This is a genomic window from Pedobacter planticolens, from assembly GCF_014172375.1.
Lineage (GTDB): Bacteria > Bacteroidota > Bacteroidia > Sphingobacteriales > Sphingobacteriaceae > Pedobacter > Pedobacter planticolens.
In genome coordinates this window covers 1,268,773-1,499,458 of the sequence record NZ_WNXD01000002.1, presented here as the reverse complement: position 1 = coordinate 1,499,458, position 230,686 = coordinate 1,268,773, and the positions used below count along the sequence as shown (strand labels likewise).

At 36.2% G+C, this 230,686-nt stretch carries 203 protein-coding genes and 2 tRNA genes (2 of these 205 running past the window's edge); 56 read left to right on the top strand and 149 right to left on the bottom strand.

The features are described 5' to 3' along the window. The 3 genes from GM921_RS15320 to GM921_RS15310 form a co-directional block, all read right to left on the bottom strand. Positions 1-364, bottom strand: partial view of a CCC motif membrane protein gene (locus GM921_RS15320; RefSeq protein ID WP_202985667.1) — the 5' portion only. Its footprint begins 74 nt before the window's first position; only the first 364 of its 438 coding nucleotides appear in the window; its start codon is at positions 362-364; the stop codon falls past the left edge of the window. A 4-nt stretch (positions 365-368) separates the two neighbouring features. Further along, positions 369-722 carry a DUF2752 domain-containing protein gene (locus GM921_RS15315; protein WP_182923507.1) on the bottom strand — a complete coding sequence of 118 codons (354 nt, stop codon included), beginning with the start codon at positions 720-722 and terminating at the stop codon, positions 369-371. A 78-nt stretch (positions 723-800) separates the two neighbouring features. Next, positions 801-4,139: a caspase family protein gene (locus GM921_RS15310; protein ID WP_182923506.1), complete on the bottom strand. Its 3,339-nt coding sequence runs from the start codon at positions 4,137-4,139 to the stop codon at positions 801-803. A 130-nt stretch (positions 4,140-4,269) separates the two neighbouring features. Here GM921_RS15310 and GM921_RS15305 point away from each other — a divergent pair, with 130 nt between their 5' ends. From GM921_RS15305 to GM921_RS15275, 7 genes are all read left to right on the top strand, one after another. Continuing rightward, on the top strand, positions 4,270-5,295 hold the full coding sequence (locus tag GM921_RS15305) for a LacI family DNA-binding transcriptional regulator (protein WP_182923505.1): 1,026 nt from the start codon (positions 4,270-4,272) through the stop codon (positions 5,293-5,295). Positions 5,296-5,383: 88 nt separating this feature from the next. Next, positions 5,384-6,868, top strand: coding sequence for a xylulokinase (locus GM921_RS15300; RefSeq protein ID WP_182923504.1), 1,485 nt, complete (start codon positions 5,384-5,386; stop codon positions 6,866-6,868). A gap of 106 nt (positions 6,869-6,974) precedes the next feature. Further along, complete coding sequence (gene xylA / locus GM921_RS15295) at positions 6,975-8,306, top strand: xylose isomerase (protein WP_182923503.1); 1,332 nt, start codon at positions 6,975-6,977, stop codon at positions 8,304-8,306. 409 nt (positions 8,307-8,715) lie between these two features. Continuing rightward, the gene (locus GM921_RS15290; protein ID WP_182923502.1) at positions 8,716-10,392 is read left to right on the top strand and encodes a sodium:solute symporter family transporter; all 1,677 of its coding nucleotides are present in this window, start codon (positions 8,716-8,718) and stop codon (positions 10,390-10,392) included. 125 nt (positions 10,393-10,517) lie between these two features. Next, the gene (locus GM921_RS15285) at positions 10,518-12,290 is read left to right on the top strand and encodes an SGNH/GDSL hydrolase family protein (RefSeq protein ID WP_182923501.1); all 1,773 of its coding nucleotides are present in this window, start codon (positions 10,518-10,520) and stop codon (positions 12,288-12,290) included. Positions 12,291-12,403: 113 nt separating this feature from the next. After that, the gene (locus tag GM921_RS15280; protein ID WP_202985666.1) at positions 12,404-13,531 is read left to right on the top strand and encodes an MFS transporter; all 1,128 of its coding nucleotides are present in this window, start codon (positions 12,404-12,406) and stop codon (positions 13,529-13,531) included. A gap of 53 nt (positions 13,532-13,584) precedes the next feature. After that, complete coding sequence (locus GM921_RS15275) at positions 13,585-14,328, top strand: hypothetical protein (protein ID WP_182923499.1); 744 nt, start codon at positions 13,585-13,587, stop codon at positions 14,326-14,328. 24 nt (positions 14,329-14,352) lie between these two features. Here GM921_RS15275 and GM921_RS15270 read toward each other — a convergent pair whose 3' ends face one another. From GM921_RS15270 to GM921_RS15230, 9 genes are all read right to left on the bottom strand, one after another. Next, positions 14,353-15,618, bottom strand: coding sequence for an Hsp70 family protein (locus GM921_RS15270; protein ID WP_182923498.1), 1,266 nt, complete (start codon positions 15,616-15,618; stop codon positions 14,353-14,355). Positions 15,619-16,039: 421 nt separating this feature from the next. Beyond that, a complete protein-coding gene (locus GM921_RS15265; protein ID WP_182923497.1) occupies positions 16,040-17,428 on the bottom strand; it encodes a chloride channel protein in 1,389 nt (462 codons plus the stop codon). Between the two features lie 336 nt (positions 17,429-17,764). After that, a complete protein-coding gene (locus tag GM921_RS15260) occupies positions 17,765-18,241 on the bottom strand; it encodes a cupin domain-containing protein (RefSeq protein ID WP_182923496.1) in 477 nt (158 codons plus the stop codon). 3 nt (positions 18,242-18,244) lie between these two features. Beyond that, positions 18,245-19,306 carry an alpha/beta hydrolase gene (locus GM921_RS15255; RefSeq protein WP_182923495.1) on the bottom strand — a complete coding sequence of 354 codons (1,062 nt, stop codon included), beginning with the start codon at positions 19,304-19,306 and terminating at the stop codon, positions 18,245-18,247. Positions 19,307-19,329: 23 nt separating this feature from the next. Then, positions 19,330-20,070 carry a carboxymuconolactone decarboxylase family protein gene (locus tag GM921_RS15250; protein ID WP_182923494.1) on the bottom strand — a complete coding sequence of 247 codons (741 nt, stop codon included), beginning with the start codon at positions 20,068-20,070 and terminating at the stop codon, positions 19,330-19,332. Positions 20,071-20,077: 7 nt separating this feature from the next. After that, positions 20,078-21,148 carry an alpha/beta hydrolase gene (locus GM921_RS15245; RefSeq protein ID WP_182923493.1) on the bottom strand — a complete coding sequence of 357 codons (1,071 nt, stop codon included), beginning with the start codon at positions 21,146-21,148 and terminating at the stop codon, positions 20,078-20,080. Positions 21,149-21,239: 91 nt separating this feature from the next. After that, entirely contained in the window at positions 21,240-22,223 is a 984-nt protein-coding gene (locus tag GM921_RS15240) for an aldo/keto reductase (protein WP_182923492.1), read from the bottom strand. A 20-nt stretch (positions 22,224-22,243) separates the two neighbouring features. Beyond that, positions 22,244-23,095, bottom strand: a complete 852-nt coding sequence (locus GM921_RS15235; protein ID WP_182923491.1) for an aldo/keto reductase — start codon at positions 23,093-23,095, stop codon at positions 22,244-22,246. 11 nt (positions 23,096-23,106) lie between these two features. Further along, positions 23,107-23,478 (bottom strand): nuclear transport factor 2 family protein, encoded by a 372-nt coding sequence (locus tag GM921_RS15230; protein WP_182923490.1) that lies wholly within the window; start codon positions 23,476-23,478, stop codon positions 23,107-23,109. Positions 23,479-23,638: 160 nt separating this feature from the next. Here GM921_RS15230 and GM921_RS15225 point away from each other — a divergent pair, with 160 nt between their 5' ends. Together GM921_RS15225 and GM921_RS15220 are read left to right on the top strand one after the other, a co-directional pair. Continuing rightward, positions 23,639-24,535: a helix-turn-helix domain-containing protein gene (locus GM921_RS15225; protein WP_182923489.1), complete on the top strand. Its 897-nt coding sequence runs from the start codon at positions 23,639-23,641 to the stop codon at positions 24,533-24,535. A gap of 307 nt (positions 24,536-24,842) precedes the next feature. Further along, complete coding sequence (locus GM921_RS15220; RefSeq protein WP_182923488.1) at positions 24,843-26,075, top strand: tyrosine-type recombinase/integrase; 1,233 nt, start codon at positions 24,843-24,845, stop codon at positions 26,073-26,075. A gap of 249 nt (positions 26,076-26,324) precedes the next feature. Here the strand turns inward: GM921_RS15220 and GM921_RS15215 are convergent, their stop codons facing one another. The 12 genes from GM921_RS15215 to GM921_RS15160 all read right to left on the bottom strand — a co-directional run bounded on the left by GM921_RS15215 (position 26,325) and on the right by GM921_RS15160 (position 33,372). Further along, positions 26,325-26,744 (bottom strand): DM13 domain-containing protein, encoded by a 420-nt coding sequence (locus tag GM921_RS15215; protein ID WP_182923487.1) that lies wholly within the window; start codon positions 26,742-26,744, stop codon positions 26,325-26,327. A gap of 5 nt (positions 26,745-26,749) precedes the next feature. Beyond that, entirely contained in the window at positions 26,750-27,406 is a 657-nt protein-coding gene (locus GM921_RS15210; protein ID WP_182923486.1) for a LysE family transporter, read from the bottom strand. Between the two features lie 2 nt (positions 27,407-27,408). Continuing rightward, a complete protein-coding gene (locus tag GM921_RS15205) occupies positions 27,409-28,458 on the bottom strand; it encodes an ATP-grasp domain-containing protein (RefSeq protein WP_182923485.1) in 1,050 nt (349 codons plus the stop codon). Beyond that, entirely contained in the window at positions 28,421-29,125 is a 705-nt protein-coding gene (locus GM921_RS15200; RefSeq protein WP_182923484.1) for an NRDE family protein, read from the bottom strand. The genes GM921_RS15205 and GM921_RS15200 overlap by 38 nt, the downstream gene beginning before the upstream one ends. Further along, positions 29,113-29,628 carry a DinB family protein gene (locus GM921_RS15195; RefSeq protein ID WP_182923483.1) on the bottom strand — a complete coding sequence of 172 codons (516 nt, stop codon included), beginning with the start codon at positions 29,626-29,628 and terminating at the stop codon, positions 29,113-29,115. The genes GM921_RS15200 and GM921_RS15195 overlap by 13 nt, the downstream gene beginning before the upstream one ends. Further along, complete coding sequence (locus GM921_RS15190) at positions 29,625-30,014, bottom strand: DoxX family protein (RefSeq protein ID WP_182923482.1); 390 nt, start codon at positions 30,012-30,014, stop codon at positions 29,625-29,627. Before GM921_RS15190 ends, GM921_RS15195 begins: the two co-directional genes overlap by 4 nt. A gap of 11 nt (positions 30,015-30,025) precedes the next feature. After that, positions 30,026-30,631, bottom strand: a complete 606-nt coding sequence (locus tag GM921_RS15185; RefSeq protein WP_182923481.1) for a hypothetical protein — start codon at positions 30,629-30,631, stop codon at positions 30,026-30,028. Continuing rightward, the gene (locus GM921_RS15180; RefSeq protein ID WP_182923480.1) at positions 30,631-31,074 is read right to left on the bottom strand and encodes a YHS domain-containing (seleno)protein; all 444 of its coding nucleotides are present in this window, start codon (positions 31,072-31,074) and stop codon (positions 30,631-30,633) included. Before GM921_RS15180 ends, GM921_RS15185 begins: the two co-directional genes overlap by 1 nt. Before the next feature lie 23 nt (positions 31,075-31,097). Next, a complete protein-coding gene (locus GM921_RS15175) occupies positions 31,098-31,571 on the bottom strand; it encodes a YHS domain-containing (seleno)protein (protein WP_182923479.1) in 474 nt (157 codons plus the stop codon). Positions 31,572-31,662: 91 nt separating this feature from the next. Beyond that, complete coding sequence (locus GM921_RS15170; RefSeq protein WP_182923478.1) at positions 31,663-31,938, bottom strand: hypothetical protein; 276 nt, start codon at positions 31,936-31,938, stop codon at positions 31,663-31,665. A gap of 11 nt (positions 31,939-31,949) precedes the next feature. After that, a complete protein-coding gene (locus GM921_RS15165; RefSeq protein WP_182923477.1) occupies positions 31,950-32,516 on the bottom strand; it encodes a sigma-70 family RNA polymerase sigma factor in 567 nt (188 codons plus the stop codon). Between the two features lie 103 nt (positions 32,517-32,619). Next, entirely contained in the window at positions 32,620-33,372 is a 753-nt protein-coding gene (locus tag GM921_RS15160) for a DUF1223 domain-containing protein (protein ID WP_182923476.1), read from the bottom strand. Positions 33,373-33,525: 153 nt separating this feature from the next. Between GM921_RS15160 and GM921_RS15155 the strand changes: the two genes are divergently transcribed. From GM921_RS15155 to GM921_RS15145, 3 genes are all read left to right on the top strand, one after another. Further along, complete coding sequence (locus GM921_RS15155; RefSeq protein ID WP_182923475.1) at positions 33,526-33,774, top strand: hypothetical protein; 249 nt, start codon at positions 33,526-33,528, stop codon at positions 33,772-33,774. Positions 33,775-34,164: 390 nt separating this feature from the next. Beyond that, positions 34,165-35,400 (top strand): tyrosine-type recombinase/integrase, encoded by a 1,236-nt coding sequence (locus GM921_RS15150; RefSeq protein ID WP_182923474.1) that lies wholly within the window; start codon positions 34,165-34,167, stop codon positions 35,398-35,400. Positions 35,401-35,468: 68 nt separating this feature from the next. Then, entirely contained in the window at positions 35,469-35,810 is a 342-nt protein-coding gene (locus GM921_RS15145) for a helix-turn-helix domain-containing protein (protein WP_182923473.1), read from the top strand. A gap of 196 nt (positions 35,811-36,006) precedes the next feature. Here GM921_RS15145 and GM921_RS15140 read toward each other — a convergent pair whose 3' ends face one another. The 9 genes from GM921_RS15140 to GM921_RS15100 form a co-directional block, all read right to left on the bottom strand. Then, on the bottom strand, positions 36,007-36,687 hold the full coding sequence (locus GM921_RS15140) for a hypothetical protein (RefSeq protein WP_182923472.1): 681 nt from the start codon (positions 36,685-36,687) through the stop codon (positions 36,007-36,009). Continuing rightward, positions 36,684-39,692, bottom strand: a complete 3,009-nt coding sequence (locus GM921_RS15135; protein WP_182923471.1) for an Eco57I restriction-modification methylase domain-containing protein — start codon at positions 39,690-39,692, stop codon at positions 36,684-36,686. Before GM921_RS15135 ends, GM921_RS15140 begins: the two co-directional genes overlap by 4 nt. A 65-nt stretch (positions 39,693-39,757) precedes the next feature. After that, positions 39,758-41,227 carry a hypothetical protein gene (locus GM921_RS15130; RefSeq protein WP_182923470.1) on the bottom strand — a complete coding sequence of 490 codons (1,470 nt, stop codon included), beginning with the start codon at positions 41,225-41,227 and terminating at the stop codon, positions 39,758-39,760. Further along, a complete protein-coding gene (locus GM921_RS15125; protein ID WP_182923469.1) occupies positions 41,227-42,822 on the bottom strand; it encodes a hypothetical protein in 1,596 nt (531 codons plus the stop codon). The genes GM921_RS15130 and GM921_RS15125 overlap by 1 nt, the downstream gene beginning before the upstream one ends. Further along, positions 42,822-43,844 carry an AAA domain-containing protein gene (locus tag GM921_RS15120; protein ID WP_182923468.1) on the bottom strand — a complete coding sequence of 341 codons (1,023 nt, stop codon included), beginning with the start codon at positions 43,842-43,844 and terminating at the stop codon, positions 42,822-42,824. The genes GM921_RS15125 and GM921_RS15120 overlap by 1 nt, the downstream gene beginning before the upstream one ends. Next, complete coding sequence (locus GM921_RS15115) at positions 43,844-44,461, bottom strand: alpha-ketoglutarate-dependent dioxygenase AlkB family protein (RefSeq protein ID WP_182923467.1); 618 nt, start codon at positions 44,459-44,461, stop codon at positions 43,844-43,846. Before GM921_RS15115 ends, GM921_RS15120 begins: the two co-directional genes overlap by 1 nt. A 274-nt stretch (positions 44,462-44,735) precedes the next feature. After that, positions 44,736-45,791, bottom strand: coding sequence for a DUF932 domain-containing protein (locus GM921_RS15110; protein ID WP_182923466.1), 1,056 nt, complete (start codon positions 45,789-45,791; stop codon positions 44,736-44,738). Further along, the gene (locus tag GM921_RS15105; protein WP_182923465.1) at positions 45,775-45,978 is read right to left on the bottom strand and encodes a hypothetical protein; all 204 of its coding nucleotides are present in this window, start codon (positions 45,976-45,978) and stop codon (positions 45,775-45,777) included. The genes GM921_RS15110 and GM921_RS15105 overlap by 17 nt, the downstream gene beginning before the upstream one ends. A gap of 57 nt (positions 45,979-46,035) precedes the next feature. Continuing rightward, positions 46,036-46,722 (bottom strand): hypothetical protein, encoded by a 687-nt coding sequence (locus tag GM921_RS15100; protein WP_182923464.1) that lies wholly within the window; start codon positions 46,720-46,722, stop codon positions 46,036-46,038. A gap of 494 nt (positions 46,723-47,216) precedes the next feature. Here GM921_RS15100 and GM921_RS15095 point away from each other — a divergent pair, with 494 nt between their 5' ends. After that, a complete protein-coding gene (locus GM921_RS15095) occupies positions 47,217-49,337 on the top strand; it encodes an Hsp70 family protein (RefSeq protein ID WP_182923463.1) in 2,121 nt (706 codons plus the stop codon). A gap of 103 nt (positions 49,338-49,440) precedes the next feature. On the opposite strand, the gene GM921_RS15090 is transcribed toward GM921_RS15095, so the two are convergent. Then, positions 49,441-50,511 carry an IS110 family RNA-guided transposase gene (locus GM921_RS15090; RefSeq protein ID WP_182923462.1) on the bottom strand — a complete coding sequence of 357 codons (1,071 nt, stop codon included), beginning with the start codon at positions 50,509-50,511 and terminating at the stop codon, positions 49,441-49,443. Positions 50,512-51,784: 1,273 nt separating this feature from the next. On the opposite strand from GM921_RS15090, the gene GM921_RS15085 reads away from it, so the two are divergent. Both GM921_RS15085 and GM921_RS15080 read left to right on the top strand, forming a co-directional pair. Then, positions 51,785-52,663, top strand: a complete 879-nt coding sequence (locus tag GM921_RS15085) for a hypothetical protein (protein WP_182923461.1) — start codon at positions 51,785-51,787, stop codon at positions 52,661-52,663. A gap of 156 nt (positions 52,664-52,819) precedes the next feature. Next, the gene (locus tag GM921_RS15080; RefSeq protein WP_182923460.1) at positions 52,820-53,011 is read left to right on the top strand and encodes a hypothetical protein; all 192 of its coding nucleotides are present in this window, start codon (positions 52,820-52,822) and stop codon (positions 53,009-53,011) included. A gap of 44 nt (positions 53,012-53,055) precedes the next feature. Here the strand turns inward: GM921_RS15080 and GM921_RS15075 are convergent, their stop codons facing one another. The 28 genes from GM921_RS15075 to serC form a co-directional block, all read right to left on the bottom strand. After that, a complete protein-coding gene (locus tag GM921_RS15075) occupies positions 53,056-54,666 on the bottom strand; it encodes a hypothetical protein (protein WP_182923459.1) in 1,611 nt (536 codons plus the stop codon). A 66-nt stretch (positions 54,667-54,732) separates the two neighbouring features. Continuing rightward, positions 54,733-55,791 (bottom strand): conjugative transposon protein TraM, encoded by a 1,059-nt coding sequence (gene traM / locus GM921_RS15070; protein ID WP_182923458.1) that lies wholly within the window; start codon positions 55,789-55,791, stop codon positions 54,733-54,735. Between the two features lie 27 nt (positions 55,792-55,818). Then, on the bottom strand, positions 55,819-56,043 hold the full coding sequence (locus GM921_RS15065) for a hypothetical protein (protein ID WP_182923457.1): 225 nt from the start codon (positions 56,041-56,043) through the stop codon (positions 55,819-55,821). A gap of 3 nt (positions 56,044-56,046) precedes the next feature. Next, on the bottom strand, positions 56,047-56,658 hold the full coding sequence (gene traK, locus GM921_RS15060; RefSeq protein WP_182923456.1) for a conjugative transposon protein TraK: 612 nt from the start codon (positions 56,656-56,658) through the stop codon (positions 56,047-56,049). 29 nt (positions 56,659-56,687) lie between these two features. Continuing rightward, complete coding sequence (gene traJ / locus GM921_RS15055) at positions 56,688-57,887, bottom strand: conjugative transposon protein TraJ (protein ID WP_182923455.1); 1,200 nt, start codon at positions 57,885-57,887, stop codon at positions 56,688-56,690. A 16-nt stretch (positions 57,888-57,903) separates the two neighbouring features. Then, entirely contained in the window at positions 57,904-58,533 is a 630-nt protein-coding gene (locus GM921_RS15050; RefSeq protein ID WP_182923454.1) for a TerB family tellurite resistance protein, read from the bottom strand. After that, on the bottom strand, positions 58,520-59,182 hold the full coding sequence (locus GM921_RS15045; RefSeq protein ID WP_182923453.1) for a hypothetical protein: 663 nt from the start codon (positions 59,180-59,182) through the stop codon (positions 58,520-58,522). The genes GM921_RS15050 and GM921_RS15045 overlap by 14 nt, the downstream gene beginning before the upstream one ends. Then, positions 59,166-59,867: a conjugal transfer protein TraI gene (locus GM921_RS15040; RefSeq protein ID WP_182923452.1), complete on the bottom strand. Its 702-nt coding sequence runs from the start codon at positions 59,865-59,867 to the stop codon at positions 59,166-59,168. Before GM921_RS15040 ends, GM921_RS15045 begins: the two co-directional genes overlap by 17 nt. 89 nt (positions 59,868-59,956) lie before the next feature. Then, the gene (locus GM921_RS15035; protein ID WP_182923451.1) at positions 59,957-60,334 is read right to left on the bottom strand and encodes a hypothetical protein; all 378 of its coding nucleotides are present in this window, start codon (positions 60,332-60,334) and stop codon (positions 59,957-59,959) included. Between the two features lie 2 nt (positions 60,335-60,336). Next, positions 60,337-62,802 carry a TraG family conjugative transposon ATPase gene (locus tag GM921_RS15030; RefSeq protein ID WP_182923450.1) on the bottom strand — a complete coding sequence of 822 codons (2,466 nt, stop codon included), beginning with the start codon at positions 62,800-62,802 and terminating at the stop codon, positions 60,337-60,339. Next, complete coding sequence (locus tag GM921_RS15025) at positions 62,789-63,124, bottom strand: DUF4133 domain-containing protein (RefSeq protein ID WP_182923449.1); 336 nt, start codon at positions 63,122-63,124, stop codon at positions 62,789-62,791. The genes GM921_RS15030 and GM921_RS15025 overlap by 14 nt, the downstream gene beginning before the upstream one ends. Before the next feature lie 10 nt (positions 63,125-63,134). Continuing rightward, positions 63,135-63,467, bottom strand: coding sequence for a DUF4134 domain-containing protein (locus GM921_RS15020; RefSeq protein WP_182923448.1), 333 nt, complete (start codon positions 63,465-63,467; stop codon positions 63,135-63,137). A gap of 22 nt (positions 63,468-63,489) precedes the next feature. Next, positions 63,490-64,026 carry a hypothetical protein gene (locus tag GM921_RS15015; RefSeq protein ID WP_182923447.1) on the bottom strand — a complete coding sequence of 179 codons (537 nt, stop codon included), beginning with the start codon at positions 64,024-64,026 and terminating at the stop codon, positions 63,490-63,492. 145 nt (positions 64,027-64,171) lie between these two features. Next, positions 64,172-65,035, bottom strand: coding sequence for an RteC domain-containing protein (locus tag GM921_RS15010; protein ID WP_182923446.1), 864 nt, complete (start codon positions 65,033-65,035; stop codon positions 64,172-64,174). Between the two features lie 671 nt (positions 65,036-65,706). Then, entirely contained in the window at positions 65,707-67,464 is a 1,758-nt protein-coding gene (locus tag GM921_RS15005; RefSeq protein WP_182923445.1) for a TetR/AcrR family transcriptional regulator, read from the bottom strand. A 63-nt stretch (positions 67,465-67,527) separates the two neighbouring features. Continuing rightward, on the bottom strand, positions 67,528-68,793 hold the full coding sequence (locus GM921_RS15000; protein WP_182923444.1) for an aminotransferase class I/II-fold pyridoxal phosphate-dependent enzyme: 1,266 nt from the start codon (positions 68,791-68,793) through the stop codon (positions 67,528-67,530). Positions 68,794-69,015: 222 nt separating this feature from the next. After that, on the bottom strand, positions 69,016-69,465 hold the full coding sequence (locus tag GM921_RS14995) for a protein-disulfide reductase DsbD domain-containing protein (RefSeq protein WP_182923443.1): 450 nt from the start codon (positions 69,463-69,465) through the stop codon (positions 69,016-69,018). A 21-nt stretch (positions 69,466-69,486) separates the two neighbouring features. Then, a complete protein-coding gene (locus GM921_RS14990; protein ID WP_182923442.1) occupies positions 69,487-70,899 on the bottom strand; it encodes a TlpA family protein disulfide reductase in 1,413 nt (470 codons plus the stop codon). A gap of 56 nt (positions 70,900-70,955) precedes the next feature. Continuing rightward, positions 70,956-72,323: a RagB/SusD family nutrient uptake outer membrane protein gene (locus GM921_RS14985; RefSeq protein ID WP_182923441.1), complete on the bottom strand. Its 1,368-nt coding sequence runs from the start codon at positions 72,321-72,323 to the stop codon at positions 70,956-70,958. 9 nt (positions 72,324-72,332) lie between these two features. Beyond that, positions 72,333-75,812 carry a SusC/RagA family TonB-linked outer membrane protein gene (locus tag GM921_RS14980; RefSeq protein ID WP_182923440.1) on the bottom strand — a complete coding sequence of 1,160 codons (3,480 nt, stop codon included), beginning with the start codon at positions 75,810-75,812 and terminating at the stop codon, positions 72,333-72,335. Positions 75,813-76,090: 278 nt separating this feature from the next. Then, on the bottom strand, positions 76,091-77,212 hold the full coding sequence (locus GM921_RS14975; protein ID WP_182923439.1) for a FecR family protein: 1,122 nt from the start codon (positions 77,210-77,212) through the stop codon (positions 76,091-76,093). Between the two features lie 95 nt (positions 77,213-77,307). Then, complete coding sequence (locus tag GM921_RS14970) at positions 77,308-77,877, bottom strand: RNA polymerase sigma factor (protein ID WP_182923438.1); 570 nt, start codon at positions 77,875-77,877, stop codon at positions 77,308-77,310. A 205-nt stretch (positions 77,878-78,082) separates the two neighbouring features. Then, positions 78,083-79,036, bottom strand: a complete 954-nt coding sequence (locus tag GM921_RS14965; protein WP_182923437.1) for a hypothetical protein — start codon at positions 79,034-79,036, stop codon at positions 78,083-78,085. Positions 79,037-79,517: 481 nt separating this feature from the next. Further along, positions 79,518-80,489 carry an NAD-dependent epimerase/dehydratase family protein gene (locus GM921_RS14960; protein WP_182923436.1) on the bottom strand — a complete coding sequence of 324 codons (972 nt, stop codon included), beginning with the start codon at positions 80,487-80,489 and terminating at the stop codon, positions 79,518-79,520. A gap of 2 nt (positions 80,490-80,491) precedes the next feature. After that, positions 80,492-80,629 carry a hypothetical protein gene (locus GM921_RS14955; protein ID WP_182923435.1) on the bottom strand — a complete coding sequence of 46 codons (138 nt, stop codon included), beginning with the start codon at positions 80,627-80,629 and terminating at the stop codon, positions 80,492-80,494. After that, a complete protein-coding gene (locus GM921_RS14950) occupies positions 80,622-81,479 on the bottom strand; it encodes a sigma-70 family RNA polymerase sigma factor (RefSeq protein WP_182923434.1) in 858 nt (285 codons plus the stop codon). The genes GM921_RS14955 and GM921_RS14950 overlap by 8 nt, the downstream gene beginning before the upstream one ends. Further along, positions 81,476-82,651 carry a DUF1015 family protein gene (locus GM921_RS14945; RefSeq protein ID WP_182923433.1) on the bottom strand — a complete coding sequence of 392 codons (1,176 nt, stop codon included), beginning with the start codon at positions 82,649-82,651 and terminating at the stop codon, positions 81,476-81,478. The genes GM921_RS14950 and GM921_RS14945 overlap by 4 nt, the downstream gene beginning before the upstream one ends. Further along, on the bottom strand, positions 82,651-83,772 hold the full coding sequence (gene serC / locus GM921_RS14940; protein WP_182923432.1) for a 3-phosphoserine/phosphohydroxythreonine transaminase: 1,122 nt from the start codon (positions 83,770-83,772) through the stop codon (positions 82,651-82,653). The genes GM921_RS14945 and serC overlap by 1 nt, the downstream gene beginning before the upstream one ends. Before the next feature lie 316 nt (positions 83,773-84,088). Between serC and GM921_RS14935 the strand changes: the two genes are divergently transcribed. Continuing rightward, entirely contained in the window at positions 84,089-84,556 is a 468-nt protein-coding gene (locus GM921_RS14935; RefSeq protein WP_182923431.1) for an Lrp/AsnC family transcriptional regulator, read from the top strand. 76 nt (positions 84,557-84,632) lie between these two features. Next, a complete protein-coding gene (locus GM921_RS14930; protein WP_182923430.1) occupies positions 84,633-86,075 on the top strand; it encodes a P-loop NTPase fold protein in 1,443 nt (480 codons plus the stop codon). A gap of 9 nt (positions 86,076-86,084) precedes the next feature. Here the strand turns inward: GM921_RS14930 and GM921_RS14925 are convergent, their stop codons facing one another. The 5 genes from GM921_RS14925 to GM921_RS14905 all read right to left on the bottom strand — a co-directional run bounded on the left by GM921_RS14925 (position 86,085) and on the right by GM921_RS14905 (position 91,125). Then, a complete protein-coding gene (locus tag GM921_RS14925; protein WP_182923429.1) occupies positions 86,085-86,951 on the bottom strand; it encodes an RteC domain-containing protein in 867 nt (288 codons plus the stop codon). 56 nt (positions 86,952-87,007) lie between these two features. Beyond that, positions 87,008-89,026, bottom strand: coding sequence for a conjugal transfer protein MobC (gene mobC, locus GM921_RS14920; RefSeq protein ID WP_182923428.1), 2,019 nt, complete (start codon positions 89,024-89,026; stop codon positions 87,008-87,010). Positions 89,027-89,028: 2 nt separating this feature from the next. After that, a complete protein-coding gene (locus GM921_RS14915) occupies positions 89,029-90,219 on the bottom strand; it encodes a relaxase/mobilization nuclease domain-containing protein (protein WP_182923427.1) in 1,191 nt (396 codons plus the stop codon). Next, the gene (locus tag GM921_RS14910) at positions 90,204-90,608 is read right to left on the bottom strand and encodes a plasmid mobilization relaxosome protein MobC (protein WP_182923426.1); all 405 of its coding nucleotides are present in this window, start codon (positions 90,606-90,608) and stop codon (positions 90,204-90,206) included. Before GM921_RS14910 ends, GM921_RS14915 begins: the two co-directional genes overlap by 16 nt. 443 nt (positions 90,609-91,051) lie before the next feature. Further along, positions 91,052-91,125 (bottom strand) — tRNA-Asn (locus GM921_RS14905). A 143-nt stretch (positions 91,126-91,268) separates the two neighbouring features. Here GM921_RS14905 and GM921_RS14900 point away from each other — a divergent pair. Further along, on the top strand, positions 91,269-92,192 hold the full coding sequence (locus GM921_RS14900) for a PfkB family carbohydrate kinase (protein ID WP_182923425.1): 924 nt from the start codon (positions 91,269-91,271) through the stop codon (positions 92,190-92,192). A gap of 67 nt (positions 92,193-92,259) precedes the next feature. On the opposite strand, the gene GM921_RS14895 is transcribed toward GM921_RS14900, so the two are convergent. The 6 genes from GM921_RS14895 to GM921_RS14870 all read right to left on the bottom strand — a co-directional run bounded on the left by GM921_RS14895 (position 92,260) and on the right by GM921_RS14870 (position 96,817). Further along, positions 92,260-93,186, bottom strand: a complete 927-nt coding sequence (locus tag GM921_RS14895; protein WP_182923424.1) for a metallophosphoesterase family protein — start codon at positions 93,184-93,186, stop codon at positions 92,260-92,262. Positions 93,187-93,240: 54 nt separating this feature from the next. Continuing rightward, complete coding sequence (locus tag GM921_RS14890; RefSeq protein WP_182923423.1) at positions 93,241-93,474, bottom strand: cytochrome b5 domain-containing protein; 234 nt, start codon at positions 93,472-93,474, stop codon at positions 93,241-93,243. Then, positions 93,474-94,154, bottom strand: a complete 681-nt coding sequence (locus tag GM921_RS14885) for a lycopene cyclase domain-containing protein (protein ID WP_182923422.1) — start codon at positions 94,152-94,154, stop codon at positions 93,474-93,476. Before GM921_RS14885 ends, GM921_RS14890 begins: the two co-directional genes overlap by 1 nt. Before the next feature lie 325 nt (positions 94,155-94,479). Next, entirely contained in the window at positions 94,480-95,007 is a 528-nt protein-coding gene (locus GM921_RS14880) for an RNA polymerase sigma factor (RefSeq protein WP_182923421.1), read from the bottom strand. A gap of 156 nt (positions 95,008-95,163) precedes the next feature. Next, positions 95,164-96,180, bottom strand: a complete 1,017-nt coding sequence (murB, locus tag GM921_RS14875; protein ID WP_182923420.1) for a UDP-N-acetylmuramate dehydrogenase — start codon at positions 96,178-96,180, stop codon at positions 95,164-95,166. A 43-nt stretch (positions 96,181-96,223) separates the two neighbouring features. After that, positions 96,224-96,817 carry a TMEM175 family protein gene (locus tag GM921_RS14870; RefSeq protein WP_182923419.1) on the bottom strand — a complete coding sequence of 198 codons (594 nt, stop codon included), beginning with the start codon at positions 96,815-96,817 and terminating at the stop codon, positions 96,224-96,226. A 450-nt stretch (positions 96,818-97,267) separates the two neighbouring features. Between GM921_RS14870 and GM921_RS14865 the strand changes: the two genes are divergently transcribed. Genes GM921_RS14865 through GM921_RS14850 form a run of 4 tightly spaced genes read left to right on the top strand, consistent with a single transcriptional unit; the run spans position 97,268 to position 103,805 of the window. Further along, positions 97,268-97,888, top strand: coding sequence for a TetR/AcrR family transcriptional regulator (locus GM921_RS14865; RefSeq protein WP_182923418.1), 621 nt, complete (start codon positions 97,268-97,270; stop codon positions 97,886-97,888). Positions 97,889-97,893: 5 nt separating this feature from the next. Further along, positions 97,894-99,231 carry a TolC family protein gene (locus GM921_RS14860; protein WP_182923417.1) on the top strand — a complete coding sequence of 446 codons (1,338 nt, stop codon included), beginning with the start codon at positions 97,894-97,896 and terminating at the stop codon, positions 99,229-99,231. Between the two features lie 18 nt (positions 99,232-99,249). Next, complete coding sequence (locus tag GM921_RS14855; protein WP_182923416.1) at positions 99,250-100,341, top strand: efflux RND transporter periplasmic adaptor subunit; 1,092 nt, start codon at positions 99,250-99,252, stop codon at positions 100,339-100,341. A 44-nt stretch (positions 100,342-100,385) separates the two neighbouring features. Further along, on the top strand, positions 100,386-103,805 hold the full coding sequence (locus tag GM921_RS14850; RefSeq protein ID WP_182923415.1) for an efflux RND transporter permease subunit: 3,420 nt from the start codon (positions 100,386-100,388) through the stop codon (positions 103,803-103,805). Between the two features lie 39 nt (positions 103,806-103,844). Here the strand turns inward: GM921_RS14850 and GM921_RS14845 are convergent, their stop codons facing one another. From GM921_RS14845 to lpdA, 4 genes are all read right to left on the bottom strand, one after another. Beyond that, a complete protein-coding gene (locus GM921_RS14845) occupies positions 103,845-104,198 on the bottom strand; it encodes a helix-turn-helix domain-containing protein (protein WP_182923414.1) in 354 nt (117 codons plus the stop codon). 783 nt (positions 104,199-104,981) lie between these two features. After that, positions 104,982-106,163 (bottom strand): MFS transporter, encoded by a 1,182-nt coding sequence (locus GM921_RS14840; protein WP_182923413.1) that lies wholly within the window; start codon positions 106,161-106,163, stop codon positions 104,982-104,984. Between the two features lie 269 nt (positions 106,164-106,432). Beyond that, on the bottom strand, positions 106,433-107,962 hold the full coding sequence (locus GM921_RS14835) for a choice-of-anchor I family protein (RefSeq protein ID WP_182923412.1): 1,530 nt from the start codon (positions 107,960-107,962) through the stop codon (positions 106,433-106,435). A gap of 225 nt (positions 107,963-108,187) precedes the next feature. Next, a complete protein-coding gene (lpdA, locus tag GM921_RS14830; protein WP_182923411.1) occupies positions 108,188-109,594 on the bottom strand; it encodes a dihydrolipoyl dehydrogenase in 1,407 nt (468 codons plus the stop codon). Between the two features lie 236 nt (positions 109,595-109,830). On the opposite strand from lpdA, the gene GM921_RS14825 reads away from it, so the two are divergent. From GM921_RS14825 to GM921_RS14815, 3 genes are all read left to right on the top strand, one after another. Beyond that, positions 109,831-111,702, top strand: a complete 1,872-nt coding sequence (locus GM921_RS14825; RefSeq protein ID WP_182923410.1) for a CocE/NonD family hydrolase — start codon at positions 109,831-109,833, stop codon at positions 111,700-111,702. Between the two features lie 12 nt (positions 111,703-111,714). After that, a complete protein-coding gene (locus tag GM921_RS14820; RefSeq protein ID WP_182923409.1) occupies positions 111,715-113,373 on the top strand; it encodes a M1 family metallopeptidase in 1,659 nt (552 codons plus the stop codon). A 71-nt stretch (positions 113,374-113,444) separates the two neighbouring features. Then, entirely contained in the window at positions 113,445-114,182 is a 738-nt protein-coding gene (locus GM921_RS14815) for a head GIN domain-containing protein (protein ID WP_182923408.1), read from the top strand. A 176-nt stretch (positions 114,183-114,358) separates the two neighbouring features. Here GM921_RS14815 and GM921_RS14810 read toward each other — a convergent pair whose 3' ends face one another. From GM921_RS14810 to GM921_RS14790, 5 genes are all read right to left on the bottom strand, one after another. Continuing rightward, entirely contained in the window at positions 114,359-115,249 is an 891-nt protein-coding gene (locus GM921_RS14810) for a hypothetical protein (protein ID WP_182923407.1), read from the bottom strand. Between the two features lie 86 nt (positions 115,250-115,335). Further along, positions 115,336-116,040, bottom strand: a complete 705-nt coding sequence (locus tag GM921_RS14805; protein WP_182923406.1) for a DUF2490 domain-containing protein — start codon at positions 116,038-116,040, stop codon at positions 115,336-115,338. Between the two features lie 97 nt (positions 116,041-116,137). Continuing rightward, complete coding sequence (gene odhB / locus GM921_RS14800; RefSeq protein ID WP_182923405.1) at positions 116,138-117,355, bottom strand: 2-oxoglutarate dehydrogenase complex dihydrolipoyllysine-residue succinyltransferase; 1,218 nt, start codon at positions 117,353-117,355, stop codon at positions 116,138-116,140. Positions 117,356-117,421: 66 nt separating this feature from the next. Then, positions 117,422-120,223 (bottom strand): 2-oxoglutarate dehydrogenase E1 component, encoded by a 2,802-nt coding sequence (locus GM921_RS14795; protein WP_182923404.1) that lies wholly within the window; start codon positions 120,221-120,223, stop codon positions 117,422-117,424. Positions 120,224-120,332: 109 nt separating this feature from the next. Then, entirely contained in the window at positions 120,333-121,619 is a 1,287-nt protein-coding gene (locus GM921_RS14790; protein WP_182923403.1) for a DASH family cryptochrome, read from the bottom strand. Positions 121,620-122,066: 447 nt separating this feature from the next. Here GM921_RS14790 and GM921_RS14785 point away from each other — a divergent pair, with 447 nt between their 5' ends. Continuing rightward, positions 122,067-122,978 (top strand): TIGR01777 family oxidoreductase, encoded by a 912-nt coding sequence (locus tag GM921_RS14785; protein ID WP_182923402.1) that lies wholly within the window; start codon positions 122,067-122,069, stop codon positions 122,976-122,978. Positions 122,979-123,047: 69 nt separating this feature from the next. Here GM921_RS14785 and GM921_RS14780 read toward each other — a convergent pair whose 3' ends face one another. From GM921_RS14780 to GM921_RS14745, 8 genes are all read right to left on the bottom strand, one after another. Next, on the bottom strand, positions 123,048-123,899 hold the full coding sequence (locus tag GM921_RS14780; protein ID WP_182923401.1) for an FKBP-type peptidyl-prolyl cis-trans isomerase: 852 nt from the start codon (positions 123,897-123,899) through the stop codon (positions 123,048-123,050). 7 nt (positions 123,900-123,906) lie between these two features. Continuing rightward, a complete protein-coding gene (locus GM921_RS14775) occupies positions 123,907-124,371 on the bottom strand; it encodes an FKBP-type peptidyl-prolyl cis-trans isomerase (RefSeq protein ID WP_182923400.1) in 465 nt (154 codons plus the stop codon). Positions 124,372-124,451: 80 nt separating this feature from the next. Further along, on the bottom strand, positions 124,452-124,973 hold the full coding sequence (locus tag GM921_RS14770; protein ID WP_182923399.1) for a hypothetical protein: 522 nt from the start codon (positions 124,971-124,973) through the stop codon (positions 124,452-124,454). A gap of 141 nt (positions 124,974-125,114) precedes the next feature. After that, positions 125,115-126,905 carry an acyl-CoA dehydrogenase family protein gene (locus tag GM921_RS14765; protein ID WP_182923398.1) on the bottom strand — a complete coding sequence of 597 codons (1,791 nt, stop codon included), beginning with the start codon at positions 126,903-126,905 and terminating at the stop codon, positions 125,115-125,117. A 52-nt stretch (positions 126,906-126,957) separates the two neighbouring features. Next, positions 126,958-128,133, bottom strand: coding sequence for an acetyl-CoA C-acyltransferase (locus GM921_RS14760; protein ID WP_182923397.1), 1,176 nt, complete (start codon positions 128,131-128,133; stop codon positions 126,958-126,960). Between the two features lie 17 nt (positions 128,134-128,150). Continuing rightward, entirely contained in the window at positions 128,151-128,522 is a 372-nt protein-coding gene (locus GM921_RS14755) for a four helix bundle protein (protein ID WP_182923396.1), read from the bottom strand. A gap of 33 nt (positions 128,523-128,555) precedes the next feature. After that, positions 128,556-130,961 (bottom strand): 3-hydroxyacyl-CoA dehydrogenase/enoyl-CoA hydratase family protein, encoded by a 2,406-nt coding sequence (locus tag GM921_RS14750; protein WP_182923395.1) that lies wholly within the window; start codon positions 130,959-130,961, stop codon positions 128,556-128,558. After that, complete coding sequence (locus GM921_RS14745; RefSeq protein WP_182923394.1) at positions 130,942-131,397, bottom strand: MarR family winged helix-turn-helix transcriptional regulator; 456 nt, start codon at positions 131,395-131,397, stop codon at positions 130,942-130,944. The genes GM921_RS14750 and GM921_RS14745 overlap by 20 nt, the downstream gene beginning before the upstream one ends. 182 nt (positions 131,398-131,579) lie before the next feature. On the opposite strand from GM921_RS14745, the gene GM921_RS14740 reads away from it, so the two are divergent. Next, the gene (locus GM921_RS14740; protein ID WP_182923393.1) at positions 131,580-135,134 is read left to right on the top strand and encodes a WD40 domain-containing protein; all 3,555 of its coding nucleotides are present in this window, start codon (positions 131,580-131,582) and stop codon (positions 135,132-135,134) included. 353 nt (positions 135,135-135,487) lie between these two features. Here GM921_RS14740 and GM921_RS14735 read toward each other — a convergent pair whose 3' ends face one another. From GM921_RS14735 to GM921_RS14705, 7 genes are all read right to left on the bottom strand, one after another. After that, entirely contained in the window at positions 135,488-136,813 is a 1,326-nt protein-coding gene (locus GM921_RS14735) for an OmpA family protein (protein ID WP_182923392.1), read from the bottom strand. A gap of 232 nt (positions 136,814-137,045) precedes the next feature. Then, positions 137,046-138,758 carry a DUF885 family protein gene (locus GM921_RS14730; protein ID WP_182923391.1) on the bottom strand — a complete coding sequence of 571 codons (1,713 nt, stop codon included), beginning with the start codon at positions 138,756-138,758 and terminating at the stop codon, positions 137,046-137,048. Between the two features lie 957 nt (positions 138,759-139,715). Then, positions 139,716-141,434, bottom strand: coding sequence for a gamma-glutamyltransferase (ggt, locus tag GM921_RS14725; protein ID WP_182923390.1), 1,719 nt, complete (start codon positions 141,432-141,434; stop codon positions 139,716-139,718). Further along, positions 141,412-143,184, bottom strand: a complete 1,773-nt coding sequence (locus GM921_RS14720; protein ID WP_182923389.1) for an AMP-dependent synthetase/ligase — start codon at positions 143,182-143,184, stop codon at positions 141,412-141,414. The genes ggt and GM921_RS14720 overlap by 23 nt, the downstream gene beginning before the upstream one ends. Before the next feature lie 129 nt (positions 143,185-143,313). Next, the gene (locus tag GM921_RS14715; protein ID WP_182923388.1) at positions 143,314-144,282 is read right to left on the bottom strand and encodes a ligand-gated ion channel; all 969 of its coding nucleotides are present in this window, start codon (positions 144,280-144,282) and stop codon (positions 143,314-143,316) included. Positions 144,283-144,405: 123 nt separating this feature from the next. Continuing rightward, positions 144,406-145,980: a S8 family peptidase gene (locus GM921_RS14710; RefSeq protein WP_182923387.1), complete on the bottom strand. Its 1,575-nt coding sequence runs from the start codon at positions 145,978-145,980 to the stop codon at positions 144,406-144,408. A gap of 68 nt (positions 145,981-146,048) precedes the next feature. Next, positions 146,049-146,636: a pentapeptide repeat-containing protein gene (locus GM921_RS14705; protein ID WP_182923386.1), complete on the bottom strand. Its 588-nt coding sequence runs from the start codon at positions 146,634-146,636 to the stop codon at positions 146,049-146,051. 273 nt (positions 146,637-146,909) lie between these two features. Between GM921_RS14705 and GM921_RS14700 the strand changes: the two genes are divergently transcribed. Then, positions 146,910-147,134, top strand: coding sequence for a hypothetical protein (locus GM921_RS14700; RefSeq protein WP_182923385.1), 225 nt, complete (start codon positions 146,910-146,912; stop codon positions 147,132-147,134). A 69-nt stretch (positions 147,135-147,203) separates the two neighbouring features. On the opposite strand, the gene GM921_RS14695 is transcribed toward GM921_RS14700, so the two are convergent. Next, entirely contained in the window at positions 147,204-147,578 is a 375-nt protein-coding gene (locus GM921_RS14695) for a response regulator transcription factor (protein ID WP_182923384.1), read from the bottom strand. A gap of 40 nt (positions 147,579-147,618) precedes the next feature. Next, positions 147,619-148,833, bottom strand: a complete 1,215-nt coding sequence (locus GM921_RS14690) for an MFS transporter (protein WP_182923383.1) — start codon at positions 148,831-148,833, stop codon at positions 147,619-147,621. A gap of 107 nt (positions 148,834-148,940) precedes the next feature. Between GM921_RS14690 and GM921_RS14685 the strand changes: the two genes are divergently transcribed. After that, positions 148,941-150,191: a DUF2130 domain-containing protein gene (locus GM921_RS14685; RefSeq protein ID WP_182923382.1), complete on the top strand. Its 1,251-nt coding sequence runs from the start codon at positions 148,941-148,943 to the stop codon at positions 150,189-150,191. Positions 150,192-150,288: 97 nt separating this feature from the next. Here the strand turns inward: GM921_RS14685 and GM921_RS14680 are convergent, their stop codons facing one another. From GM921_RS14680 to GM921_RS14635, 10 genes are all read right to left on the bottom strand, one after another. Further along, positions 150,289-150,771, bottom strand: coding sequence for a GNAT family N-acetyltransferase (locus GM921_RS14680; RefSeq protein WP_182923381.1), 483 nt, complete (start codon positions 150,769-150,771; stop codon positions 150,289-150,291). A gap of 202 nt (positions 150,772-150,973) precedes the next feature. Beyond that, positions 150,974-153,361, bottom strand: a complete 2,388-nt coding sequence (locus GM921_RS14675; protein ID WP_182923380.1) for a phosphocholine-specific phospholipase C — start codon at positions 153,359-153,361, stop codon at positions 150,974-150,976. 109 nt (positions 153,362-153,470) lie between these two features. Next, entirely contained in the window at positions 153,471-154,337 is an 867-nt protein-coding gene (locus GM921_RS14670) for an aldose 1-epimerase family protein (protein ID WP_182923379.1), read from the bottom strand. 59 nt (positions 154,338-154,396) lie between these two features. Beyond that, positions 154,397-155,404, bottom strand: coding sequence for an FAD:protein FMN transferase (locus GM921_RS14665; protein ID WP_182923378.1), 1,008 nt, complete (start codon positions 155,402-155,404; stop codon positions 154,397-154,399). An 8-nt stretch (positions 155,405-155,412) separates the two neighbouring features. Then, the gene (locus tag GM921_RS14660) at positions 155,413-156,747 is read right to left on the bottom strand and encodes a Gfo/Idh/MocA family protein (protein ID WP_182923377.1); all 1,335 of its coding nucleotides are present in this window, start codon (positions 156,745-156,747) and stop codon (positions 155,413-155,415) included. Positions 156,748-156,775: 28 nt separating this feature from the next. After that, positions 156,776-157,738, bottom strand: a complete 963-nt coding sequence (locus GM921_RS14655) for a formylglycine-generating enzyme family protein (protein ID WP_182923376.1) — start codon at positions 157,736-157,738, stop codon at positions 156,776-156,778. Between the two features lie 588 nt (positions 157,739-158,326). After that, positions 158,327-158,578, bottom strand: a complete 252-nt coding sequence (locus tag GM921_RS14650) for a GIY-YIG nuclease family protein (protein ID WP_182923375.1) — start codon at positions 158,576-158,578, stop codon at positions 158,327-158,329. A gap of 57 nt (positions 158,579-158,635) precedes the next feature. Beyond that, positions 158,636-158,710 (bottom strand) — tRNA-Val (locus GM921_RS14645). A 148-nt stretch (positions 158,711-158,858) separates the two neighbouring features. Then, on the bottom strand, positions 158,859-159,584 hold the full coding sequence (gene recO, locus GM921_RS14640) for a DNA repair protein RecO (protein ID WP_182923374.1): 726 nt from the start codon (positions 159,582-159,584) through the stop codon (positions 158,859-158,861). Between the two features lie 3 nt (positions 159,585-159,587). Next, positions 159,588-159,935, bottom strand: coding sequence for a diacylglycerol kinase family protein (locus GM921_RS14635; RefSeq protein WP_182923373.1), 348 nt, complete (start codon positions 159,933-159,935; stop codon positions 159,588-159,590). Between the two features lie 153 nt (positions 159,936-160,088). Between GM921_RS14635 and GM921_RS14630 the strand changes: the two genes are divergently transcribed. Next, a complete protein-coding gene (locus GM921_RS14630; RefSeq protein WP_235969846.1) occupies positions 160,089-162,443 on the top strand; it encodes an efflux RND transporter permease subunit in 2,355 nt (784 codons plus the stop codon). A gap of 3 nt (positions 162,444-162,446) precedes the next feature. Here GM921_RS14630 and GM921_RS14625 read toward each other — a convergent pair whose 3' ends face one another. Both GM921_RS14625 and GM921_RS14620 read right to left on the bottom strand, forming a co-directional pair. Then, entirely contained in the window at positions 162,447-162,695 is a 249-nt protein-coding gene (locus GM921_RS14625; RefSeq protein WP_182923372.1) for an isoleucyl-tRNA synthetase, read from the bottom strand. Between the two features lie 11 nt (positions 162,696-162,706). Then, positions 162,707-162,892 (bottom strand): hypothetical protein, encoded by a 186-nt coding sequence (locus GM921_RS14620; RefSeq protein WP_182923371.1) that lies wholly within the window; start codon positions 162,890-162,892, stop codon positions 162,707-162,709. Positions 162,893-162,973: 81 nt separating this feature from the next. Between GM921_RS14620 and ileS the strand changes: the two genes are divergently transcribed. The 5 genes from ileS (at position 162,974) to GM921_RS14595 (ending at position 168,791) form a co-directional block, all read left to right on the top strand. Further along, a complete protein-coding gene (gene ileS, locus GM921_RS14615; RefSeq protein ID WP_182923370.1) occupies positions 162,974-166,369 on the top strand; it encodes an isoleucine--tRNA ligase in 3,396 nt (1,131 codons plus the stop codon). 5 nt (positions 166,370-166,374) lie between these two features. Beyond that, complete coding sequence (locus tag GM921_RS14610; protein WP_131551110.1) at positions 166,375-166,758, top strand: TraR/DksA family transcriptional regulator; 384 nt, start codon at positions 166,375-166,377, stop codon at positions 166,756-166,758. After that, the gene (locus GM921_RS14605) at positions 166,758-167,360 is read left to right on the top strand and encodes a lipoprotein signal peptidase (RefSeq protein ID WP_182923369.1); all 603 of its coding nucleotides are present in this window, start codon (positions 166,758-166,760) and stop codon (positions 167,358-167,360) included. Before GM921_RS14610 ends, GM921_RS14605 begins: the two co-directional genes overlap by 1 nt. A gap of 102 nt (positions 167,361-167,462) precedes the next feature. Then, positions 167,463-168,155: a 3-keto-disaccharide hydrolase gene (locus GM921_RS14600; RefSeq protein ID WP_182923368.1), complete on the top strand. Its 693-nt coding sequence runs from the start codon at positions 167,463-167,465 to the stop codon at positions 168,153-168,155. A gap of 114 nt (positions 168,156-168,269) precedes the next feature. After that, positions 168,270-168,791: a GNAT family N-acetyltransferase gene (locus GM921_RS14595; protein ID WP_182923367.1), complete on the top strand. Its 522-nt coding sequence runs from the start codon at positions 168,270-168,272 to the stop codon at positions 168,789-168,791. 56 nt (positions 168,792-168,847) lie between these two features. Here GM921_RS14595 and ruvC read toward each other — a convergent pair whose 3' ends face one another. Further along, the gene (gene ruvC, locus GM921_RS14590) at positions 168,848-169,411 is read right to left on the bottom strand and encodes a crossover junction endodeoxyribonuclease RuvC (protein ID WP_182923366.1); all 564 of its coding nucleotides are present in this window, start codon (positions 169,409-169,411) and stop codon (positions 168,848-168,850) included. 42 nt (positions 169,412-169,453) lie between these two features. On the opposite strand from ruvC, the gene GM921_RS14585 reads away from it, so the two are divergent. Genes GM921_RS14585 through GM921_RS17585 form a run of 5 tightly spaced genes read left to right on the top strand, consistent with a single transcriptional unit; the run spans position 169,454 to position 174,475 of the window. Beyond that, complete coding sequence (locus GM921_RS14585; protein ID WP_182923365.1) at positions 169,454-170,431, top strand: hypothetical protein; 978 nt, start codon at positions 169,454-169,456, stop codon at positions 170,429-170,431. A gap of 31 nt (positions 170,432-170,462) precedes the next feature. Continuing rightward, complete coding sequence (locus GM921_RS14580; protein WP_182923364.1) at positions 170,463-171,551, top strand: glycosyltransferase family 2 protein; 1,089 nt, start codon at positions 170,463-170,465, stop codon at positions 171,549-171,551. A gap of 2 nt (positions 171,552-171,553) precedes the next feature. Continuing rightward, a complete protein-coding gene (locus tag GM921_RS14575; protein WP_182923363.1) occupies positions 171,554-172,642 on the top strand; it encodes an ABC transporter permease in 1,089 nt (362 codons plus the stop codon). A 2-nt stretch (positions 172,643-172,644) separates the two neighbouring features. Further along, entirely contained in the window at positions 172,645-173,256 is a 612-nt protein-coding gene (locus GM921_RS14570; protein ID WP_182923362.1) for a ribonuclease HII, read from the top strand. A 16-nt stretch (positions 173,257-173,272) separates the two neighbouring features. Continuing rightward, positions 173,273-174,475, top strand: coding sequence for a glycosyltransferase family 4 protein (locus GM921_RS17585; protein WP_182923361.1), 1,203 nt, complete (start codon positions 173,273-173,275; stop codon positions 174,473-174,475). 451 nt (positions 174,476-174,926) lie between these two features. Here the strand turns inward: GM921_RS17585 and GM921_RS14560 are convergent, their stop codons facing one another. The 4 genes from GM921_RS14560 to GM921_RS14545 all read right to left on the bottom strand — a co-directional run bounded on the left by GM921_RS14560 (position 174,927) and on the right by GM921_RS14545 (position 176,849). Continuing rightward, complete coding sequence (locus GM921_RS14560) at positions 174,927-175,370, bottom strand: DinB family protein (RefSeq protein ID WP_182923360.1); 444 nt, start codon at positions 175,368-175,370, stop codon at positions 174,927-174,929. A gap of 151 nt (positions 175,371-175,521) precedes the next feature. After that, positions 175,522-175,902 (bottom strand): hypothetical protein, encoded by a 381-nt coding sequence (locus tag GM921_RS14555; RefSeq protein ID WP_182923359.1) that lies wholly within the window; start codon positions 175,900-175,902, stop codon positions 175,522-175,524. 4 nt (positions 175,903-175,906) lie between these two features. Then, positions 175,907-176,434, bottom strand: coding sequence for a GNAT family N-acetyltransferase (locus GM921_RS14550; RefSeq protein ID WP_182923358.1), 528 nt, complete (start codon positions 176,432-176,434; stop codon positions 175,907-175,909). Then, positions 176,427-176,849, bottom strand: a complete 423-nt coding sequence (locus GM921_RS14545) for a DUF1801 domain-containing protein (protein ID WP_182923357.1) — start codon at positions 176,847-176,849, stop codon at positions 176,427-176,429. The genes GM921_RS14550 and GM921_RS14545 overlap by 8 nt, the downstream gene beginning before the upstream one ends. Positions 176,850-177,843: 994 nt before the next feature. Here GM921_RS14545 and gcvT point away from each other — a divergent pair. After that, a complete protein-coding gene (gene gcvT, locus GM921_RS14540; RefSeq protein WP_182923356.1) occupies positions 177,844-178,923 on the top strand; it encodes a glycine cleavage system aminomethyltransferase GcvT in 1,080 nt (359 codons plus the stop codon). 84 nt (positions 178,924-179,007) lie between these two features. Next, positions 179,008-179,724: a 2-phosphosulfolactate phosphatase gene (locus GM921_RS14535; RefSeq protein ID WP_182923355.1), complete on the top strand. Its 717-nt coding sequence runs from the start codon at positions 179,008-179,010 to the stop codon at positions 179,722-179,724. Here GM921_RS14535 and GM921_RS14530 read toward each other — a convergent pair. Both GM921_RS14530 and gldB read right to left on the bottom strand, forming a co-directional pair. Further along, entirely contained in the window at positions 179,721-180,512 is a 792-nt protein-coding gene (locus GM921_RS14530) for a patatin-like phospholipase family protein (protein ID WP_182923354.1), read from the bottom strand. The genes GM921_RS14535 and GM921_RS14530 overlap by 4 nt on opposite strands. A 120-nt stretch (positions 180,513-180,632) precedes the next feature. Then, positions 180,633-181,691 (bottom strand): gliding motility lipoprotein GldB, encoded by a 1,059-nt coding sequence (gldB, locus tag GM921_RS14525; protein ID WP_182923353.1) that lies wholly within the window; start codon positions 181,689-181,691, stop codon positions 180,633-180,635. 26 nt (positions 181,692-181,717) lie between these two features. Between gldB and GM921_RS14520 the strand changes: the two genes are divergently transcribed. Further along, positions 181,718-182,389 (top strand): porin family protein, encoded by a 672-nt coding sequence (locus tag GM921_RS14520; RefSeq protein WP_182923352.1) that lies wholly within the window; start codon positions 181,718-181,720, stop codon positions 182,387-182,389. 27 nt (positions 182,390-182,416) lie between these two features. Beyond that, positions 182,417-184,057 (top strand): NAD+ synthase, encoded by a 1,641-nt coding sequence (locus GM921_RS14515; protein ID WP_182923351.1) that lies wholly within the window; start codon positions 182,417-182,419, stop codon positions 184,055-184,057. Between the two features lie 75 nt (positions 184,058-184,132). Here the strand turns inward: GM921_RS14515 and GM921_RS14510 are convergent, their stop codons facing one another. The 5 genes from GM921_RS14510 to rsmI all read right to left on the bottom strand — a co-directional run bounded on the left by GM921_RS14510 (position 184,133) and on the right by rsmI (position 188,211). Continuing rightward, a complete protein-coding gene (locus GM921_RS14510; RefSeq protein WP_182923350.1) occupies positions 184,133-184,390 on the bottom strand; it encodes a hypothetical protein in 258 nt (85 codons plus the stop codon). Between the two features lie 166 nt (positions 184,391-184,556). Beyond that, the gene (gene lspA, locus GM921_RS14505; protein WP_182923349.1) at positions 184,557-185,075 is read right to left on the bottom strand and encodes a signal peptidase II; all 519 of its coding nucleotides are present in this window, start codon (positions 185,073-185,075) and stop codon (positions 184,557-184,559) included. Positions 185,076-185,091: 16 nt separating this feature from the next. Further along, the gene (lnt, locus tag GM921_RS14500; RefSeq protein ID WP_182923348.1) at positions 185,092-186,714 is read right to left on the bottom strand and encodes an apolipoprotein N-acyltransferase; all 1,623 of its coding nucleotides are present in this window, start codon (positions 186,712-186,714) and stop codon (positions 185,092-185,094) included. Positions 186,715-186,853: 139 nt separating this feature from the next. After that, a complete protein-coding gene (locus GM921_RS14495) occupies positions 186,854-187,489 on the bottom strand; it encodes a PH domain-containing protein (RefSeq protein WP_182923347.1) in 636 nt (211 codons plus the stop codon). Next, a complete protein-coding gene (gene rsmI, locus GM921_RS14490) occupies positions 187,489-188,211 on the bottom strand; it encodes a 16S rRNA (cytidine(1402)-2'-O)-methyltransferase (protein WP_182923346.1) in 723 nt (240 codons plus the stop codon). Before rsmI ends, GM921_RS14495 begins: the two co-directional genes overlap by 1 nt. Before the next feature lie 85 nt (positions 188,212-188,296). Here rsmI and serS point away from each other — a divergent pair, with 85 nt between their 5' ends. Beyond that, positions 188,297-189,568, top strand: a complete 1,272-nt coding sequence (gene serS / locus GM921_RS14485) for a serine--tRNA ligase (protein ID WP_182923345.1) — start codon at positions 188,297-188,299, stop codon at positions 189,566-189,568. Positions 189,569-189,706: 138 nt separating this feature from the next. Here the strand turns inward: serS and GM921_RS14480 are convergent, their stop codons facing one another. From GM921_RS14480 to GM921_RS14415, 14 genes are all read right to left on the bottom strand, one after another. Next, positions 189,707-190,018, bottom strand: a complete 312-nt coding sequence (locus GM921_RS14480; RefSeq protein ID WP_182923344.1) for a hypothetical protein — start codon at positions 190,016-190,018, stop codon at positions 189,707-189,709. A 99-nt stretch (positions 190,019-190,117) separates the two neighbouring features. Then, complete coding sequence (locus GM921_RS14475) at positions 190,118-190,813, bottom strand: SIMPL domain-containing protein (protein WP_182923343.1); 696 nt, start codon at positions 190,811-190,813, stop codon at positions 190,118-190,120. A gap of 991 nt (positions 190,814-191,804) precedes the next feature. Then, positions 191,805-192,203: a hypothetical protein gene (locus GM921_RS14470; protein WP_182923342.1), complete on the bottom strand. Its 399-nt coding sequence runs from the start codon at positions 192,201-192,203 to the stop codon at positions 191,805-191,807. 5 nt (positions 192,204-192,208) lie between these two features. After that, on the bottom strand, positions 192,209-193,060 hold the full coding sequence (locus tag GM921_RS14465; RefSeq protein WP_235969845.1) for a DUF4349 domain-containing protein: 852 nt from the start codon (positions 193,058-193,060) through the stop codon (positions 192,209-192,211). Positions 193,061-193,289: 229 nt separating this feature from the next. Continuing rightward, positions 193,290-193,505 carry a hypothetical protein gene (locus GM921_RS14460; RefSeq protein ID WP_182923341.1) on the bottom strand — a complete coding sequence of 72 codons (216 nt, stop codon included), beginning with the start codon at positions 193,503-193,505 and terminating at the stop codon, positions 193,290-193,292. A gap of 64 nt (positions 193,506-193,569) precedes the next feature. Further along, entirely contained in the window at positions 193,570-194,343 is a 774-nt protein-coding gene (locus GM921_RS14455) for a 5'-nucleotidase, lipoprotein e(P4) family (protein WP_182923340.1), read from the bottom strand. A 128-nt stretch (positions 194,344-194,471) separates the two neighbouring features. Continuing rightward, positions 194,472-195,353 carry an ATP synthase F1 subunit gamma gene (gene atpG / locus GM921_RS14450; RefSeq protein ID WP_182923339.1) on the bottom strand — a complete coding sequence of 294 codons (882 nt, stop codon included), beginning with the start codon at positions 195,351-195,353 and terminating at the stop codon, positions 194,472-194,474. 69 nt (positions 195,354-195,422) lie between these two features. Next, positions 195,423-196,994: a F0F1 ATP synthase subunit alpha gene (atpA, locus tag GM921_RS14445; protein ID WP_182923338.1), complete on the bottom strand. Its 1,572-nt coding sequence runs from the start codon at positions 196,992-196,994 to the stop codon at positions 195,423-195,425. Positions 196,995-197,136: 142 nt separating this feature from the next. Continuing rightward, the gene (gene atpH / locus GM921_RS14440; protein WP_182923337.1) at positions 197,137-197,682 is read right to left on the bottom strand and encodes an ATP synthase F1 subunit delta; all 546 of its coding nucleotides are present in this window, start codon (positions 197,680-197,682) and stop codon (positions 197,137-197,139) included. Positions 197,683-197,766: 84 nt separating this feature from the next. Continuing rightward, a complete protein-coding gene (gene atpF, locus GM921_RS14435; protein WP_182923336.1) occupies positions 197,767-198,261 on the bottom strand; it encodes a F0F1 ATP synthase subunit B in 495 nt (164 codons plus the stop codon). Positions 198,262-198,341: 80 nt separating this feature from the next. Then, positions 198,342-198,563, bottom strand: a complete 222-nt coding sequence (gene atpE / locus GM921_RS14430; protein ID WP_182923335.1) for an ATP synthase F0 subunit C — start codon at positions 198,561-198,563, stop codon at positions 198,342-198,344. Between the two features lie 38 nt (positions 198,564-198,601). Continuing rightward, positions 198,602-199,762 carry a F0F1 ATP synthase subunit A gene (atpB, locus tag GM921_RS14425; protein WP_182923334.1) on the bottom strand — a complete coding sequence of 387 codons (1,161 nt, stop codon included), beginning with the start codon at positions 199,760-199,762 and terminating at the stop codon, positions 198,602-198,604. A gap of 14 nt (positions 199,763-199,776) precedes the next feature. Next, entirely contained in the window at positions 199,777-200,166 is a 390-nt protein-coding gene (locus tag GM921_RS14420) for a hypothetical protein (protein WP_202985665.1), read from the bottom strand. Positions 200,167-200,252: 86 nt separating this feature from the next. Continuing rightward, a complete protein-coding gene (locus GM921_RS14415) occupies positions 200,253-200,486 on the bottom strand; it encodes an AtpZ/AtpI family protein (RefSeq protein ID WP_182923333.1) in 234 nt (77 codons plus the stop codon). A 113-nt stretch (positions 200,487-200,599) separates the two neighbouring features. On the opposite strand from GM921_RS14415, the gene porW reads away from it, so the two are divergent. Genes porW through uvrC form a run of 3 tightly spaced genes read left to right on the top strand, consistent with a single transcriptional unit; the run spans position 200,600 to position 207,447 of the window. After that, on the top strand, positions 200,600-203,389 hold the full coding sequence (gene porW, locus GM921_RS14410; RefSeq protein WP_182923332.1) for a type IX secretion system periplasmic lipoprotein PorW/SprE: 2,790 nt from the start codon (positions 200,600-200,602) through the stop codon (positions 203,387-203,389). Positions 203,390-203,394: 5 nt separating this feature from the next. Then, on the top strand, positions 203,395-205,617 hold the full coding sequence (locus tag GM921_RS14405; RefSeq protein ID WP_182923331.1) for a transglycosylase domain-containing protein: 2,223 nt from the start codon (positions 203,395-203,397) through the stop codon (positions 205,615-205,617). Positions 205,618-205,647: 30 nt separating this feature from the next. Then, a complete protein-coding gene (uvrC, locus tag GM921_RS14400; RefSeq protein WP_182923330.1) occupies positions 205,648-207,447 on the top strand; it encodes an excinuclease ABC subunit UvrC in 1,800 nt (599 codons plus the stop codon). 104 nt (positions 207,448-207,551) lie between these two features. Here uvrC and porN read toward each other — a convergent pair whose 3' ends face one another. The 6 genes from porN to GM921_RS14370 all read right to left on the bottom strand — a co-directional run bounded on the left by porN (position 207,552) and on the right by GM921_RS14370 (position 214,246). Continuing rightward, complete coding sequence (porN, locus tag GM921_RS14395) at positions 207,552-208,478, bottom strand: type IX secretion system ring subunit PorN/GldN (protein ID WP_182923329.1); 927 nt, start codon at positions 208,476-208,478, stop codon at positions 207,552-207,554. Positions 208,479-208,483: 5 nt separating this feature from the next. Next, positions 208,484-210,019: a type IX secretion system motor protein PorM/GldM gene (gene porM / locus GM921_RS14390; RefSeq protein WP_182923328.1), complete on the bottom strand. Its 1,536-nt coding sequence runs from the start codon at positions 210,017-210,019 to the stop codon at positions 208,484-208,486. Between the two features lie 44 nt (positions 210,020-210,063). Continuing rightward, positions 210,064-210,870, bottom strand: coding sequence for a type IX secretion system motor protein PorL/GldL (porL, locus tag GM921_RS14385; RefSeq protein ID WP_182923327.1), 807 nt, complete (start codon positions 210,868-210,870; stop codon positions 210,064-210,066). Between the two features lie 38 nt (positions 210,871-210,908). Then, the gene (gene porK / locus GM921_RS14380) at positions 210,909-212,240 is read right to left on the bottom strand and encodes a T9SS ring complex lipoprotein PorK/GldK (protein WP_182923326.1); all 1,332 of its coding nucleotides are present in this window, start codon (positions 212,238-212,240) and stop codon (positions 210,909-210,911) included. Positions 212,241-212,486: 246 nt separating this feature from the next. Continuing rightward, positions 212,487-213,257, bottom strand: a complete 771-nt coding sequence (locus GM921_RS14375) for a uroporphyrinogen-III synthase (protein WP_182923325.1) — start codon at positions 213,255-213,257, stop codon at positions 212,487-212,489. Between the two features lie 17 nt (positions 213,258-213,274). Next, positions 213,275-214,246, bottom strand: coding sequence for a DUF4271 domain-containing protein (locus GM921_RS14370; protein WP_182923324.1), 972 nt, complete (start codon positions 214,244-214,246; stop codon positions 213,275-213,277). A gap of 142 nt (positions 214,247-214,388) precedes the next feature. Here GM921_RS14370 and hemW point away from each other — a divergent pair, with 142 nt between their 5' ends. From hemW to GM921_RS14350, 4 genes are all read left to right on the top strand, one after another. After that, positions 214,389-215,519 (top strand): radical SAM family heme chaperone HemW, encoded by a 1,131-nt coding sequence (gene hemW / locus GM921_RS14365; RefSeq protein WP_182923323.1) that lies wholly within the window; start codon positions 214,389-214,391, stop codon positions 215,517-215,519. Between the two features lie 55 nt (positions 215,520-215,574). Continuing rightward, on the top strand, positions 215,575-216,417 hold the full coding sequence (locus GM921_RS14360; RefSeq protein WP_182923322.1) for a sterol desaturase family protein: 843 nt from the start codon (positions 215,575-215,577) through the stop codon (positions 216,415-216,417). Next, positions 216,407-217,192: an SDR family oxidoreductase gene (locus GM921_RS14355; RefSeq protein WP_182923321.1), complete on the top strand. Its 786-nt coding sequence runs from the start codon at positions 216,407-216,409 to the stop codon at positions 217,190-217,192. Before GM921_RS14360 ends, GM921_RS14355 begins: the two co-directional genes overlap by 11 nt. A gap of 147 nt (positions 217,193-217,339) precedes the next feature. After that, positions 217,340-218,221, top strand: coding sequence for a cupin-like domain-containing protein (locus GM921_RS14350; protein WP_182923320.1), 882 nt, complete (start codon positions 217,340-217,342; stop codon positions 218,219-218,221). A 64-nt stretch (positions 218,222-218,285) separates the two neighbouring features. Here GM921_RS14350 and GM921_RS14345 read toward each other — a convergent pair whose 3' ends face one another. Then, positions 218,286-218,711, bottom strand: coding sequence for a YybH family protein (locus tag GM921_RS14345; RefSeq protein ID WP_182923319.1), 426 nt, complete (start codon positions 218,709-218,711; stop codon positions 218,286-218,288). An 86-nt stretch (positions 218,712-218,797) separates the two neighbouring features. Between GM921_RS14345 and GM921_RS14340 the strand changes: the two genes are divergently transcribed. The 3 genes from GM921_RS14340 to GM921_RS14330 are packed head-to-tail and all read left to right on the top strand — an operon-like array spanning position 218,798 to position 222,705. Then, entirely contained in the window at positions 218,798-219,895 is a 1,098-nt protein-coding gene (locus tag GM921_RS14340) for a vWA domain-containing protein (protein ID WP_182923318.1), read from the top strand. 24 nt (positions 219,896-219,919) lie between these two features. Continuing rightward, a complete protein-coding gene (locus GM921_RS14335) occupies positions 219,920-221,401 on the top strand; it encodes a sigma 54-interacting transcriptional regulator (RefSeq protein WP_182923317.1) in 1,482 nt (493 codons plus the stop codon). A 47-nt stretch (positions 221,402-221,448) separates the two neighbouring features. Next, positions 221,449-222,705, top strand: a complete 1,257-nt coding sequence (locus GM921_RS14330; RefSeq protein ID WP_182923316.1) for a metallophosphoesterase — start codon at positions 221,449-221,451, stop codon at positions 222,703-222,705. On the opposite strand, the gene GM921_RS14325 is transcribed toward GM921_RS14330, so the two are convergent. The 5 genes from GM921_RS14325 to GM921_RS14305 all read right to left on the bottom strand — a co-directional run bounded on the left by GM921_RS14325 (position 222,695) and on the right by GM921_RS14305 (position 228,867). Then, positions 222,695-223,330 carry a class I SAM-dependent methyltransferase gene (locus GM921_RS14325; RefSeq protein ID WP_182923315.1) on the bottom strand — a complete coding sequence of 212 codons (636 nt, stop codon included), beginning with the start codon at positions 223,328-223,330 and terminating at the stop codon, positions 222,695-222,697. The two genes, GM921_RS14330 and GM921_RS14325, sit on opposite strands and share 11 nt — an antisense overlap. Further along, entirely contained in the window at positions 223,320-224,111 is a 792-nt protein-coding gene (locus GM921_RS14320) for a UbiA prenyltransferase family protein (RefSeq protein WP_202985664.1), read from the bottom strand. Before GM921_RS14320 ends, GM921_RS14325 begins: the two co-directional genes overlap by 11 nt. Before the next feature lie 410 nt (positions 224,112-224,521). Further along, on the bottom strand, positions 224,522-225,211 hold the full coding sequence (locus GM921_RS14315) for a response regulator transcription factor (RefSeq protein WP_182923313.1): 690 nt from the start codon (positions 225,209-225,211) through the stop codon (positions 224,522-224,524). An 80-nt stretch (positions 225,212-225,291) separates the two neighbouring features. Next, on the bottom strand, positions 225,292-226,962 hold the full coding sequence (locus GM921_RS14310) for a sensor histidine kinase (RefSeq protein ID WP_182923312.1): 1,671 nt from the start codon (positions 226,960-226,962) through the stop codon (positions 225,292-225,294). A gap of 15 nt (positions 226,963-226,977) precedes the next feature. Next, complete coding sequence (locus tag GM921_RS14305; protein WP_182923311.1) at positions 226,978-228,867, bottom strand: S9 family peptidase; 1,890 nt, start codon at positions 228,865-228,867, stop codon at positions 226,978-226,980. Positions 228,868-229,104: 237 nt separating this feature from the next. On the opposite strand from GM921_RS14305, the gene GM921_RS14300 reads away from it, so the two are divergent. After that, positions 229,105-230,686 carry the 5' portion of a tetratricopeptide repeat protein gene (locus GM921_RS14300; protein WP_182923310.1) on the top strand. 227 nt of this gene lie beyond the right edge of the window, so only the first 1,582 of its 1,809 coding nucleotides appear in the window; it begins with the start codon at positions 229,105-229,107; its stop codon lies beyond the right edge, outside the window.

The window sequence follows — 230,686 nt, the reverse complement described above, 5'->3', positions numbered from 1 at the left end:
TAACTATAAAATATAATAGCGAAAGAATATTTAAGACTAAACCAATTATGGCACAAACTCTACCTGCATTCAAGTTTTTATAAGAGCTTAAAGTGTAAGCTAATGTATTTGCATCATAAAGTGCTCTATCTTTTTTACTTAAAACCAATGCAATAATTGCAGGTATTAATCCGATAATACCATAACAGCAGCAAAATACGATAGAAAGAATTCCTAATACCAAAACAACAGTTGCATTAGGTAAAGATTGTTGCATACCATAACCAAAACCTCCATTTTGTGGCGGAAATGGATTTTGAGAATTGGGTTGAGGAGTAGGTTGAGGTTGAGGATTTTCTTGTGGTTCTAATTGTTCTTCAGACATAGCGTTAAATTAATTGATGAGTAAATATTTTATAAATATAATTGATTACAATAATTAAAGTGATACCAATATAAAGCATTTTAATAAAAAATGCTCCGCTTTTAAAATCAAATTTTAAATGAAACCCAGTAAAAATAAATAGAATGATGATTGGCAGCGTAGCTGGATAAAGTTTAAAAGAGGATATAAAATTCCCCTGCATTAATTCTAAAACAGAACGTTGCATACCACAACCAGGACAATCTATACCTAACGTTTGCTTAAACGGACAAGATAGCAAGTGGCTTTGCAACCAATTTATCACGCCTTTACTCTCGCTTAAAAAGAATACTATAATTAGGATAATCGTTCCCTTCATCTACTGATAAAAATATCGAATTTCAACTAGTTCTACAAACTTAGTTTCTTAACCTTGGTATTAACAGCTGTTGTGAAATTACCAAACATTCCAGTCCATTACGTTATTTTCTGATCTTGATGTAGGTTGCTGCATACCAGAAGTAAGCTCAACCACCCGTTGATTTACACGATCCTTTAATTTTTTAATGCCCGAAGTTTTCGCTTCGTTCATGTATTCTAAAATACTATAGGTAAATACTCCATTTTTTAAACTATTTTTTTCTAGCGCATATTGCATTCCTCCAGCTGCAGAAATTATAGTTGCCCCCGTACCTTTACCAATATTTGCAAAGAGATCTTGCATCAATTCAAAACTGTTTTTCATGCCTAGTTTACTGCCTTTGCTTGTATTTTTAACTTTAACCCCTTTCCCTGTGGCGTCACTTGTAGCTCCTTCTGCATTTGCTTGTACACCTGTTGAGGCCAATTGTGTTTCGGTCTGATTTAATTTTTGCAACTCTTCCTTATCTACTTCTCCACTATGGCAGGCATCAATTAACATCAATTTCTGACGAGCAGGAATATTGTCTACCAAATCTTCAAATGAATCATAAGCAAGACCATTTTGTTCTGGCTTTTCGAAATCTACATTAAAAGTAGACAAGAAGTAGTCATAATTTTTACTCAATAAACCGTGACCAGAATAAGCCACAATCACCCTATCGTTTACCTTACTTTGCTGTAATTTACTTTTCAAAGCCAAAATATTTTCAGTTGTTACTTGCTGATTAAAGAGCGTATCAATTTCAATATTATCAGCATATTTCTGCCTTAGTTTATTAGCCAAATCTCTAATATCTTTAACACTCCATTGTAAATTATGCCCTTCCTGCTCAAAATTATTAATTCCGATACCTACAAAATATAGCTTAGAAACAGGTTTATTTTCAGGATTATAATTAACCACTACAGGCAACCTATAACTTTCAATTCCGTTGGTATTTATAACAGAAGTTTCAATTTTATTGTTTCCTGTTGATAAGGAAATAGTAATTGTGGTATCAAGTGTACTTCGCTTTGCTAATTTTAAGTTAATGCCTTTTAATCCATAGATAGGAACTTCATTTACCCAAATGTTAAAGCGATCTAAAGGAATGCTTTTATCATTTGCCTTTATCTTCAACACCAATTGATTTGTTTTTTGCTCAAACAAGAGTTGATCCCGATTGGTAATATCAGCATCTGGCACACTATATGTACTTGTAAACAGGCTGGTATCAATTCCTAGCTTTTTAATTCGTTTTTCGTAGGCTTTTTTATAAGAACTGATTAAGGCTGTATCCGGACTTTCTAAAGCCTGTAATACCTTATCAGGACGATTAAACCTATAATCGAATTGTTTAAAGGAATACGTATTAAAATCTTCCGTAAAATGTAAGCCAGCCACGTTTGAAGCTGGAATCATATAATAGTTGTTTGGTGTAAAAAAACCTATAGCCGCTTTTCCATCATTAAATAAACTAACTGCTTTGGCTATCTGTTTACCAGTTTCATAGTTAACAATAACAGTCTGTTTATCATTTCCAGAAGTAATTAGCCACTTACGCTTATTTAAAAACAAAGCATCATTTGCAAAACCAGAATGTGATTTTTCGTTAAAAATTATCGAATTATCTTCTAATTTCCTCACTACCACATTCCCTTTTAAATCAGCTATGGCATATATATAATCAGTTGGGTGACAAACAATTTTGCCAATCGGAAAATCAAGCACTAATTTTTCTGTTGCTATTGCTGTAGAAATATCAAAACTTTTTATTGTATAGCCTAGTTTCTTATAGTCTGGTTTAGGCTTATCAAGTTCAGAAAATTGATATAATAAGCTCTTGCTATCAGGCGTAAAAGCAATGTAGACATATCCATATCCTTTAGCTTGGTCTTCTCCAATAATCCATTTACTAGCTTTAATATCATAAACCTTTATTGCAATTTCGCCAACAATGCTAATGTAGTTTGAATTGGGAGAAAACAATATAGCCCTAGTTGAGACCCCGCTTAAGGGAATAGTTTTAACATTCTGTAAATTGGAATTTGCAATAAACAATGTTGATTTATCTGTAGCCAAAAAAGCTGCTGTTTTGCCATCGGGAGATAATTTTGCATCAACTATCTTAAAACCATCTTTTGCAAATTCATATAGTATTTTATTAGCATAGATATTTCTTATTTGTACTTTAAACATAGACATACCATAATCCATCTTGATACAAATTGCAGTAGAATCTGTTATCCATTGTTTAATAGCAAAATCTTCATTAAGTTGTGCACCTGTAGAAATGTTGATGCCATTTGTATATGTCCGTGCAATTGAATTATAACTTGCCATTAATACCGTATTGCTTGGGTTTATAAATAATGCATCTAATCCGGAGTTGTATGAAGGTGAAAAAATTTCTTGACCATTGCTTTGATAAAAACCAGCACTTTTGTTTAAAACCGCTATTTGACTTGCATCGGCAGTAGTAGCAATCATACCATCATAAGCCATGTTTTTAAGCCCTATCCATTTATGTTTTTGCAAATCATACACTGCACTGGTATCATTTATAGGGACTACAAGATGTCTTTGATCATTACTTAAATTGATTTTTTTTGAAGAGTAAGCACCGATATTAGTTTTTGTTTCTAACGTTTCTGTTTCCTTTAGTTCTTGGTCAAGTATAATGATTTGACCTTTTTGTGTGAGTACATAAAAAGAATTATGGCTAGCTGCTACGGCAACTGCAGAAGAAGAAAGGGAATTTCCCTCTTTTACAAGAATTCCATTTTGGTCTATAATTTCAACTTTCTGTTTATTATCCTTATTAAAAGCTAAAAAGTATTCGTTTTCTTTATTTGTAAAAACAATTTTCGAATCATAGGTTGGTAATTTAAAATTGGCAACCTTCTTTCTGCCAATCACATCAACAACAAACACTTCATCTGATGCTTTAAGCAACAACTTGTCGCCTGCATTATTTTTAACCATTAAATCTAAACTTTTCCAATATATACCATTATAAACATTATTAGTAAAATAACTTAATGTATCTAAAGGCTTGCCATTGTGTGAATTATAAAATCTAAGAGACCCATCTTTTGTATGTTCATACATAAGGATTGCTATTTCTTCCCCTTTATTGCATAAGGCTGCTCCCACAATTTTATAAGGAGAAGTTATAGTGCGTAATTGCAGTCCGGTTTGTGTATTCCATAAAATGAGTTCATTTTTACTGGCAGTAATGAGCAAATGTTTTTCAAGGTAAGTATCATAAAACTCAATTTTATCTGAATGAGTTGTTTGTACCATCGGCTCAATACTGGGCTTTTTAGCTTGAGCAAAAGAGGTAGTTGAAAAGACAACCAACAAAAAAGATAGAAGTAAATACTTAGCCATAAACTAAGATATCGTTTTTTAGAACTCTAAAACATACCTAAAAGTTGGTATTTATGTGTTAAATTTCGAGTGACATTCTAATTTTTATAATTAGCTTAGCAATCGGTTGCACTAAATACCATTTTTAAACTTGAACAAAAAAACCACCATATACGATATTGCGAAGGAACTAAACATTACAACGTCTACTGTTTCTAGGGCATTAAGTGGGTTTTCTGCCATTAGTGATACCACTAGGCAAGCCGTAATTGAAACCGCGAAAAAGCTTAATTACAGTCCAAATCGTTTAGCTTCGGCTTTAAAATCTGGCAAAACTTATATTATTGGCGTAATTGTACCAAGTGTGCAAGCTCATTTTTTTGCTTCCATTATACATAGTATAGAAGAAGGATTAAAAAATAGTGGATATCGTGTGATTTTATATCAATCTAACGAGTTTGTAGAAAACGAAATAAATGGCGTTAAAACATTGTTAGAAGCACAAGTCGATGGCATTATTGCTTCTATATCTTTAGAAACAGAAGACGTATCACATTTTGCGGAAGTTATTAAACAAAACAAACCTTTACTATTATTTGATCGCGAACACGCCGATCTAAAAGTACCTACTGTTACCTTAGATGACTTTAAAGCGGGTTATATCGCTACACGGCATCTAATAGATCAAGGATATAGAAATATTGCTTTTATTACAACCGTTCATCAAATTAAGGTGTTTAATGACAGACTTAACGGCTACAAAGCGGCTTTAAAAGACAATAATTTAGCTGTGATAGCAGATAATATCATTCTTGGCGGTCTCTCTATTAAGGATGGAAGGTTTGGTGCCAGTAAATTAATGAGAAATGATATAAAACCTGATGCAATTATAGCTGGAGATGATTTTACTGCTCTTGGTGTAATTAAAAAACTAAAAGAAATTAACGAAACTCCACCTAAAATTGGTGTAATAGGCTTTGCCAACGAAGCATTTTCTGCTTACATCACACCAGACTTATCTACTATAGATCAGCATCCAAACCAAATGGGGATAGAATGTGCTAAACTATTCTTAAAGATGATTCAGCAAGAAAATCCTTACCAAAATGTAGATCATATTGTGCTTGAGCCATCATTAATCGTAAGAGAATCTACCTCAAACAACGCTCCTAGCTAAAAACTTTTTTAAAGAATATTTGACTTTTATAAATTAACACATATATTTATGCAACCGTTTGCATAAACCAAGTATAAAATTAAACTGAATGTATTTATTAGGTATTGATATAGGCACATCATCTATAAAAGTTGCAGTTGTTGATGCACAAACTCAACAACGAGTAGCCACTGCTCAATATCCTGAGGAAGAAACTGAAATAAAATCTATCCATCCGGGCTGGGCAGAACAATCGCCTATGGATTGGTGGCATAATGCACAGCAAGCCATATTAAAGGTAAATGCATTAAAATTATTCGATCCGAAAGATATTAAGGCGATTGGTATTGCTTACCAGATGCATGGTTTAGTGGTGGTTGATGCAGCTCAAAACATTTTACGCGATAGCATTATATGGTGTGATAGTCGTGCGGTTGAGCTTGGTGAGAAAGCTTTTGATACAATTGGACATGAAAAATCATTACAACATTTATTAAATTCTCCTGGCAACTTTACCGCATCTAAACTGGCTTGGGTAAAAAATAATGAGCCAACTATTTATAGTAAAATTGATAAAGTGATGCTACCTGGCGATTTTATTGCCATGAAACTAACTGGAGAAATTACAACCAGTATTCCAGCTTTATCTGAAGGGATTTTTTGGGACTTTAAAAAGAATGAAATATCCACCGATGTAATGAATTATTACGGATTAGATTGGAGTTTAATACCAACAATTAATCCTCTATTTTCTGAACATGGTTATTTAAAAAAGGATATCTCTAGTCTTTTGGGCTTAACTGAAGGCATTCCTGTTTCCTATAAATCTGGCGATCAACCTAACAATGCACTTTCTTTAAATGTGCTTAAACCAGGAGAAGTTGCTGCAACAGCTGGAACTTCGGGCGTTATTTATGGTGTGAGCGATGAGTTAACTTATGATCAGCAATCTCGTGTAAATACTTTTGCGCATGTAACCTATTCAAAGGAAAAGCAACATACAGGCGTTTTGTTGTGCATAAATGGAACGGGTAGTATGTATCGCTGGGCAAAACATAATTTCGCTCCGCACCTATCCTATTCAGAGTTAAATGAACTGGCTGCACAAGCACCAATTGGCAGCAAGGGTTTACGAGTTTTGCCTTTTGGTAATGGCGCAGAGCGGATGTTCAACAATAAATACACTGGCGCTCAACTTTTAAATATCGATTTAAACACACATCAACAATCGGATATTTTTAGAGCCGTACAAGAAGGAATTGCTTTTTCTTTTAGGTATGGGCTAGATATTATGCGAGAGAATGGGATGCAACCAAAAGTAATTAGAGCTGGTCGGGCGAATTTGTTTATGAGTGATGTTTTTGCACAAACTTTTGTTGATGTTACCGGTGTACCTGTTGAGTTATATGAAAATGATGGTAGTGTTGGTGCTGCATTAGGCGCAGGTATTGGCGCTGGAATTTTTAAAAGTCCTGAAGATGCTTTCTCTAAACACCAATTACTTAACTACATTGAACCTAAAAATACAATAGCATACGAGCCAATTTATCAGGATTGGAGAAGAATATTAGAAAGAAAATTAATTAGTCCATAGTTGATGGCTCATAGTTAATAGCTTGGGTATTTATTGCCATGACGCCCAGACTATCGACTATTGACCATCAACTAAAAAATTATCAACCAAAAACAACACAGAAGCGATGACAAAAGTAGTAACAGGAGAGAAAGAATTTTTTAAAGGGATTGAACAAATCAAGTTTGAAGGTTTGCAAAGCGATAACCCAATGGCATTTAGATGGTATGATGCTACTAAAATAGTTGCCGGTAAACCTATGACCGAACATTTCAAATTTGCATGCGCCTATTGGCATTCATTTAACGGCAATGGTGCAGATCCTTTTGGTGGTCCAACACATGTCTTCCCATGGGATGAAAAGAAAGATGCAGTGGAGCGTGCAAAAGATAAGATGGATGCTGCGTTTGAATTTATTACCAAAATGCAATTACCTTACTATTGTTTCCACGATGTGGATGTAGTGGATTATGGAAATGATATTGCAGAAAATGAGCGCAGATTACAAGCATTGGTGGAATATGCAAAGCAAAAACAAGCGGATAGTGGTGTTAAATTACTGTGGGGGACGGCTAATTTGTTTAGTCATAAGCGTTATATGAATGGTGCTTCGACTAATCCAGATTTTCATGTGTTGGCTCATGGAGCGGCACAAGTTAAAGCTGCATTGGATGCTACCATCGCCCTTGGCGGACAAAATTATGTATTTTGGGGAGGGAGAGAAGGTTACATGAGTTTGCTAAACACGAACATGAAACGTGAACAGGAGCATTTGGCTCAGTTTTTACATACTGCTAAAGATTATGCTCGCAAACAAGGCTTTAAAGGCACGTTCTTTATCGAGCCAAAACCTTGTGAGCCATCAAAACATCAGTATGATTATGATGCTGCAACAGTGAAAAGCTTTTTACAACAGTACGATTTGCTTGAAGATTTTAAATTGAATATAGAAGTTAACCATGCAACATTGGCTGGTCATACTTTTCAGCATGAGTTGCAGGTGGCGGTAGATAATGGTTTGTTGGGTTCTATTGATGCGAACCGTGGGGATTATCAGAATGGATGGGATACAGATCAGTTTCCTAATGATATTAATGAATTAACGGAAGCGATGCTGATTGTTTTAGAAGGTGGCGGTTTGCAAGGTGGCGGGGTAAACTTTGATGCGAAAATTCGTCGTAATTCTACAGATATGGCCGATTTATTTTATGCACACATTGGCGGAATGGACATTTTTGCCCGTGCTTTAATTACTGCGGATGCTATTCTTAGTCGATCGGATTATAAGAAAATTAGAACAGATCGTTATGCTTCTTTTGATAGTGGGAAAGGTGCTGAATTTGAAAAGGGAAATTTAAGTTTAGAAGAGTTGAGAGACTTTGCTGTTAACAATGGCGAACCTGAAGTGCGTAGTGGTAGACAAGAGTATTTAGAAAATTTGATTAATAGATATATATAAGAATTGATTTTAGGCTGGGGAGTGAGTAGTACAGGTTTTTGTTAACTAAACCCAATACAAGTGGAAATACTTTTTTATCACGCTATCTCGACTGAAGCCCATCGGAATCTTGTTCGTCATTCCCGTGAAAACCGGAATCGTAATGCGTAAAAAGCCTCTTATTGCATTACGGTTCCCAATCAAGTTGGGAATGACGAGTGAGTTAAAGATAACAAGCTGAACAAGATCCTTCGACAAGCTCAGGATGACCAGCGAACTAAAGATGGCAAGTGAGTTAAAGATAACGGGCGTAGCAAATACCAATTTTTATTTTGATTAAGGTTACCTAAAAATTAATTTTCAAAATAATGTACTATATTTTTCAATTTTATTACATTTAGACCTCAAATCAAACTAAATAACTAAATGAATGAAGAATAACGTATTAGACACGAAGGATTATATTGTATTTTTAATCTACTTCGTAATTGTAGCCGCTTATGGTTTGTACATCTACAACAAGAAAAAATCTGCTTCTAGTGGCTCTAAAGACTATTTCCTTGCCGAGGGTTCGTTAACTTGGTGGGCTATTGGGGCATCGTTAATTGCCTCTAACATTTCTGCCGAGCAATTTATTGGCATGAGTGGTTCTGGTTTTAAAATGGGCCTTGCTATCGCAACTTACGAGTGGATGGCAGCAGCAACATTAATTGTGGTTGCAGTATTTTTCATTCCGGTGTATCTTAAAAACAAGATATTTACCATGCCGCAATTCTTGCATCAGCGTTATAATGGTACGGTTGCTATGATTATGGCCATTTTTTGGTTGCTATTATATGTAGTTGTAAACTTAACTTCTATCCTTTATTTAGGTGCATTAGCTGTTAGCAGTATCTCTGGTTTTGATCTTAGTGTTTGTATGTATGCTATTGCTGCTTTCGCTATTATTATTACCCTAGGCGGGATGAAAGTAATTGGTTATACGGATGTTATTCAAGTTTTCTTTTTGATTTTAGGTGGTTTGGCGACTACTTATTTAGCGTTGAACTTGGTTTCGGATCATTATGGCACGAGTGGTATTTTAGAAGGCTATCATGTAATGACGCAAAAAGCATCGGAACATTTTCATATGGTGTTAAAACCTGAAAACCCTAATTATATTGATTTACCTGGTTTAAGTGTGCTTGTTGGCGGTATGTGGATTGTGAACTTGAACTATTGGGGCTGTAACCAGTACATTACGCAACGTGCTTTGGGTGCTGATTTAAAAACTGCTCGTGGTGGTATTTTATTTGCTGCATTTTTAAAGTTATTAATGCCAATTATTGTGGTGTTGCCAGGTATTGCTGCTTATGTTTTATATAAGGATGGGGCTTTTCAGACTGAAATGCTTCAGGATGGTTCTGTGAACCCAGATCGTGCTTACCCTGTATTATTAAATTTATTACCTGCCGGATTAAAAGGACTTTCTTTTGCTGCATTAACCGCAGCAGTTGTGGCTTCATTGGCTGGTAAAGCAAATAGTATTGCTACTATTTTCACCTTAGATATTTACAAAAAGGTATTTAATACTGAGGCGTCTGAGAAAAACTTGGTTGTAGTTGGAAAGATTACTATTGTTGTTGCAATGGTGTTAGGTGTGTTAATTGCACCACATTTAGGCATTGATAAAAAAGGTGGTTTCCAATACATACAGGAATATACTGGTTTTGTATCGCCTGGTATTTTTGCCATGTTTATTTTAGGTTTCTTCTGGAAAAGAACAACTTCTGCCGCTGCGTTATTTGCTACAATTGGTGGTTTCGGGCTTTCTCTTTTACTTAAATTCTTACCGTTATGGACAGATTTATCTTTCCTTTCGGGAATGGGTTTCTCGGTAAAAAATACCGCAGGCATTTACGAAATTCCGTTTATTGATAGAATGGGCTTTGTATTTTTATTCTGTGTACTGGGTATGGTTTTAATTAGTTTCCTTACTAACAAGAAAGAAGCTGAGGCTAAAGGACTTGAAATTGATGCTAAAATGTTTAAAACCACAACTGGTTTTGCAATGGGTGCCATTTTAATTATAGGCATATTAGTTGCACTTTATACTGTTTATTATTAGAATTGATAACTCAAGAAAAAGCTTTCCGAAAATCGGGAAGCTTTTTTTGTATGACACAAAACCTATCGGGATAAATTTCTTTTAATCTCTAATTTACATCAGCTACTTCCTTAATTTAATCTCAAATGAAAAATAGACTATTAATAACCATCGCTTTTATTGTAATTTCTTTTCAAGTAGGCTTTACTCAGACCAAACGCGAATTTAAAACATGGAACCCTGCTACTGATAGCTTACAAGTATTGGGCGCCCAAGCTTGGCCTAAAGAAGTTAAAGATTATTATGATCGTTTGCCAGAAAGAGCAGAGAAAACTGTTCGTAAAGATGTTTGGGATTTAAGTAAAAATAGCGCTGGCCTTAACCTTCGTTTTAAAACTAATGCTGATGAAATTATTATAAAATATGTTGTGAGCGGAGGTAAACAAATGCCGCACATGCCTGCAACTGGTGTTAGTGGTATTGATTTGTACGCTAAAAATAGTGATGGCAAATGGCTTTGGGCGTCTGGTCAATATTCATTCGGTGATACGGTTGTTTATCGTTTCAAAGGATTAAAATCGAAGGATGATTATGTGAAAAATCTTCAATATACCATGTACTTGCCTTTATATAATTCGGTAAAATGGATGCAAATTAGTGTGCCGAAAGAGGCTGAATTTATACCCTTGTCTGTAAGAAAAGAAAAGCCAATTGTTGTTTATGGAACTTCGATTGCACAGGGTGCATGTGCTTCTAGACCTGGTTTGGCGTGGACCAATATTTTAGGTAGGAAGTTGGATAGAACAGTAATTAACCTTGGTTTTTCGGGAAATGGCAGACTGGAAAAAGAGTTGATTGATTTGTTGACTGAGATTGATGCTAGAGTTTATGTACTAGATTGTTTGCCCAATTTAACAGCACCTCAATATATCGCCACGGGTGAGTTAAAAAAGCGGATTGTATCTTCTATTAAACAATTGCAGGAAAAACGACCATCAACCCCAATTCTATTTACTGAGCATGACGGCTATACAGACGATGGGATAAATTTGGACAAAAAGAAACAATATCAGGATGTCAATACTGCTTTAAGAGAAGTACTTGATTCGCTTTCAGCGACGGGTATAAAAAATGTATTCCTTTTATCGAAAAAAGAAATTAACCAGGACATTGAAACAATGGTTGACGGTACTCACCCCAATGATGCTGGTATGATGCGCTACGCAGACGCCTATGAAAAAGCATTGTCAAAAATACTAAAGGAACCTATTGGTGATAACACAACAACCATCCCGGTAACGCAAGGTCGTGATGCCAGCACATATAATTGGGAGACTAGGCACAATGCCGTACTTGCTTATAACAAAACGCATCAACCCCAAGTTATTTTTTTAGGAAATTCTATTACCAATTATTGGAGTGGCGAACCAAAGGCCCCTATTCGCCGCGGTGAAACCTCTTGGCAGAAATATTTTGAACCAAAACAAGCCGCAAATTTTGGCTTTGGGTGGGATAGGATTGAAAATGTTTTGTGGCGTGTGTATCATAATGAACTGGATGGTATTTCACCATCACATATTGTACTGATGATAGGCACAAACAATTTACAGTTAAACAAAGATGAGGACATTGTAACTGGATTACAGTTTTTAGTAAATGCAATCCATGAAAAACAGCCAGGTGCAAAAATTATACTATTAGGTATTTTGCCAAGAAGAGCCATGGAAGACAGGGTTGCAAGCCTTAATAAATTGCTTGCTAAGACTAATATGAGTAAGAATACTCTATTTGCAGATGCTGGAAAATTGTTTTTGAAAACAGATAAAAAGATTGATGAAGCTTTGTTTACTGATGGTTTACATCCTAATGAACAAGGTTATGAAAAGCTGGGTGCGTTTATTGCAACAAGGTTAAAATAGTTACGGTAATACGACGTGTTGGGCATAAATAAACATAATATCTTTATCTTGTAATCTCTATTATGCACTTGACCATCTCACAGCCAAAGAAAATAATTTTACCCATAATTGTGTTGGCACAATTCTTCTGCACTTCCTTATGGTTTGCAGGTAATGCGATTATAAGCGATTTGGTTAAACAGTTACATTTTCCATCTTCCTATTTGGCTCACCTTACTAGTGCCGTTCAGTTCGGTTTTATTATTGGCACCTTAGTATTTGCTTTGTTAAGTATTTCAGATCGTTTTTCTCCTTCTAAAATTTTCTTTATTTGTGCTGTTGTTGCTGCGTTAACAAATCTGTGTGTAAGTTTTAATGGTATAACTGTTACTCAATTAATGGGTGTTAGGTTTATTACTGGTTTCTTTTTAGCTGGCATTTACCCAGTGGGTATGAAAATAGCGGCAGATCACTTTCAAAAAGGGTTAGGTAAATCGTTAGGGTTTTTAGTTGGGGCATTAGTTTTTGGAACTGCTTTTCCTCATTTCTTAAAGAGCATAAATGGAATACCTTGGCATTACATTGTGTTTTGCACTTCTTTACTTTCTCTAATTGGAGGTTTTGCCATACTTATTTTTGTTGCCGATGGACCTTATAGAGCTATTAGACAAACCTTAAGTTTAAGCGTATTTATAAAGGGATTTAGTAATAAAAAGTTTCGGGCTGTTGCTTTTGGGTATTTTGGACACATGTGGGAACTCTATGCCTTTTGGGTTTTTGTTCCTGTTATTTTGATAGCCTATAATAATCAACATCCGAATGATGTGTTTAATGTTCCGCTTTTTTCTTTTTTAATTATTGCTGTTGGAGGCATTGCTTGTGTAATTGGCGGAATGATTTCAACTAAATTTGGTGTAAAAAAAGTTGCTACTCTTTCTTTGGGTTTATCCTGTGCATGTTGTTTAACTTCTCCATTGTTTGTATTAAATGGTTCGGCAATTGTTTTTATGCTATTTATGTTTATTTGGGGGATGGCAGTTATTGCAGATTCTCCTCTGCTTTCTACTTTGGTGGCTCAAAATGCTGTAGCAGAATACAAAGGTTCTTCTTTAACTATTGTTAATTGTATTGGCTTTGCTATTACTATTATTAGCATTCAGCTAATTGATGCTTTAATAAGCGAAACAAATGAACAATACATTTATATGTTATTAGCGTTAGGGCCTATCTTAGGGTTAATCGCACTGCGAAAAAGCGATTAATTGTTTTCAGTTATTAAGATAAACAATCTTACCTTGTATTAAATATGTACGTGATGAAATTAAATCTAAAAACGAAGAGCTGCTTTGTTATCTTATTTGCATTAGCTACTTCAGCATTTGCTCAAATCAACCCAAAGTTTAAGGAAATCCACCATCAGTTTTATGGACAATGGCCAAAAACTATCACATTTAATCAAAAAACTGGTTTTTATAAAGCCGACACACTTACCAGAAGTCAAACTTGGTATGAGGCAGGGATTTTCCCTAATTTATTCCGTATTGATTTTGGAGATCCTAAAGATGGAAATGCTGTAATTTATAGAGGCGACACTACTTATAATTTCAGACAGTCTAAAAAACTTAAACCTGCAGTTAATCCAAATATTTTAGTCTACCTGTTGGGAGGTATGTATTTTGAAACCCTAGAGCAGGTTAACCAAAAGCTAACTAAGGATGGTTTTGATATGAGTAAAGGTTTTAAAGGTATTTGGAAAGGAAAAGAAGTTAATATTATTGGGGTAGCAAGTACTGATACAACAAAAAGCCAATTATGGTACGATGCAAAAAATCACTATTTAGTAAGGATGACTCAACAAAATGAGAAATCCCGTTTAGAATGCCAGTTTGAGGATCATCAGAAAATTGGCAAAATATGGCATGAGGGAAATGTTAAGATATTTGTGAATGGTAAACTCGTACAAACAGAAGAATACCACGATTTTAAAATCAATGTAGATTTAAATCCAGATTTCTTTAACCCTGAAAAGTTCGGTTCATGGCATTGGATGAATAAATAGCGAATAACAATAAGAGTGTAATCATTAATCAAAAAGATAACCGCTATAGGCTAGGCCTTTGGCAACGCTTTTAAAGTTATCGCCAGAGTTTAGTTTTAGGTGCGGAAATTTTTCTTTAAACAGCTGCTGAATGCTACTAACCATAGAAGTACCTCCCGTTAAAAAAAGACTATCAATATCTTTTACTTCAATGTTGTTCTGTAACATAAATTCATTAAGATAAGCCGAAATGCGATCTACATCTTTTTTAATAATTTGCTCATAGCTTGCCAATGAGATTTCTTCGTCAATTTGGATATCCATTTTATGGTAGCTAAAGTTTGAAAATTCTGCATTAGATAATTCAATCTTAGTTTTTTCAATTGCTTGAAATACGGAGTAGCCTAAATTATTTTCAATCAGTGTAATTAGGTTTTTAAATTTAGGGTCGTTTCTCGAATAGTAATAGTAATTTTCAATATCTTTTTTAATGCGCTGTCCATTAAAAAAATTCATTTGTTCCCAAGAGCAAATATTTACAAAAAGCGACTTTGGCACAGTTAACATTTTACCTTGGGTTGCTTCATAGGTAGTATGCTTACCAAAATATGGTGTTCCTTTTTCCCACATAAATGCCGAATCGAAACTATCACCACCTACGTAAATACCTCCTGTAGCCATCATATCATTCTTCCTGTCTTTACTTCCTACTTTTTCTGGATCAAGCACTAAGTACGTAAAGTCTGTTGTACCACCACCAAGATCCGCTACCAATACCTTTTCCTTTTTTACCAATGTTTTCTCATAGGCAAAAGCTGCACCAATAGGTTCAAACTGAAAGCGAACATTTGTGAAACCAGCAATCTCGGCTGCTTTATCAAGTCTGTTTTGGGCTAAAGTATCTTTCTGTACATTATCATCATTAAAAAATACAGGCCTCCCAATAACCGCTCTTTTACAATCTTGACCTATCAATTCATCGGCCCTGCTTTTAAGCTCTTTTAAAATAATTGCCACAAGATCTGAAGCACTATATCTCTTATTATGAATTCGAGTTTCTGTAAAACTACTCCTAGATAAAATCTGTTTGATAGATTTAATAAAACGTCCTTTCATCCCATCCTTTAGGTAGGCTTCAATGGCTTCCTCACCCACCACGTAATTTTTATCCTTACTTGCATTGAGCTGATGATAAAAATAAATTAATGAAGGAATAATGATAGTATCGTGGATTTCTTTTGAATCCTCATCAAAAATAGCCAATGCCGAATTAGTAGTGCCAAAGTCAATTCCGTATAAAAATTTTTTCATTTGGAGGGAGGATAAAACAATTAAATTTTAGTGGGGCGGCGAAAGTATTAAAAATTAGCATCAAAAAGAAATGGAATGTTAAGATTGGCATTTACCCTACTGTTTAAAAGAAGTTACAACAACTAATAAGGTAATGTTACCTAGTTCTGCTAACAACTTTATACAAGGTTAAGTGTTAACCCATACTTCATTCGCACTTAAGTCGGGGTTAGTTCGGATACAATTGTCACAAGTCCGAACCAACCCCGACCCAACCCCGAACTAACTCCGAACTAACCCAGAGCAAGTCCACGGCAAAAGGCAACTATTTAGCCTGCTTTTACGATATAATTATGAAGATTATAACAAAAAAGCGAATGCTTATTTTAAGCTAAAGCAATAATAACAATGAGAAATATTTAGATGTTTAAACTTGTAATGTTTATTTTAAAACTAAATCCTTCTTCTCTTCTCTATCAACTTCCTCAAGTTCTTTGATATACTGTATTTTTAGATGATCATATAATGAGTGCTTATCTATCAGCATAGATACCAGACTGGCCACCATCCCTGCTAGGATTAAGCTAAATATAGCAGTCTGACGGTTGGTCATTTCTAAGACTAAAATTGCCGATGTAAATGGAGAACGAGTTACTCCTGTTAAAAAGCCTACCATTCCTGCCAATATTAAAAGATTGGTATTTGTTTCTGATAGGTTGAACCAACCAGCGATGACAGAACCCACCGAAGCGCCTGCTGCAAGTGCAGGAGCAAAAATTCCTCCAGCAGCTCCAGTTGTAAAAGATACCATTGAGCTACATATTCTTATAATTGGAACATACCAATGTGCATGACGATCTGAGGTGAACAATACGGTTTCCATAACTTGTTTACCTGAACCTAATGCATTTGCTCCGAAAAGTATAGCAAGCGTTACAAGTATAATTGCACAACATACTACATAAACCATATTGGCACGTACCGATTTCAATCTTGCTTTCCATCTAAGTACTACCAAAATTAATTTTCCCATCAAACTTCCCAATAGCCCAGAAATGAGTGCAACTATCAGTACTCCAAAGAAAATATAATTTGAAGTGTTATCAACTTTCGGATAACCTAAATAGAGATATGGTCCTAGTATAGCTTGGGCAGTTAATCCAGCAATGATTACAGATGAAAAAATAGCGGTCTTGAAAAAACTGAAGTGTGTTTTAGTGAGCTCCTCAATTGCAAATACAATTCCACCAAGTGGTGTATTGAATGCCGCGGCTAATCCAGCTGCAGCACCTGTTACAATCATATTCCTCTTTGCTACCTTTGGCCACCAGTGTGGTAACATTGAGTTTACCGAACGAAATATAGAGGCGGAGATTTGAATTGTGGGGCCTTCTCTCCCAATTGCGCCTCCTCCCATTGCCATTATCAAACTTGATAGCACTTTTACAACCATAACCTTAAGGCTAAGTAGCTTAGCAACAATACCGCCTGTTTTTGGAGCTGAAATCGCTATCCCCGCCATTACTTGAGGAATACCGCTGCCTTTAGCATAAGGTGCAAATTTCCAAACTAATAACCAGGCAAGTACAAAACAGACTGGTGTTAGTGCAAAGAGTAACCAAATATTATAGTTGAAGACCCAAAGTGCAACTTCCTCTGCCATGATGAACAGCTTAGCATAGGCAACTGCTGCTAATCCAGCTATCATTGAGGCAATCCAAAAAGGTATCGCCTGCAAAAGGTTTTTTTTAAATCGTTCGTTACCGATGCGATCAAATGATTTTTTGAGTTGCTGGCGAATGACCGATATTATTTTTTTGGATTGCGACATGGGTTTCAGTAGAAGTTTAGCGAGCGCAAGGCAAATTACAGAAATGTTTTTTTAATTTTTCTTAAAGATACTCTCCTTAATATGAAAAAATGTTTTGATCCTCTTTACTCAATGGTTTGAAAACCCCCTTAAAACAAAAAAGCCTTACATTTCTGTAAGGCTTTCAACCTACTTTCGAGCCTATTTACTTTTCCACAGACCTGCTTAATGATCTTATTAAAATTTTAAGGATTGGTGAAAATGATTTAGAATAACGAATAAGTTTCATGAAATTATTTTCAAGCTACTCTTTTAACGAAGCCATATCAATTACGAAACGGCAACCTACATCGTTTTTTAATTGTGAGTACTGTTGTATTCTTCATCGGTTACCTCATTTAGCCAAACTGTTTCGCCTTTCTCTCTTCCGGTAACTGCTAATTGAACAAAAGAATGATCAGCACTTGCTCCATGCCAATGTATAACATTTGGTGGGCATTTTATTGCATCACCTTTGTGTAGTATCTTTTTAGTTTGACCTTTTTCCTGATAGTAGCCAACGCCATTGGTTACTAATAAAATTTGACCAGCAGGGTGCGAATGCCACTTTGTTCTGGCTCCAGGTTCAAAAGTTACATTGCCTACCGATGTTTGGTTTAAGCTGTCAGCATTGATAAGCATTTGTAAATATGACGTTCCTTTGAAATTGGTGCTTGTAATTTTTTCGCCCTGCGAAAAAATGATTGAGCTTTGTTTTGTTGTTTCTTCTTGCTTGTTGCACGAAATGGTAAGCATTCCTATAAAACATAGGCAAACTATGGTTTTAAAATTCATCTTTTAAAGGTTAGTTTGATAGAAAGCTACTAATTTATTTACCGCTTGTGAAACATATTCGGGTTTCCAATAGGTTTGTATATGGGTGGCGCCATTAATAAGAAATAATTCTTTGTTTTTTGCATTTGTTGCTTTTGCAAAAGCCTCTTCTGTCATATAATAGGTATCGGCTTTGCTACCTGCAATCATTAATAATGGTTGGTTAATTAAATCCATATTGGTAGCAGCATCCCAAGTCATTAAGTCGAGCAGGCTACTCATGGTATATTTAAAGGTTGAATTTGGGTGCGTGTAAGTTCTATAATAATATGCATATCCTTCACGGTATAAATCGGTTGGAATTTTGGCAATTTCTTCATCTGTTGGATTGGCTGTACCTGCATATATCACTTCACCACCTGCAGCTTCTTGCGCTCTCGCATCTGACGCTGTTTTTAATCGTTCTTGTATGGTGTTAAGTGCTGAATTCTGAAAACCATTACGTCTCACCTCTCCAGAATTAAACATGCTTAATGTAGCAATTGATTTAAATCGTTTATCTGATTGGGCAGCTTTTACAGCATAACCTCCACCGCCGCAAATACCTAATAAACCAAGTCTTGTGGCATCAACACCTGCATAGTGAGAAATGAAATCGGCCATAGAATGAATATCTTCAATACGGTTAGCAGGTTTATCTACATTACGTGGAAAGCCATCGCTTGCTCCTTGATAAGCTGCATCTGCTGTAATGGTAATGTATCCTTGTTCTGCTAAGCGTTGAGCATACAAACCTGCCACCTGTTCTTTTACACCTCCATTTGGATGGGCTATTACGATAGCTGGATATTTTTTAGCTGGATCATAATTGGGTGGTGTGTAAACATTGGAAGCAATGATTAGTTCGTTAATTTTATACGTTTCGGGGTGGATGTTTACCTTTCCAGCCACATTTTCGGTAATGGCGCCATCGTACACTAAAGTATAGGGATTTTGTAGATTTATCTTTTCTGTAGTTTGTCCTTTTACTGTATCAATTGATGCCATTGATAGCGTTAATGCGGTTATTAAAGTTACTTTTCTCATTCTTTATTATTTAAAGTGCTTCATTAAGATTTACGGTTTTCGAGAACTTTGCTTAAAACTTGTTGTGCTGCTTTAGCTTTTTCCTCTCCAACGGTTTCTTGGATAATTGCAGCAAACTCTTTCAGTTGATTGGGTGTGATACCAAGATTTAATGAAATGGATAAATGGCTTTGTAGCATTGGTTCTGCATAGCCAATGGCACTGATTACAGAAATGGTTACTAGTTCTCTTTGTGCATAGGTTAACACATCTCTTTCGAAAATATCAGCAAATAAATGTTCTTTTAAAAAGGCATCCATGGTTGGTGCAAATGCCGAATAGCCCGAAAGTTTGTCGGGTTGCGGCGTTTTGGTTAATTCGCCTAAAATTTTCTTGCCACGCTCATATTTATTGGTGTTGTTAGCAATAGGCGATGCATCAGTTCCAATAACATCATTAATTCCTTTGGCTTTGCGTTCTTCGAGCACTTCTATAAAAGTTTGTAGACCACGAATGCTACGCGGAAAACCACAATACGCATAGGTGTGCACTACTATCTCTTTAATTTCATTAATGGTTAAACCTGCCTCCAATCCCTTATTTAAGGCAATTTTTAGTTTGGGCAAATTGCCAATCGCGGTAAGCGAAGAAATGGTAATGATACTTTTTTCCTTTATACTTAAAGTTTGATCTAATATTTTCATTTGCTGTGCATTTGTAGAGCCTACCACTAACGAAACACTTATCATTATTAGTATAAAACCAAAAACTCTTATTTGTTTCATATCGTTTCTATTTATCTAATCCCTTTTCCTTTAACCATTTTGTTAGTACATCAGCTACCTCTTTATTGTTTAAATCTGACATGACAAAATGCGTATTTCCTTTAATGCCTATTTCTGGTAAATGAACAATGGTAACATCGCCACCATGGGCATTTACTACCTTGGCCCACTGACGAGCTGTGGCAAGTACATTGCGCCAAAAGTTTAATGAGGCCGCATTAGCTTCTTCCTTTGGAATAAAATCGCCGAAATAAACAACGATTGGAATTTTAGTTAGCTTCATAAACTCATTTAACGGCAAACCTTTTCCTCCTCGATTGCCTTCTGGCACTTCTCCTTCCGGAAAAGCAAATCCCCCTGGTTCAATGGCAACAATTGCTTTCACGCGATTATTTTTGATGGCAGTTTTCCAGCCAGGCGAACCACCTGCAGAATGCGTAAAGAGTATGCCCTCTCCAGATTTGTCAAACACTGCAGACATGGCATTCACAATGGTTACTTCGTCTACATTTCCAGTATTCGGGGTCATCATTCGGAAAAAATTATCCATAGATAAACTGTCTTTCGGAAACTGAACACCATTATTGAAATTTGGATACAAGCCAATTCGAAATTGTGTAAACCAAGTTTGATCATCTGGTATTGACGTAATTTGTGTAGGTTTTGTAGTTTGCCCAGCAGCACCGCGTCCGGGTTGATCAACTAAATATACTCCATAACCTTTTCTTAAAAAGATATCAGAAAAACCTTCTCTGCCATCGGCTGTGGTTTGCCAGCTACGTTTAGATTGTCCGTAGCCATGTAGGAAAACCATTGAGAGATGCTTTGCTTTTGCTGGGATTTGATAAAATACATCAGCGTGATCTCCGTGTCGTGTTTGTCCACCTTGCTGAACATTCCAAGGTTTTAGCGGGTCGAATGTACCTTCGCTTTTAACCACCGTACCACCAGCAGAAAATGCACCTTGCTCTTTAATAATCAAAGGTTTCTGATTGGTTGTTTTTTGTGCATAAAGCGATGAGGAGAGCATGATTAATAAGCATATAGCACTCCAATAGCTTGTGATTTTCTTTTTCATCTGTTAAGTTTTGTTTTTAGGGTGATGAAGCTGTCATGATTTTTCACTGTTACTGGGTGATTTTGAAAAATCATGACGATTTCATATACAATTATTTACCAACTCTTGCTTGTAAATGCGCTGGATATCTTTCTCCTACGATTTCAATAGTTGCAAGTGCTGCTTTAATATTTTCTAAATCTTTATTACTCAAATGAACATCGGCTCCGCCCACATTTTCTGCTAATCGATGCAGTTTTGTTGTTCCTGGAATGGGTACAATCCAAGGTTTTTGAGCTAATAACCAAGCTAAAGCAATTTGTGCTGGCGTAGCTTCTTTTTCGGTAGCAATGTTTTTTAATAAGTCTACTAATGCTTGGTTAGCCTTTCTGTTTTCTTCAGAAAAACGGGGTACACTATTTCTGAAATCATCTTTATCAAACTGTGTGTTTTCATTTATCGCTCCAGTTAAAAACCCTTTACCTAATGGGCTAAAAGGAACAAATCCAATTCCTAACTCTTCGAGTGTTGGAATAATTTCTTTCTCTGGTTCACGAAAAAATAGAGAATATTCACTTTGTAATGCAGCAACAGGTTGTACAGCGTGTGCTTTGCGGATGGTTTCTACTCCAGCTTCTGATAATCCCCAATGTTTGATTTTACCTTCTTTTATTAAATCCTGAATGGTTCCAGCAACATCTTCTATAGGTACATTTGGATCAACACGATGTTGGTAAAAAAGGTCGATGTAATCTGTATTTAAAAACCGCAATGAATTTTCAACTACTTGCCTAATTCTTTCTGGGCGACTATCTACACCTTTGGTTGCATCGCCATCTAAAAACCCGAACTTGGTAGCAATCACTATTTTATCCCTAAACGGCTGAACTGCTTTGCCTAACAAGGTTTCATTACCTCCTTGGCTGTATGCTTCGGCAGTATCAAAAAATGTTACACCTAATTCATAAGCATTTCTAATTAAGTTAATGGCTTCCTTTTCATCTGTTGCTGGTCCATAACCAAAGGTTAACCCCATGCAACCTAATCCTAATGCGGAAACTTCTAATCCGCTATTTCCTAATGTTCTTGTTTTCATATCTTATGATATATTATATTTTAAATATCTAGTTTTCTGCCACTCAACCATTTTACCATTTCAGGGTTTCGATGGTCGAAAAACAAACTTTGGTTAGTGTCTAACGTTGAAATGGTTTTCAAATCATCTTCTGAAAGATTGAAATCGAAAATGTTGAAATTCTCTGCCATCCTTTCTTTTTTAACGGATTTCGGGATTACAATTATCCCACGTTGTGTTAACCAGCGAAGAATAACTTGTGCCACGCTCTTGTTGTATTTTTCTCCAATAGCAAACAACAATTCATTTTTAAAAATATCATTTTTCCCTTCTGCAAATGGCCCCCAACTTTCAATCTGCACATTATTGTCTTGCAAAAATTTTTGTGTTTCGATTTGTTGATGAAAAGGATGTGTTTCGATTTGATTTACCGCAGGGATAATTTTATTGTGCAATATTAAATCTATTAACCTATCGGGATGAAAATTAGCTACACCTATAGCCTTAACTTTTCCTTCGGCATACAATTCTTCCATCGCTCTCCAAGAGCCATAAACATCTCCATAAGGTTGATGAATAAGGTATAAGTCTAGATAATCTAATTGTAATCTGTCCAAGGATTTCTGAAAAGCTTTTTTAGTGCTTTCGTAACCAGCATCCTGAACCCATAGTTTGGTTGTAATAAAAAGCTCTTCCCTTGCAACACCGCTTTTTTTAATGGCATTACCTACCGAAACTTCATTTAAATATGAAGAAGCCGTATCGAGTGAACGATAACCTACATTTATAGCATCAACTACGCTTTGTTCGCATTCTTCGGCATTTGTGATTTGGAAGACACCAAACCCTAAAATGGGCATTTCTATACCGTTATTTAATTTTATATTTTCCATTTTGTTATTGTTTAATAATATGATGTAGTGTGAAGATTAACGAGTTTCCATTCTGCATTTTTCTTCGTGTAAACTTCTGTGTAAACTAACTTATAAACGCTACCTTCGTTAACAGTAAACCAACCCTTGCCTACCAATACAGCAGTATCGCCATATACTTCGGCTTTATGTTCTTGTGGGTCAATTTTATTATATACAAAGCTTTTCGTTTTCAACTGATTAATCCATTCGGTTTTGTTAGTTACATGACCAGTGATATGGACAAAAACCAATTCATCATCAAATAAGTTTGCTACATTATCTATTTGTCCAGTTGTTTTCCATCTGAATTTTTCTAGCGATAGTTCTAAAATTTCTTCAACTGAATTTGTAGTGTTTTCCATTTGTTCTTTTTGTAATCATTCACTGATACAAATGTCTTATCTATTTCTGTATCAGTTGTTATACCAATTACAGGATTACCTACCATTATTACTGATTTGCACGAGCTGGTAATAAAAAAAGGATTTGATGGCTTACCTTTACTTTAGTAAAACGAATAGTATGGAAAATATAGTAAGGTTTGATACCATTGCTCAATACAATGCATTTAATAACAATGAAACGCTGCATCCTTTGGTAAGTGTGGTCGATCTTTCAAAAGCAACGCCGAGAAAGAATAGCAGAATGAGTTATGGATTTTATACCGTTTTTTTAAAGGATATTAAATGTGGCGATTTACGTTATGGCTGTAATTATTACGATTACGAAGAAGGAACTTTAGTTTTTGTTGCGCCAGGACAGGTGATTGGCATAGAAAACAATGGAGAATATTATCAACCACAAGGACATGCACTTATTTTTCATTCCGATTTAATTCATGGTACTGCATTAGGCCGCCATATTAATGACTATACTTTTTTTTCTTACGATGTTTTTGAGGCGTTACACTTATCTGAAGCAGAGCGAAAAATTATATTAGATTGTTTTTCAAAAATTCAATTTGAATTAACTCATTCCATTGATAAACACAGTAAAACATTAATTGTAGCAAATATTGAATTGTTCCTTAATTATTGTGTTCGTTTTTACGATAGGCAATTTATTACCAGAGAAACGGTACACAAAGGTGTTGTAGAAAGATTTGAAACCTTGATTAATGAGTATTTCCAATCTGATAAACCACAAACTATTGGTTTACCCTCTGTTAGTTATTGCGCCGAGCAACTTAATTTATCTTCGAACTACTTTGGCGATTTGATTAAAAAAGACACGGGAAAATCGGCACAAGAATATATTCATTTGAAATTAATGGATATTGCCAAAGAGAAAATATTTGATACAAGAAAATCGGTTAGCGAGATTGCTTATGAATTGGGTTTCAAATATCCACAACATTTTAGCCGTTCATTTAAACAGCATGTTGGGATTTCTCCTAATGAGTATCGATCGTTGAATTGAAATTAAATCCCTCACTGATCCCTTTCAAGCAGAAAATAAGGGAAATCTCTAAAAACAAGAAAGCCTTACCGGGCATGGTAAGGCTTGTTCTTGTTATTGCTCCCTCTGCTGGGCTCGAACCAGCGACCCTCTGATTAACAGCGCTCCAAGCATACTTTGTGATATCTATATTTATCTATAAGTATTCTGTTTATCAGGTATTTACAATTTTATTTTTTATCTTTGACCATACGATTTTTTGGGTTGTTGTTAAAATTTCCGTGCAAATTTTGTGCAAATATTCCGAAGACATTAAATTTTTTGAGATATGAAAAAAGCATCGATTTCTATTTACCATGATACCAGAAGGGCACTGGACGATGGACGGTTCCCAATAAAGCTACGTGTTTATTTTGGAAAGGCAAAGATGTATGAAACTGGCTTATCGGCCTCCGTTGAAGATTTTGAAAAGGCCTATATAAACCCTTCTCCTAGGGGACGGTTCAGGGAGCTACTACTAAAGATCAAGGCAATTGAATCAAAGGCAATGGAGGCAATAGAGTTCGTGCGGTCTTTCACGTTTGCGAAATTTGAAAAGGCCCTATTCAGGAATAAGCCGATGTCCAACAACGTCATTGAATATTACAAGGATTATATTTCGGAACTTCAGTGCCTCGACCGCATCGGCACGGCCTCAAGTTATAAGTGCAGTTTAAGTTCAATTCTCAGGTATGTTAACCAGGGCAGGAAGAAAGGAGTTGAAAAACTTGGGTTTGACGTAATAACACCTGAGTTCCTCCATAAATATGAACGTTGGGCACTGGAAATGAACATGAGCAGGAGTTCCATTGGCATATACCTGAGGCCACTCAGGAAGCTGTTCAATACAGCAATTGCCAACGGGGATATCGATCCAGATGTCTACCCCTTCAAAAAATACAGGATCCCAACGGGCAAGAACATCAAAAAGAATATTGAAAAGGATGTGCTCAAACTGCTTTACACCATGGAGGTCCAGGATGAGAACATAATAAAGGCAAGGGATTTCTGGTTCTTTAGCTACCAGTGCAATGGGATGAACTTCAGGGACATTGCAGAACTGAGGTGCAAGAACCTTACAGACACCTATTTCTCGTTCCTGAGGCATAAGACCCTGAACACGACAAAGGAAGACCCTACCCCAATCGTGGTTCCGATCACTGCCGGGGTGGAAAGGATCATCGCAAAATATGGCAAGAGGGATGGAGATGACAACGATTATGTCTTCCCCATACTTCAACAGGGAATGCCTCCCGAGGAGAGGCACCGTGCCAACCAGAACTTTATCAGGTATGTAAATCAGCACATGCGGAAACTGGCCAAGATGGCCGGTCTTTCATTTAACCTTGGCACAATGTACGCCCGTCATTCATTTACCACCATAGTTGCAAGGGAGGTTGGCCTGGAGTTTGCACAGGAGGCACTTGGACATACGACCCTAGCCACTACACAGAAGTACTGGGCAGGTTTTGAGAGCAAGATCAAGAAGGAAGTTGCAGAAAAATTGCTGGACTTTATTTAGTATTCGAAAAATAGATGTGATGGGTTAGATGGAGAATATCTGAGTGGATATCCTTTCAATTGCGATCTCCAAACGCTGTTTTTGATGCTCTAAAAGCGGTTTTTATTTGTCATTTTGAGTAATTTGGCAGAGTTTTTAATCATTTTTCTAAAATAAAAGCAATCAAAAAACATCTTTTAAAGCCATTTTTAATAGCTAAATTGTGAACAACATATTATTAATTTAATTTGTCTTTTAGTGTATAGGAAGTTAAAATTTCAGTTCTGCCGAGCCAAATAGATGACTATATCGCTGACAATAAACCAAGGCATATTTATAATCTTTAGCAACCGTACCAGCAGGTAGCATATAAAGTTGATTTCCGCTTACTGATTTCAAATTGCCGAGATTAATAAAATTAACAGGGTTGATTTCCTTGCTCAAATATACTTTCAGATCTGGTCCATTACTGCTAGAAAAATCTTCAAAAGCCAATTGTAGCACATCTGCTACCATGTACACTTTGGCTGATCCAGAAACTGTTCCGTAAGGTCCGTTACTAAAATTCCCTACAGTTTTTATGGTAGCTGTGGCATCTACCTTTTCATTTAGGGATTGTGTAGGTGTATTTTCTTTTTTACAGCTAAAAAATAGTAATAGTATTATCGCTAAAAGGAGAGTATTTTTCATTTTCTTTAAGTTAGGGGAACAGATTTTTGCAGCATAAAAACTTGTTTTAACAGCCTATAGGCTTGGACCAAGGCAGTAAATAATAAGGTAAAGCCAATAATCCAGTTAAAGATGTACTGATTGGCTTTTAAAAAATCGATAAACAGGTTGCCAGTAAGGCCATAAAGCACAAATGAAATGCTTGTGCCTATGCCAATGGAAAGAATATACATACGGTATCCAAAACTATTTTCCACGAGCAGGTTTTTATTCCTTAAAACAACTGTCCAACCCATCCAAAACGGAAGATGCAAGGGATTTAAAAAACTCAAGAGTACTCCTGCCCAAAAAGGATAATGGCTGCTAAAAGGAATAACATCTTTCAGTTCTTCCATTTGAAACGCTGCAACAAAGCTCAACGTAGCCAGAATAAAAAGTACTGTACACATGATGACATTTAGCAAAGTCAGGATTTTTTTCAGCTTGCCAAGTTTACCCATAATGATAATGGCAACCCACACCAGCAGCATTTCCATGATAATTGCTCCTATTCCAAAAGCAATTGCATCAGCAACCTGATGTTTTAAAATCAATCCAACAACGCTTATGTTTAGGGTTCCAACTGGGATAGACCCTATTAAACTGATGAACAGACCAGCGGCAAATATTTTGAGGTATTTCATAACTAGGCAATTAATTTAACATATTCACTGTTTTTCCTAATCAATGCCATTCCTTCCGCGTAGCCCATTAATTTAAGGTTATTGTTTTTCTGGTTTATCATGCTAATCTGGTAAAGAATGTTCCAATGCCTGATGAGTTCCTTCCATGCAAACCATATCGAATGTTTGGGATCATAAATGTGGGTTGGCTCACTACTAGCACCATTTAGTTCGATAACTACAAAATTCTTGCCTTCGCAAAGTTCTTTCCAAGTATTGTATTTGATATCCAAACGCCCAAAGTAAAATTCTGGGATTTGCATGCAGAGTGTATCTATCGAAGCGGTTAGCTCAGCTGTAATGAGATGGCTCAAGTCCAAAAATAAAGCACCCCTACAGTGGTTGCCGTACGGAACAAGCACTTGGGTTTCTCCAACATTAAGTACATGTTCAATTTCTTTTCCCATTACTTTTTCTAATTCGTTAAGTTGAAACAGGTAACGGTTATTTTTGATTACTAGTTCGCGTATTGTTGAAGTACCATCGCCAATAACTTCCATAAATTCTTTACCAACAATACCAGAAATCTTACCTGTTTTTTCTCCCGGAATTCGATAGTAAAAAATCCCTACTTCATTAGGGAAGCTAATGTATTCTTGCAAGAGAAAATCTGTATATAGCTGGTCAGCGTATGTACCCAATTCTTTTTTGTTAGTAATCAGCTTAACCTGTATTCCCCTCTGACCAACATCCGGTTTCGCGATAATAGGGAATTGAAGTCCCGCGTTTTTCATCAGTTCCAATAACCTATCTTCGCCCGCACCAACTTCAGCTAATACAGTACTGGGATAACTCCTTTTAGGCATAGTTTGATAGATCAGGCTTTTACGTTCCATGGCAAAACCTGCATTTTCAATTTTAGGGTTGGCTGCACTAAAAAAGAACAATGACCTTGCCTTTATGCCCAGAAAGATCCAATAACCAAAAATGGGGAGATAGATGACTTCCATTGGCCAATATTCCCAATTTGTAAGCTTAATATAGCACTTCCGTAATAGCATAAATAGTTTCATTCTGCAAGTCATTATAGGTAATGGAAATTTTTTCTTCTTTTAGAGCTAAGCAGGTAACGCTAACCGTTTTTACCTTTTCTCGATTGATAATCAGTCCTTCAAAACATGCTTCTCCAGCAAAGTGATGAAAATCCATAACCTCATCTTCTAGCGGAGATGGTTTTTGTAGTTGCCAGCGTTTAAACCATTCTGTTCTTTTCAATACTGCATGTTCATCATAAAGCGTAGCCGAAGACCATATACCAGCTTTTTTTGGATCAAGGTTTTTTATATGCCTCAGCACACCATCCCACCGAAACTCGATTAGCGATTGCTTGCTGCAGATGATGAGCGTAAAGGGTTCAATTCCATCTAGAATCATGGTGGCGAGTTCATCTTTTGGACTATGTGTATTTATAACTTCCATCAAAACCAATCCCCTACTTTTTAGATAATAAGATTTGCTTTTGTATTTAACAAAAGCTCCGTTTAGCAACACCGCAGCAATTCCCTTTGTATTGATTGCTATCCATGTTCCTTTTCCATCTGGATCCTTTGGATAGATAATTTTGAACTCACCATTATTGTAAACAGTTGGATGTATTGCGTTTGACCTGGTCTTCTTTTCATCTCTGTTGGAAGTAAGAAAAAATCCATCTGCTGTAGGAATATAACTTACTGTGCACATACCGCCCTAAATTTTAAGGTAGAACAAGCTACGCCAAACATTGCTGGAAGTTCAATAGTTGAAACTTCGTTTATTCCAATTCTGATCAGGGCCATGTGATGTACAGCATGCTCCAGATTATAGACCAGTTCACGAAAGTAATTTGTAGTAATATCACCATCCAACATTTCATCAGCAACATGGCCTGAACAATCGTAATCTGCTTTTAATATCAAAACCCGGTTTGGTTTCGAAAGATTTGAAACAATAAGCTGTAACTGCTCAAGTGCAAAACTGTTGTCCGATTCGATGGTATGGTTTCTCTTGCGTTGGTCATAATCTACAGTTCCCGAATCATAGCCATTATTCAGTTCGATAAAAAACTCTAATATATGACGGGTATGCTGGCCAATACTCGAATTGGACAGAACGCCGATAGCACAGGTAAACTCGTCAATACTTAATTCTTCCAATACTTTTCCGAGTTGTGCAAGTAAATTTTCTAATGGCTGTAGTAACTTCATGATCGTACAAATAAGCTAATCAATTGATTTCTATTTACATATACCAGAACCGAACTACAGACAAACACTATACAGGCTAGAATGAAAAGTTCGCCTCCATCATTTGCCACAACAACACCAAGTTTAGTGAGATGCGAAAAGATGGCTCCAGCCATAGTGCCCATTGCCATTAGTGCACCATAAACGGTGGTTTTCGGGAAAAGGATCAAGATAGAGGCAATCAGTTCGATAATTCCTGTTCCAACTCTTCCCCAAGGCTCTATCCCTAGTTGGGTAAAAATGAAAACAGATTCTGGCGAAGCGGTAAATTTGAAATAAAGGGTCTGTAAAAGGATTACTGCAACCACTAGGCGAAGAATCCAACATATTATTTTTTTAGCTTTCATGGGACAGTGGATTACATTAAACTAAATTTGGTACCAACACAATAGGTAAACCCCTGTAAACGGTAGGCTTGTACGTGGAGAGGTGAAGTAAAATAGGTTGCCTCAATATAAATAGTTTGTAGTAATGAGGAATTTGTTTTATAGGACAGCCTACTTCCAATTTTTGCAAAAACAGTGTTACTAAAAACAATATTTTGCTTAGTTATCTGAGCTGCATTGTTGTTGGTTACCCTAGGTTCACCAAAGCGTTGAAATCCTGGTCCGGCATATAAGTCCAGGCTAAATTTCGAGGGCAAAAATCTAAAGGAATAACCGCCACTAACACCAACCTGAAATAGAGAACTATTAGCATCCTCAAATAGGTAATTATTAGGGTTATCTCGAATAATCTGGTTATATCCGATGGAATTTAAGCTTACATCTCCTTGGAGGAACCAGTTCTTTTTCAACTTCAGTTCGATTCCCGAATTAAATGTAACCGACGATTTGAGCACTTTTGACAATGCTCCAGGCATGCTTATTATTCCTACACCGGTTGTTAAAGCTATTTTGGTGGTGTCTTGTGCAAACAGTACGTTTCCATACACAAGTAATAGTGCAAACAGTACGTTTCTCATTATCCTTTATTTTTAATGGTAGGCCATTTCTCGTCTGCCGATTTGATTCTCTGCTTTTGGTCCTTCATCCACATCTCTTTCACTTTGCCATTGTAATTAAAATAGAGTTTGTCGTCTACCACTGTCCAAGTATCGGTTTGTGTTGGTGCTTTATGGTCTTCAGAGCAACCGTATGCGCAGTATCCTCCATATTGTGGAGCATACTTTTCAGGATTTTTTTTGAAAGCGTTCAGATTTTCGGTACTTGAAAAAAACCATGTTGCTTCTTTCCATTGGTAAGAAAGTGAATCGGCACCCTTTATGGCTTTGGATTGGGTGAAGAATGCAACGGGATCATATCCCTTAATGGCTTTGCCGGCTGGGGCGAAGATTTCTGATTTTTGTGCACTGGCGTTAAACAGGATGAATAAAGTTAATGCGGCAACAAATAAGGTGCGTTTCATAATGAAGGTTTTTAAATATGAATTTATTTATTTAAGAATTTGGCCCAGCTCGCATCCGCTTTGGCCTTAAGGCTCTTTTCGTCCTTGTTCCAACTTTTTTTGGTATTGTTGAAGAACTTGTTGTAGAATAGGTACAGTTTTCCGTCAAGAATTTTAAAGGTTTCAGGATCTATTTCAACTTTTTCTCCTGTTTCGCCCATGGCATAGGCACACCATCCGCCATATTGCGGTTCGTATTTGGCAGGGTTTGCCTTAAAAAGCTCCTTGTTCTGATTGGTAGAAAACCGATAGGTGATACCGCTATTTAACACGGTCATTTCTTTTTTACCTTCAACTGCAGTTCCTGTGGTGAAGTAAGCAACAGGATCATAACCATCAATGGCTAAGGTAGATTTATCGATATTAAATTCTTTTTTACGCTCGTTGGCGTTCTGTGCAAAAGTTGCATCAATGGTAATTGCCGAAAATACCATCAGTAATAAAATAACTTTGTTCATTTCGATGTAATTGAGTTAAACTATTTAAGTTTTTCCTCTTTGGTAGGCCAGAGTGCCAATACCTTACAACAAATGTTAGCTATTTTTGAAATTATTTTTTATCAAGCTCTTTTTCTATGGTTTCTTGCAGTTGCTGCTTAAAATCATCAGATAGTTTGTAAGCTGTATTTTCATTGCTGTTAAAAATATGTCTTGTCAACTTTGTGATAAAAATACTTTGTTGCTCATAAAGTTTGCATACTGCGCACCCTGTAAGATGGATTTTCAGTTCCATTTTCTCTTTAAAAGAAAGGGGCATCAGCTGTTTCTTCTCGATCAAGAATGTGGCTTGTTTGCAGTTGTAGGCTATCGCTTTCAGTTTATTCATCTCTATAATTATTACAACCAGTTTTTTTGTAAACAACTTCTCAAATTTAGTTTTGCACGATGCATCACCACCCAAAAGTTTGCCGAGGTAATGCCCAATCCACTACAGATCTTTTCGGTTAGTTCTTCCTCTACATGTTTTAGGGTGAATACAGCAAACCATAGTGTGGGCAGTTTTTTAAGACAATGATCCATAATTTTCTCAAATTCCTTTTCAGCTAGTGGATCTTTAGTGTTAACGAAATCAGCAGGACGATGAGCATTATTCCAGTGCCCATCATTGCTGTCGAAGAAATCATGCTGTTCCATTTCACTATTTTCTTCAATCCTCTTTAGACCAGATGATTTTTTCCTGTAAACATCAATGATCTTGTATTTTAGAATTGCAGTAAGCCACGTTTTTTCGGTGCTCTTACCTTCAAATCCATCTACTTTTTGCAGCGCTGCCAAAAAGGTATCCTGCACAAGATCCATTGCTTGCTGATGGTCATTAATTCTCGATAGTGCGTAACCATATAGGTAATCAGAATAATTTTTCACCCAGAGGTTCGGTGCCAGTAGCTGGGTTTCAGTGCTCATGTTATTCAATATAAGATATTATCTGCACTTAGTCGGAAGATTTTAGCAAACCTTACAGCAAAATCGTATATTTTTTGAAGTTATCTTTAAAGAATAGTTATCATCAGAAATTTTTTCTGGTTGCGCCAATGATTTTTCCTGTGCCTTGCTCTTGGATAAAACCGATCAGTTCAAATTTATTTGGGTCAAATTCCTTTGGAAGAACCAACGAAACGCTTTTCACCAAATTACCAACAGTTGTTGATTGCTGGTCACGTACTACCTGAACGTGCGATAATATTCTTCCCTTATTTTCACCTTTGATTACAATAGATGTTGCTGATTTTTGAATAAGCGAAATTCTGATTTCATCATTTTGGTTCGCATTTGTAACTGAGAAAACAACTTTAGCTATTTTTTTATCTAGGATAACCTCATCTATAGTAAGGTTTGGCAACTTAGCTGTTGAAATTTGTTTACCCAATTCGTTTCTCAATCTGCGCTCATCTGAACCAACAAACTGCACACTTCCATTTATAACGAGTTGTGGCGTATAAATTGATGAAAGATTAAACTGCTCACCGTATCTATATTGTATAGCAGAGTAGGCTGAGCTGCTGAAAGGATCTTTCCAGCCCAATTTATCCCAATAGTCTACATGGTAAGCGAGGATAAAGACATCCTTTCCCTGAAATTCTTGGCTTATTTTTTTCACAACCTCATCTGCAGCTGGGCAACTTGAACATCCTTCTGAAGTAAAAAGCTCAATGACTTTAAATGGCACTGCGCTTTTTCCGGCTTTATGGCTTGTTGTACCTAATGCAAAAACTGTAACAAATACCAAAGATAGTAGAACGGCGATTTTTATATTTCTCATTTCCTAGAGTTTTAACCATTGGTCGAAATGCCTCTTATTTACTTACAAAAAATTCAATAATCATTCAGCTATAATATAAACAAATAGAGAAAAGAAATAAATTTTTCTCCAATCTGTTTTTCATAAATATTAATGGAATAATTTGCAACAAAAATGAAAGAAACAGGAAATCTCCCAGATAACCAAATTTTACAGCAATTACTCAAAACAAATGTGGAGATGATTGAAAAGATAAATGCAGTCAGCAGAGAGCTTGTCCACTTCAAAGAAATTTCCAGACTGATAACCGAAATTCACAAACCTCATTTTCCAAAAGACGAATTAGAAAGGGATAACAATTTGAGAAATAAATTCCTAGCAGAAATCATAATGGGTATACCTAGAAAACGAAAAAAAACCTAAGTTAAAATATCTTTCAACATTCAATGCATTAATTTTCGTTAATTAAAGTTCATCTACTTACCTACTCAACACTCCCAAAACTGGTGTATCACCGACGCTTTTGCAAAAAAACGAACTAAGAATTTACTAATAAAACAAAGAAACTATAGAAATGAAAAAGCCCTACATTGCTGTAAGGCTTTTAAATGGCTCCCTCTGCTGGGCTCGAACCAGCGACCCTCTGATTAACAGGGCAAAATCCTGTTTTGTGTTGTTTATAAATATCTATAAGTATTCTGTTTATCAGGTATTTACGTTTTTATTTTTTATCTTTGTCTATACCATTTTTGGGTTAATTATGGAGACTTTGTGCAAATTTTGTGCAAATGAAAATACAAAAACAATCACGATATGAAAAAGGCTTTAGTTTCACTCTACCACGATACCAGAAGGATATTAGACAATAATAGGTATCCAGTAAAGCTTCGTGTCTATTACGGAAGGACCAAGATGTACGAAACCGGAATTTCGGCTACAAAGGAAGAGTTTGAACACGGATACGTCGAACAGGCACCACGCGGTAGGTTCAAGAAGATACAGACCATGTTAAAGGCAATTGAATCAAAAGCGATCGAGGCGGCCGATGACCTGCGCTTCTTTTCATTTGAAAAATTCGAGCGTGCACTTTTCCGTGACAGGGGGAGCATCAACAACGTCATCGCCCATTACTGTGAGTATATCTCAGAACTGGAAGGGCAGGAAAGGATCGGCACCGCTTCCAACTATAGGTGCAGCATGAACTCTATCCTACAGTTTGCTAATATCGACAGGACCCACGTCGTAGAACGGATTTCGTTCGACACGATCAACCTGGATTTCCTGCACAGATACGAACGCTGGATGACGGGGAAGGAAAAAAGCAGAAGCACCGTTGGAATATACCTCAGGCCCTTGAGAAAACTGTTCAACTCTGCCATTGCCAATGGGGATATCCCGCCAGAACTCTATCCGTTCAAGAAATACAGGATCCCAAACGGAAGGAACATCAAGAAGACAATAGAAAAGGATGTGCTCAAAACCCTGTACACTTATCAGACCGATGATGAATTTATCATCAAGGCAAGGGACTATTGGTTCTTCAGCTACCAGTGCAACGGAATGAACTTTAGGGACATCGCAGAACTCAGGTTCAAAAACCTGTCCGATGACTACTTTACTTTCCTGCGCCAGAAGACACTCCACACCACGGGCCAAGATCCTGCGCCAATCGTCGTACCAATCACTCCATCGGTCGCAAGGTTCATCGCAAAATACGGCAGAAAAAACGGTGACGATAGGGATTACATATTTCCGATCTTTGAGCATGGGATGGACGCAAAGGAAAAGCACCGCACCAACCAGAACTTCATCAGGTTCGTCAACCAGCACATGAGAAGACTTACAAAGATGGTAGGTATCAACTTCAATATTGGAACGATGTACGCAAGACATTCCTTTACAACAATGGCTGCCCGTGAAGCTGGGCTGGAATTTGCGCAGGAGGCACTTGGCCATACCACCTTGTTAACGACCCAGAAATATTGGGCAGGTTTTGAGAAAAAGGTAAAACATGAGGTGGCGGAAAAGTTATTGGATTTTATTACTTAGGGTTATAACCAGGTTTATAAAGCCATCGTTAGGTTTTCAAGTGCAATCTTTGATCCATACAAGATGATATGGAAAAACCAACATTTGATCAATTGCCCGAGGCTATAGTTACACTTTATGACAAGCTATTATCCATCGAGAAAATGTTAACGGATCTGAAATTTGGCTATAATCTTCCTGAGCAAGATTTGTTGACCATTCAGCAAGCTTCCGAGCTTGTAACCTTAGCTGTACCAACATTATATAGCAAGGTAAGCCTAAAGGAGATCCCATTTTGCAAAAAAGGGAAAAGGCTCTATTTTTCAAAGTCCGAGTTATTAAAGTGGGTTAAGTCTGGCGTACAGGAAACAAATGGAAATATTGTGAATGGAGTAGAAAACAAATTCTTAGCCATTCATTCGAAAAAGTAATTAATTGATTCCGCAGGGAATAGAAGCCTATCACAAATAAGTATATTTTCAATGTTCACAAATTCAATATATAAGACTCAATGAATAACTCATTATGCTTTGTAAGATTATTTCTGTGTCAATTGCTTATTGATGCAGGTTTAATATAATCAACCAAATTTTAAATAGTTTACATCATTTTTTCATGTAAGCAGATCTAATTAGCAGACAATAGGTTAGAGGAATAATCCAACATTAGATGGTATAGTCTAAATGGTCGTTTACTTACATCATAATGTTTCGAAATAAATGGTTGGGAAGATTGATTTGAATATGGCTTGATAACGTCTGTTGTATTCGAATCAGGAAACTCGTTTATTAATAGATGGTTAATGTTATTAATATTCTCATCCAAGTCCAGCTTACTAACGATGAAACCGATCATTGCATTAATACGGTGATAACAGGAATATTTTTCCTTAACAAACCGCATTATGCCATGCTCAATATATTCCGCATTAAGACCCGTTCGTCCTTTTAAATTTAAACTATTCAATCTTTTGCATTCTATTATAAAGTATTCACTTGGATTTTTAAAGATGTTTGCATTAAAAACTTTAATATCTAAATAACCCTCACCGACACCAAACTCTTTTGGTTCACATTCGAAATGATATCTTAAGCCTATTTTTTTTTTGATTTCAGTATTATTTAAGTAATTGCAATGTAATTGATCTCTAATTGAATCTTCATTATTACGATATAGATCATTGAAAGACAAAGAAATAGAGTGACACTGTGATATCTTATTTAAGATACTTACTAGTTCCCCTTCATAATATAATTTTGCATTTTGTTTAAACACACTAGCATCAAATCGTCCAAAGAAATTCTTCATTCTTCTTGACCCCCAGCTTTAAGAATAGCATCCAGAAAATCATTTAAATCTAGATATGCCATGGCTTTGTGCCATACTTTCTTTTCATTTGGCTTGAATATATAAAAACTATCCTCTTCAAATCCTCTTACATCCTTTTGCATAAAAATTAGATCAGTAATCTTCTCATGCCCCAATCCTATAAGTGATTTTATTATATCACTGTCATATTTATTAACCCATTTAGTTTCATTTAGCTTTTTTCCTTCTTGGATTTTGAAAAAGATCCCAATTAAATGTTTTGAATACCATACCTCAACCATGAAATTTTTTCCAACGGAAAGGAAAGATTCAACGAACTTATCTGTAAATGCCTTAATGTATTGACCTAAATATGGATCATTAAATTTTAAATCTCCATTTAATAGCTTTGACGAATTTGATTTAACTAATGATGGAATTGAGAATTGGATAGCATAGTCAACAAGTGATTCTTCAGTTTCGTCCAAACCAAAACAGTTTAATACTTCTACATCAAGTTCACTAATTTTGTTTCTTAATTGGATTTGGATGTCATCCTTTTCATTTGACATGATCTTTTTACTGACCTCTCTTAGATTTGTTTTAATTTGATGTATTTCCTTGACAATGGAAGCCACTGCAATATCTGTTTTGAATGGAAAACCTAATTTCTCTTTATCGTGCGTTTCTTCTCTTTCCACGCCAGCGCTAGAGGTTGTTATAAGAGCATAATATGAAAATAGCGAGGAATTTAAAAATCCACATGCAGTTTCTAAAAAATTTATATCACTTGATTGAATAGCCGTTAATGAACTTTTAAAAACAATTTCCTTTTCATAATTTATCGCAGAAACACCTCTGAACATTGTACTAATTCCAGCAGTAATTAGAAGTTGAGGAGGATTAAAAAGTTTTCGATCTCTAGGATACAATGCAAGGGGCTCAGTCCAAAGTCTATTGTCATCAACATCTATATTAAAAGCTTCTACGTCCTCTTTAGTTCTGACAAATCTTTTTCCAATCAGATATGATGCGTCCTGAAGTTTGCGATTTCCATTTAGGATAACACCTTGCCCTATCAAACAATCTTTTAATAAAGCATATTCTGAGATTGTGGTATAGTATTCCTTCAAACGTTTTATAAAATAAAAGTCATTAAAATTACCGTAAAGTAAAACTTTCAGAATCCAATCATACTCTAAAAGTAAAGACTGTTTCAAACTTTTGACATCGTTCCTTTGTATGAGGAATAACTTAAAAAGCGAAAAAAAACGATTAGGTTTTATTGAAAAATGCTCAACTAAATTTTCATCTGTCGATTTAAGATGCGCATATCTATAAAATATTACTGCTGCTGGAGCAATTGCCGGATCATTAGATTTATCAAATACTTCTCGTCTCACAGGTGACAACTCAAAAATTCTATCAATGAAGAAATTCTTAAAAAAATATTTTCTGAAGTCCTTTGCATTTAAATTATATAATGTCTTGCTCGTTACAATGAAAGAAACAATTGTTTCACTGTTGCAAAAGTCTCCCGCTCTTAACAAAAATGCTTGCGCAATTTCCTTATTACTAATCGCCGCAATGGTTTCAGTTTTACTTTCAAACGTCTTCCTATTTTTTATATAAAGCTCGTATGGTTCTAAATTTTTTCCTTTACCACCTCCTCTTTTCCATGGAGGGTTTCCAATAATGAAATTAAACTTAATTTTACTTAATATTTCATTGAAACTATTAGAAACCATAAAGAAATCTCCCGCAAAGAAGTTTGAACCTAACAAAGCGGGAAACTCAAAATTTTCAATATCCCGAGGACTCTGATAGTCTAACAAAGTCAAATAGATTGAAAATATTGCTACACTTAATGCGCTTTCATCCTTATCGATTCCAAAAATGTTGGTTTTCGTCAGCTGGACTAGACCATTTCGATATTTAGTTGATCCTCTTGATTGGGATGGATTATCCAGATTATATTTTTCAATAATTACACGCAGAGTTTCAACAAGAAAGATTCCAGAACCACAGGCTGGGTCAAGTACAGCGCAGCTTGTGCTTTTAGGACTCAACTCAAAAAATTTCTTGACAGTTTGGGAATTAATATAATCTACTAAAAATAGTGGTGTGTAATATGACCCATTTATTGCTTGCTCTTTTTCGCCAATAAACATTTCGTAGACATTGCTTATAAACTCTACAGGTATAATAGAAAAATCATAGACATCAAACATAGACGTTTGATAATTAATCAATTCAACACCATTAAGTAAGTCAATAACTACATTTAGGGCATTTTGATTAAGATTCTGGGCTGGATCATCTATTTCAAATAGATTTCCCTTAAATTTTTGCTCTAAGTGAGAGAAGAAATTTAAAGTGTGGTCAAAATCATTAAGGACATTACAGTAATCTTCAGTAGTCCATACTTTGGGCTCTGAGTTAAAACCAATACGGACCTGACGGTCAATTAAATATCGCGTAAAAATAGTTTTTCCTAATAAAGCATTTGCAGAATAATTGGAAAGGCCACATTTATTAATTAATATTGATCGGGCTACTTTTATATTCTCTAACAGCTTAAAATCAACTCTCTTTTTATATGATAATGACAATTCGTACTTTTCCCATGTTTGTCCTGTAACGATTTTAAAGTACTCAAAATCACTTAATTCATTCTCTCCACCTAATACTGATAAGCTTTTGGTTTCCTTAAGGTATTCAAAACCATTGTAAATTGTTGTGGTATTATTTTCAAAAATAATAATTACAGGAACTTCATTTATATTCCATATTGCTTTAAATAATTCGCTTTTGTCATCTGGATTTTCATAGAAAAGTACAAAAGGTCGGTCACCTATGTAAAAAATCGAATTAGGCTTCAGAAAATCTTTAGAAAATAGTTTACTTAACTTTCCTTCGTTTTGTAAAATTACGTCATCACTATTAAACAGGCCATTTGAAATATCATAACCTAACTGTTGATGTATGCTTCGCACTGAGGGCATAATGATTGAATAATTCTTAAATGTAATTTATTGTGAACGTAATTTATTTAGTAGTTTCAAGTTTATTAAATTTTAGCTTTAAAAACACGCATTACTCTTGTCCATTTTTTTTCAGCTAACCATTCATATGCCCTATTGTTCTCAATGGCTAATTGCTCCAAATGATTATCAACGAACGCCAACATAAATGCATCCAGCCTATCCCTTTTAATATCATTTTGATAAGGTCCAAGGCAAATAAAATAGTTGACGCCTTTGAACACCTGCTTAATTAAATCAGTTAAAAATTTAAGAGAAATTTGCTCAATATCAAGGATATTAGAAAATAAATGAATATATATTCCCTCCTTCGGATTGAAATCATCAACAACAATATCATTAATTAATTTGTTTATAGTTACTAAACGTGTCGTATCAATATATTTATCAGCATGTAGGCTTGCTCTTTTCAATGCAAGAGTAGAGGGCTCAACTAGCGTAATGCTTTCGATATTCAAAGGGATTCCTTTTGATAAAATATGATCTAATAACACCATAGAACCAGTACCCTGACCACACCCCCAATCAACAATTCCCACAGATTCTTTAAAAGTACTGAAATCCAAAAAAGGGAATGCAGACGTTAGTTTTGCAGAATGCATCGGGCCTAACGCATGCATATATGCATACAACAGCGATTCATCATCAATAATCTTGGTGCCATTTATTAAGCTCCTAAATGCTTGCTCTTTATTGGGATTTGACAAATGCTTTGCTACAGAAATTGCTCGTATCGCATCAAATTCTTTATTAACTTCAGCTAAACTTATACTATATGCACTATCAGCTTCTTTTAACAGTCCGTACTCTGTTTGTGGGCTATGTATCGCTCGATTAAGGTAGGTGTCTAGTAATAAATTTATGTGGCTATACGCTATCTCATAATCTGTGAGATCTGTCTCAATTACACTAAAAATTAATGGATGGTTTAAGAAAGAAAATTCATCCTCTTTGATAATTGTTTTAATCTTTTCAATGATCGACTTCGCAATCCCAGGATTAAATTGCCCAAAATTAATTACGACCTGGGCAAAATAATTAATAAATGTTCCCAACACCCGGTCTTGCCTTTCTTCTTCCTCTTCATATGCGAATTTCAACAACTCATATATAGGTTGAACTCGGTCGAGATAATCTTCCGCAGTTGAGACATTAACCATAAACAAGGCCGATGCCTTAAGCCGACTTCCTAAATCAAATGGGGTTTGGGATAACAAACTGTATAACCGAAGGAAACATCCCAAATCTCCTATTCTTTCACATACGTCAAGCAATATCGCGAATAAAGAAAGGTTTGAGCGTTTGTTTGGGTCAAGTTTCCGAATCACCTGCCATTTCCCAAGAACAAATTGTCTAATGATTTCCTGATTCTCCCTAATGAAAGAATGCGGCTCAAGATTAAACCAATCGTGTATTTCTTGGCTATTGTTTAAAGCGAACTTTTCTAAATTAACTGCATTAGTGGCAGCATCACTTAATCGGTCTAGGAGAGTCATTAAAGTAAGGTTTGAGTATTGTTAATTAGCTTAATAAGTTCTTCTAATCCACTTTTAGTCTGCTTTATAGAATTAATTTTACTTGACGCGATTCCTTTTTGCTTTGCAATCTTTTTTAAATCTTTAATCTCTAATTTCTCTAGTTCATCATAGTCTTTATTTTCAGTATTTTTTCGTAAGACGTCATTAGAGATATGATTTAACAAATCATTTTTATGGGCAATTACATCTTTCAATTGTTTAATTTCTGATAATAATTTCTCAGTTTTCCTCTGGAAATCCATATGTAAAGACCTTAAACTATCCTCAATGGTCTTTGTAGCAATTTGTAAAATATCCTCTTGAAATTCGGATGTTTTATTTTTGATCTTCTCAAGTAAAGGTGTAAGTAGTTCATTTAAAATTAAATCGGAATTCTGCAGTGAATCCTCGTTGGGAATTGGGTTAAAAGAATTTTGCCAATTTATCTTTTCATCTTTTGTGATGGAGTTTGATTTATTAGCCCTTCCCAAATCATCAACATATGGAAATGGTCTTGAACTTCTTATCCCATAAAATACATATTGAAATATGCTTTCTAAGATATAATAATCCAATGAAGTATCCATTTTAAATTTAATCTCATTTCCACCAACTTTATACTTATTGCGTAGTCCGCTATAACGAATGTTCAAGCCAAATATTAAAGCCAGCTCTTGTGCTTTTTGCTGTGAAAACTTATTCGACTTTAATTGATAAATAAAATCATCGATCGATTGGGATTTTGAATTACCATATGTTGCAAGTATAATTAAGGTGAAAATTGGAGAATCAACTGGTATATTTTCTAGATTGACTAACCCAAATTGTCTCTGAATTTTGATGCCATAATGTTTAGCTACTTTGTCGACATCATCAAAATCGACCTCATCAAAAATGTAAGATTTCAAAATCTCTATGTATTCGTTAGATTTTTTACCGGTAAAAATACTTGTAAGTCTATCCCCATTCATAGATGCCTTAAAACTTGACGAAACTTGCGCCAAATCAAGCATATATGGATTAAAAAAACCTATCACCGAATAGTAATCAACAGGAAACTTCTCATTCTTATCTTGCAAAATCCGCATAAACGAAACTCCACCTAATAATATGTCAAACCTTTTTATTTTTTCAACTAGATTATCATTAATTTCCCTACTTAATCTATTTAAATTAGGTATTTGATGAAAAGGCCCACTATACCTATCTATTGTTATAAGTTTCTGAGGAAGAAAGCCAGCACCAGCGTTGATATTATATTCGGTAGTTTTCATTTGATTCTCATCTAAGAAAAATACGTTTTTAATTCTTGAAATCGGCAACGCGCCATTAAGGAGGTAATAACCATTTTCGAAAATCAAAAATGGTTCCTCAGTATCGGCTAAGATAATTTCAATAGAACAATCAGAATCCTTATACCACCTATGCTCGCTAAGAAATAATTGATTCCCAAAGATGTCTTGTATATCTGAGGGTTTATTATTATAAAATTTTGAAGGCAAAACTATACCTTTTCCAAAATAATGGGGTAATGACGTAGATTTTATCGGAAGATATAAACTTCTATTTTTCATTATTTTAATTCTTCAATATCAAAAGTAGATGAATGGATAAATCCAGGCACTGACGAACTAAGCAAAAACAGATTTCTTTTCGCCCTTGTAAAAGCCACATAATAATCATTCTCCTCTGTTACAAACATGTATCTTAGATTGTATTTCATTTTTTGAAAGTCAGGGATAATCACAGTATCGAATTCAGTTCCTTTACATGACTTAAATGTTGTGACGTGTACGTTTTCTATTAGGGGCAAATCATCATCATCATTCACATATTTTGAGCAGGGAATTTTTGCTCTTTCAATTAAATCATGAAAATAATTAACACCCTTTTTGAAAGGACTAAGTATAGCAATGTTATGATTTGCGGACCTAAATCTATTGATTATGTCAATTATCCCTTTGTCTTGCTTTGCAGAATAACCATCCGTTAATAAAACAATTGGTTTATTCCCAGTCCTATTTTTTCTTAATAAAATATTAAATGTAGTTTGTGTAATTAGCTTACCTGGTAGAGTAGACCTAACGAAGCGCATTATTTGTAAAGAATTTCGAAAGTTTTCGTCTAGTAAATATGGCTCATTATGTGGAAACATCCTTTCAAGTTCAATTTCCTTGGTACATTGTTCAGGAAAAATTATCTGTTGATCATCTGCGCCATAAGATATAATTGGGGCATGGTTTATAATTGATTTGTATTTAAGCGGCTCTACATCTTGTGCTTCATCAATTATAATTTCATCAAAGTCTTCCTGTTCATGCTCTATCCAATAATATGTTCTTTTAACATTTTGACTAGCTTCTAAATTTTCATCTGCAACTGCAGAAGAAAGATATTTTGCCAACGTTACAGTATAGGTTAAAAGTAAACTGCGCTTGGTGCCAATATTATAGTTTCGGATATGTCTCCATAATGAAACCACACTTTTACCCGTACCTGGACCTCCAGAAACAGAAATTGCTCCAGGATCATTGAGAGCAGACTGTTGAGCTGTTGTCAAATCTGTGATAATTGGGAGGTTAAAATTATATGGCATTATAAAGTTTTTATAAATCTAAACGTTAAATTAATTCTCTGTTCGGCTGGTCTACTTATTTTAGGCACTTGATGTTGCCAATGGTGTTGTAACGAGCCTTGCATAACCAACCCACTTCCATGATTAAGGTCAATTTCTATTTTTTCATTAGTCCTTTTATGACGCAACTGGAATTTTCGAGTTTCACCGAAATTTACAGAACCAATAATTGGATTAATTCCAAGTTCTGACTCTGCATCTGTGTGCCAAGAAATAGAATCATTACCATTTCTGTATAGATTTAATAATACACTATTAAATTCTGCATTTGCAAATTGTTGAATTTTTTCTTTGATTTTCGATAACTCTGGTAACCATGGTAAAGGTTGTAGATGAATTCCAGAAAATGAATAATATTTTTCTGTGTCTCCATACCATGCGGTCAATCGAGGTAGATTTATTTTCTTTCCATAAATATTCATAGATTCTTGTTTCCAAGATACGTTTTGAAGTAAAACGTTATAAAGGCGATCAGCTTCATTTTTATTATAGAAATTAGGTTCAAAATTATATTCTCCATCGGTAATTTTCTGAATACCAACGTTATTATAAGAGCCAAAAATGTCAATCTGAGCCATAGTAAAACAAACATTATATCGAGAGGAATGAACAATAATAAAAAGTTTAATGTAAATATACATTTTTGCGGGGGAATACACTTAATTGAATTACTATTATTTTTAGCATTCACCCACATCGCTATCACTCTTATCGCAATTTAAACAATTGATGTTTGTAAACATTTTTTACTGCTTTATAATGACTGCTATATTATAAACTCACTTATCAAACACTTAATCGCAAAAAAAACGCCCATATGACTATAGACGTTTTCTAGATCGTTAATAAACTTTAATTAAAAGCCCTTACGCCACTTTTAGCAAAACTCTGGCACAAATCAAATGTGGTTTGGTTTCGCTGTAATGCCGTGCCGTACATAATGCTTTTAAATTTGCTCTCTTCATCTTTGTAATTTCGAACATTCTGAAAATAACCGTTTACTGCATTATATGCACCATATAAAGTGCCTTGGGTGGTGGCTTCTAGTTGAGAAGGATGCGAATTTGCATAATCTAAAACCGCACTAACCGAATTGTTGTAAATGCTTGAAAGTTCATCTTGCCTATTACTTTGAAGGCTCTGCAAGGTTTCCTTGTTTGGAGCCATTGCAATCTGCACCAATTTTTTCACCTCTGAATCCGTAATGCGAATTTTCGTCCATTGATTAAACAGCTGTTCCATTTCTACCGCTAACAAATTGGTAATGCCTAACAGTTCTTGAGCCTGTTTCAACCTATCGGTTGCACTGGAAGTATGGCGAATTTTAATGCAATTGCTTTTATTCCGTATCGCTGCATTTAGCGTATTTTGGCAAACGATGCGAACGGGCGTAAACGCTGCCGTTATGCTTCCGTAACCATCGTGCGAAGTTGTCAAAAACAGATACTGCTCAATCAAATCATTTTTACCTACACGGATATAATCGGGCAGTTTTGCCGTGATAAAAATCCTTTCTCCGTTGCCAAGTGCGCCAGCGGTTTCATATAGAATCCCATCTTTTCCGCCAACAATGGAATCAAAAAATGCAAATGCGTCAATGTTCTGTACAATATGGTAATCCTTACCCACTACGCCCAAAACTTTGTCGGTGTCGGTCCTTACCGTAGCATAAAAATTATTGACTTCTATTTCGGGGATAATCAAATCCGATTCACCTTTATGGTTTTCACTATGAAAGGTAAATAAAGGGCGTTTCTCTACCAAGTAATCCAGCCCAGCATGTTTGATGGCTTCGGCACTGGTCGGGTAATCGGTTATGATCTGTCCGAGGTTATGCCAGGCTTTTTCCTTCACGCTAAAAAAACTGTGTTTCTGCGTGGCTTCATTAAAATTAAGATTGTGTGCCATGATTAATTCTATTTGGGTTGGTTACTCGGGTTAATAATATCTCTGTTTCCAATATCTTCACATTTGGGGTATCGGGAAGATGCAAACGAGAATGGATTTCCACCTCGTGGACGGCATCGGAAATGGTGATTAGTTCAGTTTCTGCAACTACCCTAACCATTAAATAAAGGGTGTGGTACTTTTTCATATGGGCAAATTTTAATAAAAAAAATGCCCTCCGCCAATCGGCAAAGGGCAAAAGGATTTAAGCAGGGATAACAATATTAGCTTCAATTTCAGCTAATTTGTCAACACAAAGTTTATTCACGAACTCGGCAACCGCTTTAATAATTGCAGGGTTTTTGGTTATGAACGAATTTCTATCATCATCCTCGATAGTCAATTTACAGCCTTGGAACTGTACCGAGTCGATGTCTTCGTTTTCATCCTGTACCAAAACCTTAAATCCGTCTAAAGTGTTGATGGTAGAAAGCAAATTATCACGGTGGATTTTACGCCTGTGCAATTCCTCAACAAGTTTCAACGTACCCTCTAAATTCAATGCTGGTTTTGTTTCCTGTGCAACTAGTTTTGCTTCGTCTTTTTTCTCTTCTGCCTTTGGTGCTTCCGCCTGTGGTTTCGGGGTTTCGGCAACCTGCAAGCCCTGCGCTGTATCTACTTTTTTGGCATCCTCCTTTTTATCGTCAAATGTTGTGCTATTTGGCATAGCTCCATTTTTAGCCTGTACCGTTTGAACTGCCGTAGCTGTTCCGTTTGAACCGTTGTTGTCTGCTTTTCTTTTTAAATCTAACGTTTTCATGATTTCTGTTTTTAAAAATTGTGGGTGGATAATTTTGATTAATTGCCCAATGGGCATAGTTTTTCTAATTCGAGCAGTTAATTTTTTGGCACTGCTTTTTTTCGGTGGGCTTCTGTCTTTTAATCGTATCATGGCTTAATTATTTAGGTCAGTCGGCTAACGCCTCCTGGCTTTTTGTTAAGCCCCCTCACCTTGATACAATTGATTTGCAAGACAAGACTTTGCGAAAAAAAACCTCGAGAGCGCAGCGAGCAGGGAAGATTTTTTCAGCAAACCCTTTAGGGCTTGGTCTTTTCGAAAAATCAATTGTTCAGAAATTTGCTACTCAAAAAGGTTGGATGAATCAGAATGCAGCTGAGCAATAAAAATGTTGTATAGTAATTTACCTCACTGAAAATCTAAGGTGAGGTTCTTATTGTCAAATTTGTCCAACTCAAATTAGTAAGACCGGGGATTACCAAAGATTAATTGCGGAATACAAAACTTGTACATAAATTGCGCAATGGCAGTGGAATATCGTGCGTTCTGTTTTAGGGGTATCGGTTAGTCCACGTATACGTTGTACGAACCTACTGATCCTAGATGCCACTAAACACAACATTTTACCATTAAAAATAAGTGCTAGTATGTCGTATAACTTTTACGAATTCAATTCAGGAGATTTTGAAAACCTCGTACAGGCCTTGTTTCAGAAAATCTTGGGAAACAGCTCATTGGTATTCGGTCTTGGGGCAGATGGAGCAAGAGAGCTAACTTTTCAGGGAAGGGCAAATTTCCACTCACCTACGACATTTCATAACGGACTATGGATCGTGCAAGCAAAGTTCAAGTCACGTGACGTGCATGACCATGACCAGTATCAATGGGTCCGTACACAGTTTATTGCTGAAATGAGAAAATTCAAGTCTGGCAATTACCCGCTGCCAGACCAATATATCTTTGTGACGAACTCGGTGTTATCACCCGGCTATCTAAAAGGAGGACGGGATAAGATTGAAAAACTGATCGATTATTACAGGGAAACTATCCCTAATATCTATGTTATCGCCTACGACGAACTTTGTGCTATGCTGACCAATAATGCAGATGTAAGGCTAGCCTACGAACATTTCCTACAGCCGGGGGACAGGTATAAAAAAATTCTTCAACTGTTGGAAAACCAGCAAATAACCCACCAGTTTGTAGTCGCAGGAAATGAGATTAGACCTAAGCCCTCTCAACACAACTATGCAGTTCTCTTGCCGCAAGACCCCATCCTGACGATAGACTTTGGAACCAGCTATTCGATGTGCGGACTGATGAGCCAGCGGGGGCAAGTAGAACTGGTACCAGCACTTAGTGGAGGTTTCCTTTTGCACTCTGTATTGAGCTTCTTTAATACTGGAAATTACATCGTAGGCAACCCCACGCTAAAACATGTGGATTCATCGGAGATTATCAGCATCAGCCACATCAAGCGGCAGCTGGGCGCAGGGAAGAACTTTGAGATCTTTGGCAGCCAATATACACCGGAGCAGTTGGGCAGCTTAATCATCCGCTCACTAAAGATTAGTGCAGAAGAATTTTTCGGGTGCAGCTTCAAAAAAGTCGTCGTTGCAAAACCGGCTAACTTTAGCTTGCGGCAATCCAGGGCGCTTAAGGATGCATTCGCCCAGGCAGGACTGAACGTAATGAGGATGCATGACGAAGGGACTTCGCCCTGCTACCTGCTGCCCAAGGCATTTCGCGGTAAAACAGCAAATAAGGAAGGAGTAAAGTTCATCGTGATCGATCTGGGTGGAGGTACGCTCGATCTATCGGTACAGGAATTCGAAGATGGGGTGTATGACACCAAGGCCATACTTGGGGATAATACGGTGGGTGGAGTGGACTATGACTATGCCATACTCAACCTCGCTTCCCAACGGCTCCTGGAAAAGTATCCGGAGTTGAGAGGCTTCGACTTTAATAAAGTGATGATGGAGGCAGAGCGCTTAAAAAAGGTCCTGAGCAGTTCCGAGCAGCAATCCTTTATCATTGCAGATCAGGACGATGGCCATGGGAACCTGATTGATTACAGCATTCCCTTTACAAGAGATGATTTCAGGGCGTGTACTTCGCACCTTAATGTCCAAGTCATGCGCCACATCAACAACATCATGCGAGCGGGTTCCAATGACGAGGGCTCTCCAAGAAGAATGCACCATATAGATGCGGTGATGCTCACCGGGCAGGGCGCAAAGATATTCACCGTCAAGGAGATCATCAATGAGCTGTTTACCGGAATCCCCATCATTGACCAATTCATGGAAAATGCAGTATGCCTTGGAAATGCCTACCAGGCAGGGGTGCTAAATGGCATCGTTAGGGAAGAATTGCTGCTGAGCGTCCACAATACGGGCTTTGCCTTAAAGGCAAAAAACATAGGCCGCTATGATAGGGATTCCAAGCAGACCACCATTGAAGTAAATCCAATGCCAGAACTGAATACCATCTATAGCACGCTCCTTGCCCAGAATACGACCATACCCTGCACCGCAGTTTTTTTACTGATCGCCCATGGCGGGAAAAACCAGCCCAACCTAATCCTGCCACTATTTGAGGTTATGAACAGCACGGGGGTATATGACCAAGTGATTGAATTGAGCATTCCCATCACCAGTGGTAAAAATACGATTGGACTCTCTTTAGTCATCGACGCCAATTATAAAATCTCCCTTAGCCTATCCAATCCAGTAATCGGCTATCAAGAAGTCATTTCCCTATGACCAGTTTTTTTAAACCTATAAATAGCCAATTCAGCTAACCTTGACGATACGTTCCACAAAAATCGATGATACAGTTGATGTACACTTTGTCCTATAGCAGTTCCTATTCAATCCTAATCACTTCCGAGGGAATTTCAAAGAATTCAGGAACACCGCCTCTGACAAAATTCTCCTGATAGAACCTGTCTTGGATCACACAGGCAAACACCCTCAAAATAAGCTTATTACGAACCGCATTCAGCACAAGCATCTTGTGTTTTCCCTCATCCTTGGTCTTTCTGATATAATAATCTGCAATCTCCCATTTTACCCTGAGCGCCGATACCGCGCAGATGTGTAAAAGCGATTTCATTTTCTTGTTGGCCATATGGGATACCCTTGCCCTGGAGGTCATCGTTCCCGACTGCTTTTCAAAGGGTGCAATCCCGGCATAACAGGCAAACTTCTTTGGACACCTGATATCCCTGAACTCATTGGTACTGATCAGTATCTGTACCGCAGTAACCGGGCCGATACAGGGAACCGACACCATCTGCGCAAATATCCTTGACAACCGCTTATCATCAGCGATGAGCCTTGATATGACCTTGTCCACATCGGCAATATCGGCCTTAATAGAATCGATACTGCGCTGGCACAACTGGTTGGCCGTTCCAGCAATCCCTGACTTGATGAACTGCTGCTGTTCTTTGAGCGGTTCAGCAATCGCCTCCCTCACATTCAACAGCCTAGAACGCAGGGTAGCTAGATTTGCCAGCTCCAACATGATCTGCCTTTTTGGAATCCACAGCCTCAGATCCTCCCTGCACTTATAGGCAAATTCGGCAATCCGCATAGCATCGATCTTATCGTTCTTTCCACGGATCAGTCCAAGGGAATTTTTGATATGACCCGCATCTTCTACCACGATATTTGCTTTCATCTCGCTCAGCACCTCCATGTAATGATTACCGTAGAACCCCGTGTTCTCCATCACGAACACTGCCCTGTACATCGCAAAGTTCCTGATCTTTTTCACCTTCTCCATAAAGGCTGTAATCTCCGCCACATCGTTTTTGATCACCTGATGGAAAAGGAGCGTCCTTCCCTTATAGACCGCATGGTCTAACTTGTTCTTTGAAATGTCGGTTCCGATAAAGTAGGTATATTCATCGGCCTTGAGTTGTGCGGGCATATCCTTAAAATAAAAATCAACAAAAATGGACGGGCACTAAATCTTGCTCTAGGTCTTCCCTCAGATGGATTGCAGTGCCTTTCCCGTCCAATAACCGCATTGCAGTTTCTAAACCCATTAGATAACCTTCCAAGCGATGCCGAACACGATCTCCGCAAAGGCCATTAACCTAATCAATGCGTTTGTTCCAAGGCAGCTAGTCGAAAACCTATTGGGCTCGCGGCGAAACTAAGTCCGTTCGTAAAACTTTGTCAAGACACAATAGCTAAGAAATATACAACTCGTTTATTTTGAGCAAGAAAGAATTTTAAAGCTTAAAAAAAGCAATGGAAAAATAAAAATGGACGGGCACTATATCTTGCTCTAGGTCTTCCCTTAGATGTCTATCAATGCAACTCCCGCCCAATAACCGATACGGTTTACAAACCATTGCGATCAGCTTCCAAAACCCAGTTGGACATTATCCACTGATAGGCCGCTAGCCTTGCTGGCAGACTTGTTCTTCAACTGGACGAAAACCTTTCCAATAAGTTCGTAGCGAAACTAGGTCTTTTTAGAAAAACCTGCAAAACGAAATCTGAGACATATTACTAAACGTCCTGTTCTCAGCAATAAAATTTAAATAAAAATTAAAAAATGGACGGGCATTAAATCTTTGCCTAGGTCTTCCCTTAGATGTATTGAAATGCACTCCCGCCCAATAACCACAATAAGCAGTTTACTGGCCAAACTATAGACTTCTACAACACGGCAGGACACCATCCAAAGTTAGGCCCTTAGCCTTGATGAGCGACTTGTTCTTCTGCCAGTCTGAAGCAAATGACTTGGCACGGAGTGAAACTAAGCCTTTTTCCTAAAGTTACAAAAGGAAAAAAATGGACGGGCACTAAATCTTGCTCTAGGTCTTCCCTTAGATGTATTGAAGTACGCTTCCCGTCCAATAACTGTAACCAGTTTCATAAATCTTAGTTGGTAAACCTTCTACCCGCCTAACATAATCCATTGATAGACCGTTAGCCTCCATGTCCGATTTGCCCTACAGCGGGACTCGGTAAACTTATAAGATTCGCTTGTGAAACTAGGTCTTTTCAAAACCAAATGCCAAAAAAAATTAACCACCAAAGCCCATAAATTTCCTGCCCTAAAAATTCGTATGAGGTATTTTTGTTCAAATGACAGCGCATTCCATGGTTTTGGTTTGAATGAGCTTATAGTCATATGATAAATTAGTCATCTACTCTGTAAAATTCCTACATTTAAAAAAGGATTTAAAATGACGCCCAAAGAATACACAGACACGGAAAAACGCATCAAGCGCTACATGAAGGAGAACAAGATCAATAAGGTTTTGAATATCCAACTGGAAAGCACCTATGATTTGCATGATGTTACCGTTCACATTTGGAACGTGAAAACAAATAAGGGTGCTTGGTGGATAGCTGAAGGTTATAGGGTGCCAATGAACCTTTATCCTCAAGATGCATTCTATTTTTCTGTCGATGAAGTTTATTCTTTTCACCTGGGCATAATGCAAAGACTGCAAAAAGATGAAGAAAGGTCTAAAAACGTTCTGGACGAAATACCTTTGGATTTGGAGCAGGTACACGAAATCCGGAGAAAACTTACCTTTGCAGCAGACAGAGTGCACATCGGAATGGAGCCTGAGGAAATGCAGGCCATTGGGCTCACCTGCAGAGAGGCGCTGATCGCCCTGGGAATCGAACTGACAAAGAGAAACCCAATACTCGTAGCGGAAAAAGAACTCAAGAAAGCTGACTTCAAGGGAATTGCATACGCATTTATTGAGGAATATGCCCCAGATCAAAAAAATGCATCATTAAGGAGCCACGCAAGAAAAATGGTGGACATGGCATGGAGCTATGCTTCTGAGATCGTCCATTCCTCGCATAAAAACTTTCCAGATGTAAAAATATGCATTATAATGGCTGCTACCACGGTTTCGATATTTGAAAATCTGTTCATGAAGTATCTTGGTTTTGACCACGATCCACGATGCCCTGAATGTGGAAGCATGAGCATAGAAGTTTATCACAGTAAAACTGAGGGGGAACTGATAGAGCATTGTACCAAATGTGAATTTGATCATGTAATCAAGGTTGAAAGCATACATCAAAAAGGACTTAATTTCTGATCGAAGCAGTACCTCAGCACTTAAAACAATCAAATTCCAAGGAGCAGTCGGATAGGTAACTATACACGAATTCCACGATTTTTCAGTATCAAAAATTTTGGCTATATTTATATTTCTAATCAATAAATAAGATCGCAATAAATTAAATACCAAAAAATGGAAAAAACAATCCATTACCAAGGCGATCCATTCACATTATCAACAATTTCGTGCAGGATCAACGAAGGCTTTCAAACTGGTGAGTTTGTTAAAGTGATTTCAATCCCCATGCGCCGCTATTTTATCTGGCGAATCGCAAGGGTAATCGATCAGAGAAACGGCAACGGAATACTTGATCTGGTTTATTAAAAAAAGGGCTTGCCGATTGGCAAGCCCTTTACTATTTAGAGTATCTAAACGCCCAATCCCTGTCCCTGCTTCTTGTTTTTCTCCTGCGCCTTGTTCCTGCTCTGCGCATACTCCTGCTTCATATCAGGTTGCTTTAAAAACTGTTCGCGTTTTTCTGGCCTACCTTCCTTGGTATAAAGGTTGATCTGGCTGTAGCGAGGAACCGCTTCCAGTTCCAGCTTTACGGGCTCGCCATTTTTCTCAACGGTAACCAAAGCACGATTCCCATTGCGAATACTGCCTTCTAAAATCACACGTTTTGCAGGATCACCCAATTCCTTGATCTCAAATTTATCCAGTACCTTCGACAAATCAAAACCGTAAGCCGGATCGGTATATTGGTTGATCATGAAATTACCAAACCTATCCTTGGGCACATCAAAGTCCAATTTGATCCAGGCTTTATATTGTTGGCCAGCTTGGGAAACCATGTCATCACGGTAAACCGCACGACCTTGAATCAAGTTTACCGCCTGCTCTGCTGAAAACCCTTTACCCTTTTCCACGTAAATGGTCTGGTTGATCGGAGAGGTACGATAGGTCTGGCCAAACTCCTTCTGGATATAGTTTACCTTCCCATTTTCCATTGTCGCCAGCTTTACAGCAGAATTGGCATCTTTCCCAATCACCAGATTGCTCACCCCGTTCTGCTCCTTGAACATTTCCTTTTGGCCGTTGAAAAAAGCAATGGCCTCTGAAACGTGCACAAAAACCTTTGTCATTCCCTTATCCGCCCCCTCGGTCTGGGTCAAAACCATAATCTTATCGCCTGCTTTAATCGGCTGTCCTTTTTCATGACAGACCTCAAACTTGTTCAGATAATAATAATCCGATTGGCTCGATTGCTTAAACGACAAAGTCATATCCACCCGACCACGAGTGGCCTCGACCGAATCATACAACTTGAAGTCCGCCACATTCGCCTTCATCTTTTCTTCCATCTGCTCGATGAGCTCTTTTTTAAAGCCCAGATTCGACATCTCCTCACGGAGGTTCTCTAAATTATTCAAGTTCATAATCAATTTGTTTTGTGGGTTGCCCTGCACCAGACTACTCAATGTCTCTAAGGCACCCGGTTCACTAATTCTGTTCAATATTGCTCCGATATGGAGCTCTGCCGGAAAGGGAATGATATTGTAGAACTTATCCCTCCAGTATTCCTCGTTCATTTTCAGCAGATACTTTTCAAGCCCGTTGCCCATGCCATATTTGACCAGCAGGCTATCTGTCATCTCTTTGATATTGGCGTTTTCCCTGCAATCGCCAAACTCAGCAATCATATCCACCATAAAAAACTCCAGGTTGTCCATCTCTTTGAACACCATGGCCAATTGATGGAATGCTGGATCTTGATCCTGGAATGCCATAAAGTTTTCCGGCACCTCCGTTGGAAAATCGATCTGCTTGAGCATTTCTTCAATCTCACTGGTAGAGGTGCCGTTGTTAAAATGTGGCGGGGTTATTATATCTCTTGGCAAATGAAGTTCATAGCCACTCAGTTCAAGATTTCCAGAATCCTTTCCCTCCAGTTCCAGCACAAACTTTACCCGTTTCTCTTCGACCAACCGATCAATTTCAATAGGTTCGCCAAAGGCAAGGAGCGAATAGGTCTTCATGCTCAGTCCATGGTCAATCTCATTCGAAAACCCGATTCCCGCTAACTGCTGTTCCAGCCTGCCCACTTATCGATTTTTTTCGTTGTTCCGAAGCAAGACCTGCAGGCCACTTTTCAATTTCACTTTGACCACTCTCACCCTTTTGGATAGCAGTCCCTTTGCCGCATCGATCCCAACGCCAGCCAGTTCTCCACCAACTCCCTCCATGCCGTAGACCGAAACACCCGAAATCCCATCGGCCGCGCCCATTCCAGCTGCGTCACGAAAAACCGCATCCGGCGCATCAATCCCTGGCATGCCGTCCAGCGAATACACAGAAAGATCAACCGGAATAATCTGGCTCCCCAAACGCACATTCTTGATGTCCAACAGCAACCTTTGATTGGTAATTTTGCACAAGCCGAAAAGCAAGTGTCCCTTTGGGATCATCACCCCAGAAAGCAGCACAGAATCGGTCAACCGCAACTTTACAGAAGCACCCTGCACCACCTTCTGGTTCCCATCAATCACCGCAGTGATTGCAGAAAACTTTTCCAGATCCTGTCCCGAATAGATCCTGCCCAAAACTTTCTGCTGGGCCCGAACGGGATTCTGGATGTCCAGTATCTTTTCCAAAACCGAATTCATTTGTTCCATTTCAGGATCTTTCTGCTTGCCCTCGCTCATGGACTTCATCATCTGTTCCAATCGGTCCACATCTGTTTTTATTCCTGCATCGTTCTGTTTTGTGGCCTGGGCATACGCTGAACTTTTCCCTCCAGCAACCGCATTAACTGGTGTTGAATTGATTTCCCTGTTCAACGCTTCCAGCTTGGCATTGATCTCCGAGGTTTTTTCATCCTCGGCTCCAAAACCCAGCTTGCTAGAAATCCCCAGACCTCCCGAAGAGCCCGAAGTGTCTTTTCCAGCCTTGGCATAAAACCCCATTTTATCCACGGGCTCTTCCACCTTAAAATTTGCATCTGGCAGAGCGGTATTGATTCCCTTGCTCGCAAGTGATGAATCAATCATTTCGCCACGACCGCCACCCATCGCATAGAATGCAAGCGCCATAAAAGGCAAAAGCATCAGAGGCAACACCAAAAGGATCTTCCTTTTGTCCCTTGTTTTTTTAACTCTTTCCATATAAAATTGATTTGTGTAAATAATTGGTTATCTAAATAGGCTGCAAACCAGCCATAGGCAATAGCCGCCGAATAGCAGCCCGGCAATCACCATCAAAGCCATCAAAAGCCTTTTGTTTATTTTTTTGGCTAGGGCATTCAGCTTTGCTGAAAACCGGACCTGCCAGTGAAGTATCGAACCAGCAATACGCTCAGACACCATATCAAGCGAAGCACCATTGTCTTCACCCATCTTTCTCTTGAACCATCCCATAGCTTAGGGCTTTACCACATCCTCATTCAATAGCGTTTCCCAGCGCTGGATCAAAAACCCGTGCGGATTATTGTCCGATCGAGACACATTGCGCAAATACCCTTGGGTCACCAGCCGCCGAACGATCGTCGAAGTTGAACGAACCAATTGCTGGGTCGCAAAACACTTGAAGTAATAGGGATACACATCTAGGTTCAGCTCCATCGAATCGACGGTAATCTCCTGGGAGATATTAGCAGAAATCAAATTGGTAAAATACCCCTGCTCTTTCAAATTATCATAACTTTTCTTCGCGCTCTGATCGGCCAAATTCAACGCCAATAGCATATTGCGCTGGATCACCTTTTCATCTGGGTCTAGCGTAAAAAACCAGTGGTGGAACATCTTCACATGGTCGCGGATCTCAACCCCAATGTTATCCTTGCGCTCGGCCGAAAAGGCTTCTATCGCCTTGCCGTTTGCCAGAATATACACCTTGGCATTATTAGTTCGCACCATATCAAAGCTCTTGTAAATCGCAAAGCTTGAAACAAGTACGCATGCACAGATCAAAAACAGCGAAAAGGTCTTGATGTGGCTAAAGGCAGTATCTATATTTTTAAATTGTGTAAACATCTTTTTAAGTATTAATTAAAAGCAAAAACCTACTTGCCAGAAAGTTTGTCCCTTTGGTGCGAACTCCCACCATCCGGAAAATAATCCCCAGTACTCTGCGCTGCATAACCCTGGCTTACCTTTCTGGCCAGATCACCAAGACCATCGGCCGCCATTCCAGCACCTGCCGACGCCCCACGCATCCCAACAGAAGAACTTCCCGAAATGATAGAATTCACTTTCTGCACCACCGTATTTCCGCCTCCCGCATGAACTACATAATTGGCTACCGAGGGTACGCAGGCATAACCAACCACGCCAATCAGAAGAAAAATGAGGTAAGCGATATCGGTCGAGGAGAAAAAGGTATCCCCAGCGGAATCGATCTGGGAGATATCCAAACGGAGCATGTTTTCCTGGATCTTGCCCAAGATGCTCCCGAAGATATTGGCAATGGGAAGCCAGAGAAATATATTCACATAGCGGGCAATCCAAACCGTTAAGGTCTGCTGAAAGCCATCGAAAACCGCAAAGCCAAAAACAAGTGGTCCAAGAATGGCCATCACGATCAGCATAAACGTCCGTACCACATTGATACAAAGCGAAGCTGCCGCATACAAAACCTCCAGTACCTGGCTCATCCACTTTTTGATCGAGTTCTCAAAATTATACTGCTGCTTTTCCATGTAAAAGCTCATGTCATTGGCAATCCCGTCCAAAAACCCCTCGTCATCACCATTTGGATCTTTCGGATGTCGATATTTATACCATTTTTCCCTGTCACCATCACCCGACTCGCCAACATAGACCTGCCACTTTTTGGTCTTTTTCAGCGCCGCTTCCTTTTCAGCGAGTAACCTTTCAATCGCCTTGTTGGAATCCTTTACCATAGCACCAGTTGCCGAAACCGTCGGCTGCAATACCCCATTCATCAGACTGATCACCATCGGAAACATCAGTATCGCAAGCCCCAAACCAAATGGTCGCAGCAGGGGATAAAAATCAATCGCTTCCGCCTGGGCAATCTGTTTCCACACCCTTGAGCCGATATACCACAGCGCACCAAATCCAGCTAGCCCACGACCCACGTCGATGAGCCGGGAACATAGCGGCATCATCTCCCCGTACACCTTGTCCAGCACAGGTTGCATTCCCCGAAGCGAGTCGGAAACACCCTGCCCAAAGGAGACCAGCGGCAATACCATCCCGATCAGCACCAAAACGGCGCTTAAAAAAATCTTTCTATCCATAATCTTTAGTTTAAAATCAGTAAAGGCCTTTGAGCTGGGAAATTTCTTTTTTCTGCTTTTTCTTCTGCAATAAAAGCATATTGGCCTCCGAATTGAAATTCCGCAGGAACATCAGTTTGTCCTGGGTATCTAGAAATATCCTGTCAATTGCCCGAAGCCTTTCATCATCGTTCATTCGCAGTTTGGAAGAAGTAATCACCATCGTCAGATCCTCCAAATTCTGCAAACTCTGGTCAAAAAGGTTCTTATAGACCAGCCCAACGTATTCAAGGTCATCTGGCGAAAAAACATCAGCCGATCGGAAAGCCTTCAACGCCCGCTTATACTCTGAGACAATGTTTTTCTGATAGGTAATGATGTCTGCCACCCGTGCGTATTTTTTTACTTCCGGCGACACCAGCATCAATCCATCTAAAAAAACTTCGTGCAAAGAAAAATTCCCTTCTGCAATATTCTTTACCGAACGGTAACCATTAGAAACAATGGTATACCCCTTTTTCATATCGGTCAAAATATTCTTCAGCTGTGATAGCTTTTCCACGTTGAGTAGCAACTGCGTCGCCTCGGAAGATTGGCCAAAGCAAACATTACCGTAAAGCATCAAAAGCAAAGCCCCTAAAATCCCTGTGTTTCTAATTCTGTTCATATATCCTCCTTAATTTTTGAATTGTCTTGTCTCCATCCTTTTGAGATTGCGCTATGGTCTGGACTTCCACATAAAACCCTAAGACAAATTCCAGCTTTTCCGACATCGAGCCGTGTACCTTGGCAAGCCTTAAAAGCCGATCCTCATCGCTGATCTCAAGCTCCGAAGCTGAAACCACTAGTTGCAGTTCATCCAAATCCTTGTTGCATTCTGCTATCACCCCATCTCGCACTGAGCGGATATAGGAAATATTTTCACTCCCTAAATCCAAACGAAGCATCAGATTAAAAGCCCTAGAAATCTTTCCCTGCATCGAGGCAATTTCCATTACCCTATAATCGTTTTTGATCAGCGGATTTACCAAAGCAAGCGAACCGAAGAACGCTTCATGAAGACCGAACTCACCAGAGGTAAATCCCTTGATTGTACCCAATCCATCAGAAACCACATCATAACCTTTCTTCAGGTAGCCCGCATACATTTTCAGGTAAGCCAACTGTTTGAGCAGATACTTTTCCTGCGTTTTCTTTTGGCGGAAGATCTCATTATAAGTCTGGGCAGAACAAGGAAGTGAGCCAAGAACCAAGCCCCAAACTAAAACCAGCGAAACCACTACAAACTTGAATAAACAATTAATCCTCGATCCCATACAGCTCCCTTAGTTTAGCTGCCTCATCTACTGATTTGGCACGCTGGATACTGATTAGACTATTTTCCCTATTGAACCTTTTCAGATCAGACCAGTTGCGCTCCATTTCCTTTGCCGCCTCGGAGATCAGTTCCAGCCTAGCCGCATCACTCATCTGGGTCTTAAAGGAATTCACCACCACCAGGATTTGATCAACATTTTTTACGCTCTCGGTCAATATCCCCGAATACACCTTTTCCATAGAAGCAAGTTCATCAACCGAAAAATGGCCGCTTTTGTTGAACAGGTTCCAGGCCCATCTATATTCTTCCACGATATCCAGTTGCCGAGCGGACAGTTCCTTGAGCCTCTTGTAATAGACAATGGCAGATTTCACCTTCCAAAGCTCCTCGTAATATTTCGAATAAAGCTCTTTCTGCTTTTGCGTCCAATCTGAAATCTCCGTCAGCTTCAGTTTAGACAACTGGTTTTCCAGCACCTTCTGCGCATTCTGTAGCCAGATCGATTCATTCTGCAAACGCTGGACTTTAAGGTCCATCGCCTTGATTACTTTTTTCACTCCTGCCTTGATCACTTCCAATACCGCCACCTGTGCATTTGCCCCAACGGGCAATGCTACAAACAGCGTCATGGTACTCAAGGGGAGTATGACCATAAATTTTTTCATAGACTTTAAAAATTTCATTTCTATTTCTTTAATATTTTTTACGTTAATTTCTTTTGGCTTTGGTATTAAGCTGAGCTTTCCAGCAAAGCCAAATATCTTTTTCCTTCTTAATCCATCTTTTTATACGACCGTTGCCCAACACGAAGCAAGCCGCTATCGGGAAAGAATGAGATGAGCTTACCTTTTTTGGTTTCGGTCAAAACCTGCGTATTGGAACTATAGACCGCACTCCACTTTTCTACTTCATACTCTCGTTTACCTAGCTTGCCGTCCGTCACCAGATTAAAACCAGTCCTGCGATGGATCACATAATTATTCCCCTTTATAAGTTCAACTTCAAGCGTATCACTTGCGACCGAAAATTCACCACCCGCAGAATTCACATAAGTTCCGGGTATAAAATCCCTGACCTTGTCCGATGAGCACCCCAGCATAATCACAATCAAAAACATGATCATACTTATCATTATCCTAAAATTTTTCATAGTTATTTTGATTTAGTTTTGAGTTCATTTGCGAGTACCGCAATCCCTTTTTGGATAGAGCCATATCGCCTGGCATATTCATGCACCTTTACCTTTTCGCGCTCTTCGGTAGTATAGGCCAAGTACTCTTCCAGCGAAACTTCGGTGCGGTACACTTTGGAAAGTTGACCCCCAATAGAGATAAACACTTCCTTGTATTTTCTCCTTGGATCGTTCGCCTTGTTCATTGAAAGTACCTGCGCTTTTTCCTTTTCGGTCAATCCCAAAAGTTCCTGGATCTGATCGAACTTGTTCTGATACTTTGACTGGTCGAGTAAGATCTTACAATCCGAGTTATTGATGATTGCCTGCTTGACAATCGGAGAGGAAATGATATCTTCTACCTCTTGGGTCACCACGATCGCCTCACCAAAATGCTTACGCACCGTCTTAAAAAGATATTTGATGTATTCGGCCATTCCCTCTTTTGCAATGGCCTTCCAGGCCTCTTCCAGCAAAATCACCTTGCGTACCCCTTTGAGTTTTCTCATCTTGGAAATGAATACCTCCATAATAATTAGCGTAATCACCGGAAACAAAATCGGATGGTCCTTCACCTGGTCCAGCTCAAAGACAATGAACCGCTCAGAAAGCAGGTCCAAGTTTTCGGTGGCATTGAGCAGATAATCAAACTCGCCACCTCGGTAATAGGGAGAAAGAACATACAGGAATCCAGCCATATCAAAGTCTTTTTCCTTGACCTTGGAAGTATCAAGCACCGACTGGTACTGATCTTGCAAAAACTCGTAAAAGGTATTGAAGCAGGGAAAGATATCACCTCGAGATTCCAAATGCTCAAAGTACAAGGTCAAAGCGTTACTCAAAGCAACATACTCCGAGCGCCTAAAACTTTCATCGTCCTTTTTCCAAAGCGCAAGCAAAAGCGTCTTGATGCTCTCCTTTTTTTCGGTATCCATCACATCACCATCAGAGAGATAAAAGGGATTAAAGGCAATCGGCGATTCGACAGAATAGGTAAAATAATAGCCATCTACCAGATCACACAATCCTTTGTAACTATGTCCAACATCTACCAAAACGACATGCGCTCCCTGCTCATAGTAACTGCGGACCAGATGATTGGTGAAAAATGACTTGCCCGAACCAGATGGTCCCAAGATGAACTTATTGCGGTTGGTCGCAAAACCCAAACTGATCGGTTCATCAGAAATATCCACATGCACCGGACGACCAGACAAACGGTCGCCCAAACGGATCCCGAAGGGCGAAACAGAACTCCTATAATTACTTTCCAGATTAAAAAAGCAGGTCGCCTGTTCCAAAAAAGTATCAAATGTATCGTTCATCGGAAAGTCCGCCTCATTGCCTGGCAGTCCCGCAAACCAGATCTGCGCCTGCCCGTCGGTCTCCTGTTTGGCCACTGCATCCATCTGCGCCATGGCAGAAGAAACCAGGTTACGCAAGTCTGCCCGCCCAGCCTCATCATCACTCCAGGCCAGCACATTAAAGTGCGCCTTTACCGGAAGCCTGCCCGAGGCAATCGCCTCGTTGAGAAAATCATTGACCGAATCCCTAGAGATCGCGTTTTCCCTGGAATATCCAGACAAGGATTGCAGGCGAAGTTTCTTCGCCTCCAGCCGCTTCAACGTAGCGGAAGGATCACCCAAAAACACATACTGGTTCAAGATATGGTTACAGGGCAAAAGCTGTCCAAGGGGCGAGGCAAACCCAACAGAAAACTTGGTCCGATCGGTAGAATACTTTTCATAATTGATCCTACTTCCACAAAGCGAAGGCAGATCTTCCACATCAGAAAGCGTATAGAGTTCAAGCGCCTTATCGCCAACTCTGATCCCATCACGCAGATGGATATCACGTATAACCGAAGCCTGACCTTCCTCAAGGAGAAAACAGTAACGCTCCAACACCCCTGGAACATTTGCAGTACCCGCCAATTCATCATCCGAAAGCCGATGCAAAGAGACAAAACCAGAATCCTCCATCACCCTAACAAACTGACCGACCGAATCCAAAAAATCCGAAGCCAAAGATTTTTGGATCACCTGGCCCGGGGCGATGCTCTTGCGCAGAACATTGCTATACACCGAAGAAGACAGTTTCCTGCCCAATGGTTTCTTGGTCAAAAAGATATAGCAACAATGGTCCAAACATTCCCGTTCGTAAAAAAACCTTTCAGAAGACCTGGATAAAAAACTATCCCGCGCCCCATCAAAGTCGGCCTTGTAACTGCCCGCAACAAACCAGTCCTGTTTATGGAATACCGAATGTTGGGGAAGCAATTTGATTGCCTTAATCCATGCCTGATGGTAGCTCTCATAATCACGATCCGATAGCGTAAAGATCTCAGGCAACGAAACCTTAAAGCCAACGGTAATATCTCCCTGACGAGACAAAATGCAGTTGTGCTCAATCTTATAGATCGGCAGAATTTCCCTAGCCTCTTTCATGACCACCTCCCTTCAAAGAAATAAAAATCCGCCTAGAATTGAATCGAATAAACCGTGGCAGACCACGCTTTGCCAAAAACTTGCCAAGGCCATGTTCCCCGAATCGATGCGATAAATGGAAGACGGTAAAGAACAGTGCCGAACCCAAACCCAGCACCAACGGCAGCACCACAAATAAAGAAAGTCCTGAAATATATAGCGCCGCAAATAACACCAATAAAAACACCAGCCCCAAAGCCAGATAAGCAATATATTGAGCCTTCAATCCCTTAAATACAATCGGTTTAGAAACCCCTTTATTGATCTGATATACACTAGCCATAACCAATAAATTAAATCCCAAAGAAAGATTTCAGCACCGTTGCCACTACCACAAGGAAAATGCAGGAACCAAACCAGGCCGCAGCTACCTTACTCGTATCCGGCTCACCAGCATTCCACTTGTTGAACACCTTCACCGCGCCGATTATCCCCACAACTGCACCAATGGCATACATCAAATCGCAACCCGTATCGAAATAGCCCTTCACCTTATTAGTGGCCTCCTGGATTCCCGCATTACCATCCTGCGCAAAGCATATCCCGCAAACCAGCACCAAAACCGAGCATAGCACGATCACCAAAACCCGAAACCCCAACTCTTTTTTTTCAGTTAATCTTTTCATAAAAAATCCTTTTAAATAAAACCTAATACCACAAATTCTCCAGCTCTTCTGCCGAAAGATGGAAAGGCACATGCGAAACGATAAACTCATTGATAGCTGACACATTCGGATGCGCACCGATCTTGCCATAATCCTCCTTCACTTTTTCCAAGAACCTAAAAAAGTCAAGCTTTGAACCTGCTTCGGACTCAAGTTTGCCAAATATCAATTTGAGCTCCTGGATCACGTCTGCCACCAGACCAACCTGCCCATACCTTCCATCCGAACTTCCCGAAAAGGAAAGCTGGCCCATTCCAATTACCGACATCCCATCTGGAATTGCCGATTTCCCCAATAAGGAATCCTGAACATCCAAACCCTTCCCAGACACTGCATCACTGTCATAATCCAAATGCTCTACGCCCTTTTCCCATCGGTGCGGCAACGGCTCTGAACCACCATTTCCCAAAAGTCCAAATACCTCTTTGCGGTAAAAGACCAAGATCACAAAGCAGTACCATAAAAAACTTAACATGAACGAAGCCAGCAGGAACTGCCCCCAAGTAAACTGTTGTAACATATCCTTATATTTTTCCTAAGCGCTGAATTGCCCTTAGCACATCCAAAACTCTGAAGACCCAAAACCGAAATGGGTTTATAACCTGGCATATAAACCCAAAAAGAACTATGAAAAAAGCTAAAACCAACCTAAAGCAACCATCAAATTATTTCGCCCAAGAAGGCACAAACGCATCCGCATCATCTATTCGCTTAGCGACGGCAACCACCATCTCATCCAGAAACTTGGTCTTGGAAACCAGTTTGCGCTGCTTGATCTTGGCAAACCGCTGGAAATAATTGGAAAGGTTCACATGGAATAGCTGCTCGAAAACATCTACCAGATCGGCGATATCTACCTCGCCACCATTGAACTGCCTGGTCTCAAAAACCCCGTAAAGAATTTCGATCAAGTTGCTCGCATCGCCCGTCCATCGCAGTTCCCGGCCTTTCTTGCTCCTGACCTGCTCAGCAACAACGCCATTGATAGGAGCCTGAAGTTCAGACTTGACCCAGCACTCCATACGCTCATAGGCCAAAAATTTTGAAAACAGGTAATCACCTGCCGTGCAAAAAGTAGGGTCAAGTTCAGGAACTCCCAATCCCATTACCCCATTTAGATTGGCACCTCTTAGAAAATAGATAGAATCCATTTCAACAGCTCCAAGGCGGTAATATTGGTACAACATTTCATGTTGGCGGAAAAATCGGGATATAAAAACCAACTGCTGGTTACAATATTCTATATAACCACCCGGTAACACCGGTCTATCCTTTTCAAAACCAAAAACCTCGGTCGCATAAACCAGTTCACTGTAGAACTTGGGCTTGACCAATTTGAAAAATTCAATCTCCTCTTCTACAGAAACAAAACCAAGGTCCAAGACCATTTTTTTAAGCTCGGCAAGTGCACCAGAAACCAGCGACAAATTGTCCTTCAACCTTTGGATAGGGGTAACACCAACTTCTTTCACAGATTCCATTTCAGCTTTTAGCTTCCCCAAAAGCTCCATACTTTTCTCTATTGTCATATTCATCATTTTAAGTTCCGACCTTAATCCTGAGGCATTAAAAAAGAAAGAGCGATAAACTACAAAGCAAAAAAGCCCAATAAAACTTCGCCCATCAAGTGTATGTACCGCACATACACCCCCAAGAAAAATCAGTAGGTTTCTACAAGATTTAGTATATTTGGACTGTTAAAATATTCATAGCGATAGCTATTTTTACTTGTTCTAGAAACCCGCTAAATTTCAAAAGACAAACAAGAAAGAATAGACTGGTCGTCTGCGCTAAAGCGCGGGCACGGTTTATCTTGTTTGTCGGGTTCTTAGCGGGACCTCTAGGGCGGATATGACTTGTGTCCCGCGCTATATCGTTTAAAAAGGTTTCTGTAGGGGGCAACAGGAATACAAGATTATGCAGCCCAAATTAAACGAACATTTATTAAACACTCCAATAGAAAAATTGGAACTCAGCCTGGAACTCAAGCTAGTCTGTGAACTTTATGGGTTTCATACCCTCACCGAACTGTTGCAAAAGCGCACCAGCGACCTTGAAAAACTGGAGGGCTTCACAAAAACCCTGATCTATGAATATGTTTATTTCTTGGGAAGAAATGACTTGGAACACTACATTGATCCATAAAAAAGGGCAATAGCGAACCACCACTATTGCCCCATCCTAAACTAAACAAACGATCTTATAAAAATCTTCGAACGTCTTCCAGCATCTCTACCAGCAGTTTTTCCGTAGCAGAAATCACCGAAAGCTCCTTACCGTACAATTTGCTCTTAATACTTTTACCCGAAAGAACTTCCTGTCCCTTGCTTGAAAAATTATGAGCAATCTTATCGGTAAAAACATCCAGGTTATCTTCCTCATAAACCCCATGATCATATTGAAGCTTTTGCCAAAAGGCAAGTTCCAACACCCGCATCCGGCTTCTGATCTTCATTACATTCAGACCTATTTCGGCAGGTTCTTCCCTCAGCGCCTCGATCTCTGCATCCAGCCACTTCAATATTTCTGCCGAGGTACTCATCTTATCCCTTTCATAGCACATCATGACAAAAAGGCTCAACTGTGAGACACGTTTTCTCGCCTCAAACAGTAAATCACTTCGCTCGATAAACCTTAGCCCCAGCATTTTTTCCTTTAACCGCATCGCAAAAAAGGAGATTAGCGTCACATGGTTTAGGCCTAATTCGATCAGCACATCAATTATCTGGTCTTCGCTTACCGTAACCTTTTCTCCACCAAAAAGCAACCCTTCCAGATGCAGTGCATATTTATTCAGATACCTATAATCACTCCATTTCAAGTTCCGCTTCTCTTCAGAAAACCTTCTAAAAGGAGTAAGCACAATCCTGATCAAAAGCTTATCCATCTTCGCCACACTCAGAACATTTGCAATCTCGATTGCCCTCTTATCAAATTCCACTGACTTTTCCACCACAAAAAGCTTTGGGAGCTTTAGCGAACCGGGGACCATTTCCATTACTGGACCACAAACTTTGTGAATCGTAGCCAGCACGAGCCTTGCTTCCACAAAGAAACTTTCCCTTCCACCATCATAAAAGTTATCGGCTATACCAACCAGACGGTGCAGATTGATCTTCAGGAAATTTTCGATATGGCCACTATCTGTAATAGCCAACAATTGACGGAGCAAAACCTCTTCCACCCGTTTAAGCTCTTCAATCAGCAGCGAAGAAGAGAAATCAACCTTATTTCCTTCCTTGGCTCTTTTAAGGAACTGGCTGGCCAGGTTTTCAAGGCCTTCAAATTCATAGTTCATCTTTTTAGCATTTAGCTCACCTAATTTATGATGTGTCGCCTGCTTCCAGGCCCAAGAAACAATCTGCTCGATGGTTCGAAGTAATTCGTTCCTTTCTTTTTCCACATGGATATTCAATCCACAGACCACGCTTTTATTGGTATTGGAATGCAGCACGATATAATAGATTCCGCCAAGAAGCAATGCCATCACCGCACGGTAATTGATTTCGGTAAACCGGAAGAAGGGATCGGTCATCGAAAGTAGTTTTGCAGCCTCTTTCTCCCTCGCCTCAGAAATACTCCGCAACAGCGGGCTCTCCTCGGAAATCTGCCAAAGGATAATCTTCTGCATTTCCTCATTAGATTCAAAAAACCTAAAGTTCTCCTTCATCACCTCGGCAAACAAACCCTCCATTTCAATCGCATCGGCATCAGAAGAAAGCTTAAACCGCTCAAAGAACGGCGGCCAATAATCCTTCTCCTTGATATATGCTTTTTTTAGGTTCACCAAAGAATCAAAATGGTTTGGGATCGCATTCTTATCCTTCAAGGCCCATTTGGTAATCTGCGCGGCAGTAAGTCCAACAAAACCATGCTCCCGCATAATTTCCGCAACAGCATCCAGCAGTTTCCTTCTGGTCTGTTCACCGCGCTGATTGATCCTTTTCTGTCTTGCCAAAACCTATAGTAGTTTACAACTCATTCTAAAATAAAACCCTAACCAAACCAATACCAACATTTACTACGACTGCACGATCCCTGTTTTTTTGACCACATCCTCCCAGGCATTCAACACCCGATTCAGCATCACATGGGTATGGGTGGCCATTACGCTCATTCTTATCCTGGCATCCTTTTTAGAAACCGCTGGATAATTGATTTGATTGGCATAAATACCAGCCTCCAACAACATCCCACAAATCCTTGCATTTAAATCTACATCACCAATCTTCACCGGAATAATCGCAGAGGAAGTCGGCCCCACATCAAGCCCCAAGGATTGCAGTCCAGTTTTCAAATATTCAATATTGTCCCACAGTTTCTCCATCCACTTTGGCTCCGAATCCACCAGATCGATCGCCTGCAAGATGCATGCAGAAGCAGGTGATAAGGTTGCAGAAAAGATATGCTGACGGGACTGGAACTTCAGGTAGTTAACCAGTTCTTCAGAGGCAACCAGATAACCTCCAACATGGGCAAAAGTCTTTGAAAAAGTACCCGTAATGATATCCACCTCTTTAAAAAGATCAAACTTTTCAATCACTCCGCGACCTGTCTTACCAACTACTCCAGTACCATGCGCATCATCTACAACAAGGTATGCACCATATGATTTTACCAGCTTAACTATTTTATCCAATGGAGCCAAATCACCATCCTGTGAGTACACACCATCCACTACCACAAACCTTGTCCGATACTGACCCGAAGTATTCTTCAGCACATTCTCCAAAGCTTCCAGATTGTTATGCGGAAATGTTTTCACGTTGGTCAATAGACAACCCTCATAAACGGACGTATGTACCGCCATATCCAAGATTGCCAGATCCTCTTTTTTCAAAAGTGCCTGCAGGGAAGATGAATTTGCCGTGTAACCGGTGGTGAAAACAATCGCTGCATCCCGCTTAAAGAACTTGGCAATCTTGTCCTCGATATCCTGATGGAAGGAATAATGTCCACCAATGGCAGGGGAAGCACCGGCACCTGAACCAAACTTCTCAATCCCCGCAATAGCTGCGGCCTTCACCTTATGGTGCTGGGTAAAACCCAAATAATCATTGGAGACCAAACTCACAAACTTCCGGTGCCCATTACCCAAAATATCCAATTCAATTTCAGGCCCGCAACCAGAAAGGTTTTCCTGACGGTAGTTGAACATTCCAGCCCTAGAACGAAAGGCCACGTATTCCTTCCATAAATGAGCCCATTCGTAAGGATCCAATCCAGCGATATTCTCAAAATCCTTAAAACTTGCCTTGGCAAAATCGATGTTGTTGTTCTTGTTCATAACAATTCAGCTTTAATTTGTAATACCGCCAAATTAAAGCTGATTAATGCACCACTAGGTGCGAAAAGCAAAAATTATCCATACACCCCCCCAAAAAATATCAACAAAAAATCGGGAGCTGCCATCCGACAACACTCCCGAAATTAATTAACTATTACTAACTAAAATTAATGAGATCCATAGTTGAAACTCTGAGTATTAATACAAAAATGAAATTAGATGTTAGTTTATCGGGATAATAAAATTTACCTCTCTGGGGGGCATACACTGATGATCATCACAGGCCATAAATTCTATCTTCCCTTTGACAATAGCACGCTTTGATTTCAAAATTATTTTTTGTTTAAAAATTACTTCTTTCTCAAAATAAAATACTTCAATCCCAAAAGTTTTTTCGTATTTTCTAATTGGTATAGGCTCAGCAACTTGACCAACCAACTTATAATTTTCGGATTTAGCAAAATTTAAGCTAGTCCTTAATGGTCCACCATTATTTTGTAGACTTGAATAAATATGCCAATCGTTATCAATGGTTGCCTTTATAAAAATTGTAGCCGTATTACCAGATGTTTTTTTAGCCGCATAAGATATATTCACCGGGATTTCAATTTGAGACCTGCAGTATTCTATTGAACACATCGACAACACAAATAACAATATTAAATTTTTCATAATGTTTGTGTTAAATAAAGTTTATGGAATTATTTTCTCTGAGATAACTATTCTTTCAACCAACCTTGTTTTTTCCACGATATCAAGATCATATTTGATTAAACTTTTTCTCAGGTCATCCAAGGTTATATGTTGCTTACTTAAGATGATTGGCATTATCATATCTATCTTACCTTGATAAAAAGTTTCGTCTAATAAAATTCTATCTTTTAGAAGAGGATTATTTTCATCATCAAATATAGTTGTCCTTATTACTTCACGCATTTCACATCCTTTATATATTCGAAATGCTTTATTCTCGATTAATGTGTCTCTGACATCACGTGTTGTATTTATTGCTTTTAATTTATCAACATTGCTAGTTCTAATTAGCACTAAACATTTTACATCAATTTTCTTGAGTTCACCGAAAGCACCCAACTTATAGCTAAAATACCTGTTGAGATCTTGCAGCATGTATTCTTTTCGTACGGAGTTTGGAGTTTTTTGTGGAAGTATAGATTCATAAGAATAACTCGATTTTTGCAAATCTAGATCAGTAAGCTTATTAAAATCCTTAAATGCTATTGAATAATTTAACGTATCCTTTACAAACAATACAATTTGATTTGTACGATTTGCATTTAAATTAATTTTGTTGAAATACTTTAAATGATCAGAAAAAGCATATTGATAAAGATCAACTAGGCGAAAATTAATTAGAGAATTTCGAATTGTTCCTGCTAAACTGTCAATCCGGTTTTCAAAAATTTTGCCTAATGGGTCAGCAAGATCCGGGGAATAACTTGTTATAATTGAACCTGATTTCAGGATTTCTAATTTTTTGTTAATACCTAAAAAGAATGGCTCTTTCCCATTATAATTTTTATTATAATCTATAAAAGTTACTGCGCGACCCTCAATAACCTCAGAAATCTTATCCATATTATGGCTGTTTATCTGGGAGCCCAGTAATCTAACAATACCCGTTGGATCAACCCAGGCATGGAAAGGTTCCACTAGATGAGGAAATAATTTTAATAGATTTTTTCCAGTTATGCCTTGTATCGAGGGTAGCTTTGGTCTAGGAATAAATTTACCTTTAAAAGACGGAAGGGTATTTTCAAAAAGCTTGTTGATATCCTCATCTGAGTTTACTGAATTCACTAAAATAACTTGAATCTTGTCCTTGAACTTATTTTGTAATTCTTCCATATAAGGAAATGATGCAACACAATCTGGGCAGTAAGTGCTCCAAAAATCAAAAATTACAAGTTTACCTTTTAGGTCCGCAAAGCTTACTACATTCACAGATTTGCTATCCTTAAAATCCAATTTAATATTAGGCATACGATTCCCAATATGTAACTCACTATAATTTGTGAAGAACTTGTTTTGAGCAAACCCAACTGTAATGTTACCAAGTAATAGTATTAATATAATTATTTTTCTCATGTATATTTTCAAATTAAAAACCGCGTGATAACGCGCATAAAAATTAGTTTTGCAAATTATCTTGGGTTTTGAGGCATACCATTAATGCTTACAACATCGTATGGTAGCAAGAAGACCGACCTTAAATCGTTTGGTGCTAGAATTGTCTTAATCCCTTTAATATTTCTAGTAATAGAAATAGAAGCTCCTTCTAAATTGAATCGTCTTATATCAGACCACCGATGCCCTCTAAATATAAGCTCCTTTCTTCTTTCGGTTCTAACTTTACTTAATGCTTCAACTGGACTTGTGGCAATCATTGGCACAAAAGTCCCTATTCTCCACCTTTTTACTAGCAGTGAATTTAAAGTAGCCATAGCAAGATTCGTATTACCATTTTTTGCAGAACATTCCGCCGATATTAATTTCATTTCATCTGTTGCAATACCTAGAAATAGGGCAGAGGCACTCGTGGTGCCATCATAGCTACCTTTAAACTGAAAACTTCCATCCCCATTGCTTAAAAAGTAAATACTTTTTCTGAGATCATTTTGATCATAAGATTTATATAGATCCGGGTCAATCCTAGCTGCATACTGACTTGCTATACCTGACTGAAGTGCTATGCAATAAAACAGTGTTTCTGTGTTGAACCTCGAAATTGGCGCATCAGAATTCGGATCTAATGTATTAAAGTCAATTAATTTATCCGCTAGCATTAAACAGGTATCAGCATATAACCCTGCATTTGTGTAATCTCCCATTGCTAAATAAGTCCTAGCAAGCATGCCGTAAGCTGCAGTTTTGTTTGGCCGTGTAGAGGCAGGTACTGCCGTTTGCAATAAGGGAATGGATTTCTTCAAATCAGACACAATACGATCATAGGTTTCCTTTACAGTAGATCTAAAAATCTTAGTATCTATAGCGCTTTCTGTAACGATTGGTATCCCAAGATCTGTACTCGACGTTGAGGAATATGGCTTACAAAAGATTTGTGCAACATTATAAAATGCAAAAGACCTAAAGAATAAGGCCTGCCCCTTTATGTTATTCACTTCGACTGAATTCACATTTGGCAATCGTTCTAAAATCAGATTTGAAGTTTGCACAGCCTTATATGCAACTCCCCATGCTGAATATCCGGCAGTTAAAGATGAACTATTCCAAATATAATTATCCCTATCCAGTTCATAGGAAGCGTCAAAATCAGCATCTGTAACATAATAATCATCACCTCCTACTACCTGAAGATTTGGATACCTGTCATTCATAATTATGTGCCCATCAAGCATAGCCTGAAAATCGGCAGTCGTAGTAGGCACAACTTGAGCTTTAATAGGTTTTTCTTCTAATAATTTTTTACATGATACTTGTGAAAAAAGTACGCCTAGTAAAAACAAATACATTAAAAATTTACGTTTCATATTAAAATTTTTTAATAACATTTCAATTAATTATAAACTGATATTAATTCCACATGAGAAGCTTTTGGATTGCGGGAATACTGTTGTTAAATAATCTGGATCAAAATTAGACTTAGTTTTTTTCCAAATCATGTAATTCAAGTTTTCAGCTAGTACAAAAACTGTCATACCTCTTATAGTAGATTTATTTTTTCCAAAACCTCCAAAATTATAGGCCAATTTAATGTCCTTTAATCTGATATTATCGCCGCGCTCCACATTTACCTCTGAATTCTGGTAAAATATATCTCTACTTGGATTTGCAGGGTAACGCATTGATGGCACATTAGTTGAATTCTCATCGCCCGTCTTGATCCATCTTTTACTAAATTGATCTGAACCAGCAAGGTTCCAATTTGCAAATAAGCCAGAATAACCTAAACTAGGGGCCCTAAAATAGTAATCAAATTTGTACGTAATATTGGCTGAAACAGAAAAGTTCTTCCATTTAAAAGTGTTTAGAATATTTCCAAAATACAATGGTATAGCAGAGCCATGGTATTTTTGATTCTGAATTGAATCGCTCATCAAAGCATTATAATTTTTACTAATCTGACCTTTTAAATATCCTTGCGGATCGCCATTTAAGGGGTCGAGACCCGCCCATTTGTAACTGTAAATTGCATAGGCCATATTCCCTTCTAACGGAGAAATGGTTGTGCTTCCTACAAACTGGCGAGAGGATACATTTGAGCTGTAGTATTTTGTAACTATAGATTTAGAATAGCTAAAATTAAACATAGTAGACCACTTAAAGACTCCTGTTAAATTCTTTGAATTCAAATTTAAATCAATGCCATTAACACTTAGGTTTGCATAGTTTATATCGACTTGGGTAAAACCCGTAGTTTGGTCTACTAAGGCAGGTGAAATTAAATCCTTGGATCTTTTTGTAAAATAGTCTATTGAGCCATCGATTCTACCTTGAGAAACTGAAAAGTCAATACCCGTATTAAAAGTTCTTACTTCCTCCCATCTCAGATTTGGATTTGATGGAAATTCGATATAAGCTTCTGGATTAGCAGTATAAATACTGTTGTCTGAATTATATCTTATGGTCGGTAATGCAGAAATCGAATTATTAGCATTTCCGGAGTAACCATATGATGTTCTTAGTCTAAGATAAGTTAAAATCTTGGATTGATAGAATTTTTCATTAGAAACGTCCCATCCTGCCCCTAACGACCATAGTGGTTTCCATTTATTATTAGTCTTTACTCCAAAAATATTTGATCCGTCTTTTCTGGCACTCCCATAGAATGAATAACGGTTATCATAAGTATAGGAAACGTTTGCTAATAAAGAAACTAAATTCTTTTTTGCTCCTTCTGATAGTTGGACATTACTGGCAATAATTGCTGAGCCTCCTAATTGAGTTGGATAATAATTCTTAAAATCCATATCAGAAGAATAGGATAATATGTCATCATTATATCCAAATAGACGATGATTATTAAATTTATTGCCGAATTTTGACGTCTCGCCAGCGACAAAACCAGTGATGGTATGTTTGTCGCTAAAATTTTTAGTGTAGGATATTTGTCCTCTTGTATTTTGACTTATTGTATTATCTTCAGATAGATCAACAATATCCCCTAATGGAACTATCCTTGTTAAGGTTCCATCAATATTTATTTGTGTAAAAGTATTTATTAAATCTCTTGTATAAAAAGATTCTTTAGACCTCAAACTTTTTATAGACGCTAATTGATCCGTATATTGATAGTTAAATGAACCAATTAGTCCTTTAGCGAGTTTTAACTTAGCACCAACATTAATTTGATAAAAATTAGAAACAGTACTATTATTCGATAGCCTCATCTCATCAAGAGGTTTATAAGTCCAGTCTAAAAGTCGCGCATTACCTGCCGTATCTACGTAATTGCTTCCATATTGATAGGGAATAGAAAGTGGATTACCAATATCATCTGCCAATCGAGCATATGGGTATAAACCGGTTCTTGAAGCATAGCTACCGGGAGAAATTGGATAGAAAATCCCATTCGATCTAGATTTAGTTCTTGCAAATGATATGTTAGTATTTAATTCAAGAAATTTAAATGGGCTGAAACTAACTTTTGGATTAATTGTATACCTTTCGAAGCCACCATTATCATTCGTATTAGAACGATTATTATCTAATCCAAGTGATAAGGAATAATTCATAGATGGGCCACCACCCTTTAAGTTTAAATAATTTTGAAAATTTATTGCAGATCGGTAAACATATTTATCAAAATCATTTTTTAAATCATTGTTTTTTAGCAAGTTTATTTGATTTTCTGCTTCAGCTCCAGTTATCTGCCCATTTCTTTGTTTCGCTAGCAGTAAAACTACAGGTGATTGTATGTAAAATGCGGGATAGTCAAGTTGACCATTATAATAACCCTTTGAAAATAAATCCTTTTCTAAGTCGATAAATTCAGAATTACTTATTTGTGGAAAGTATGACAGGTTGGGTTTCTCTTCTATATTTATACTAGAATTTGCCGAAACTTGAAGTGGTTGATCATATCTACCACTTTTTGTTGTTATTACGATAACCCCATTACCTGCCCTAGTACCCCAAATAGAAGCTGCAGCTGCATCTTTTAGTACTGTGATATCTTGAATATCGTTGGGATTGATATTCGAAATTTCCCCGGAAAAAGGAAAATTATCTAAAATAATCAGTGGGCTATTATCTGATTTTATAGTGCTTACTCCCCTTATTTGTAAGCGTTGGCGTCCACCTCCAGAGCTCTTTTTATCAAACACTAAACCGTTCGTTATTCCATCAAGTCTGTTGATAAAATTAGTGCTAACTGATCTATTGATTAAGGTGCTATCGATTTTAGTGAAAGACCCAACTGATCTTTCTTTCGAAAGAGTTTGATAACCTGTGTTGACTACCTCAACCTCACTAAGATCACTTGTTAGCACCTCCATCAAAATCGTACCTAAGTCATTTGACGCTTTTATGTCTCTTACTTTATATCCTACGAATGATATTACAATTACCGCCTTCGTATCAACATCAGTCAATAAAAACTCCCCATTCTCATTACTCGAAACAGTTACACCAGTTCCCTTCACCATAACGCTCGCGCCAGCAAGGGGCTTCCCGTTCTCATCCAAAACCCTTCCCCTTACATCAATGGCAGCAAAATAATCGACAATCTTATCAATCAGGTTTTTCTCTACCTCCTTGATCACGATCGTCTTTTGCTCGATGGAATAGGTAAATGGTAACCCAGCAAGCACCTTATCAATCACCTGTTTCAAGGGCACATTGGCAAAATCAACATTTACCACCGTAGAAAGCTTCACCTGCTTGGCTGAAAGGAATATATCATACCCTGTTTGCTTGCGGATTTCCTTGAACACCTTTTCAAGCGGCATTCTGCTCTCTTTAAGGGTTACATTTTGGCCAAAAGTGGCCGCGCTTACCTGCATAAGCGATACAATCATAATGATTACAGTTAGTTTCATGATCAGCAGGATTTTTGGAACGTGGCGATTAGGCCAACAAAAATTTCTAGTATAAATTTTATACATTTGTTTGTCTGGTTAAATTGTTAAAAAACTTGTTCGCACTCGTTATTTTCGGTCTAACAGATTGAAGGCTTCGATCACAACTCGAAGTCTTTGTTGTTTCAGACCATTTCCATCACTTTAACTGTCTTTTTCGTGGTTCTTCATGTCTTGTTTGTTTAAGTTGTCAATTTGATTTATTGGTTATTCATACATTGGGCTGGTTAATTCCCAACTTATTTTGAAACGATGATCTTGCGCCCCTCAATCTTAAAGTGAACCTCGCCCGTTCGCTCCAAAACCTTCAGTACATCACCCACCTTGGCAAAACGGCTAACCGTTCCCCAGAATGGATCATCCTTTATATCATTGTCCTTAAATTCTATGTCCACATCATACCAGCGTGAAACGCTCAGCATGATATTCTCTAAACTCTCATTATTGAACATGAAATACCCTTCCTTCCAGGCCACCGATTCAGAAACATCAACAGCGGAAATCTTAATACCAGTCCCCTTGCCAAAACTAGCCTGTTGCCCCGGAACCAGCACCTTGGAAACATTGTCCCCAATGGCAAGCCTTACAGAACCTTCTAACAAAGTAGTTCTCAACCTTCCGCCATCGCCATAGGCATTCACATCGAAATGGGTACCCAGTACTTCAACCGTCTGACCGATTGAGGAAACCACAAAAGGATGTTTCTTGTCCCTGGCCACTTCAAAATATCCCTCACCAGAAAGTTCAACCCTTCTTTCACTCATTGACGCAAAACTTACAGGGAACTTCAACGAAGAGGCCGCATTCAGCCATACCTTACTGCCATCAGGCAAAGAAATCTGATGTTGGCCACCATTGGGAGTAGAAACAGTATTAAATCCCGTAGTTCCTTTTGCAGCTTCAGCAAACTCATAGATCAGTTGTCCATCAGCAGTCTTGGAAATCTTAACTCCACCTTGCTGTGCCAGCCCACCAGCCATTGCGTCGGTTAGATCGATCTTGCTTCCATCGGCCAAGGTCAAAATTGCCTTATCCTTCCCAGGGATGATCTTGTTCTGTAGCGCAACCTGATCATAATCTTGAACAGCAGCTGATTTTTGGTAGAAGTAAATTCCCACCGAGGCTATTAAAACAATAGATGCAGCCGCAGCGATTCTTGGCCAAAGCCTGAATCTCTTCACACTTCTTACCAGCGCCAATCTAGCCTCAATCCTAGCAAGGGAAGCATTGATATCCTTTTCTGAAAGATCCAGATCTGGGAACCTGCCAAGCAGCACCCAATCGGAAACCAGTGCCTTTTCCTGTTCAGTTGCAGTTCCCGCAGCAAACCTTTCTAAAATCTGTTCTTCTCTATTTTCCATATACACACAACCCTTTTACGGGCTGATATAGTAAAGACCCTTAGCTGTTAAGCTAGGGTTAAATAAAAATGAAAAAATTGTAAATAATTTTCTGATTAAAAGAAAATCACATAGAAATTAGCCCCCAAGCGGGTTTTAAGCGATTTAAGCGCATGGTGCATATGGCTCTTTACCGTCTCCTCGGAAAGTCCAAGTTCCGCTGCAATCTCCTTGCGGGAAAGATTGGTCTGCCTTGACATCTGGAACACCTGCCTCATCTTGATGGGCAGGTTCTCGATCTCCGCATCAATGATCGCCGCAAGCTCACGGTTACGGACCAGATGGTCCGTATTGTCAACCCCCTCTTCCATATATTCCCTAAAACTATCGATATACCTGCTCTCCACTTTTTTATGGGTAATCACCTTGATCACCCTGTTCTTGGTAGCGGTAAACAGATAAGAGGCCAAAGAGCCAGTCAGGTTGAAATTGGAATGCCTGTCCCAGAGCGAAAGGAAGAGTTCGGCAACAACATCCTCGGATTCTGCCACATCCTCCAGCCTGCGATAGGTAAAGGAAAAAAGCGGCGCCTTATAGCGTTCATAGATTTCCGTATATGCATACTTGTCACCCGACCTTAAAAGGCCTGCAAGCTGCTCATCGGTATATCTGCTATAAGTTTCCATGGATTTATTTCGCTATTAAATTTAGCAAAATTGTTCCAATATTAGGCATTAATTTGCTAACAATAAACACTTAGTTTTCACACAAACCATTAAAACGATTTACCCATAAACCGTTGTTGAGCTAAATTATATGTTGGACTAACCAAAAATAAATCAGGCATTATTTTTTTAACTTGCGCAACAAATTTTAGCAAATGATGGCTAGCTAGACTTTTTTAAAAGTCAGGTTAATTGGTATCTTATCAAATTTTCGTTTATACTTCTCCTTTTCAAAAAAATATTCATTCCTACCATTATCAACATTGTAGGTTGGCTTTAGGTTAGTGGTTAGGTTACCAGAAATATTTGAACCACTATTCCTTTGGGACGCTGAAAAATCAAATATACCAGCTAATCTCCTGGCTTTACTGGCATAGCTTTCCCCATCTGGGTAGGAGATAAAATTTCTTGTTTCCAGTTCAACTAAAAGTTCGGCAAAATCCTTTTGGCTACCAAGCCAGTTGATCTTGAATTCTTCAGGGACAAGATTGACAATGGCAGGTTTATCCACCACATATTCCTGTTCCAACATCTGTAGTTTGTCGGTTAAGATCGCAATCAAGATATCAAGCATAATCGAAGAGATCTTAAATGGCAATTTTACTCCCGGAAAAAAGGAAATCTGTATGCCTTCATCCAATTTTACTTGTTGGTAATAACTGAGCAGGTTTCTTATAATCACATTGGTGTCCTTAATGTGGGAAAAATAAGATCCCTTTTTGAGTAGCGAAATAGCTTCTTTGAAATAATGAATAAAATTCATCAGTCGCTCATCAATAAAATCATCCAGATCACATCTGGCACTCTCTTCATCATAAGCTTCAACGAAGTTAAGTATCTCGTCCTTTTCTTTAGAGTCCCTGACCTGCTGAGCTAAGAAAAAATGCATCTTATAGTTTAAGATGAACGAATCTGATGTGAAAATCTCATCGTACCGAGCTATTGTGTGCAATGGAAAATCAATGAAGCACCCATCATACCAATTCTTATAATATTCCTTATCAGCAATAATTTTGTCCTTTCGGTGCTTTCTCAGTACAAGATTAGTCCTTCCCTCTTCCAAAAGGATATTACTAATTTCAGTAATCTGCTCCCTAAATTGCCTGTGTGTTAAAATCATATTTTTTTTTGATACAAACATCAAGGGTTTTGTACCTGTTTCAAATTACGATTTGAATTACGTAATTCAAAATAAACAGTCCCTATGGTCAATATTGAGAAGTTGAAAAGCATACATCGGCTTAAAAGTAATTCTAAATGGAATATCCTATTATCTCCCAAAAAAGGGGCGAACATCCGTTCAGCCCCTTTACTTAACTAAAATTTATTTGGCATTGCACAATATATGAAGAAAATATAGTCTGTAAAAACATAATGGCAAGTCCTATTTGCCCTTATCTGTGAATAAAAACCAGCCAATCGCCCTATGGAGGAGGTGACTGGTGGTTTCCTTTTCCCGTCAGGATCCGGCAACTGTCCCGAAGTGCCAAAGCAGGCGGAATATCATCTACTTAAAGGTTAGCGTAAAAGGGGCAGGCATCCACCATACCCCATCTTAATTAATTTAACTACTAAATTCTAACCTAAAAGAATAAAGCCAGTTATGTTGCCGAAACCTCGACCACCTTTTCAACGTTCACATTTTCCAGCATCACTTTTACGATCTCCACTGTCCCAAACCTCGGTGACCAGCCCCAATCTTCCCGAGCCCTGTCATCATTGATAGATGCTGGCCAACTGTCGGCAATCTCCTGCCTAAAGTCAGGCAAATAGACGATCTGAAAATCCCGCTCCACCTTTCTAATCTCTGCCGCCAGTTCTGCTGGCGTAAAACTTACCGAAGAAAGGTTATAACTGGTACGCACCGAAATATTATCCCTCGGTGCATCCATAAGCTCCAAGGTTGCCCTTACCGCATCATCCATGAACATCATCGGAAGCGCCGTATCAGGTTTTAAAAAACAACTGAACTTTTCACCAGCGTTCGCCTTATAAAAAATATCCACCGCATAGTCCGTTGTCCCGCCGCCCGGCAAAGCCTTATGGGAAACCAGTCCCGGATAGCGCAAACTCCTCACATCAAGTCCAAACTTCTCAAAATAGTACCTGCACCAATATTCCCCAGAAAGCTTACTGATCCCGTACACCGTTGTGGGAATGGTAAAGGCGTGTTGACCGCAATTTATCTTAGGACTTTCTGGTCCGAAGACCGCAATGCTGCTCGGCCAAAACACCTTAGCAATCCCATATCTAACCGAAAGCTCCAGCACATTCAAAAGTCCATCCATGTTCACCTGCCAGGCCATCGAGGGATCCTTCTCCCCACTAGCCGACAGCATTGCTGCCAAAAGGTAGACCTGGGTCACTTTTTCATCCACCATCACCAGTTGCAGGTGCGCTTTGTTCATCACATCTAGTCGAATATATTTAACCTCACTGACCTTTGCCCTTGCAGGCTCCAACCTGTCGCAGGCGATAACCGCCTTTTTACCATATTTTTCCTTTAATGCCAGGGTCAGTTCACGACCAAGCTGCCCGCAAGCACCGATCACCAATATCTTTTCTTCTCTCATAATTATATCCAGTTGGTATCCTCATCCTCTTTTTCAGAACGCTTGTTTTTTTTACGGTAGATCTTCACCACCAGTGCAAAACAGCCAGCTACCACCAATGCCAATGCAAACTCTACATCCAATAGCATATCACTAGACATAGCTGTATCTCCTTTCTCCAGCCTTATTCCTCAATCTTTGCAGCGCCGCTTCCTTTAACTGTCTAATGCGCTCCCTGGAAAGTTTCATCTCGATGGCAATATCATCTAGGCTCTTTGGCATATTGCCCGAAAACCCAAAAAAATCGATCAGGATCCTTTGGTCCCTCTGGTTCAGAGTACTAAGCAATCTTTTGATATCCATGTCCAGGGATTCGGTATTCACCAACTCATCTGTAGCAATACTATTTTTATCTTCCAGCGCAGACCAGAGCTGCATATCACTATCTTCCCTAACTGTTGAATCCAATGAAACAACAGTTCTTCCAAAGGCATAATCCATTGCAATGCTTTCGCTTGGCACATACAGCTGTTCACATATTTCTTGCTGGGTGGGAACCCTTTCCAGCACCTGCTCCAGTTTTTCACTGGTCTTCCTAATTTCTGCGGTCATCTTTACCATATTCTGCGGCAACCGGATCATCCGCACATCTAGGCTGAGCGCCATCATTATGGACTGACGGATCCACCAGACCGCATAGGAAATGAACTTGAAACCCTTGGTCTCATCAAATAGCCTAGCTGCCTTGATCAGACCAATATTCCCCTCATTGATCAGATCAGCAAGTGGCAATCCCAGGTGCTGGTATTTCTTGGCGCAGGAAACCACAAAACGCAGGTTCGAACGCACCAGCTTTGCCAGCGCCGCATCATCACCCTCTTTTATCTTCCTGGCCAGTACCACCTCTTCATCCGCTTTGATCAGTTCAAGCTTTGAAATGTCATAGAGATACCTTTGCAAGGAAAGCTCCGAGCGGTTGGTGATTGAATGGTCGATATGGATACTCCTCATTGCACTCCTCCCTTTGTTAGTACGGACCTCGTGCAATGCATCAGCATTCCAAACATGGGCTTTGGACCGATCGAAGTTGATTTTGGTGGCAATAGCTTCCCCATCAGCGAAAGACGAAGAAATTCCTCCATACCCAGGCCAAAAAGTGTAAATGCCACAGCCGATGGTTCCCTTGCAATCTCCAGCAACAGTTTTTTGAAGTCCCTGTCCGCATGGCAGCGCAGACGCACATCGGTCCTTGGTTCACTGATGCCAAAGATGCCAGAGAGTATCCTGTCCTGCAAAAACGCTACATCAATCGGTTGGTCTAACTTCAGCTCTGGCCTTAAGTCCAGCTGGTACCATTTCCCAGCGATGCACATCCCCATCCTGTGCTTTTTATTGGGCCTATAGGCAATGTTGTTTGGAACGGTCGAAATGAAAAAATATTCCCCGATCCGCTCCAATGCTTTCTCCAGATGGAAATCCTTATTAGGTAGGACCAACCTGTGAAAGGGCTGGATATCGAGCTGGTTGCTAGACATATATAGTGAAGAGATCCATTGGGCAGATACCCTATGGAGTTTATCTGCCGATCCCAACCTGTGGTGGCCATCTGCAAGGTAGACCTGTCTCAAAGATGAAAAGGCCAACTGGAATTCCTCCAGCTGCGAGGGGTTTGTAATCTTCCAGAACTTATGGTAACTATCCCCATAGGCATAGGAAAATACCTGCCTGGAACCTTGCGCCCTTCTGATCAGCTCATCAATCAATGCGTTGGGTTCATGGGTGAGCAAGATTGCTGCACCTTCTAGTCCAACCTGGATGCGATAGTCAGTTATCTTTTCTTCCATGGTTTCCAAAGTCAGTTCATGGGTAAAGATTTCACCCCTTTGCAGATCATTTAAACTTGTAAGTGCAAACACCCCAGTCCTTGAATGTCCGTCGGTGATCCTTTCATAGACATAGAGTGATAATTCATTTTCCAGTACATAGCTTCTATTTTCCAGCAGCGAATCCAGAAATTCCCTGCAATCGCTAAGGGTCGGAGAATTCGGATCTGCGCTGGTTTCCAGCCTAAATTTCAGGTAGTCCAGTTCCAATCCCCCTTTTGCCTTCCCCTGCAGAAAATCAAGTGGACGTAAGCTCGCCGTACTTGGCCTAACTGCCCTGAATGGTTTGATCGTTGCCATTATGCGCCGATTTTTTGGGACTGGTTGGCATTCTTCATTTCCTGCATCTTTTCGTAATAGGCCATGGTCTTCACCAGAAACTCTACACTGAAAAGAGGAAGTGCATTGTACAGCGAAGCCCTAAAACCGCCGACGCTGCGATATCCCTTGGTCCCGACAATTCCACGTTCCTGCGCATAGTTCAAAAACCCATTCTCATGCTTTTTGTCCCTGCACTGGAAGGTCACGTTCATCCGCGATCGGTGCCCCCCGTCAGCAGTGCCATAAAAGATCTCACTCTTATCGATGGCCTCATAGAGCAGTTCTGCTTTTTTGATGTTCTGTTTTTCTATGGCCGAAACCCCGCCCTGGTCTTTCAGCCATAAAAGGTTGAGCATTGAAACGTAGATCGAAAATACAGGAGGGGTATTGTACATGCTGTTGTTAGCCGCATAAGTACGGTAGTCGTACATCGCTGGCAATGGATATTTTATTTTTGTTAATAGTGTTTTTTTAATGATGACCAAAGTCATTCCCGCTGGCCCCATGTTCTTCTGCGCCCCGGCATAGATCAGATCAAAATCACTCACCTTGATTTCACGGGAAAAGATATCAGAGGACATGTCACACACCAGCGGCACCCCAAAATTCCTAAACTCAAAAATCTCTGTTCCCTCGATGGTATTGTTGGAGGTCAGATGCAGATAGGCAGCATCATGGTGCAAGGAATAATTGTCAGGGATATAATTATAGCCCTTTTCCCTAGAGGAGGCAACAATCTGGACTTCGCCAAAATGCCTTGCCTGCTCGATTGCTTTTTGGGCAAAATACCCCGTATCCAAATAAGCGCCCTTTTTATTTCCGCTGGCCTGTAATAAATTTTGTGGCACCATTGAAAACTGCGTACTCGCCCCGCCCTGTAAAAAAAGCACTTCGTAATCTTCTGGCACCGATAGCAGTTCACGCACCAAAAGCTGGGTCTTAGCCACAACTTCCTCAAATTCTGCGCTGCGATGGGAAACCTCTAGTATCGAAAGTCCGCTACCATCCCAGTTGATTACCGAACTGGCTGCTTTTTCCATAACAGAGATCGGCAGGATACATGGTCCTGCCCCGAAATTGTGCTTTTGTTGGGTTGACATATAAGTTAGTTTGCTTATTTTGTTGCTTCAAATTTCAGCGGATTGTTCTTAGCGATTTGGTTTTGCTGCAACTTTGGTTCGAGGTTTGAGTTTCTAGGCACTAAACATCCCATTTATTTGGCAGATCTATTTCCTTGCAAATCCTGACAGAATAAAATTTTTTCAAGACCTTGAAATTGACCTGTTTATTGTTGATTATACACTAAGTGAAAACGTAGAAATCTAGCCATATTTTGAAAATCTGCTGGAAGATTATATATATTTGGACCAACTATTATTACCTAAGGCAAAACTTAACCAACAACTTTGGCTGATAATGGATTCCTATAAACTCGACCAGACCGACATCAAGATCTTGAACCTGTTGCAGTCCGATGGACTGATGACCAACCGCGAACTGGCAAAACAGACACACCGCACCCATAACCCCATCAATGAAAGGGTGGCACGGTTAAAAAAACTTGGCTATATCAAAAAAACCGTTGCCATTGTTGACCTGAAGAAAGTCCGTGATTTTTTCACCGCATACCCGCTCATCCAGTTAAAAGACCACCATGAAAAGACCTTTGTTGAGTTTCAGCAAATGGTAGCGCAACATCCCGAGATCATGGAATGTAACCACATCATGGGAGAGTTTGATTTTATCCTAAAGATCATGGTCTTCAGTTCAAATGATTATAACAGGTTTTTAAGGGAGAACATCACGCCGCTGACCTACATTTCAAAAGTGCAGAGCTTTCCGGTATTGGCAGAAATCAAAAAGGAAACAACCTACAAGTTGTAGAACTTTTAGATACAAATAATTCGAAGGAAATCTTGCATGGAATTAATAACTACCTTTATACTAATTAACCTCCAACATGCAGTTACAAGAACCACTAATCTATCAAAACCTCGAATCCAAATTTGATGCCTGTTTACTGGACGAGCAAAATAATCAGATACTGTTTTCCGGGCCATTTGGAAGTGGCAAAACCACATTTCTTAAAGCATATTTCGACACAAGGGAAGACTATAACGTTTTTAGGATATTTCCAGTAAACTATGTATTGCATGACAATTCAGACATTTTTGAAATCCTTAAATACGACATCATTCTTGAGCTAATAAGCAAAAATGCCTTTACTGTCCCAGACATCGATAGGTTGACTAAATATGTTTTTTCTTTTTCTCAAAACCTTGATCAAACGGTCGGAAAGATGATCAACCTTTTCAGTGATACTGGAAAATCAGTAGTAGAAGTAGCCGAGGTGATGGAGAAAAGTCTGGCAAAAAATCAAAAGGATTATAATGATTTGGGAGATCCATTACTTTCTGTAAGGGCTTTTTTAAAGACCATCAAAAGCTACAAAAAGTACAGCAATAATGATTATGTGACTTCTGTTATACAGGAAAAACTTTCTATTTTGTCAACTGGTGGAAAATCCAAAAATGTACTGGTTGTGGATGATATGGATCGAATAGACCCCGATCATTTGTTCAGGATCATTTCTATTTTCAGTTCACATATTGATATGGACACCCAAGAAAACAAATTTGGATTCGATAAGATCATCTTCGTGGGCGACAATGAGAATTTCAGGTCAATGTTCCTTTATAAGTACGGCATAATCAACAATTATAATGCTTACATCTCAAAACTATGTTCAAAATCACCATTTAATTTTGACCCCGATAGGGAACTATATCAGCAGATCGGTAAGATTGTCTCAGGGATAAAATTCAAGTATATTGACACCAATAATGAATTTACAATTTATGATCAAAAAACAGGCCCTACAGCTAGATATTACAATTATATACTTTGTTCATTGATAAGATCGGGTTCATTGTCACTTCGGGAGTTGATTAAGTTTCAAGGGACACATAATGTCCCGGTTAGAACGGATCAATATGAAAAATCCTTTAATGACTTCATCGACAGATTTTCCATATTTAACCTTGCCATTTTGCTTAACCTCATAACTCCAATTGGACTGACAACCGCATTACAAGCAGTATCAGAAAGCCCGTTGCCATCCGAAAGGATTGTTAACAATGGAGGTATAAATAAGGGTGCGCTTAACTCTGAGCTTTCCATAGTTCCTCTTCAGTTTTATTTCGTTGAGAAATCAATGGATGAGACAAAAAATGGCACGACGGAATTATTCACCTTTGGAAACGAGGATATTACTGTTACTTTTTTTAAGCGCGATCGTGAGGATAGGCTAGCAATGAGATTGGAGGAGAGTGGTGCCACGGAACAAAAAATTATTTTATTAACTATAGAGGCGATCAAAAAGATACAGCCCTACATAATTTAATGTAAAAATTCAATTTGTTTCTTTTGCTTTTCTGGCTAAATCATCATCGATTTTTGAAATAATCGATTTTTTCATTTGATCCATAAATCTAGTATGGCTCATTGTCGTTCTACGAGCAATTTCTGACCATCTTTTAGATGGAACGCCTAAATTCACATCAAAGCACTCCCCAAGCCAGCGGCAGATTGAACCTATCCCAGCTGAACCGTTGTTGACCTGTTTCATTTGATATATCCCAAAGGCAATTTCCACAAGGTTAATAACTTCACCAGTCCAGATTAATTTATCCAAGCTCTTAACATTATTTTTAAAATTAATATTTCCATTGACCTGGTCGGTAACCCTATGCTTTAATGTTAGTAGAAGTAATTCATACCCTTTGAACTTGGCAAACAAATAACTGACTGAAGTGCAGGTATTGCTTTCAACCTCTGCAAGACCCATTAAAAGAACGCTATCTTTCTTTGAATCTAAAACAAAGAATGATTGGTCTAAATCAGTCGCACCCATCTTGTAATAACCATAAAAAAAGGAGTGCTTATCAAAAAACCGTTCAATAATTTCTATTTCTCTTAGATAAAAGTTGATCAATCTTTTGTGGCCGCCGATTGGTGTCCTAAGTTCAATGAAGTAAACTTCATCATAATATATCTTAAGGCTATAAAAACCTGGTAGCGTAATCCGAAAATAATTAATTTCCTGCTCCTGGTCTTCAAAGCCATTGGAATTAACATGATTGTTTAAAATCCCTATGATATGGGTAGATTTTTTTAAGCTCAAATTGGTTTTTTCCTGAAGGATTTCTTCCCCATGATAAATTTCCTCCAGTTCGCTTTCCAGTTTGCCAAGTAATCTTTGGCTAAGTATCTCTAACATTGATTTAGTTTTGGTGAAACTAAGCCTAATAATAGAAATACCCAATATGGAATTCTTTAGAAAGAAACCGCCTTTTCCTTGTGTGTGCCATCTCCCTTAGCTTTATTAGCTTCATCGGGCTTGGCCTGGATTGGAGGTAATTTCTTGAGCTCTTCCATCAAAAGATCCATAATCTCCGTCTTGATCCTGTTGTAGTTTTCGGTTACATCTTCTGCCGAAACAGTTTTGATAATCGGAATATCCATATAACTAGCTTCCTCTTTCGCAATCGCCTTATGGTCGTTCTGGATTTCGCAGTGGAACATTTTTAGCTTGATCTTCTGCTCGGGATTATCAGCTACCACACCCACAAATTCTCCCGAAGAAAGGGTTGCAATCTTGCTTGCAGGAATGGCATAATCCATTTGTGTTGCCTTGGTAATCGAGGTGTCTGAACTGTTGATGCTCATTGAATCCTTTTGCTGGGAAATCTTACCAAAATTCTCCGATAAGGTTTTTGCCGTGGAATTTGTGACCTGTCCAGAGATCACATTCCCAACTATGCCCGTGATTACATCTGCCTGTTCTGCACCATAATCCTTTTTGAGCTGCGAAAAATCTTGGACAGCTAGTGCCGTAGAAACCTTATTACTCCTAGCAGTAGCAATCAAACTATCCATGTTATTGAAATAGATCGTAGGAAACTCATCAAAGATCAGGCTGCTTTTCAGCTGTCCCTTTCTATTGACCAGTTTGATCATAGTCGAAATATAAAGCGACAGCACTGCACCATAGACCTGCAATTTCTGTGGATTGTTACCAACGCAGATTATCTTTGGCTCCTTGGGATTATTGACATCAAGTGTAAAATCATTACCGCTCAAAACATAATAAAGCTGGGGAGAAGCCAACCTAGCAAGTCCTATCTTGGCGGATGCAATCTGCCCCTCAAGTTGTGGCATAGCATCACGCTGGTAAGCTGAAATAAAAGGATTCATCAAAACCTTGATCTCATCCTGGGTTTCCAGTACGGCAAATAGCTGATCGTAGTCCGACTGCATCAGTTCGATCACATGGGGCAACGTGCAATATTTACCGTTTTCATATTTACGCAGGTACCAGATGCAGGCGGTCAAAAAGTTGATTGGCGATTCCACAAAGAAATCTCCCTGCTTTTTGATCCAGTCTCTATTCAGCCCCATCATAATTGTTCTTGAAGCTTCAGTAGCATCGGTAATATCCTCCATACTTTCTGGATGCAATGGATTACATCGATGGGTACGATTGAGGTCATCAAAGTTGATGACAAAGAATTTTGGCTTAATCGAATATTTTCCAGAATAAATCATTAGTTTATTGTAAGCCAGCTTGCTCAGGTCATCAAACTTGAAATCATAGATGAACATCGAAAAACCCTTTTTAATATGTTGATCAATGATGTGCCTAATTACGAAATAACTTTTACCTGCTCCCGGCGTTCCCGCAATCAAAAGCCCCCTAAATGGATTGATTACATTGATAAAACTGTCCCTTATTTGTTTCCCTAACCTGTACTTGGCTGGCAAATTGATGGAGTATTCATTTTCGAGCAATCGCTCTTCCTGGGGAAAGGTTTCGTTCTCCTCATTGAAAATATCCTTGTTTAGTTTTTCTTTGATCAATCTGCTCAATTGTCCTCCTCCAGTAAGGATAAGCATATACCCAATTGATGTGATACCGGTATAACATATTGCAATGAGAGAGGTCTTTGCTGGTAAATAAAAAACAAGAACCGCAATGAAATAAAGGAGTAGACCCGTTAACAAAAACACAATAATACTTCTGATCTCAATCTTTTCATCCTTTTTGCCTTTTACCCCTATGAGCGAAATAACCAACAATAATAAACTAGCAAATTTCGCCCGCCATATACCAATGAATAGTCCTGTCCTAGAAATATTTTCAATGATCCGATCGGTAATGTCTGCCGTAAATCCCCACAGGACAAATGCCTTGTAACAGCACAGGTAGAAATGGATCGATAGGATAAATAAACTGATGAGCCTGGTAAAATCGATGATCTTCCTTAGCCCCTGTATGTCCTCACCTGTATTCATGGTTATAGGTTTTGCTGGTTGGATTTTTTCTTTTTCTTCTTTTTACCGATGATAGTTGGCGCATCGTAATCTGCTTTTTCAAGTAACGGTTCCAAAGGGTTTCCAAGAAAATGGGTTGCTTGGTTTGGCTTGAGATAGGTTCTGATATGGTCCCGTGCCGCAAACTTTTCAGTGATTGCCCGAGCACTAAAATCCTTTCCAATATCGCTACCGTTAAAAACGGTTTTAAGCTTATGGTCAACGAAGGTCAGTCCGTAGATCATTCCCTTTTCGTTCTGCCTAAACACCAATGCGATCTGCTGCTTGGCCAGTTCATTGACTAGTGTGCTCCTTGTAAAGCTATTGTACTTCTGCATCACCCAATCGATCCGTTTCTTCAAATTCTCCTTAAACGGTTTCCTTTTTACCATACCTGCTTGAAAATCCTTCTCCAAGTTCTTTAGTGTCGGCTGGTCATAAAAACTGCTTGCCTTTATTGGTACGCCAATCGGATTTCGTTTTTCATCAAGTATGGAATACAGCAATCCTTTTTTTTCAAACATTGTCGTCTCTTCCTTTCCACGATCTGCCCTGATATTGAACTGTCCGAGTATGGCATTGAATTCAGCAAGTGAGGTAAATGCATAATGCCGCCTGACCGAGACCACTATGGAATTGATGGTTTGTTTGGTTGGCTTCTGCCCATATTTAGCAGGCTTGATCGTTAGCTGATTGCCTAGTTTTCTGCCCTCGGCCTTGATGAGATCAAACTCCAGTTCGATGGCTTTTCTCGCTGGCTCGGAAACAAGCCTGCCCATATTGTGGGTATACATCCGTTTCCCGTCTTTCTGCATCAAGGTCGTTGCGATATGGATGTGCGGATGGGCTGCATCCAGGTGCTGGTAGGCGATGTACGGCTGCTCGCCAAAACCGATCTGCTCCATATAGACCTGGGCAATCTGCTGTACCTTATGCAAGTCCAATTTATCGGCGGCATCAAAATTTAGGCTGATGTGCATCGAATTGGTTTTGACGGTAGGATTTAGATCGGTGAGGTTTTTAAAGCGTTGTATTTTTTGATCAAGGTTCAATTTGTCTATATCAACTGCAAATCCGCTGGCCATAATAATGCTCGCTTCTTTCTGTTCTACCTTGGTTTCGTTATAGATCAGAATTCCCCTGATGGATTTCCCGTATTTTATTTTAGCAACCATTTTTCCGCTAGTTTAGAGATGAGTTCAAACAGCCTTTCGACTTTCAGTTCAACCTTGGTGTAGAGCATCACGGTCTGGTCTGCATGATAATTTTTTTCGCCTTCCGATTTACAGGCGTTGAAATACCTGGTCTGTTGATTGATGTTTACCCCAATTGCCTTTAATTCCTTTCGGATCAGGGCCAGTTCCTCCATCGGTGCATTCATACTTGCATCCTTATAAAAGCAATTGATCTTTTGGCCGGTCAGGATTTTTCTTGCGACTTCAGCAATGCTCTGGCAGTCGCTTTCAGCTAGAAGTTTTGAAAGTTTTTGATGCAACCCATCGTTTACCCGAATGATCAGGTTGTGTCTTAACAATTCATCATCACTGGTCTTTTTCCTTGACATTTCACATTACTTTTAGAATTACGAGTTCCGAGTAATTCTCCGGCCTTAAGGACGGCAAGATTTCCAATGCGCATGCATTGGTACATCTTGCTGCAAACCCACCGTTTGCCAGAATTCTCCTAATTGAAATTGAAAAGATGTCCTCAATTTTATTATAGCCATGCAGAATATTAATTATTCCCAGCAAAATTTGGATTGGCACATCAGCTAATTCTGTGTCCAAAATTGCAGACATGGCATTTTAGTAATGGATTATACCCAAGGTTATAACCTATATTAAATTTAGTGATGTAAGAAATGATGAAGCAAAGTCAAGATAATGGCCAGCTTGAATACCAATGTGGAAAAAAAATTAAACTTTATTTAGGGAAAAATTGTGTGCAAATTGTGTGCAAATAAAAAACCCCGTTCGGACTGAACGGGGCTAACCTATTGGTTATCAGCTCCCTCTGCTGGGCTCGAACCAGCGACCCTCTGATTAACAGTCAGATGCTCTAACCAGCTGAGCTAAGAAGGAGTACTGGTTATTCCTAAAACGCCTTTGGATTGATGTAAAGAACATAAAGCCTTGTTCGTTTTGGGAATGCAATATTAGGGCTTTTAAATTATTTATGCAATATTTGTAGAGAAAAAATTTAAAATAATTTTAATAAGATATATATGAGCCTGATAATCATAGGTACTGTGGCATTTGACGCCATTGAAACTCCCTTCGGAAAAACTGATAAAATTGTTGGTGGCGCTGCAACTTACGCAAGTTTAGCTGCCTCTTACTTTTATAATAAAACAAAAATTGTTGCCGTTGTTGGAGATGATTTCGGAAAAGATAATATTAATATCCTTAATCAACATGGTGTAGATACTGAAGGCCTACAGATTAAAGAGGGGGAAAAATCATTTTTCTGGAGTGGAAAATATCACAATGACATGAATAGCCGTGATACTTTAATTACAGAATTGAATGTGTTAGAAAATTTTGACCCGATTATTCCAGAAAGCTACCAAGATTGCGAATATTTAATGTTGGGCAATCTAACTCCTCAAGTTCAGCAAACGGTAATTAAAAGACTTAAAAATCGTCCGAAGCTAATTGTTTTAGATACCATGAACTTTTGGATGGATATTATGATGGATGATTTATTAGAAACCATTAAAATGATTGATGTATTAACAATTAATGATTCGGAAGCTCGCCAGTTATCTGGGGAATATTCATTAGTGAAGGCTGCTAATAAAATTCTAACGATGGGACCAAAATATTTAATCATTAAAAAAGGCGAGCATGGTGCCTTGTTATTCCATGAGGATAAAATTTTCTCTGCTCCTGCTCTTCCATTAGCTGATGTTTTTGATCCGACTGGTGCTGGCGATACTTTTGCTGGTGGCTTTATTGGTTATTTAGCTCAAGTTGGCACAGTGAATTTCAATAACATGAAAAACGCGTTAATTTATGGTTCTGCTTTAGCTTCATTCTGCGTAGAAAAATTTGGAACTGAACGTTTATTAGAATTAGATAAAGCTACAATAGCTGCTCGTTTACAACAATTTGTAAACTTAAGTAGTTTTGAGATTATTCAGGATTAATACAAAATATGCATTAAAAAAGCCCAAGTCTTTCAAAATAGACTTGGGCTTTTTTAATGCAGCTTAATTATCCATAATTCACCATCTCTCTGCTACAGGTTCCATCATCAAAAAACTCAAATACAGCATATGCTGGATCAAACTCCTGATAAGCACCACTCCACCAATTTCCACAGATTGCGCCATTACAATAGTATTTTATGCCGAGATAATGAACCTCATCTTGTAAGTGAACATGACCGCTTAAACAAGTTTTTATATTCGGATATTGATTAAATAAAGCCTTAATTGCCAAAAAATCAGAGTGCATTAGGTTTCGTTTAATCATCAAATCACCATTTGCTTCTGTTTTATTAAAAAACAAACCCGCACAAATAGATAATATTGGAATATGAGAAACAATCACAATAAATCGATCTTTAGGAATTTCAGCAAGTTTATTCTTTAACCATACCAGTTGCTCTTCGTCAATTTTACCCACATAGCCGCCAGCTGGATTAAGCTGTGTACTATCTAAAACAATAAAATCCCATTTGCCTTTTTGAAAATGATAATAGCGATCGGTCATTTTAAGCTCTTTTACTGCCCAATTTTTACCATAAAGAGGATCCGTAGAATCTGGTGTTTTTTGAAACCAACCATAAATATCGTGATTACCTATACAGGGATAAACGGGTAAACTATTCTCTTTTTCCATAATTTTATGAAAAAGATCCCATTGGATTTGTGCCGATTCTTTCGTTGCAGCCAAAGCATCCATAATCGAGTCGCCACCGTTTACAATAAAATCAACCTTTGGTTTTAAATTTTGTACATGTTGTATTGCCTTGGCCATGCCCGCTTCTGGCACTACCCCTGGTTTAACATGAATGTCGGATATAAATGCAAAACGAAACGACCGTTTAACACGATCATTATTGGCAGAAACCGTAGAGGGCAACATTGCAATTCCTGCTGCAAACAGGCCCGATGTTAAAAATTCTTTTCTTTTCATTCAACTAGGTATCTTATGTTAATGATATTAATTGCTGACTATTATTTTGCAAATTCATTTTAACTCGCCCACTATCTCAAACTTCTCAAAAACAGTTTCGGTATGTGGTGCATCTGGCAACTCGTCTGTTAAATCTTGCCCTGCCCAATGTTCATAATGTTTACCGTTTTTCCATAATCGGCTGCTGCCAACATCATAAATTAATCCTTTATAAGCTACCCAAATTTGTGGCTTGTCTTGTCCATTGCGCAAAGCGAGTTGCTGTTTACTATAAATAGGCAAATCCATTATTTGGTTGTTGCTCTTTTTTCGAAAAACTCAAATACATAAACTGCCAATAAAAGCATCCCCATTATATAAAAATGGTTTTCCAATGGGATGTTTTGTAACCTTAATTTAATTGTTTCAGCTGCTTGATATTGAATGATAGGCAAATTGCAAATGATGCCGTAACAAATGTAAAAGGGGATTAAGCACACCAAGTAAGCCCTATAAAACCGATACATAAACCTCAATTTATTTAAGTACTCGATGTATAATAGCAAGATTAATAAAATGGAGAAAGTAACCACAGTGTACCATTTTGCATAAGCGAAAAACAAAAATGCCACACAAACACCTAACATCAAATTGCTAACCGATAAACTAAACTTTTGCAACTGATTATTAGGAAATTTAGCATTTAAATACTGATAAATACCTAATCCAGCAAAGGTGAAAGTAAATGAAAAAAGATAGTGTTCTAAGGGAAGCCCTCTGTAATAAACTCCACTTAAAAAGACTGAATCAAAGCTCCAAACTTTAAAAAGAGTAAAGAATATGGCTATGGCAGAAAAAATAATACCTGTAATTAATGTGGCCGCAACAGTGGATTTTAACTGCCCAATAGGAAAAACTTTTTTATCGAAAGAAAGACAAATTGGAATAAGAAATAGAAACAGATTAAGCAACAAAAAAATATAGTTCATTTATACTTGTGTTAAATTTTAGATTTTCAAAAGTATGATTTTGAAGCGGTTTAAATAGTATAAATTATTAGGTAGTAATCTGGAGTTCGGTTAATAAATGGCATTTCTTTGTGCATTTCGTCATTGCGAGGTACGAAGCAATCTACCTAGTCAGTAAAGATTGCTTCGCCCCGATGAAAAATCGGAGACTCGCAATGACGCGATGATTTCATATTGAATGTATAACAAATTTTTCCTTATACTATCAACCCTTTGGTTATCAAACAAAAAAAAGGCTCCATTTAGGAGCCCTTCTATTTGTTTTTCATTGGTAAATTCTTTAAAATTATGCATCTGCCATTGTAAGATCTTTTGCATACGTTTTTAAATATTTCTTTAAAATACCACGTGCTACGTGAATACGTGTTTTTACTGTTCCAATTGGAATATTTAATTCGTCCGCTATTTCATGGTATTTAAAACCCTCGAAATATTTAATAAACGGAACATAATACTCTGGTTGTAATGTTGCTAAAGCTTTATGAATATCGCCCATTACAAATTTACTTTCTACTTCATTTCTAGTTGCACTATAATGTAAGTTGGCTGAAGATATATCTTCGCTTTGTGTAATTAATGTATTGGTTTTTACCATGCGTCTATAGTTATTAATAAACGTATTGCGCATAATGGTAAATAACCAGCCTTTTAAATTTGTACCCTCTTTAAATTTACTATAATAGGTAACCGCTTTCAGCATGGTATCTTGTACCAAATCATTGGCATCCTCAATATCTTTCGTAAAATTTAAAGCGAAGGACTGTAACGAACCAGAATAATCATGCAATTGGTGGTTAAATTGAAGCTGTGTCATAGTTTTTAGTTTTAAGTTTTAAAAAAGAAAACAGAAGCTGATGTGGTTCGAGCTAACTGTTTGTAATTACTAAAACCTATACAACTATGATACCAAAAAGGAAAATGAGTTTTACTTTAAAGAGAAATCTTATCTAATTAAGCAAAAATGGACATGTCACAATATATTTACTTCTCGTTCTAACTTTACCGAAAACTTGGTATATACTGTATTAATTATTTGTTCCGAAAAAATATACACTTCTTGTCCGCTAGCATAACCATGATTAACCAATACCAATGCCTGGTTTTTCCAAGTACCCGTTTCTCCAACAACAATTCCTTTAAAACCACACTGTTCAATTAACCAACCAGCAGCAAGTTTAATTTTTCCATTTGGCGCAGGATAATTCACTACTTCTGGAAATTTCTTAATCAAATCATCAAAAACACTTTTTTCAATGACTGGATTTTTGAAAAAGCTACCTGCATTGCCAATTGTTTTAGGATCAGGCAGTTTACTTACTCTAATATCAGCTACAACTTTAGAAATATCTGCAATTGTTGGTTTTGTGATATTTCTTTTTTCCAGTTCTGCAGTAATAGCGCCGTAATGTGTTTGCAATTTTGCCTGCTTACTCAAATGAAATTGTACAGAAGTGATAATGTATTTATTCTTCAATTCATTTTTAAACACACTGTCTCTATATCCAAAATTACAATCTGCATAGGTAAATGTTCTGGTTTCGCCAGTGGCGATTTCAAATGCCATACAAGAAGAAAAAACATCTTTTAATTCTACACCATATGCCCCAATGTTTTGTATTGGCGAAGCGCCTACTGTACCTGGTATTAAGGTTAAGTTTTCTATTCCAGCGAAATTATTTTCAACGCAATAGCTTACTAAATCATTCCACACTACGCCACCACCAGCAGTAACCATCACATCATCACCCTGTGTTTGATACGTAATACCTTGAATGCTTACTTTTAATATTACACCATCAAAATCTTTTGTGAAAAGCATATTGCTTCCGCCTCCTAAAACCAATAGCTTTTTGGTCTTTGCAATCGGATTACTAAAAACTTCCCTTAAATCTTCTCCATTTTTAACTTCGACGAAATAACTTGCGTTAACATCAATACCAAAAGTATTATACTTTTTTAAGGATACATTTTCTTGCAAAATGGACATAGTTTTAATTAAAGCGCAAATGTAATAGATAAATTTTATGCTTTTAAGTCTTTAAATTTTCTTCGTGAACAACTTTTTCAATTCTTTTATCTGGCACTAGCCAAACTAGCGCAATTAGCACAAATAAACCGCCAGAAATACCAACATGAATAAAAGCGCTTGGAATAGCTAAAATGTAACAAGCGATAGACATTTTTCCTTTAAAATCGGCACCAACCGCTCTTGATAGTACCGATTCATCTCCATGATGTTTAACTAAAACCAATGTTAATATAGTGTAGGCTATTCCATTCATTAATAAAACAAAGCCATACGTGGCAACTGGTGCAGGTGCAAAATGATTTTCGCCCATCCAAGCGGTAGCAAAAGGGATCATCGATAACCAAAACAATAAATGCAAATTGGCCCAAAGTATGGCTCCGTTTACTTTATTTACCACCATAAACATGTGATGATGGTTGTTCCAATAAATACCTACGTAAATAAAACTGAGTACATAGCTCGAAAACACTGGCAATAATGGCAATAAATCTTTGAAACTACTTTTATCATGCGGAACTTTTAACTCCAAAACCATAATGGTAATAATGATGGCAATAACCCCATCGCTAAATGCCTCTATTCTTCCTTTTTTCATTTTTGGATTGTGGGTTTTATGTTATGAATTGCAGGTTTGGGTGCTTTCTCTCTTCTCATGCCGAATATAAAATAAATCTTTGAGTTGTTAAATTATTAACCAACTATGATTGTACGTCTAGTCCCGTAACTCCTAACCCGCAACCTGTAACCCGATTTCTTCAGAATTTCACCTACTCAAATCCTCCATTCACCGATTAAGACTATTTCCGCCTTACATAATTATGTTTTTTTGTATCATGGAAACAACACAGACAGAGCAAACGCTCATTGAAGAAATAAAAATATTAATTAGGAAACTTTGGAATTAAAAAAAGTTTCCATAGTTTTGCTCCATCATTTTAAAGAACATGTTGGAATATAAACAAGTAGAAACTACGATAGCCGAAGAGATTGAAATTTTAATAAGAAAAATTTGGGGCTAGTTTTTACTAAAAATTAAGGAGCAAAATTGGAAGTAAAGGAATATATAATTGAGGAGTCGGATAAACTTTTTTGTCAGTATGGCTTTAAAAGTGTAACCATGGATGATATTGCCAAGCATTTGGGCATGTCTAAAAAAACCATCTATCAGCATTTTAGCGATAAAGACGAATTGGTAAACATTCTGATAAAAGATAAACTCACCAATCAAAATTGCACAATGGATTTTTGTGCATCAAATGCAGAAAATGCAGTTCATGAAATATTTTTCGCAATCACCAATATCCACGAGCTATTAACGAGTATGAATCCGAAGCTCTTTTATGATTTGCAAAAATATCATCCAAAAGCTTGGTTGCATTTTAAAGAGTTTAAAGAAAATAATTTAGGCAAATGCATTTTTGAAAATTTAGAGCGTGGCATTAAAGAAGGTCTTTATCGTCCTGAAATTAATAAAGATATTTTAACACAAATGCGCCTTGATCAAGTTGATTTACTTTTTAACCAACACGATCATTATACTAAGAATAAATATAACATTGCTCAGGTAATGGCTGAGATTACTGAACATTTCCTTTACGGTGTTTGTAACCAAAAAGGATTAGAAAAAATTAATTACTACAAACAACAATCGACGCAAGCATTATAACTTTTATGAAAAAACAACTTTACATTTTACTTTTTAGCTTGAGTTTGGCTTTCCCTACCATGGCTCAGCAAAAAGACACAACTGCAAGTTTTAGCTTACAAGATGCTATTTCTTATGCGCAACAACATCAATCGGATATTAAAAATGCAAAAATTGATGAGCAAATTGCAATCAACACAGTTAAACAAACTATTGGTATTGGCTTACCTCAATTAAGTGCAAATGCAAATTTCCAAGATTACCTTAAAGTTCCTACAAGTTTGCTTCCTGGAGAATTTTTTGGTGCACCAGGCACTCAAATCCCAGTTAAGTTTGGCGTTAAATACAACTCTGGAGTTGGATTAGAACTTAATCAATTATTATTTGATGGTAGCTATTTAGTAGGCTTAAAAGCTTCAAGAACCTATAAAGAACTTTCTGTAAAAGCAACTGGCAGAACTAGAATTGAAACTACAGTTGCAGTAACCAAAGCTTATTATTCTGTTTTGGTAAGCAATGAGCAACTTTCTTTAATTGATGCCAATTTAGAGCGTTTAAAAAAATCATTAAATGATACAGAGCAAATGCTTAAAAATGGTTTTGTAGAAAAAATAGATGTTGACAGACTAAGTGTTTTAAACAATAATTTACTTACTGAACGTGAAAATGTAATTAGATTATTAGCCTTAAACGTGAACTTGTTAAAGTTTCAAATGGGGATGACTGTTGGCAGTTCTCTTACCTTAACAGATAAAATTAGTGATGTTAATGTAGACAAAACTCCTGTAATAGGCACAAATGACGTTTATAACAAAAGGATAGAGTATTCTTTATTGCAAACTCAAAAGAAATTAAACGAATTAGATGTAAAAAGATATAAAAGCTTGTTTTTACCATCTTTATCTGCTTTCGGCAGTACTTCTGCAAATTTCCAAGCCGATAAATTTTCAAACTTATATGATAAACGTTTCCCTACAACAGTTATTGGTTTGAGGTTATCAGTTCCTTTAATTTCTGGTGGTCAGAAACTTTATCAATTGCGTAATGCAAAATTAGAGTCGTTAAAAACAGACAACAACTTAATCAATCTTCAAAACGCTATTGAACTTGAAGTTGCACAATCACAAACCATCTATCTAAACGGTCAAAAATCTTTAGAAAACCAAAAAAGAAATATGGAATTGGCTAAAGAAGTTTTACGTGTTACTAAAATCAAATACGATCAAGGTGTTGGCTCTAGTTTAGAGGTAACCACTGCAGAAACTTCATTAAAAGAAGCTCAAAACAATTATATAAATGCTTTATACGATATGCTGATTAACAAAGTAAATCTAGATAAAGCTTTAGGAAACATTAACTACTAACCTTACAAACAATTTATAATGAAAAGAATATTATTTATAGCAGCAATCGCATTTTTAGCGGCATGTTCAAAGCCAAAAGATCCAAAAGCTGAATTAGCGGATCTTAAAAAACAACGTACAGAATTAGATGCGAAAATTACGAAGTTAGAAACCGAAGCTGGTTCAAGTGATACAACCAAAACCGTTGCAAGAGATGTTTCTGTTTATGAAATAGCTGAAACTAACTTTAAAAATTATTTAGAAATACAAGGTAGAATTGATGCCGAAGAAAATATTCAGGTAAATCCTGAGGCGCAAGGTGCAGTTACTGCTGTGTATGTAAAAATTGGTCAAGGCGTAAGTAAAGGTCAAGTTTTAGCACAAATAGATGATAAAGTTTTAAGACAAAATATAGCTGAGTTACAAACTCAATTAACTTTGGCTACTAGCTTATTTAACAGACAAAAAAATCTTTGGGATCAAAAAATTGGTACAGAAGTACAATACATCAATGCTAAAACTCAAAAAGAAGCAGCAGAAAATAGAATTGCAACCTTACGTTCTCAAATAGCAATGTACAAAATCAAAGCTCCAATTAGCGGCACTATTGATGCAATGGACTTAAAAGTTGGTGAATCTGTAGCTCCAGGAATGTCTGGCATTAGAATAATTAACGCAAGTAATTTAAAAGCTAAAGCACAAGTTGCAGAAACTTATGCTGGCCGAGTAAGCCAAGGTGATGAAGTAAATGTTATTTTCCCTGATGTACCAGATAGTTTAAGAACTAAGATAAATTATGCATCTAAAACTATTGATCCTGCATCTAGAAGTTTTGAAGTTCAAATTAACTTGCCATCAAGCAAAAAATATCGCCCTAATATGTTAGCGGTTTTAAAAATTGTTGATTATCAAAACGCAAAAGCAATAGTAATACCTATCTCGGCTATTCAAAAAGCAGAAAATGGAGATTTTGTATTCGTTGCAGTTAACGGAATAGCTAAAAAAGTCATCATTAAAACCGGTAAAACTTACGAAGGAAGGGTAGAAGTTTTATCTGGCCTTAAAGTTGGCGATAAAGTAGTTACTGCTGGCGCTCAGAATTTAAACGAAGAAGATACCGTTAAATTCTAATCACAAAATACACTTAAAAATATTTACGCTTAATCTTAAAATAGATGAAAGACGATTTTAAAAAAGAATTTGGTCCCTCTAGCTGGGCAATTGATAATAAAACAGCCGTTTATGTCTTAACGGCTATCATTGCCATTATGGGGTATCTTGGCTATCAAGGTTTACCAAAAGAGAATTTTCCAGAGGTTTTAATTCCCAAGATATTTGTATCTACCGTTTACCCTGGTACATCTCCTGCAAACATGGAAACTTTGGTTACCAAACAAATTGAGAAAGAACTAAAATCAACAAAGGGATTAAAAAAGGTTACTTCTAATTCATACCAAAATTTCTCAATAATTACTGCCGAATTTAATACAAACGTAGAAGTAGCAGACGCGAAACAACGTGTAAAAGATGCGGTAGATAAAGCAAAACAAGATTTACCAAACGATTTACCTAATGACCCTACTGTAAGTGATATTAACCTTGCAGATATGCCAATTATGTATCTTAATCTCTCTGGAGATTATGACCTTAAAAGCCTAAAGAAATATGCAAAAGAACTGCAAGATAGAATAGAAAGCTTTAAAGAAATATCTGGTGTTGACATTGTAGGCGCATTAGAGCAAGAGGTTCAAATCAATGTAGATTTAAATAAAATGAGCGCAGCCAAAATATCTTTTACAGATATTGAAAATGCTGTGAAATACGAAAATGCAACTATTTCTGGTGGAGACATTAAAATGGATGGTTTACGTAGAACATTGAACGTTAAAAAAGAATTTACAAACGCAGATCAAATTGCAAACCTGATTATCAAAACACCAACAGGCTCTTCTGTATATTTAAGAGATATTGCCGAAGTAAAAGATAGCTTTAAAGAGCAAAACAGTTATGCAAGTTTATATGGCAAAAACGTAATTACCTTAAACGTAAAAAAACGTAGTGGCGAAAACTTAATTGAGGCTTCAGATAAAATCAATTCGTTGATTAAAGAAATGAAAGGTACCTCATTGCCAAAAAACCTAAACATTACCGTTACTGGAGATCAATCAAACCAAACTCGTGTTACCTTACACGATTTAATTAACACCATTATCATCGGTTTTATATTGGTAACCATCATCCTAATGTTTTTCATGGGTGTTAAAAATGCACTATTTGTTGCATTATCAGTACCATTATCAATGTTTATTGCCTTTATAACCATGCCTGCACTAGGCGGTATATTTGGCTTTAACTTTACCATGAACATGATTGTACTCTTCTCCTTCCTTTTAGGTTTGGGTATTGTAGTAGATGATGCAATTGTAGTAATAGAAAACACACACCGTATATTTAACAACGGTAAAGTGCCTATTGTTAAAGCAGCTAAAGCAGCCGCTGGCGAAGTATTTATGCCAGTACTTTCAGGTACATTAACAACATTAGCTCCATTTGTACCATTGCTATTTTGGCCAGGTATTATTGGCGAGTTTATGTTCTTTTTACCAGTAACGTTAATCATTACTTTATTAGCTTCGCTGGTAGTAGCCTATATCATCAACCCTGTTTTTGCGGTAGATTTTATGGAGATTGAAGATCACAAAACACATAAACCTAAATTTGATAAAAAAGTAAAGAAAACCGTGCTAATTATGGCAGGCATAACTGTGCTTGCTTACTTATATGCATTTGGCTTTGGTAACTTCATGGTTTTAATGATTATACTTTATCTAGTAAATCATTTCTTCTTAGAAAATGCCGTTAAAAACTTCCAAAACAATTTATGGCCACGTTTTCAAACAAGTTATGCTAGGTTATTAACCAAAGCATTAAATTGGCCAAGGGCGATGCTTTGGGGAACAGTAGGTTTATTGGTGTTTACAATAGGTTTAATGACCGTTGTTCCTCCTAAAGTAGTTTTCTTCCCAGAGGGAGACCCTAACTTTATATATGTGTATTTAAACCTTCCAATCGGAACCGATCAAGCACATACAAATGAAGTTATCCAAAAGCTAGAGAAAAAAGTAACAGACGTAGTTGGTAAAAACAATAAAGATGTTTCTTCTATCATCTCTAACGTAACAGTTGGGGTAACAGATCCACAAGATGAAGACCAAGGAGAATACACAAACAAAGGAAAAATTACAGTTGCCTTTGTAGAGTACGGTAAACGAACTGGCGCAGAAACATCTAGCTATTTAAGTAAAATTAGAGAGGCAGTTAAAGGTGTTCCTGGAGCAGAAATTACAGTTGCAAAAGAACAAGGCGGCCCACCAACAGCAAAACCAATCAGTATTGAAATTACAGGTGATAATTTAGATTCTTTGGTTAAAACTTCCGATAACCTTAAAAAATTCATTGTATCTAAAAAAATTGATGGAATTGAAGAGTTAAAATCAGATTTCTTAAACAACAAACCCGAAATTGTTTTTGACCTTGACCGTGAAAGAGCAAATAGAGAAGGCTTATCTTCTGGTCAGATTGGAGGGGATTTGCGTACCGCCATTTTCGGAAAAGATGTATCTAAGTTTAGAGATGTTGATGAAGATTACGACATCACCCTACGTTCTCAAGAAAATCAGCGCAACAACCTCGATGCCTTAAGAAACATGAAAATGACTTATCGCGATATGGGTATGGGCGGCATTATTCGTCAAGTTCCATTATCATCATTTGCTAATATAGATTATGTAAATACTTATGGTGGCATTAAACGTAAGCAACAAAAACGTATCATTATCCTATCTTCAAATGTACTAGCATCTGCTAATCCTAATGAGGTGGTAGCTAAAATACAAAGTGAAATTAACACCTTTAAAGTACCTACAGGTGTAGAAGTTAAAATGGCGGGTGAGCAAGAAGAGCAATTAGAAACCGCAGCCTTTTTAGGTAGAGCAATGTTAATTGCATTGGGGTTAATCTTAATTATTTTGGTTGCTCAATTTAATTCTATCACCAAACCAATGATAATTCTAAGCGAAATCTTATTCAGTATTATTGGTGTTATTTTAGGTATAACCATATTTGGTATGGAAATGTCTATTGTAATGAGTGGTATTGGTATCGTAGCGCTAGCTGGTATTGTGGTTCGTAACGGAATTCTACTCGTAGAATTTACAGACCTGTTAATTGAACAAGGCATGCCAATAAAAGAAGCCGTTATTGAGGCTGGTCGTACACGTATGACCCCAGTATTGTTAACTGCAACAGCTACCATGTTAGGTTTAATTCCTTTGGCAGTAGGTTTAAACTTAGATTTTACTACGTTATTTACAGAGTTTAATCCGCATCTTTATTTTGGTGGAGATAACGTAGCATTCTGGGGACCTTTATCATGGACCATGATTTTCGGTTTAGCCTTTGCTACTTTCTTAACCTTAATATTAGTGCCTTGTATGTATTTACTTGGTGATGTAAACTCTAAACTAATTAAAGGTTGGTTTAAGAAAAAACCAGAAGCAGCAAAGAAAACCGTTAAAGCAGAAGTTAGCGAATAATACAACACACAAATAAAGCGAGCCCTTTAGTCTAAAAGATTAAAGGGCTTTTTTTATGTTGTTTATAGTTTGGGTTATTTCTTTTACTTGTTCAAAGGACATTGTGGCAAGTAGTTCATGTATGTTGTTTTGTTCTTCTGGTTTTTTGAGGGCATGTAATGGATGGTTTTCTGGATAGGTTTGGTCTTTGGTGGGTGTCCAGATGAGGAGGTCGTTGGGTGTGCAGAGGAGGAGCTTGCAAATGATTTCGATGTGGTCTAGTTTTAAAGCTCTGGGTGTACTAGCTAATAGGCCGTTGGCAGAACGTGGGTTAATGCCTGCTTTTACTAAATAGGAGTAGGGTTTTTCGATGCCTCTGGCTTTGAAAATAGTGTTTAGGTTTAATGATAACATAGTGTAGTTGTTTAAATAGCAATGTATTTTGCTATTGTTTACTTGTATGTTAGTATTATGCCATGAATACTTGTGAAAGTATAATAATTGGGGGTGATTATTTAAATGTAGTGTTTTAAAATTAGAAACTACTATGATGGTATTTGAATTAATGGTTGCAGTTTAGGAATGTGTGATGGTAGTTTCGAAATGGATGGTTGCAGGTTCAGAATATACTATTGCAGCTTCGGAATATACTATTGTAGTTTCTGAATAGTTTGTTGCAGTTTCGGGATATACTATTGCAATTTCGGAATGGTTTGTTGCGGTTTCGGAATGTACTATTGTAGCTTCGGAATGGTTTGTTGCAGTTTCGGAATGGATGATGGTAGTTTCTGAAATGATGTAGGTTGTTTTATGGTTGCGGAAGGTTTTTTATCACCTAAGAAACCTAAGAGAACCTTAGCTGGGTTTCTTTTAGTTCGCTGTTTTTGGTTTATTAAACCTGATAGTAATGGAAATACTTTTTGTGTTGCATCATCTTGTTGTTGGTTTGCATTGTTTAAAGGTTTCTCGGCCGCGCTCGAAATGACGAAAGACGTTGACACAAAAAGATTGGAGTGGATAGCAGGACTGATTTTGCGATGAAATGCTGGCGCTGTTTTACAAATATTTTACCACCTAAGAAACCTGAGGACACCTAAGGTATTTGGGTTAGTTTTTCGAGAATTTTTTAAGCATGAGGGAGATTGCCGCAGTCGGTGAAAAACCTCCTTCGCAAAGACGACCGCCTTATAAACTTAATTACTTTATAGCGCTAATTTTAGCTACTAGTATAGAAATTAGCAAACCGAAACAGCCGATTACTGCGTAAGAATAACGTAAGCTGGATAGGGCTGAAATGTAGCCGATTAATGGTGGCCCCATTAAAAAGCCAAAATAACTAACGCCTGAAACCATTGCTAAGGCGATACCTGGAGAGACTTTTTTGTTGCTGCCTGCGATGGTGTATACCATTGGTACGATACCAGATACACCGATACCTACGAGCATAAAACCTATGGTTGCGGGCACAATGAAAGGGAAAAGGACAGAGATAAACATGCCTGTTGAAATGATTACGCCGCTGATTTGCAGCATTCTTTTTCTTCCGTAACGGGCAATTACTTTATCGCCTAAAAAGCGTCCGGTTGCCATCATAATCATAAAGGAAGTGTAGCCGAGGATAACTAACGCATGGGGTGCTTTTACAATTTCTTTAAAATAAACTCCACTCCAATCGAACATGGCGCCTTCTGTTGCCATGCTGCAAAAACCTATAATACCTAATTGAACGAGTACGCCTTGAGGTTTGGTAAATAGCTTTGTTTTTTCGGTTTCTTTAGGCTTTTGCCAACCTAATAAGTAGCGGTAGTTAATTGCGATGTGTGCCCATGCCAAAATTGCAATAATCCAGAAATGGATATAGGGTGTGAGGTGCAAATTGACCATCAATAAACCTATTAATGCTCCTGAAAAACCACCAACACTCCATGCGCCGTGAAAGGAGGTCATGATGGGTTTACCGTAATAGGTTTCGCCTGCAACGCCTTGTGTGTTTAGAGCGATGTTGCAAAGGTTACCGGCTATACCAAATAGGAATAGAAATATAGCCAATTGCCAACCTGCAGTTGCTAAAGCTAATATTGTTAGTGCCAAGGCATACAATGGTGTGGCAATGGTTAACATTCTTCTGCTGCCGAAAATAGTAGTTAATCTACCAGAAATAGGCATTGTTATCAATTGACCTAAGGGTAAGGCGAGTAAGATGCTTCCTAATTGTGCATCGGAAAGTTGCATGGCAGATTTTAAATCTGGAATTCTACTTGCCCATGAAGCGAAACAAACTCCTTGCCCGAAATAAAATAGGGAAACAGCAAGTCTTACTCTTTTCTTACTGTAGGGATGATTTTGAAAAGGGTTTTGTAAAACTGAAGTTTCGGGCATAGTTTATTGTGTGAAATGTTGCAATTGAGTGCGTTGCAAAGTTCCTTAAATCTATTGGGAATAGAAAGGAGTTTTTATCATTTGGATATAATATATAGTGTTGTTTTGTTTGACCATATAAGGGGTTTAAGGAAATATAAGTCATGAGCTTAAATGAACTTATATTTCTTATATGGTAAAAGAGAGATCCTTCGCTGCGCTCTGGATGACAAGGTGTAAATAAAAAAGCCAGTAATTTCTTACTGGCTTTAATTATGTATTTGTAATCTCTACAATTTATCTGGTTGAAAGAACTTTACTGTTCCGTCATCTTCATTTGATACAATTAGTAAGCTTCTGCCGTTTGGACTATCTTTTGGTTTTACAAATAGTAAGCCTTCGGGTGCATCGCCGGTTGCAAATAATTGTTTAAATTTTGGTGTTGATGGGATGGTTACATCATACACTGCAATCATATCTACTCGTTCCATACCAATAAAAGCTAATGATCTTCCGTTTACTTGTGCAACGGTTACGCCTTCTACTTCTACGCCTTTATTATCTGAACGATCGTCATCGTATTTACCTGCATCGATTACTCTTTGTTCTAAATCTTTACCAATGTTTGCCACTAATACACCTGTGGTTGCATTAATTATGCTTAGGCTTCTGCCGCCTGTTGAGAATAACTCATCGTAATCTCCATCGCCATCGGTATCGCCAAAAGCTTTTGTTACGGTTAAACGACCAAGGTTAGCATCTAGTTTTAAGGTTGCTGCAGTTGGGAATTTTGTTGGGTCTAGGGTTAAATCTTTTACACGAACTTCTTCGTTAAATCCAGTCCAACCACGGGTATCGCCTTCATTTGCTAACGCTAAATAACCAGTTTCATTGGTAACAAAATAAGAAATAGCATCTGGTAAATAGTATGCCTTAATTGGCCAAGTACCTAGTTGTTTTTTGCCGTCTTTATCGCTTACATCAAAAGCATTTTCAGCAAGGCTGATGTCTCTTGTACCCAACGGCTGTATTTTAGTAATTGTTCCTGCAACTAAATTAACTTCTGCAACTGCATTGTTTTCTTGTAGTGTTACAAATGCTTTTTTAGAATCTGATGAAACTGCAACATATTCTGGCTCGATATCTTGTGCGAAGCTTGCATTTAGACCATAAATTCTTAATCCTGCAGCAACTAGTGATGCTTTAGCACTTTCGAAACCTGCAAAGTCTAAGGTTTTAGTGGTATAGTTATTTTTTACATCGATGATAGAAATTGAACCAACTGGATCTATTGTATAGGCATCATTTGGTTCGCCCTCGTTTGCAGAAATAATATAATTACCGTCTGGACTAAACGTTACCATATCTGGCATTGCACCTACTGAGATTTTCTTAACCTCTGCTAAAGTAGCTGTTTTTAACACTACAACATCTCCATTGGACTGTGGTGTTACTCCATTTAAAGCAATAGCTAATAATCCGTTGCTAACCGCCACGCTATTTATGCCTGCGTTATTTGGATATGTAAGTGTTTGCATTTTGGTAACTGTTGGGTATGCACTTAAATCTACTACTTCTACTTTTGTACCGCCATCATTACTTACTACAAATAGTTTTTTGGTTGATGGATCATACGCTGAAATCTCTGATGCAGTTGCTGCGCCTAAGTCTATTGTAGCAACTTCTTTAAAACTAGAAATGTCTTCAGGGAAAATGATTTCAGAAGGATCAACAATGGGATCGGTGTTGTTCTTTTCGCAAGAACTTAATGCTAAAGCACAAAATGCAATAGCGGTGAATAGTTTTGTTTTTACGGTCATTTTTTATCTGTTTATCTGACCGCAAAAATATTCTGAGTTGTTGAAACGTATATTTGCTATACGTTATCATTGTATTAATTTTTGGCAATAAAAAAGCCACAGATGCACAGATTTCCTTCGACAAGCTCAGGATGACAAAGCGCAACTAAAAAAGCCAGTAATTGCTTACTGGCTTTTTTATTAAATATATCTTCCGGACTTTCCGACTATAAACTTTCGGGCTTCTTAAATATGTATTGCTCTGTTTTCTGTTGCAGCCATTGCTGCTTCTTTTATAGCTTCTGTATAGGTTGGGTGTGCGTGGCAAATTCTTGCAATGTCTTCTGCAGATGCACGGAACTCCATTGCTACTACTGCTTCTGCAATCATATCGGCAGCACGTGGACCAATCATGTGTACGCCTAAAATTTCGTCGGTTGCTTCATCGGCTAACACTTTTACGAAACCATCGGTATCCATACTTGCTTTTGCTCTTCCACTTGCTTTGAAAGGGAATGAACCTGTTTTGTATTTCACACCAGCGGCTTTCAATTGCTCTTCTGTTTGACCAACAGATGCTACTTCTGGCCAAGTGTAAACCACACCTGGTATTAAATTATAATTAATATGAGGTTTTTGTCCAGCAATAGTTTCGGCAACATATATACCTTCATCTTCTGCTTTGTGCGCTAACATAGCACCTGTAATTACATCGCCTATGGCATATACACCTTTAACAGCAGTCTCTAAATGCTCGTTTACTGGAATTTTCTTTCCTCTTTCTTCTACTGTAATCCCGATTTTATCTAAACCTAAACCTTCGCTATATGCAGTTCTGCCTACGGCAACGATACAGTAATCGGCTTCAAATTTAACAGGTTCTCCTTTTGCGTTATCGGCAGTTACGGTTACGGTTTTACCTTTAGCTGTTGCTCCAGTTACTTTATGACCCATAAAGAATTCCATGCCTAAAGATTTCTTTAACACACGTTGTAATTCTTTACCTAAGCCTGCATCCATGGTTCCAATAATAGATGGCATAAACTCAACTACTGAAACTTTTGTACCTAAACGAGCGTACACTGAACCTAACTCTAAACCAATTACACCACCACCAATAACAATCATGGTTTTAGGTACTTCTTTAATATTTAAGGCTTCGGTAGAGGTAATGATACGTTTTTTATCGATTGGTAAAAACGGTAATGCAGTAGGTTTAGAACCTGTAGCTATGATTACATTTTTAGCAGAAAGTGTTTCTGTTGTTCCATCTGCTTTGGTAACTAGAATGGTGTTTTTATCTACAAATGAACCTACACCTTCAAAGGCATCAATTTTATTTTTCTTAAAAAGATAGGTGATACCTGCAGTGTTTTGCGAAACAACATCGTCCTTACGGGCAATCATTTGTTTCATATCAACCTTTAAATCTTTTAAATTAATACCATGTGTTGTAAAGGTATGTGCGGCGTTATGAAAATGCTCCGAAGAATCTAATAAAGCCTTTGATGGAATACAGCCCACATTTAAGCAGGTACCGCCATAGGTTTTATATTTTTCTACTACGGCTGTTTTTAAGCCTAATTGTGCACAACGGATGGCACCTACATAACCGCCCGGACCCGAGCCAATAACAACTACATCGTATTGCATATCTTTTAAAATTTTATGCGGCTAAGTTACGTAATCGGTTGGAAAGTTGGAAGGTTGAATGTTGGAAGGTTGTAAAGTTCTGGTGAGAGATTACTTGATCCTGCAAATCCTATAATCCTCAAATCCTGTTCAATTAGTTGTAAAGTTTTGGTTGCATCATCCCGAAAATCCTATAATCTTTAAATCCTGATAAATTGTTTCTTTATATTTATGCTTTGTAACCTATACTAGCTACTATGAACCGTTTAAAATTATTCTTATTCCTCGTTATCGCTTCAATTTCGTATTCAGTTTCTGCACAAGAAACAGATTCGGCTTATGTAAGAAGTCATTACACTAAAATAGAACGACAAATACAGATGCGAGATGGAGTGAAGTTATTTACCTCTATTTATATCCCAAAAGATCAAACTAAAAAATATCCTATTCTACTAAACCGTACTCCGTATACTGTTTCGCCCTATGGCGAAGATAAATACAAAATGAGTTTGGGTAATTTTCCAGCTATGATGAGAGAAGGTTTTATTTTCGTTTATCAAGATGTACGTGGAAAATGGATGAGCGAAGGAGATTTTGAAGATGTTAGACCGCAAACCAAAGAAAAAGGAAACAAGGCGATTGATGAAAGTACCGATACGTACGATACCATTGATTGGCTAGTGAAAAATGTACAAAATAATAATGGCAAAGTAGGTATTTCTGGTATCTCTTATCCTGGTTTTTATTCAACTACTTCCTTACCAAATGCACACCCAGCTTTAAAAGCAGTTTCGCCACAAGCACCCGTAACCGATTGGTTTATGGGAGATGATTTCCACCACCGTGGTGTACTATTTTTAAATGATGCGTTTAGCTTCATGACTACTTTTGGCGTTCCTCGCCCTAAACCTATTACACCAGATAAAGGCCCAAAAGGATTTAATTTCCCTATACAAGATAACTATCGTTTCTATTTGGAAGCAGGTTCGGTTAAAAATCTTAAACACAAATACATGGGCGATAGCATCAAATTCTGGAATGATTTATTTACGCATACCAACTTAGATACCTTTTGGAAAGACAGGTTAATATTACCTCATTTAACCAATGTAAAACCTGCAGTAATGGTTGTAGGTGGTTTTTTTGACGCAGAAGATGCCTATGGAACTTTTGCTACTTATAAAGCAATTGAAAAACAAAACCCATCGGCAAACAATATTTTAGTTGCTGGCCCATGGTTTCATGGTGGTTGGGTACGTAGCACTGGAAGTAGTTTTGGAGATATTGAATTCGGACAACCCACCAGTACTTATTACCAAGAGAATTTCGAACTACCTTTCTTTAAGTATTACTTAAAAGGAGAAGGCAATTTTAATCCTGCCGAAGCCAATATATTTGTAACTGGTAGCAACCAATGGAAGAAATTTAACACTTGGCCACCTGCAGATACGGAAAGCAAAAACTTGTATTTACAACCCAATGGGAAATTAGCTTTCGAAAAAGTTGGCAGAACAGATAGCTGGGATGAATATGTGAGCGATCCTGCAAATCCTGTTCCTTACCAAGATGGTGTTCAGGCTAGACGCACTCGTGAATATATGATAGATGATCAGCGTTTTGCAGCTCGCAGACCTGATGTAAAAACCTATCAAACTGATGTTTTGACAGAAGATATTACCTTAACTGGACCAGTTTTAGCCAACTTGGTAGTTTCTACTACAGGTACCGATGCCGATTATGTAGTTAAATTAATTGATGTATATCCGGAAGATTCACCGAACCCTACTCCAAATCCTAAAAACTTATTAATGGGTGGATATGAAATGCTAGTTCGCGGAGAAATTATGAGAGGTAAATACCGCAACAGCTTCGAAAAACCTGAACCTTTTGTACCTAGTGCAATTACTAAAGTGAATTATCCGTTGCCAGATGTTGCCCATACGTTTAAGAAAGGACATAAAATCATGATCCAAATTCAAAATTCTTGGTTCCCTTTGGCAGACAGAAACCCTCAAAAATTTATGGATGTTTATCAGGCAGAGCCAAAAGATTTTCAAAAAGCTACCCATAAAATTTACCACGATACAAATAACAGTTCATTTATAACCATAAATGTCTTAAAACCATAATTACACACCACAATGAAAAAGTTAGTTCTTCCAATTTTTCTACTACTATTACTTAGCTATACCTCAAAAGCACAGCTTGGTGTAGCTAAAGAAACCTATACCAGAGCAGATACCTTAAGGGGAATGCTTACTCCTTTACGCACTTGCTATGACATTAATTACTATCACCTCGATGTGAAAATTAATTTAGATGATAAATCGGTAAGCGGCAGTAATGAATTTAAATTTACTGCTATGCAGGATTTTACCAAACTACAATTCGACCTTTTTGCCAACTTAAAAATAGAAAAGGTACTATATAAAGGAGCTGAAATTCCGTACACTCGCGAGTTCAATGCAGTATTTATCACCTTCCCAAAAACTATTAAAAAAGGCAGTAAAGATAGTTTCACGGTATGGTATAATGGTAATCCACCAATTGCACGTAACCCACCTTGGGATGGCGGCTTTATTTTCAAGAAAGATAAATCTGGCAATCCTTTCGTTTCAGTAGCTTGTCAAGGTTTAGGTGCAAGCGTGTGGTGGCCAACAAAAGATCACCAAAGTGATGAGGTAGATAGCATGCTAATCAGTATTTCTGCACCAAAAGATTTAGATGAAGTTTCAAACGGTCGTTTGCGTAGTGTGGTAAATAAACCTGATGGCTATAAACAACACAACTGGTTTGTGGCAAACCCAATTAACAATTACGATGTGTCATTTCAAATTGGCAAATACGCTCATTGGACAGATACTTATGCTGGCGAAAACGGGCCGTTAACCATAGATTTTTGGTCGTTAAAAGAAGATAGCGCAGTTGCCCGCCCACATTGGGATGCCGATGTAAAACCAATGCTAAAATCTTTTGAGCACTGGTTTGGCCCTTATCCTTGGTATAAAGATGGTTATAAATTAGTGCAAGCGCCACATTTAGGTATGGAACATCAAAGTGCAGTTGCTTATGGTAATCAATTTAAAAAAGGTTATTTAGGTGGCGATTTGTCTGGAACAGGATACGGTTTAAAATGGGATTTTATTACCGTACATGAAAGCGGACATGAATGGTTTGGCAACAACATTACCACCAAAGATTTGGCCGATATGTGGGTACACGAAGGTTTTACAAATTATTCGGAAACCTTGTTTACCGAATCAATGCAAGGAAAAGCAGCTGCAGAGGCTTACGTAATAGGCATTAGAAAAAAAATTGGAAACAGAGAACCAATTATCGGTGCATACAATGTAAATAAAGAAGGCAGTGGCGATATGTATTATAAAGGTGCAAATATGATCCATACCATCCGCCAACTAATAAATAACGATGAAAAGTTTAGAAGCATTTTAAGAGGTTTGAACAAGGTTTACTACCATAAAACCGTAACATCTGCACAAGTAGAAAATTACATTGCTACGCAAAGCGGATTAAAATTAGATAAGGTGTTTGATCAATATCTGCGTTATTCAAAAATCCCAGTATTGGAATATAAAATTAATAATGGCGTATTATCTTACCGTTGGATAACCGAAGTAAAAGGTTTCGATATGCCAGTAAAAGTTTCGCTAAAAGCAGATAGTTATACATTAATTAAACCAACCAACGATTGGAAAACTATTAAAATTGATGCATCAGTAAACATGGATAACTTTAAAACAGAGCCTAACTTTTACGTAAACATTAAAAAAGCAGGGTAAAAAGAATTTTCTTACCATCAGATGCAACGTTTCACTAACAACTAACGTCTAATAAGAAAAACCTCTAAAACATGAAAAAACTATTCATCACATTCGGCTTCATTTTGGCATTAGCCACAATAAGCCTACAACCTGTTTTGGCAACCTACCCAATCGTTATTGGGTTATCTAAATTCACAAAACAAGATAGAGAAGTAAAAAACTTTAATGGAGTTGCCGCTGGTGGGCCAATAAACGTAGTAGTTACTTTAGGTAGCACAGAAGGATTAAGATTTGAAGGCGATGCAGATGCAATTGCAACCTTAATTGCAGAAGTAAAAGGCAACGTTTTAATCATCAGACCACAGACAAGCTGGACAAGTTGGAGCCACAAATACGAAAACAAAAAAATTACAGCTTACGTTAGCGCAAAAACAATTAAAAGCTTAACCATGAGTGGGTCGGGTAAAATGAGCCTAACTGGAGCAGTAAAAGGAGCAGGTTTTGCAGCAACCCTAAGTGGATCGGGCAGTATTTTAGCCAATATAGATGTAGATAATTTTAATGGCGTGATTAGCGGATCAGGAAACTTAAATATTTCTGGCAGTGCCGATAGAGCAAACATTACCATTAGCGGCTCAGGTTCATTAACTAAAAATGGATTTTCTGTAGGCACGCTTTCAACCACCATTAGCGGTTCGGGTAGCGTAAATGTAAATGCAAGCAGCAAAATTAATGCTGTAATAAGTGGATCGGGCAGTGTAAATTATAGTGGCAACGCAACTGTAGATAAAACAGTAATAGGCTCTGGCCGAGTACGCAAAATATAAACGCTTTTAACACACACGAAAGCTAAGCTCTTCAGTTACAAAAACTGGGGAGCTTTTTTGTTACTGTAGTTCACGTCATTTCGAACAAGTTCTTCACAAGGAGAAATCTTTAAAACATTAATCACAGGTTTAAATAATTTCAGTGACCAATAGCTAATGACGTAAAGGTGACCCTCTTAAAACTGAAATCCCAACGCTGTAAAGTTCTCTAAATACCTAATCGTTTGGCTAGCTTTATCAATATCATTTCTTCCGGTAGTATGAATAGCCGATAAATCCGTATAACCAACCTTTGTTGTATTTTGAATATAGAACTTTCTAGTGAAGTGAAATTTTAATCCTGCTTTTGCAGAAATACCATAACCAGCAATATTCCAAAAGTTATTTTCGCCAACACCAAATAAACGCACATCCGTTCTTGGTATCATTAAACCAACTCCAACACCAGTTTCCATCGTCAGCATGTTCTTTTGTGATTTGGCTACCCAAATATCATCATATCGTTCTAATTCTGTACTTACGTAGTTAAAACCATCCGTATGTTCAAACTTTAGCATATCAGCTTTAACAGTTAATGGTGTATTGTTATAAACCCCCGCATAAGCACCTGTTGGTATTGCTGGATTAGAAATAGTCGAATTAATATATCCATCTACCTTTACTGTTTGCGGAATATCCATTACATATTTCATATGATCCCATCCTAATGAAATACTATAGTTATCTTTAATAAAGAAACCAAACCGAAAATTAAATTGCGGTGTAGTTAGTTCCAGCGGATTGATATAATCTGTAGATAATTTAGATGGTCTATCCTTAGCTGTAATATTTTTCAGTGTAAAGTTGTAACCTGGTCCTTTAAAGTTCAAATTACTAGTATCATACCAAGAAAAATTCCAACCCCAATGAAAAAACCATTCACCCTGTCTAGAAAAATTCCTTTTAATATCTTTAGAAAATAAGCTCTTGGCAATTTTAGGCTGAGTAATGGTTTTAGGGATAATTTCTTGTGCAGTTACCTTTTTGCCAAACAGCAATGCAAATATCATAATGGAAGATTTCTTCATACTCCAAAAATGAGTAAAAAGCACCTTTTCTTTGTCCTATTTAACACATTATAACATTCACAACAATAAATATGACTTTAAATAAATTAAAACCTAGTGTATAAAGCCAATTGGGCAACACGGTTTGATGTGTTTCTCGCTATGCCATTGGTATATTGATTTAAATAACCAGCTTCGATATCAACCTTTTTAGAAAAACGATAACCACCAGCAATGTAAAATCTATTTTGGTCAAACAGGCTATTATTTAACTTCTCCTTATTTTGGATATTGAAGAAAACCTCATTCTGTAAAGCAACAAAAGCACCTTCATTAAACACATCTACATTTCCTTGCAATGGTTGTATTAATCTAACAAAATAGCGAAAACGTTGAGCAAAAATTTCATCGCCATTGGCCTGTTCTATAAAGCGTTGCTCTAACCTAAACCTATGACTAACAAAACTTGATCTTAATTTGTGAGATAGCACATATTGTTCCCAAGCTCTATGCTCTGTTAACGTATTATTTGAAGTTCCTACTAATTTGTTATAAGTAGTTGTATATAAATAACCAGCTGTTACATTATTTTTATTGTTAATGTAATAAGTTATGCCTGGTCTAATTAAAACATTTCTAACGTATTCCCAATTATCTGAACTGCGAAACTGAGCATCAAAGGCGAACCCCCATTTTTCATTAAATTTAGTACTATTAAACAAACCTAACCAACCAGAATTTTGAATGTTGGTTTGTGCAGAGATGGTTCCAATTGCCATAAAAAGCAATAAGCTTAGTGCTAATTTTTTCATTAAATATTTTAGAATAAAGTTCAAAAAAAAGCCCCAATGTGTAAGCATTAGGGCTAAATATGTTATTTCTCCAAAGGAGTTATCCTTGTAGGAAAAATTATACGCCTAATAATAAACGAGCAGGATCTTCTAATAATTGTTTAACTCTTACCAAGAAACCTACCGATTCGCGACCATCAATAATTCTATGATCGTAAGATAAAGCAACGTACATCATTGGGCGAATAACAACTTCTTTATTCTCTGCAATTGGGCGCTCAATAATGTTGTGCATTCCTAAAATAGCCGATTGTGGTGCATTAATAATCGGTGTAGACATCATCGAACCAAATACTCCACCATTGGTGATGGTAAATGTTCCACCTGTCATTTCATCAATCGTCAATTTGCTATCTCTTGCTTTAGTAGCCAACTCAATCACAGTTTTTTCAATCTGTGCTAAGGTCATGCTTTCTGCATTTCTAATAATTGGCACAACCAAACCTTTAGGTGCAGAAACCGCAATAGAAACATCTACGAAATCATTATAAACAACTTCTTCACCTTCTATACGAGCATTTACTGCTGGAAAATCTTTAGCTGCTTCGCAAACCGCTTTAGTAAAGAAACTCATAAAGCCTAAGCCTACACCGAATTTCTCTTTAAACTGATCTTTATATTTAGCTCTTAAATCCATTATTGGCTTCATGTTCACCTCATTAAAAGTGGTTAACATAGCCGTTTCATTTTTCACAGTTACTAAACGTTTTGCCACTGTTTTACGCAATGGCGACATTTTTTCTCTGCGTTCATTTCTAGCTCCTGCTACAACTGGAGCAGCTTTTGGCGCCTCAACTTTAGGGCTTGCAGCTTTTGGAGTTTCCGCTTTAATAGCGTCTTCCTTCGTAATTCTGCCATCAACACCTGTACCTTTTACCGCACCAGCATCAACACCTTTTTCAGCTAAAATTTTTCCAGCCGCAGGCGATGGTGTTCCACTAGCATAGCTGTCACCAGCTTTTTCTGCAACTGGAGCAGCTACTTTATCAGCAACCACCGGAGCTTCAGCTTTTGCTGCTTCTTTAGCGGGAGCTGCTGCGCCACCCTCTTCAATAGAACAAACTACTGCACCAATTGGCAAGGTATCGCCTTCAGCAGCTACAATTTTTAAAGTTCCCGCTTTTTCAGCAGTTAGCTCAAACGTAGCTTTATCAGATTCTAACTCAGCAATGATTTCGTCCATTTCAACAAAATCTCCGTCGTTTTTAACCCAACGCGATAAAACTACTTCTGTAATCGATTCGCCAACTGGCGGAACTTTTATTTCTAAACCCATAATATTTAAATATCTGTTTTTTTATTCAGGTTAATGGTCTATAGACGATAGTCCATGGACTATCATCTAATCTATATTTACTAATTTCTTCGAAGCCTTAGCCACAATCTCTTTCACCTTTTCAGTTACTTTAACATCAAAAGCAGTTGCAATAATATAAGCCTGTTGGTTAGCATGTTGTTTAGCATAACCAGTTGCAGTACTGCTACTTTCTTTTCTCGAAATTACATCCATTTGGTTAAATGAAGTTTTTCTTAATCTGCGCAATAAGTAAGGCCAAGCACCCATGTTTTCAGGTTCTTCTTGTACCCAAACTGCATCGGTAGCATTTTTATAACGTTTGTAAACCGCTTCCATTTGGTCAACAGGAGTTGGATACAATTGTTCCACACGTACCAAAGCAACATCACCTTTTGTATTTGCCTTTTGTGTTTCCAACATTTCATAATAGATTTTACCACTGCAAAATACTACACGTTTTACATCGGCAGGTTTTACATTTGCATCATCTATTACCTCTTTAAATTTACCATCAGTAAAATCTGCAAGCGGGCTTACGCAAAGCGGATGACGGAGTAAACTTTTAGGTGTAAACACCACTAATGGCTTACGGAAATCGCGTTTAAACTGACGGCGTATGGCATGGAAGAAGTTTGCAGGAGTAGTACAATTAGTTACTTGCATGTTGTAATCTGCACAAAGTTCCATAAAACGCTCAATCCTTGCAGATGAATGCTCTGGTCCTTGTCCTTCATACCCATGTGGCAACAACATTACCAAACCGTTTTCTCTTTGCCATTTCGTTTCTGCACTTGCAACATATTGGTCAACTACAATTTGAGCTCCGTTAAAGAAATCTCCAAATTGTGCTTCCCAAATTGTTAATGCATTAGGGTTTGCCATAGCATAACCATACTCAAAACCTAAAACACCGTATTCTGATAAATGCGAATTGTAAATATCAAAAGCTGCTTGTTGATCAGAAACATGTTCTAGTGGAGTGTATTCTTCTTCACTATCTTCTAAAGTTAATACCGCATGGCGATGAGAGAATGTTCCACGTTTAACATCTTGCCCGCTTAAACGAACACGTTTACCTTCGGCCAATAAAGTTCCGTAAGCTAATTGTTCGCCCATTGCCCAATCAAATACATGAGTGGTTGTTGCCATTTTTTGGCGTTCATCAAATAATTTTTCAATCTTTTTGAAGAACTTTTTATCTGCAGGTAAAGTAGAAATACGTTTAGCAACCTCTAAGAAAGTTGCTTTTTTAACCGCTGTATTTGGAGATACCTCGAAATCTTTAGCTGTCGCGATACGCATATCTGCCCATGCTCCACCAAACTTAACATCATGATAAGTTGATGTAATTTCTTTAGCTTCATTTAAACGCTCTTGCAAAAGGCCTTTAAATTGTTTCTCCATTTCTTTAGCTAAACCAGCTTCTAACTCACCTGTTTTCGTTAATTTATCGATATAAATATCACGCGGATTTGCATGTTTTTCTATCGCTTTGTATAATAATGGCTGAGTGAATTTCGGCTCATCCGCTTCGTTGTGTCCAAATCTGCGGTAGCATAAAATATCAATAAACACATCATTTTTATATTTCTGACGATATTCCATCGCTAAATTAATAGCGTAAACTAAAGCTTCAACATCATCTCCATTTACATGGAAAACTGGTGATAAAGTAACTTTAGCAATATCTGTACAATAGGTACTTGAACGAGCATCTTTGTAATTTGTAGTAAATCCGATTTGATTGTTAATTACCAAGTGAATAGTTCCACCAGTTTTATAACCTTCCAAACCTGCCATTTGTATTACTTCGTATACAATGCCTTGACCTGCCACAGAGGCATCGCCATGTATTAATATAGGTGCCAAACGGCTATTATCTCCTGCGTATTTGAAATCTATTTTAGAACGAGACATTCCCTCAACCACACCATTTACAGTTTCTAAATGCGATGGGTTTGGGCATAAACTCAAGTGAACACTTTTGCCGCTATGTGTTGTGGTAACGTCGGTAGAGTAACCTAAGTGGTATTTCACATCGCCACCAAAAGGAGATTCTGCACTATACCCTTTGCCTTCAAACTCTGCAAAAATATCCTTATAGGTTTTTTGCATAATGTTTGCCAACACGTTTAAACGCCCACGATGCGCCATTCCAATTACAAATTCCTCGATACCTAGCTCTGCACCTTTTTCAATTACAGAATCTAGTGCAGGTATTAATGCTTCAGCTCCTTCTAATGAGAAACGTTTTTGTCCCAAAAATTTGGTGCCCAAAAAATTCTCAAAACTTACTGCTTCATTTAATTTAGTAAGGATGCGTTTTTTTTCCTCAATAGAAAACTTAGGTGTATTGCGCTCATTTTCCATTTTGGTTTGAATCCATTGCAAAATTTCTGGATCACGTACATATAAGTATTCTGCGCCAATAGAAACGCAGTAGGTTTGTTCTAAGAAAGCAACAATATCACTTAGTTTTGCTGGTGCACCAATACCAGTTTCGATAGCAGAATTAAATACTGTATCAAGGTCAGCTTGTGCCAAACCAAAGTTTTCTATAGCTAAAGTTGGTAAATGTTTACGCCTTTCTCTTACAGGATTTGTTTTAGTAAACAAATGCCCACGTTGACGGTATCCATTAATTAGATTTAAAACATTAATTTCTTTCAAAAAATGTTCCGGAGCTTCATTGCTTACGTGAGTAGCCTCTGCGCCTCTTCCAAAATCAAAGCCTTCAAAAAATTTCTGCCATCCAAATTCTACCGAATTTCTGTCTTCTTTATAGCTTTGATATAAGGACTCGATATATTCGGCGTTGGCGCCATTGAGATAAGATAAGTTATCCATTGTGTGTTTTTACGATAAGTATTGCAAAATTAGGATTTTACCTTAAGAAATGACAACAATCTTAACAATAAAATCAATAAAAATTGATGGAAGATTAACAAAAAATAACTTAAGCTCTTACACTCTGAGCATAAACCCCTTTCGGGTCTACAATTTTTAGTTGTTTTTCGAAATCGAAACTAGTTGTTAAGCGTTGATCGTTACCTACACCTGCAACAGTTGCCCAGTTACCCCAATTACTTGCCGGACAATAATCAATTAGTTTTTCTTCTAAATAAGCGGCTCCCATAACCCAATTTACTTTTAACTCGTAAATTAAATAAGTTGCTACTAATTGTCGTGATGCGCTATTAATATAACCTGTTGCATTTAATTCATGCATTATCGCATCAACCAAAGGATGACCAGTATTTCCTGTTTTCCATGAGTGCAGTAAATTACTATCCGCCAGTGTAATTACATTAGCATCCTTTGCAAAACCTTCTGGCTTGAAAAAGGTATTACCATGTTTTTTAAACATAAAACGATAATAATCACGCCATAAAAGTCCAAGTACAATCTGATAAAAATAAGGTTTCAAGCCATAATTAGCTTCGGCTTCTTTCATCTTCCAATAAACCTCACGAGGTGATAAGCAACCCAAAGCAAGCCAAGGCGAAAGTTTAGAAACAATTTCATTCTTTTTTAAGGATGCATTTGCCAAAGCCATGTCTTCTCCTGTATGCAAAAAATCATGTAAATGCTTAAAGGCTTCCTGTTCTCCACCTTTAAAATCAGTGTTTTGCGCTAAACCATCTAAATCTTCATTTACCACAAGCTCATTCAACTCGGGTAAAACACCCCAATCTGCAACGCTAACAAAGTCGATTTTATCTGGTGTTAAAAAACAAGGTTTAACTATAGCATCACGTTCAGTTTTCTTTTTAAACTGAGTAAATACATCAGGTATATCCTTAACTGGGAAAGGTAAATCTTCTTTATTGTAAAGCGTGTGACCAATAAAATGTTTCAAATTTACTCGCTGTTTCCACAGCAAATCTTCTACATGAGTAGAAATCGCAGTTTCTTCACTCGCCACTTCACGGTGATGATAAACTTCTGCAAGTTCATACTGACTAACTAGATCTGGTAAAAATTCTTCAGGTTTTCCTTTTAGGATTAAAATATCACCACCAAGTTCTTGAAATGATTGACGTAAAGCTGCAACGCTCTCTATTAAGAATTGAGCTCGAGTTGCTCCAGTTTTAATACTGTGGTAGCGTGTAAGTTCAAATTGACGAGGATCAAAACAATAAACAGGTAAGATTTCATCAGATTTGGCAATGGCTTCTACCAGCATTTCATTATCATGCAAGCGTAAATCATTCCTAAACCAAACTAAAATCCTTTTGCTCATATCCGTAGCCATTTATATTGGTTCGCAATTTGCACAATTTGTTGCAATTACACGTTTAAACATTCTATTTTTTACATACTGATAACATATTGTTGGCGTTTCCTCTCGAACCAGATTTAATGTCCTGAAATTTCTGAAAATGTCTCAAGATGTCAGTATAAAAGTTATGTTGTTCTAGTGTTGTTCAAGGTCCCCCCTATGTTTGCTCTTCTCAAACCACATTTTCTAGAACGTGTCTGGAAGGAATGTAGGAGAAAGAGCGAGAATTAAGACTTTTATTCTGCATTGGTAAATAACTTGCCAAGATTAAATCGTTATTTTCTTTCTTTCCGATCAGCTAAACAAATTACCTATATTAATGTGGGTCCAATTAATTTGATCAATTTTCTTTACGGTTGAATTACTATATTGTCAAAACCAACGAGCTAATTCAACCGTTTATTAATTATGGCGAAAAATATTCTAATTACGGGTGCAAGTGGTTTAATTGGACGGCAACTTATTCCCGCTTTACAGGCTAAAGGTCATACGATTTCTGTTTTATCGAGGAAAGAAATTAGTATAAAAGATGCTAAAGTATTTTTGTGGGATATTTACAATCAAACCATAGATGCAAGTGCACTAAAAGGAATAGACACCATTATAAATTTAGCGGGAGAAGGCATTGCCGATAAAAAATGGACAGACAAACGTAAACAAGAAATTATTGATAGTCGAGTGATGTCTGCTCAACTTTTATACAAAACCATTCAAGAAACAAAGGCACCAGTTACTACTTTTATTTCTGCATCGGCAGTTGGTTTTTATGGGGATAGAGGTGATGAAGTTTTAACTGAAAAAAGTGACAGTGGTACCGATTTCCTTTCTTATTGCTGTGTACTATGGGAAAACGCCACAAACCAAGGAGTAGACTTAGGCATTAGAGTAGTTAAAATTAGAATTGGCTTAATTTTAAGTAAGGAAGGTGGAGCCTTACAAGCAATGGAAAAACCAATTAAACTTTTTGTTGGTGCGCCATTAGGCAATGGTAAGCAATGGATGCCATGGATACATTTAGATGATATTGTAAAAATATTTACTAAAGCAGTTGAAGATACTAAAATGGTTGGAGCATATAATGCTTGTGCTCCTTTTCCAGTTACAAATAAGTTGTTCACTAAAACTATTGGGCAAAAATTAAATCGGCCAATTTGGCCAGTTCACGTACCTAAATTTGTTTTAAAAACGCTACTTGGCGAAATGAGTATTTTACCTTTAATGAGCAGCAATACGATGGTGCAAAAACTATTAGATACAGGTTACAAATTTGCTTATGTAAACTTAGATGATGCTTTAGATTCACTTTACAAGCAACAATAATTTTAAAATATTTTGACATAAAAAAGCCATCAAGACTTAACTTGATGGCTTCAACTATTTTAGATTTGTTTAGTTGGTTACACTAACAATTTCAATATCGAAATCTAATGCGGAATTTTGAGGAATACTACCAGTTGCACTTGCTCCATATGCTAAGTTTGAAGGAATAAATATCCTAATTTTTGCGCCACTTTTAAATAATGGAAGGACTTTTCCCCAACCCGCTATCACTCCAGTTAATGTAGTAGTAAATGCCGTGCTTGAGTCAAAAACAGTTCCATCTAATAACCTTCCTGTATATTTAACAACTAATGTAGAATTTTGATCTATTACATCTGTTCCTGTTCCTTGTGTTAAAACTTGATAATAAACTCTTGATGGATCTTTAGTAGCTGTTATCCCTTTAGCAGCCAGAAAAGCTACTATTCTAGCATCATCCAATTGCCATTGTGTTTTTTGAGGATAAGTAGATATTTCTGAGATGAGCACTTCATTTGAAGGAATATTTCCACTTCCATTTTTCCCGAAGGCTAAATAAGATGGGAAAATTACTTTAACAGAACCTCCTCTTTTTAAATTAGTCAATGCTATTCTATAAGGTGTTGGAGTGATATAACCTAAATAATTTCCAAAGTTACTGTTCGTGTTTTTTGCTTGATAAGATACGCCCGTTAAAGATTTGATATTAAAATCATAGAGAACAGAATCCTTATTCAACATAATATCTCCTGTTCCTTGGTCAACAACTTGATAATAAAATCCAGAAGGATCTTTTGTCATGGTTAAATTATTCTGCTTAATGTAAGTTTGAATTTTAGCATCATCAATGCTTTCAATAGTTTCATATTCTTTTTTACAAGAATTAAGCAGCACTAAAATGCCTAATAAGGCGAAAGAATATATAGTTAGTTTTTTGCGCATTTGTATGTTATTGTGCATTGATTAAGTCAATTGTGAAATCTAAAACTGCATTTTTTGGAATTCCTGCTCCAGGAGATGTATTACCATAAGCTAAAGCTGATGGGATAATCAATCTAATCTTCCCACCTTTTTTTATTAAGGGTACACCAATTTTCCACCCCTGAATTAAATTACCAGACAAAGAAAAAGAAGTTGTCGATGAATCAAATTCAGTTCCATTTAAAAGTTTACCAGAATAAGTAACTGAAACAGTATTTGATGTTGTAACAATATTTCCATCTCCTGGTGTAATTATTTGATAATACAAACCTGAACTATGTTTAACCGCTACAATACTATTTTTTGCGATAAAATCAACAATTAAAGCATCGTCTATTTTTGCTTGTTTTTCTGCATCGAAAGTGTCTTTTTTACATGATGAGAAAGCCCCAACGATTAAAAAAAGACCTAATAAAATTTTGGTTTTTAACATAATTGCACAAAAATAAGCTTTTATTGCCGATGGCGCAATTTTTAACCAAATTTAACAAATGCATGTTACAACATATTTAATTAATAACTTGATAAATAGTATAAATAAAATGCTATTCCTTCATATGACCAAGTAGAATTCCCTCCTCCAAGTTCATTATAGTTGGTTGTATAAAAATGTCCTGAACCACCCTTAATTCTTAAGTATCGATAAACACTTTTTCCCGCATCTACTGGTATCGGACCAGAGGCGCCATAACCAATCATCCCCTCAGATATATAACCCGCAGGAATTACTGAACTAGTAGAAAAATAATGATTATCTCCAGAAGGGCTATAAAATCGATAAATTGGATTTGTTCCACTTTCCTTTAAAAACACCATCAAGCCTTCATTAATCCATCCACCACCTAGTGTTGAAGTTAAATTCTGCATTTCAATCGTACTTGCTAAATGGTGTTTACCATTTGTGGTTTTATACAAACGAAACAATGGAATATAACCAGCTGATGGAGGAGTGATCCATTGAGAGAAACTAGTTGAATAGATCCCGAGTATAAATAAAATGGTAAATGCTAATTTAATACCTATAGCTGTCGACAAAATGGTGTTCTGGGAACATTATTATGAAATTTGGACAGCTTCTTAGAGATTCTTCGCTACGCTCTGAATGACAAACAAAAAAGGTTTAGGGTTTAAGCTAAATGCTCAAACCCTAAACCTTTACACCCTCAACCTTTTACCTTAAAAAATATATTTATTCGCTTCTATAATTTGTTGCGCTACATTCTGACGAGCCTGTTTCACATTAAATGGCTCCATTTTGGTAAATCTGCGTAAACCAACCAACATCATTCTTTGTTCATCGCCTTCTGCAAATGCCCATAATGCTTCTTTTCCAGCTTTATTTACACCATCAACTGCTTCAACAAAATAGATTTTCATCATATCGATTTGGCCTTTACAAGCTTCTTCTCCTTTTAATGAAACTAATTTTTCAGTTCTTAGCATAGCTGATTCGGCTATGTATACATAACTAGCCATATCGGCGATGTTCATTAAAATCTCTTGTTCTTTTGATAAACTCATCATTAACTTTTGAACCGCAGCACCAGCAACCATCAAGGTAGCTTTCTTTAGATTTTGAATGATTTTCTTTTCCGCAGCAAATAAAGTGGTGTCTTCTTCTCCAAAATCTGGAATAGACATCAGCTCTGCTGCTACTGCTGTTGCAGGTGTCATCAAATCTAATTCGCCTTTCATCGCACGCTTTAACATCATATCAACGGTCAACAGTCTGTTGATTTCATTCGTGCCTTCAAAAATTCTATTGATACGGGCATCACGATAAGATCTATCCATTGGTGCATCAGCCGAGAAGCCCATTCCACCATAAATCTGCACACCTTCATCCGTTACATAATCTAATACTTCCGAACCCCAAACTTTAAGAATTGCACATTCTACGGCAAATTGTTCGGTCGATTTCAGCTTTGCTTTACTCGCATCCATTCCGCCAGCTACCAACTCATCATAAGCGTCATCAATGTTTTGTCCAGCTCTGTAGTTTGCAGATTCTACTGCATAAATTTTAGCCGCCATTTCTGCCAATTTAAAACGAATTGCACCATATTTAGAAATTGGTCTATCAAACTGAACACGTTCGTTCGAATAATTTACAGCTAGGTTCAACACACCTTTTGAACCGCCAATTGCCGCAGCAGCTAATTTTATACGACCAATATTTAAAATATTTACTGCGATTTTAAATCCGTTTTCTCTATCAGAAAGCATATTTTCAACTGGCACATGGCAATCATTAAAAAATACCTGACGAGTTGATGAACCTTTAATCCCCATTTTATGTTCTTCTGGGTTCATCGTAATTCCACCAAAATCTTTCTCAACAATGAAAGCTGTTAAATTCTTATCGTCATCAATTTTTGCAAACACGATAAAGATATCTGCGAAACCACCATTGGTAATCCACATTTTTTGACCGTTGATGACATAATGTTTTCCATCTTCAGTTAACTTAGCTTTGGTTTTACCAGAGTTTGCATCAGAGCCAGAGTTTGGTTCAGTTAAACAGTAAGATGCTTTCCACTCACCTGCTCCTAATTTCGGGATGTATTTTGATTTTTGTGCGTCATTACCATAATAAAGGATTGGCAAAGTACCAATTCCTGTATGCGCAGATAAGGCAACCGCAAATGAGTGACCAGCACCACAAACATCAGCAACTAACATTGAAGTATTGAAGTTTTTTCCAAAGCCACCAAATTCTTCAGGAATTGAAACTCCTAAAATACCTAGTTCGCCAGCTTTGTCCATCAAGGCAGGCATCAAACCTTCTTCTTGACTATCAATCCTGTCTAAAATTGGATTAATTTCTGCTGCTAAAAAATCACGACAAGTCTGCGCAATCATTTGCTGTTCTTCATCAAATTCTTCAGGAATAAATACATCCTGGTAAGTGGTTTCAGTAATTAAGAACTCGCCACCTTTAATTGTTTTTTTGTCTGTAGTTTCCATTTTTTAATGATTAAGGAGCAAGGATTAAAACTCAAGCTACCTGCTTTATTTCTTAAAATATTTCGAAAATACCCGCGGCTCCTTGCCCTGTGCCTACGCACATGGTAACCATTCCGTATTTTTTTTCTTGTCTTTTTAATTCGTTAAAGATTTGCACCGATAATTTCGCTCCAGTACAGCCTAGTGGGTGACCTAATGCTATTGCACCACCATTTACGTTGATTTTACTTTGATCTAAGCCTAAAGTTCTGATGATAGCTAAAGATTGTGATGCAAAAGCTTCATTCAATTCAATTAAATCGATATCATCTTGTTTTAAACCCGCTTGCTTTAATGCTTTCGGAATAGCTTCAATTGGACCAATTCCCATAATACGTGGTGGCACACCTGCAACACCATAGCTTACCAAACGAGCAATTGGCTCAGCACCCAATTCTTTCATTTTCTTTTCAGAAACCACCAAAACAAATGCAGCACCGTCTGATGTTTGTGAAGAATTACCAGCTGTGATTACACCATTTGCTGCAAAAACTGGTTTTAATTTAGCTAAAGCTGCTACTGTTGTATCTGCCCTCGGACCTTCATCAGTATCTACTACATAAGAACGAGTTTGCTTTTTCATATTCGCATCTAAATAGTTTTCGTTTACCGTAATTGGCAAAACTCCAGCTTTTAAGTGTCCATTTTTAATGGCTGCAATTGCCTTTTGGTGCGAGTCAAAAGAAAACTCATCTTGGTCTTCTCTATTTACATTGTATTCTTTAGCAACCGCTTCTGCAGTTAAACCCATCCCCCAGTACCAATCTGGGTTTGTTTTGGCAACTTCTGGGTTTGGAACTAATTTCCATCCGCCAAATGGCATACCCGACATTATTTCTACTCCACCAGCCACAATACAATCTGCCATTCCAGCTTTAATTTTTGCTACTGCCGTTGCAATAGTGTCCAATCCTGATGCACAATAACGATTAATGGTTACTCCAGGAACTTTATCAGTATCCAATCCCATCAACGAAATCATACGAGCAATATTTAATCCTTGCTCTGCCTCCGGAGTTGCATTCCCTACAATTACATCGTCAATTTGTTCTGTATCCAAATTCGGAACCGAAGCCACTAACTCTCTAATTACATTTGCCGCCAATTCATCAGCCCTTGTAAAACGAAATACACCTCGTGGTGCTTTGCCTACCGCTGTTCTAAGTCCTGCTATTATATATGCTTCCATTTTTTAGTATATAGTAGTTAGATATTAGTATTTAGAGAGGTCCGTAGCTTAGCCTGAAATGAGTAACTCATCTTTTGCCATTCATTTAGCTTTTCTGTTAATACATCTAACTCAGTTATGGTTAAATAATTTAAATTTTTAGAGATAATTAATTGTGTTTCTGTTTCGTATGAAGAAGCGTGTGCAATAGATAGAAAATATAAAAATTCCTTTGTTGAATTTCTACCTGTACCTTCTGCAATATTAGAGGGAATTGAAACAGAGGCTCTGTTTATTTGGCTAATCAATCCAAATCTTTCCTTATCTGGAAATTTAGCTGTAACAGTATAAATTTCTGTTACTAGCTCAATTGACCTTTGCCAAACTTTCAATTCTTTATACTTATGCATTTCTAAATACTAACATCTAAATACTAATTACCTCTAGTTTCTCAAAGGTTTTCCTTTTGTAACTATCGATTGTATTCTTTCTAGCGTTTTACGTTCTCCACAAAGCGACAAAAATGCTTCTCTTTCTAAATCCAAAAGGTATTGTTCGGTAACTTCTGTAGGCGATGATAAATCTCCACCACACATTACCCAACCTAACTTTTCAGAGATTTTTTTATCGTGTTCAGAAATGTAATTACCAGAATACATCGTATTTGCACCAGCATAAACAATTCCTAAACCCTGTTTACCTAAAACTTTAATATCCTTGCGTTGAACCGGTTTGGTGTAACCAGCATCCGCCAATTCAATTGCTTTTGCTTTTGCATCGGCTATTAAACGGCTTCTGTTCATACTAATGGCATATTTATCTTTTTGCAAATACCCTAATTCAAATGCCTCAACTGCAGAAGTAGAAACTTTTGCCATCCCGATAGTTAAAAAGCGATCTTTCATGGTGTTTTGTACAATTTGATCGGCTTTGTATTCATCAGATGCTCGCAATGCAAACTCTTTACTTCCACCACCACCCGGAATAACGCCTACTCCAAACTCAACCAAACCCATATAAGTTTCTGCATTAAGCTGAACGAAATCGGCGTGTAAACTAAACTCGCAACCACCGCCTAAAGTTAAATTATGAGGAGCTACCACAACCGGAATGGATGAGTAACGAATGCGCATCGAAGTATTTTGGAACAAGCGAACAGCCATATTCAGCTCTTCCCATTCTTGTTCAACTGCCATCATAAAAATCATTCCTACGTTGGCACCAGCCGAGAAGTTTGCACCATCGTTTCCAATTACAACACCGCGATAATCCTTCTCTGCCATGTCAATTGCTTTATTTATAGCTGATAAAGTATCTCCACCAATTGTATTCATTTTAGAGTGGAATTCAACATTCAAAATTCCATCACCCAAATCTATGATTGAAGCACCACCATTTTTCCAAAGCACTTTATTAGCTCTTAAATTATCAAGAATGATAAATTCATCAGCTCCTGGAATTGCTTTGTAGCTTTTAGATGGGATGTCGTAATATTTTTTAATGCCATCTTCTACCTTATAGAATGAAGTATGTCCAGCCGCTAACATTTCGGTTACCCAAGCTGCTGGTGTATGACCATATTGTTTCATTCCATCTAGCGAAGCTGAAATACCAACTGCATCCCAAACTTCAAACGGACCTAAATCCCAGCCAAAACCCGCACGCATTGCATCATCAATGCGATACAATTCATCAGAAATTTCTGGAATACGATCTGAAACATATTCGAACAAGCCAAAGAAAGAAGCCCTGAATAATTCAGCAGCTTTATCTTTTCCAGTTGCGAAAATTTTCATTCTATCTGCAACTTTTTCAATGGTTTTAGTCATTTCTAAAGTCGCCGATTTAACTTTTTGTTGCGGACGATATTCTAGCGTTTTTAAATCAAGCGCTAAAATTTCTGTTTTGCCTTCGGCAGATTTTGTCTTTTTATAAAAACCTTGTTTGGTTTTATCGCCCAACCAATTGTTAGCTTCCATTTTCTGAACATATTCAGGAAGTTTAAACAAATCGTGAGCTTTATCATCAGGACAGTTATCATACAACCCTTTTGATACTTTAATCATGGTATCTAAACCAACCACATCAGTTGTACGGAAAGTTGCAGATTTTGGCCTACCCAAAGCCGGACCAGTAAATTTATCTACTTCCTCAACCGTTAAATCCATTTTTTCTACCAAGTGCAATAAAGACATAATAGAATAAACTCCAACTCTGTTGGCAATAAACGCAGGCGTATCCTTACATAAAACAGTAGTTTTACCTAAAAACTTATCGCCATAATGCATTAGAAAATCTACCAATTCTGGTTTGGTATGTGGGGTTGGAATAATTTCCAATAATCTTAAATAGCGTGGTGGATTAAAAAAGTGCGTTCCACAGAAGTTCGCTTTAAAATCATCGCTTCTTCCTTCCGCCATCATGTGAATTGGAATACCCGAAGTGTTAGACGTAACCAATGTACCTGGCTTACGGAATTGTTCTACTTGCTCAAATACCTTTTGTTTGATACCTAAATTTTCAACTACAACCTCAATTATCCAGTCGTAATTAGCAATTTTAGACATATCATCTTCAAAGTTACCCGTGCTAATTCTTTTTAAAACACTTTGCGAATAAATTGGCGATGGATTGGTTTTAACAGCAGTTTGTAAAGCCGTATTCACAATACGGTTTTTAACTGTTGGATGAGTTAAAACCAATCCTTTTGCCTGTTCTTCGACACTTAGTTCTTTTGGAGCAATATCTAAAAGCAAAACCTCTACACCAATATTGGCGAAGTGGCAGGCAATACGGGAACCCATAATGCCCGAACCTAATACTACTACTTTATTTATTCTTTTCATCATGATCTTTTGTAGGGGCGTAAGCCAAGGTTAATTGGTTTACTTTATCTAAGGTTGAAATCAGTTGTTCTTTTTCTTTTACGCTAAGTTTATCATTTAAATATTCATTAAACTTAATAACGACATTACTTGCTAATTTTCTTTTTTCTATCCCAAAAGGAGTTAAAAAAACTTTTACAGAACGTTTATCTCCAGTAGAAGTTTCGCGGTAAATTAAACCCAGCTCTTCCATATTATTTAACATTCTAGATAAACTCGTAGCTTTAACACCAAGCAAAGCCGCCAAAGCAGAAACGGCTGTTCCTTCTGCTTCAATATTAATGAGTACATAACCTATGGCTTGCGTAATACCAAAACCACCTGCAATTTGGTTGTAGGTGTTGGAAACGTTTTGCCAAACCACCTTTAAAAAATAATCTACTGTTTCTTTCTGCTTCATTAATTACTATGCTTGCATAACAAATTTATGTATAAAGAATTTAGTATGCAAGTAGAATTTGAAAATATTTTTTTGAAATGATTTTGCTTAGTTTATTCTCACTATACCCACAATTAGGTATTGCTTAGGCAATTATTTGCACTTAACTTGTAAACTGAAAAATAAATTTTTCTTTTATGCATATGCGTTCTATAACCAGTTTCTATCAACTTCTTGTTACCATAGCATTTATACTTTGTGCCCTTAGCTTAAAAGCACAAGACCCCAAGCTTGTTTTGCCAATTTCACACCATGGCTTTATTAAGAGTTTCAAATTTAGCCCTAATGGAAAATTAATTGCCACAGGTTCTTCGGATAAGACCGTAAAAATTTGGGATGTAAAAACTGGCAATATGTTATACAATTTTACTGATCATAAAGATGGAATTGAGGAAATTGCCTTTAGCCCAGATGGAAAGCTGTTGGCAACAACTGCAAGTGATGCAACTGTAAAAATATGGGAAACAAGTAGTGGCAAATTAATAACAAACTTTAAAGGAGACATTTTAGGATTTAGCACTGTTGAATTTAGTAAAGATGGTAAAGATGTATTGACTGCTGATGGTTCTGGCACACTATATATTTGGAGTCTTTTAACAAAAAAATTAAAATTAAAAATACAACTAGAAAGATCATACTCTATTTATGGAGAATCCCGCTCTGGTGATTTCGCTCGATATACGTATGATGGAAATAAGATAATTACAAATACTCAAGATAGTACCATTGCTATTTACAGTTCGATTAATGGCAAACTGTTAAACAAACTCCCAAAGCGCAATGGAAAAGAAATTACTGAAATACTAGCAAGCCCAAATAGTAAATATTTACTTAGATGGAGTGGTACTTGGTTTTATTTAGATGTATTTGATCTAGAAACGGGTAAGCAATTATACGAAACTAAGGGTACAGATGCATTTGCAAGTGGTGGTCAATTTACAAAAGACAATCAGTTTTATATCACACAGTCAAAGGTTAGCCATGCAACCAATTTCATAGAAATAAGTACAGGAAAACTCCATCATTCTATAAAAGGAGATTATAAAGGATATGACCCACAAAGCAATCAAATATTGGTTTCTTTAAATGGAGAATTTTGGATAACTGATTTAGTTACTGGTGAACAAAAGATAAAACTCAATTTGAAATCAAAAAAATATAATTATTGGGATGGTATATTTAGTCAACATGGAGATTATGTCGCATTTCAAGTTAGTGATGATAAGAGAGAAAATTATGCTATCGATATTTACAGCATAACAACTGGGCAATTTATAAGTACTCTTAATGGCCATACTATCGATCTTCAAAGTTTAACCTTATCACCAGATGCGAAAACTCTTTTAATTGGTACCAATAGCAATTATCATAAATTATGGAATACGGAAACCTTAACTATAGATTATACAATCAATACACCTGCAGAAAATTTTGAAAGCTTAAATTATTCTCCAAAAGGAAAATATATTGTATCATTTAACAAAAAAAACTATCCGTATTATACATTAAATATTAACAATGCCTTTGATAGAGTTTGGCTACATAGCTTTGCCGATACAAAAGAAATCTATGCATTTACCACAGATGATCGGTATATAGCAATTGTTAACAGTAATGATAGTATTGACTTTTGGGATTTATCGACAGAGACAAAAGTTTCAGAACTGCCTGGCGCTAAATATCTCAGTAACAATATAAAGTCCATCTCTTTTAACAAAAAGAATGATCGGCTTTTGGTTTGTTACGGAGACAGTACTTTTGCATTAATTGACCCATTTAAGGCAGAAATCATTCATAAATTTAAAGAAGATAAAGCTGAATGGTTGACTGTACAATTTACACCTGATAGCAAGCATATTGTTTCGAGCACTTATAGCGGTGATGAACTTAAAGTTTGGGATCCGATTACTGGTAAACTCCTCTATAAAATAAAAGCAAAAGATGATACAGAAAATTTAAGAGGTGTTATCTTTAATTTTGATGGAAGTAGAATGGCTTCATTTACCAATCACTATGAAATTGCTAAAGTTTGGGATTTTAAAACCAGAAAACCATTTGCCTCGTTTGCTGGTTATGGCGGTCTGTTTGGAACAATCACATTTTTTCCAACTAACAATAAGTTATTAACCAGCCTCGCTGATGATGCTTATCGGATTTGGGATGCCAATGGGAAATTGATTAAAAAAGTTGACATGGGGGGACATACTTCGTTAAGTGCATTATCTTTCTCTACTAATAAACTAATAGCGAAATCTAGTCCAGAAATTAAGTTTTTTAATCTAGCTACAGGCGTTAAACAATATTCTTTATTATGTATAGATAGTTTAGATTACATTGCCATAACACCCTCTGGTTATTACAAAAGTTCTTCTAATGCTTCCAAGTACATACATTACCTAACAAAAGACCAAAAAATAATCACTTTTGAACAGTTGGATGTGAAATACAATCGACCAGATAAAGTACTTGAATCAATTGGCAGTAGAGATACCGCACTCATCAAATCTTATAAAAAAGCGTATCAAAAACGTATTACAAAACTAGGAATAGACACTACTTCATTTAAAGCTGGTTATAGTGTACCAGAAGCTGATTTTATCAATAGAGATATAATTGAAACAGAGCAAAAAAAACAGCTTTTAACTTTAAAAATTAAAGGAACTGATGATACTTATAATCTAGATCGATTTAATGTTTGGGTAAATGAAAGTCCAGTTTTTGGATTAAGAGGTATTAGTTTAAAAAAGAAAAATTCGAAAACTATCGATACTACACTTACTATTACTTTATCTGATGGAGAAAATCAGATTGAAACTTCTATTACGAATGTGAATGGAACTGAAAGTTATCGAATACCTCTAAAAGTAAATTATATACCAGAAAAAAATGCTCAAGAAAAACTATATTTTGTAGGTATTGGCATTGATAAATTTGAACAGAATAGTTATAATTTGCAATGGAGTGTTAAAGATATTAGGGACCAAGCGAATGCTTTAAAGTTAAAATATGGTGAAAATTTAATTATCGACACCTTATTTAACCAACAAGTAATTACAGCAAATATTAAACAGTTAAAAGAAAAACTAAAAGGAAGTTCTGTTAACGATAAAGTTATTATTGCTTATTCTGGACATGGTTTATTAAATGATGATTTTGATTATTTTCTTTCAACTTACAATGTAAATTTTGACAAACCTGAACAAAATGGATTGCCTTATGATATGCTAGAAGATTTATTGGACAATATTCCTGCTAGAAAAAAACTGATGCTAATTGATGCTTGCCATAGCGGAGAAGTAGATAAGGAAGAGTTGTTAAAGTATAAAAGTGCAGAGAATGTTCTGGCTACTAATAAAACACAGGGCGGAAAAGGTGTGAAAGTAATTAACACCGGCCCAAAAAAAGCTGGAATGAAAACTAGTTTAGAATTAATGCAACAGCTCTTTGCCAATGTTGGTAGAAGTACAGGTTCAACAATTATATCCGCAGCGGCGGGAACTCAGTTTGCTTTAGAAAAGAACGATTTGCAAAATGGAGTTTTCAGTTATAGTATTTTAGAATACATGAAGGCTAATCCACATGCTACGGTAACTGATCTGAAAAAATACGTAAATAAACGAGTAGTAGAATTAACTGCTGGTCTGCAAGTTCCAACCACAAGAAATGAAACGAATGCTACAAATTGGGAGGTTTGGTAAAGTTTGTTTCAAAAGAACTGCTGCCTTTGTTAACTAAACCTTATTGAAGTGAGCACGTAGCGCAGCGAAGTAAAACGAAAAGAAGGGCTGTTGTTACCGAAATGTGATGGCATTGTTTTTCTAAAAATTTCTTTTATAAAATAATTTGTCATTCAGAGCGCAGCGAAGAATCTCTTTCCGAGAAATTGAACAATAAAAGGAGATTCTTCGCTGCGCTCTGAATGACAACAGACTCCTCGCAAAGACGCGTGTATTAAACCACCCCGCCCTTCGGGCACCTCTCAAGAGGGGAATAAAAAAAAGCGTACCAACATAAAGTCGGCACGCTTTTTAATTTTAGGGATGATTTTCTATTAGTATAAAGTAAATTCTACTCTTCTATTTTGTTGACGACCAGCTGCAGTTTTGTTTGTTGCAATTGGTTGATCTTCTCCATAACCTGTTGCTTCAATTCTGCTTGCATTAGCACCTTGCGATATTAAATATGCTTTTACAGATTCTGCTCTATCTTTAGATAAACGCATGTTCAACTCATTAGAACCTGTATTATCTGTATGACCGGCTAATTTTAAGCTAAAGTTTTTCTCTACCAATAATGCAGCAACTCTATTTAAAGTAGCATAAGATTTAGAACGGATAGTAGCTTTACCTAAATCAAATTCTAAGTTTTTAATTGCATCTGCAACAACTTTACGATCTGCTTCGGTTACTACTACTTTAGTTTCTTTAATAATCTGTGGTTTTGGAGTAACTAACGGACAACCTGAACCGTCAACTACGGTACCTGCAGGTGTGTTCGGACATTTATCCAATTTATCTGCAACACCATCACCATCACTATCTTTTAATATATCGCCCATTTCTGAACGTAATCTTGCATTTTCAGCTTTTTGAGCATCTAAATCAGATTTTAAGCCATTGGCGATGTTTTTAGCTGCCAAAGCTTCATCATATGTAGCTGCAGTAGGGCTATAAAAAGCTAATTGTTTTCCTTTACCTAAGGCAAATTCTAAACCTGCATAAGCATAGTTATATTTATCATTAGCTCCTCTTGCATAACCATCAAACGTATCACCGTCTACAAAACTAATGGTCCAACCTAAATCAAGGTTTACCGCGTCTGATAAACGGAATTTAGCACCCAATCCTGCTGGAATAATCATTCTATTCACAGTTGCGTTTTCTACAGTTGTACCACCAGAGTTTACGGTAGTTGTAGTATAATTTGCAAAACCACCACCAACAGATGCGTATAATTGTGCATTGTTTTGTTGTTTAAACATGCTCCAATTAAACATATTAACCACAGCATTTAAGCTTCCTGAATAGTTTAAATCAGTTGAAAAAGATTTAAATGGGCTAGCATTTGTTCCGCCACTGTTAAATGGCTCTACGTTATCACCTTTTGCTTTACCTCTATTACCATCTAAACGTAAAGAGAAATATGGGGTAATTTGTTTTTTGATGTATATGCCATATCCCAGACTAGATTCCCAGTTAGAGTAATCATTTTGTCCGCCAAGTGGCGAGATTGGAGAAATTACACCAGCGTTAACTCCGATAGACCATGTTCTAAAAGGAGCCATTGTTGATGTTGTTGGTTCTTGTGCTTGTGCAGCACCACCAATAAATAAACCAGCTAAAGCAACTGGTAAACATTTTAAGAGATTTAGTTTCATAATATTAATTTTAAGCGTTTTTGCTATTTACAATGCAATAGTCAATCGCTATACCAAAGCGGGCTTAAAAATTAATACATGCTTTTTATCCTGCTTTATTACAGGAATTTAAGTCATTTTACAGCACAATTCAATTGTTAAAAAATGTTAAAAAGTGTGTAGTTTGCTATACAAAAAATAAGTAAAAGTGTTGGAACGGGGGCAAACAAACAAATGTTCCTTTTGTTTTCTTTTAAGGAATTAAACCTGCAAACTTCCAATTAGTAGTGAAGTTTTCTGGTAATAATTGTTGAGTTAAAATTGCTCTAACCATTTCTACAGGCATATTATTTTCTTTTAAAATTTTATCGTGAAATTGGATGTCTGTCATTTTACCGCTTTCTACTAATTCTTTATGTAATGCTCTAAATTCTAAGCCGCCTAGCATGTATCCTATTTGGTAAAGCGGCCCATATCCGCCAGTAAAAGAACGACGTACTTCTGCTTCTGCATTTGCTCTTTCAAAACCTACTCTTTCTACTAAAAAGTCAATGCATTGTTTTGGTGTCCATTTTCCTAAATGATAATTCATAGAAAAAATGATACGAGCGCAACGGTGCATTCTCCAAAACAACATCCCTATTTTATCTTCTGGTGTTTTTGCAAAACCTTTATCCCACAGCAACATTTCCCAATATAAAGACCAACCTTCTGTCCAAAAAGGAGTACCAAAACCTCTACGATAGGGTTTATATCTGCTTTGCATATAATATTGCAAATTATGGCCTGGTATTAATTCGTGGAAAACTACAGCTCTAGAAAAATGTCTGTTGTTTCCTCTCAAGGTCATCATTTTTGCATCCTCACTCATATCTTCTGTTGGGTAAGCGATTAAAACAGATTCACCACCCAAAAAGAAAGGTGCAAATTGTTGTTCTTGCGGACTTAACATTCTCATTCTCCAGCCTTCTTTAGCCATTGCAGGAATTTTAATCAGGTTATTCTTTTCTACAAAATCAATTGCTTCATTAGCTAATTCATAAACTAGTTCAGGTTGTTTGCCCAATTCGGGATAATCTGTTTTTACTTTTTCTAAAGCTTTTTTCCAATCATTCCCAAAACCCATTTGTTGTGATGCCTTTAACATTTCTGCATCGCACCATGCAAATTCTCGCATCGCGATAGCTTCTATTTGCTCTGGTGTGTAAGCAATCATTTCATCTTTCAAATTACTTAACAAAGCATTTCTCCCAATGGGATTACCTAAAATTCCGCTACCATCATCTTTTACGTTTGATAGCTTTGCAATTTTGCCTAACTCTGTCGCATAATCTTTTAATGCTGTTACTACGTTTGGGTAGGTGCTTTTAGTGGCTTTTGTAAACTGAGGATCATAACCATCGTAAAATTTGTAGGCTTCTGTAAAAACAGTTAAATATTGATTAACCGTTTGTTGTGCCCAATTTGCTTGCACAGGATTTACAATAAGTTGCTGATTGCGTACTGCTTTGGTCGCGTTATCGATATCGTCTTTTAGTTTGCTAAAAACCTGTTCAGTTTCCTTACCATTTTGCTGTTTGCCTACTCTCCTTTTCTGTTCAAAATCTAATATCGATTTTGCGAAAGGAATGGTAAAGTTTGTGTTTTTAAATTCGGTGTATGATAGTTCTAAAGTTTTAGAATCTGCATTAATATCGCGTTTAAGCAAGGTATAATCTACACGTTCATTAACATTAAGTTTAGCAAAAGGCAGCGTTTTCAGTTTAGTTAACCAATCCGTATAAAAACGTTCCATTCTTTGAAAATATTCTTCAGAACGTTTTAAAGTGTATTTACGCCCAAGCATAGTTTCATCTGCCTGGTACTGATTAATAAATGGGCTTACACTACTTGCTTCATCGCTTTGCGCATTAGCTACTTGAGTTGTGAGTGTTAAAATGAGAAGCGAAAATAATAGTTTACGCATGGCGGATGATTTTTTAATGAAAGTACAGATTTTAATCAAAAATTGATTGGACTAGTGGCAAGTTTTGTCACTTGAAGTATGTAACTATTGTGAAAGACAAGGAAATGATGGGAGTAGTTTACCACTTTAAGTTTCCATCCCGATAGCTATCGAAATTTGTGGTTCCCGCTGTTGCGGGAATGACGGCATGGAAGAATTGAGTGGTATTGAGTAGTATTGGATGGAAAAGGATGGATTTGGATGGATATGATAGTAAGGAAGAAATATTGGTAAGTATAACAAAAGTATCAGAAAGTGCGAAAAAAGCACCTACAAGCATGAATAACTACAACTAAGCATGAAAGAACTATTGATTTTCATGACAAAAACATGACATTGTACCGCATACAATGACCATTGTAAGGGAAACAAAGGTCATTGTAAAGCAAACATACGTCATTGTACCGCATACAATGACCATTATAAGGGAAACAATGACCATTGTATCGCATACATGCGACATTGTATGACAAACAAACGTCATTGTAAGAGATACAAAGACCATTGTATCGCATACATGCGACATTGTAAAGCAGATGTATGAGGAAGTATAGCAATAACATTAATAAGACAGCGTTGCCATTGTCGGCGAAGAACCTCCATAAGAAGGAGGTGTTTATTTAAGAACCACTGGCAAGGATACAAGAAATACTAGCTTTTCAGAGTTTCATTAAAGATCCTTCGACTACGCTCAGGATGACGAGCGCTTTATCAGAATGACGGCTTATTGTCAAGTTCGTCCTTGCGAGTCTCGATTTTTCATCGAGACGAAGCAATCTTTCATACCTGCGCTCAGGTTATTTTTCTCCTCAGTAAAGATTGTACCATTGGCACTCCTTTGGAGCTTCACCCCCACACTCAAACCATGCTTCAGTTCGCATAGAAGATGTGCCGAATTTTAGTTTGAAAATGCTTAGGCTACCAACCCACCGCTTTATCATCTCCTCTCGGATCTGCGCCACCTTGATAATAACCCCATTTAGTTTTCAGAATAGCATCTACCCTGCCAATTGCACCACGAGGAACGATTTTATAGCCTTTTGCTTTTAGTTTTTCTGTAGTTAAACTATCCAATGCTTTATCTTCTACTTCAACTTGGTCTGGTAACCATTGGTGATGAAATTTCTTTGCGTTTACCGCACTTTGCATCGACATATTAAAATCGACTACGTTTAAAATAGTTTGGAAAACAGATGTGATAATTGTTGAACCTCCTGGTGTACCTACTACCATAAACAATTCGCCATCTTTTGATAAAATTGCAGGCGTCATAGAACTTAACATGCGTTTATTTGGTGCAATAGCATTTGCTTCTCCGCCAACCAATCCGTACATATTAGGTGCACCAGGTTTAACAGAGAAATCATCCATTTCATTATTTAATAGAAAACCTGCACCTTTTACAACAACACCTGCACCGTACGAGCCATTTAAAGTTGTGGTGATTGCAACTGCATTTCCATCTCTATCTACAATAGAAAAATGAGTGGTTTCTTCGTGTTCTTTTGGTGCAATTTCGCCCGCACTAATTTCTGCACTTGTACTTGCTTTTTGCCAATTAAACGTGCTCATGCGTTGTTTAATGTATTCGTTTTCTATCAACTTTGTTTGCGGAACAGGATAAAAATCTGGATCACCCAAATGCGCAGCACGATCTGCATATACTCTTCGCTCTGCCTCAACTATTAATTGAACAGTAGAATCTGAATTAAAACCCCATTTATTTAAAGGATAAGGTTCAACCGATTTTAGTAACTGAATTAAAGCAATTCCCCCACTAGATGGTGGCGGCATAGTCACTACTTTATACCCTCTATATTCGCCTGTTACAGGTTTGCGCCATATCGCTTTGTAATCGGCAAGATCTTGTTTTGTAATAATTCCTCCACCACGTTGCATTTCGGCAACGATAGAATCGGCAACTGCGCCTTGGTAAAAACCGTTTCGGCCTTGACTAGCAATTAGCTTTAAAGTACTGGCTAATTCGCTTTGCACCAAAACATCGCCTTCGGCCCATTTAGCTTCTTTTATTAATGCCGTACCTAAGGGATTTAATTTCGTAAACGTACCTTTTAATCCGTTTAATTCTCTGGCTTGTCTAGCAGATAATTTAAAGCCATCTTGTGCTAAGTGTATTGCAGGAGCAATTAAATCTTCCCATTTTAAGTGACCATATTTTTGATGTGCTTCGGCCATGCCCGCTACAGAACCGGGTACGCCAGCTGCTAATTGGCCATGTAAACTTTTATCAACTATCGGATTTCCCGCAGCATCTAAATACATATCTCTCCCTGCATTTGCACCTGCTTTTTCTCTAAAATCTAATGAGTTGATTTCGCCTTTGGCAGAACGATATACCATAAAACCACCGCCACCAATGTTTCCAGCATTTGGATAAACAACGGCCAATGCAAATTGAACTGCAACGGCTGCATCGACTGCGTTACCGCCTTTTTTTAGAATTTCTACACCTACTTCTGAAGCGACTTCATTTGCAGAAACCACCATTCCGTTTCTAAACTCACCACTGTTATTTTTACCCAACTGACCGCCAACACAACTTAATAACAAGCTTGCTGCTAGTACTGCGTAGGTAAATGATGTAATTTTTGTTTTAACCTTTGTAATTCTCTGCATCTTTATAAATCTTTTCGATGATGTCGTTATTTTTCTCCAGAATAACTTTGCGTTTAAAACTTAATTTTGGAGTAAGCTCGCCGCCATCAATACTAAATTCTTTTGCTAGTAATGCAAACCGTTTCACTTGCTCCCACTTACCAAATTCAGTTCCTAAAGTAGCAATTATGCGATTAAATTTATCAATTACTTGCTCATTTAAAATCATTTCTTCATTGGTGGTGTACGGAATTCCTTTTTTATCGCACCATGTTTTTAAGGCAGGGAAAGCAGGTACAATTAAAGCTGCTGGGAATTTCCTGTTCTCTCCCAACACCATAATCTGTTCAATTAAAGGAGATTCTTTATATCTGTTCTCTAGCATTTGCGGAGCGATGTATTTCCCTCCAGCAGTTTTAAAGATTTCTTTTTTACGATCAGTGATTTTTAAGAATTTACCTTCTAAAATCTCGCCAATATCGCCAGTGTGAAACCATCCGTCTTTATCAATACTTTCAGCAGTTAAATCATCTCTTAAATAGTAGCCTTTCATAATATGATGACCACGCGTTAAGATTTCTCCGTCTTCGGCAATTTTAATTTCCACGCCTTCTATTACAGGGCCAACCGTACCAAACATGGTTGCACCAAAATGATTCACCGTAATTACAGGCGAGGTTTCTGTTAAACCATAGCCTTCGAAAACCGGCATGCCTGCAGCCCAAAATATACGAGCTAACTTCGGATTTAATGCCGCACCACCAGATGCCAATACTACAATACGGCCACCTAAAGCTTCTTGCCATTTTTTAAATACTAGTTTGCGGGCAATGTTTAGTCTGAAATTGTACCACCATCCATTTTTAAAATCAAATTTCTCGGCTAAGGCTAAAGACCAAAAGAAAATACCTCTTTTAATGCCTTTTAAGTCTTTACCCTTTTCCATGATTTTATCGTACACTTTTTCTAACAAGCGAGGTACGGTAGAAAATGCATTCGGTTTCACTTCTTGAATATCGGCAACAATGGTATCCATACTTTCGGCGTAGTAAATAGAAACCCCTGCATAGACATAGAGGTAAGAAATCATTCTTTCGAAAATGTGCGACAAAGGCAAAAAGCTTAATGCTGTTTTTACTTCTTTAGGGAAAATAATGGCTGATTTTTCGAAGTTCATTACCAAATTATCATGCGTAAGCATTACGCCCTTTGGTGTACCAGTAGTACCAGATGTATAAATTAAGGTTAAAATATCTTCGCCCTTTACTGCTTCTCTATAAGTTTCTAAATCTATTTCTGGTTTAGCTTTACCAGCATCAATGAGTTCTTGCCAGTTATCAGCGCCATCAACTTTGTTAAACGTATAGATTTTAATAGGATGTTTTAAATCCTTAGCAACTGCTTTTACTTTGTTATAAATTGCTTCATCACTTACAAAAACGATGGTAATTTCTGCATTTTCTATAATGAATTTAATATCATGCTCTGCTAAAGTTGGATACAATGGGATTTGGTAAGCGCCTAATTGCATAATCGCATAATCGCAAATATTCCATTCAGGTCTGTTGTGCGACATGACCGCAACTCTGCTTCCTTTGCCAATTTTTATAGTGGTTAAGCCGCGACTAAGGTTATCCGTTACTTCACAAAATTCTTGTGTACTGTATTTTTTCCATTTACCATTAATTTTTCCGCTAATAAATTCTGGCTTCGGAAAATTATCGAGGTTGTATTTTAAAAGATCAAATACTCTGGTGATGGCTGTAGACATGGGATGATTTTTAACTTGGCTAGTACTGCCGTTTCTCAAATCTAATAAATTATCTTTTCTGCAACAACCAATTTTAAAATTATTTATGCATGCATAGTAATTATTGCTTTTGAGTGAAACGAGCTATCATTATACGTGAGTAGCTTGCCAAATGAAATATGCATTTAAAATTAAGTAAGCTGCTAGCAAAGCAATGGCAAAGAACTTATCAAATTTTATAGCCTCATTTGTTTTGCCTTTTTTAATCATTCTGAGAGAGAATGCTGTGGAAATAATTACCACTAAAATGAATATCAATGTGATGCCGTGAAGTGTATCAACCAAAGTAAATGTGGTAGATTCTGGCAAAGAGCCATCTATGATATACTTATTACCTATTACGGCAAAAAGTGACCCTACACTTAATCCGAAACGAGAATCGATGCTATCTGCATGAATATAAAAACACATGTAAGCAATTAAAAATGCAACATACATTCCTAGAAACATTTTCCAGAAAAGCCCCATCGCATCTCTACTTATGCTTACCCTAACTTTGAAATTGCTATATTCTGTATGCGGAACTTTAATGGTGGTATCTCCAAATGCGGTCTCGTATAATTTAATACCTGAGGAAATTTTTAAGCTGTCTATTTTCCATCCTCTCAATGTAAATCTCGGATCAAATTGTTTACCAACAGTATCGGCAACAAAAACGAGTGATTGAGAATCAAATTGAGAATTTTCTAAAGAAAGCCTTAAGGTTTGGTGGTCGAACGGAAAATTATCTATTGCCCATGAATCTTTCATGATACATTGCACCTTCATTAAAAGATAGACTTCGGTTCCGCTTGTATCAATAGTTGAAAATGATTTATCTACCGTTTTGGCTTGAGGAATTTCTAGATTTTCTACAAAGTTGAAATCTTTGTTTTTGTATTTTAACCAAAGCCAAAAGTCGACTGTGTATTCTTTATCCTTAAAATTGATGTCGTGTATACTGGTAATGTAAATTCCACTTCTAACGGTATCTGGTTTTGCCTTTTGCGCCCAACTAATAGTAGATAGCGCTAAAAACTGAAGAATTAAAACGAAACAGAAGAGTATAGATTTTTTCAAGGCGATCATTGTTTAATGATAAAGATAATAAATCCGTTAAAAAAAGCTGAATAACATTCATCTTCTAACCACAAAAAAGCCCCGATAAATTATCGAGGCTAAATTCTATATCAATTGAAAACTCTATTTATAAGTCGCGGCCAATTTTAAAGCGTTATATGCATTTACAATTCCGCCAGTTACACATAAATCTGCAAAGGGAATACTTACTGTTTCTGCACCTTTCATGGTTGAAACGTTGTGATTAACTTTTACAACAGATTTCATAATAATCTCTTTTACTTGAACTGCTGTTAGTTTCGGATAATACGAACGGATTAAAGCTGCCAAACCTGTTACAACTGGTGCTGCCATACTTGTTCCATCTTCTTCAATGTATTTATTTTCTGGTACAGTAGACGTAATACGAACGCCAGGTGCAAAAACATCAACCGATGTTTTACCATAATTAGAAAATGCTGCTTTTAAAGTTTCATCATCTTTTGGGCCAGATGCGCCAACTGTTAGCCATGAGCTAGCCAAACTACCATCCAAATATTTATTAGTAGGAAAATTATTTTCTACATCAATATCGGCATTCTCATTACCCGCAGCGTGAACTAACAATACATCTTTACTTACTGCATATTTTACAGCTTCGTCTACCACAGCTTTATCCCACGAATATGCTTTACCAAAGCTCATGTTCAATACTTTTGCGCCATTATCTACCGCATAGCGGATAGCATTTGCAACATCTTTATCTCTTTCATCGCCATTTGGTGTGTTGCGCACACCCATAATTAGAACATTATCGGCTACGCCCATTACACCAATTTTGTTGGTGCGATCTGCTCCAATAATACCAGCAACATGTGAACCATGTAAAGCATCAGGGCCTTTTATGTCGTTATTTCCGTAAAAACGTTCTTTGCTATTGTCAGGATTATCGCCAACTATTGCTCTTGGATCATAATCTACATTGTAATTATATTTTACCTGACCAGTATAATATTTTACGCCTTCTTCAATTTGAGTTTCGTAGAAAGTTTTAAAATCCATCTCTTTTAATACGTCAAGTACGGCTTCTTTAACTCTCGTTTCTTGTTGATCTGGAGATTTAAATGCTTCGAAATCTGCTTGAGTTGGATTTTCTTTACCAATTTTTTTCACAACAGCATCTAACACGAATTTAAAACCAGAAATACCATCTAAACTACTTTTTGCTGTAGCTAATTCTTTCTCAACTTCTGATCTATTTTTAATATACGTTTCATAATCCGCTTTATCTTTTTCGGCTACAGTTGTTGCAGTTACTCCTGCAAAACGAACATTATCTCTACGTACTAAACGGGTAAGTTCTAAAGCTTCAAATTCTATTGAACCATTTTTACCGCCTAAAAAGTTCCAGCCGTGTACATCATCAGCATAACCATTTTTATCATCGTCTACACCGTTTCCAGCAACTTCTTTTTTGTTAATCCAAATTACTCTTTTTAAATCTTCGTGGTTTAAATCTACACCACCATCTAATACGGCAACTATAACTGGAGTAGATTTTTTGCCTTTTAATAATTCAGTATATGCTTTTTCGGTACTGATACCAAAAATAGAATCCTTTTTAAGATCGAGGTTTTGCCAATTAGCTTTTTGAGCAGATGATAGGAAAGGTAAAGCCGCTAATAATAAGAGCGGAATAAGTTTTTTAAAGTTATTCATGTATATTTTTAGATTAAATACGTAGGTATTGAAACGGTGTCGATTTGCTTTTAGTATCAAATCTTCTGTTAGCTCTCTTCAACAACAATGCCATAATTGGTTAGCAGGCCTGCTAAACCATCTGCAGAGAACTTTGCTTTTCTGAGTAGGTTTTTTTCGGGATCTATGGTAAAGTTAATGGCCGATGTAAAGTTGACGCTGTTTAAAATACTTCGCATAAAAACGGCAGCGCTTAAATCGCAACGCTCAAATACGGCTGAGGTTAAATCTGCTTCAGAAAAATCGGTGCCTTTTAGCGAGCAATTAGTAAAGTGACTTTTACGATTTTTCTTCTTCATAAAAGCTGCGTAATCTAAAATGCAATTGGTAAAATCTACCGCAAACAGAAAATCTTTAGTGTGCGAAAAATCTACGCCTATCATTTTGCAATTACTGAACTGGACTTTATCAAAGCCAATAGGCCCGAATTTAACCATGCTTAAATTACATCTATCAAAGGTGCATTTGATAAAATCACAACTTGAGAAATCTGTTTCCGTGAAATCGCAATTGGTAAAAGTGCATTCATCAAATTGCGTTTCTGTTAATCCCTTTGCGGGAAGTGAAACTTTATCGAATACTTGATTAACGTAATAAAGACTTTCTTCGGCTGCCATTGTTAAATTTGAGGCTGCAAATTAGGAAATAATGTAGAAAGTGAAAATTACATAGCAGTACAAGTTTTGTAAAATAAACCCGACTTAGCGGAAATACTTTTTGTTGCTGTTGTCGTCCTTTCGAGCGCAGCCGAGAAATCTTTGGATGTATATTCGGAGAAAGATCTCTCCATTTCGCTGCCTGCCTACCGCAGACAGGCGCTTCAGTCGAGATGACGGCAGCTTTTATAACAAAAGCCTAAATAGTTTAAAAGAAAAAATTAGTTTTACCGAATGGAAGAACATTTGGTGTATAGCCTAGGCGAAAGAATGGTTAAAGTAAAACCGATAGAAAGAAATTTATATCGAGTTACGGTCGACAATAAACCGATTGGTTTTATCCGCAAAAAAGATGGTGGTTGGATGATGGAAGAATATTCGAAAGAAGAACTTACTGCAGAAAGTGTACAGTTGATTGGCGATAAAATTGATCGTTTGCCGTGGCAGTTTACGCAATAATTTTTCGCCATAAATAAAAAAGGACAAACACAACTATTATATTTCTGTGTTCATCCTTTTAAACCTAGTCTATGACACTGGTTTTTTATCTATTAATTTTCTGATCCTATTTTCGATATCGTCTAAATCAAATGGCTTACTAATGTAATCATCTGGCGCAGCCATTTCACTCATTTGTTTACTCCTAATATTGGCCGACATTACGATTACTGGAATATGTTTCGTGAACATGTCGTTCTTTAAATCGTGACAAATTTCAATGCCATTTCCATCGGGAAGCATTACGTCTAGAATGAAAAGATCAGGAATTGAATCCTTTAATTTCTTTTTCATTTCTTTAAATGTGGAGGAAAGCTGTAAATCGTATCCCTCATCTTTCAATAAAAATTCGATAATGTAACCTATATCTTTATCGTCTTCTAAAATGTGTATCCGTTTCTTCATATCCTATATGAACAAAAAAATAGCAGGATTGTTTTAGAAATTATCTTGGAATTTCTTCTTTATAGTTTAGTGCGCTATAACCATAAGCACAAAGCATCAGCATAACCGTCATGCAAATAAAGAGCACGTTATAGCCAAATTTTTCTGCTAAATAAAATCCTGCAATTGGAGCAACAACCTGAGCAATAGACCAGCTAATCATGTAACCGGCAGCATACATTCCTCTATTAAATTCGTTGCTTCTTTTAATAACGAAAGTGTTAATAAAAGGCATAGAAAACATCTCACCAAATGTAAAGCAAACTATGCTTAACAGCGCTACAACAATTGGTAAAAATTTAGGTATCATTAATACTGCAAACGACAATCCGGTAATTAAAACCCCTGTTATGATGTAAAATTGAGGAGAACGTTTATTTTCTAGTTTGCTAATCATTACCATTTCTAGCAAAGCGATAATTGCTCCATTTACCCCTAGTATTAAACCTATAGTGGCTTCATTTATATGCCATTCTTGCTTAAAAAATACTGGTACAACCCTAAACATTAAGAAAAAACAAGTCGCAAAAATGGTGGTAAGTAAAATAAATTTCACAAACAGCGCATCTTCCCAAGGTTTCCTAACGGTGATGCCAATTAACTTTTCTTTTACTGCTTTTCTAAATCCTTTAACGGCGGGCAAGAGTAAAAATATGGCAATGCCAACAGCAATACTTACCACTCCATCTACAATAAATAATAACTTATAGTTAAAAGAAGCAATTATTCCGCCCATTGTTATACCAAAAGAGAAACCAATATTAGTTGCTAATCTATTTAAAGAATAAGAACGTGTTTCTTTTCCTGGCGCAGCATAGGCAGCAATTGCTGTAAAGTTCGCAGGGCGAAATGCATCATAAAAAAAACTTATTAATACAGCTAAAACACATAGTGTGCTGAAATGACTTACTTGCGAAAACACTAAAAAAAGTGCACCACCAATTAAGGATGAAAAAATTTGAACGGGTCTAAAACCAAACATATCAGTTAGCTTTCCTCCTGCAGTTGCACCAAGAATTGCTCCGACACCAAATAAAGAAATAATTATTCCAGCATCAGATTCTGGACGATGTAAAGATTGCGTAACATACAAACCCATAAATGGCACTGCCATATATCCGCAGCGATTCAGTAAAATAACCGAACTTAATAGCCAAGTTTCTCTACTTAATCCAGAAAAAGAGGTTTTATACGCGTTAATTATTTGTCGGAACATTTGGGTTTGGCTTGGCTATCAAAAATAGACATTCGGCTGTAAAATCCTATCCATAATTTCTGTATTTTTGAATTCATCCAACAATTCGGATCACCAAAACACAGCACATGTCTACAGAAATAAAATGCCCTAATTGCAACCATACTTTTCCTATTGAAGAAGTAATGGCAGAAGAATACAAACAGGATTTGAGAGAGAAGATGGTTTCTTTTACCAAACAAAAAGAGGAGGAGTTCCAAAAAAAAGCTGAAGCTTTTGAGCAACAAAAGAAGCAACAAGAAGTTGCTTTTGAGCAGAAACTGATTCAAGAAAAAGCTGCTTTGCAAACATCTATGGCCGAAAATTTACGTAAAACAATTAGCGCAGATTTCGAGAATAAACTGAAAATGTCTGAAGATGCGAACAAAGAGAATGAGGAAAAACTAAAGCTGGCTCGTACTAAAGAGATTGAATTTTTAAAGAAGGAACAAGAGATTAAAACTCGTGAAGCCGAATTGGAATTAAGTATATCACGTAAACTACAAGAACAACGCGAAGAATTAGTTGCTCAAGTGCGCAAGCAAGAGTTAGAGAAGAATAATTTAAAAGATACCGAGCATCAGCTTCGCGTAAAAGAATTAGAAAAACAACTAGACGATCAGAAGAAACTGGCGGAAGAAATGAAGCGTAAAGCCGAGCAAGGTTCTATGCAATTGCAAGGCGAAGTACAGGAATTAATTTTAGAAGAATTATTGCGAAATACGTTTCCATTCGATTTAATTGAGGAAGTTGGTAAAGGTGTTCGCGGGGCGGATTGTGTGCATAATGTGCGTAATCAGTTTGGACAAGAATGCGGCCGAATTATTTACGAGAGTAAACGCACTAAAGATTTTTCGATGGAATGGATAGAGAAATTGAAAAAAGATATGAGGAGTATGGGTGTAGATGTTGCCGTAATTGTAACACAAGCTTACCCAAAGGGGATGGATTGCTTTGGAGAACGAGATGGCGTTTGGATTTGTTCTTTTGATGAAGTTAAAGCGGTTTCTTACATCCTAAGAGATGGAATTGTAAAGCTATTTGGCGCTACTAAAACGCAAGAAAACAAAGGCGATAAAATGCACATGCTCTATGATTACCTAAACGGAAACGAGTTCTCTGAACAATGGAAAGCTATCCGCGAAGGTTTTATGAGCATGAAATTATCTATTCAGCGAGAACGCGATGCAATGGAGCGTTTATGGAAAAGCAGAGAAAAACAATTAGAAAAAGTGTTGCTAAATGCAGCTCATATTCGTGGCTCTATCGAAGGAATTTCTGGTAATGATAATATCCAATTGAGCTTGGGCGATGAGGATGATGATTTGTTATTGGAGTAAGGAGTTATTATAAAATGATTTGTCATTCCGAGGCACGAGGAATCTAATAGGCAGATTTAGATCCTTCGCTTCGCTCTGGATGACAAAATATAACTTGTTACAACTTCTTCACCATCCAAATATCACAACCGAAATGCCCTGAATTACCTAGCGCATTACATTGGCGTTCAAAACCCAGCTTTTCGTACATGCTTACTGCTTGGTTTAGTTCTGGCATAGATTCTAAATAGATGTTTTGATAACCTAAGTCTTTGGCAGATGTAAAACATTTATCCATAATCGCTTTACCCAACCCTCTTCCTCTAGCTTCTGGATATAAATAAAGTTTCACTAATTCACATGTTCCTTCTGGCAGGTTTGCCGTCGGAAAAATCCCACCACCACCAATTACCTCTCCATTTTCTTCTATCACCCAATAAGCCGATTTAGGATTTTCAAACACAATTGATAAGTGATTTGTACTTTCATCAAAGTAAGCGGTACCAGGCTTATTCGCTTTAAATTCTGTTAAAACACTTTTTATTAGAGTGCTTAACGCTGCATCATCGCTTGGCTTAATTTGTCGTATAGTAGGTTGCATAGAGCAAAATTAATAAACTATTTTAAATCGTCCTTTGTCATGTCGTCATTCCCGTGAAAACGGGAATCGTAAAGCGGTGAAAAAGGCTTGCTACTGCATTACGATTCCCAATCGAGTTGAGAATGACGGGACGATTATGAGTATGAAGGAGGTTGCCGCAGTCGGTGAAGAACCTCTTTCGCAAGGACGAGCGTGTTAATTCTTACAAAATCCCTCCCATAAAAGGATCAGTTATAGAATCTTCTCCTGTTTCTACATGCCCTGCATAATGTTTTAAAAACTCACTACTACCCTGTACTAAAACCACAAAATCATACCACCCTTTACTTTTTTGAAGATTTAAAGTGATTGTTTTTTTACTATTTGCAGCAATAGTTATTTTTTTACTATTCGATTGATAAACCTCATCTTTAATCTGAACTTCTAAAGGAGAATTTCCTTTGTTTTCGAGTACTAACTGTAAATTACCAGTAACTTTTTTTACTATTCCGCTTTGCTCATATAAGCATTCTACATTTAAAGCAGGATCATTTTTAGTTCCCTTAAACTGTCTGTAAAAACCATTAGGACCGTTAACCGCTAAATCATATACTTCATTTTTAAAGTTTGTAATTTCCCAGTTATCTTCAATTTTATCTCCAGCTTTAACAGCGTACGACCAAGTTTTACCCGGGTCGTTTTTGTAAATCCCTTTCGTGTACACATTAAATGCAGCGCCAACGGCAGCTAACTTTTGCCCGAAAGCGGTTTTACCAGAGGCGAAGTTTAAGTTTATTGCGGTTTTATCTTCGTTCAATGCTCCATCTACAAACAATTGATAGGGTAACGCACAAGCTAATCGAGTTCCTTTTTCTTGTACAGGTGCAAATTCAGATGCTTCTTTATGAAATGGCGGCAACGAATTTATCTTCTCAATTTCTGCTGTTGATAATGCTGTTGGCGTTACTTGAGCAGGTTTAGATTTTGCATTTTGTATATCGCCTATTACTTTATCTCTTTTCAGCCTTGCTGGAGTATTGATATTCTCGCCAGTATACGGTCTAAATATGGATGTTAAATCTCCGCAAATCGCCCTGCGCCAAGGACTAATGTTATCACTTTTAATTTTCTTCCCAGTTTTATGGCTCAAGAAATTTTCTAAAAACATTAATGAAGAAGTATGATCAAAAACTTGCGAATTTACATAGCCACCTTTGCTCCATGGCGAGGCAACCATCATGGGTACGCGGTAACCTAAACCTATCGGGCTACCTTTTTTAAACTCATAATCGGCCCAAGGTTCTAATCCTTCGCTCACTTTACCTGTCGATAGATCTTCTGGCTTTGGTGGCACAAAAGGTGCCAAATGATCAAAATAACCATCATTTTCATCATATGTTAAAATGAAAATAGTTTTCTTCCAGACCTCTGGATTTTTGGTTAAAATATCTATCGCTTCCGAAACATACCACGTACCATATAGCGGCGAACTGGTATGATCTGAAAAACGTTGAGGAGCAACTAACCATGAAACCGTTGGCAACTTTCCAGTATCTACGTCTTTTCTAAACTGTTCAAAAACATCTTCCTTCGGGATGTTTAGCGTTTCTGTTTTGCCTTCGTCGTTTGTGAATGTAAAAGGTGCTAATTTTAAATAATCAGGATTATCAATATTGGTGGTAAATGCTTTATTAATTAGATTTTTTTCGCGTTGCGAGAGCTGATTATATTTTGCTAAAACTTCATCAACTGTCAACACTGGGTGACTGGTTTTATCTCCATTTTTACGGAAATAAGCTGATAATTTAACGTTATGGCGACTAACATATTCCAAAGGATTATCGCCGTAGTTACCCAACCAATCGTCAATTTCTCCGTCTTTATCTAAGCTATTAAGTCCGGCAGTCCATAATTCATTTTGATAAACTTTCCAAGATACATCATTATCCTCCAACAATTCTGGAAAAGTTTGCCAGTCTACAAATACATTATCCTGCGATTCTGCTTGCGAATTATTAACCACCGCAACTGAATTTCCATTTTGTTCTGGTCTAATTGTGCCAGTCCAAAAGAATAGTCTATTTGGTGTTGTTCCTGTTAGCGACGAGCAAAAATGATGATCGCAAATTGTAAAAGCATCAGCCATTGCGTAATAAAAAGGAATATCTTCTCGCTTGTAATAAGCTAAAGTCATTAGCGATTTTACTGGCACCCATTTATCGTATTTCCCTTTATTTCTTGCCGCAACTTGATCTGACCATGAGTGTGCCAAACCACCTTGCCATGTAATTTTGGTTTTATTTATATCTACATGAAATGGTGCATAAGTTTTTCCCTTTTCATCGCTTTGCAACCATACTTTATTTTGATTGGGTAGTGTTTTAGCTCTCGGATCATTAAAGCCACGCACTCCTTTCATTTTACCAAACATATGATCGAACGAACGGTTTTCTTGCATCAAAAAAACGATATGTTCTGCATCATAAAACGTGCTGCCGGGTTCGGCATTTATGGCCATTGCCTTTTGTATAGACATTGGAATTACGTTTGCAGCGCCAAAAACACTTGATAATAATGCTGCTTTTTTTATAAAGTCTCTTCTCGAATCCATTGTTTATATTTTTTTACGGGGAATAGGAATTAGAAAATGGGAAATAGTTGTGATGTTTAGTTTCCAGTCTATTTCCTATTCTCTATTTCCCGCCATCTTTTTCTCTTTTTTAAAAACAGGTTACTTGCCAAGTTCTCTTCCATTCTTGTTTCGCGGCTAACGTAACTATACCTTCTTTATCTTTTAATTGTTGATTATGGTTTATGCCATCGGCGATGCCACACCAAGGTTCTAAACACACAAAATCTGCATCTTTTGCTGCCCAAATACCGAAGTAAGGAAAGTCTTTAAAATTGAATGCTAAACCGTTGTAATTTTTAGTGTTTAAAATGGAAATGCTATCACTCTTTAAGTTTTTAATGACTAGAGCATCATCGTAAAACAAGTTGTGTTGTAAGGTAAGTTTGCCTTCATCTAGTTTTAAAACAGATTTTTTATCTGAAATTAAATTATCCACAATGTGATAATATGTTAATTCAATGTCGTTATTAAAAGATAAAAAGTAGTCGGTATATGTGCCTTGTTTATTTAAAGGAACAGCAAACGCTGGATGACCACCGATAGAGAATAACAATTCTTTTTCTGCTGGATTAGTTACTTCATACGTACACGATAAACTTGCGCCTGAGAGCTTATAACGCAAACTTAATTTAAACTCGAAAGGATAAACTTTTAGAGTTTCATCACTATGTGTGAGTGTAAAAAGGATTTCTTGTTCGTTGATATGATGGTATTCAAATTCCATATCTCGGGCAAACCCATGTCGGGATAATTGATAGGATTTATCTTCGAATTGATAGGTATTGTCTTTTAATGCTCCAACTATTGGAAATAAAACAGGGCTAAACTTGCCCCAATAATTGGCATCGCCGCTCCACATGTATTCGGTTAAACTATTTGTACCTAAAATACTTTGTAACTCTGCGCCTTTTGCCGCAAAAGATACTTTTATATGTTCATTCTCTATAAAAATCATAATGGTTTAAAAATAGAAAATTGGGATTTGATGATTACGAAATTAACATTAAATAACATTTAATTGATAATCATCTTTCTAAAACCAGCGCTTAGCGTATCAGCTATTTTACCATCCGGTTTTTTATAAATAAGGTAGGCTTCTAAATTTTTATGTGCTTCTACAAAGGTTAGTGCCTCTTTTACAGTCATGCCCATCAGTACATTGTCGTAACCATCTGCAGTTATAGCATCGGGTGCAAAAACAGTTGCGCTTATCATTTCGTTATCTAATGGATAACCCGTTTTAGCATTAATTAAATGAGAGATTTTTTTTGATCCGTTAGTTAAATATTTACGGTAATTACCCGATGTGGTTACGGCGCCTTCTGTAAATGACATAATGTGTTTAATGCTTGGTTCTGCATTTGGGGTTTCACTTGGTCCTTCGATACCAATACGCATCGTTTTACCATCTGGTTTAGGTCCTTTCACACGTAATTCTCCACCAATTTCTACGACAAATATTTTAATGCCTTTGGTGAGCATAAAATCTGCCACTACATCTACCGAATAGCCTTGTGCAATTCCATTTAAATCTATGCTGATACAGGATTTCTTTTTGGTGAGGTAATCTTTTGTGAGCTCAAGTTTATCCATTCCAACGCATTGCATAATGTTTTCGATGGTTTGCGTATTTGGTTTTTCTGTTAATGATTTAGGTCCGAAACCCCAATATTGCACTAAAGGCGCCACAGTAATATCGAATATGCCTTTGCTATCTTTAAAAATCTCAAATGATTTCTGAACTACTTTTGCAAAATGAGAATCTAATTCTATTCCTGTTTCAGATTTATTAAATTTATTGATGGCTGAATTAGGTTTGTACAGCGACATGGATAAATCAATCACATTTAAAATACTATCTACTTGCGTTTGAGTAACTAGACTATCGATAGCAAAATAGCTGATCGAATAACTTGTTCCTTGTGCATAACCACTCATTTTAAACTCCCGCAAAGGCAAATGATTTGTCGCGGAAAGAAAAATAAAGGGTACTAATAAAAAGTATTTTAAACGTGATTGCATTTAAGGTTTTACGATTGACCTAACACTTTGGTTTTACCCGGCATAGCTATGGTGTAAAGTCCATTTGCGTCTGGCAATGATTTTGGTTTAGCATCCCAACTTAATTGTTCTGGGAAAAGGCTGTTTTCTGCTTTTAAGGCATCATCCCATTTAATAACTTCTCCAGAATAAGTTGCATAACGACCAACTATTGCGGTAAAGCAACTTTTAGCAGCTCGCTCTGCATCCCAAAATTTATATTCGTTATTTGTAATCGCTGCAAATAATTCGTCGTGCTCTGTTTGGTAGGGATTTGCATTTCCTTTTCTATCATGATTATAGATTTCCTTGCCTTTATGATCCCATAAAATTCCAGAATTATTGGCCGAAAGATAAACCTTGCCTTTTGTGCCTTGGAAACTTTCATCCACACGATTATTTGTGCCTTCAAAGTGTCGGCATTGACTATAAATTACAGATCCATCTGCGTAAGTAAGTTCTACTGCATGGTTATCGTAAATTTCTCCGTAATTTTTTCCAGTTCTCCAAGCTCTACTTCCAGTACCTTGAATAGAAACAGGATATGCATTTTTTACCCAATTGGCAATATCTATATTATGTACGTGTTGCTCTACAATGTGATCGCCACATAACCAATTAAAGTAATACCAATTGCGCATTTGATATTCCATTTCAGTTTGACTTGCAGTACGTGGTTTTACCCAAACGCCACCACTATTCCAATACACTTGGCCAGAAACAATATCCCCAATTTTACCATCTTCAATTCGCTTTAAAACCTCTCTATAATTGGTTTGATACCTGCGTTGTAAGCCAACCACTACATTTAGCTTTTTCTGTTTTGCTAATTCTGCAGCCGCTAAAACTTTTCTAATTCCTGGAGAATCTACCGCCACAGGTTTTTCCATGAAAACATGTTTCCCTTGTTTTATTGCTTCTTCAAAATGAATTGGTCTGAAACCTGGAGGAGTTACCAACAAAACAACATCTGCCAATGCAATAGCTTGTTTATAGCCATCTAAACCAACAAATTGACGTTCTTTTGGCACATCAACTTTTGCTCCGAATTTAGTGGAAATTGCTTTATAACTATTATCTAAGCGATCTTGAAAAGCATCAGCCATTGCTACCAATTTTAAATTAAACTTGGTGCTTAAAGCTTGAAAAGCAGCGCCAGTTCCTCTATCTCCACAACCTATTAAAGCAATTTTAATGGTATCATCGTTAGAAGAAGAAGGCATGCCAGCCCAAGAATAGCCGCTCATCATTACACCGCCTGCTACAAGAGCAGAGGTTTTTAAAAACTCTCTACGTTCATTACGTATTTTGTCGTTATCAGTCATTAGTTTAGGTTTTATTTGTGTGTTTTGGTTAATAATCTGCTATAGGAGGGCGGTTATAGTAGGCGTCAATTTCTTCTTTTGTTGGTGTATTAACTGGTCGTACTAAGCGTATACCAATAAAAGGCGCCTCTGGAAACCACCAATTGCTTTTAGGAATTTGTGGGTCAATTTGTTTCCAAACCGGATCAGATGCTCTTCTTGCCGCAGAGCGAAGTGCTTTTGCATCGTCTTCATAAGAACCCCCACGAATAACTAACGGATACAATTTATCGGCAAGTGCTACTGGGTTTTTAACTTCTGTTTGACCAGAACTTGCATAAAAATCGGATTTGTATTCATCGTATGTCCATTCGGCAACATTACCAAGCATATCATACAAACCCCAAGCATTTGGTTTTTTTAAGCCGACTTCATGCGTTTTCTTTTCGCTGTTTGCACTAAACCAAGCATACTCGTTTAGTTTTTTACTGTCATTACCGAAGTAATAATCTTCATTGTTTCCTGCTTTGCAGGCATATTCCCACTCTGCTTCGGTTGGCAGACGATAAAAAACTCCTGTTCTGGCATATAACCATTTACAAAACTGGATCGCGTTATATTGAGTCATTGCCAATGCTGGATGATTTTGTTTACCCATACCAAAAGTCATATCTAAGTATGGTTTTGTTGGTCGCGTAACGGCATCAACTTGCGCAGAAACTGAAGCGGTATTATTTACTTCGTAATCTTTGTAGAGAAAAGGTTCAAAAATATCCCAAGTTATTTCCACTTTACTCATCCAAAAGGGATCGAGTTTTACTTTATGGATTGGTTTTTCATCGGCATTGCCATTTTTACTGCCCATTAAAAAATCACCATCAGGTATGGCTTGCATCTCAAATGAAAGTTTTGTGCCTTCTAATTTTTGTGTATAGGTTTCGTGCTTTTGTTGTGCTTGTAATTGAAGGCAGATTAACGTCAAAAAAAGTAGTATTCCAAACTTAATATTCATGACTTTAAAAATAGAAAAACAAAGTCAGAATTAAAACGCAGATATTAACTAAGGATGGACATTTTTTAGCTAATAATGTGTTTAAATACGCTTTTTCGTACCCAAAGATGGTTTAATGCATCAAAAAAAGTATTGTAAAAAAAGAGATATAATATAACAGCTGAATTAACAGTTCAAAGGCAAATTAATTATCGAGAACTTCTCAGGTTACAAGTTAAACAAAAAGAGAACAAGTTTTTACCTTAAGGTTCGCTTCGAGTTAAGGTGATAGTAAGACCATATTAAATCCGCGTATAGTCCGCATTTTTACGCAATAATGCGGACTATACGCGGACTATATGCGGACTTACTCCCTAGTTGATATAACTGAATCTCCTAAAGGCATGCTTGATTTACATAGCAGAATTAAAGGTGAACTAGGCAGAAAGCAAAGATTAAATGGTAAATCTTAATGTGTTTTCTCGGTAATTTGTAAAAACTGTATGAGGGCTTTAGGCATAAAAAAAGCCTCTCATTTTGCAATGAAAGGCTTTTGGTGGGAAATGAGGGGTTCGAACCCCCGACCCTCCCGACTGAAATGTCGGGATGCTATGAACAAGCTGAGCTAATTAATTTTTCAATCATCTTCCTGCTTTTCCACTTTTTTATTGCCCGTTCTTTTGCATAAGCTTTTTCTTTTGCATCGAAAACTTCTTTGTAAACAACAACCCAATCGCCTGTATGGCCCGTAAAACCTGAGTGGTTTGAGTTATGAGTTTTTAACCTATCTACTAAATCTCCAGTTGAACCAACATAATATCGATCTCGAGCTTTAGAATATAAAATATAAAGGTAGAACATGCTTAAGGATAGAATTTTAAACATAAAAAAAGCCCTAGATTTCTCTAAGGCTTTTAGTGGGAAATGAGGGGTTCGAACCCCCGACCCCCTCGGTGTAAACGAGGTGCTCTGAACCAGCTGAGCTAATTTCCCGGTCTTTTAAAAGTTAATTAGTTTAGTTATCCAACATCTAATTTCCCTTTTGGCTTCCCTAACGTTAAAAACTAAATAAATGTTCCTTCGTTTTGGGAATGCAAATATAGTGTCTTCTATCTGTTTTGCAAAAATAATTTTACTTTTTTTAAGAAAGTACATCTTCCAGTATTTGATGAGATTTAATTTGGCCAAAAGAAGCTGTATGTAACATATAGTAAACCAATATTTTATCTAAAATTAGCCGCCTAATTTTGTTATCAATTTTTATTTCATTTAATTTTTCAAATGGTGTAGTAAACAATAATAAAAAGCAATCAGCCTCAGTTTTATTAATAAAGTAAGGATGAATTGGAGGTATAGAAGTAAAATCTCCTTCCTGTAAATCGAAATATTTTTGATCGTTACGAGTTTGAGCTTGTGGCGCAAAACCTAAAAATCGCGATAGCTTTAGCAAAAAAGCTAAATGAAAATTTATGTTCGGTTCATCAGTTTCATCAAACCAGCTAATTGCATTGTAAATAAAATCAAAAAGGTTTTCATCGGTATTTTGCTGGCGGATACTTTTATATAATACCTCATTTAAAAATTGAACAATTGTATTTTTAATTACATGATAAGGAATGGAACGAAAAACAGGTGATGGTCGGGCTTCCGCTACGCGTTGAATTTGTGTATTTGTTTTATGATAAACTACCATATCCAATAAATGCAGAGGTTGCAAAACATTCATTGGTATTTTCGCCTTTGCTTTTTTTACCCCGTTAATCAAGTACGATTGTATGCCAAATTTGTCCGTAAAAACTTGAGCAATTACACTGCTCTCGCTATACAAAGTAGTTTTTAAAACAATTCCACGGGTTTTGTGTAGCATCTATTAAATCAGCTTTGGAACAAAAATAAGTAATCCTATACTTAACGCAAGCAAAGCTGATATTAAAACCGCAGCCGCCGAAATATCTTTAATTGCTCCAGCTTTTGTATGTTGTTGTGGTGAGACTAAATCTACCAAAACCTCAATCGCTGTATTAATTAATTCCATAATAAGGACAAATGCGATTGCTAGGATAATCCACAACCATTCTGTAATCGATAGATTGAGGTATAGTCCTAATGCTATTGCCAAAACTCCAGAAAAACAATGAATTTTAAAGTTTAGTTGTGTTTTAAAAGCATACGCTAAACCTTTGAACGCATAAAAAAAACTCTTTAAAAACCTTTTCATGATGATGCTAAAATACACCAAAATTGTGGGAAGATGTATTTCTATACAAAACAATACCGCTTTTTTTATGTTAAACTAGAGTGAAATATCGGTGTAGATTTTGCAATTGAGCCATTTTTATACTTTCTTTACCTTTTTAAAACGCAGTTGATTATGTGGGCTAAACTCTCTAGAGCTATACTTCAAAACCGAATTCTTATTATCCTCTTTTTTCTTGTCGCTACCCTATTTATGGCGTGGCATGCCCGAAATTTAAAACTTTCTTATGCTGGCAGTAAAATTTTACCGCTAACCGACTCGGTTTTTATTAAGTACAACACTTTTAAAAAGACGTTTGGCGAAGATGGGAGTGTGATGGTTTTAGGTGTTCAAAGCCCAGACATTTACAAAAAAGAAAACTACAATAAGTGGATACAATTATCAGATGAAATCCAAAAATTAAAAGGAATAAAAGGAGTTTTATCTATAGGAAAGCTGTTCGAATTACAAAAAGACACGGTTAATCAAAAGTTTGTGGTTAGTCCAATTCCAAGTGGTTTGGTAAAAACTGATGGAGAAATGGATTCGCTTAAAAGCAAAATACAGGGAATGCCTTTTTACAGCGGACTATTATTCAACAAAGAAAGTAATGCTACGTTAATGGCCATTACCTTCGATATTAAAATATTAAATTCCGTTAATAGAAATCCGATATTAAAAGAGATTGAAGCAAAAGCTCAGGCATTTGAAAAAAGCACCAATATACAAGTTCATAAATCTGGTTTGCCATTTATTAGAACCGCAACGAGCAAGCTAGTTTCTAATGAGTTCGTGTTGTTTTTAGGCTTATCAATATTAGTTTCTGCATTGATATTATTAATCTTTTTTAGAAGTTTTTACGCCGTATTCTTCCCTATTCTAGTCGTAATTATGGGTGTAATATGGAGTATTGGCACCTTAGTTTTATTTGGTTATGAGATTACCATTTTAACTGGGTTAATTCCCCCACTGATTGTAATTATTGGCATTCCAAATAGTATTTTACTGTTAAATAAGTACCATAACGAACTTAAAAAACATGGCGATAAACAAAAAGCTTTAGCCATTACGATTGAAAGGATTGCTGTTACCACATTAATTGCGAATGTAACCGCAGCCATTGGTTTTGGTGTATTGTATTTTACAGGCAGCGAATTATTAATGCAATTTGGTAGTGTAGCTGCTTTAAATGTAATGTTTACGTGGTTAATGTGTTTATGTTTAATTCCAATTATTTTCAGCTATTTACCAATACCAAAAGGTAAAGCAAATACGCCGCACATACCTAATTTTTTAGATCATTTATTGGCAAAAACCGATGTATTGGTTCAACAAAAAAGTGTGTTAATTTATGTTGCAACATTCATTTTAACTGCCATTTCATTTATCGGGATTTACAAAATAAATATAAATGGGTATGTAGTAGATGACTTACCCAAAAGCTCACAAATTTTAACAGATTTAAAGTTTTTTGAAAAGAATTTTGAAGGAATTTTACCGCTAGAAATTAGTGTCGATACTAAGAAAAAGAACGGAATTTTAAGTATTTCAACACTAAATAAAATTGATAAAATGGAAAGGATGATTGCTTCCTATCCAGAATTTTCACGTTCTATTTCTTTAAATACTGGGCTTAAATATGCATCTCAAGCATTTTATAATGGCGATTCTGCATTTTATCGTTTACCAACTGATATTGAAAAGAATTTCATTTTAGCTTATGCCGCCAACTCTGGTAAAGGTAACGGAAACATGCTAACTAATTTTGTAGATAAGGATAAACAAACTGCTCGTGTTAGTTTTCAAATGGCTGATATTGGCTCCAAACGTTTAGATGCAGTTTTAGTAGAACTTAAACCTCGCATCGATTCTATTTTATCGCCCAAACGCTACAATGTAACCTTAACAGGATCAAGTATTATTTTCTCAAAAGGAACAGATTATTTGTTAAAACATTTATTCGAGAGCATCGGATTAGCAATTGTTTTAATTTCTCTTTTACGTTTAGCACAATTTAAAAGTTTGGGTATTATGTTCATCTCTTTATTACCAAATATTGTCCCTTTGGTAATTACAGCAGGGCTGATGGGCTTTTTCCATATCCCCCTTAAACCATCAACAATTTTAATTTTTACCATCGCTTTTGGCTTAGCTTCCGATCAAACTATTTACTTTTTAACACGCTATCAGCAAGAATTAACACTAACAAATTACAGTGTTGCAAAGGTGGTTTCAGATACCATTCGTGAAACTGGAGTAAGCATGACACACATCGCATTAATTTTATTCTTTGGATTTGGAATTTTTACAGCGTCTACTTTTGGTGGCACTGTAGTTTTAGGATTACTACTTTCCATCACCTTAATTGTGGCTTTAGTGTTCAATTTAACCTTATTGCCAGCACTAATGCTGTGGTTAGATGCTAAGAAAACACGTAAATTAATTCCTGCAGAAGAAGTTGCTAGAAATGAAGAAAAGATAGATCATTAAATTTTAAAGTAGATTTTCGTCCTTTTCAACAGGTTTCAGTTCAACTTCTTCACCCTCATTATCCACTTTTTTTGCAAATAAAATTGGATAAAGAAATAACAATGAACCGATAATTAAAAGTGCTCCAGAAACACCAAGCACAAAATTACTCCCTGCTATTTTATTACTACTCATAATTTGAGCAGCAATAAGAGCCAAAATCCCCAAAATAATGGCGAGTACGGCTTTCTGCAATTTCAAAACTTTTAGCATATCTCTGAGCTTTAGATTTTCTTTCGCTTTAACATGCTCATAATAACAAAGATTAAACCAATAAGTTCTAATAACATGGTAAAAATAAGCAGTGCAATAGTCAATGTTTCATTGCTGTTTTTAAGCAAAATTGCAGCAGGCATTAATACCACTGCAGCAACCATAAATATAAGTCCGGTTTTTAGTCGTTTTTCCATAAAACAAATTGACTTCAAAACTACCAAAATTCATTCTAAAACCTTAGCTTTGCATCCTTAATTTTTGAAGATACTTGATTGATGTATAGGGAATTTAAAACTTTAGAACTAGCTAAAATAGGAGAAGAAATACTTAAATTTTGGAAGGAGAAAATGATATTTGAAAAAAGTATCAGCACTCGCTCAAAAGCTAAGCCTTTTACTTTTTATGAAGGTCCGCCTTCTGCAAACGGAATGCCTGGCATTCACCACGTTATGGCTCGTGCTATTAAAGATATTTTTTGTCGTTACAAAACCCTAAAAGGTTACCAAGTTAAACGCAAAGGCGGATGGGATACTCACGGTTTACCAATTGAGCTTGCTGTTGAGAAAAAATTAGGTATTACTAAAGACGATATCGGCAAGAAAATTTCTGTAGAAGAATACAACTCTGCTTGTAAAGAAGAGGTAATGCGTTACACTGATGTTTGGAACGACCTTACCGAAAAAATGGGATATTGGGTTGATTTACAAAACCCTTACGTTACATATCACAATGAATATATCGAAACCCTTTGGTGGATTTTAAAATCATTCTACGAAAAAGGATTATTATACAAAGGATATACCGTACAACCTTACTCGCCTGCTGCAGGAACCGGATTAAGTTCTCACGAATTAAATCAACCTGGAACTTACCGTGATGTAAGTGACACAACTGTTGTTGCTCAGTTTAAAGCAATTAATGAAACTTTACCTGCTGCTTTAAAAGCTTTCGGAACAGTTCACTTCTTAGCTTGGACAACCACTCCTTGGACTTTACCAAGTAATACTGCATTAACCGTTGGCCCAAAAATCGATTATGTTTTAGTTAAAACTTTCAATCAATATACGTTTGAGCCAATACAAGTTATCTTGGCAAAAGCTTTAGTAGGCAAACAGTTTGCAGGTAAATACTTTTTAGCAGCCGCTGATGAAGATTTTACCAACTACAAAGCAGAAGACAAAAAAATCCCTTATTCAATATTAGGCGAATTTGTAGGTGCTAATTTAGTTGGCATTAAATACGAACAATTATTACCTTATGCATTACCGTACCAAAACCCAGAAAATGCGTTTAGAGTAATTTCTGGAGATTTCGTAACTACGGAAGATGGAACTGGTATTGTTCACACTGCTCCTACTTTTGGTGCAGATGATGCTCGAGTTGCTAAAATGGCAACTCCAGAAGTACCACCAATGTTGGTGTTAGATGATAAAGGTAATGCTGTTCCTTTGGTAGATTTACAAGGAAAATTCATTGCAGCCTTAGGTGGGAATTATGGCGGAAAATACGTTAAAAACGAATATTATGCAGATGGCGAAGCTCCAGAGAAATCTGTTGATGTAGAATTAGCCATCCAATTAAAAGAAGAAAACAAAGCTTTCAAAGTAGAAAAATACGTTCACACTTATCCGCATTGCTGGCGTACAGATAAACCAGTTTTATATTATCCGTTGGATAGTTGGTTTATTAAAACTACAGCCGTTAAGGAGAAAATGGTAGAACTGAATAAAACCATTAACTGGAAACCTGAAGCTACTGGAACTGGTCGTTTTGGAAACTGGTTAGAGAATTTGGTAGATTGGAATTTATCTCGTTCCCGTTACTGGGGTACACCTTTGCCAATTTGGCGCACAGCGGATGGTTTGGAAGAAAAATGTATTGGTTCTATAGCAGAGCTGAATGCAGAAATCCAAAAATCTATTGATGCTGGTTTTATGCCTGCAGGTTTTGAATTAAAAGATATGCATCGTCCTTATGTTGATGATGTAATTTTAACATCAGCCAAAGGCGAAAAAATGACTCGCGAATTAGACCTTATTGATGTTTGGTTTGATAGTGGAGCAATGCCTTACGCACAATGGCACTTCCCTTTTGAAAACAAAGAAGAATTTGAAAACGCTTATCCAGCAGATTTTATAGCCGAAGGCGTTGATCAAACTCGTGGTTGGTTCTTTACTTTACATGCAATCGCTGTAATGTTAAGCGAAAGTAGCGATGAAATTAAAGCCATCAACAAACATGTAAATAATTTAGGTGTTGCGTATAAAAATGTAGTTTCTAACGGATTAGTATTGGATAAAAACGGCAATAAAATGTCTAAACGTTTAGGCAATGCTGTTGATCCATTTAGCACGATAGCTACTTATAGCGCAGATGCTACGCGTTGGTACATGATTTCAAACGCTTCCCCATGGGATAATTTGAAATTTAGTTTAGAAGGATTGGACGAAGTTCGTCGTAAATTCTTCGGAACACTTTACAATACCTATTCTTTCTTTGCGCTTTATGCAAATATCGACAAGTTTGAAATTGATTTAGAAAACCAAACTCCTATAGCTCAAAGAAGTGAATTAGACCGTTGGATTTTATCATTACTGCAAACATTAATTAAAGAAGTTGATGAAAGTTACGAAGCTTATGAGCCGACTAAAGCTGCTAGAGCTATTCAAACTTTTGTTGATGAACATTTAAGTAATTGGTATATCCGTTTATCTCGTCGTCGTTTTTGGAAGGGCGAAATGACGGAAGATAAAAAAGCTGCTTACGAAACGTTGTTTACGTGTTTAATGACCATTTCTCAAATCATGAGCCCAGTTGCTCCATTTTTTGCAGATTGGTTGTACATTAGATTAACAGAGGCAAATCCTGAAATTCATACAGCAAAATCTGTACACTTAACCATTTGGAACGAAGTTGATGAAACATTAATCGACTTTGATTTAAATGAACGCATGGAATTGGCACAAAACATTTCTTCGATGGTTTTATCACTACGCAAGAAAATGGGCATTAATGTTCGTCAGCCTTTGGCAAAAGTGCTTATTCCAGTTTTGGATGATAGTTTTCAAACCAAAGTTGAGTTGGTTAAAGATTTAATTTTATCGGAAACCAACATTAAAGAAATCGATTTTATTAAAGATACCGCTGGTTTTATTAAGAAAAAAGTAAAACCAAACTTTAAAGCATTAGGCGCAAAAGTTGGTAAGGATATGAAATTGGTAACGGAAGCAATTAATACCATGTCGCAAGAAGATTTAGCGAAATTTGAGCGAGATGGCTCGATTTCTGTACTAGATACTAAATACTCAATACTTCTTTCGGATGTAGAAATTATTGCTGAGGACATACCGGGTTGGCAAGTAACCAACTTAGGGAATTTAACTGTTGCTTTAGACGTAAATATTACAACAGAGTTGAAACAAGAAGGATTATCGCGTGAGCTAATTAATCGTATTCAAAACTTAAGAAAAGAGTTGAATTTTGAGGTAACGGATCGCATAACTGTAAATTTACAACACGATAATATACTAACAGACGCAGTAATGCAAAACAAAGCATACATTTGCGCAGAAATTTTAGCTGACGATTTAATTTTATCGGAAAGCATAGATAATGGAAACAAAATAGTAATTGAAGATGTTGAACTACAAATTTCGATTGCAAAACAATAAATAATATGGAAAAAACTGAGAAAACCCGCTATTCTGATAGCGAATTACAAGAGTTTAAAGAGCTGATCCAAGGAAAACTAAAAAGTTCAAGGGAAGAGTTCCTTTCACTAACCTCATCGTTAAGTAGCCCAAATTCGCACGGAACAGAAGATACTTCTGGTGCTTACAAAACGTTAGAAGATGGTTCTGCTACTTTAGAAAAAGAACAAATTAACCAATTAGCTGCTCGTCAGAAGAAATTTATTGACAACTTAGAGGCTGCTTTGGTTCGTATTGAAAATAAAACTTACGGTATTTGCAGAGAAACTGGAAAATTAATCCAAAAAGAACGCTTACGTGCTGTGCCTCACGCTACGTTAAGTATGGAAGCTAAATTGAAACAAGGTTAATGAAAGGATATACAAAACCCTTACTACTTATTTTTCTGGTATTAATCGCTGATCAGGTTTTAAAAACTTGGATTAAAACACATATGTTTTTAGGTCAGGAATTTAAAATTATTGGCGATTGGTTTATTATCCATTTTACCGAAAATAACGGTATGGCATTTGGATTAGAGTTTGGCGGCGAATTTGGCAAGCTGGCTTTATCTTTATTTAGAGTACTTGCTGTGGCTGGAATTGGATATGGCTTGCATTATTTAATTAAACGCAAATATCACCGTGGATTAATATTAAACGTTGCTTTGATTTTTGCCGGAGCTTTGGGTAATATTATCGATTCGGTATTTTATGGTGTGATTTATAAATATGAAACCCTTTTCCACGGAAGAGTAGTTGATATGCTTTATTTTCCAATTGTTAAAGGAACATTTCCATCTTGGTTTCCAATATGGGGCAACGAATCGTTTGAATTCTTCCGCCCGGTATTTAATTTAGCAGATGCAGCGATTTCTGTTGGTGTAATTGCTATTTTAATATTCCAAAAAAGTTATTTCAAAGAAGAAGTGAAAGACGAAATCGGAATAAATAATGAAACAGTAGAAGATTAATTAGATTTACGAATTACGATTTTATAAAGCCACACAGCAAATTGTTGTGTGGCTTTTTTAATTTAGATGATTATATTTGGGGAAGACCAAATCTTATAAATCATGCAAAAATTCAAGCTCATCCTAATTTTTTATGTAACTGGATTATCTATATCTCCAGCTATCGCTCAACAAAAAAGTCTTTTTGACGGAAAAACTTTAAACGGCTGGCATGCCGATGTACCTGCAAAAGATAAAGATCCAAAAACTCCAGATGCTTTTATTGTGAGAAATGGAATGTTGGTTAGTCTTGGCGATCCGAGAGGTCATTTAATTACGGATGCTATTTATCAGAATTACCGTTTGGAAGTAGAATATCGCTTTGCTGGAAAACCAGGAAATTGTGGTGTTTTAATTCATGCTTCAACACCAAGAGCTTTGTATGGTATGTTTCCAAAATCTTTAGAAGTGCAAATGCAACATCAAGATGCTGGCGATTTTTGGTGCATTGAAGAAGATATTACTGTTCCTGATATGGAGGCTCGTCGTGGACCGAAGGAAAATTGGGGAGTTAATGGCAATAAATTACGCAGAATTAAAAACCTAACTGATGGTAGTGAAAAACCTTTAGGTGAATGGAATACGATGGTAATTGAATGCTTTAAAAATTCAGTGAAGGTTTGGGTTAATGGAGTTTTAGTTAACGAAGGAACAAATTGCACAGTAGATAAAGGTCAGATTGCATTACAAGCAGAAGGCTCAGAAGTTGAGTTTAAAAAGTTGCTATTAAAGCCGATTAAAAAGTTGAGCAAATAAATCGGTCGTCACCCTGAATTTATTTCAGGGTCTTTCCTGCAAGCCAGATGCTGAAATAAATTCAGCATGACGTTATGCCTAGACAAATTTCCAAAAAAATAATAATACATTCTGATGAATTTCGATTTACAACCTACGCTTGAAAATGAGCTGATTAAAATTGTTCCATTACAAGCGGATGATTTTGAAAAGTTATATGCAGTAGCTTCAGACCCATTGATTTGGGAACAACATCCTAATAAAAATCGTTACCAAAGAGAAGTATTTCAGAATTTCTTTAAGGGTGCGATGGAATCCAAAGGAGCTTTTTTAGTGTATGAAAAAGAAACTGGAAAAATTGTTGGAAGTTCTAGGTATTACGAATTAGATGAAGAAAACAGTTCTGTAGCTGTTGGTTATACTTTTATTGGAAGAGAGTATTGGGGCAAAGGTCATAACAAAGCGTTAAAAAACTTAATGTTTGACTATGCTTTTCAATTTGTAGATAAAATAATCTTGCACATTGACGAAACTAATTTCAGATCGCAAAAAGCAACAGAAAAATTAGGTGCTAAAAAAATTGGAGAGTTGGAAGTGGCTTATTACGGGGAGCCTATTAAGTTAAATTTTGTTTATCAAGTAGATAAACCGGTTTAATTCCTTTACACTCGTCATACCCAACTCGATTGGGTATCGTAATGCGATAAAAATTCTTACTTAATCCTTTTCTTATTATCCTTCGCAAAAGCATCCCAACCTGAATAAGATTTACCAGTAGTGCTAGTATTTATTCGTTGAAACGAATGACAAACTGCAACAGCCAAACCATCGGTAGCATCTAAAAACTCTGGAGTTTCTTTAAAACCTAACAACGTTTGCAACATGGCAGCAACTTGCTCTTTACTTGCAGTTCCTTTACCAGTTATGGATTGTTTAATTTTTCGAGGGGCATATTCAGTAACCATAATATTTCTCGATAAAGCAGCAGCCATCGCAATTCCCTGAGCCCTACCTAGTTTTAACATAACCTGAATGTTTTTACCATAAAATGGAGCCTCAATAGCCAAAACATCAGGTTTATATTCGTCAATTAAAGCAATTGTTTTCTCAAAAATGCGTTGAAGTTTTAAGAAGTGATCATCTAAATGATTCATTTTTACAATGCCCATGTCAACCAACTCTATTTTATTTCCTTTTTCTAAAACAATACCGTAACCCATAATGGCTGTACCTGGATCGATACCCATAATTACGCGTTCCTTTTTTTCAACCAACATAAAACAATATTAAGCATATTTGCACAATCAAAAAGCAAAAATTTGACACCTCAATACAAAAAAATATTTTCCATCAGTATTAAAATCGCGATTGTAGTTTTTGCATTTTGGTTTATTTATGTAAAACTGATCGCTAATAACGATTTAAAGAAATTTATCTCGTTATTAAATGCAATGCCCAAAGCTCAAGTCTGGACAATACTTTCTATTGTTACTGCTTTAATGTTAGTAAATTGGGGTTTAGAAGCCATAAAATGGAAACGATTAATTAAACAAGTCGAGCCGATAAGTTTATGGTTAGCTATCGAATCTGTTTTTTGCGGATTAACGTGGGCCGTTTTCACTCCAAATAGATTAGGGGAATATGGCGGTAGAGTATTTTTTCTTTCACCCAAAAGGCGAATAGTTGGTGTAGTAGCTATGGCTGTAGGTAACATTGGTCAGTTAGTATTAACCAACGTTTTTGGTGCAATTGCAGTTTGTATTTTCATTTACAGATTTACACCGTTAGACCATCGTTTATTTTTAGCAGTTTGTGCCATAGCCATTGGATTTTGCTTGTTCTTTATCGTATTCTTCTTCAACATTAAATGGTTAAATGGCATTTTATTATCCATGCGTTTTACCAGAAAGTATAAAAAGTTCTATTCTATTTTAGCTCGATACAAAAAAGCCGAATTACTTAAAATTTTACTTTTTTGCCTAGCTCGATATTTAGTTTTTAGCACACAATATTTCATCATGTTTATGTGGCTAATTCCTGAACTTCATTTTTTAGATATCATGATGCTAGTTAGTATTTTATTCTTTGTTCAATCGTCATTACCATCGTTAGATTTGCTAGATATTGGCATTAGAAGCATCACAGCCTTGTTTTTCTTTAAATATATAACGCAACAAAATACCGCTGTTGTGGCATGTATTGCAAGTATTTGGCTCATCAATATCATAATTCCTGCTATATTAGGGTCGTATTTCGTTTTTAAACTCAATTTCTTTGGAAGTAATCAGCGTACTTAGTTATTTTACCGTCTTTTTAACCTTAATTTATATGTTTGTCGTAGGCACATTTATAAGAGGTTGGACAAAAATTATCCCGTATAAACGAAATGATAACGTTGCAAAAACGAAAGTATCAATACTAATTGCTGCCCGTAATGAAGAAGATAAAATAGGTAAAACCCTTGATGATCTTTTAGCGCAAGATTACGATAAAAACCTTGTAGAAATTATTGTAATTGATGATCATTCTACCGATAAAACCTCACAAATTATAGCTTCTTATGCAAATGCAGGAGTAAAACTAATTCAACTTAATGAAGCTAACGCTTTAAACTCTTACAAGAAAAAAGCAATACAAACTGCGATAGGTGAAGCAACCGGCACACTCATTATTACAACCGATGCAGATTGTAGAATGGGGCCTAATTGGTTAAAAACCATTGTCAATTATTACGAAACCAATCATTTTAAAATGATTTCATCGCCTGTGGCGTATTTTGAGGAGAAAAGTTTCTTCGAAAGAATACAAACCTTGGAGTTTTCTTATTTAATTGGTTTAGGCGCATCAACCATTGGCAACAACAATCCCAGTACCTGCAACGGAGCAAATTTAGCTTACGAAAGAGAAGCATTTTTTGAAGTTGGGGGTTTTAAGGGAATTGATGATTTAGCCTCTGGCGATGATGAATTACTTTTACATAAAATGGCTGCTATTTACGAAGGGAAAATAGGTTTCTTAAAAAACATAGACGCAGTAGTTTATACACATGCAAAACCAACAGTAAGCGAATTTATACAACAACGTAAACGTTGGGCATCTAAAAGCACACGCTATAAAGACAAACTAGTTATTGTATTAGGCATAAGTATTTGGTTATTTAACCTCAGCATTATTATAAATGCGCTTTTGGCAATTATTTTCCCTCATGGAGAAAGTGGATGGTTTTTACTTTTTCAGTTGATTTGCAAAATTGGTATCGAATTAATCTTTTTAACTAGTGTAACCAATTTCTTTAAACGGAAACAATTGTTAGTTTTACTTCCAATAATGAATCTTTTACATGTTTTATATTTCGTTTATATTGGTATTGCTGGAAACTCAGGGAAATACCACTGGAAAGGTAGAATGGTTAAATAAGTATGAATAATAACAGTCCTTCAAAAAAAATATGGAATAGATTTAAACGCAATAAACTAGCGTTTGGAGGATTGATATTTATTCTTTTATTAATGGTAATGGGTATTTTAGGCTATTTAATTACGCCAGATCAAACGCCTTATGCAAATACAATGCATCTGCAAATCACTAATAAAAAACCTGGCAGATCTTTCAATTTTCTAATCATTAGCAGAAATAACAGCATAAAAAAGGTAAACGTATTTGAGAAAATGCTGTATGGGCAAGAAGCCAACTTTAAAAGCATTCCAATTACATCTTATCGCCCAGTGGGAAATAAAGTATATGCCAGAGAGTACATTGGCGATGATGAACAAGCCGAAGAAATTGCTTATCCTTTAGTTTCTGGTGCAAATCGTTATACACAGGCTTTTTATTTAGGCACAGATATTTACGGACGAGATTTGTTAAGTAGATTAATTTTAGGCATCCGCGTTTCGCTTTCTGTAGGGTTAATGGCAGTATTAATTTCACTATGTATTGGCGTAAGTTTAGGCGCAATTGCAGGTTATTTTGGCGGCAAAACCGATGCAAGTATTAGTTGGTTTATGAATGTAATTTGGGCATTGCCCTCTTTATTGCTAGTTATCGCCATATCTTTTGCATTAGGCAAAGGCTTTTGGCAAATCTTCATCGCCGTTGGCTTATCAACATGGGTAGATGTTGCACGCTTAGTTCGCGGACAAGTGATGGCGCTAAAAGAAGTAGAATTTGTAGAAGCAGCCAAGGCATTGGGCTTTTCTACAAGTCGCACTATTGCAAAACATATTTTACCCAACATCGCCGGACCAATATTAGTTGTCGCATCAGCAAACTTTGCATCAGCTATTTTATTAGAAACCGGCTTAAGCTTTTTAGGTTTTGGTGCACAACCACCCATGCCAAGCTGGGGAACCATGATAAAAGAACATTACGGCTACATTATTATGGATGCTGCTTATTTAGCCATTTTACCAGGTTTGGCAATTATGCTTACCGTTTATGCTTTCAATTTATTGGCCATTGGCTTACGCGATGCATTTGATGTAAAAGGACAAAACGTTAGTGTTTAATTATGTTATTAAACAGTTATCAGCAAGAATTTATAGAAGCAGGTTGCGATGAAGCAGGTAGAGGTTGCCTTGCCGGACCAGTATTTGCCGCTGCCGTAATCTTGCCAAAAGATTTTTACCTAGAAGGATTAAATGATTCGAAGAAACTCACACATCGCCAACGCGAAAACTTACGACCACTTATAGAAAAACAGGCAATAGCTTGGGCAGTAGCTACAGTAGATCATGAAGAAATAGATCAAATTAACATATTAAATGCTTCCTTTTTAGCTATGCACAGGGCGATAGAAAAACTAAGCATCCAGCCGCAATATTTAAGTATAGATGGAAATCGTTTCAAAACCTATCCTCAAATACCACATAGTTGCATTGTAAAAGGCGATGGAAAATATCTAAACATCGCGGCAGCATCCATTTTAGCAAAAACGCATCGTGATGAATTTATGACTAAGCTCGGCATAGATTATCCTCAATACAATTGGCAACAAAACAAAGGTTACCCAACAATAGCTCACCGAAAAGCAGTTATAGCAAACGGACTATCGCCATTCCATCGTAAAACTTTTACTATTAGCGATCCACAATTACGACTCCCTTTTGAACAAGAACTATAATTCGTAATTTCATAGCGTGAAAATCCTTATTCTAACCAATCGAGTACCTTTTCCGCCAAATAGCGGTTACCCAATTGTGGTGTACAACACTATAAAAGGTCTAATTGGTTTAAATGTAGAGGTTTCATTGTTCAGTATTAATGCCTCAAAACACAAGGTGGATGTAGATGATATTTACGATCCGGTTTTCGAGCAAATCAATTTTCACTCCTTTAATATAGATACCGAAGTAAATATTTGGGGTGCATTCTTCAATATTTTCTCCAACCAATCGTATAATGTTTCACGCTTTTACGATGATGATGCAGCTAAACTTTTAGAGAATATTTTACGAGAAAATGAGTTCGATATCATCCAATTTGAAGGTTTGTTTGTTGTTCCTTATTTAGATCTTGTTAAAGAGCATAGCAAAGCAAAGCTGATTTACAGAGCACACAACATAGAATTTGATGTATGGGAACGCTTAGCCGCTCGCGAACAATTTACACCTCGTAGAAAATATTTAGAGTTTTTATCACGTAGATTAAAGGTTTATGAAACCGAACAAATTAATCGGTTTCACCAAGTATTTGCTATAAGCGAGCCAGATAGGCAAAACATATTACGTTTGGGTTGTCAAACGCGGTTAGATGTTTTTCCGGTAGCTATAGATTTCGAGAAATACCAAGTAGATATCAAAAAAACTAGTTTCCCAACCTTGTTTCATTTAGGCGCAATGGATTGGCGACCAAACAAAGAAGGATTAGAGTGGTTTTTGGATGAAATTTGGCCAGATATAGAGAAACTAAGCGGCGAATTGCGTTTTTACATCGCAGGCAAGAACATGCAAAAACAATTTTTCGATTACGATTCGGATAATTTAATAGTAGAAGGAGAAGTTTTTGATGCGGTAGAGTTTATGAATTCTAAAGCGATAATGATTGTGCCCCTCCTATCTGGCAGTGGTATGCGGGTAAAAATTATTGAAGGCATGGCCATGCAAAAATGTATTATCGCAACCACTATGGCTGCCGAAGGCATTAACTGCGAACATGGAAAAGACATACTCATAGCCGATACGCCCGATGAGTTTTACCGTTCTATTTTACAATGTATTACTCAGCCTAACCGCTGGCGAGAAATTGGCAAACATGCCCGCAAAACAGTAGAACGAGATCATGATATTAATGGGAATGCAAAGCGGATGTTGGGGATTTATGAGGTTTTAATGAGTAATTAGGTTTCTTTTGTTATCTCTAGAGTGCAGCGATGGATCTATTTTGTTTTTAGCTCACCGCCGCACAGGCTTGCCTCGGCTCTTGACAGCCGAAGGGTCAAGTGACTTTTTTCTTGATAAAAAAGTAACCAACGAAATCAAGGCTGTGCATCATCTCTCGGATTAAGCTATCAAAACTTTTAGGGCAACAAGCAGCAGGTTCGATGAAGGATCGAACTGGCTCATTGTTTTGAACTGTGGTTTTTGAACGTGTTTGCACAAGTTTAAACAAGTTGGTTTATTGTTTTTAAATTGTTTGTTTGAACTTGTGGTGAAAAACCACTCGGTTTAATGCTTTCTCCTTCGGGATGCTACAAGGCCGGTTCTCGTTCTTGGTGGTGAGTTGTGGTTTTGGATAGGTTGGATGGCGACCACCCAAAACCTTGCGTTTATTTTATTCCACTAGCTAAACGTATCATTTTCTTCCTTTTACTATTGCTGATGATATTTGTCCGCAATGATGGGAGTTGTGAAATAATAGAATTGAAAAGAGTTTTATTCGTTGTATTTTTCCGAACCAGGTGGTTTCTATTTCTTCGAGCCATTCTTTATCTGATGTTTCGGTAACCATTTTTTTTAGGGTGTTGTAGCCTTCTTCAAAATATTTACGACTTGTTTCTAAATCGTATTGTTTTCCTGAATCTAGTTGTCCAATTGTTGTTCCTTCTATTTCGGTTTTATAGCCGAAAAACTGAGCAATTAAATGGGTGGTTTCGCCAATGTGTCTATATATAAACCCGACAGATGCGGTTTGATCTGTTAAGCGATAATCGGCGTTTTCTGCGGTTATATTTTTGCAGAAATGTGAACAATCCATTCGGTTTTGTTCTAGTACTTGTGCTAAAATTTCATTTTGCATGGTTGTAATTTTTAGTTGGCAGTGATTTTATATTTTAGTTAATTAGGCTATGATGCATTGAGCTTAACATTTCTAACAACTTGTTATTTCAGTCTACATGTTCAAAGATTTCTCCACTGCGGTCGAAATGACGACATGGGGTTAAACAAAATTATTTCTTCTTATTTAATACATATATCAATGTTGATGAAATAATACACATCACTATTGCGCTGATAATTAATGAACTTTCTTTTTGTAAAACTCCGATAATGAGATCGCCAATAAACATTACTAAGAAGAAAATATAAGCAATGGTTAGCATTGGGATTGATTTTTTGAATGTTGCAAAGGCAAAGATAAACCCGAGGGCAAATTGCCTGCCTGCCCACATGTAAATTACATAGTCGACGCCTTTTGCAGTAAGGTCAACGGTTTCTAAAACTGATTGTGGTGCAATCCATAAGGATATACTTACCATCAATTCCATTATTGCAAAAAGCCCAGATACAATGAGTATCCATTTTGGCAATGATTTTTGTACTTCTGTCATAATTTTAGTTTTTTATTAATTCTAATTTCATCATTATGTCCGTCTGTTCATCATTTCCTAGTTTGAAAATATGTTTGTCGAATTCAATGAAACCATTTTTCTTGTAAAAACTTATTGCTCTTGGATTTTCTTCCCAAACTCCCAACCAAACATAATCAGCTTTTTTCTGTATCGCTACTTCAATAGCTTTGTCATATAGAATTTGTCCTACTTTTTTTCCATGAAATTCTTTTAGCACATAAATTCTTTCAATTTCAAGGGCTTTCTCGTCTTTTATTTCAGTTTGAGATGTGCCGAAATTTAGTTTTAAGTAGCCAATTATATTATTGTTAAACGTTGCAAAAAAGAATGCTGCATTTTCATCGTTTAGTTCAGTCGTTAATCTGTCAATAGAAAATCCTTCTTCTAAATAATTGTTCATATTCTCTTCCGAGTTGGAAGCAGAAAATGTTTCAGAAAAAGTTTGTTTTCCAATTTTTTGTAATTGGTCAATTTCGTTGATTGTTACTTTTATGGCTTCGATGTTATGCATGGTTTGTTTGTAAAAAGGTAATGGTTTCTTCCATTAGATTTTTTAGTTCAGTTTGGTCTATGTCTGAAAGTCTTTTAACGTAAATGCAGGCTTTGCCCATTGTAAATTTCCCGAGGTTTTTTAGTAAGTGTTCGTGTTGAGGATCTCCTGTATATACATACAATGAAATGGCTGCTTTGCGAGGCGAAAAACCTACAAGTGGACAATCTCCTTCTTGTCTGCTTTTTTCGGATTTGTAGTGATAGCTTCCAAATCCGATAATGGTTGGTCCCCACATTTTTGGTTCGTAACCTGTTAGGTTTTGCATTAGTTTTATTAATTCAAAACTGTCTTTCTTTTTCTGCTCGGTATTGGAGAATGAGTTGATAAAGTCGTGAACGTTTGCGCTGGTTTGTTTCGTCTTTATTTCTGCCATAAGGGTTGGGTGGTTTTATTTGGTTGTTGTGTCCTAATTTATGCAGTAAATAATGGGACTTATTGTTTAAAGTTAAAATATTCTGTATAATTTATTTCTTTTTGTGATTGTTTTTTATCGTCCATACTTGTCAATTCTGAGCTTGTTGAAGGGTGTTGTTTTTAGCTCACCAACGCACAGGCTTGCCTCGGCTCTTGACAGCCGAAGGGTCAAGTAACTTTTTTCTTGATAAAAAAGTAACCAAAAAATCAAGGCTTAGTATCATCTCTTGGATTAAGCTATTAAAACTTTTTTGGCAACAAGCAGCAGGTTCGATGAAGGATCGAACTGGCTCATTGTTTTGGGCTGTGGTTTTTGAAAGTATTTGCACAAGTTTTACTGCTTTCTCCTTCGGGATGCTACAAGGCCGGTCCTCGTTCTTGGGAAAGGGTTGTGATTTGGGAAGGGTTGCAGGGTGGTCGTCTTTGCGAGGCTTGTTCTTCTCAAGCCGTGGCAATCTCCTTCATGCTAATTAACAAAGTAGGAGTCTTACCCGTCATTCTCAACTTGATTGGGGATCGTAATGCAATGGTAGGCTTTTTTTTACGCATTAGGGTTCCCGTTTTCACGGGAATGACGAGCAGGGTTCTACTTTACTAGAACATAAGGTGAAGAACCTTCTTCGCAATGACGTGTGTGCTATTGGGCGGCTGCTATTTTATTGCACTGTTTTGAGTTTGTTAAACCTGATTGGAATGGAAATACTTTTTGTGTTGCAGTGCTTCGACAAGCTCAGCATGACAATGACACAAAAAGATTGTAATGGAAAGCAGGACTGAACTAGCGATGGAATACTGCCTTTGTTTTTCAAATATGGTAAAAAGATCCTTCGACTACGCTCAGGATGACGACCGCTTTAACCTTTAGCTTGTACTAATGCTACATATACTTATTTTAACTTAAAAAGATTGCGCTATTCTTAGTATTTTTGCCCGCTAAGATTATATAAATTACAATGAAGAATACCGCATTAACAGAGAAACACATTTCATTAGGTGCTAAAATGGTGCCGTTTGCAGGTTATAATATGCCTGTACAATATCAGGGTATAAATGCAGAACATGCTACAGTTAGAAACGGAGTTGGTGTTTTTGATGTAAGTCATATGGGCGAATTTATTTTAAAGGGCGATGGTGCTTTAGATTTAATTCAGCGAGTAACGAGTAATGATGCATCGAAATTATACGATGGAAAGGTGCAATATTCTTGCTTACCTAACACCGAGGGCGGTATTGTTGATGATTTATTGGTATACAGGATAGACGAGAAAACGTATATGTTGGTGGTTAATGCATCGAACATTGAGAAGGATTGGAATTGGATACAGCAATATAATACGGCGGGTGTAGAGATGCATAATATTTCGGATCAGACTTCGCTTTTGGCTATACAAGGCCCTAAGGCTGCTGATGCTTTGCAAAGTTTAACGGATATTGATTTGGCATCGATGGAATATTATTCGTTTAAAAAAGGAATTTTTGCTGGGGTAGAAAATGTGATGGTTTCGGCAACTGGTTATACTGGCGCTGGTGGTTTTGAAATTTACTTTGAGAATAAATACGCTGAGCAAATTTGGGATGCCATTTTTGCTGCTGGTGCTGAATACGGAATTATGCCAATTGGTTTAGCAGCTCGTGATACGTTACGTTTAGAAATGGGTTTCTGTTTGTATGGTAATGATATTGATGATACGACATCGCCGATGGAAGCTGGTTTAGGATGGATTACTAAATTCACGAAATCGTTTACTAATTCGGAAGCGTTATTAGCGCAAAAAGAGGCTGGTGTTGAACGTAAATTAATTGGCTTTGAAATGATAGATCGTGGTATTCCGCGTCATGATTACCCGATTGTAAATGCTGAAGGTGTTGTGGTTGGTAAGGTAACTTCGGGTACGCAATCTCCATCTTTACAGAAAGCGATAGGCATGGGTTATGTAACAAAAGATCTTGCTAAAGAGGGTACAGAAATCTTTATCGATATTAGAAATAGCAAGATTAAAGCTAAAATAGTTAAGTTTCCATTTTATAAATAGGGATTAGATATGAGATATTAGATTTGAGATTTGAGGAAAGTCGCAGGTCTGGTATCTCACATCTCACATCTCATATCTCTCGAAATGTCTAGAACCATTGAAGTCTGTTTAACACCTGCCTTGTTACATTTATACGCTATTGAAAATAGTATTGTTGTAGTAATTGATATTTTAAGGGCAACATCATCTATCACGTATGGCATACATAATGGTGCCGAAGCTATTATACCGGTTGAGCATGTAGAGGATTGTTTGGCTTATGCTGATAAGGGTTATTTATTAGCTGCAGAGCGTAACGGCGAAGTGGTGGAGGGGTATGATTTTGGTAACTCACCTTTTTCTTATACTCATGAAAAGGTAAACGGTAGAACAATTGTGCTGACTACTACTAACGGTACTAAGGCGATGCACATGGCGCAGGCTAGAGCGCACCAAGTTGTAGTTGGTTCTTTTTTAAATTTAACTTCTTTATGTAATTGGTTAAAAACACAGGATAAAAATGTGTTGTTGCTTTGCTCTGGTTGGAAGGATAATTTCAATTTAGAGGATACGCTTTTTGCTGGTGCTGTGGTGCATTTTTTGCGTAATGATTTTAAGCATAGTGATGATGCTTGTGTAGTTGCTGAGGATATGTATTTAATGGCTAAGGATGATTTGAGGACGTATTTGCATAAGTCTTCTCACAGCCATAGGTTGGCTGCGTTGAATATTGAGGAGGATGTGCAGTTTTGTTTGAAACTGGATGTGTGTAAGGCTATTCCGGTTTTGGAGGGAAATAAGTTAGTGGCTTTGAAATATTAAGAGTTTATCAATTCTTGAAAACTCTCACTTTTTTGAATTGATTTTAAAGCTTCTTCGTGTGCTAACCAATAAATGGTTTCTGCTTTTTTCATGTCGAATGTGCTGATTTCTCCCATTCCTTTGGGTTCGATTAATAAATCGCAGAATTTAGCTTTACGTTCCATATCATGATTAATGGACATTATGCCTGCTCGTTGCATGAGGTGAGAGATTTTAGTAATCTTATCAACTGGTTTTAAATGATTGCAGGAAGAACCTATAATGTAATCGCAATTGTTAAGTAAAGGTTCGACTGGAAAGTTGTTTAAAATACCACCATCTACATACATTTGGTTCTCGATCATAATTGGTTTGAAAATACCAGGGATACAGCTCGATGCCAATATTGATCTAATTAATGGGCCTTTTGTAAAGTAAACTAAGTTGCCCTCGCTAAAGTTTGTAGCGCAAATGGTTAATGGGGTTTTGAGGTCTTCAAATTTATCGCTGGGGAAATATTCTTGTAAAATATCTCTCACATTTTCAATATTAATTAATCCTAAAGAGCCTAAGGCTGGGCGGATAAATCGTAAAAGTTTAGTTTTCATAAAGATATTTAACCCTTCTTCTGGGTCGATACCTGCAGCGTAAAATGCACCAGCAATAGAACCTGCACTTGTGCCGCTTACATGACTAAACTTAATGCCAGCGTTCATAAAGGCTTTTAAAACTCCTAGATGTGCAATACCTCTAATGCCTCCACCAGATAATACAATGCCGATTTTCTTTTTGGTTTTTGGTTGGTTCATTGGTTTAGTGGTTCATTTGTATCATTGGTTCATTAGATCATTGGTGGAGATTGCCTACTGTCCTTTGACAAGCTCAGGATGACAGGGTGGCAAACTGAAAACTGTTAACTGACAGTTGTTTTACTGGTTTTCTTTAGGTTTGTACTTTGCTTTAGTTAATATCTTTTGAGCATCTGTTTCTGCCATTAATTGTTGTAAGGTTATGGTTGGATTTTCTGTCATGTACTTTCTTACAATTTGCCAACCTAACCAAACGCCTAACTTTGGTGCTGATGATTTTTTTTCTCCTAAACCTGGTGTAAAAGGTCCATCGGTTAAATAGGTTTGTATTTTTTGATTATCGCTTTGGTACAATAAATCGTTTTCTAAAAAGAAACCCCAAATGTTACCTTCGTAATTTGTACACCATGCTAACTGTTTACCAGTATAACCTATTTTAACGGTATCGGCAGTTGTTTCTGGTAAAACCTGATCCATAAAGTAGAGAATTTTACCGTTGTAAATCATTTTTGCCAACAAAGTTTGATCTTCATCCCGCTCTTTAAATAACTCTTCTCTGGCATAAACTTCTGTAACTCTTGGTACAATATATTGCGGTTCAAATCTTCGAGATTGATACATAGGGATGCTTTGTACAATGGCGCCGTAAAATTTGCTATCTCTGCCTAAAAACATATCTAACCCAATGCTCATGTAATCATCGCCAGTTGTAATTTGGTAGGCAAAGCCTGATAGATTAGCAATAAAATGAGGAACCTTTGCTTTAGGATAATAATATTTGATGTATTTAAAACTTTGTGTTAAATCTTTTTCTACAGTTTTTAGGTTTGGATAAACGCTATCAACTTCGCTATTTAAATCTGTATACGCTTGATCTTTGTACAAACCTGTTAATACGTCTTTGCCTGTTAAACTTGGGTTGCCCACCATTCTGTGTACAAAGTCATCGTAAAAAAATCCATATTTCTGTTGTAAAAAGCTATCGGTTTGTTGTATGTCTTTGCCCTTACCTTGATATAAATCTTGGTCGAACCGCTGTATTTTTATATCCAACTTGATGTTGCTGATATCTGGTTTTTTATCCTGTTTGCAAGAAAAAATTACCACTACACACAGAAAAAATAGATAAATTTGTGCCGAAGGTATGCCTTTGGAAAGATATTTTACGTTATAACCCATGAATAACAAATATAATCACAAGTAACATGAAAAAAACAGTAACCGCAATACTATTCCTTTTTTTTACATTCAATTTGTATGCTCAACAAAATGCTTCGCCATACTATGGTTTTAGACTTGGCTTAACTGCGCACCCGAACTTTGGCTATATAAAAGCAGAAAATGGCAAGAGCAATGGCGTAAGTTTAGGTTTTTCGTATGGCTTAATTGGCGATTTTAATTTTGCAGAGAATTATAGCTTTTCTACAGGTTTAACAATTACTACTATAAATGGTAAAAGCACTGAGATAAATGCTTTGCCTTATCATGCAACAGTAAGTAGTAGCAATCCTGTAAGTTATAATCTCAAATATAAAATGCAGTATATAGAGATTCCATTAACCGTTAAATTAAAAACAGCAAACATTGGTAATATTCGTTGGTTTGGTCAGTTTGGTTTATCTAATGATATTAGAATTGGAGCTAAACAGGATGCAGAATCAAATGGAACAACACTAGCAGACGATGTAAATTCGGCTGATTGGACACGTTTTTATAGAGCAGGACTGATTATTGGTGGCGGTGCAGAATTTAATATTGATGGCAAAACTAGTATTATGACGGGTTTAACGTTGAACAATGGGTTTACCAATATTTCGACCGGAGATAATAACATTCGTAACCATTATGTAGCCATCAATTTAGGCGTATTCTTTTAATAAATTTACTCTTCTCAATATCATTTAATGAAAATAGCACTCGCCCAACTTAATTATCACATTGGTAATTTCGAACAAAATACACAGCGAATTATAGAAAACATAACCTTGGCTAAAGCTAAAGGAGCCGATATTGTTGTGTTTGCAGAACTAGCAATTTGTGGTTATCCTGCTCGAGATTTTTTAGAGTTTTCGGAATTTATATCACTTTGTGAAGAGGCTGCCCAGCAAATAGCGAAACATTGTGTAGATATTGCTTGTATTGTTGGTTTGCCCATTAAAAATGAAGTTTTAGAGGGTAAAGATTTATACAATGCGGCTTATTTTATTGAGGATGGAAAGATAAAAGCAATCACTAAAAAAGCATTACTACCTACATATGATGTATTTGATGAGTATCGTTATTTTGAACCCAATACGAAGTTTGAATGTATAGAATTTAAAGGAAAAAAGATAGCACTAACCATTTGCGAAGACCTTTGGAATATTAATGATAATCCGTTGTATGTTTCTTGTCCGATGGATGAATTGATTAAGCAATCGCCAGATGTGATGATTAATATTGCGGCATCTCCATTTAATTATCGCCACGATGAAGACCGTATTCAAATATTAGCTGATAATGCCAAAAAGTATAAATTACCCTTATTTTATGTCAACCAAGTTGGCGCACAAACAGAGATAATTTTTGATGGTGGTTCTTTGGTGTTTGATGAAACTGGAGAGGTTAAGGCAGAAATGAAATACTTTGAGGAGGATTTGCAGGTATTTGATGTGGATGAAATACAAAATGTAAAGAATAAATATCCTCAACCCGATAGAGCAAGTGATATTACTCAAATTCATGATGCATTGATTATGGGTATTCAAGATTATTTCAGAAAATCTGGTTTCAGTAAAGCAGTTTTAGGCCTTTCTGGCGGAATAGATTCTGCTATTGTTTGTGCATTAGCTTGTCGTGCTTTAGGTGCAGAAAATGTAATGGCGGTATTAATGCCTTCTAAATATTCATCAGATCATTCTGTAAAAGATGCCTTAGATCTAGTGAATACTATTGGATGTAAGCATGAAATTATAGAAATAAAAGAAGCAGCAAATGCTTTTGATAGTATGTTAGCGAAACCTTTTACTGGTTTGGCTGCTAACTTAACGGAAGAAAATATTCAGGCTCGTTGCCGTGGGATTGTATTAATGGCAATGTCTAACAAGTTTGGTTATATTTTACTCAATACTTCTAATAAAAGTGAGTGCGCAGTTGGTTATGGCACTTTATATGGAGATATGTGTGGCGCAATTGGCGTAATAGGTGATGTGTATAAAACGCAGATTTTTGAATTAGCACGCTATATTAATAAGGATGGAGAGGTTATTCCTGAAAATACGATTGTAAAACCACCTTCGGCAGAATTAAGACCAGATCAAAAGGATTCTGATTCACTACCTGATTATGGTATTCTTGATCAAATTTTATTTCAACATATTGAATTGCAAAAAGGTTCAAAAGCAATTATTGCGCAAGGTTTTGATGAAGCTTTAGTGCAACGTATTCTTAAAATGGTAAATTTGGCGGAGTTTAAACGGTATCAAACACCTCCAATTTTAAGAGTTTCGCCTAAAGCATTTGGCATGGGCCGAAGAATGCCTATTGTTGGAAAATATATGGCTTAGCCCAATCAATTATATGCATAAAAAAAGCCTTCAAATAGTTGAGGGCTTTTTTATTTTTTAAAATGTGACTAAAAATTAAGCGTCTTTTTGCTCGCCGTCTTTTTGGTTAAATTCATCCCATTTGTCTTCGGCTTGATCTTTTAAATCGCCTAGTTTTTCTTTGGCTTCTGTCGCAGCTACTTTTGCTTTTTCACTCAACTCATCCCATTTTCCTTCAGCTTGTTCTTTTAAGTTATCAAACTGATCTTCAGCTTTATCTTTCAATTCTTCAAATTGATCTTTCAAATTATCGAAAAATCCTTTTTTTTCTGGTTCTTGATTTTCGTTTGCCATGATGTTAGTTTTTATAGGTGTAATTTATAGTCTAATATAAAAAGAGGGCATTAACATTTAGTTAATTGTTTGTTATGTTTTTTGCTTACGAAATCTAATAACATTAATAGAACTTAAATTGTTTGCGATTCGAATAAATAATGATACTTAAGAAATTACCTTAATGCTAAAAATTGTTTTCTACTGGAGATGGGTTACTAATTTTCCTTTTTAGCGATTGGATAAATAAGAGAGCTATGCCTATCATGATAGAAACATCTGCTAAATTGAAAATGCCAGTTCTGAAAATGCCAAAATCCATGTGCAGGAAATCTGTAACTGAGCCGAATAAAATGCGATCATATACATTGCCAATTCCTCCACCAATTAAAAAACATAAGCCTAATTGAATACTTCTCGGTAAATTATTTTTACTGAGGAGATAAAATAAACCATAGCCTAAAACCAGAACTGGTAAAATGCTGAGTAAAACAAATCGAACAGCTTCTGGCAAATTGTTTCCTGCGCTTAAAAAAGCACCTGTATTTTCTACTTTGGTTAATATAAAATGATTTTTAATGATGCTGATATTTTCATCGTAGTCAATTTTTTGTCGTACAATACTTTTTGAAACCTGATCGCAACCAATATTTAAGGCAACTATTGCCAAAAGTAAAATCCATCTTAACGTTTCTTTCTTTTGCATTACTATTCGATAAAATTTATTTTTTTATCCATTTCTTGTAAGGAATAATTAACGCCAATAAAACCGCTAAAACTGAAAATATCTGTGCTAATACATCCCCACTATTAACGTAAGTTGTTATCGAATCGTTTAAATTGATATCAGCTTTTAATGCATCTCTTGTCCACCAGTTAGATTGTTTAACTAAATCACCTCTTTGATTAATAAACCCAGAAATACCAGTATTTGCAGATCTTACTACCCATCTGCGTGTTTCTATTGCTCTAAGTTTTGCATACAATAGATGTTGATCTTTGCCTGAAGTATTTCCCCACCAACCATCATTGGTAATAATTGCAATAAACTGAGCTCCATTCTTTACGGATTCACCAATCCAGCTTCCCCAAAGGGATTCATAACAAACTACAGGAGCAACTCCAATTCCACTTTGCGAATAAAAAACTGCTGGTTTCTCTTGCCAACCCCAGCCAGATGCACTGCCACCTAAACCTTCAAAAACAGGAGCTAAGAAAGAAAATACTTTAGGGAAAGGCATCTTTTCTACTCCAGGAACCAATTTCGATTTATGGTAAAAAGCAACCTCCGCAGAATTTTCTACTTGCATTGCGGCATTATAATTATCGTACCAAGCAGTGCCATCCTTAGCTTGTTTAGCTGAAATAGTCTCTTTCGCATTATACCATTTTACACTTTCAATTCCTGTAATTAACGTTCCATTTTTGTACTTGCTTAAAAATTGTTGCGCTTGTAAAAAGTCTGGATTACTTCTTATTTTTTCTTCGTCAGCATATCTTGGCAAGGCTGTTTCTGGCCAAATGAAATATTCAGTGTTTACTTGACCAACAGAATCCGATAAATGGGTAAGGATATTTAATTGTTGTTCAGGACTAATTGACCCATATTTCTCATAAGGGTCAATATTCGGTTGAACCACCACCACATTAACTGGAACAGATTTTTCTTTGTAGCTATAATAAGTGTATAACGAAAATCCGACAGGTAATATAATTACCAATAACCAACTTAAAGTAGGTTTTAATTTTGGATCATTATTTTTCCAGGCTTTGTAAGCTTCAAAAGCAAGAATATTACTCAATAAAATCCATAATGAACCACCATACACACCTGTATATTCGTACCATTGCGCTAATTGGTGCATGCCTGCAAATCCGTTACCTAAAGTCATCCAAGGGAAAGCTAAATCCCAACTTTGATGTAGGTATTCCATCGAAATATAGAAGGAAATCAATCCTAAATAAGCAATTTTGGTATTCGCTTTTGTTTTTAATTGATAATAAAGCCAAAAAGCAAAAGTCATTAATAGCGCCCCTAAACCATAAGGAATAAGCGATACCAGCAAAGAAACTATTGCACCAACAAAGCCAGTATTTGACGCACTAATTGCATTATAAACCCAATAAATACTAGCGGTATTCCAAACTAAAAAGGTTAATCCAGCAGTTAAGAAAACACGTTTGCCAGTTTTTTTATCGTTTTTATTAGTAATATCATTTAATGCAATAAACAATGGCACTAAACCAATAAGCAGCAAAGGCGCTAGCCAAATATGTGGCGGCCATGCTAGCCATAGTATAAATGCACTTAAAAGGGCAAGGAGATAAGTTTGTTTTTTGGTCATTGTATTTATATGTCGGCTGTCATTGCGAGTCACGATTTCTCGTGGCGAAGCAATCTTTCATGTTGAATTGATGTCGTGGTTTGCCTTTTAGGAAAGATTGCTTCGTCGTTCCTTCTCGCAATGACGACTCTCTAAAATTTTATAAACTATCTAAAATAGTTGCTTTTTTACTCTCGTATTCTTCCTGAGTGATTAGCTGTTTATCATACAATGTTTTCAATTTTCTCAACTTCAATGTAGTTTCATCCTCTTGCTCTTCAATTTCTTGCGGAGAAATAACTATAGCTTCTTCAACAGGTAAATCGTAAATATTAGTAACAGGTGGTACATTAATCGCGGAAGCCGAAGCACGATTTTCTTCTAGTTTCTGTTGTCTAGTTAATTCTTTAAACGCTTCTAATTGTTCATTTGCTGCTTGATGCAGTTTTCTAGCCTGTATTTTAGGAATAAACTCTGTTACAATATTTTCGCCATGCTGCGGTACACAAATAAATTTAGAACCAAAAAATTCTTCCTTAAAAGAGACTTCTTTAATGTTTTTCCAAGAAATATCTTTAAAATTCATGGTTAAACCTAAATTTCCAGGTTCACAATAAAAAATACGTTTATTGCTAATTGCAATGCTATCTGGCAACAAGTTTACAGCTGGTTTTTTTTGTACAGCGAGGTATAAAATTTCTTCCCCACTGGTTAGCAAATCATTTAATTTCCCAATTACTTTTTCTACCGCTTTTGGGTCTTGTTCGTCGCTTAAAAATCTATCTATTGAAATCATTATTTTTCTTGTTTGTATTTGTCTTTATTCTTTACTGCTTTTTCTTTTTCTGGTTTCCCAGCAACACAAATTACGAATTCTCCTTTTAATATATTGTTTTCGAAATGTGATTTTATTTCTATAACTGTACCACGAACTGTTTCCTCGTAAATTTTTGTCAACTCTCTACTAACGGATGCCTGTCTATCTTCACCTAAAAATTCAGCAAATTCTTCTAATGTTTTTAATAGACGATGCGGACTTTCATAAAAAATCATCGTCCGTTCTTCATCAGCCAATAACTTTAAACGCGTTTGTCGCCCTTTCTTAACAGGAAGAAATCCCTCAAAAACAAATTGATCACTTGGTAAACCAGAGTTAACTAAAGCGGGAACAAAAGCCGTCGCCCCTGGCAAACAATTCACTTCTATCTCGTTTTTTAATGCCTCACGGACTAAGAAAAAACCAGGATCAGAAATCGCAGGAGTGCCAGCATCGGATACTAAAGCGACATTTTTACCCTCTTTTAGAAATTTGATAATTTCAGAAGTTGCTTTATGTTCATTATGTTGATGATGCGAATATGCCTTTTTATCGATGCCAAAATGTTTCAACATTGGTGCGCTTGTCCGAGTATCTTCAGCCAAAATTACATCCGCTTCTTTTAAAATACGGATGGCTCTAAAGGTCATATCCTCTAAATTGCCAATCGGAGTAGGTACGAGATATAATTTTCCATCCATTGAGATGTGAGATTTTAGATATGAGATTTCAGAACTGCTAACTGAGAACTGAAAACTCTTTCTATCTTTGTGAAAAAATAAAATAATGCTGCAAGTTAACTATATCCGCGAAAATAGAGAGAAAGTTTTAGAGCGCTTAAATGTGCGTAATTTCAAACAACCCGAATTGGTAGATCAAATCATTTCCATAGATGAAGAACGTCGCCAAACTCAAAATTCGTTAGAGAACCTTACGGCAGAAGCTAATGCAGCTGCAAAGCAAGTTGGTGAGTTAATGCGTACTGGCAAAAAAGAAGAAGCTGAAGTGATAAAATCTAAAACAGCATCTCAAAAAGAAAGCATAAAAACACTTGGTGAAAAATTAACAGAACTAGAACAAAGTCAATTTAACTTACTTGTTCAATTACCTAATTTACCTCACCATTTAGTTAAACCAGGTACAACACCAGAAGAAAATGAAGTGGTTTTAGTTCATGGTGAGCCAGCAAAATTGCCTGCAAATGCAAAGCCGCATTGGGAATTAACAGCCAAATATGATATTATAGATTTTGAACTAGGCGTAAAAATTACTGGTGCAGGTTTCCCTGTTTACAAAGGAAAAGGCGCTCGTTTACAGCGTGCTTTAATTAATTTTTTCTTAGATGAAGCAATCGCAGTTGGTTACAAAGAAATGCAAGTTCCACATTTGGTAAACGCGGCTTCGGGTTTTGGTACTGGTCAATTGCCAGATAAAGAAGGACAAATGTATCATTCAACAGTAGATGATTTATACCTAATTCCAACTGCAGAAGTTCCAGTTACAAATTTATACCGCGATGTAATTTTAAAGGAAGAAGATTTACCAATTAAAAATACAGCATATACTCCTTGTTTCCGTAGAGAAGCAGGTTCTTACGGTTCTCATGTTCGTGGCTTAAACCGCTTACATCAATTTGATAAAGTAGAATTGGTTCAGGTTACTCACCCAGATAAATCTTATGATACCTTAGAAGAAATGAGTACTTATGTGCAATCACTTCTACAAAAATTGGGGTTACATTACCGCGTTTTACGTTTATGTGGTGGCGATATGGGTTTTGGTTCTGCCATGACCTACGATATGGAAACTTGGAGCGCATCGCAAGAACGCTGGTTAGAAGTATCTTCGGTTTCAAATGTGGAAACTTTCCAAAGTAACCGTTCAAAAATACGTTTCAAAGGCAAAGAAGGTAAAACTCAATTGGCGCACACCTTAAATGGAAGTGCTTTAGCCCTACCTCGAATTGTTGCTTCAATTTTAGAAAACTATCAGACAGAAAATGGAATTATTATTCCAGAAGTATTAAGAAAGTATACAGGATTTGATATTATAGATTAATAGAAAGCCACAGATTAACAGATTTTAAGAGTAAAATAATCTGTTAATCTGTGGCAAAACAATAGAAACCTTACAAACGAAAAAGTCCTCCGATTTTACATCGGGGGACTTTTTCTATATATAGGATTGTGTACGTTCTTACAAAATCAAAATCAACAATAAAATGATGATGATAATTGCACCCACAGAAAGATAAACACCGCCAGACAAAGCACGAGCTTTATCTTTCATTTCTCTCAATTCTTTGCGTAATGCTTTTTTCTCAACTCTAGTTAAATTAGATTTATCCATATTACGGATCTCCTCAACTCTGTTTACAATTTTTTCAAACTGCACTTTTTGCTCAGCAGTCATTTCAGTTTTTGGCTCTTTTGTAGTGGCTGCCGAAACAGTGTTGGTACTAATTCCCAATGTGAAAATTAGAACGAGAGAGTAAATAAATTTTTTCATGTGATTTTGATTTTAAAGGTTAACTATTTGTTAAGATAACAAAAAACCTACCAATATGTTTGGTAGGTTTTAAAAATGCTATTAAATTTAAATAATTAGCTATTTAATCTCAAAAACTGCATTTACAGTAAAATTTAGCTTTATTTTTTTGAAATCAATTTCTTGAGCAGGAGCAGCAGCGTCAGCCATTTCAGCTTTCATCATGTAGTTTCTGTATACAGGTTGTACTACATTGTCGCCACCATCTTGTATTTCTAGTACCCCACCCAATTTTTCACCAAGTGCCGTAACCATGTAATTTGCTTTATCTCGTGCAGCCAATAATGCTTTAATTTTAAGGTCTTTTTTCAGCGTTTCCATCTTGCTATAATCATAGCTTTCAATGTTTGTACTAGCAATCCCTTTTACATCTATAGCACTCATAATTTCATTAAACTTGTTCAAATCACTTACTTTTAAGCGATATTGTTTACTCGCTAAAAAATCTGGATTTTTCTTTTTCTCAGTAGCATAGTTATAGCTTGATACATTGTTAATCATCAAATCTTCCTTTGCAATTCCAGCTTTTAACACCGCATTATACAACTGATTTTCTAATTCTGTAATTTCTACTCTTTTTTTACTGTTGCCATCTTTCAAATACTCTTTTAAAGAAATACCGATGTAGATTATATCTGGTGTAACTTCTGTCTCTGCCGAGCCACTTACATTAATCTTCTTCCTTAAATCTACTTGTTGAGCCATGGCACTTACACTAAATAAGGCAACAAAGGCTAGTGCTATTAATTTTTTCATGTTATGATATTTAAATTTGTGTGTTATACCAATCAGATGTAAAAACCGTACCAATTCCACAGAATTAATTTTATTTTTTATTTCTAACAACATAACATTCACATTTACAAAAACTTATATATTAATATATTTTAGATTTTTTAGAGAGTTTGACTTGTCAACTATTTGAGAATAAGCTTAGCGAAGCTATGCTGAATTCAATCACTCGTAAGTAAAGCCATAAAAGCTATGTTATAACTACTCAAATTAAATTTTCAATAAATCGCTGACCGATGGCAAATCAACAAGATCGAAATTATTTACCCTGCAGACATTATGCGCTGGTGCGGATATCACCCATTGTTAAGAAGTGCCTATCTCAAACACCCTGAAATTAAATTAGCAATGGGCATCGTCGGTAAAAGACCACTCATCATTTTTCATTTAAGAGATCGCTTGGCATTTTATTAGAAGACATCTTTAAGAGATTGTTTCCCTAAGTCAATTATTTTAGCCCTTTTTAAAAGATCTGACCCTTAAATTTAGCGTTTAATTTTTTTTTCACCTCTATTTTTTCGTTTTTCCCAATGAGAAAAGGGCTTTGCGTAATGGGAAATGTCCTTTGCGTGATGGGAAATGCTCTTTGCGCAACGAGAAATGTCCTTTGCGTGATGGGAAATGTCCATTGCGCAATGGGAGATTGACATTTCCCATCGGGAAAAACCAAATTTCCGTATCGAAACGTACTTAAAACTACAGGGTTTGACCAAATTAAACAGGTTTTGTAGCGAATGGTATAGAAATAATACAAAAACAACAAATTTTGACTATTTATACCTTATTTATACTGCTTTTACACGAATAGATTAAAATGATATCCATATTATCTCTTTAGGTATGAATCTATTCGCCTAATGGTCGGTGTCTCACCGACCATTTTTAGCTAACAAATTTCGGCAGGTGAGACACCAGCCGATAGTGGAAAGTTTTGAATTATTGATTTCAGGAAATATTATATTTTATCTTTAAGTGATAATTTAGCATTAACGTATTTCCGATAAAAAATAAAATGTAGTGTTAACACAACAAAGAACGGCCAAAACACTATTGCATATGATACTGAAAAACCAACTATTGATAAAATATTAACTGTTAATATAATTGGTAAGGCAAAAAAACTGAAGAAAGAATATAAAGTTTCATTCCTTATCTTTTCTATTAAATTAAGAAATATAGTACTCGAAGCCAGTACGAGGGCAATATTAATTCCGAGTAAAAAAACATAAGCCATTCCTCTTTCATCAACTCCAGCATGAGCTGGCCAAGGAGAACTGATTTGGATGTATGCAATCAATAACGCTATGCCACTGCTGAGAATTAATGTGCTTAAAAAGATAAATAATAATCTCATATAGGTTAACTTTTACGCTTTCTAATCATATACCTAACTCCAAAAAATACTGCAAAACCCACTACAATAATTGCCCATAACCGTGATAAACCTAAAAGAAATTCTTTAAAATATACCCAACCATCAATAATGTTTAAACCTAACCGTTGGAAGAAACCAGGGCGATAATCGTATAAATTATCATTGCCAACAATTAAGGTGTTCACCGTATTATCTTGATAGAAATTAAGCGTAATTGTACTAAATTTTACGCGATTATCGATATTCATATTCTCGATTTTCTTATCTACGTAATCGTCCTTTATATACAATGATGTTTCTACATTGTTCCCTTTTCGAGTTGCTGTTTTATTGATAGTATTCATCGCATCAACCCTGTTTTGCACTTTTAATTTGTTTGCCAAATAGGCTATGCTTTGGTCATCCATTTTCATTGCTTGATGATCAACAAAAACAGCCATTTTTGCAACAGTATTTGTAAAATCATCCAATTTTTCCGAAGGAATTTTTGCAATGAGTACACCTTCTTTGCGGTAAGAAGTAATTTCTTTTAGTGAATCAGTACTGTATTTTACTTTATCACTTTCTTGAATTGAGCTTTGGATAGAGAATTCGGCGACTGTTCCACCTTGTGCTTTTATAGTAGCGCTTAGTTGTTCTTTTGTTTTTTGAACATCTTTAACGCGAAACCGCATATCTGCAGTCTTTATGATTTTTGCAGTTGTATCGGTTGATGAACTGCCTGCTGAATCAACAATTTCTACAGCGTTGGTTTCTGAACTTGCATAATCCATCTTCTTAGCATTGCAGCCAAACATAACTATGATGATAGCGGCACAAAATAAATATCTTTTCATTATTTCTATTTGTTTAAGGTTTCTAAAATTTAGCGCCAATTGATATAGTTCACCCATAGCAATTTCAGCATTAAAAGATTGTTTAATTTATTTGTACCGGCCGGTATTGCTTAATGCCGACATGATGCAGAAGTAACCTTAATTTTTTGCTCGTAACAGAAATAATACGAAATAAAAAATCCTTCCCCATTTTACATCGAGAAGGATTTATACCTATAAAATGGTCTATTTATTTTGCGTCTAAAATCTTAAAAACAGCTCTGAAGCTCCAGATAGTGCCAATTAATAAGATACCCCAACATGCAATTGAAAGTGCAGTTGAATCGAAAGCGAAGCGTCCAAAAACACCTACTGCACTAATCAATATACCAACTAGCAATGATTTATATATCGAAACTTGATTAGCAGTCTTCATGCTTTTTTCTCTTTCTTCAGAATGTCCCATTGTTTTTTCTTTTAAAATTTTCTGCTACAAAAATAATATTAATTAGCTAAAATTAGCATACAATTTAATAAGTTTTCAGCTTATCAAATCTTTGTTTTGCTCGGTCCGCTTCATTCAACTTATCACCTTGGTATAAAAGCTTTTCCCAATCGCCATACATAGGGTTTGGCAATACAATAAAACGAGTTCCAAATAGGTTTTGCAGCATATTAACTTGTTCTTTAGTATCTTTTCCTTCGCGGTAAAATACATTCGAAAAATCGCTTAAATTATCTCCACATAATAACAAAATATTATATTTTTCTAGTATTTTTTGTCTGCGAGGTTCTTTATCCGAAGTGGTAGTTTTTAACAACAGATGTGCTTCATCAGCATAAGGAAAACCAAATTTTTGTAAGTTTTTTAATGTACCATCATGATCTGCTGCTTCCCTATTGGTTACATAAAAAGTTTCTACATTTTTACTGGCAGCAAATTTCAAAAATGCTAAAGCTCCAGGAACAGTATCAGCTTGTGCTAAAGAAGTCCATTGAGTCCAATCTTTTTGTACATAACTCACTCCATTTTTCACCTCATGTCCTTGAAAAGCAGAATTATCTAAAATAGTTTCATCTGCGTCTACAATTACACAATTTGGTTTAGTATTCGCCTGATTCCATAATGCTTCTTTTAACGATAAACGAGCAAAATTATAGGCCTGAAAAGATAATGCTCTATATTCGCCGCTATACTGTTGCCATAAAACAGCATTGGTATAATCTCTACTTGGAGTAAGTGCTTGCGCAGAAGATAAAATTGGGAGAATGCTAAGCATCCAAAATATAAACTGTCTTTTCATTGGTTTTTGTTTTCATCAAAGATAGGAGTTAGAAATGTTTTAAAAACAAAAAACCCTTATCAATTAAGATAAGGGTTTTTATATTTTAAGCTTAGCTCAATGAACAATTGAACTAATGAACACTATTTTTATCCGTTCAATGCTGCTGCACCACTCACAATCTCTGTCAACTCTGTTGTAATTGCAGCCTGACGAGCTTGATTATATGCTAATTTCAATGCTTTAATTAGATCTCCAGCATTTTCTGTTGCCTTATCCATTGATGTCATACGAGCACCGTGTTCAGAGGCATGAGAATCTAATACTGCTTTATATAATTGAGTTTTAATTGATTTCGGAATCAACTGTGTTACAATTTCTTCTTGATTTGGCTCTAAAATATAATCAACGTTCGATGCTTTTACAGCCTCATCAGTTTCTGTTTTAGGCAATGGCAATAATTGCTCAGTAGTTAAAATCTGCACTGCAGCATTTTTAAAACGATTGTAAACTAATTCTACTCTATCAAACTCTTCTTTTTCAAAACTAGCCATGATAGCATCAGTAATTTTAGTTACATTTTCGAAAGTTAAAGCCGAGTAAACTTCGTTATTGTTTCCAACTACTTTGTAGTTACGTTTTTCGTAAAAATCTTGCGCTTTTTTACCAATAGCAACTATACTCACATTGCCGTTTTTAAGCTGATCACTATATTTTTCGGCAATTAAATTATTCGTAGCTTTAATTACGTTCATGTTAAAAGCACCAGCTAAACCACGGTTAGATGATACAATAACAATTAACACCTTATTAGGCTCACGTTCCTGAATAAAAGGAGATGAAGCACCTTCTAAACTGGCAGAAAGATTTCCTAAAATCTCTTTCAATTTAGTAGCATAAGGGCGTAAAGCCACAATAGCATTGGTAGCACGCTTTAACTTCGCAGCCGAAACCATTTTCATAGCTTTGGTAATCTGCTGGGTAGATTGTACCGATGATATACGAATTCTTACTTCTTTTAAATTAGCCATCTTTTAGTATTTAGAAGTTAGTATTTAGTAATTAGACTTCATATCTAAATACTAAATACCTCTATCTAATTAATATTTACTTGAAATCTCTTTTGCTACTCTTTCTAACACTTCAACTGCATCATCTAACTTACCAGCTTTTAAAGAAGCTAAAGCTTCTGGATGACGTAATTCTAATGCTTGTAAAAACTCAGCTTCAAATTCTTTTACTTTGTTTACAGGAACTGAACGCATTAAGTTTTTAGTACCTAAATAAACAATCGCAACTTGTTTCTCAACAGTAAATGGAGAGAATTGAGCTTGTTTCAACATCTCTACGTTACGAGCACCTTTATCTAAAACAGATTTTGTAGCAGCATCTAAATCAGAACCGAATTTAGAGAACGCCTCTAACTCACGGTATTGAGCTTGATCTAATTTCAATGTACCAGCTACTTTTTTCATTGATTTAATTTGTGCATTACCACCTACACGTGATACCGAGATACCTACGTTAATTGCCGGACGTACACCAGAGTTAAATAAATTCGACTCTAAGAAAATCTGACCATCAGTAATTGAAATTACGTTAGTTGGGATATATGCAGAAACGTCACCAGCTTGAGTTTCGATAATTGGTAAAGCAGTTAATGAACCACCACCTTTTACAATTCCTTTTAATGATTCTGGTAAATCATTCATGTTTTTTGCAATCTCATCATTCTGATTGATTTTTGCAGCACGCTCTAATAAACGACTGTGCAAATAAAACACGTCACCTGGATAAGCCTCACGACCCGGTGGACGACGTAATAACAACGACACTTCACGGTAAGCAACAGCTTGTTTAGATAAATCATCATAAACAATTAAAGCTGGACGGCCAGTATCGCGGAAGAACTCACCAATTGCAGCACCAGCAAATGGAGCATAAAACTGCAATGGAGCAGGTTCAGCAGCAGATGCAGCAACAACAACAGTATAAGGCATTGCACCGTTTTCTTCTAACGTACGTACAACGTTTGCTACTGTACTTGCTTTTTGACCACAAGCAACATATATACAGAATACAGGATTTCCTGCTTCGTAAAATTCTTTTTGATTGATAATAGTATCGATACAAACAGCAGTTTTACCAATCTGACGATCGCCAATAACCAACTCACGTTGACCACGACCAATTGGAATCATTGCATCAATTGCTTTAATACCTGTTTGTAAAGGCTCAGTAACCGGCTGACGATAAATTACACCTGGTGCTTTACGCTCCAAAGGCATTTCGTAAGTCTGTCCTAAAATTGGTCCTTTACCATCGATAGGCTCGCCGAGTGTGTTTACAACACGACCTAACATACCTTCACCAACTTTAATAGAGGCAATTTTTTTAGTACGTTTAATAGTATCACCTTCTTTGATTTCGTCTGATGGGCCTAATAAAACCACACCAACGTTATCTTCTTCAAGGTTTAAAACGATACCTTGCAACCCGTTTGCAAATTCAACTAGCTCACCACTTTGAACTTTAGTTAAACCGTAAACACGAGCAATACCATCACCCACTTGTAAAACGGTACCAACTTCTTCCAATTCAGCTTCCGATTTAAAGCCTGACAATTGTTGTCTGATAATTGCCGAAACTTCGTCTGGTCTTACCTCTACCATAATTTTTATTTTGATTTCTTTTTGAAAATATAAATCTTGTACTCTTTTGTTATTTCAGTCCCGCTTTCCACTTTACTTCGTGTCCGTTTCAATCGGGTTTATATATTAGCGTTCAGTATTGCTTCGCTTGCTTTTTCAGCAATTAAGCTACACCTTGTGCAAATTCTTTTTTCAGTTTACTTAAACCGCTGGCAATACTAGCATCAAACTGCTTATCACCAACTTTTAAAATAAAACCACCAATTAATTTCTCGTCAATTTTCTCCTTAACAATAACTTCTTTAGCCCCTAATTCCTTTTTAACCAAGCTAACTATTTCAGCTCTGCTTGTATCAGTTAGTGCAATTGCAGATGTTACTTCAGCAGTTACAATCCCTTTGATTAAGTTGTATTGTGCAACAAATTGTTTTGCAGTATCAAATAAGATTGCCGAACGACCTTTATTTACTACTAGTTTTAAAAAGCTATTGGTAATTTTATGAACTTTGTTACCAAAAACATCCGTCAAAATCCCTAATTTCTTATCTAAAGGAACAATTGGATTTTTAAGGATCGCTTCTAATTCACTATTATCATGAACGATCTTTTCAAATAACACCATATCGTTTTTAATTTCCTCCAAAGCGTTTTGCTCTGTAGAAAGATCAATTAACGATTTTGCGTATCTAGCTCCTGCTTTACCTGACATATATTTAGTATTGAGATGTGAGATGTGAGATGTGAGACACAAATATTGCTCTCAAATCTAATATCTCATATCTAGTATCTCGTTCTAATTTAATTCAACATCTTTTAACAAGCTCGTAACCAAGTCTTGTTGTTTTGCTTTATCATCTAACTGACTACGTAAAACACGTTCAGCAATATCTAATGATAATGTAGAAACCTGACCTTTTAATTCAGCCAATGCTGCTTTTTTCTGATTTTCAATCTCTATACGAGCTTTTTCAATCAATTTAGCGCCTTCTGTATGAGCTGAAGTTTTAGCCTCATTAACAATATTGTCTTTCAGTTTTTTGGCTTCTTTCAGAATTTCATCACGCTCAGCACGAGCTTGTTTCATTAAATCTTCATTTTGAGCCGTTAATCTAGCCATTTCTTGATTAGCTAATTCTGCTTTATTCAAAGAATCATCAATAAATTGCTCACGTTCTTTTATGGCAACCATTACTGGTTTCCAAGCAAATTTCGCTAAAATGAAAAATAGTAAAAGAAATACAATTGTACTCCAAACTATTAAGCCAATGCTGGGATTAAATAAATCCATATTATGTTGTTTTTATTATTATTTACAATGTGTAATAAAAACATTTTGAAGCCAACCGCTCCAAAATGTTTTCGTTTTTTTTAAGCTGTTGGGTTGTTTCCTAAGAAAGATACCACAACTGCAAATAGAGCAACCGCTTCAACAAATGCTGCAGCAATTAACATCATCGTTTGAATTTTAGAAGCAGCTTCTGGTTGACGAGCAACACTTTCTAAAGCTGAACCACCAATTTTACCGATACCGATACCTGCACCTACTGCAGCTAAACCTGCACCTACTGCAGCAATACTTCCTACTACCATTTTAATTTAATTTTATATGTAAACAATATTGTTTCTAATTAATGTTCGCCATGTTCTTGTACGGCTAAGCCGATAAACAAAGCGGTTAATACAGTAAAAATAAAGGCCTGTATAAAACCTACCAATAACTCAATCATGCTAATGAATACCACAAACACAACCGAAACTGGGGCAATAAATATTGATTTGAAAACAAAGATCAAACACAATAACGCAAGTACTAAAATGTGACCCGCTGTAATATTCGCAAACAAACGAATCATTAATGCAACTGGCTTAGTCAACGTACCTAAAAACTCTAAAGGTGCTAAAAATATTTTCATTGGAACAGGAACACCTGGCATCCAAAAAATATGTTTCCAGTAATGTTTATTTGCTTTAACCGTAGTAATAATATAGGTTAAAACCGCTAAAACAAATGTAAGGTTAATATTTCCTGTTAAGTTTGCACCTCCTGGGAAGAAAGGCACCATACCTAATATATTATTAAACCATATAAAGAAAAATATAGTTAATAAATAAGGCATATAAGCTTCGTGTTTAGCGCCTAAGTTTGGAATAGCGATATCATCTCTAATAAATAATATAACTGGCTCTATTAAAGATTGAAATCCTTTTGGAGATTTACCTTTACGTTTAGCATAAGATCTTGCAACGTTAACAAATAAAATAACTAAAATTACTCCAGAGAATATTAATGTAAATACGTTCTTAGTGATTGAAAAATCTAAAGGAGCAAGATTTGCAACTTTATGTTTAGCACCTACTTCTACAAACTCACCGTGTTCATTAGCTGTTGCAGATGCGTAGTAAATTTTTTCGTGGTGATTAACAAATCGCTGACCGTTTTTTTCTACAACATGCTTTCCCTCACTATCGTGATGAAAATCGCCAGACATAAAGGTAACTAAACCATTATCTGTCCATAAAATTATTGGTAATGATATAGAAACAGAGTTTTCGCCCTCACCCCACATATGGAAACCATGCGAATCTGCAATGTGATGTAAAATATAGGCAGTAATATCAAACTTTTTTTCTTTTGCCTCTTCTGCAACAATTTTTGTATGATTTTCTGCTTTTACCGTGGTATCTGGCAGAGCTTGAGCAGCAGCATTTAAACTAAAAAATGCTAAAAAAAGCGCAAAAGCAACGCTTAGTACATTTATTCTTGATTTAAAAATATGACTGAAGTGCATTTATTCTATGTTTTTTACTTTTTTATTGAGTGGCGCAAGTTACATAACAATGCGTAAATTTCAAAGCCACTAAATAAGAAATATAAAGAAAAAAAATCTAGTACAAAAAGTAGGCTGCTAACGGGTGTTTTAAGCACATAAATTAGCACAAAAGCCATGGAAAATAACATCTTAACAGCTATCGATGCCATCATTGCCATAACCCCTACTTCCGGATTACGTTTTATACCTAAATAAGCTACAATATAGGCGATAAAAGTAATGCCAGCTATAAACCCAAAAACTACCCAAAATTTACTAATGAATAGGTTCACATTTGGAAAAATGTAAGGCAATGCTATAATTATACCTATTAATAATAACGTAAATAAAAAATAGGATAAAATGAAACGTGGTAAACTCAAAATTTATTTGTTTAGGGCAAAGGTATAAGAATGTGTTGATATTAAGCTTGGCATTTTACAATTAATACGACAACATACGTACAAACTCAGTCTTGCTTATTTTTTGTTAACGATCTAATTACCATGTATAAAGATATAATAACTCCTAACAAACCGAGCATAGCAGTGTATATTGATTTTGTGTTTCCACTGTGTTCATCAATTTTATACCCAATAAATGTAAACAAGCCAATTGTAGCCAACATCTGGAAAGCTATACCCGTATATTTAGCGAAATTATTCGCTTGTTTACCCTCGTCGTTATCCTCAAAGTTTGTCATAATAACTATTTCAATTAAAAATATAAGTTCAAATATTAAAAATTTACTGTCAAATAAAATATTTTTGCATACATTCTGTTATCTTGTAAAGTTATACGCAATTCTTAAAATTCTTGAACAACTACGCAAAACTAAGCGCAAAAATTATCCTCTCTTGCTTAAGCATGGCCATATTTATTGGCTGTTCTACGCAAAAAGATAATGCTACAAACAGAAGTCTGCAAAACCTATCTGCTCGTTACAACTACATTTATAACTCAAATGTTTTGCTAACAACTTATCAGGATGATCTTTCTCAAACCTATAAAGATAATTACGATGATTTTTTGGCGGTTTATATCGCTCCAGTTAACTCTGATTTTCTAAACTCTGCAACTTCTTCTGGCAATGTTAAGTCATTAGATGAGATTACCCAAAAGGCTCAAACTATTATCAGCGAAAAAAACTTTAGCAATTATATTGATGAGGCATACATCCTTTTAGGTAAAACAAATTTTTATAAAGGCAACTATTTTACTGCCGTAGAATATTTTGATTACACTGCAAAAACTTACAAAAGCAATAAAAACGTCTTTTTAAGTGCTATGACTTGGAAGGCTCGTAGTTTAATGCAATTGAATAATTATGAAAAAGCCGAACTTACCCTAGATACTGTAAAAGCGACATTAGATTCAGTTAAAAGTGAAAAAGCTGAACCATTAGCTACATTAGCACAAATGAGTATTTATCAGCAAAATTATAAAGAGGCAATTGGCTATTTGGAGCAAGCGATAAAGGAAACCAACAAAATACAAAGTAGAACGAGATGGCCTTATATTTTAGCTCAACTTTACGAATATAATAAGGAATACGATGCCAGTTTGCGCAATTATACCAAAGTTGAGAATAGCAATGCGCCTTTTGAAATGTATTTTAATGCAAAGCTGAGTAAAATCCGTGTTAATGATTTATTGAATGACCAAACTTCAAATCGCAAACAACAATTACTTAAATTATTGAAGGACGATAAAAATTTCGATTATACTGACCAAATTTATTATGAGGTAGCTGAAGATTATTTTGCGGATAAGGATTATAAAAAGGCCGAGGAGTATTACAAATTATCTGCTCAAAAAAGCATAACTAACCAATACCAAAAAGGTTTATCGTATTTAAAACTTGCCGACCTTAACTTTAAAAATTTAGGCGATTATGTGAATGCTAAATTATATTATGATAGTGCAGTAACTACTTTGCCTAAAAATTATCCAGGTTATGAGGGCATTCTTAAAAAAGCAGAAAATTTAGAATATTTAACTCAACGGTATCAGATAATTGCAAATGAAGATACGTTGCAACTCATTGCTCGTTTACCAGAACAAGCTCGCGAAAAGAAATTAAGTGAATTATTTGAGCCTAAAAAGGAAGTTACAACTACCAAAACGATTGATAATGGTAAGGTTGTAAAATTCGATGATCCTACAAAAACGCAAAGCAACGACAAGTTTTATTTTAGCAACAACAATGCAATTAGCAAGGGATTTACAGACTTCAGAAAACGCTGGGGAAATAGGCTTTTAGAAGATAATTGGAGACAAAGTGTGAAATCATCTGCACAAGTTAATCAACAAAATCAGTCTGCAGTAATTGACAATTCGACTAATCCAACAAATATTCAGACAGCAAATGCTGATAAAGAAACACGAATTAAAGAATATACAGCTCTCTTGCCTTTAACAGCAGATCAGATGGCTAAATCTGATCAAAAAATAATAGATGCGTATTTTGAGATTGCAGGATTTTATCAGCAAGTGCTCGAAGATGAAGAAGAAGCCGTTAAAGTTTATGAAGAATTATTGACTAGATATCCTCAAAACAATCATTTAGAAGTAGTTTATTATAGTTTATATCTTGGTTATTCAAAAACAGACCCAGCTAAATCTGAGATGTATAAAAACATGGTATTGGCTAAATATCCAAGTTCTGTTTATGCTAAAACAATATTAGATCCTAATTTTTCGGCGAAACAGAATGCTTTAGATTTAGAAATAAATAAAATTTATAATACTGTTTTTGATAGCTACGAGAAAAAAGATTTTCCTGCAGTAATTGCTTATGTAAATGAAACGAATCAGCGGTTTCCAGGAAATGCATTGCAAGCTCAATACGATTATTTAAAAGCCATCGCCATTGGCCGTACACAAAATGTAGATAGTTTATTGTTAGCTTTTAATACCATCATTTCTAAATATCCAAATGATAAACTCATAAATCCATTGGTTTTGGATCATATTGCCTACATCAACGCAAATTTATCTTCATTTAAAGCAAGAAAAATTGCACTAATTGATTTCGATCCGACAGAACCTCGTTTTATTTCACAACGAGAAAATACGGTTGTTGCAGTAAATAAACTAGAACCTGTAATACCTAAATCAGAACCTGCAGTAGTTAAGCCTGTCACTCCTACGGTTACACCCGCTGTAACTCCTACTCCATATGCACCGGTTATTGCAAAATCGCAAGAAGTTAAAAATGAACCTATAGCTAAACCTGTAGATAATTTTTTCAGCAAAGCGGAATCAGATATTTATTATTATGTAATTAGCGTTAATGATATGAGTTTAAGTGTAAGCTCATCTCGTTTTGGTGTTGGTCAATTTAATAGAGGTAATTATGCTGGTTCAGGATTAAAACATCAATTATTAGAGCTTGATGAAGATCAGTTAATTTTTGTAGGTAACTTTACCACCTTAAGTGAGGCAAAAACTTATGCAGAAAGTATTACTTCTCAATTAACAAAAATTATGAAGGTTCCTTTGACAGCGTATAAAGGTTTTTATATTAGCAAAGAGAACTTCGACAAAATTAAGAATAGAGAAATATTAAATAGGTATATTGAGTTTTTCAAGAACAATTATTAATAAAAATGAGTGCATCCCTAACACCAGAAAACATAAAGAAATATAACCGCAGACTTTGGAAATTGCTCATTGGCGGCATGGTGTTTTTTGCCTTATTCATTGTTTCAATAGGTTTTGGGCTATTTGGCGAAATTCCATCTTTTAGAGCTATCGAACATCCAAAAAGTAATGAAGCCACAGAAATTATTTCTGAAGATGGTAAAGTAATAGGAACTTATTTTGTTAAAAATCGTTCAAATATTAACTATAGCGCAATATCTCCAAATGTAGTTAATGCATTAATTGCGACTGAAGATGTTCGTTTTCTCTCTCATTCTGGTATAGATTTTAAACGTACGTTTACCATTTTCGCATATGCGTTATTGGGCAAAAAACAAGGTGGAAGTACCATTACTCAACAATTGGCATTAAATTTATTTTCTGAGGAAGGCAGACAAAAGAATTACTTCAAAAGAATAATCCAAAAATTTCAAGAATGGGTAATTGCAGTAAAACTAGAACGCAATTATACTAAGGAAGAGATTATCACTATGTATTTAAACACCGTTGATTTTGGTAATCAAGCCTATGGTATTAAATCTGCTGCAAGAGTTTATTTTAATACAACTGCGGATAAATTAACTGTGCCACAAGCTGCTGTTTTGGTTGGCATACAAAGAGGTGTTACTCGGTATTCGCCAACTAAAAATCCAGAAAGATCTTTAACTAGAAGGAATACGGTAATGGCGCTAATGGTTAAAGCAGATTTGCTTACTGCTGAACAATTTGAGATAGAAAAGGAAAAACCACTCGACTTGCATTTTAATGCTGCCACTACAAATGATGGTGTTGCCCCTTATTTTAGAGCCGTTTTAAAATCCGAAGTGAGAAAAATTTTAGAAGATCGTTCTATCACAAATAATGGCGTTCCGTATGATTTAGATAGAGATGGATTAAAAATAACGACAACCATTAATTACGATATGCAGGTTTATGCTGAACAAGCGCAAAAAGAATACATGAAAACTTTACAACAGCAATTTGCCAATAGTTGGAAAGGGCGTAATCCTTTTAAAGGAATGGAATTGCAAATTGACCAAGGTATAAAACGTTCGGACCGTTATAAAGCATTAAAATTAGAGGGAAAATCTGACGAAGAAATTAAAACCGATTTCAATACGCCGAGCAGGCTTACCATTTTTACTTGGAAAGGTGATATCGATACCTTGATGAAACCTATTGATTCTGTTAAATATTATAAGTTATTGTTGCGCAATGCGATGATGGCGATGGATCCTAAAACTGGTTACATTAAAGCTTGGGTTGGAGGAATTAATTTCGAGCATTTTAAATACGATCAAGTAAAAATGGGTACTCGTCAAGTTGGGTCAACAGCAAAACCATTTACTTACACAGTCGCTATAGAAAATGGATATTCTCCTTGTTATACTGTTCAAAATGAACCCGTAACCATTTCAAATCCAGGAAGCCCTGATTGGACTCCTCGTTCTTCTGGAACAATACCTGGGCCTATTACCTTGCAAAAGGCTTTAGCTTATTCTCAAAATTACATTGCAGCTTATTTAATGAAACAAGTTGGTCCGACAGCGGTAGCTACAGAAGCAAAAAAAATGGGTATAACTTCAGATATTCCAATTGTACCATCTATTGCTTTAGGTGCTTTTGATGCATCGGTTTATGATATGGTTGGTGCTTATGGAGTTTTTGCTAATAAAGGTGTTTGGACACAACCTACCTATATTTTAAAAATTGAAGACAAAAATGGCGTAGTGCTTTATGATAGTAAACCAACTATAAAAGTAGCTATGAACGAAGAAGTAGCTTATGTAATGACCAGAATGTTAAGAGGTGTAATTACTGGTGGAACTGGTTCAAGATTAAGTTATAAATATGGGATAAATGCACCAACTGGTGGAAAAACAGGAACAACGCAAAATAACTCAGATGGTTGGTTTATGGCAATTACACCAGATTTAGTAGCTGGAGTTTGGACAGGTTGCGAGGATAGAGCTTTCCATTTTACAAGTACTAGAGATGGTGAAGGCGCAAATTCTGCACTACCTATTTATGCAGGTTTTATGAAACGAGTGTATGCAAATCCTAATTTAAAAATAAGTAAAGCTGATTTTGAACCTCCTAAAAATGGTGTTTCTATTATTTACGATTGTAATCAATACCAGCAACCAGAACAGGATACAACTGAACTCGATAAGAAATTAGGTTTCTAGTTTTTATAAAAAATCATCACTACGTTATAAATGAGTGCTTTCGATCATAAAAAGGCATTAGCCGATATTCCGCATAAACCTGGAGTTTACCAGTATTTTGATGAGGAAGATTTGCTGATTTATATTGGCAAAGCGAAGGATTTACGGAATCGTGTAGGCTCTTATTTTAATCAAGATAAACATCAGATTAATGGAAAAACCAAAGTTTTGGTTTCTAAAATCAGACGGATAAGTTTTACCATAGTTGACACTGAAATTGATGCATGGTTATTGGAAAATAGCTTGATCAAAAAACATCAACCTCGCTATAACATTATGTTGAAAGATGATAAAACCTATCCATGGATTATCATTAAAAAAGAAGATTTCCCACGTATTTACTGGACACGCAAAATGATTAAAGATGGTTCTACTTATTTCGGACCATACGCATCGGTAGGAATGATGCACACTATTTTAGATTTAATTAAGGAAACGTATACATTAAGAACTTGCAATCTGCCACTAACACCACAAAATATTAACGATGGAAAATTTAAAGTTTGTTTAGAATATCAAATAGGAAATTGTAAAGGCCCATGTCAAAATTACCAAAGCAAAGCAGATTACGACCAAAACATTGAGGAAATTACGGCAATCTTAAATGGAAAAATTGGCAACGTAATTCGTGAGGTAAAACAGGTTGTTAAAAAAGCTTCGGAAGATTTAAACTTTGAACTTGCCTATTCTTACCAAAAGAAATTATTGTTTTTAGAGAAATATCAGAGTAAATCTACGGTAGTAAATAGCGCCATTACAAATATAGATGTGGTAAGTATTGCATCTGATGAACGTTATGCTTTTGTAAACTATTTAAAAGTGGTGAATGGAAGTATTATTCAGACGCAAACTATAGAAATTAAAAAACGATTGGATGAGACTGATGAGGAATTATTAACGATTGCGATTACTGAGTTTAGAACCAAGTTTAGCAGTACATCAAAAGAGATCATTGTTCCTTTCACCATTCCATTATTAGATAAAAATTTAAAATTTACCGTACCAAAACTTGGCGAAAAAAAGAAATTATTAGAACTGTCGGAGAAGAATGTATTGTTTTTTAAGCGAGAGAAATTAAATCAATATGAAAAACTAAATCCTGATTTAAGAACCGATCGTATTTTAACTCAGATGCAAAAGGATTTAAGACTTACCCAGCTTCCTCAACATATTGAATGTTTCGATAACTCGAATTTCCAAGGTAAATATCCAGTTTCTGCTATTGTAGTTTTTAAGGATGCCAAACCAAGCAAAAAAGATTACCGCCATTTTAATGTTAAAACTGTAGAAGGCCCAAATGATTTTGCCACTATGGAGGAAGCCGTTTATAGACGTTATAAACGAATGTTGGAGGAAGAACAGTCGTTACCTCAACTCATTATTATTGATGGTGGCAAAGGACAATTATCATCTGCGGTTAGCAGTTTAAAGAAATTAGGTATTCACAAAAAAGTAACTGTTATTGGCATTGCGAAGCGTTTAGAAGAATTATATTATCCTGGAGATAGTTTCCCATTATATCTTGATAAGAAATCTGAAACATTAAAAATCATTCAACAATTACGAGATGAAGCGCATCGTTTTGGGATCACTTTCCATCGTAAAAAAAGAGATCAAGGAACACTTAAAACAGAATTAGAAATAATTCCCGGCATTGGAAAAACTACTGCAGATAAGCTTTTAGTAAAATTCAAATCCGTTAAGAAAATAAAAGAAGCAACGGAAGAAGAGTTAGCTCAAGTACTAAACAAAAAGCAAATTATTGCATTGACCGATTATTTTAAGGCATAAAAAAGCCCCGAATAAATCGAGGCTTCTTGTGTCGTCATCCTGAATTTATTTCAGGATTAGTTTAAGCAGATGCTGAAATAAATTCAGCATGACGTTAATTTCTTTTAATATTCCCAAAGACCTTGTTCAAAATCGGCCATTGCCTTTTTAATACGTTCAGATTCTAATAATCTTTCTTTAGGATTAAATAAAATATCTTCAATTCTATTATCAGCAGCATTAGAAACTTTAGTGATATTACTAAAAAACAATCTTCTAGTAAATACATCGTCGAAGTTAATTCCAGAGTTATCATTTTGGTTATTAGCAACTTTATGCTTCACTAAAATTTCTCTTAAATCATCAAAGTATAACCAGCCGGCTACAGTTTTTAATGTATCGGCTCTTGGTTTACCTGTTGTAGGATCAGGAACTGGATTTCCATTATTATCAACTTGAGTTTTAACATCAATTCTAACTGGAGCAATACCAATTATTCTTGGTTCGAAAATTCCTCGTTTAATATCTAAAATCCAATCTTCTTTAATTCTTAACGTGGTAAAACTTGCAGCAAAAAATTCATTATTTGCTCTGTTAATTTCATTTGTACCAGGATTAACACCTAAAAAAGCGGTATCAGCTGCAGAGCTGTTGGTGATCTTTGGATCATTACCTTTTTTCTGCCCTAGCGGTTCACCCTTAAAATCTTCATCCTCACTAGAATAAAGATCTAATTCGCCATTGCTAACTGCATCATAAATAACCCCTAATAAACTCACTTTAGGAGATGCCAATACTTGGTTGCCACGATCGCGAAGATCTATTTCACGCCATACTCTCTTTGTATAAACTACGTCTTCTTTATTCACAGGAGCATAAGGCACAACGGTATCAGCTACGCTTTCCTCTCTATAAATAAAGCCATCCTTTTTTGGGCCTTTCTTTTTAGGCGTTACTTTTTTATCCGCAGTTGTCGGAGGAGTAACTGGATTTTGTGCATAAGCGAAACCCACTGTTAAAAGAAATATAGCTAGAAAAAATATTTTTTTCATAATTTTTAGTTTACGGTAAATACCATTGAATTTAAAGTTGGCGTACGTCCATCTGGCAATTGAGCAACAATATTATCAATATAAACAACCGATTTAAATGGTAAATTCGATAATGCAGCTTTAGCTTGCGCATTAAAGTTATCACCAGTACAATAATAAACCTGTGCATCTTGGCGTGGTCTAACAACTGTTACACTAAATTTAGTAACTCTTACTTTGACATCAAATTCAAAATTTTCTATAGCTGCCGAAACTTGGCCTTCTCGTGCAATTGTATTTCCAGAAATAATTCCTCCCATTTTACCGGCAAATTTTGCTACTGGATTAGGAATTCCTTTTACTCTAAATTTATTAGTTCCTAAGCTTAACGATTTTCCATTGCTATTTCCAGATACACTAATAGTTACTTCATTACCAATTAAACTACCTGGCACATTAATATTGTATTTGCCAGCACCGCCAGTCATTGAGCCAGCTGAAATAGTAGCTTTAATACTTTCTAAAGAAAATCCCGGTGCCGAAACCGAAAACGGATTAGGAATACCTGCGTAAATTACATTTAAGTTAGTTGAAGATACCGTTGCAGATGGTTTTGCAACCTGATATTTCATAGGCTCAGTATAATATGTTGCAAAAGTACCATCCGTTTTTTTAACACGAATTGTCCCTTTCCAAGTAAATTCACCTACCGATCCTGTACCACCAGTATACGTAGCTATACCTTTTACAACTCCTAAAGAGCTACCACCTACCGTAATTTCTGGATTTGATTTCGTATCTCTTGCCGTTAAGAAAATGTCAGCTTTGTAAGGTTGACCTTGAATTACATAACTACTAGAAGGTACAGCAACAGCTTTAAACTCATCCATGATAATTGTAGTTTCGCTCATTTTACCGAAGATTTTTCGAACTACTTCCGATTCTGCATTTTTTAAATCTGCTTGTATTTTGGTTAAAATGGTATTTGCAGCTGTTAATGGAGTTCCTTCTCCAAAATTAACATCTTCCCATTTTTTTCCATTTACAGCTTTTAAAGGATCTTTAGCTTCTAAAGAAAATGATACGTTTGCTCTATCTTTTTCATCTAATAATGCAATTAATTTCGCTCTAGTATCATTAATTTTTGCTTTTAGTTTTTCTCCTTCTTTTTTATTGATCATAATGTTTTGAGCAATATCTAAATTGTCTCTCAACACAAAATCTCCAGTTTCTGGATCAATTCCATCGCCCTTCACTTTAAACTCATCTTTAAGTCTTTGAATTTCTTTATTCAACTCTTCAGCATAAGCTTTTACTTTTTGAGCTCTATCCCAAAGTGGTTGAGCACGTTCGGGTTTATTTTTTAATTCTGTTTCTTCAAATGCACTAAAAGTTTGATCTAAGCCCGAGCTTACATTCGTTTTTGAGGCATCTAAACTATCGTTAATATTCTTAAAAGCATTTAAGATTGCGTCTGAAACGTTTAAAGCAAGCATAGCTAACAATACCAAATACATGATATTAATCATCTTCTGCCTTGTCGTTTCTTTTCCTCCAGCCATGTTAAATTAGATTTTTGTTTACTGATTTAAATAATAGAAACTAATTATGTACGTGGTTGGTTCATAGCGGTTAACATATTGCCATAAATTGCATTTAATGACGCTAAGTTTTTAGCCAATTTACCTACTTCTTCTTTAAACTGTTTAGAGTCTTCCATCGATTCATTGAAATTACCCATAGTTAAAGATAAGTTCTGATAGAACTTATTCATTGATTTTAAATGAGCGCTTGAATCTTGTAACTCTAATTCATATACCGCATTTAAGGCTGATAAATTTTTAGCTAAATTATTTACTTGATCATGGTAAGCTTTAGAATCAACACTACTTTCTCCCATTTCTACTAACTGGGCAGTAGCTTTACCAAAGGCATTACTTAAATTATCAAAGCTCGACGAAGCTGTTTTTACTTTTCCAGTAAATTCATTTGTCGCAATTGCAGCATCGCTAACGTTAGAAATTGTGGCTACTTTATCACCAAAAGTGCGTAGGCCAGTACCTAAACTCTCGATTAATTCTGGTCCAATTTTAGCTTTATCTAACATATCATCCAATGCAGCAGTTGAAGAAGATCCCGAAGAAACAACTGGTCTAGCTGTAGCTTTTGGCAATTCACCTGCAAACCCCATGTTTAATTCAGGATAAACGCGTTCCCAAGGCAGCTCTGGTTCTGGCGGAAAAAATCCTGTTAAGAAGAATAATAATGCCTCTACACCTAATCCCACTCCAATAATTACGTTTGCCCATGATCCACCAAAGTGAATAATTTTACATAATGCACCGATAATTACTATACTCGCTCCCCAGGAAATTGCCACATGTAACCAACCTGGTTGTTTTCTTGCTGCCATAATTTGTTTAAAGTTTTATTTTGTTGTTTGTTGATTTTTTAATTTAATGCATTGCCAGGATAATCAGAAACACAACGGAAACCGATATAAGATCTTGCTTTATCTTGATACTCGTATGTACCTACAGAATTTTGCAAAAAGAAACCTATGTCTTTCCATGAGCCACCTCTTACTACTTTAGCTCCTTTAGCTGTATTTACATAATTGGGGCTAAAATCTGACAATAAACTTGTTGCTGATCTGTTATAAGCTGTTACTGTCCATTCTGCTACGTTACCTGCCATGTTGTATAAACCGTAATCATTCGGAATATAAGCTCTAGCATCTACAGTGTACAATCCACCATCATCAGTATAATTACCTCTACCTACTTTAAAGTTTGCTTGTAAACAACCTTTTGTATTTTTAATATAAGGACCACCCCATGGATATTTAGTTTGTGTTCTTCCGCCTCTGGCAGCATATTCAAACTCTTGGTCTGTTGGCAATCTATATTTTAATCTTACGTTTTCTGGTTGTTTTCTTGCTGCAGCTATATTTCTATATAAAACAGTTCTCCAATTACAAAAAGCTGTTGCTTGATCCCATGTTACACCAACAACTGGATATCCATCATAAGATGGGTGGTTAAAATAAGAATCAACCATTGGATCATTTTGAGCATAAGAAAAATCCAATTTCCAAACTAAAGTATCTGGATATATACTAACCGAAGGATGCTCATTTGCTTTACCTGGTGTAGGATTATCAGTATATGTTTGTATGAAATCTTGTCTGCTTTTACTTGGATCGTTTCTACCTGCCGCTTCTAAATCGTGATCTAAATAACTGTATGCATATCTGAATTTACGAATATCAAATTCATTTTTACCTGGTAAGGCATCGTTACCCGAATAATACATATTTTGCAATCTAGCTTTGTATGCACTATTTTTCCCCCAAAGCACGCCACTTTTTCCTATAGCTTTCCAGTTAATATTTTGTTGACCAGATGCTGTGGTTCCTGCAGCGGCGGCTGGTTGTGGCATATATAAGTTTGGCGCACCAGATCTACCTAAAGAGGTTACTGCAACAGAATCTCTAACCCAATTTACAAACTGTCTGTATTCTGCGTTTGTAATTTCCGTTTGATCCATATAAAAAGCAGCAAACGAGGTCATACGGCTTGGTGTACCCTGATAAAAACTAATATCTTCATCAGTCATACCGATTAAAGTTCTCCCTGGCGGGATAAAAACCATCCCATAAGGAATTGTTTTGTTCTTAAATTTTTTGTTGTATGCCCCGACAAGCTCTCCATTTTGTCCGCTTTTACAGCTCATCAGCAAACTAGTGATAATCAAAAAATTAAGAAAGTATATTTTTCTCATAAAATCCGTTAATGCAGTATCATATTATTTTATAGCAATTTTATCGAAAATCCTTGATAAAAACAATTATTTATACAAATAAATCCGCCTCACCTTGCAATAAATATTTAAACTATAACCGATTAAAAATAAGTTATTTAGTTTAAATTATCCATCATCTCAACTAAGATTTAAGGTGAAGAAAATTGTTTTTACGAGCAGAAATTCTTCAAATATTGATGAAGTAACGGCACATGTTATGAAAAATTACTTATTAGATTTTTTAATGTAATTTTCTATCGCCATAATCATAGAAGGTGCTTCCGGACTAGGCGCAGCAATGTCTACAATTTGCCCAGCATCTGTTGCAGCTTTATTGGTATTTAGGCCAAATACAGCTATCCGAGTATTGTTTTGCTTAAAATTTGGAAAATTAGTATAAAGGGATTGTATACTTGATGGACTGAAAAACGCAATTACATCATAAAAAACCTCTGCTAAGTCGGATAAATCACTAACTACCGTTTTAAATAAAACTGCAGGAGTAACATCATAACCATTTTTTTGCAGGAAATTCATAGTGTCTTCAGTAGCTACATCAGAACAAGGATATAAAAATTTCTCTCCAGCGTGTTTTTTCAAAACTTCTGCTAAATCTGAAGCAGTCTGCTTTCCGAAGAAAATTTTACGTTTTCTATATTGAATATATTTTTGAAGATATAAGGCAGTAGATTCTGAAATACAGAAATATTTTAAGTCTGCTGGCACTTCGTATCTCATTTCTTCACATATTCTGAAAAAATGATCAACTGCGTTACGACTTGTAAAAACCACAGCAGTAAACTCTGCTAAATTGATTTTATCTTTTCTAAAATCTCTGGCAGGAACTCCCTCAACGTGAATAAATGACCGAAAGTCGATTTTCAAATTGTACTTTTTAGCCAGATCAAAATAAGGTGATTTTTCTGTTTCGGGCTTTGGTAAAGTGATCAGTATACTTTTAACTTTACGTAACCTATCTTCTATCTTTTCCTGCATTTTAACTAATTACCTCTTTAAAATCCTATTGCCTTGATTAATATTAATATAGGGCAAATTTCGAGGGTGCAAAAGTACAAAAATAAATAGACTTTTGAAAACCTATAATGAGATAAAATATTTACTCCTGCCCTAATAAATTGAAAAACAAAGATAACTAATACTAAAACTATAGCTGCTGCAACATAAAAGGAGCCATGTTTTAGTGGAGATAGCGCAAACGCAATAACTAATGGAGTGAACAATAAAGAGGCGTTAAAATAACTTAAATATAATATAGAGATGTATTCGTTTACTGGTTTTTGGATATTAAATATATAGCCAAGTAAGCGTAATAGCACAATTTTTAATACATATAAAACTATAATGACTATTGAAATTGTTACAAAAAACTGGAAGCCATTTGCGACATAATCTAGCTTTTGATATTGGGCAACGAGATAAAAAAACATCCCAATGGTAAACCCAAATTGAACAAAAAGTAGCAGAAAAGGCCAAGAAGTAAATAGGTTATCCTCCTTATTTAAATTACCTAATGCTCTATTGCTAAAAAAGGACAAAATAATTGCCATCATTTGTTTAGAAAACACGTTTTTTAGAATTGCAAATAGCACCAAAAGGAAAGCGATAAATGCTAATATCCAAACATCGCCTTTGGTTAATGCATCTCCTACTTGACGTGGACCTTTATTTACAGAATTGCGTAGAAAATCATCTACTAGAACCTTAAAATCGAGTTTTGGATAACCAAATCCTTTTTTTAAGCTATCTGTAATAAGTGCTTTTGTTAAGGAATCGGGTAATCTTAAACTACGTGGAGTAATGGTATCTTCTGCAATAATTGTTATAGTTTGAGCGGAATCTAGGCTATCTGTTGGTAAAGAAACTCCAGAAATACTATCAGTTGCTAAAGGTATTTGCTGCGCTTTTATCGACACCAATAACGTACTAAAACACAATAAAATAAGTAAAAAAACTTTTTTTAACATCGCAGATAAACAACTATAGAACTATGCCTAATGACGACAAATTTACTGCTTTATTATTTTGTTTTCACAAAAAGCACTTCTTTTAAATGCTAACTTACTATCGATAATGGCTTGTGGCGCTAAATTAATTTACCTTTGCGCAATGGCTGGCATTTATATCCATATTCCCTTCTGCAAAAAGGCTTGTACCTATTGCGATTTTCATTTTTCTACTTCTTTTAAGTATGTGGATGAGATGACAGATGCAATTTGTACAGAAATTAGACTCAAAAAAGATCGCATTACGGAACAAATTGGTAGCATTTATTTTGGTGGCGGCACTCCTTCTGTGTTATCTGCGGCCTCACTTCAACAAATTTTCGATACACTAACCGAATGTTTTTCTATCTCGGCCAATGCCGAAATTACTATTGAAGCTAACCCTGATGATCTTGATGCCAAAAAAATAAACGAACTACGCCAACTTCCAATTAATAGATTTAGCATTGGCATTCAATCTTTTTTTAATGAAGATTTAGTTTGGATGAACAGAGCGCATAATGCGGATGAAGCCATAAACTGTATCAAAAGAAGTCAAGATGCAGGATTTGAGAACTTAAGTATAGATTTAATTTACGGTTATCCATTACTAACCGACGAAAAATTATTGTCTAATATTCAAACCATTTTATCCTTACAAACCCCGCATATTTCAGCTTATTCACTTACGGTAGAAGCTCGTACAGCTTTAGCTAACGCGATACAAAAAGGTAAACAAACACCCATAAATGAGGAACAAAGTGCATCTCAATTTTTAATCTTAACTGATCAATTGACTAAGAATAATTTTGAGCATTATGAGATTTCGAACTATAGTTTGCCTAGCAAATATGCAGTTCATAACACTAATTACTGGAAAGGCGTGCCATATTTGGGTATTGGACCTTCGGCGCATGGTTTTGATGGTTTCAACAGATATATCAACATAGCTAATAATGCAAAATATTTAAGTGCTTTAACCTCGCAAAAATTAGCAGAAGACATTGAAGAATTAAGCGAAATTGATCGTTTTAACGAATATATTATGACTTCTCTTCGCACCATGTGGGGAACAGATTTACAAAAAATAACTACTGATTTTGGCAAAAATTATGCTGAGCAAACGTTTAAACAAATCAAACCATTTATTGATAATGGAAGATTAGTTTTAAATAACAATATCATTCATCTTACTCACGAAGGGAAATTATTTGCAGATGGTATTGCATCAGAACTTTTTGCAACTGACGAATAAAATAATGTAACGCATTTTACTTATTTTTGTTCAACACCCTCTTTTAATAGCCATTATGACCCCACAAAATTTTCTCAAATATATTTTTGATGTAGGAACCCGTTATTTTTTAATCGCCGGAATTGCTTTTTTAATTTTCTATGTATTATTTGATAAACGATTTAGTGGAAGACGTTTGCAAAAGAAAATACCGAAAATGTCTGATCATAAACGAGATATTTTCTATTCGATTATTACCATCGTGATTTTCGGAGCTTTACCCGTAATTTTTTTAGAAAATGATAAAATACGACCTTATACACTACTTTATCAAAATGTAAGCGATTACGGCTGGGTGTATTTCTTTTTAGCGTTTCCATTGATGTTGCTTATTCACGATGCCTATTTCTATTGGACTCACCGAATGATGCATCACCCAAAATTGTTTCGACTTTTTCATTTAATTCACCATAAATCTACCAGCCCAACACCTTGGACGGCTTACTCTTTTCATCCGTTAGAAGCTGTAGTAGAAACTGGTATATTTGTGGTTATTATTTTTATCATGCCAGTTCATCAAATACATTTAGCCGTATTTTTTACCATTGTGTTTGTTTATAACGTGTATGGCCATTTAGGTTATGAATTATTTCCCGCAAAATTTCACAAAAGCAAAATTGGCAAATGGATAAGCACTGGAACGGCTCACAATATGCATCATCAATACTTTAAAGGTAATTATGGGTTGTATTTTTTATTTTGGGATAGATGGATGGGAACGTTAAGACCAGAATACGATGAAAAATTCGAATTTACCACCGCCAAAAAAGAAAAAGTAATTACAGAAAAATCGATGGAAGAACAAGTTCTAGAAAATGATGCATTAAAAAATTCCATATTCGAGGCAAATGAAAAATAAAATCGTGTGGATTACCGGAGCTTCGTCAGGAATTGGTGAGGCATTAGTGTATGCTTACAATAAAGCTGGCGTAAAATTAATTATCTCTTCCCGCAACCGCGATGAGCTTTTTAGAGTTAAATCTAATTGCAAAGATCAAATTAATGTACATGTTTTATCGTTAGATTTAGCCGATAACGCTTCCTTAAAAGGCAAAGCCGATGAGGCCATCAAAATTTTTGGAAAAATCGACATATTAATTAACAGCGGCGGAATTAGTCAAAGAAGTTTAACACTAGAAACTAATTTAGAAACCGAAAAGCGTTTAATGGATGTTAATTTTTGGGGAACAGTAATTTTAAGTAAAGCTGTTTTACCTCAAATATTAGCGCAAGGAAGTGGTAGTATTGTTTGTGTAAGTAGTTTAGTAGGTAAATTTGGCACTCGTTTCCGCTCTGCGTATTCCGCATCAAAACACGCTTTACATGGTTATTTTGATTCACTTCGCATAGAAATAGACAATCCCAACATTCATATTATGTTGGCTTGCCCAGGTTTTATCAAAACAAACGTAACGATCAATGCAGTAACCGCAAATGGTGCTGCACAAGGCACTATGGATGATGCACAAGAAAATGGCATGCTTCCAGAAGTTTGTGCTGAACAAATCGTGAAAGCAATTGAAGCAAAAAAAGAAGAGGTTTATATTGGCGGTAAAGAAGTAAAAGGAGTATTGCTTAAACGCTTTTTCCCACGCTATTTTTCTAAAATTATCCGCAAAGCGAAAGTTACTTAATCCGAGTTGATACTTTTTAAGTTTACATCAAATTATCATCGTCTTAACATTTTATAACTAATGCCTACACATTTTAAATTTTAATTTACATTTTTGTATTTGGATAGCTGATTGCTTAACCACAAAATTTAATCTTATTGCCATACTATGAGCTTTATTTTAAAACCAGTTGACACCGTTGAAACCATTAGCCCAGAAGATTTTAAAAAAAACTATTTGGACGCTAGAAAACCACTAATAATTAAAGGATTAACAAAAGATTGGCCAGCCCGTGAAAAATGGACGACCGATTATTTAAAGGAAATTGGTGGCGATATTGAAGTTAATTTGGTTGATAATTCTAAGGCTGATCCTACAAAACCAATTAATGCATCTATTGCTAGCATGAAATTTGGCGATTATTTGGACTTGATTAAAAGAGAGCCTACCGAGTTACGGATCTTCTTTTTTAATTTGTTTAAGCATGTTCCAAGTTTAATTAACGATATTAAAATCCCTAAAGATTTAATGGGTGGCTTCATAGAAAGCATGCCAGCCATGTTTTTTGGTGGTTCTAACTCTGTTACTTTTTTACATTACGATATAGATTTACCTCATCTTTTCCATACTCATTTTGGTGGAAGAAAGCACATCATTCTATTTGATAATAAATGGAAAAAACGTTTATACTGTATTCCAAATGCAACATATGCATTAGAAGATTATGATGTTGCTAATCCAGATTTCGAAAAATTCCCTGCCTTAAATGGCGTAGAAGGTTACGAAGTTTTTTTAGAACACGGTGATACTTTATTTATGCCAACTGGTATGTGGCACTGGATGAAATATTTGGACGGTTCTTTCTCTTTAAGTTTAAGAGCTTGGGATGCATCTTTAAGTAGAAAAGCAGCAAGCGTTTTCAATTTGGCCATTAAAGGTGGTGTAGATAGTTTATTGAAAATGGCTTTTAAAGCTCCTTATGCGCAATGGAGAGAAAAATTAGCTGTTAAACGAGCAGAAAGAGCTTTAAAAAACGGAAGTCCAAAATAGATTCTTTATAAAGATAGTTTAAAGGTCAAAGCAATAATTGTTTTGACCTTTTTTGTTTTTTACGTTAACTACTATGATCAACTACAACTTTCCAAACGCCATTTATTTTGCGCAGTAAAAGCGTGAAATAACCTTTTAATTCATCTTTTTCACGTTTCACATTCCAGCTTCCTAAAACAAAAGCTTTATCTTTAGTTAAAAACTCTACTTTTTTAATTCCAAAAATTAAAAAACCCATCGCAGCTTTATCTGGGTAACCTTTTTTATAATTATCTAATGTTTTTTGCCATCCATACGTTGGTCCGCTTTTCCCTACAAATAATAAGCTATCGCTTTTCCAATAACCTTGCATGTAAGCCTCAACATCACCTTTATTCCAATCGGCTCGCTGCTTCTCTAAAAGGTTCAAAACAGCTTGTTTATCATCAACTTTTTGTGCTTGAGCTTGTAAGGAAAATAAGCAAATCAGCACTAGTATTAATTTTTTCATCTTTAAATATAGCAAGCTATTTTTACAAGTCCATAACATTAGTTCATTCTCAAACTTTTACCTTCGGTACTGCGTTTATCATAAACATGAGAGGATTTCAATTTTCAAAATTTTTACCAAACGAATTGCCAAAAGGTGGTTTCGATGAATTGCTTAAGCTTTTTACCGAACTACTTAATTATACTGCTGGCGATGCTGGAGAAACTTTGGCCTGGATGAACGAGCTTGATAAGCAATACAAATTCACCAATAATGAATATGCTATGGGCGATTTCATTGAGGATTTGAAAGAAAAAGGCTATCTCAAAGAGGAAAATGGTGAAGTTAAAATCACTGCAAAAACTGAACAAACCATTCGAAAATCTGCATTAGAAGAAATATTTGGCAAGTTAAAAAAAGCTGGAAAAGGAAATCATAACAGTAATATTTCAGGTATTGGAGAAGAAAAAAATGCCGATCGCCGTGAATACAATTTTGGCGATAGTTTAGACCAAATCGACATGACGGCGTCGATCCAAAATGCGCAAATAAATCATGGTATTAGTAATTTTACGCTAACAGAAAAGGATTTAGAAGTCGAAGAAAAAGATTATAAAACGTTAACATCAACTGTGTTAATGATAGATATTTCTCATTCTATGATTTTATACGGTGAAGACAGAATTACACCTGCAAAAAAAACTGCAATGGCTTTAGCAGAGCTGATTAAAACCAAATATCCAAAAGATACATTAGATATTGTAGTTTTTGGAAACGATGCTTGGCCTATCACGATTAAAGATTTACCCTATTTACAAGTTGGCCCTTACCATACCAATACCTTAGCAGGATTAGAATTAGCGACAGATTTATTGCGTCGTAGAAAAACTCATAACAAGCAAATATTTATGATTACCGATGGAAAACCAACTTGTTTAAAGGAAAATGGTCGGTATTATAAAAATAGTATGGGTTTGGATAGAAAAGTAATTGGAAAAACCTTAAATATGGCAGCGCAATGTAAACGTTTAAACATTCCAATTACTACCTTTATGATTGCACAAGACCCTTATTTGCAACAGTTTGTAAGACAGTTTACGCAAGTTAATGGTGGTAGAGCTTTTTATAGTTCATTAACTGGTTTGGGCGAATACATTTTTGAAGATTATATTAAAAACAGAAGAAAAACTTTTAGAGGAAACTAAAAGTCAGAAACATTTATACATCAAATGGATATTAAAACATTAGGCGAATTAAAAGCCTCCAACTATATTTCACTTAGCGTTAAAGACGAATTAAGAAAAAATCTGATTAAACAACTTCAACAAAAAGAGCTTGGTTTTGAGGGAATTCTTGGTTACGATGAAACCGTTATCCCAGAATTGCAAACTGCTATTTTATCAAGACATAATGTTTTGTTATTAGGTTTACGTGGTCAGGCGAAAACTAGAATTGCTCGTTTAATGGTAAATTTGTTAGACGAATATATTCCTTACGTTGCAGCAAGTGAGATTTTTGACGATCCTTTAAATCCTATTTCATGGTATGCTAAAAACGAGATAGCACAAAAAGGCGATGACACACCAATTTTATGGCAACACCGTAATGACCGTTATACAGAAAAATTGGCTACACCAGATGTTACCGTTGCCGATTTAATTGGCGATGTTGATCCGATCAAAGCAGCAACTTTAAAATTAACGTATAATGATGAACGTGTAATCCATTTTGGGTTAATTCCAAGAGCGCATCGCGGAATATTTGTGATTAATGAATTACCCGATTTACAAGCTCGTATTCAGGTGGCCCTATTTAATATGCTACAAGAAAAAGACATTCAAATTCGTGGTTTCAAATTGCGTTTACCACTAGATATTCAATTTGTATTTACTGCAAATCCAGAAGATTATACCAATCGCGGTAGCATCGTAACTCCTCTAAAAGATAGAATTGAAAGTCAAATTTTAACACATTATCCAAAAACTGTAGAAATTTCTCGAAAAATTACTTTCCAAGAAGCAAAATTGACTGATGAACAACGTTTAATTGAAGTTGATGGATTACTAAAAGATTTAATTGAACAAGTTGCTTTTGAGGCACGTAAAAGTGAATTTATTGATCAAAAATCTGGTGTTTCTGCTCGTTTGACTATCTCAGCATATGAGAATTTAATTAGTAACGCAGAGCGAAGAATGCTGATTAATCATGAAAAATCAACTTTTGTGCGTTTAGCAGATTTAAGTGGAATTATCCCTGCGGTTACCGGTAAAATCGAATTAGTTTACGAGGGCGAATTAGAAGGTCCGGCCAAAGTTGCACATACGTTAATAGGAAAAGCAATTAAGCATTTATTTGCTCGTTATTTCCCAGATCCAGAAAGAGCTAAAAAAAGCAAAACTGCTAATCCATATACAAAAATTACCGAATGGTTTACCGAAGGTAATACGATAGATATTGCTGATGATTTGAAGTTGGATCAATACAAAAAAAGGTTAATGGATGTGGAGGGATTAAATGAATTAGTTCAGAAATTTCACCCCAAACTAAGCGAAAACCAAACGCTTTTATTGATGGAATTTGTATTACATGGCTTAGCAGAATTTTCACAATTGAGCAAAAATTACTTAACTAGTGGTTTCGGTTTTTCGGATATGTTTGATAGTCTTTTCAACGTAGATTTAACCGACGAGGACGAAGATGATTTTCGGTAAGCAACCTACTCCTTAATCTTTATTATATTACTACTTTTACACCACAAATGGGAAGAACAGGATTTTTAACTATACTTTGCCTAGTAGTTCTTTTACTAGATTTTTACTGCTACAAAGCCATTATTAGCGTTTTCAAAAAATGGTCTGCTAAGCGAATCAGAAATTTCACTATTACTTGGTGGACGATTAATATTCTGTTAATAATTGGTGTTTTTTCGGCCATTTTTCTCAATTTATTTCTAACGGCACGAGCAATTATTTTAGTTGCTTTTTTCTTGTTAACTGTTGGAAAAGTTTTCATGCTGCCATTTTTATTAATCGATGATTTAAGGAGATTTTCCATTAAATTAATCCGCTTAGCTAAAACAAAACAACCAAACAGCCAAACAACTAAGCAACCAATTGACGAGCCTATTAGTCGTTCTTCTTTTTTAGTAAAAGCTGGACTTGTAGCAGCGGCAGTTCCTTTAAGTTCTTTAAGTTGGGGCATTATTTCTGGCGCATACGATTATAAAATAAAAAGAGTAAAACTCGTTCTTCCTAATTTACCAAAAGCCTTTGACGGCATTAAATTAGGGCAAATATCCGATATCCATTCGGGTAGTTTTTACAATAAAACTGCTGTGAAGGGGGGTGTAGAAATGCTTTTGGCAGAAAAACCAGACTTTATTTTCTTTACTGGAGATTTGGTAAATAACCTAACCAATGAGGTTAAAGATTATCAAGATATTTTCTCTAAAGTTAAAGCGCCATTAGGTGTTTATTCTACTTTAGGTAACCACGATTATGGTGATTATTATTTTGGGAAGGAAAGTTCTCCTGCTAAGGTTAAAAACCTACAAGACATGATTACCACCCATAAATTAATGGGTTATGATTTATTAATGAATGAAAATAGACGCTTAAAAGTTGATGGCGAAGAAATTGGAATTTTGGGTATAGAAAATTGGGGAATGGGTCGCTTTCCTAAATATGGAAAGATGGAATTAGCATATAAAAACACCGAAGATTTACCTGTTAAATTACTCCTTTCTCATGATCCATCACATTGGCGTGGCGAAGTTTTAGAAAAATATCAAGATGTAGATGCCATGTTTAGCGGTCACACTCATGGTATGCAATTTGGCGTTAGGTTAAAAGAATTTCAGTGGAGCCCAGTGCAGTATATTTACAAAGAATGGGCAGGACTTTACAGAGAAAAAGCGCAGCAATTATATGTAAATGTAGGTTACGGTTTCTTGGGCTATCCGGGACGTGTAGGAATTTTACCAGAAATTACAATATTTGAGTTAACTAGGGGCTAGTTTTTCTATAAATAATAGCTTTAATAAAATTAGCGTAATACCCTCTTTCTTCTATTTTAGTAAAGACATTTGCAAAAAAAGAGTTTACATTAACCAAATGTGTTACGTTTACAACATTTATAACTCTAAAAAAAATGTGCATTGATTTTAAAATTGCTTTTTTCCAAGCCCCCCCTTTTTCTGGCACATAAAAATCGGTATAAAGCCAAATAGCATTGGGTATTAGCATAGTGTTTATTTTATTAAATACATTTTTTGCTTTTTCATTATCAAAATTATCGAATAGAAAAGGAGTTAAAACTGCATCGAAAAGATTTGAGTGTTGAAATTTTTCAATATCTACATGCACAAAATGCACCCTATTTTTAGTTTCTATTTTTTTTGCCAATTCAATCATTTTTAATGACGTTTCTACATAAACAATTTGCATTGTTTGTTTAAGGCTATCCAAATGTTTTAATATCCACCCTGTGCCACCACCAACAATTAGAATATGTGTACAATTATTTAAATAAGGAAGTTGATTAATTTGGGCATTTACTTGTGCTTTAAAAAATACCAATCGGCTCAAAAAATCGTACCTCTTGGCAATTTTATCATAAGAGAACTGTGAATTAGAATGCATATAAAACTATCCCTAAAATACCACAAATGGCTTTAAATAATATTAATCCATCAACAACCATTAAATAATACAAAATTTGTTGTCGTTTACGCATACTAAATGCTACGACTATAGTAGCCACGAAAGGTAAAGTATTAAAAAATAATTGCAAAAAATTGAAGTCTCTATAATATGCAAAAATGTAAAATGAAAGCAATCCAATTACTAAAAGTGGTAAAAGAATATAAAAAATGGTAGTTCGCAAACCATAGCGAACAGCAAAAGTTCTCAGGTCTTTATTTGCATCTGTTGGGTAGTCTTTAATATCAAATATAATAGCATTTACAGTGCAAAACATCCAATTCTTAACAAAAAGCCAAATCCACAAAGGCCAATCGTTATCATTAATACCTAATTCTATTTTAAGAATGATGAGTAAGAGCACATTAGCACAACACGCCCATACAAAACCAATTATAAAAGCTTTTAACCATCCTGTGTTGCGTAGGTTTAAATTAAAAAACAACTTTGGCAATAAACTATAGTAAAAGCCTCCAGCAAATAAAATAGCAAAAATACTTAACCAATAATCTTTAGGTAATGCTAAAATGCTATCTAAATTTTTAATAAATAAATAGGTAGCCAATAGCATAGAAATTGCAAACAAAACCCATTGACTGTATTTAACAAATGTTTTATTGTTAGCATACCATTTAGCCCTTAAATTGCCTGAAGCATTTAATGTAGTTTGCCCACTATACGCATAAGTATAATACACAGTTGGCGAAATAAATAATAACAAAAAATAAGTTAGAGAAGGGAATGGTAAGCCTAATTGCAAACAAGCCTCAATGGTTAATGCAACAGCGAGTATACCGACAAAATAATTGCCAAAAAATATAGATTTGATAAACTTAGCGAATGAATGCACTTATCAAAAATAGAAATAAAGCCTAATATTATGTATAATATTTAATTTATGCCACTTGTGGTTACATATCAAAAAGAGCAAAACTAATGCAATAATGTAAAAAGGCACCCCATTTAAAATTTGTAGTTCTATTAACCTTAGTTCATTTCAAAGTCTTTTATGATGGAAAATGTGCTGAAATAAACAGCGAAGCTCTCTTCAAGACAGAAATCAATAGAAGCAACTGATAAATTCAGGATGGCGGTAGACCGACCTTACAACCCTCAACCTTTTACCTCTAACTACCCCGCGTTAAAGCGATAACCTATACCGCGTACTGTTTGCAATAACTGAGGGTTATCTGGATTAAGTTCTATTTTTTTACGCAATCTAACAATGTGCATATCAAGTGTACGCGTATTTACGTCAGAGTTATAACCCCAAACTACCAGCATCAATTCATCGCGATTAATTACTTTATTCGGATTACGCAAAAAGTATAATAATATTCTATTTTCTAAAATAGTAAGCTCAATTTTTTTACCATCACGATATAACGTATGAATATTTGGATGATGTTCCATATTACCAAAACGATGAATTTCTGAACGATCATTATTCAGCAAAAATTTAACTTTGCTATCTAACATCGCTACTAAAACATCCATATTAAATGGTTTAGTTACATAATCTGAAGCGCCAAAATTATACGCATCAATTTTATCTACATCTTGCGCTTTTGCAGTCATCATGATAATTAAACCTTCATAACCTGTTTTGCGAACCTCTTCACAAACCTCTGCACCTTCTTTGCCAGGTAACATCCAATCTAACAACACAATATCTGGCTTTTCAGCAGTAATAGTTTCTACAGCAGTTATACCATCGCTATTTTCGAGTACTTGATATCCTTCTGCTTGCAAACGATGAACGACTAAAAAACGTAAATTTTCATCATCTTCAACTATCAGTATTTTTATTCCTTTAGACATATTTATTTGTTTTAAAGTTGGAAAGTTAAAAAGTTGGAAAGCTGTACAACAACATTACAACAATAAAATCTTACAACATTTCAATTAATATAGGGTAGTACAATTTTAAATTCTGTTCCTTTATCTACAACACTTTTTACCGAGATATCGCCGTTCATAAAGTTAACAAGTTCCTTACAGAAAGCCAAGCCCAAACCTACGCTTCCATTTTGGTTGTATCGGTTTTGAATACGATAAAACTTTTTAAAGATATTATTTATTTCTGAGGATGGAATACCAATCCCTGCATCTTTAAATCGAAGTACAATCCTATCTTTAATTAACCGAGCACTAATGTGCAGTTTTTTACGATCTGGTGGAGAATATTTGTAGGAATTCTCTACTAAATTATCAAACAAACTACCCAATAAAACTGGATCTGTTATAAATGTTTTAAAGCCCGAAACTTCGTAGGTAAATTCAAAATCTGGATGTTTTAATTGGTGTACATCAATTGTACTTTCAATAAACTCCTCTATATTTACTTCATCCTGATTTAAAGTAATTGCCTTATTTTCTATCTGCGTAAACGCCAGCAATTTATTCATCAAACCATTCAGTTTATCAGCTTCCTCATCTAATATTTTACCATACAATTGTTGTTCCCGTTCGGTTAAACTTGCCGCACTTTTAATGTTATTTCCAGCAATTTTAATTACACTAACTGGCGTTTTAAACTCGTGCGTAAGATTTGTAACGAAGTCATATTGCAGCTTAAACATTTTATGGTTGATATTTAAGTTTCGATAAATTAAAAAAGCAACCAATATCAATACGCCATAAACCAGCAATAACAATGCTGCTATTGGCAAGAAAAAACTGAATATCTCCTTTTTTACAAATGATTTGGATGAAATAAAATACAGTTTATAATCTGAAAAAGGCCCTCCTAGCGTAATTTCTCCAGTAATATATTCTGATGAAGTATCTAAAGGGTCATACGTAACTGGTTCAATTCTAATATTTTGATATAATAACGGTCTGGAGTTTTTAATCTTGATTTTATATGGATCTAACTGAAAAGAAAGCATATCCTGCTCGTAAACAGGATCAGATTCTAGTTTCGTTGTTACCATCTTTTTGTAGGTTTTTAACAACTCATGACTAGGAATATTAAAATAATCGATGTGATTAGAACGGATGTTTGTGAAATTACTAAATAGCTCTTCCTGACTTGGCACTTTTGTAGTATCCAATTTTTGCACAAAGTTGATGAGTTTGATAGAAAGTGCTGTAAAATCATCAAGACTAACATTTTTCCTAACTTCATTTTCTCCAAAAAGCTTTATCGAATCTTTAGGCACAAGGCTTCCAAACTGATATACGTTTTTCATCCCTATGGAAAAATCGCCTATGTTAAGCCCGTTTTCTTCGTATTTTACATTTTTTACCTGTGTATCGTAAAAAATCACTTTAGACACAAATGGATATTGCAGTAAAACCGTATCAACAAATTTAGAAGCCGTTGCCGAATCTAAATAACCGTTGTAATATGAAATTTCGGGCAGTTTATTTAAAAAGAAATCATTGTATGGTTTTATACTTTCTTCGAGTACATTGGCTTTGGCCGATACAAAATCATTTTCAATATTCTTTTTACTGAAATTAAAAGCTAAAAAAAGGGAAAGGATAAATAGGATAGAAATTAAGACAATAAACGTTACTATCAGTGAAAAATTCTTTCGATAACCACTATCCTTTTCTGAAACCATTGTTGATTTAACGGGTTATTTCTTCTTCAAATTACTTTCTAAAAACTGCTCTAAAGCGGTGTAAACTTTCTGACGGCTTTCTTCGCGGTTCATAGCAAAAGGAGTTTCTTCCTTTTCAAAATAAGTAACTGGCGCATTACGCTTTTTCAATTCTTTAACGAATTGTATCGCATCACTTGAGTTAATGCGTGGGTCTTTAATATTTTGAGTAATAAAGATAGGAATATTAATTTTATCGGCATGAAACACTGGTGATGCTTGGCGCATATAATCTACATCCGTATCTGGATTGCCTAAAACATCGTAATACATTTGCAAATTCGATTTAAAGTACGGTGGAATTGATTTTAAATAACTGAATAAATTAAGTACGCCAGAATTTGATGCTGCACATTTATACAATTTCGGGCTTTTAATAGCACCATTTAAAGCGATATAACCTCCAAAACCACTACCATAAATTGCTATTTTTTGAGGATTAGCAATCTTTCTATTAATTAACCATTGTACGCCGTCATCAACATCGTCTTGTATTTTAGCACCCCATTGTTTAAATCCAGCAGCGTAAAAACTCTTTCCATAACCTGTAGATCCACGGTAATTTACTTGCAAAACCGCATAACCCCTATTCGCTAAAAATTGTACTTCAGCATTAAATCCCCAAGTATTACGTAGTCCAGGGCCATTATGTGGCATTACTACAACAGGCAGATCTTTAGCACTTGTATTTAAGGGCAATGTTAAATATCCGTTTATTTTCAACCCATCTCTAGCTATATAACTAATGGGTTTCATTTCGCACATTTGCTCTACATTAATTGCAGAATTAATATCGCTTAGTTTTTTTAACGTACCAGAATTAGCACTATATAAATAATAAGATCCAGGGTTTCTATCGGTAAATGTTCTAACTACAAATACATTTTCGTTTTTATCTCTATCAATTATTCGCGATTCTGTTTTTGGCAATAGTTTATCCAATTTTTGATAAAGAATCTTTGCATCATCATCCAAATAATGTTTTTCCTTTTTCCAGGTTTCATAAACTACATAAGCCATTTTGCCTTTTTGCCTAGAATATTGTGCATCAACAACATTTAAGGTATCGTTTGCAAAAAGTACACTTTTCTCTTTTCCCGTAGTACAATCTAATTCTATTAAGGCATTTTTATCTCTATTTACATTAGATATAGCGTAAATAATATTGGGTTTATCCTCAGAAAATGCAACTGGAAATAGCGTTGTTTTAAAGTTATTGGTAATAATTGGTTTTAATTCTTGCTCTTCATTTTCTCGATACAACAAGGTTTCATTTACGCCATCGCTTGAAACTGCCATGCGAAGTTTACCTCTCGAATCTGTCATCCAATTGGTAATATTACCTGGATTTTGGGCTGCCATCTCCATTTTTCCATCTCTAACATTTAAACGATAAACATCAGAAACAGTAGAATCTCTTCTATTAGAAAGCACCAACAAAAACTTATCTTCAATTAATTGATCTTCTAAAACTCTAATCCTGCTCTTTTCGTTACTTCCTAATTGTCTTTCTTTTGTACCTTCTTTATTAATAATAAAAAGGTCAGACTGAAAACGTTCCCCAGCTTTTTCTTTGTAATAAATTAACTCGTTATTACTTACCCACGAATAAAAATTGATATTTTTTTCATGTAAATGCGTCAGCTGAACCACTTTTCCTGTAGCAATATCTTCTACAAAAAGATTTTGCTTTTTGTCTTGTAACTTCAAGTAAGAAAGACTTTTACCATCGGGAGAAATACGATATGTAGCTTTATCTTGCGATTTAAAAAAATCATCAACAGGAATAATTGCAACCTTATTCTCCTGTTTACAGGCAAAAAAGAGTGCAACAAGCATTATCCAAACATATCTCTTCACAATCATCGTCATAGTTAAATCGTATACAAAAATAAGCAACCCTATTTGGCAAAGGCATTAAATAGTAATATTGTTACTTATCTCTAAACAGTGTTCCAAGTCTCAATGTAGCAACATTGCACTTTAATCAAATAAAATATGAGTAACATTTAGAATACGCTTTAACAATTTTCGTTATTTTAGCAAGCAAGCCTAAACTGTGTACTAAATACTTAAATTTAAACTACAAGTTTATCTATTTTAATGAAAAAATTTATCTTAATCTGCTTTTTAACTTGCTCTTATTTTTTATTGCATGCGCAAGATAATGTGGATGAGGCTTTGGCGTATCAGTATTACCAACAAGCAGAGTATGAGAAGGCGGCAGTTTTATTAGAGAAATTATTTAACACCACTAAAAACGATACTTACTTCGAGCTTTATTTTACTTCGCTCATTAAAATAAAAAAATATACTGAGGCAGAAAGCTTCCTTAAAAAACTGATTAAACAATATCCAACAAAAACACAATATACAGTTGCATTAGGTAGGGTTTATCAAGAAAATGGTCGCATAGTTGATGCCAACAAATTATTTCAGGATGCGATAAACAACACACCAAAAGACGAGTATAAATTTAGAGAATTAGCCAATAGTTTTTATCGTTTCGAAGCATATGATATGGCAATTGTAGCCTTTTTGCAAGGCAGAAAATTATTTGGTGATGAGCAAATGTTTGTTTATGAATTGCTGAGTATTTATCGATTTAAAAAAGATAAAAAAATGCTCATAGAGGAATATTTGAATGCTTTGCCTATCACTCCTCAATTATTACCACAAGCAGAAAACGTTTTATCCTCTGTGTTTGAAGACAATACTGATTATCAATTATTGCAAGCAGCTTTACTTAAAAAGATACAAAAAGATCCACAAACGGAAATTTATACAGAACTACTCACCTGGCAATATATCCAACAGCAAGATTACGAGATGGCATTAAGGCAATTAATTGCACAAGATAAACGTACCAAAGGTGATGGAACATTATTATTTAATACAGCTGATACTTTTACCGCAAACAAAGCATTTTCTACTGCCATAAAAGCGTACGAATATATTTTAACAAAAGGACCAGAGAACGAGCTATATGTGCAAGCTAAGATTGAACTTATTGATGCCAAATATGAATTAGCAGTTGCTGGAAAATTTGATAAACAGGCAATTCAGCTATTAGCTACTGAATACGAAGATGTTTTAACTAAATATGGTAAGATTCCACAAACACTTTTCGCTTTAAAAAAACTTGCGTATTTGCAAGCTTATTATTTAAATGATTTGAAGAAAGCAGAAGCCACTTTGGAAGAAGCTTTAAAAATTCAAGGGATTTCTAATGCTGATGTTGGTCAGGTAAAAATAGACTTAGGTGATATTTACATTTTAACCAAGCAACCATGGGAAGCAATTTTGGTTTATGAACAAGTGGCTAAGCAATTCGAAAATCAACCCATTGGTAATGAAGCCCGGTATCGCTCCGCAAGACTTAATTTTTATGTGGGCGATTTTGATTATGCTAAATCTCAAGCAGATGTTTTAAAAGCATCTACCACGCAGTTAATTGCAAACGATGCTCTGAATTTAAGTCTTTTATTATCAGATAATTTGCAAAGCAAGAATGATAGTTTAGCGCTAAAAATGTATGCTGATGCAGAAATGCTGCAGTTTATGAACCTTTCCGACCAAGCATTACGTAAATTAGATAGCATTGATATTACCTATCCGAACAACAGTTTAATAGATGATATTTTAATGGCAAAAGCTAAAATTTATATCAAAACTAGTGAGCTAA

Excerpts from the sequence above, each read along its gene's own strand:
- GM921_RS15315 (WP_182923507.1), bottom strand. The coding sequence starts at position 722 with ATGAAGGGAACGATTATCCTAATTATAGTATTCTTTTTAAGCGAGAGT.
- GM921_RS15310 (WP_182923506.1), bottom strand. The coding sequence starts at position 4,139 with ATGGCTAAGTATTTACTTCTATCTTTTTTGTTGGTTGTCTTTTCAACT.
- GM921_RS15300 (WP_182923504.1), top strand. The coding sequence starts at position 5,384 with ATGTATTTATTAGGTATTGATATAGGCACATCATCTATAAAAGTTGCA.
- xylA (WP_182923503.1), top strand. The coding sequence starts at position 6,975 with ATGACAAAAGTAGTAACAGGAGAGAAAGAATTTTTTAAAGGGATTGAA.
- GM921_RS15290 (WP_182923502.1), top strand. The coding sequence starts at position 8,716 with ATGAAGAATAACGTATTAGACACGAAGGATTATATTGTATTTTTAATC.
- GM921_RS15285 (WP_182923501.1), top strand. The coding sequence starts at position 10,518 with ATGAAAAATAGACTATTAATAACCATCGCTTTTATTGTAATTTCTTTT.
- GM921_RS15275 (WP_182923499.1), top strand. The coding sequence starts at position 13,585 with ATGAAATTAAATCTAAAAACGAAGAGCTGCTTTGTTATCTTATTTGCA.
- GM921_RS15270 (WP_182923498.1), bottom strand. The coding sequence starts at position 15,618 with ATGAAAAAATTTTTATACGGAATTGACTTTGGCACTACTAATTCGGCA.
- GM921_RS15265 (WP_182923497.1), bottom strand. The coding sequence starts at position 17,428 with ATGTCGCAATCCAAAAAAATAATATCGGTCATTCGCCAGCAACTCAAA.
- GM921_RS15260 (WP_182923496.1), bottom strand. The coding sequence starts at position 18,241 with ATGAATTTTAAAACCATAGTTTGCCTATGTTTTATAGGAATGCTTACC.
- GM921_RS15255 (WP_182923495.1), bottom strand. The coding sequence starts at position 19,306 with ATGAGAAAAGTAACTTTAATAACCGCATTAACGCTATCAATGGCATCA.
- GM921_RS15250 (WP_182923494.1), bottom strand. The coding sequence starts at position 20,070 with ATGAAACAAATAAGAGTTTTTGGTTTTATACTAATAATGATAAGTGTT.
- GM921_RS15245 (WP_182923493.1), bottom strand. The coding sequence starts at position 21,148 with ATGAAAAAGAAAATCACAAGCTATTGGAGTGCTATATGCTTATTAATC.
- GM921_RS15240 (WP_182923492.1), bottom strand. The coding sequence starts at position 22,223 with ATGAAAACAAGAACATTAGGAAATAGCGGATTAGAAGTTTCCGCATTA.
- GM921_RS15235 (WP_182923491.1), bottom strand. The coding sequence starts at position 23,095 with ATGGAAAATATAAAATTAAATAACGGTATAGAAATGCCCATTTTAGGG.
- GM921_RS15230 (WP_182923490.1), bottom strand. The coding sequence starts at position 23,478 with ATGGAAAACACTACAAATTCAGTTGAAGAAATTTTAGAACTATCGCTA.
- GM921_RS15225 (WP_182923489.1), top strand. The coding sequence starts at position 23,639 with ATGGAAAATATAGTAAGGTTTGATACCATTGCTCAATACAATGCATTT.
- GM921_RS15220 (WP_182923488.1), top strand. The coding sequence starts at position 24,843 with ATGAAAAAAGCATCGATTTCTATTTACCATGATACCAGAAGGGCACTG.
- GM921_RS15215 (WP_182923487.1), bottom strand. The coding sequence starts at position 26,744 with ATGAAAAATACTCTCCTTTTAGCGATAATACTATTACTATTTTTTAGC.
- GM921_RS15210 (WP_182923486.1), bottom strand. The coding sequence starts at position 27,406 with ATGAAATACCTCAAAATATTTGCCGCTGGTCTGTTCATCAGTTTAATA.
- GM921_RS15205 (WP_182923485.1), bottom strand. The coding sequence starts at position 28,458 with ATGAAACTATTTATGCTATTACGGAAGTGCTATATTAAGCTTACAAAT.
- GM921_RS15200 (WP_182923484.1), bottom strand. The coding sequence starts at position 29,125 with ATGTGCACAGTAAGTTATATTCCTACAGCAGATGGATTTTTTCTTACT.
- GM921_RS15195 (WP_182923483.1), bottom strand. The coding sequence starts at position 29,628 with ATGAAGTTACTACAGCCATTAGAAAATTTACTTGCACAACTCGGAAAA.
- GM921_RS15190 (WP_182923482.1), bottom strand. The coding sequence starts at position 30,014 with ATGAAAGCTAAAAAAATAATATGTTGGATTCTTCGCCTAGTGGTTGCA.
- GM921_RS15185 (WP_182923481.1), bottom strand. The coding sequence starts at position 30,631 with ATGAGAAACGTACTGTTTGCACTATTACTTGTGTATGGAAACGTACTG.
- GM921_RS15180 (WP_182923480.1), bottom strand. The coding sequence starts at position 31,074 with ATGAAACGCACCTTATTTGTTGCCGCATTAACTTTATTCATCCTGTTT.
- GM921_RS15175 (WP_182923479.1), bottom strand. The coding sequence starts at position 31,571 with ATGAACAAAGTTATTTTATTACTGATGGTATTTTCGGCAATTACCATT.
- GM921_RS15170 (WP_182923478.1), bottom strand. The coding sequence starts at position 31,938 with ATGAATAAACTGAAAGCGATAGCCTACAACTGCAAACAAGCCACATTC.
- GM921_RS15165 (WP_182923477.1), bottom strand. The coding sequence starts at position 32,516 with ATGAGCACTGAAACCCAGCTACTGGCACCGAACCTCTGGGTGAAAAAT.
- GM921_RS15160 (WP_182923476.1), bottom strand. The coding sequence starts at position 33,372 with ATGAGAAATATAAAAATCGCCGTTCTACTATCTTTGGTATTTGTTACA.
- GM921_RS15155 (WP_182923475.1), top strand. The coding sequence starts at position 33,526 with ATGAAAGAAACAGGAAATCTCCCAGATAACCAAATTTTACAGCAATTA.
- GM921_RS15150 (WP_182923474.1), top strand. The coding sequence starts at position 34,165 with ATGAAAAAGGCTTTAGTTTCACTCTACCACGATACCAGAAGGATATTA.
- GM921_RS15145 (WP_182923473.1), top strand. The coding sequence starts at position 35,469 with ATGGAAAAACCAACATTTGATCAATTGCCCGAGGCTATAGTTACACTT.
- GM921_RS15140 (WP_182923472.1), bottom strand. The coding sequence starts at position 36,687 with ATGAAGAATTTCTTTGGACGATTTGATGCTAGTGTGTTTAAACAAAAT.
- GM921_RS15135 (WP_182923471.1), bottom strand. The coding sequence starts at position 39,692 with ATGCCCTCAGTGCGAAGCATACATCAACAGTTAGGTTATGATATTTCA.
- GM921_RS15130 (WP_182923470.1), bottom strand. The coding sequence starts at position 41,227 with ATGACTCTCCTAGACCGATTAAGTGATGCTGCCACTAATGCAGTTAAT.
- GM921_RS15125 (WP_182923469.1), bottom strand. The coding sequence starts at position 42,822 with ATGAAAAATAGAAGTTTATATCTTCCGATAAAATCTACGTCATTACCC.
- GM921_RS15120 (WP_182923468.1), bottom strand. The coding sequence starts at position 43,844 with ATGCCATATAATTTTAACCTCCCAATTATCACAGATTTGACAACAGCT.
- GM921_RS15115 (WP_182923467.1), bottom strand. The coding sequence starts at position 44,461 with ATGGCTCAGATTGACATTTTTGGCTCTTATAATAACGTTGGTATTCAG.
- GM921_RS15110 (WP_182923466.1), bottom strand. The coding sequence starts at position 45,791 with ATGGCACACAATCTTAATTTTAATGAAGCCACGCAGAAACACAGTTTT.
- GM921_RS15105 (WP_182923465.1), bottom strand. The coding sequence starts at position 45,978 with ATGAAAAAGTACCACACCCTTTATTTAATGGTTAGGGTAGTTGCAGAA.
- GM921_RS15100 (WP_182923464.1), bottom strand. The coding sequence starts at position 46,722 with ATGATACGATTAAAAGACAGAAGCCCACCGAAAAAAAGCAGTGCCAAA.
- GM921_RS15095 (WP_182923463.1), top strand. The coding sequence starts at position 47,217 with ATGTCGTATAACTTTTACGAATTCAATTCAGGAGATTTTGAAAACCTC.
- GM921_RS15090 (WP_182923462.1), bottom strand. The coding sequence starts at position 50,511 with ATGCCCGCACAACTCAAGGCCGATGAATATACCTACTTTATCGGAACC.
- GM921_RS15085 (WP_182923461.1), top strand. The coding sequence starts at position 51,785 with ATGACGCCCAAAGAATACACAGACACGGAAAAACGCATCAAGCGCTAC.
- GM921_RS15080 (WP_182923460.1), top strand. The coding sequence starts at position 52,820 with ATGGAAAAAACAATCCATTACCAAGGCGATCCATTCACATTATCAACA.
- GM921_RS15075 (WP_182923459.1), bottom strand. The coding sequence starts at position 54,666 with ATGAAGACCTATTCGCTCCTTGCCTTTGGCGAACCTATTGAAATTGAT.
- traM (WP_182923458.1), bottom strand. The coding sequence starts at position 55,791 with ATGGAAAGAGTTAAAAAAACAAGGGACAAAAGGAAGATCCTTTTGGTG.
- GM921_RS15065 (WP_182923457.1), bottom strand. The coding sequence starts at position 56,043 with ATGGGATGGTTCAAGAGAAAGATGGGTGAAGACAATGGTGCTTCGCTT.
- traK (WP_182923456.1), bottom strand. The coding sequence starts at position 56,658 with ATGTTTACACAATTTAAAAATATAGATACTGCCTTTAGCCACATCAAG.
- traJ (WP_182923455.1), bottom strand. The coding sequence starts at position 57,887 with ATGGATAGAAAGATTTTTTTAAGCGCCGTTTTGGTGCTGATCGGGATG.
- GM921_RS15050 (WP_182923454.1), bottom strand. The coding sequence starts at position 58,533 with ATGAACAGAATTAGAAACACAGGGATTTTAGGGGCTTTGCTTTTGATG.
- GM921_RS15045 (WP_182923453.1), bottom strand. The coding sequence starts at position 59,182 with ATGGGATCGAGGATTAATTGTTTATTCAAGTTTGTAGTGGTTTCGCTG.
- GM921_RS15040 (WP_182923452.1), bottom strand. The coding sequence starts at position 59,867 with ATGAAATTTTTAAAGTCTATGAAAAAATTTATGGTCATACTCCCCTTG.
- GM921_RS15035 (WP_182923451.1), bottom strand. The coding sequence starts at position 60,334 with ATGAAAAATTTTAGGATAATGATAAGTATGATCATGTTTTTGATTGTG.
- GM921_RS15030 (WP_182923450.1), bottom strand. The coding sequence starts at position 62,802 with ATGAAAGAGGCTAGGGAAATTCTGCCGATCTATAAGATTGAGCACAAC.
- GM921_RS15025 (WP_182923449.1), bottom strand. The coding sequence starts at position 63,124 with ATGGCTAGTGTATATCAGATCAATAAAGGGGTTTCTAAACCGATTGTA.
- GM921_RS15020 (WP_182923448.1), bottom strand. The coding sequence starts at position 63,467 with ATGAAAAGATTAACTGAAAAAAAAGAGTTGGGGTTTCGGGTTTTGGTG.
- GM921_RS15015 (WP_182923447.1), bottom strand. The coding sequence starts at position 64,026 with ATGTTACAACAGTTTACTTGGGGGCAGTTCCTGCTGGCTTCGTTCATG.
- GM921_RS15010 (WP_182923446.1), bottom strand. The coding sequence starts at position 65,035 with ATGACAATAGAGAAAAGTATGGAGCTTTTGGGGAAGCTAAAAGCTGAA.
- GM921_RS15000 (WP_182923444.1), bottom strand. The coding sequence starts at position 68,793 with ATGAACAAGAACAACAACATCGATTTTGCCAAGGCAAGTTTTAAGGAT.
- GM921_RS14995 (WP_182923443.1), bottom strand. The coding sequence starts at position 69,465 with ATGAAAAATTTAATATTGTTATTTGTGTTGTCGATGTGTTCAATAGAA.
- GM921_RS14990 (WP_182923442.1), bottom strand. The coding sequence starts at position 70,899 with ATGAGAAAAATAATTATATTAATACTATTACTTGGTAACATTACAGTT.
- GM921_RS14985 (WP_182923441.1), bottom strand. The coding sequence starts at position 72,323 with ATGTTATTAAAAAATTTTAATATGAAACGTAAATTTTTAATGTATTTG.
- GM921_RS14980 (WP_182923440.1), bottom strand. The coding sequence starts at position 75,812 with ATGAAACTAACTGTAATCATTATGATTGTATCGCTTATGCAGGTAAGC.
- GM921_RS14975 (WP_182923439.1), bottom strand. The coding sequence starts at position 77,212 with ATGGAAAATAGAGAAGAACAGATTTTAGAAAGGTTTGCTGCGGGAACT.
- GM921_RS14970 (WP_182923438.1), bottom strand. The coding sequence starts at position 77,877 with ATGGAAACTTATAGCAGATATACCGATGAGCAGCTTGCAGGCCTTTTA.
- GM921_RS14965 (WP_182923437.1), bottom strand. The coding sequence starts at position 79,036 with ATGATTTTAACACACAGGCAATTTAGGGAGCAGATTACTGAAATTAGT.
- GM921_RS14960 (WP_182923436.1), bottom strand. The coding sequence starts at position 80,489 with ATGAGAGAAGAAAAGATATTGGTGATCGGTGCTTGCGGGCAGCTTGGT.
- GM921_RS14955 (WP_182923435.1), bottom strand. The coding sequence starts at position 80,629 with ATGTCTAGTGATATGCTATTGGATGTAGAGTTTGCATTGGCATTGGTG.
- GM921_RS14950 (WP_182923434.1), bottom strand. The coding sequence starts at position 81,479 with ATGAGGAGTATCCATATCGACCATTCAATCACCAACCGCTCGGAGCTT.
- GM921_RS14945 (WP_182923433.1), bottom strand. The coding sequence starts at position 82,651 with ATGGCAACGATCAAACCATTCAGGGCAGTTAGGCCAAGTACGGCGAGC.
- serC (WP_182923432.1), bottom strand. The coding sequence starts at position 83,772 with ATGTCAACCCAACAAAAGCACAATTTCGGGGCAGGACCATGTATCCTG.
- GM921_RS14935 (WP_182923431.1), top strand. The coding sequence starts at position 84,089 with ATGGATTCCTATAAACTCGACCAGACCGACATCAAGATCTTGAACCTG.
- GM921_RS14930 (WP_182923430.1), top strand. The coding sequence starts at position 84,633 with ATGCAGTTACAAGAACCACTAATCTATCAAAACCTCGAATCCAAATTT.
- GM921_RS14925 (WP_182923429.1), bottom strand. The coding sequence starts at position 86,951 with ATGTTAGAGATACTTAGCCAAAGATTACTTGGCAAACTGGAAAGCGAA.
- mobC (WP_182923428.1), bottom strand. The coding sequence starts at position 89,026 with ATGAATACAGGTGAGGACATACAGGGGCTAAGGAAGATCATCGATTTT.
- GM921_RS14915 (WP_182923427.1), bottom strand. The coding sequence starts at position 90,219 with ATGGTTGCTAAAATAAAATACGGGAAATCCATCAGGGGAATTCTGATC.
- GM921_RS14910 (WP_182923426.1), bottom strand. The coding sequence starts at position 90,608 with ATGTCAAGGAAAAAGACCAGTGATGATGAATTGTTAAGACACAACCTG.
- GM921_RS14900 (WP_182923425.1), top strand. The coding sequence starts at position 91,269 with ATGAGCCTGATAATCATAGGTACTGTGGCATTTGACGCCATTGAAACT.
- GM921_RS14895 (WP_182923424.1), bottom strand. The coding sequence starts at position 93,186 with ATGAAAAGAAAAGAATTTTTAACATCGGGCCTGTTTGCAGCAGGAATT.
- GM921_RS14890 (WP_182923423.1), bottom strand. The coding sequence starts at position 93,474 with ATGGATTTGCCTATTTATAGTAAACAGCAACTCGCTTTGCGCAATGGA.
- GM921_RS14885 (WP_182923422.1), bottom strand. The coding sequence starts at position 94,154 with ATGAACTATATTTTTTTGTTGCTTAATCTGTTTCTATTTCTTATTCCA.
- GM921_RS14880 (WP_182923421.1), bottom strand. The coding sequence starts at position 95,007 with ATGACACAGCTTCAATTTAACCACCAATTGCATGATTATTCTGGTTCG.
- murB (WP_182923420.1), bottom strand. The coding sequence starts at position 96,180 with ATGTCCATTTTGCAAGAAAATGTATCCTTAAAAAAGTATAATACTTTT.
- GM921_RS14870 (WP_182923419.1), bottom strand. The coding sequence starts at position 96,817 with ATGAAAAAAGGAAGAATAGAGGCATTTAGCGATGGGGTTATTGCCATC.
- GM921_RS14860 (WP_182923417.1), top strand. The coding sequence starts at position 97,894 with ATGAAAAAACAACTTTACATTTTACTTTTTAGCTTGAGTTTGGCTTTC.
- GM921_RS14855 (WP_182923416.1), top strand. The coding sequence starts at position 99,250 with ATGAAAAGAATATTATTTATAGCAGCAATCGCATTTTTAGCGGCATGT.
- GM921_RS14850 (WP_182923415.1), top strand. The coding sequence starts at position 100,386 with ATGAAAGACGATTTTAAAAAAGAATTTGGTCCCTCTAGCTGGGCAATT.
- GM921_RS14845 (WP_182923414.1), bottom strand. The coding sequence starts at position 104,198 with ATGTTATCATTAAACCTAAACACTATTTTCAAAGCCAGAGGCATCGAA.
- GM921_RS14840 (WP_182923413.1), bottom strand. The coding sequence starts at position 106,163 with ATGCCCGAAACTTCAGTTTTACAAAACCCTTTTCAAAATCATCCCTAC.
- GM921_RS14835 (WP_182923412.1), bottom strand. The coding sequence starts at position 107,962 with ATGACCGTAAAAACAAAACTATTCACCGCTATTGCATTTTGTGCTTTA.
- lpdA (WP_182923411.1), bottom strand. The coding sequence starts at position 109,594 with ATGCAATACGATGTAGTTGTTATTGGCTCGGGTCCGGGCGGTTATGTA.
- GM921_RS14825 (WP_182923410.1), top strand. The coding sequence starts at position 109,831 with ATGAACCGTTTAAAATTATTCTTATTCCTCGTTATCGCTTCAATTTCG.
- GM921_RS14820 (WP_182923409.1), top strand. The coding sequence starts at position 111,715 with ATGAAAAAGTTAGTTCTTCCAATTTTTCTACTACTATTACTTAGCTAT.
- GM921_RS14815 (WP_182923408.1), top strand. The coding sequence starts at position 113,445 with ATGAAAAAACTATTCATCACATTCGGCTTCATTTTGGCATTAGCCACA.
- GM921_RS14810 (WP_182923407.1), bottom strand. The coding sequence starts at position 115,249 with ATGAAGAAATCTTCCATTATGATATTTGCATTGCTGTTTGGCAAAAAG.
- GM921_RS14805 (WP_182923406.1), bottom strand. The coding sequence starts at position 116,040 with ATGAAAAAATTAGCACTAAGCTTATTGCTTTTTATGGCAATTGGAACC.
- odhB (WP_182923405.1), bottom strand. The coding sequence starts at position 117,355 with ATGGGTTTAGAAATAAAAGTTCCGCCAGTTGGCGAATCGATTACAGAA.
- GM921_RS14795 (WP_182923404.1), bottom strand. The coding sequence starts at position 120,223 with ATGGATAACTTATCTTATCTCAATGGCGCCAACGCCGAATATATCGAG.
- GM921_RS14790 (WP_182923403.1), bottom strand. The coding sequence starts at position 121,619 with ATGAGCAAAAGGATTTTAGTTTGGTTTAGGAATGATTTACGCTTGCAT.
- GM921_RS14785 (WP_182923402.1), top strand. The coding sequence starts at position 122,067 with ATGGCGAAAAATATTCTAATTACGGGTGCAAGTGGTTTAATTGGACGG.
- GM921_RS14780 (WP_182923401.1), bottom strand. The coding sequence starts at position 123,899 with ATGCGCAAAAAACTAACTATATATTCTTTCGCCTTATTAGGCATTTTA.
- GM921_RS14775 (WP_182923400.1), bottom strand. The coding sequence starts at position 124,371 with ATGTTAAAAACCAAAATTTTATTAGGTCTTTTTTTAATCGTTGGGGCT.
- GM921_RS14765 (WP_182923398.1), bottom strand. The coding sequence starts at position 126,905 with ATGGAAACTACAGACAAAAAAACAATTAAAGGTGGCGAGTTCTTAATT.
- GM921_RS14760 (WP_182923397.1), bottom strand. The coding sequence starts at position 128,133 with ATGGAAGCATATATAATAGCAGGACTTAGAACAGCGGTAGGCAAAGCA.
- GM921_RS14755 (WP_182923396.1), bottom strand. The coding sequence starts at position 128,522 with ATGCATAAGTATAAAGAATTGAAAGTTTGGCAAAGGTCAATTGAGCTA.
- GM921_RS14750 (WP_182923395.1), bottom strand. The coding sequence starts at position 130,961 with ATGATGAAAAGAATAAATAAAGTAGTAGTATTAGGTTCGGGCATTATG.
- GM921_RS14745 (WP_182923394.1), bottom strand. The coding sequence starts at position 131,397 with ATGAAGCAGAAAGAAACAGTAGATTATTTTTTAAAGGTGGTTTGGCAA.
- GM921_RS14740 (WP_182923393.1), top strand. The coding sequence starts at position 131,580 with ATGCGTTCTATAACCAGTTTCTATCAACTTCTTGTTACCATAGCATTT.
- GM921_RS14735 (WP_182923392.1), bottom strand. The coding sequence starts at position 136,813 with ATGAAACTAAATCTCTTAAAATGTTTACCAGTTGCTTTAGCTGGTTTA.
- GM921_RS14730 (WP_182923391.1), bottom strand. The coding sequence starts at position 138,758 with ATGCGTAAACTATTATTTTCGCTTCTCATTTTAACACTCACAACTCAA.
- ggt (WP_182923390.1), bottom strand. The coding sequence starts at position 141,434 with ATGCAGAGAATTACAAAGGTTAAAACAAAAATTACATCATTTACCTAC.
- GM921_RS14720 (WP_182923389.1), bottom strand. The coding sequence starts at position 143,184 with ATGTCTACAGCCATCACCAGAGTATTTGATCTTTTAAAATACAACCTC.
- GM921_RS14710 (WP_182923387.1), bottom strand. The coding sequence starts at position 145,980 with ATGAATAACTTTAAAAAACTTATTCCGCTCTTATTATTAGCGGCTTTA.
- GM921_RS14705 (WP_182923386.1), bottom strand. The coding sequence starts at position 146,636 with ATGGCAGCCGAAGAAAGTCTTTATTACGTTAATCAAGTATTCGATAAA.
- GM921_RS14700 (WP_182923385.1), top strand. The coding sequence starts at position 146,910 with ATGGAAGAACATTTGGTGTATAGCCTAGGCGAAAGAATGGTTAAAGTA.
- GM921_RS14695 (WP_182923384.1), bottom strand. The coding sequence starts at position 147,578 with ATGAAGAAACGGATACACATTTTAGAAGACGATAAAGATATAGGTTAC.
- GM921_RS14690 (WP_182923383.1), bottom strand. The coding sequence starts at position 148,833 with ATGTTCCGACAAATAATTAACGCGTATAAAACCTCTTTTTCTGGATTA.
- GM921_RS14685 (WP_182923382.1), top strand. The coding sequence starts at position 148,941 with ATGTCTACAGAAATAAAATGCCCTAATTGCAACCATACTTTTCCTATT.
- GM921_RS14680 (WP_182923381.1), bottom strand. The coding sequence starts at position 150,771 with ATGCAACCTACTATACGACAAATTAAGCCAAGCGATGATGCAGCGTTA.
- GM921_RS14675 (WP_182923380.1), bottom strand. The coding sequence starts at position 153,361 with ATGGATTCGAGAAGAGACTTTATAAAAAAAGCAGCATTATTATCAAGT.
- GM921_RS14670 (WP_182923379.1), bottom strand. The coding sequence starts at position 154,337 with ATGATTTTTATAGAGAATGAACATATAAAAGTATCTTTTGCGGCAAAA.
- GM921_RS14665 (WP_182923378.1), bottom strand. The coding sequence starts at position 155,404 with ATGCAATCACGTTTAAAATACTTTTTATTAGTACCCTTTATTTTTCTT.
- GM921_RS14660 (WP_182923377.1), bottom strand. The coding sequence starts at position 156,747 with ATGACTGATAACGACAAAATACGTAATGAACGTAGAGAGTTTTTAAAA.
- GM921_RS14655 (WP_182923376.1), bottom strand. The coding sequence starts at position 157,738 with ATGAATATTAAGTTTGGAATACTACTTTTTTTGACGTTAATCTGCCTT.
- GM921_RS14650 (WP_182923375.1), bottom strand. The coding sequence starts at position 158,578 with ATGTTCTACCTTTATATTTTATATTCTAAAGCTCGAGATCGATATTAT.
- recO (WP_182923374.1), bottom strand. The coding sequence starts at position 159,584 with ATGCTACACAAAACCCGTGGAATTGTTTTAAAAACTACTTTGTATAGC.
- GM921_RS14635 (WP_182923373.1), bottom strand. The coding sequence starts at position 159,935 with ATGAAAAGGTTTTTAAAGAGTTTTTTTTATGCGTTCAAAGGTTTAGCG.
- GM921_RS14630 (WP_235969846.1), top strand. The coding sequence starts at position 160,089 with ATGTGGGCTAAACTCTCTAGAGCTATACTTCAAAACCGAATTCTTATT.
- GM921_RS14625 (WP_182923372.1), bottom strand. The coding sequence starts at position 162,695 with ATGCTAAAAGTTTTGAAATTGCAGAAAGCCGTACTCGCCATTATTTTG.
- GM921_RS14620 (WP_182923371.1), bottom strand. The coding sequence starts at position 162,892 with ATGGAAAAACGACTAAAAACCGGACTTATATTTATGGTTGCTGCAGTG.
- ileS (WP_182923370.1), top strand. The coding sequence starts at position 162,974 with ATGTATAGGGAATTTAAAACTTTAGAACTAGCTAAAATAGGAGAAGAA.
- GM921_RS14610 (WP_131551110.1), top strand. The coding sequence starts at position 166,375 with ATGGAAAAAACTGAGAAAACCCGCTATTCTGATAGCGAATTACAAGAG.
- GM921_RS14605 (WP_182923369.1), top strand. The coding sequence starts at position 166,758 with ATGAAAGGATATACAAAACCCTTACTACTTATTTTTCTGGTATTAATC.
- GM921_RS14600 (WP_182923368.1), top strand. The coding sequence starts at position 167,463 with ATGCAAAAATTCAAGCTCATCCTAATTTTTTATGTAACTGGATTATCT.
- GM921_RS14595 (WP_182923367.1), top strand. The coding sequence starts at position 168,270 with ATGAATTTCGATTTACAACCTACGCTTGAAAATGAGCTGATTAAAATT.
- ruvC (WP_182923366.1), bottom strand. The coding sequence starts at position 169,411 with ATGTTGGTTGAAAAAAAGGAACGCGTAATTATGGGTATCGATCCAGGT.
- GM921_RS14580 (WP_182923364.1), top strand. The coding sequence starts at position 170,463 with ATGTTTGTCGTAGGCACATTTATAAGAGGTTGGACAAAAATTATCCCG.
- GM921_RS14575 (WP_182923363.1), top strand. The coding sequence starts at position 171,554 with ATGAATAATAACAGTCCTTCAAAAAAAATATGGAATAGATTTAAACGC.
- GM921_RS14570 (WP_182923362.1), top strand. The coding sequence starts at position 172,645 with ATGTTATTAAACAGTTATCAGCAAGAATTTATAGAAGCAGGTTGCGAT.
- GM921_RS14560 (WP_182923360.1), bottom strand. The coding sequence starts at position 175,370 with ATGCAAAATGAAATTTTAGCACAAGTACTAGAACAAAACCGAATGGAT.
- GM921_RS14555 (WP_182923359.1), bottom strand. The coding sequence starts at position 175,902 with ATGACAGAAGTACAAAAATCATTGCCAAAATGGATACTCATTGTATCT.
- GM921_RS14550 (WP_182923358.1), bottom strand. The coding sequence starts at position 176,434 with ATGCATAACATCGAAGCCATAAAAGTAACAATCAACGAAATTGACCAA.
- GM921_RS14545 (WP_182923357.1), bottom strand. The coding sequence starts at position 176,849 with ATGGCAGAAATAAAGACGAAACAAACCAGCGCAAACGTTCACGACTTT.
- gcvT (WP_182923356.1), top strand. The coding sequence starts at position 177,844 with ATGAAGAATACCGCATTAACAGAGAAACACATTTCATTAGGTGCTAAA.
- GM921_RS14535 (WP_182923355.1), top strand. The coding sequence starts at position 179,008 with ATGTCTAGAACCATTGAAGTCTGTTTAACACCTGCCTTGTTACATTTA.
- GM921_RS14530 (WP_182923354.1), bottom strand. The coding sequence starts at position 180,512 with ATGAACCAACCAAAAACCAAAAAGAAAATCGGCATTGTATTATCTGGT.
- gldB (WP_182923353.1), bottom strand. The coding sequence starts at position 181,691 with ATGGGTTATAACGTAAAATATCTTTCCAAAGGCATACCTTCGGCACAA.
- GM921_RS14520 (WP_182923352.1), top strand. The coding sequence starts at position 181,718 with ATGAAAAAAACAGTAACCGCAATACTATTCCTTTTTTTTACATTCAAT.
- GM921_RS14515 (WP_182923351.1), top strand. The coding sequence starts at position 182,417 with ATGAAAATAGCACTCGCCCAACTTAATTATCACATTGGTAATTTCGAA.
- GM921_RS14510 (WP_182923350.1), bottom strand. The coding sequence starts at position 184,390 with ATGGCAAACGAAAATCAAGAACCAGAAAAAAAAGGATTTTTCGATAAT.
- lspA (WP_182923349.1), bottom strand. The coding sequence starts at position 185,075 with ATGCAAAAGAAAGAAACGTTAAGATGGATTTTACTTTTGGCAATAGTT.
- lnt (WP_182923348.1), bottom strand. The coding sequence starts at position 186,714 with ATGACCAAAAAACAAACTTATCTCCTTGCCCTTTTAAGTGCATTTATA.
- GM921_RS14495 (WP_182923347.1), bottom strand. The coding sequence starts at position 187,489 with ATGATTTCAATAGATAGATTTTTAAGCGACGAACAAGACCCAAAAGCG.
- rsmI (WP_182923346.1), bottom strand. The coding sequence starts at position 188,211 with ATGGATGGAAAATTATATCTCGTACCTACTCCGATTGGCAATTTAGAG.
- serS (WP_182923345.1), top strand. The coding sequence starts at position 188,297 with ATGCTGCAAGTTAACTATATCCGCGAAAATAGAGAGAAAGTTTTAGAG.
- GM921_RS14480 (WP_182923344.1), bottom strand. The coding sequence starts at position 190,018 with ATGAAAAAATTTATTTACTCTCTCGTTCTAATTTTCACATTGGGAATT.
- GM921_RS14475 (WP_182923343.1), bottom strand. The coding sequence starts at position 190,813 with ATGAAAAAATTAATAGCACTAGCCTTTGTTGCCTTATTTAGTGTAAGT.
- GM921_RS14470 (WP_182923342.1), bottom strand. The coding sequence starts at position 192,203 with ATGAGATTATTATTTATCTTTTTAAGCACATTAATTCTCAGCAGTGGC.
- GM921_RS14465 (WP_235969845.1), bottom strand. The coding sequence starts at position 193,060 with ATGAAAAGATATTTATTTTGTGCCGCTATCATCATAGTTATGTTTGGC.
- GM921_RS14460 (WP_182923341.1), bottom strand. The coding sequence starts at position 193,505 with ATGGGACATTCTGAAGAAAGAGAAAAAAGCATGAAGACTGCTAATCAA.
- GM921_RS14455 (WP_182923340.1), bottom strand. The coding sequence starts at position 194,343 with ATGAAAAGACAGTTTATATTTTGGATGCTTAGCATTCTCCCAATTTTA.
- atpG (WP_182923339.1), bottom strand. The coding sequence starts at position 195,353 with ATGGCTAATTTAAAAGAAGTAAGAATTCGTATATCATCGGTACAATCT.
- atpA (WP_182923338.1), bottom strand. The coding sequence starts at position 196,994 with ATGGTAGAGGTAAGACCAGACGAAGTTTCGGCAATTATCAGACAACAA.
- atpH (WP_182923337.1), bottom strand. The coding sequence starts at position 197,682 with ATGTCAGGTAAAGCAGGAGCTAGATACGCAAAATCGTTAATTGATCTT.
- atpF (WP_182923336.1), bottom strand. The coding sequence starts at position 198,261 with ATGGATTTATTTAATCCCAGCATTGGCTTAATAGTTTGGAGTACAATT.
- atpE (WP_182923335.1), bottom strand. The coding sequence starts at position 198,563 with ATGGTAGTAGGAAGTATTGCTGCAGTAGGTGCAGGTTTAGCTGCAGTA.
- atpB (WP_182923334.1), bottom strand. The coding sequence starts at position 199,762 with ATGCACTTCAGTCATATTTTTAAATCAAGAATAAATGTACTAAGCGTT.
- GM921_RS14415 (WP_182923333.1), bottom strand. The coding sequence starts at position 200,486 with ATGACAAACTTTGAGGATAACGACGAGGGTAAACAAGCGAATAATTTC.
- GM921_RS14405 (WP_182923331.1), top strand. The coding sequence starts at position 203,395 with ATGAGTGCATCCCTAACACCAGAAAACATAAAGAAATATAACCGCAGA.
- uvrC (WP_182923330.1), top strand. The coding sequence starts at position 205,648 with ATGAGTGCTTTCGATCATAAAAAGGCATTAGCCGATATTCCGCATAAA.
- porN (WP_182923329.1), bottom strand. The coding sequence starts at position 208,478 with ATGAAAAAAATATTTTTTCTAGCTATATTTCTTTTAACAGTGGGTTTC.
- porM (WP_182923328.1), bottom strand. The coding sequence starts at position 210,019 with ATGGCTGGAGGAAAAGAAACGACAAGGCAGAAGATGATTAATATCATG.
- porL (WP_182923327.1), bottom strand. The coding sequence starts at position 210,870 with ATGGCAGCAAGAAAACAACCAGGTTGGTTACATGTGGCAATTTCCTGG.
- porK (WP_182923326.1), bottom strand. The coding sequence starts at position 212,240 with ATGAGAAAAATATACTTTCTTAATTTTTTGATTATCACTAGTTTGCTG.
- GM921_RS14375 (WP_182923325.1), bottom strand. The coding sequence starts at position 213,257 with ATGCAGGAAAAGATAGAAGATAGGTTACGTAAAGTTAAAAGTATACTG.
- GM921_RS14370 (WP_182923324.1), bottom strand. The coding sequence starts at position 214,246 with ATGTTAAAAAAAGTTTTTTTACTTATTTTATTGTGTTTTAGTACGTTA.
- hemW (WP_182923323.1), top strand. The coding sequence starts at position 214,389 with ATGGCTGGCATTTATATCCATATTCCCTTCTGCAAAAAGGCTTGTACC.
- GM921_RS14360 (WP_182923322.1), top strand. The coding sequence starts at position 215,575 with ATGACCCCACAAAATTTTCTCAAATATATTTTTGATGTAGGAACCCGT.
- GM921_RS14355 (WP_182923321.1), top strand. The coding sequence starts at position 216,407 with ATGAAAAATAAAATCGTGTGGATTACCGGAGCTTCGTCAGGAATTGGT.
- GM921_RS14350 (WP_182923320.1), top strand. The coding sequence starts at position 217,340 with ATGAGCTTTATTTTAAAACCAGTTGACACCGTTGAAACCATTAGCCCA.
- GM921_RS14345 (WP_182923319.1), bottom strand. The coding sequence starts at position 218,711 with ATGAAAAAATTAATACTAGTGCTGATTTGCTTATTTTCCTTACAAGCT.
- GM921_RS14340 (WP_182923318.1), top strand. The coding sequence starts at position 218,798 with ATGAGAGGATTTCAATTTTCAAAATTTTTACCAAACGAATTGCCAAAA.
- GM921_RS14335 (WP_182923317.1), top strand. The coding sequence starts at position 219,920 with ATGGATATTAAAACATTAGGCGAATTAAAAGCCTCCAACTATATTTCA.
- GM921_RS14330 (WP_182923316.1), top strand. The coding sequence starts at position 221,449 with ATGGGAAGAACAGGATTTTTAACTATACTTTGCCTAGTAGTTCTTTTA.
- GM921_RS14325 (WP_182923315.1), bottom strand. The coding sequence starts at position 223,330 with ATGCATTCTAATTCACAGTTCTCTTATGATAAAATTGCCAAGAGGTAC.
- GM921_RS14315 (WP_182923313.1), bottom strand. The coding sequence starts at position 225,211 with ATGTCTAAAGGAATAAAAATACTGATAGTTGAAGATGATGAAAATTTA.
- GM921_RS14310 (WP_182923312.1), bottom strand. The coding sequence starts at position 226,962 with ATGGTTTCAGAAAAGGATAGTGGTTATCGAAAGAATTTTTCACTGATA.
- GM921_RS14305 (WP_182923311.1), bottom strand. The coding sequence starts at position 228,867 with ATGATTGTGAAGAGATATGTTTGGATAATGCTTGTTGCACTCTTTTTT.